This window comes from Rhodanobacter sp. FDAARGOS 1247 (genome assembly GCF_016889805.1).
Classification (GTDB): domain Bacteria; phylum Pseudomonadota; class Gammaproteobacteria; order Xanthomonadales; family Rhodanobacteraceae; genus Rhodanobacter.
In genome coordinates, this window is record NZ_CP069535.1 from 969,846 (window position 1) to 1,196,182 (window position 226,337).

Genomic DNA, 226,337 nt, shown 5'->3' on the forward strand with positions numbered 1-226,337 from the left:
AGGCGCCGCAAGCGCTGTACCTGGGCGTCGACGACACGCCGATGCCGCTGGACGAGTTGTACGATTTCCTGGCCGCGCTGATCGATGCCCCGCCGCCGCCCGAAGGTGCCGCGCCGGTGGGCGTTGGCAGCAAGCGGCTGAGCAATGCCCGCCTGCGCGCCAGCGGCTGGGCCCCGCAGTGGCCGGATTCGCGCGAAGGCTATGCTGCACTGATCGACAGCTGATTCCACGGAGCATCATCATGGCCAGAACCGTTCCACACCATCAGGTCAGTACCGCCAACGAGATCCCCGGCTTCCGCATCGTCCGTTCGCTGGGCATCGTGCGGGGCATCACCGTGCGTTCGCGCAGCGTGGTGGGCAATCTCGGCGCGGCGCTGCAGACCATCGTCGGCGGCAACATCTCGATCTATACCGAGCTGTGCGAGAAGGCCCGCGAGGAAGCGTTCGAGCTGATGCTGCAGCACGCCGCGGCGATGGGCGCCAATGGTGTGGTGGCGATGCGCTACGACGCCAACGAAGTGGCCCAGGGCGTGACCGAGGTGCTCGCCTACGGCACGGCCGTGCAGGTCGAGGCGTCAACGTGACGTGATTTTGCAGTGCGGCTTGTCCCTTCCGACAACGGCAGTCCAGACTGGCGCTTCGAACAGGGGAAGCGCATCGTGCCGCTCGCACGGACTCCATGGGAGAGTGACGTCATGTCAGTAGCCAAGGTCATCGAAATCAACGCCTCGTCCGCCAAGGGCGTCGAAGACGCCGTGCAGCACGGCCTGAAGAAAGCCGCCGAGTCGGTGAAGAACATCAAGGGCGCCTGGGTCAACGAGATCAAGGTGGTCACCGGAGACGACGGCACGGTGACCGAGTGGCGCGTCAACATGAAGATCAACTTCGTGGTGGATTGATCGGTGCGGGAATCAGGGTCGGGGCAGTGCGATGCTTCCCCGATTCCCGATTCCCGATTCCCGATTCCCGATTCCCGATTCCCGCCTCAGCCGTGACTGAGCCCCGTCACGTGGCGGTCGTCGTCGTACTCCACGCAGGTATCGGACAGCACCGGCAGGGTGGCCAGCGCGTGCCGGCTCAGTCGTTCGAAGTGGGCGAGGAACCGCTCCATCGCCGCGGCGTCCATCGCCAGGGGCGCGTGGCGCGCCAAGAGATCCTGCTCCTGCTCGCCACGCCAGCGCCGCACGATTTCCCAGCCCGGCGCCTGCAGCACGATCAGGGCATCGAACTTGCGCCACAGCGGCTGGTAGCCGCGCAGCTGCTTGTTGACCCAGTGCCGCCAGCTGCCGTCGGGATCCTCGCGGCGCTCCAGCTCGTTGACCGGCTTGGCCAGCGCAGACTGCAACTGCGGACGGATGCCCAGTGCCCAGCCCTCCACGATCACCAGCTTCGGCGGCCGGGTGATCCGCGGCCAGCGTGACGGCGGAAAGCGGGTGTCGCGGCCCTTGTCGAAACGCGGATGCAGCACCGGCCACCGTTCCGAGGCATGCGGCAGGGCGGCCAGCACCGACATCAGCAGTTCGATCTCGTGGGTGCCCGGCACGCCGCGGGTGCGCAGCAGCGGATGGACTTCGCGCGCCAGCGTCTCGCGTTCGCTGCGGGCATAGTAGAAGTCGTCCAGCGACAGCACCTCGGTGGCCCAGCCGCGAGCCTCGGCCTGCATCTTCATCACCCGCGCCAGCGTGCTCTTGCCACTGCCCTGGAGGCCGGAAAGGCCAAGGATGTAGGGGCGGCGCGAGCGGGCGATGCGCCCTGCGTACTGGTCGAGCAGATGGCCGGCGAGGGCTTCGTTGTGCAGGTCGGCGTGAGACATCATCCGCAAGATACCTTGGTTCCCGGAGGCACTTCCGCCACAGGCAGGCGGTGATCGCCCAGTATCCCCCAAACGGGCGCGTCCCTGCCTGCTTCACGCCGGGCAGGGCAGGATGGCGCCGTCAGCCGGGCCGGAAAGCTACTGGGGGAACAGGACATTGCACTATCATCGCTCAGGTTCATCCGCGCCATGATGGCGCGTGTCGGCCACGATGCAAAAGGAAAGTTTCGACATCATGCTCAAACCCGAGATTCTGGACACCTTCCTGCGCCTGCTGGACGAAGCCAGGGCCAGCGGCGACCGCGAGCCGACGGCGATGAACCTTTCCACCGTCGACGCTTCCGGCCGGGTCGCCTCGCGCATCGTGCTGCTCAAAGGCGCCGACGAGCGTGGCTTCCGCTTCTACACCAACTACCAGAGCGACAAGGGCAGCCAGCTGGATGCCCACCCGCAGGTGGCGCTGTGCTTCCACTGGAAGCAATTGCGCGACGGCGTGCAGGTCCGCGTCGAGGGCGCCGCCCGCAAGCTGCAGGACGAGGAGTCCGATGCCTATTTCGCCAGCCGCCCGCGGGGCAGCCAGATCGGCGCCTGGGCTTCGCTGCAATCGCAGACCCTGCCCGATCGCGATACCTTCGAGCAGCGCGTGGCGCGCTACGAGCAGCAGTTCGACGGTCGCGAGGTGAGCCGGCCGCCGCACTGGGGCGGCTTCGTGGTCGAACCGGACATGCTGGAGTTCTGGTACGGCGCCGAGTTCCGCCTGCACGAGCGGGTGCGCTGGGATCGCCACGGCCAGACCTGGACCAGCCGGATGCTGTACCCGTGATCCGTCCGCTGCCCGCGCAGCACGTGGCGCAGGGTGGCTTCATCGTGCATACCCGCGGGCGCGGTTTCAGCGACATCACCGCGCAGGTGGCGGATGCGCTGGGGGCCAGCCATGTCCAGCTCGGCATGGCCCATGTCTTCACTGCCCACACCAGTTGCTCCTTGCTGCTCGGCGAGAACGCCGACCCGGCGGTGGGCCGCGACCTGGAGCGCTGGTTCGCCCGCGCGGTGCCCGACGGCGACCCGCTCTTCGAACATGACGCGGAGGGGCCCGACGACATGCCGGCGCATGTCCGCTCGATCCTCACCGGGGTCAGCCTGGTCGTGCCGGTGCACGGCGGCAAGCTGCAGCTGGGCACCTGGCAGGGCATCTACCTGTGGGAACACCGCCTCGACCCGCACCAGCGCAAGGTCACCGTGACCGTGCTGGGTCATTGAGCGGATGGATCACCGCGTGGTCGACCACTTCCCCCGGCGCATCGTCTGCCTCACCGAGGAGCCGACCGAGGTGCTGTACGCACTGGGCGAAGAGCACCGCATCGTCGGCATCTCCGGCTTCACCGTGCGGCCGCCGCGCGCGCGCAAGGAGAAGCCGAAGGTCTCCGCGTTCACCAGCGCGAAGATCGGCGAAATCCTGAAGCTGGAACCCGATCTGGCGATCGGCTTCTCCGACATCCAGGCCGACATCGCGCGCGAGCTGATCAAGTGCGGTGTGGAGGTGTGGGTCAGCAACCATCGCAGCGTCGACGGCATCCTCGCCTACATCCGGCGGCTGGGCGCGATGGTCGGCGCGCATGAAAAGGCCGAGGCGTACGCGCAACGCGCCGAGCGGCACATTGCCGACATCCGCGCCGCCGTGGCGCGACTGCCGCGGCGGCCGAAAGTGTATTTCGAGGAATGGGACGAGCCGATCATCACCGGCATCCGCTGGGTCGCCGAGATCATCGGCATCGCCGGCGGCGACGACTGTTTCCCCGAACTGGCCCGCGAACCGCTGGCCAAGCAGCGCATCCTGCCGAACGGCGACGAGGTGGTGCGGCGCGCGCCGGACATCATCCTGGGTTCCTGGTGCGGCAAGCGCTTCCGCCCCGGGAAGGTCGCGGCGCGACCGGGCTGGGACGCGATCCCCGCGGTGCGCCACGGTGACCTCCACGAGATCAAGTCGCCGATCATCCTGCAGCCGGGACCGGCGGCGCTGTTCGATGGGCTGGACGAGATCCATCGAATCATCGCCGCGTGGGCGCTGCGCTGAGCTTTTCGCCGTTTGCGGGCTGTTGTGCCGGCGACCTCCAGCCCACTCGCCATGCCAGCGAAGGTTGCATTTGCTGTTGTGGGTGATGCTTTTACCTGCCCTTGTGCATCAGAGCGAAAAGCTTTCGTCTGCCTATGGCAGCCGAGCTACCTTTCTCTGTGTGGCCAGAGAAACGTGGCCCAAAGAGAGGCCACCCCGCTTCCGCGCTTTCCGGGCATCCTGCCCGGAAAGTCCGCGAGCCGGGGCCGGGCTTTTCGACAGCACATCCCTGTGCTGGCGAAAAGGCATCGGCATCCATGCCGATGCCCGCTACGCGGCCTGTCGACCCCGCCTCGCCGCTGCAGAGGGGCCCCGGGTAGAGCAGCGGGCCATCGTGGCCCGCACTCTTCAGAAGAGCCGGATCAAGAGCAGAGCGGCGGCAACCCGGAGCTTTTGCTCTGGTTTTTGCCCTTGCCTTTCAGCTCCATCATCGAGTGCGGGCCACGATGGCCCGCTGCTTTACCGGGGTCCCTTGTGCGGCGGTGAGCCGGGGTCGACAGGCCGCGCAGCGGGAGCCGACAGGGATGTCGGCTCCTTTTCGCCAGGGCAGGATGCCCTGTCGAAAAGCCCGGCCCCGGCTCACGGACTTGTTGGGCAGGATGCCCAACAAGCGCCAAGCGGGGTGGCCTTCTCTTTTGGTTACTTTTCTCTTGGCCACGCAAGAGAAAAGTGACTCGGTCGCCGAAGGCGATCGACCGCTCTGCACTTGAAGCTTTTTGAAGCTTTTGCTTCTAGGCACATCGAAGCAAGAGGCAGAAAGTGACTCTCCCTCCGCAGGAGGGCGAAAGCTCTTGCTTCAAGAAAGGCAGCGACCAGAGCCGCCGCGTACAAGAGAAATCTCAGGCGCCCAGTGCCAACCGCGCCCCCAGATCCAGCAGCGGTGCGGCGATCAGCAGGCGCGCCAGCAGCAACACGATCATCACCACCATCGGCGCGAAGTCGATCTGACCGGCGACCAGCCTGCCGCGCAGCGGGCGCAGCAGCGGGGCCACCAGGGCGCCGGCCAGCTTGAGCAGGGGATGGCGCTGGTCCACCGAGAACATGCTCAGCAGGGACCAGCCGAAGATCAGCACCAGATAGAACAGCAGGGCGAAGTCGAGCAGTTCGGCCAGCGCCAGCACGATCAGTCCCAACGGGTGCGCCATCACGCCCTGCAGGGCGAACAGCAGCACGCGCTTGAGCAGCATCGCCAGCCAGGCCAGCAGCAGGGCGGCCAGGTTGATCCGGCGCCAGTTCGGCAGCACGCGGCGGATCGGCGCCAGCACCGGGTTGGTGTAACGGTAGATGAACTGGCTCAGCGGGTTGTGGAAGTCGGCGCGGCAGGCTTCGGCGGCCACGCGCAGCAGCAGCAGGGTGACGGCCGCCTCGAAGACCAGCTCGATCAGCATGGAGAGGGCGTTCAGCAGGTAGCTCACGACAGCTTGTCCAGTTCGTTGGCCAGTTCCGCTCCGCGACGGGTGGCGGCGTGGACCGCACGGGCCACGATGTGCGGCAGCCCGTCGGCGGCAAGACTTTCCAGCGCGGCCTGGGTAGTGCCGTTGGGCGAGGTGACGCGCTGGCGCAGCAGCGCGGGGTCTTCGCCGCCTTCGACCAGCATGCGGCCAGCGCCGAGGCAGGTCTGCGCGGCCAGCGCGCGGGCGGTGTCGCGGGGCAGGCCCTGGGCCACGGCGGCCGCTTCCAGCGCCTCGACCAGGGCGAAGAAGTAGGCCGGGCCGGAACCGGACAAGGCGGTGACCGTATCCATCAGCGCCTCGTCGTCGATCCAGCGGGTGATCCCGGCGGCGTCCAGGATGTGCTGGGCCTGGGCCTTCTGCGCCGGGCTGACCCGGCTGTTGGCGCACAGGCCGGTGGCGCCGGCGCCGATCAGGGCCGGCGTGTTGGGCATGCAGCGCACGATCGGCAGGCCGCTGCCGAACCAGCGTTCCAGCTGGTCCAGCCGCACGCCGGCGGCGATCGAGATCAGCAGCGGGCGATTGCGTTGCAGGGTGTCGCGCAGTTCGGCGTGGATCGCCGGCATGATCTGCGGCTTGACCGCCAGCACGATGACCTCGGCTTCCGACGCGGCAAGCCGGTTCTCGGCGTAGCAGGCGATGCCGAATTCGCGGCCCAGCGTCTGCCGCGCTTCGGCCAGCGGCTCGGCCACGCTCACCGTGGCCGGCGCCACCCCGGTCTTCAGCAGGCCGCCGATCAGGCTGCGCGCCATGTTGCCGCCGCCGATGAAGGCAAGTCGTGTCATGCAGGGTTCCTCGGATGGGTCAGGTGGATCGTCCAGACCGCGTACCTTACCGGAGCCGTCGCACCGAGCGCCGATTCCGTGGTGGGGGCATCCGGCGACGACCGCCATCGATGCGCCGGCGAAGGTCGGATCGCGGTTTTACGACAGACCGCGCAAACCGGGTCGACACTTTGCGCGCTGGCGGCTGGAAAGACTGGCCGCACAGCCGCTTGCGCGAGTAGTATCGACCCGGCTGCAAGGGGATTGGAACGGCTCGTCCGGGCTGCGAGGTGGCGCCAGGCAACATGCGTTGCGGCGCACCACGCCTGCGGACGATCGACGGTCCCGATTGCAGCGCCCGAATTCATGCCATCCAGACGCTCGGTTTAGGGGAAACGACTTCATGGACATTGCCGAACTGCTTGCCTTCTCGGTAAAGAACAAGGCCTCGGACTTGCATCTGTCCGCCGGGCTGCCGCCGATGATCCGCGTTGATGGCGATGTCCGCCGCATCAACATCCCTGCGCTGGAACACAAGCAGGTGCACTCGCTGATCTACGACATCATGTCGGACAAGCAGCGGCGCGACTACGAAGAGTTCTACGAGACCGACTTCTCGTTCGAGATTCCCGGGCTGGCCCGTTTCCGCGTCAACGCGTTCAACCAGAACCGCGGCGCGGGCGCGGTGTTCCGTACCATTCCGTCCGAAGTGCTGACCCTGGAAGACCTGGGTTGCCCCCGGGTGTTCAAGGAACTGATCGAGCAGCCGCAGGGCCTGATCCTGGTGACCGGCCCGACCGGCTCGGGCAAGTCGACCACGCTGGCGGCGATGGTCGACCACATCAACAAGAACGAATACGGTCACATGCTCTCGGTCGAGGACCCGATCGAGTTCGTGCATACCTCGCAAAAGTGCCTGATCAACCAGCGCGAGGTGCATCGCGATACGCACGGCTTCAACGAGGCGCTGCGCTCGGCATTGCGCGAGGACCCGGATTACATCCTGGTCGGCGAGTTGCGCGACCTGGAAACCATCCGCCTGGCGCTGACCGCCGCGGAAACCGGCCACCTGGTGTTCGCCACCGTGCACACCAGCTCGGCGGCGAAGACCATCGACCGCATCATCGACGTGTTCCCCGCCGGCGAGAAGCCGATGGTGCGCTCGATGCTGTCCGAGTCGCTGCGCGCGGTCATCTCGCAGTCGCTGCTGAAGAAGGTCGGCGGCGGCCGCGTCGCGGCGCACGAGATCATGGTCGGCATCCCGGCGATCCGCAACCTGATCCGCGAGGACAAGGTCGCGCAGATGTATTCGTCGATCCAGACCGGCCAGCAGTTCGGCATGCAGACGCTGGACCAGTGCCTGCAGGACTTGGTCAAGCGTGGCCTGGTGACCCGTCAGGAAGCCTCGATGTACGCCAAGAACAAGGACAGCTTCAAGTGAAGCGGGGATTCGGGAATGGGGAATCGGAAATCGTTGAAAAGTCGCGCGCCTTGCGTGGCTGCGGTTTGAACACTCGCCTCCCTGCAACCGACTTGCGCCGGACATCAGCTTTCCGATTCCCTATTCCCCATTCCCTATTCCCGGGGTTAGAGCCATGAGCGATTTTGATTTCACCTCCTTCCTGAAGCTGATGGTGCACAAGAAGGCGTCCGACCTGTTCATCACCGCGGGCGTGGCGCCGTCGATGAAGGTGCAGGGCCGCATCGTGCCGATCACGCAGAGCCCGCTCAGCGTGCAGCAGGCGCGCGACATGGTGCTCAACGTGATGACGCCGGGCCAGCGCGAGGAGTTCGAGAAGACCCACGAGTGCCAGTTCGCGATCTCCGCCCAAGGCGTGGGCCGCTTCCGCGTCTCGTGCTTCTACCAGCGCAACTGCGTCGGCATGGTGCTGCGCCGGATCGAGTCGAAGATTCCGTCGATCGAGGAGCTGACCCTGCCGCCGGTGCTCAAGCAGCTGGCGATGACCAAGCGCGGCATCATCGTCTTCGTGGGTGCCACCGGCTCGGGCAAATCGACCTCGCTGGCGGCGATGATCGGCTACCGCAACCAGAATTCGACCGGCCACATCATCACCATCGAGGACCCGATCGAATACGTGCACAAGCACGAGGGCTGCATCATCACCCAGCGCGAGGTCGGCATCGACACCGATAGCTGGGACAACGCCCTGAAGAACACCCTGCGCCAGGCGCCGGACGTGATCATGATCGGCGAGGTGCGTACCCGCGAGGGCATGGACCACGCGATTGCCTTTGCCGAAACGGGCCACCTGGTGCTGTGCACGCTGCACGCGAACAACGCGAACCAGGCCATGGATCGCATCCTGCACTTCTTCCCGGAAGACCGTCGCCAGCAGTTGTTGATGGACCTTTCGCTGAACCTGAAGGGCATCGTGGCGCAGATGCTGATCCCCACCCCGGACGGCAAGGCGCGCCGCGTGGCGGTGGAAGTGCTGCTGGGCACGCCGCTGGTGCAGGACTACATCCGCCAGGGCGAGATCCACAAGCTGAAGGAAGTGATGAAGGAGTCCACCCTGTTGGGCATGAAGACGTTCGACCAGGCCCTGGTCGAGCTCTATCACGCTGGCGAGATCAGCTACGAGGACGCGTTGCGTTACGCCGACAGTTCCAACGAGGTGCGCCTGCGCATCAAGCTGGCGCAGGGCGGCGATGCGCATACCCTGTCGCAGGGCCTGGACGGCGTGGAACTGGAGGAGACGCGCGACGGGAACAACCTTGGCGGTGCGAATTTCCTCAATCGCTGAGGCAGCTTCCGGATGAGGAAAAAGGCGCCCTGGGGCGCCTTTTTCGTTTCAGCAAGGTGGCGTCGCCACCCTCATGCCGCGATCATTTTTCGGCGACGCCGACGGTCAGCCCACTGGCGTCGACACTCTTGACGCCCTTGACGCTCTTCGCAACGCGCTCGGCGCTGTCTTTCTCCGCGGCGCTGGAAACGGTGCCGCTGAGGGTCACCACCCCGTCATTGGTCGACACCGAGATGTCGGTGGCGGACACGCCCTTGGTGGTGCCGAACTCGGACTTCACCTTGGTGGTGATCCAGGCGTCGGCGGCCTTGTCGGGCACCGTCTGGTTGTCCGACGCCTTCTGCATCTGGCTGGCGTTGTCCTGGGCCATCACCTGGCCGAACGGAATGGCCGCGAAGCCGAACATCATGGCGGTGGCACAGAGGCTGGTGCGGATCTTGGAATGGCGCATATTCGATCTCCCTGACTGGCGGTGGGGGCCTGCCGGTGGCAGGCGGGATGCCATGCAGCGGCTTCCTTGGGACATGGCACCAGCCGGAGGGTGAAAGGCATGTCGCCGCGACACGCTCCGTTCAGTCCCCGATCACGGATGCGAACGGGATGTCATCGGCATGTTCGGCATCTGTTCGTTGCGGGCACAAAAAAGCCGGGACGCGACGGCGCCCCGGCTTTCGGTTCCGACGAGCGGGTTACTTCAGCACGGTCTGGCTGGTGATCACCATGCCGCTCTTGTCCACGTGCATCTCGGCATCGATGCTGTCGACCCGTTCGGCCTGGGCCTTCATCGCGGCGAACTGCGCCCTGGAACGGGCCAGTTCGTCGGCGGCGCTGGTGGCGTCGCTGCCGTCGTCGATCGACGGCTCGTCACTCTTGCCCAGCGTGGCGGTGGCAGCAGCCAGCGCATCGAGTTTCTGTTCCATCAATTGCAGCCAGCTGACGTACATGGCGCCGCTGATGTGCATCCGCGTCATCTGGCCGGCGTCGCCGCCGGGTTCCTTCAGCGTGTCGGCCAGGTGGCTGTCTTCGCCGGCACCGACGCCGAGCGCGAGCGCCTTTTCACTCATCGCCACCCATGCAGGCTGGCCCAGCATGCCGACCATGTCCTTGGGCAGCGCCTGCGGCGCGCCGTCGTGGCCCAGCTTCAGCTGGGACAGCGCGGGCACCATCATCTGGCCCATCGCCAGCAGTCCTTCGGGATTGCTGGTGCCGAGCACCAGGCGCCCGGTGAACGAAGGCATGGCGGAATCCTTGCCGGCGCTCAGCGAATCCAGCGCAAGGCGCACTCCCAGCATGTCGCCGAACGGCGGGATCGCCGCCTTCTGCATCGCCGGGCCCAGCTTGGCGAAGCTGTCGTTGAGGTCGGTCAGCGAGGCACACGTGAACGGCTTGGCGGCGACCGCGTCGGCCTGGGCCATCCAGAAGCCGCGCATGCTGGCGATCGGTAGCGCGATGCTGAGGTCGAACGGCGCGCTGCCGGCCTTGCCCAGTCCGGGCAAGGCCACTTTCAGGCCGGCGAAGGCCTGGCTGATGTCGTCCGCCAGGGCGATGTCGACGCGGGCGTCCTGGTGCTTGGCATCGAGCTGCGTGTAGCCGAAGCTGATCGTGGGCACGCGAGCGGCGATGCGCGCCGCGTCCGCGCTGCAGCTGGGCGAGGTCTGCAACTGGGTGGCCACCGGCTCGCCGGTCTTGGCCGACACCGCCTGGGCGCGGGCCTTCTGGATCGCATTCACCAGCGGGTCCTTGCCGCTCACCGCCAGCGGTAGCGCGCGGGTGAGGTCGAACTGGCCGACCAGCCACTTCTGGTAGCCCTTGGCCTTGGCCAGGGTGGCCAGGCGACCGTCGTCCTGCAGGCTCTTCTGCGGACGGTCCAGTCCCAGTGCCTGACGCAACAGCGCCGGCGAGGCGTCGCCGGGCAGCAGCGCGGCGACCGCCTGCTTGCCGACGGTGGCCAGGACCATCTGCGTGCCCGAGGCGGCGGAGGTGAAGCGGCGGTAGGACTGCTTGTCGATGCTGGCCACCTCCAGCTTCTTGCCGTAGGCGGTTTCCAGCCGGCCGACGAACGCGTCGAACGCGGCGGGGTCACTCAGGTCGAAGCGCGCGACCGGGGCCAGGCCCAGGCCATAGAACGCGGAGTAGCCCTTGAGATTGATGCCTGCGCCTTCGGCGAAGGTTTCGATGGTCTTGCCCTTGAACTCGGCGTGCAGCGCGCGCAGCAGGCGTGCACCCTCCGGGTCCTTCGCGGCCAGCCGATCGGCCGCGGCATCCAGTTGCGCCAGCTGGGACGGCAGTTGCGCATCGGCCTGCGCGAGCAGGGCGCCACGGGTGCTGTCGTCCATGGTGTCGAGATTGGCCATCACGTACGGCGTGTCCGCCGGAACGTAAGCCAGTGGTGCGTCCTTGTCCTTGTGCCCGCAGGCCGCCAGCATGATGCCGGCGAAGCCCAGCGCGATGTATCGCGTCGTCGATCGCATGATGATCCCCAGTGTGGTGAATGCCGCGCGGGACATTATGCCCGCTTGCCCGGGACCGTGCTGCGGTGCCGTAATCGCTGCGCTTCAGCGTGCCAGCACTTCGTTCAGCACGGCCATGCGCACGAACACGCCATTGCCCACCTGCTCGAGGATGCGCGACTGCGCGCCGTCGGCGACGTCGGAGGCGATTTCGATGCCGCGGTTGATCGGCCCCGGGTGCATCACCAGGCAGCCGGGGGCGGCCCGCGCCAGGCGTCGCCGGTCCAGGCCGTAGTGGGCGAAGTAGGCAGCCTCGTCGGGCAGCTCGATGCTGGCCATGCGCTCCTTCTGCAGGCGCAGCATGATCACCGCGTCGGCGCCTTCGATGGCCTCATCGAAATCGTCATGGCGCGAGCCCCTGGGCACCTCGTTGGCGTCCGGCATCAGCTCGGCGGGTCCGCACAGGCGGATCTCCTTCACGCCGAGCGCGTTCAAGGCATTGATGTCCGAGCGCGCCACGCGCGAGTGCTTGATGTCGCCGCAGATCACGACGCGCAGGTTCTCCATGTCCGGCCGATGCTGGCGGATGGTCAGCGCGTCCAGCAGGCCCTGGGTGGGATGGGCCCGGTTGCCGTCGCCCGCATTGATCACCGAGACCCCGCTCATGGCATGGCGAACCAGCTCGTCCGGCGTGCCGGACTGCTTGTGCCGCACGATGATGGCGTCCAGGTGCATCGCTTCCAGCGTATGCAGCGTGTCGAACAGTTCCTCGCCCTTGCTGGTCGATGACAGCCCGATGTCGAAGTTGATCACGTCGGCGCCCAGCCGCCGCGCCGCCAGCTCGAACGAGGTGCGGGTGCGCGTGGAGGGCTCGAAGAACAGGTTCAGCACTGTGCGTCCGGCCAGCACGTCGAGCTTGCGGGTGCCGTGGGCGCAGGCGTCGCGCAGGGCCTCGGCGCGGTCGAGCAGGCGCTCGATGGTCTCGCGCGGCAGGTTTTCCAGGGTGGTGAGATGGCGCAGGCGAGGACTCATGGCGGGCGGTCTGGAGGTGGGAGGGGGTTCTAGTGATCGGCGTCTGGCGCGCTGCTCGTCGTGGCCATGCCGAGCCAGCGCTCCAGCACGACCGCGGCGGCTTCGGCGTCGATGGCTGCCGCGTCGCGGCGTCGCTTCAGGCCCAGCGCGCGGGCGCCGGCAAAACGCTGGGCGGCTTCCTGCGAGCTGTGTCGCTCGTCGACCAGCACCACGGGCAGCCCGTAGCGCTCCTGCAATTGCGCAGCGAAACGGCGGGCGCGACGGCTGGCCGGCTGCTCGGCGCCATCCAGGGTCAGCGGCAGGCCGACCACGAGGGTGTCCGGCTGCCATTCGCGGCGCAGCGTATCGAGCCGGTTCCAGTCCGGCGTGTCGTCATGCACGGCCAGCGTGGCCAGTGCGCGGGCGCTGGCGGTGAAGCTGTTGCCGATCGCCACGCCGGTGATCTTGCTGCCGACATCGAAGCCGAACGCGCAACTCATGCGTGGCCCGCGTAACCGGACAACTGGCGCGGATCGACGCCGACCAGTCCGGCCGCGGCGCTCCAGCGCTCTTCCAGCGGCGTGTCGAACACCACCCGGTCGCTGGCTTCGGCGGTCAGCCAGGCATTGGCCATCAGTTCCTGTTCCAGCTGGCCGGCGTCCCAACCTGCGTAGCCGAGCACCATGATCGCCTGGCGCGGGCCTTCACCGGCGGCCATGGCGACCAGGATGTCGCGCGAGGTGGTGACCGACCAGTGATCGTTGATGCGGTAGCTGGAATCCCAGGGGCCGGGCTCGCGATGCAGCACGAAGCCGCGCTCCTGTTGCACCGGACCACCGATCAGGACCGGCGCATCGGCCAGTTCGCTGTCCGCGCACTCCAGCTTCATCTGGGCCAGCACGTCGCCGAAGCTGTACTCGGAAAGCTGGTTGACCAGCAGGCCGACCGCGCCATCCTCGTCGTGCTGGCACAGCAGGGCGACGCCGCGCGAGAACGGCGGATCGGCCAGGTTGGGCATGGCGATCAGGAAGTGTCCGGTGAGTGTGGATGGCTGCACGGCGGTCATGCGCGCATTGTAAGCGCAGTGCGGGCCGTTCGCCGAACCGCGTGCCGTGAGGTTCAGCGAGTCTGCAGCACGTTGTTCGGCTGGAAGCGCCAGGTGCGGGTGATGTTGAGCTGATCGATGCGTTCGGCGCTTTTCGGGGCCGGCGGGAACGGGGCCGCCAGGCGCACGATGCGCTCGGCGGCGGCATCCAGCACCTTCTGGCCGGAGCTCTGGATCACTTCGATGGTCTTGATGCTGCCATCGAGGTTGAGCACCACGGTGAGCAGCACGTCGCCGTGCAAGCCCTGGCGGCGCGCCTCTTCGGGGTAATTGAGGTTGCCCACCCGCTCCACCCGGTCGGACCAGCCCCGCATGTAGGCGGCGTAGGCGTATTCGCGGGTGCTGGCGGTGAGGTACTTCACCTTGGGCCGCTTGGCGTAGTCGACCTTCTTCTTGCGCAGTTCGGCGGCCAGTTGCGCGATGGCCTCGCGGCGCTTCAGTTCTTCCGCGGTCGGGGTCAGCTGCTGGGGGTCCACCTGATCCCGGGCGGTGTCGCTGGTCACCTGGAAATCACTGGCGCTGCTGGTGGTGACCATGCGGGTCGGGGTGGCCTCGCGCGGCTGCGGCGTGGTGGCGTCGACCGGTTGCGCCGCAATCCCGGGGTCGGGCTTGGGGATCGCGCCGGAAAACGGCGCCGACGGGCGCGCGGCACGATCGCTCTGGCCGCCGCCGGTGTTGTTGGCCTGGGCCAGGAAGTCCGCCTTGTCCGGCGCCTGCCGGTTGGCCACGTTGACCAGGGTGACGTCCAGCGTGGGCAGGCTCGGCGAGGGCTTCACGAAGTGGAAGGTGATGCCCAGCAGCAACACGCCATGCAGCAGCAGCGAAAACAGGAAAGTGGCGCCGATCGGATCGGGCGGGGAGTTGACGCTTGCAGTGTGGCTCACGCGGCGCGGTTTCCGGAAACGTGCTGCTCGATGACGTCGAACAGCTGACCGGCAATGTTAAGCCCGAACTGGGCGTCGAGTTCACGCACACAGGTCGGGGATGTGACGTTGATCTCGGTCAGGTAGTCGCCGATCACGTCGAGGCCGACGAACAGCAGGCCGCGCCGGCGCAGTTCGGGCGCCACCTGTTCGACGATCCAGCGGTCGCGATCGGACAGCGGAACCCCTTCGCCGCGCCCGCCGGCAGCGAGGTTGCCGCGGAATTCGTTGCCCTGGGGGATTCGCGCCAGGGCGTAGGGGGCCGGTTCGCCATCGATCACCAGGATGCGCTTGTCGCCCGCGGTGATTTCCGGGATGTACTTCTGGGCGATCGCGAACTGGCGCCCTTCGCCGTGGGCGTCACCGCCCAGCAGCGTCTCCAGCATCGAGTTCAGGTTGCTGTCGCCCGCCCGCGCCCGGAAGATGCCGCGGCCACCCATGCCATCCAGCGGCTTCAGCACCACTTCGCCGTGCTCGGCGGCGAATCGGCGCAGTTCGCCGGCATCGCGCGCCACCAGGGTCGGCGCGATGCATTGCCCGAATTGCAGGGCAAACAGCTTTTCATTGCAGTCGCGCAGCGAGCGCGGGTCGTTGACCACGGCCACGCCGGCTTGCTGGGCGACTTCCAGCACCATGGTGTCGTAGATGAACTGCGCATCGACCGGCGGGTCCTTGCGCATCAGCACCACGTCGAGCTGGCGCAGGTCGCGCCATTGCGGCGTGCCCAGGGTGTGCCAGTGGGCCGGATCATCACGGACCTCGAGCGTGGCCATGCGTCCCCACGGATCACCGTTGCGCAGCGCCAGGTCGCCCTGTTCGAGGTAGTGCAGCGAATGGCCGCGGCGCTGCGCTTCCAGCAGCATCGCGAAGCTGCTGTCCTTTGCCACCTTGATTGCGCCGATGGGGTCCATCAGCACGCCGATCGCGAGGCTCATCGTGATTCTCCGGAATGGGCCGCCACGCGGAGGGGAGCGGGACAGCAGGCCGCTATATTAAGATGGAAGACCGCGGAGGCCATCACGTCACGACGCGGACGGCAGCGGTCGAGGCTGTCGTCGGTGGCCAGATGGTGCCACTATGGGTCACCTTGTGCAGTCCTCAGACAACACGGGTGATTATTGCTTGACAGTCTCGGCGGGCAGGCAGTAAACAGCAAAGCCATCGGAATCACCGTCCCAGAGCGGTTGCCGATGGCTCGTCAAGAATAAACTTTGCATGCGCACCGTCCGGCATGGACGTTGCATGTCGTGGTGCCTATCCTGAGCTCGGGGCGGGCCGCAGGGGGAGTGAGTGAATTTGAACGTGAGTGCTAACGATTTGGCTGGTCTCAAGGTCATGGTGATCGATGACTCGAAGACCATCCGCCGCACGGCCGAGACCCTTCTGAAGAAAGAGGGCTGCGACGTGCTGACTGCGGTCGACGGGTTCGAGGCCCTGGCCAAGATCTCCGACCAGAAGCCGGCGATCATCTTCGTCGACATCATGATGCCGCGGCTGGACGGCTATCAGACCTGCGCGCTGATCAAGAACAACCCCCAGTTCCGCGCCACGCCGGTGATCATGCTGTCCTCCAAGGACGGCCTCTTCGACAAGGCCCGCGGCCGCATCGTGGGTGCCGAACAGTATCTGACCAAGCCGTTCACGCGTGACGAGCTGCTTGGTGCCATCCATCGCCATGTCAGCACGGTATCGAGCCACTGACTGCAGATTCTGAGGGGGACCTGTGGCCAATATTCTCATCATCGACGACTCGCCGACCGACGTGCGCGTGTTCACCACCCTGCTTGAACGCGCGGGACACCAGGTGGCGGCGGTGAATACCGCCGAAGAGGGCATCGAGCGCGTGCGCAGCGATCTGCCCGGCCTCGTCATCATGGACGTCATCATGCCCGGCATGAACGGCTTCCAGGCAACGCGCACGCTTACCCGCGATCCGAAGACCCAGAACGTCCCGATCGTGATGATCACCACCAAGTCGATGGAAACCGATCGCGTGTGGGGACTGCGCCAGGGTGCGCGGGCCTTCATCACCAAGCCGGTGAACGAGAAAGAACTGCTGGCCTGCATCAACGAATTGTTGCCGAGCGAGAAATGAACCAGTCCGTCAACCGCACCCCTTTCGAGATCCTTGCCCAGTACGAGCGGCTGTCGCTGGCTCACGCGTCGGACACGCAGGAAAAGTTCGAGGCGCCCGGACTGTGGCGCGGCATCGGTTTCCGGGTGGGTTCGCGCCTGCTGGTCAGCGGCATCGACGAGATCAACGAGTTGCTGGCCGTGCCCGTGCTCACCGCCGTGCCGGGCACCCAGCCCTGGCTGCTCGGCGTGGCCAATGTGCGCGGCAACCTGGTGCCGGTGATCGACTTCGGCCGATTCCTGTTCGGCGAGCGCACGCAGCACACCGACCGGACCCGCTTGCTGGTGGTGCGTCAGGGTGGCGGCAACGTGGCCCTGCTGGTGGACGAGGTGTTCGGCCAGCGTACGGTCGACGAGGAACAGCGGCGCGATGCCGGGCGCGAAGATGATCCGCGACTGGTGCGTTTTGCCGAAAGCCGGGTGGGCGAGCAACAGATGGCCATTTTCAGCATGAACCGGCTGGTGCGAGCGCCGGATTTCCGCCAGGCCGCCGCCTGAGCACACGCAGGCGGAAGTGGCATGGAGGGCCGGCGCCGGAACGGGCCGGAAACTTGGGACAATATTCCCTGGCCGGTATCCGCTGTGCGGGGCCGGCAATGCAGACAGTTAGACGGATGAGGTGAACATGAGCACTACAGGGGGCGTCAGCAGGGAACGCGGTTACACCGCACTCATTGTCCTGCTGCTGATTGCGATCGGTTTCGCGGCACTGGATTTCTTCCTGCTCAACCAGAAGAACAGTGAAGATCGCCAGGCGATCGCGCTGACCACGCAGATCCAGGTGCTGTCACAGCAGACGGCGAAGTTCGCGCTGGAATCGGCCGATGGCAACACCGACTCCTTCAAGGAGCTCGAGTCCACCCGCAACGCGATTGATTCCGCGGTGCAGCGGCTGAACAAGGGTGATCCCAAGGGCGGCATGCAGCCGTATGCGGACAACAACGTCACCCCCGCGGGTCGCGCCGTCAATGCGCTGGATGCTTCCTGGAGACAGCTCGACGCCGACATCGGCAAGATCCTGTCGAACAAGGCCGTGGTGCTCGACTCCGGACAGCGCGCTGCCACGCTTTCGCAGCAGATGCCCCTGCTCAACTCGAGCATGGAGCAGGTGGTCAACATCCTGCAGCAGCGCAACGGCAGCTCCGAACAGATGCTGGGCACCTCCCGCCAGATGCTGTCGGCTGACCGAATCATCCGCCGCGTGCAGGAAGTGCTGCAGGGTGGCGACAGCGCCCAGTCTGCCGCCGACGGCCTGTTCCGCGACGCGCAGTTGTACGGCAACGTGCTCAAGGGCCTGATCGAAGGCAACCCCGACAGCGGCGTGAAGCCGATCAACGACTCCAACGCCCGCAAGATCCTGACCGACATGGACGCCAGCTGGAACCAGCTGGCCGACCCGGTTTCCAAGCTGGTCGCCGCCGCCGGCAACATCGCCGACGTGAAGCGCGCCGGCAACCAGGCTTCGCTGGATTCGCAGACCGTGCTGCTGCGTGCAAACGACCTGTCCGAGCAGATCGGCAAGCTGCCGCTGCGCCGGCTGTTCCCGAACGTGTGGTGGGGCCTGCTCGGCGCGATCGCCGCGGTGGCCTTCGCCCTGTTGCTGGTCATCACCCTGGTGCGCGACCAGCGCAAGCGGTTCGCCCAGAGTACCGAGCTGAACCAGCGCAACCAGGAGGCGATCATGCGCCTGCTGGACGAGATGGGCTCGCTGGCGGAAGGCGACCTGACCGTGAAGACCACGGTGTCCGAAGACATCACCGGCGCCATCGCCGACTCGGTGAACTACGCCATCGACGAGCTGCGTTCACTGGTGACCACGATCAACGAGACCTCCGAGCAGGTCTCCTCGTCGGCGCAGGAAACCCAGACCACCGCCCGCCATCTGGCCAACGCGGCGGAACAGCAGGCACAGCAGATCAGCTCGGCCACCTCGGCCATCAACCAGATCGTGACCTCGATGGACACGGTGTCCAGGGATTCGGCCGAATCGGCCGACGTGGCGGAGCGATCGGTGAAGATCGCCTCGCACGGCGCCGAAGTGGTGCGCGAGACGATCTCCGGCATGGACTCGATCCGCGACCAGATCCAGGAGACCTCCAAGCGCATCAAGCGGCTGGGCGAATCCTCGCAGGAGATCGGCTCGATCGTCGAACTGATCAACGACATCGCCGAGCAGACCAACATCCTGGCGTTGAACGCGGCGATCCAGGCGGCCTCGGCCGGTGAGGCGGGACGCGGTTTCGCGGTCGTGGCGGACGAAGTGCAGCGACTGGCCGAACGCTCGACCAGCGCCACCAAGCGTATCGAAACGCTGGTGCAGACGATTCAGTCCGATACCAACGAGGCGGTGAACTCGATGGAACAGACCACCGCGGAGGTGGTCGCCGGTGCACGCCTGGCGGAGGATGCCGGTAGCGCACTGGGTGACATCGAACGCGTTTCGCACGATCTGTCCGCGCTGATTCAGAACATCTCGACCGCAGCACGCGAGCAGTCCGCGGCGGCGACGGATGTCTCCGTCTCGATGAACGCGATTCAGGAAATTACTTCGCAGACCTCGCAAGGTGCCAGCCAGACGGCCGACTCGATCGGTACGCTGGCACAGCTGGCGAGCGATCTGCGGCGTTCGGTGGCTCACTTCAAGCTGCCGGGTTGACATCGGCCGTGCCGCTTTCCGGCGCGATTGAGAAAAGCACAAGACAGGGGGCAGTCTCGATGGTTGCAGGATGCTGGCGTTGTGCAACCATTGAGAGAGGCGCATGAGACTTCAAGACCACATCGATTTCACGACGCTGCAATGGGTCAAGCCGGAGCTCGACGACACCTTGTCGATCGCCCGCGAGGCACTGGAGTCCTACGTCGACAATCCGGGCAAGCGCGATTTCATGCGCACCTGTGCCGACCATCTGCATCAGGTGCAGGGCACCTTGCAGATGGTCGAGCTGTACGGCGCGGCCATGGTCACCGCAGAGATGGAGGCCCTCGCCATCGCCCTGCTGGAGGATCATGTCGCCCAGCGCGAGGAAGCGTATGCCGCGCTGATGCGCGGCCTGATGCAGCTGCCCGACTACCTCGAGCGGCTGTCCAGCGGGCACCGCGACGTGCCGGTGGTGCTGCTGCCGCTGCTCAATGACCTGCGCGCCAGCCGTGGCCAGGAAGCATTGCCCGAATCGGCGATGTTCCACCCCAATCTCGACGCCTTCCTGCCCGAGCAGGCCCCGGCGGCGATGAGCGAGGCCTATGCCGAGGCGCATCGCGCCGAGCTGGTCGACCTGCGCCTGCGCTTCCAGCAGCAACTGCTCGGCTGGTTTCGCGGCCAGAACGCCGCGGTGCAGCTGGTCAACATGCGCAAGACCCTGCTGGCGATCACCGCCCGCTGCTATCACGTGCACGGGCGACGCCTCTGGTGGATCGCCGCCGGTGTTCTCGAGGGCCTCGAACAGGGTGCATTGAAGGGTTTCGCGGGCGAAGTACGCCAGTTGATCGGCAAGGTCGACCGCAACATCCGCCTGCTGATCGAGCAGGGCGAACACAGCCTGCGCGGTGGCGAGGCGGACGAAGTCGCCTGCAAGCTTCTGTACATCGTGGCCCAGGCCAAGCAACGCAGCCCGCAGATGGAGCTGTTGCGCAGCACCTACGGTCTGGACGCCCTGTTGCCGGACGCCGGCGAACTCGAGCACGCGCGCGGCTCGATGGCGGGACACAATCGTGCCCTGCTCGATTCCGTTTCCCGTGCGTTGAAGGACGACCTGCTGCGCGTCAAGGAAGCGCTGGACCTGTTCCTGCGCCAGCAGAATGGCGACCCCGCCCAGCTGGCCGTGCAGGGCGAGGTGCTCGAGCGCGTCGGCGATACCCTGGGCATGCTGGCGCTGGCCGTGCCGCGCCGCGTGGTCACCGAACAGCGTCGGGTGCTCGACGAGATTGCCAACCGGCTGCGCGCCGCCGATGAAGAGACCCTGCTCGATGTCGCCGGGGCCCTGCTTTACGTCGAGGCCTCGCTGGACGATCACATCGAAAGCCTCGGTTCCGACGGCGAACCGGGCGCTGGCGATGCCATGCACGCGCTGCCACGCAGCGAGGCACTCGGCGTCGTCACCACGCTGATGCAGGAAGCCATCGCCAACACCGGTCGGGTCAAGGACGCGATCGTCGCGTTCGTCGAATCCGGCTGGGAGCACGATCGACTCGCCGGCGCACCGCTGCAGATGGATGAAGTGGCGGGCGCCATGCGCATGCTGTCTTCGCCTCGTCCGGCCGAACTTGCGCAGGGCGTGGGTCGCTTCGTCGACTACGAACTGCTGCAGGATCGGCGCGTGCCCAGCGGCACCCAGATGGATCATCTGGCCGATGCCCTGGCTGCCCTGGAGTATTACCTCGAGGCGGCCCGCGAGCACCGTGGCGGGCTGGAACACATCCTCGACGTGGCCGAGCACAGCCTCGGCCTGCTGGGTTACTGGCCGGTTCCCGCCCAGCGCGAAGTCAGCACCGCCCCTGTCGCAGCAGACGCCATGGCGCCGGCGGTGGGCCTCGCTGGCATCGATGCGGAACATCCGGAACTGTCCGAATCGGTCAGCCTGCTGCCGGGCGTGGACCTCACCGGCCTGTTCGTGGGCGACAGCGGTGCATCTGCGGCCCCGGCGCACGATCTCGACGGTCTGCGCCTGGCCCAGACCGAGGCGCCGGCACCGAACATGCTGGTGGGCGGCGACGCCCATGACGAGGATGGCGACTGGGTCGAGGTCGAGGAGGAAGTGGTCGAGCAGGTGCCGGTGCGCGACGCGCTGGCCGACAACACCCACTTCAACATCGACGCCGAAGGCATCGATGACGATATCCGCGACATCTTCCTGGAAGAGATGCAGGAGGAGATCGACAACCTGCTCGGCGCCGAGAAGACCTGGCTGGCTGATCCCGCGCAGACGTCGTCGCTGGTCAGCATCCGTCGTTCGTTCCACACCCTGAAGGGTTCGGGTCGCCTGGTCGGCGCCGGCGTGCTGGGCGAGTTCGCCTGGAAAGTCGAGGACATGCTCAACCGCGTGCTCGACAACAGCATCCAGCCCGATGCCAACGTGCAGGCGCTGGTGCGGCATGCCATCGCCGCGCTGCCCGGATTGCTCGCCGCCCTCAAGGGCGAGGGGCAGCCGAGCGCTCCGCTCAGCGCGATCATGCACACCGCCGGGCAACTGGCGGCGGGCAACCCGGCGCGACTGGAAGACCATGTGTCGACGGCTACCGAAACGGTCCGTCGCACCGTTCGCCGGCGGGTGCCGCGTCTCGACTCGACCGCGGCTTCGGTGCCGACGGCGGGCCTGGCCGGCATGGCTGGCGCGCTTGTCGAAGACGAGCCTGCCGCCCCGGACCACGCCATCGCGATGCCGGTGATGCCGCCGGTCGATCCGGTGCTGCTGGAAATCCTGCGCAGCGAAGTGGCCCAGTATCTGCAGACCATTCGTGGCGCGATCCAGCGTTGCGAGGGTGAACTGCCGGTCGGCGAGGAACTGTTGCGCGCCGTGCACACGCTGCACGGTGCGATTGCGATGGTCGACATCCCCTTGCTGACGCAGTTGTTGTCGCCGCTGGAGTCGCTGTTCAAGCGCTTGCGTGCCGCCAATCTGCCGCTGACCGCCGAGGGCGTCCGCCTGCTTGGGCAGTCCGTCGATGTGGTCGACCACGTCATGGGCCAGTTCGATGCCGCCGAGCCGCAACTGCCGAACGCGGACGTGCTCACCGCGCAGATCGTCCACATGCGCGACGACTATCCCGAGTCGCGCGTGGCGCACGTCGTGTTCGAGCCACAGATCGACGAGCTCGAGCCGGTGCAGCCGGCAACCCCGACCGATCATGCGTTTGTGGATCATGCGGGTGTCGACGAGGCGATCATGGCCGCTTCCCTAGAAGCCGGCATGGCCGAGGCCCGGTCGGCGGGGAATGATGCGCAGGACGTCCATCCGGATGATGCGCATCACGCCGAGGTGACCGCCGAGCTGGCGGCCGCGCTCGACGCATTTGCACCCGAGGAGGTGGCTGCCGAGCGCGCCGCAGCAGAACAGGCTGCCGCCGAGAAGCTGGCTGCCGAGCAGGCTGCCGCGGAACGCGCTGCCGCCGAGAGGCTGGCTGCCGAGCAGGCTGCCGCGGAACGCGCTGCCGCCGAGAAACTGGCCGCCGAGCAGGCCGCCGCGGAACGCGCTGCCGCCGAGAAGCTGGCTGCCGAGCAGGCCGCCGCGCAACGTGCTGCTGCCGAGAAACTGGCTGCCGAGCAGGCTGCCGCGGAACGTGCTGCCGCCGAGAAGCTGGCTGCCGAGCAGGCCGCCGCGGAACGCGCTGCCGCCGAGAAGCAGGCTGCCGAGCAGGCTGCCGCGGAACGCGCTGCTGCCGAGAAGCTGGCTGCCGAACAGGCTGCCGCGAAGCGGGCCGAATCCGAAGCCGTGGCGAAGGTCGATGCCGCACCGACGCCGGAATCCGCTCACGCCCCGGCGAGCCTCGGCCATATCGATGCCGACCTGCTGGAAGTCTTCATCGACGAGGCCCGCGAGATTCTGGACCACGCCGATGGCGTCCTGGCCCAGTGGCACGCCGATTCGGCCGACCTGTCGCACGTGGCCGAACTGCAGCGTGACCTGCATACCCTCAAGGGTGGTGCGCGCATCGCCGGTCTGATGGCGGTGGGCGATCTCAGCCACGCCATCGAAACCCTGCTCGAGAAGCCGATCCGCGACACGGCCAAGACCGCGCCGCTGATTTCCGCGCTGGAAGCGAGCTTTGACCAGTTGCACTCGATGGTGCAGCAGGTTTCGCAGGGTCAGGTGTCCGACTATCCGCAGGGCATGATCGATCATCTGCTGGCGCTGGCCGGTGAAACCACGTTCGCCGACGATGCCTCGCTGGCCGCTGCGGTCATGGCGACCCCGGCCGTCGCAGCCGTGGCGTCTGCACCGCGTCAGGGCGCCACCACCGACTCCGACCTGCCCGAGCTGATGCCCGAGGCCGAGGAAGAGGTGCGGTCGTCGCAGGAACAGATCCGCGTTCGCGCCGACCTGCTCGACAGCCTGGTCAACCATGCCGGCGAAGTGGCGATCTACCGTTCGCGACTGGAACAGCAGGTTGCCGGTTACCGTTTCAACCTGGTCGAGCTGGAACAGACGGTGGCCCGTCTGCGCAGCCAGCTGCGCATGCTGGAAATCGAGACCGAGGCGCAGATCATCGCGCGCTTCCAGCGCGAGCATCGCGAAGCGGGCCTCACCGTGTTCGATCCGCTCGAGCTCGACCGCTACTCGCAGCTGCAGCAGTATTCGCGTGCACTGGCCGAGTCGGTATCCGACCTGGTGTCCATCCAGAACATGCTGGACGAGCTGACGCGCCAGGCCGAGACCCTGCTGATCCAGCAGTCGCGGGTCAGTACCGAACTGCAGGACGGTTTGCTGCGCACCCGCATGCTGCCGTTCGACACGATGGTGCCGAACCTGCGTCGCACCTTGCGTCAGGCGGCGCAGGAAGAGCACAAGCAGGCCCAGCTGTACGTGGACGGTGCCCACGGTGAAATGGACCGCAACCTGCTGGATCGAATCAAGGCCCCGTTCGAGCACATGCTGCGCAACGCGATCGCCCACGGCATCGAGAGCCCGGCGGATCGCCGCAAGGCCGGCAAGCCGGTCGAGGGCTCGGTGCACATCACGGTGGCCCGCGAGGCGACCGAGGTGGTGGTGCGGGTCAGCGACGACGGTCGCGGCCTGAACCGCGAAGCCATCCGCAAGCGCGGCATCGAGCGCGGCCTGCTGCGTGCCGAGACCAAGCCGACCGACAACCAGTTGCTGTCACTGATCACCCAGCCGGGCTTCTCCACCGCCAGCACGGTGACCCAGCTGGCTGGCCGTGGCGTCGGCATGGACGTGGTCGCCAACGAGATCAAGCAGCTCGGCGGTTCACTGTCGATCGAGTCGGAAGAAGGCCAGGGCAGCACCTTCATCCTGCGCCTGCCGTTCACGCTCGCGGTGACCCAGGCCATCCTGGTGCGCATCGGCGAGGCGACCTTCGCGATCCCGATGACCTCGGTGCAGGGCGTGGCCCGGGTCAATCCGGAAGAGCTGACCGCCCTGATGGCGCAGGACGAGCCGTCGTTCAACTACGGCAACGAGGCGTTCGGCATTCATGATCTGGCCGAGTTGCTCGGTCTGCCGCCGGGTCTGCCGGCCGAAGACGAACAGCAGCCGCTGTTGCTGACCCGCGCAGGCGACCTGCGCGCGGCGATCCGCATCGACGCGGTGCTGGGTTCGCGCGAGATCGTGGTGAAGTCGGTGGGCCCGCAGATCAGTTCGGTGCCCGGCCTGCTCGGCGCCACGATCATGGGCGACGGCTCGGTGCTGATCATTCTCGATCTGGCGCCGCTGGTGCGTCACGGCATGATCCGCCGCGACCAGCGCCTGTCCGAAGGCCTCAGCGCGGTGCAGGCGCCGGTGGTCGAGGAAGTCCAGGTGCGTCCGCTGGTGATGGTGGTCGACGACTCCATCACCATGCGCAAGGTCACCGGCCGCGTGCTGGAACGCCACGAGTACGAGGTCAGCACGGCAAAGGACGGTGTCGATGCGCTGGAGAAGCTGCACGAGCGCGTGCCCGACCTGATGCTGCTCGACATCGAAATGCCGCGCATGGACGGTTACGAGCTGGCGACCCACATGAAGGCCGACCCGCGACTGCGCGACGTGCCGATCATCATGATCACCTCGCGCAGCGGCGACAAGCATCGCCAGCGAGCGTTCGACATCGGCGTGGATCGTTACCTCGGCAAGCCGTACCAGGAAGCGGAGCTGCTGGTGCAGATCGGCGAAGTATTGGAGCAGCGAGCAACGGAGCCTGTTCATGACTGAAATGGCGCCGGCGGTTGCCCTGCTGTTTGACGATACCGAACTGGTTGGCCAGCTGCGCGAGGCGCTGCAGGAACGTGGTGCACGCATCGTGCACGAGGGCGGGGTTTCCAGCCTGAGTCGTGAACTGCTGCGGCAGGTGGGCGCCGACGTGCTGGTCATCAACCTGGACGACAGCGCCGACGATGCGCTCGATCACCTGTACGACGTGATCGACGACGAACGCCCCCGGGTGGTCTTCAATGATGCGCAGGCCAGCCGCTCGCTGGCCGGCTGGGATCGCGACCGCTGGGCGCGACATCTGGCCGTCAAGGTGCTGGCGGCCGGTGATGTGGACCCGCCGCGCCCGGACGGTCCACACCTCGTCGACATGCCAGCTGCCGTGGCTCCGCCGCCGACCGTGACGCCGACTCCCGTCGCTGCCGCCGAGCCCGTCGAACCGGCTGCAGCGCCGGAACCGGTGGTCGACGAAGTGGTGGATGTCGCTCCGACGATGGCGGCAGCGGAACCCGACGCGGACGATTTCCTGCCCGTGCACGACGACGCGGATGGCCAGCACGAGCAGATCGCCACCGCCGAATCGGAGAACCTGGCGGCAGAGCTCGAGGCCTTGCTGGCCTCGGGTGATTTGCCAGCCGAAGACGAGGTCACCTCGGGCCCCGGCCTGCGTTTCGTGGATGACCTCGAGCCGCCGCCACTCCACGATGGCAATTTCCATGATGCAGGCGCGGCCGGACCGGCAGCGGACTTCGACGTGGTGGCGACCGTTGACGCGCCGCCGGCGGAAGCAGCGCCGGTGCTGGCCAGCGTGACGCCGCCGACGTTCCAGATCGATCATCTCGAACTGTCTGCCCTGGTCGATACCGGCGCGGCCACGACGCCGGCTTCGGCGCCGCATCCGCTCATGGCCGACAACGCGCCGGGCGTACGCGCGCCGGATGCATGGAGCCTGGTCGACGAAGACGCGGCGCCAGCGGCACCGGAAAAGCCCGATGCCGGCATGTTCGGCATCGAGAAGATGAGTGCGGCCGATTTTCTTGCGCCCGATGCCGATGCGGTCGCGGCGGATATCGAGCCGGTGATGAGTCTCGAGCTGGTTTCGATGGAAGAGGCCGTCGCACCGCAACCCTACGAACGCGTGATCGACCACGAGATGGTGCTGGACGAACTGGGCAGCGCGCTGAGCCGGGTGGTAGTGCTTGGCGCCGCCACCGATGGCGTCGATTCGGTCTGTGCCTTCCTGGCAGCGTTGCCTGTGACCACGCGGCTGACCTTCCTGCATACCCAGCACGTGGGCGAACAGTCCGATGTGGCGCTGGCGGAGAAGTTCAAGGCGCATTGCGCGTTGCCCGTGCGACTGGCCGAACAGGGCCGTCGCGCCGGATCGGGTGAGGTGTTGATGGTGCCGGCGGGCCAGCAGGTGCGCCTGCGCCGTGACGGCAGCATCGAGCTGCAGGCCACCGGCGGCGAGTCCGCCGAAGCACCGTCGATCGACGCCAGCCTGACCATGGCGGCGAGCGTGTTTGGCCGCGATGCACTGGCGATCGTTTTCGCGGGGCGCGGCAACGATGCGGTGGCCGGCGCGCAGGCGGTCCACGATCGTGGCGGCCAGGTCTGGGTAGAGTCGTCGTCCGGGGAACATTTCGCTGACATGGTCAGCGGGATCTTCGCCGAGCGGCTGGTCAGTTTTTCCGGCACGCCGACCGAGTTGGCGGCGCGCCTGATCGAGGTGTTTCCATGAGTGATCCGCTGCCGCGTGAAATCCGCTGCGTCCTGGTGCCGGTAGGCAACCAGCGCCTGCTGTTGCCCAACGCCAACATCGCCGAAGTGATCACCCAGAGCACGCCCGAGCCGCTGCCCGGCGCCCCCGCCTGGATGCTGGGACGGATCCAGTGGCGTGGCTGGCGCGTGCCGCTGGTGTCATTTGCCGAACTGGCCGGCACCGAGGCGGGCGACGCCGACCTGAGCGTGCGCGTGGCCGTGTTGAAGGCGCTTGGCGGCAACCCGAAGCTGCCGTTCATCGCGGTGCTGACCCAGGGCTTCCCGCGCCTGACCACGTTGAACGCCGAGCTGATCATTCCCACCCATGACGGCAAGCCCTTGCAGCCGGGCGTGCGCGCCCATGTGCTGGTGCGCGATGACGTGGCGATGATTCCTGACCTGGAATGGATCGAGGCCACCTTGCTCGACCTGTACGACGATTCCGGGGTGATGGACACCGTCGAGACGGTGGAAGACGGCTCGGTCGACGCCGACGACTGAGAGGTCGCGGCTTGTTTCAAGTTTCCGGGGCGAGTCTCGTGGCGGTGATTTCGGGGCGGTGATCTCGGGGCGGTGAATCAGCCGTCGCCGTGCAGCGCCTGCAGGGCCGCCATGGCGGCCAGCCCCGCCGTTTCCGTGCGCAGGATGCGCGGGCCCAGTCGCAATCCCTCGAAACCGGTCCGGGTCAGCGCGTCGATGTCGCGCTCGCCCAGGCCGCCTTCCGGGCCGATCACCAGCAGGCCGCCGGCGGCCCCGAAGCGCAGTTCGCGGGCCGAACGAGCGCCCTCCGGCAACAGGGCAAGACGCAACGCACCGTCATCGGCGAGCCCGGCCAGCCAGCCGGCCAGTGGCTGTGCCGGGGTGATCTCGGGCAACCGCGCGCGTCCGCATTGTTCGCAGGCGCTGGCCGCGACTGCACGCCAGTGGGCCAGCCGCTTTTCGGCACGTGCGGGGTCCAGCTTCACTTCCGAACGTTCGGTGAGCAGCGGCACGATGCGGACGGCGCCAAGCTCGGTGGCCTTCTGCACGATCAGGTCCATCTTCTCGCCCCGCGCCACGCCCTGGGCCAGGGTCAGTGGCAGGGGCGACTCGTTCTGCACGGGCAGCTTCGCGTCGATCCGCACTCGCAGGTCGCGCTTGCCCAGCGCCACGATGGTCGCGTCGTAGTCGCTGCCGTCGCCGTTGAACACGGTGAGCGGGTCGCCCGCATTCATGCGCAGCACCCGGCCGACGTGCTCGGCGGCCTGGGCCGGCAAGGCGATTTCCGCCGAGACGCTGAGTGGCTGGTCGAGGTGGATACGGATCGTGCGCATGGGAACCGGATGGCATGGAGCGGTCGCCCAGCATAGCGCGGGCGCGTGCCCTGGACAGGCCTCGCGCCCCGTTCAGTGGCTGACGGCGCACTCGATTCCGGCGATGGCCGTGTCGACCAGCAGGTCGATTTCCGCCGTGCTGACCACGTAGGGCGGCATGAAATAGATCACGTCGCCCAGCGGTCGCAACAGCACGCCGTGCTCCAGGCCGTGCAGGTAGACGCGCAAGCCCCGCCGCTGTTGTGCCGGGAACGGTCGCCGGCTGGCCTTGTCGGCGACCAGCTCCACCGCCGCGATCATGCCGGTCTGGCGCACGTCGGCGACATGCGGGTGATCGCGCAGGGCCTCCAGCCGGCGACCCAGATGGACGGCCAAATGACGGTTGCGCTCCAGCACCGATTCGTCGCGGAAGATTGCCAGCGTCTCCAGCGCCACGCGGCAGGCCAGCGGATTGCCGGTGTAGCTGTGCGAGTGCAGGAACGCCTTGCCGGCATTGTGTTCGGCGTAAAAAGCCTGGTAGATCGCCTCGCTGGTCAGCACGGCCGACAGGGGCAGGAAACCGCCGGTCAGTCCCTTCGACAGGCACATGAAATCCGGCGACACGCCGCTGCGCCCGGATGCTGCAGGGGCCTGTTCGCAGGCGAACAGCGTACCGGTACGGCCGAAGCCCACGGCGATCTCGTCGGCGATGAAGTGCACGGCGAACTCGTCGCACAGCGCGCGCAGGCCGGTGAGATACGCCGGGTGATACATGCGCATGCCGCCGGCGCATTGCACCAGCGGCTCGACGATCACCGCGCAGGTTTCGTGCGCGTGCTGCTCGAGCAGCACGCGCAGGGCGGCGAGGGCGCGCGTAGCCGCCTGTTCGGGCGATTCGCCGGGTTCGGCCTGATAAGTATCCGCCGACGGCGCCAGGAACGGCGTCAGCAGCAGCGGCGCGTAGGTCTTGCGGTACAGCGCGACATCGCTCACCGACAGCGCGCCCAGGGTCTCGCCGTGATAGCTGCCGGTCAGCGCGATGAAGCGGGTCTTCTCGCCGTGGCCCTGGTTGAGCCAGTAGTGGAAGCTCATCTTCAGCGCTACTTCGATCGCCGCCGAACCATTGTCGGCGTAGAACACCCGATCCAGTCCGGGCGGCGTGATCCTTGCCAGCTCTTCGGCCAGCGCGATGGCCGGTTCGTGGGTGAAACCGGCGAAGATCACGTGTTCGAGCGTGCGCGCCTGCTCGGCCAGGGCCGCGGCGATGCGCGGATTGGCATGGCCGAACAGGTTGGTCCACCACGAACTGATGCCGTCCAGGTAGCGCTTGCCGTTGGCATCGACGAGCCAGGCGCCCTCGCCCCGCACGATCGGCAGCATCGGCACGCTGTTCGAGCCCGTGGGGTCGTGATCGTGCATCTGGGTGCAGGGGTGCCAGACATGGCGCAGGTCGCGCGCCGCGAGCGCCGTGTTGCCGTTTGCGAGGTTGGTCATCCGGCTATCATCGGTGCAGCGCGACAGTCGCTCAAGCCCGTGCATCGTCCCACCTGGAATTACACGCTTGAAGTCATTGCGAACTTGCCTGATCGGTTTCGTCCTGTTGCTGGTGCTGGCCGCCGCGCTGCTGTGCTTCCTGCCCGCGCGCTGGGCGCTGCCGTGGATCGAGCCGTCGCTGCACGGCATCCGTCTGCAGCAGGTCAGCGGCAGCGTGTGGAACGGCCATGTCGGCGCTGTGATTGCGGCGGACGGGCGGACCCGCGGCCAGTTGCAATGGCAGCTGTCACGAAGCGCTCTGCTGGGCCAGCCGCGCCTGCGCCTGGACTTCGATGGGCCGCAGCTGCATCTTTCGGGCGGGCTGGAACGCCTGCCCGGTGATGAAGTGGAAGTGCGCGACGCGAACGTCCGGGCAAGCTCGACGGCGATCGGTGAGGAACTCGCCACGCCCTGGGGGAAACCGCGGGGCGAACTGCAACTGCAGGTTGCCCACGCGCGGCTGCGCGCAGGCTGGCCGATGCAGCTGGACGCGCAGGCGAGCTGGCACGACGCGGTCATGCGGACGCCGCAGGGCGACGTCGCACTGGGCGAATTGCAGGCCACCGCACAGGCACGGGGCGGAGTGATCGACGTGCAGCTGCGCGACGCCGGCAGCGGTCCGCTGCAGCTTGCCGGCGGGTTGCAGCTCAGTCCGCTGGGTTGGCGACTGGACGCCACGTTGCGCAGCCGACAGACTGATCCGATGCTGCGTCGCTGGCTGGCCACGCTGGCGGCACCGGCAGCGGACGGCAGTACGCATATCCGGCGCCATGGCGGACTGGCCGCCAATGCGCCGCCAGCGCCCACCCTTTGAAGGAACGAGACCGGCATGACTCCCGATATCGCCGCAACAGCCCTGTCAGCCGCCCGCGACGCGGCCGCGGCGGCCGCCGAGGTGATCCGCCACTACTGGCGTCGTGGCGTCGAGGTGGAACTGAAGTCCGACGCCACGCCGGTCACCGTGGCCGATCGCGAAGCCGAGCAGGCGATCCGGAAGATCCTGCAGGCCGCGTTGCCGCAGGCATCGATCTACGGCGAGGAGTTCGGCCTGGACGGCGAGCGCGGCGGCCTGCTGTGGCTGGTCGATCCGCTGGACGGCACCAAGAGCTTCGTGCGCCGCACGCCGTTCTTCTCCACCCAGATCGCCCTGATGGATGGCGACGAACTGGTGCTCGGCGTGTCGAGCGCGCCGGTCTACGGCGAGACGATGTGGGCCAGCGCCGGCGAAGGTGCCTGGCTGGACGGCGAACGCGTGCGCGTGGCGGCGACCGGCGAAATGGGCGCGGCCTCGATTTCCACCGGCAACATCCGGACCCTCACCGGCGACTCCCGCTGGGATGCGCTGGGCGCGCTGATCCGCGACAGCAACCGGATCCGCGGCTATGGCGACTTCTGCCACTACCACCTGCTGGCGCGCGGCAGCCTCGATCTGGTGATCGAGTCGGACGTGAACATCCTCGACGTGGCGGCACTGGCGGTGATCGTGCGCGAGGCCGGCGGCGTGTTCACCGACCTGCATGGCGCTGCGCCGGGTCTGGACACGCGCAGCGTGCTGGCCGGCACGCCCGCGATCCACGCGCAGGCGCTGCAGCGCCTGCGGCGCTGAGCCACGCGAGCTAGAATGGGCGGATGCGCAAACTACCGATCATCCACGCGACCCGCGACGTCACCGACAGCCATTTCCTGCATGTGGAGCAGGTCGACCTGGAGTTTTCCAACGGCGAGCGCCGCACCTACGAGCGGCTGAAGGGAAGCGGCCTGGGTGCCGTCATCATCGTGCCGATGCTGGATGACGAGACGGTGCTGCTGGTGCGCGAATACGGCGGTGGCGTGGGACGCTACGAACTCGGCCTGCCCAAGGGCAGGCTGGACCAGGACGAGACCGCCGAGCAGGGCGCCGAGCGCGAGCTGAAGGAGGAGATCGGCTACGGCGCGCACAAGCTGAAGATCCTGCACAACCTGTCGCTGTCGCCGTCGTACATGACGCACATGGCGCACGTGGTGCTGGCCCAGGACCTGTATCCCGAAAAGCTGGTCGGCGACGAACCGGAGGAACTCGAAGTGGTGCCATGGAAGATGTCCGAACTGCACACCTTGCTCGGCCGTGACGACGTCACCGAGGGGCGCTCGATCGCCGCGCTGTTCATGGCCCGCGAATATCTTGCCGGAAGGTTCCGGAAATCATGAGCATGCCGCCCGAACTGGCAAGGAAGATCGGCGTCATCGCACGCGCGGCGGGGGTGGCCATCCTGGATGTCTACCACGGCGACTTCGCGGTGCAGATGAAGGACGATGCGTCGCCGCTGACTGCCGCCGACCTCGCCGCCCAGCAGGCCATCATGGCGGGCCTGTCTGCGCTCGATGAGCAATGGCCGGTGCTGTCGGAGGAAGCCAGCGCGCGGCCGTGGTCCGAACGCCAGCAGTGGTCGCGCTACTGGCTGGTCGATCCGCTTGATGGCACTCGCGAGTTCGTCAAGCGCAACGGCGAATTCACCGTCAACATCGCCCTGATCGACGATCGCCGCAGCGTGCTCGGCGTCGTGCTGGCGCCGGTGACCGGCGAGCTGTACGTCGCCGCGCAAGGCCAGGGCGCCTGGCTGCAGACACAGGCGGACGGCGCATGGCAGCGCATTCACGCACGGGCGCTGGCGCAGCCGCCGACGGTGGCCGGCAGCCGCTCGCACGGCGGTGCGCAGGGCGAGGTGCTGCAACGCCTGATCGGCGACGACTACCGGATGGTGCCGCTGGGCTCGTCGCTGAAGTTCTGCCTGATCGCGCGCGGTGATGCGGACGTCTATCTGCGCCTGGGCCCCACCAGCGAATGGGACACCGCGGCGGCACAATGCGTGCTCGACGAGGCCGGCGGCGCCGTGCTGGATCTGGCCGGCCAGCCGTTCCGCTACAACCGGGGCGAATCGCTGCTGAATCCGGAGTTCATCGCGGTGGGCGATCGTGCGATCGACTGGGCCGCACGGCTGCTCAAAGGCGAGGAGTGAATGAAAAGGAGCGAGTAGCGAGAGGGGTTCACTCCATCCCGCTCCCTCACGCCGGCTTCTTGGCTTTCTCTCACTCATCACTCCTCTCCACTCACTTTTCATCTCATGACCAAACACGGCCTCGATGATCTGCTAGGCATCATGGCGCGCCTGCGCGATCCGCAGAAAGGCTGTCCGTGGGATGTGCAACAGGACTTTTCCTCGATCGCGGCCTATACCATCGAGGAGGCCTACGAGGTCGCCGATGCGATCGATCGGCAGGACTGGACCGACCTTTGCGACGAACTCGGCGACCTGCTGCTGCAGGTGGTTTTCCACGCCCAGATGGCCTCCGAGCGCGGCCTGTTCGAGTTCGCCGACGTGGCCCACGCGATCAGCGCGAAGATGCTGCGCCGCCACCCCCACGTGTTCGGCGACACGCGCTACGCCGACCTCACCGAGCAGATGCAGGCGTGGGAGCAGATCAAGTCGGCCGAACGCGCGGCGAAAGGCGCGTCGATGGACGACAGTGCGCTGGCCGGCATCTCGACGGGCCTGCCGGAGTGGAAGCGCGCCTACAAGCTTCAGCAGCGCGCTGCCGCCACCGGCTTCGAATGGCCGGGCCCCGAGCCGGTGCTGGAGAAGCTGGCCGAGGAAGTGGAAGAGGTGCGGGTCGAATTCGCCAACGGCGCCGATCCGGCGCGCCTGCAGGATGAAATCGGCGACGTGCTGTTCGTGATGGTGAACCTGGCGCGCCACGCCGGCGTCGACTTCTCGCAGGCGCTGCGGCATGCCAACGCAAAGTTCGAGCGCCGGTTCCGGCAGATGGAACAGCTGGCCGCTGCCGAGGGCACGGCGTTCGCCGAGCGCACGCTCGATGAACAGGAGCAACTGTGGCAGCGCGCCAAGCAGGCCGAGCGGGCATCCTGAAACGGCGCGACGGCCGAAACCATCGCGCCGCCCGTTCCTCGCCTCGGCGGAACCTACCTGGCCGCGGGGGCGGCCTGGCCGGCACGCTGCTGCCAGGCAGCGCGCATCTTCTCGTGCTCGGCACGCATCTTCGCCTCGTTGGCCAGGTTTTCATCCAGCCCCTTGCGCAGGGTGGCGATCGCCTGATCCACGTTCGCCGGCTGCGCCTGCAGGCGAGCCAGGCGCTGGTAGACGTAGTCACGCACCTGCGGGTCCTGCGACTTGGCCAGCACGTCGTTGTAGACCGCGGCCATCTCCTTGCCGCGGCCGGCCTGCGTGTACAGCCGTTCCAGCGCATGCAGGTCGCCGATCACCCCGTCGTGCCCGCGGCCGTGCCCGCGATCGAAGCCGTGCGAGCGCATGTGCATGCGCATCGCATCGCCATGGTCGCCCGGGAGGACGTGCATGGACTTGCCCGTTTTGGCGGGCGGTGCCGGCGGCGGCGTATTCTGGGCCATCACGAAGGTGGCCGATCCGGCGATCATCAGGGCCAGCGTGGAAGCGAGCAGGGTCTTGCGATGCATGGTCTGTCTCCGTGATGGGTACACAGCAGGAACGCGGCGGGGCGGCACGGGTTGACCGGCGCGCTCGTGTCGCCCGCTTGCAACCCTTTGGCGGGCAGCGGCATCCCAACCGGTGTCGACCCACCGCGTCCATCCCTCAAGGAGAGTTCCATGCGCCGTATTCTCACCGCAGCCCTGCTGCTCGCCCCGTTCGCCTGCTTCGCCGCCAGCCCCTGCAAATATGAGGCGCCGCGCAACCTGCAGCTGGACCTGGCCGGCGTGCACGGCGTCCAGATCGACGTGCACAGCCAGGATCTGCACCTGACCGGCAGCGACGGCAACAAGGGGCTGACCCTGACCGGCCGCGCCTGTGCATCGAGCCAGGCGGTGCTGGACAAGTTGCAGGTCACCCAGCGCCGCGACGGCGACCAGTTGCTCATCGACATCGGTGGCGATGGCGGCGGCTTCACCTTCAACCTGTTCGGCGGCGACTCCTATGCCAGTCTCGAAGTCACCATGCAGTTGCCCGCCAACCTGCCGGTGACCTTGCGCGTCGGCTCCGGTGACGCCGACGTGACCGGCGTGCAACAGCTGCAGGCCAGCGTGGGCTCGGGCGACCTGCACGTGCGCCAGCTGTCGGGCAAGCTCGGCGCCAGCGTGGGTTCGGGCGATGTCGACGCCACCGACATCGGCAGCCTCGACCTGGGCTCGGTCGGCTCCGGCGATTTCAAGGCCGAGGGCGTCAAGGGCGATGCCCGCATCGGCAGCATCGGTTCGGGCGATGTCACCCTGCGCCAGGTCGGTGGCAGCGTGCGCGCCGACACGCTGGGCTCCGGCGACCTCGACGTCAGCGATGTGGGTGGCGACTTCAACCTGGGCGCCAAGGGCAGTGGCGACGTCAACCACTCGGGCGTGAAGGGCAAGGTCAGCGTGCCGCACGACAACGACGACGACTGATCGGGCCGGTCAGCCCAGCCAGCGCCACGCCAGGTAGGCCAGCGGCGCACAGATCAGCAGGAACGGTATCGAGACCCGGTGCAGCAGCCGCAGCCCCTGCGGCTGCTTCGCCAGGCGCAGGGCGATCAGGTTGGCCAGCGAACCGATCGCCACGCCAAAGCCGCCCACGTTCACCGCGACCGCCAGCGCGATCGGGTCCGCCGTACGCTCAAGCAGCAGCACCGTCGCCGGCACGTTGCTGATCAGCTGGGCGGCGACGATGCCGCTGGCATACAGGGTCAGCGGATGATCGAGGTCGAGCCGGTCCAGCGCCTGCTGCACCAGCGGCAGGCTGGAAAAATGGCCGAGCCCGACGAAGATGGCGGCGAAGGTGGCCAGCAGCAGCCAGTCGATCCGCAGCAGGCTGGACCGCGCCAGCAGCGCATACGACAGCAGCAACAGCCCGGCCCCCAGCGGCGCCTGGCCGTATTCCATGGCGATCACCATGCCGACCAGGGCGGCCATCGACCACGCGCCCAGCCGCGCCGACATCACGGCGCCGTCGATCCGGTGCGGGTTCAACGCCACGCGGTCGCGCGGCAGCCACAGCCAGGCGAATCCGGCGACCAGCACCAGCATCACCATCGCCGCCGGCAGCATCGCCGCGGCGAAGTGCAGGAACGGCAGCTTCGAGTGCTGCCACAACAGCAGGTTCTGCGGATTGCCGATCGGGCTTAGGGTGGAGCCTGCATTCACCGCCAGGGCTTCCAGCACCACCATGCGCAGCACCGGCAAATTCGAAACGCTGCCGATCGCCAGGGTCAGCGGCACGATCAGGAACAGGCTCACGTCATTGGTCAGCACCATCGACAGCAGCGCCGTCGCCACCACCAGCAACAGGCCCAGGCTGCGCAGCGAATGCGCGCGCGCCACTACGGCCACGGCGGCATGCTGCACCAGGCCGCTGTCGCGGATGCCCTGGATCGCGATCAGCAGGCCGGTGAGGCCCGCCAGCGTGGGCAGCTGCAGCCAGTGCCGATAGCGGCCCGGTGGCTGCGGATCGAAGATCGCCAGCGCGATGGCCAGCACCGCGAACAGGCACAGCAGCCACTCGTCCGCGAGGCGCTGGCGCAGGGTTGCAGTCGTCGGCGGCGTCGGGCGGGAGGGCATCGGCGCAACTCTATCAGTCGCGCCGGGCGTTCCGTTCAGAGCCTGCGAGGAAAACCTCTTCCGTTGGTTTCTTCCATCGCACGTCCGGTCCATGTCCGGCCTGGGAGGTTGAAAGACTCACAGCCGCTCACCCCTCGCGCAGCAGGCGCATCGGCGGCGTGCGGCTGACCTTGCGGGTGCCGGCCAGCCCCAGCAGCATCACCACGAAGGCCGCGAGCAGCGCCGCCAGTGCCAGTGGTGCGAACGGCGGCACGAAGCCCTCGATATGGAACACGGCCTGGCCCAGCCACAGGCCGGCTCCCGCTGCGCCGAACGCGGCGGTCAGCCCGGCCACCAGGCCGAGCAAGGCGAATTCGCAGGCGGCAGCCACGCGCAATTGCCCCCGACGGGCGCCCAGCGTGCGCAGCAGCGCGGCTTCGTGGCGTCTTTCCGCCGCGCTGGAGGCGAGCGCCGCGATCAGCACCAGCGCACCGGCGAGCAGGCTGAAGCCGAGAATCCAGCGCACCGCATTGCCGACCCGCTCGATGATCTCGCGCACCCGATCGAGCAGCGCATCGACGTCGACCAGACTGAGGTTCGGATAGTCGCGCGACAGCTGCGCCAGCTGCGTGGCATGGCCGCGGGCAAGGTGGAAGCTGGCCAGCCAGCTGTGCGGCAGGTCGCCCACGTGGGCCGGATCGAGCAGCAGGAAGAAGTTGACCCGGAACGAACTCCAGTCCACCTTGCGCACGCTGCTGACGGTGGCGTCGATGCGGCCTTCGCCGACGTCGAAACTCATCGTGTCGCCCGGCTTCAGGGCGAACATGTCGCGCCACATGGTGTCGATCGAGACCTCGGCCCGCGCCGGATGCGCGCCCTGCCATTGGCCGGCGACCACCTCGTTCGCCGGTGGCAGCTCGGCCGACCAGGACAGGCGCAGCTGGCGGTCGACCCATTCTTTCGCGCGCGGGTCCTCGAAGTGCAACTGGTCAATCGGTCGTCCGTTGATCGCGGTGAGCTTGCCCACGGCCAGCGGCAGCATGTTCAGCTGATCGCCGCCCGTCGCGGCCAGCGATTGCGCGAAACCCGGGCGCTGGTCGTCCTGCAGGTTCAGCGCGAACCAGTTCGGCGCGTCCGCCGGCAACTCCTGACGCCAGCCCTGCAGCAGCGAGGGCGCGACCACGGCCAGCAACAGCAGCGCGCACAACCCCAGGCTGAGCGCGGTGGCCTGGATCACGCTCAGCGCGGGGCGCCGCGCCAGCGCGGCCAGACCCAGGCGCAAGGCCGGATGCGCGCCGGGGGCGATGCGGCGGGCCAGCCACAGCAGCGCGCCGGAAAGCAGCGCCGCGATCAGCGCCACGCCGAGCAGGCTGGCGGCGAGGATGCCGGCCAGCTGCAGCGAGCTGCTCTGGCTCCAGATCAGGCCCAGCGCCACCAACAGCGGAATCAGGTACAGCGCATCGAAGCGGCGCACCCGTCGCTGCAGGCTCTGGCGGAACACCGCCACCGGCGGCACCTCGGCCAGCCGCGCCAGCGGTGGCAGGGCGAAGCCGACCAGCACGGCGATCCCCATCGCCGCGGCGGCGAATGCCGGCAGCAACGGCAGCAGGGTCGGCACGTTGCCGAACAGCTGGCTGGCCAGCAGCCAGGCCAGCTGCGACAGCCCCAGCGCCAGCACGATGCCCAGTGAAGTTGCCGGCACGGCCAGGGCGGCAAGCGTGCCCAGCAGCAGTGCCAGCACGCGCCGTCGCGGCGTGCCCAGGGCGCGCAGCAGGGCGACTTCGGCGGTCTTGCGACGGGCGTAGCGCTGCGCCGACAGCGCGATCGCGATGCCCGCCAGCAGCGCCGAGAGCAGGGCGGTCAGGCGCAGGAAGGCACCGGCACGGTCGAAGGCGCTGCGCATGCGTTCCTGGGTCTGCTCGGGCGTGATCAGTTGCGCGCCCTGCGGCAGGCCGGTCGACTGCGTCCAGTCACGCCAGCGTTGCACGGCCGTGGGCGTGCCGGCCAGCAGCAGGCGATGACGGGCGCGACTGCCGACGCCGAGCAGGCCGGCCTGTTCGGCATCGGCCAGGTTCATCAGGGCGCGCGGCGCCAGCGCCAGCAGCTCGCCGCCATCGGGCTGGCGGATCAGTTCGGCGGCGATGGTCAGTTCGCGGCCGCCCAGCTGCAGCGGCTGGCCGACCTTCAGATTCAGTGCGACAAGGGCGCGATGGTCGAGATAGACCTCGCCACTGGCCGGTCCGCCGCTGCGGCGCTCCGCGGTGCCGCCCAGTTCCAGCGTGCCTCGCAGGGGATAGGCCGCATCGACCGCCTGCACGTCGAGCAACTGGGCCTGTTCGTGGGCGAACGCCACGCTGGGAAAACTGGCGGTGCGGGACAGCGACAAGCCGTCTGCACGCGCCTGCTCGGCGTAGGTCGCCGGCAAGGCCTGTGGCGAAGAGATGCCCAGGTCGCCGCCGATCAGTTCGGCCGCGCTGGCCAGCATGCCGCGTTCGATCCGCGTGGCCAGGGTGGCGACCACGCCGAGCGCGACCACGGCCAGCACCAGCGACGCGGCCAGCGTGCGCAGCTCGGGCAGATGCCATTCGCGGCGCAGGCTGCGCAGGGACAGGCGCAACAGGTTCATGGGCGAGCACCCCACCCCAACCTTCCCCTGCGACCGCAGGAAGTCCCTTTGGGGCGCGCAGGGGAGGGAGCAAAGCCGATGCCGTTCATGCGGCTTCTCCGGAGGTGGCCAGTACGCGCCCTTCCTCCAGCTCGATGCGCCGATCGCAGCGAGCGGCCAGGGTGGCGTCATGGGTGACCAGCACCAGGGTGGTTTGGTGGCCGCGGTTCAGGGCGAACAGCAGGTCGCAGATGTGGTGGCCGGTGCGCTGGTCGAGGTTGCCGGTGGGTTCGTCGGCGAACAGCACGCGGGGGCGGTGGACGAAGGCGCGGGCGATCGCCACGCGCTGCTGCTCGCCGCCGGAGAGCTGGGCCGGGTAGTGCCGGCGGCGCGAGCCCAGTCCCACCGCTTCCAGCGCGTCGCGGGCGCGGGCGCGCGCGTCGCTGCTGCCCTCCAGCTCCAGCGGCAGCATCACGTTTTCCTCGGCGGTCAGCGCCGGCAGCAGATGAAACGACTGGAACACGAAGCCGACCAGCCGTCGGCGCAGGTCGGCGCGGGCCTCCTCGTCCAGCGTCTGCAGCGCATGGCCGTCCAGCACGATGCCGCCGCTGTTCGGCGTATCCAGGCCGGCCAGCAGGCCGAGCAGGGTGGTCTTGCCGGAACCGGAGGCGCCCACGATGGCGAAACTTTCGCCGGGGCGGATCTGCAGGCTGACCTTGTCGAGGATGTCCAGCCTTCCCTCGGGGCCATCGACCGACTTGCTAACATCATGGGCTTCAAGCAGCGGTCGGGAAGAATCACTCATGCGTCGAAGCCTTTGTTGGTGGTTGTGCGGCGGGTTGTTGTTCGGTTGGCTGGGCACGGCGCAGGCCGCCACGCCGAACACCGTGCTGGTCCTGGGTGATTCGCTGTCTGCCGCGCACAACATCCCGGTCGAGTCCGGCTGGGTGCATCTGCTGGATGCGCGTCTGTCCACCATGGTGCCGAAATGGACCGCGGTCAATGCCAGCATCAGTGGCGAGACGTCGTTGAGCGGACGCAACCGCCTGCCGACCCTGCTGAAGAAGTACCACCCCGCCGTGCTGGTGCTGGAGCTGGGCGCCAACGACGGCCTGCGTGGCCTGCCGTTGCCCGCGCTGCGTGCCAATCTCGACGCGATGATCGTGGCGGCACAACAGGCGAAAGTGCGCGTGCTGCTGGTCGGCATCGAGCTGCCGGTGAACTACGGCCCGCAGTATCGCGATGGCCTGCGGGCGATCTATGCCGACCTCGCCCGCAGCCGCGGCACGGCGCTGGTGCCCTTCCTGCTGCAAGGCATCGCGCTCGACCCGGCGAAGATGCAGGCTGACGGCATGCATCCGGTGGCGGCGGCCCAGCCGCAAGTACTCGACACCGTGTGGCAGCAGCTGCAACCCCTGCTGGGCCGGGGAGCCAAACCCAACGGTCTCTGAATCGTCGCTGGTCGTTTCACATTCCCCTCACCTTGGCGCCGCTTTCATCTTCACTTATGTGAAATCACGGATGGGGATTGACGACATGACCGTACACGACGAGCAAGCGGGCCTGATTCTGCTGGTGGAAGACAACCGCCAGATCGCCGAGATGGTGGGCGAATTTCTCGAACGCCGGGGCTATTCCGTCGATTACGCGGCCGATGGGGTCAGCGGCCTGCACCTGGCGGTGTCCAACAGCTATGACGTGCTGGTGCTGGACCTGATGTTGCCGGGACTGGACGGGCTGGAGGTCTGCCGCAAGCTGCGCAAGGAGGCCAAGAAGTCCACCCCGGTGCTGATGCTGACCGCGCGCGACACGCTGGAGGACAAGCTGGCCGGGCTGGAAGCCGGTGCGGATGATTACCTGGTCAAGCCGTTCGAGGTGCGCGAGCTGGAGGCCAGGGTGCGCGCCCTGATCCGCCGCGACCGTCGCCAGGTCTCCACCGAGGTGCTCACGGTGGGCGACATGACGCTGGATACCGCCACCCTGCAACTGACCCGCGAGGGCCAGGAGCTGACCGTCTCGCCGATCGGCCTGAAGCTGCTGGCGATCCTGATGCGCGAGTCGCCCCGCGTGGTCAGCCGGCGCGACATCGAGCGCGAGATCTGGGGCGACACGCTGCCCGACTCCGACACCTTGCGCTCGCATCTGTACAACCTGCGCCGGGTCATCGACAAACCCTTCGCACGCCCCCTGCTACACACCATCCATTCGGCAGGTTATCGCCTCGCGGATCTGGAATCGGAAGTTGCCTCCTCGCCCGAGACGGCGTGACCCGCGGTGACCGTGACAGAGAAGGCCATGACTGAGATGACAAGTACAGGAAATGGATAGCCGGGTCACCATAGCCGCATCACCGACGGGCGCGTTCCGTCGACGCATCGCCATGGTTTTCGCGTTGCAGTTCGTGACGGTGGTCTTCGTCTGCGTGCTGGGCATGTACAACGTGATTCCCACGCCCCTGGTGATTGCGGTGATCGTGGTGATCACGGCGCTGGCATGGTTCATCACCCGCCGGGAATGGCGCCCGGTACGCGCGCTGGCACGCGTGGTCAACCGCTGGGACGGCCAGTCGCCGGACCCCGGACTGCTGCGGGTCGAACAGTTGTCGGCGCATACCGATGCGGACGTGGCCTCGCTCACCCGCGGATTGCACGGCTTCGCCGTACGCCTGGCCAACTACAACCAGCGTGAGCGCAACTTCACCCGTGACGCGAGCCACGAACTGCGCAGCCCGCTCACCGTGATCAAGATGTCGGTCGACATGCTGGCCGAGGAAGAGGGGCTCAGCGACTTCGGGAGCCGCTCGGTGCGCCGCATCAAGCGCGCCACGCGCGAGATGGAAGTCCTGGTGGAGGCCCTGCTGGTACTGGCGCGCGAAGCGGACAGCCCGATGGACGATCGCCATTTCATCGTCAACGATGTGCTGCAGGAGGAACTGGAGGCCGCCCGCGAGATGCTGTCGGGGCGGCCGATCGAATTGCTGCTGGAAGAGCCTGCGCGGTTCGCCCTGCAGGGCTCGCCGCAGGCCTTGTCGGTGTTGTGCTGGCAGCTGATCCGCAACGCGTCCCAGCAGACCGAGCAGGGCCGGGTGGTGATCAGCGTGCTGCCGGGGATGATCAGCGTGCGCAACCATGCCGAGGTGCTGGAAACGGGCCACGCCCATTCCCCGCCGGTGGAAAACGTGGATCGGCACGGTTTCGAACTGGCCATCGCCCAACGGATCAGCGACCGTTTCGCCTGGTCGCTGGAACTGCAGACTTTGCCCGGCAGGGAAAACGTGGCGAGCATCCGCTTTCCGCATCCGCTGCCCGCCGAGGTGGCGGAAGCCGGCGTGTAGGCGAACACCGGCATGTCCGCAGCAGCGAGGCGGGCCGTTCCCGCCTCGCCTGGGCATTACGGGGTCGACAGCGCCACGTCGAATGCGCAGCCGGTCTTCGCCTTAACGTCATCCAGGCTCACGCCTTCGTTGAGTTCGAGCAGGGTCAGGCCCTTGCCCTTCTCCACCGCGAACACGCACAGGTCGGTGATGATCAGGTCGACCACCTGCTTGCCGGTCAGCGGCAGCTCGCACTGGTCCTTGATCTTCGGCGAGCCGTCCTTCGCGCAGTGCTCCATCAGCACCACCACGCGCTTGACGCCGCTGACCAGATCCATCGCGCCGCCCGGGCCCTTGACCATCTTGCCCGGCACCATCCAGTTGGCCAGGTCGCCGTGCGCGGAGACTTCCAGCCCGCCAAGGATCGACAGGTCGATGTGGCCGCCGCGGATCATCGCGAACGAATCGGCACTGGAGAAGAAGCTGGAACCGGGCAGGGTGGTGATGGTCTGCTTGCCGGCGTTGATCAGGTCGGGATCGAGCTGGTCCTCGGTCGGGAACGGGCCGATGCCGAGCAGGCCATTCTCCGACTGCAGGGTGACGTTGACCCCGTCGGGGATGTAGTTCGCCACCATGGTGGGGATGCCGATGCCCAGGTTCACGTAGAAGCCATCCCGCAGCTCCTGCGCGGCGCGCTTGGCCATCGCCACGCGGATCGGGCTTTCCTTCGCGCCGACCACGCCGGCGAGGGTGCGGAACTCGATGCGCTTCTCGTACTTCGCGCCCTGCACGATGCGGTCGACGTAGATGCCCGGCACGTGGATGTTGTTGGGGTCCAGTTCGCCCACCGGCACCAGGTGCTCGACCTCGGCCACGCAGGCCTTGCCGCAGGTGGCGATCATCGGGTTGAAGTTGCGCGCGGTCTCGCGGAACACCAGGTTGCCGTGCGCGTCGCCCTTCCACGCCTTGACGATCGACAGGTCGGCGGTGATCGATTCCTCCAGCACGTATTCCTTGCCGCCGAAGACCTTGGTCTCCTTGCCCTCGGCCAATTTGGTGCCGAAGCCGGTGCGCGTGTAGAAACCGGGGATGCCCGCGCCGCCGGCGCGCAGCTTCTCGGCCAGCGTGCCCTGCGGGGTCAGGTGCAGTTCGAGTTCGCCGGCCAGCGTCTGCCGCTCGAATTCCTTGTTCTCGCCGACGTACGACGCGTAGACGCGCTTCACCTGATGCGTCTTCAGCAGCGGACCCATGCCGAAATCGTCCACGCCGGCGTTGTTGCCGACGATGGTCAGATCCTTCGTGCCGGCTTCGAGCAGCGCGCCGATCAGGTTCTCGGGGATGCCACACAAGCCGAAACCGCCAGCCGCGATGGTCATGCCATCGGCCAACAGACCATCAAGGGCCTTCGCGGCGCTGGGATAAACCTTGTCCATTGCTGTGCCTTCCTGCAGGGAGAGTCAGCTGACAAGGATACGACGGATTGCACCGGATCGACCTTGTACCAAGGTCCGAGGCCTGCGTGTCCACGCCGGAGTCGCGTCGTTGCGGCGACCCCTGCATCGGGTTCCGGCGCTGCGGCGAAGCGGTTCCTGCCCACGCGAAAGAGACTTGACGCAATCAATTACACGTGTAAACATCATTTCACTTACACATGTAAACGGTGCTCCATGGCAATCAGTGAAGCCGAAGCCGTCGTGATGGACGTGTTGTGGCGCGAAGCGCCGCGTACCGCCGAGGAAATCCTCGCCGAGGTCGGCCCGGCGCAAAACTGGCAGGAAGGCACGGTCAAGTCCCTGCTCAACCGCCTGCTGCGCAAGAAGGCGGTGCACGCCGAGCGCGACGGCCGCCGCTACCTCTATACGCCGCTGCTGAGCCGCGAGCAGTACGTGCAGCAGGAGAGCAAGGGCCTGCTCGACCGACTGTTCGGCGGTCGCGTGGCGCCGCTGGTGGCGCACTTCTCCGAGCAGCGCAAGTTGTCGAAGAAGGACATCGCCGAGCTGCGCAAGCTGCTGAAGGAGCTCGACGATGAACAGTGAACTGCTGGCGATCGACTGGCTCGAACGCGGCTGGCTGCTGGTGCTGGCCTTCACCTCATCTGTGTTGATCGTGGCCGCGTTGCGCAGAGCATGCCGCCGGCTGTTCGGCGCCGAGCGGGCATTCCAGCTGTGGCTGTTGCCGCCATTGGCGATGCTGGCCAGCCAGTTGCCCCATGTGGCTGAAGCGCCGGTCGTGGTGCTGTCGCCGGTGGTGATCGCGATCACCTCGGCCGCCGCTGCATTGCCGGTGCATGCGGCGGCATCAGGTGCCATCGACTGGCGCGTCCTTGCGATGCTGGCCTGGGTCGCCGGCAGCGTGTGCAGTTTGGTGCTGGCCGCGCTGGTGCAGCAGCGCTACCGGCGCTGCCTGCGCGGAGCCACCGCCATGCCTGTCTCTTCGTCGCGCTGGCCGGTGTTGCGCGCCGTCGGCACGGATGTCGGCCCGGCCCTGGTCGGCGCCTGGCGTATGCGCATCGTGCTGCCGGCGGATTTCGAGCAGCGCTACGACGCCAGCGAACGCATGCTGATCCTCGCGCACGAGACCGCGCACGCGCGCCGCCACGATGGCTGGTGGTGCCTGTTCGCCCGGCTGACGGCCGCGCTGTTCTGGTTCCACCCGCTGGCCTGGTGGGCGCTTGCCGCACTTCGCCGCGACCAGGAACTGGCCTGCGACGCCGCCGTGCTGCGCGAACACGGCGAGCGGCGGCGCAGCTATGCAAACGCGATGTTGAAGACCCAGTCGGCCGCATTCGCGCTGCCGGTGGGTTGCACCTGGTCCCCTCGTCATCCACTCACGGAGCGTATTGTCATGTTGAAACAGCCTTCATCGAATCGCCGACGCCAGGGTGCCGGAGCCGTCGCCGGTTTCGCTCTCGCCATCATCGTGGGCGGTTCGGTCTATGCCGCCAGCGCGCCGCAGGCGACGCACACGAGTCCGCCAGTCGCGGGAGCGCAGTACCAGCTCGACATGCAGGTCGAATTGTCGACCGACGACGGACACAAGCGTCATGCGGAAACAGCGGCGATGGCACTGTGCACGCTGCCGGGCAAGACGGCGACGGCAAGCGTGGGCGGAATGACGGTGGAAGCAACCGCTGTGCCTGTCGATGGTCAGCTGCGCATCGATCTGGCGGTGGGCAGCAACGGCACCGCGTCGCTTGCGCATAGCCGGTTGCGCGGCGCGTTGGGCCAGACCTTGCACGCCAAGGGCAAGGGCGCGGATGGCAAGCAGGCTTATGTCATCGACATCACGCCCCAGGCAGGCTGCCCGGCCCAGGTGCTCGCCGAGGCATCGCCGGTCAGGGTGACCGAGCACATCACGAACGGCACCACGCGCGCTGCGGCGGAGTCGATCGCAAAGAAGGCGGGCTGGACTCTGATCAATCCGGACGCGCTGGGGCAGGATGCCGTGACGCTGTCGTTCAACGACATGCCGGCCGGCACCGCATTGCAGCGGGTGGCCGACCTTGCCGGCGTGAAGGTTGAGCTGGAGGGCAAAAAACGGGTGCACTTCGCGCCGAAGTGACGCGGAAGGATGGCTATACTCGCCCGGTCACCGTCCGGGAGAGTGTCGTGAAATCGCGTCATCTGTTTGCCGCCCTTGCAGCCATCGGAATCACCGCCATGAGCCATGCCGCCGTGTCACCCGTCCTGGTGATCCACGGTGGTGCTGGCGTGATCAAGCGCGACATGACGCCGGCCAGGGAGCAGGCGGTACGCGCGGCGATGACGCAGGCTTTGCAGAACGGCTACGCCGAGCTCAAGGCGGGCAAGCCGGCGCTGGACGCGGTGGCTGCCGCGCTCGCCGTGCTGGAGGACGATCCGAATTTCAACGCCGGCAAGGGCGCGGTGTTCACCCATGACGGCAGGAACGAGCTGGATGCGGCAATCATGGACGGCTATACGCTGCGTGCCGGCGCGGTGGCCGGGGTGCGGCGAGTGAAGAATCCTATCCTGCTGGCGCGCGCGGTGATGGAGCATTCGCCCCACGTGATGCTTTCCGGTGACGGTGCCGAGGCGTTTGCGAAGGAGCAGGGCTTCACCCTGGTCGATCCCGCCTATTTCCGCACCGAGGAGCGCTGGCAGCAGTTGCAGAAGGCGTTGAAGGAAGACGCGGCGAAGCAGGCCCATGCGGACGTCGAGACGGCCAGACATTTCGGCACCGTGGGCGCGGTGGCGCTGGATGCGCAGGGCCACCTGGCTGCCGGCACGTCCACCGGCGGCATGACCGACAAGCGCCGGGGCCGCATCGGCGATTCGCCGATCATCGGTGCCGGCACATATGCCAACTCGGGCTGCGCGGTGTCCGGTACGGGCTGGGGCGAGTTCTACATCCGCACCGTGGCCGCGCACGAGATCTGCATGAAGGTGACCCAGATGCGCGTGCCGCTGAAGCGCGCCGCGGCCGAGGTGATCAACCAGGAAATCCCGTCGATGGGCGGCAACGGCGGCGCGATCGCGCTGGATGCGGAAGGCCACATCTCGATCCCGTTCAACACCGATGGCATGTATCGCGGCTGGATCGGCGCCGACGGCGTGCCGCACGTGGCGCTGTACGGCGACGAGGACGATGGCACCACCGAGATCCCCGAGCCGGCGCCGGCCGAGAGCGTCGCCCAACCGTAAGCGCGCGGTGCCCTACAGGAGCTTGCGCAGCTGCGCGGGCGTCAGCGCGCCGCTGATGCCGAGCCGGCTGCCGTCGGCGCGGATCACCAGCACGCGCGGTGTCTCGCCGCCCCAGTGCGGGTCGAGCAGGAAATTGATGCGTTCGGGCGACGCTTCGGCGTAGGCGCGGTTCGGATAGCCGTCCATCTTCATGCCGCGCAGGCGCGCCTCGATCGTCGCGGCCTGCTCGATGCCGTCGGTGGTCACGAGCACCAGCTCGATCTCGTCGGGATGCTGGCCTTGCAGTCTGGCCAGCGCCTGCAGGTTCGGTTCGCAGTAGGCGCAATCGAGCGCCCACAGCGCGATGATGCGTTCGCCGTGCGCCGGTGGCTTGAGCAGGGCGGCCACGTCATCGGCGGCCAGCGGTTGCAGCGAACCGGCGCAGGCCAGTGCTGGCAACAGTAGGAACAGCAGCGGCAGCAGGCGCTTCATGGCGCTGTCCCGATCAGGCGAAATCCCTGCGTCGTATTCCAGGCCACGAAGGCCTGGCCCGACTTCGTCAGCAACTGCGGTGAGCCGACCGCGCCGCCGCTGTGCGCGATGGCGCGTTCCGCGTCGAAGTGCGCGCCGTTGTCGGTCGAGCGGCGCAGCATCAGCGTGTAGCCATCCGCGCCGACCTGGTTCCACACCACCCACACGGTGTGGCCGTGCACGGCCACGTCGGCGTGGCTGGCACCGGCGGCGGCGATCGTCGTCGCGTGCTGCGGCGGGTGGCCGGGATCGAGCTGGCCGTAGTGGATCGTGGGCGCGCTCTTCGCCTCGTACCACACCGCGTGGCGGACACCGTCAGCGCCGATCGCCAGGCCGGGGCCGTGGTGCGGGCAGCCGGCGATATGCCATTCGCTGAAAGTGGCGCGCCGGACCGTGCTGTCCTGGCCGTCCGTGCGCAACACGGCATAGGCGTGGTCGCGGATGTTGTCGCCGTAGATGCTGCGGAAGAACGCCGCGACGTGCCCGTCGGGCGCACGCGCCAGCGCGATGCGGCAGCATTCGCAACTCTGGTCGACCAGCTTGCGCTCGGGCACGAAGCTGGCGCCGCCGTCCTCCGACCAGCTGTAGTAGACCGCGGCGCCGAGGTAGGGCTTGTTCGCACCGTCGGCTGCGACCAGGTCGCGCTTGTCGATCCAGGCGATCACGATGCGGCCCTTGCCGTCCACCGCCAGCGCGTCGAAGCGGTGGGTGATCTCGGCATGGTCATGATGCACGGTGAGCGGTTCGCTGAAATGCTCGCCGCGATCCGTCGAACGGGCGAAGCGCACGAAACCGGTCCACGGCGCGGTGCGCGGCTGCGACCAGCTCACGTAGATCTCGTCGTGGGGACCGAAGGCGAGTTTCGGCCGGTTCTCGCCTTCGGCATAGATGCGTTCCGCCACGGCGTTCACCTCGACCGGCGCGCTCAGCGTGCGGCCGCCGTCATCGGAGTGGCGCAGCCGCACGTGACCGTCCGCCGCGTCCACCACGTACAGCCGGCCGTGACTGTCGAACGCGGCGCTGGCGCCAAGCTCGGGGCCCTTGGGCATGTCCATGTGCATGCCGTCGTGGGCGAACAGGGCGGGCGAGAGCAGGCAGAGCAGGGTGATCAGCAGGTGGCGCATGAATGCTCCTCGGGTTTTGCTCCTCCCCCTGCTTTCAGGGGGAGGTTGGGAGGGGGTGCTTTTGACTTTGGCGATCAAGAGCGACCCCACCCCAACCCTCCCCTGCGAGCAGGGGAGGGAGTATCGCGCGCGGGGTCCGGCAGTTCTTCACAACTCCCAGCGCAGCTCGCCGAACCAGGTGCGGCCAGCGTAGGGATGGTAGACCCAGTAACGTTCGTTGGTCAGGTTGTCGACGCCGAGCGCGGCGGTCCAGCCGGGCGCGAAGGACCAGCGCAGCCGGGCGTCGGCTACGGTGAAGCGGCTTACCGCGCCGTAGCTGTCGACGTGGTCGCTGTTGTCCAGCGTGCCGTACTGGCGGCCGGAATGGCGGATGCCCAGCGAGGCGTCCCATTGCGGCGCGAAGCGGTAATCGGCGAACACGCTGGCGCGGATTTTCGGGATGCGCGGGAACAGCTTGCCGTTGGCCAGCGGATACTGGCTGTCGTCCAGGGTGCGGGCGTTGTTGAAGGCCACGCTGGCCTGCATGTCGAGTCCATCCAGCCACAGGTTGGTGAGGGTGATCTCGCCCTCGAGCCCGCGGCTGCGCATGCGGTCGATGTTCTGCACGCTGGTGACGGTGGGGGTGACGGTGATGTCGGTCTGCGAGTACAGCGAATCGGCGATGCGGTCCTGGTACAGCGAAATGCGCCAGTGGCCGTTTTCCAGGTGGCGGTTCAGCGTGAGGTCGGTGGATTCGTCGATCTCGGGCCGAAGGTTCGGATTGTTGTTGACGATCGCATTGGCCGACAGGCTGCCCTGGAACAGTTCGTTCACGGTCGGGTAGCGCACTGCCTTGCCATGGGCCAGGCGCAGTTCCCAGTCTTCGGCGAAGTCCCAGCTCAGCGCGGCCTTGGGCGAGAAGTCGGTGCGTCGGCGGTCGGCGTAGCGCAGCGTGGTGTTGCCGTTGCCGCGCAGGCCGTCGTAGGCCCGCCATTGTTCCAGCCGGCCGCCCAGGGTCAGCGCCCATGCATCGGCGAAACTCCATACATCCTGCAGGTACAGCGCGCGGGTCTGGCTGCGGCCACCGAATGCGCTGACCAGCGTGCCGTCGGCATCGCCCAGCCAGTGGCTGGCGTTGCGCAGCTGGCTGTCCAGCACGTAACGATCGGCATGGATGCCGGCGTACAGCATGTGACGATCACCGATGGGGCCGGAGCTGCGCAGGTCGAGGGTGTCCCAGCCCGAGCCGGCCTTGTTGGCGACCGTGCCCGGGCCGTTGACGGGGCGGCCCGGTTCGGCGTTGTTCGCGCTGCCGGCCAGCGAGCGCAGGAAGTCGTAGTGGCTGGCCACCGCGGTCCAGCGCCAGCCGTTGTCGAGATGGCCGTTCAACTCGATGCCGTACAGCATGTGCGTGTCGCTGGCCGAGGAAGGCGCCAGGCCGCTGGCCGGCAGCGTCCAGGTCTGCCCGTCTGCGCTGATGACGCCGCCATCGACCCGGTTGCCGTCGCCATCGCGGATCAGGCTGCGGGTGAAGTCCTCGGCGCGGTTGTGCCACCAGCCCACGGTGAACAGCGCGGCGACGTGCTCGCCCAGGTCGACGCCGACTTTCAGCTTGGCTTGGTCCTGCACGGTGTGTTCGATGCTGTTGGCGCCGTAGACCAGCCGCGCGCTGCCGTTCGGGTTGCGATCAGCGGTGGCGCCGGTCACCGGCACGGCCAGGGCGGGGTCGCCACCGGCCCGGGCCGTGGCGTACTGCATCGGTTGGCCGCGGTTGTCGAGTCGGCTGTATTCGAGCAGCCAGCTCCAGCGGCCCTGCTTGTTGCCCAGCGTGGCGGCGGCTTGGTGACCGTTGTAGTGGCCGCCGGCGCCGTACGCGTCACGGTAGTCCTGGCTGAAGAACTGGGTGCTCACGCTGGCGGTCAGCCGCTGCGGCAGCACGGTGTGGATCAGCACGGTGCTGCCCAGCGAATTGCCCGGATACAGCGCGGAATAGGGGCCGTACAGGATGTCGACGGCGCCGATTTCCTGCGGCGCCACCATACCCCAGCGCGGTGCGCCGTCCCAGCCGTTGGTCATCAGGTTGGACAGCAGCAGGCCGTCGGCATAGACCAGGCTGCGTGCGCTTTGCAGGGTGCCGGCGTTGCGGCCGCTGATCACCGCGTTCGGATCGCCGATGTAGCGCTTGCGCACCATCATGTTCGGCGCGTACTTCAGCGCATCGGCGCTCTCGGTGACGTTCTGCTGCTGCAGTTGCGCCCGCTTTACCCGCACCTGCACGCTGGGTGTCTCCATCACCATGGTGTCGCTGGCGTGCACCGAGACCGGTGTGAGGGTGGTGGTCTGCAAGGCGGTGTCGGCGGCCGGCAGCGGGCTGGAAGACACCGCGAGTGCGACAGCGCAAAGGCCGAGCGGGAGGGCGTTCAAGCGATACTCTGGATGGGGGTCTAGGGTTGCAAGGATAGTCCGCTGCCACGCGCACGACAGATGGCGTGTTGTCGCAGCGGGGGACGGCCATGGGATGCACGGACGCGGCGAAAGGTGCCGACGACACGTAGGGCGGGCAATGCCCGCCGGCTCTTGCGGTTCCGGGAAAGCGGCGGGCAATGCCCGCCCCGCGATCAGTCTTCCCGGTCGGGACGTTCGCGCACCGGGTGCTTGCTCAGCTTGCGCTGCAGGGTGCGCCGGTGCATGCCGAGGCGGCGGGCGGTTTCGGAGATGTTGCCGTCGCATTCGGTCAGCACGCGCTGGATGTGTTCCCACTCCAGTCGGCGCAGGGCAAGCGGCTGTTCCGGTGTGTCGGGCAGGTCGGCGTCGTCGGTTTCGCTGTCGCCATCGAGCAGGGCGCGCACCACGGCATCGGCGTCGACCGGCTTGGCCAGGTAGTCGTGTGCACCGCGCTTGATCGCCTCCACCGCAGTGGCGATCGAGGCGTAGCCGGTCAGCAGCAGCACGCGCAGGTCGGGCACCAGGGTGTGCAGCTCGGGGATCAGGCGCAGGCCGTTTTCTTCGCCCAGCTTGAGGTCGAGCACGCAGTAGCGCGGATGGTGCCGGCGCGTCAGTGCGCGGGCCTCGTCGAAATTGCTGGCGGTGATCACCTCGAAGCCGCGCGAGCCCAGCGCACGCGCCAGTACGCGCAGGAAGGTGGCATCGTCGTCGACCAGCAGCAGCGGGCGCGCCGTGGCAGCTTGGGGCAACTCGGTCATCGCGGGGGTCCTGATGGTGATCCAGCGTCCATTCTTGCCGGAAGCGGCGCGACTTGCACGCACGCCGGGCTATTTTTCGGCGATCACCGCCAGCGGCAGGCGCAGGCAGACCCTGGCGCCGCGTCCGGTATTGCCGGCAACCAGCTCGCCATTGAGTCGCTCCGCCGTGGCTTCGGCCAACGCCAGGCCGATGCCCAGTCCGGCCTGCTTGTGCGAATGGCCCAGCGCGGTGATCTCCGGGTCATCATCGAAGCCCGGACCGTGATCGCGCACGCACAACTGCAGCCACGGCCCGTCGCGCGAAACCTCCAGGGCGATGGCGTCGGATTGATTGGCGGCCGAAGCGTCGACCGCGTTGTTGAGCAGGTTGATCAGTGCATGGCGAAGCCCCGGCGGCGTGCGCAGGACCGTGCCCGCCAGCTCCGGATCGAGCGTCACCGTCAGCTCGGCTTCCGGCCGCAGCAGCTGGAAGCGCTCCAGGCAGCCGTGGATGAACTGGTCCAGCCCCAGTCGCTCCGGTTCCTGCGACAGCTGCGCCTTGCCGAACGCGACCATCTCGCGAAGAATCGTGCGGCAGCGATCGACCTGGCTTTCGAGCAGCTCCAGGTCTTCGGACAGCGTGGCTTCGCCGGCGTGTTCGCGGCGCAGTTCCGGCAGCAGGGTGCGCATCGTCGACAGCGGCGTGTTGAGTTCGTGCGCCGCACCGGCGGCCTGGGTGGCGATCGCCAGGATGCCCTCGTCGCGCAATGCGCGTTCGCGTATCCGCTGCACCTCGAGTTGCTGCAGGCGCAGGACGCGGGCCAGCCGGCTGATGAAAAATCCCAGCAGCACCGCGCTGATCACGAAGTTCACGCCCATCCCCGCGACGTGCAACGAGAAGCGGTTCGGTGAATCCCCGTGCATCGACATCGGCAGCGGTACATGCCGGTAAAGCAGCAGCACGTAGGCGATGCCCGCCAGTGCCGCCACGGCCAGCACCGCCCGCGCCGACAGCGCCGCGGCGCTCAAGGCGATCGGCACCAGCAGCAGGGTGATGAACGGATTGCTGGCGCCGCCGCTGAAATACAGCAGGTAGCCGAGCACCAGGGTATCGAAGGCGATGTGTCCCACCGCCTCCCACTCGCCGAGCGGCCACGGCTGGGTCAGCCGCCAGGCGGCGAACACCGAAAACACCGCCAGCACGCCGATGCCGATCAGCAGGGGCAGCAGCGGCACGTTCAGTCGCATCCACCAGGCGCAGACCAGTACCGCCGTGCTCTGCCCGGCGATGGCGCAGATCCGCAGCCAGGCCAGCGTCCGCGTCAGTGCAAACGGACCGATGCGTTGGGCGGACCGGTGAGGCATGGCGATCTTCCTGGCTGAATCTGTTCGGGCGAAACCCGCCGCATTGCGCGGCGGGTTTCCGTGCTGCGTTTACGGCGTGTTGAATTCCTCGCTGCGCACCGGCGGCAGGGGATTGTTGTTGGTCGCCGCATCGGAGTGGCTGGCCGACAGCTTCTTCATCAACGGAAGCATCGCGAGCGCGATCACCGTACAGGCCACGCCGGCGAAACCGAGCTTGTTGAACAGCGAGATGTAGATCGGCAGCGAGGCCACCGGATCGGTCAGGTCCTTCGGCACGTGCGCATAGTTGGCGACCACGCTGCCCAGGTATTGCGAGACGCCGGAGGCGACGTAGTAGGCGCCCATCATGAACCCGCCCATGCGAGCGGGTACATAGCGGGCGATCATGGCCAGGCCCAGGCCGCTCACCAGCAATTCGCCGAGCGAGTAGAAGCCGTATCCCCACACCATGGTCCACGATGACACCTGGCCTTCCACCGCGAAGCGGGCGCCCAGGCCGTACATGAAATAGCCGATCGCCACGGCGGCGAAACCCCAGGCGAACTTGGCGGCGATCGAAGGATTCTTGCCCATGCGGCCCATCGCGTTGTACGCAAACACCAGCACCGGGCTGAGCACCACGATCCAGATCGCGTTGAGGTTCTGGAACTGTTCGGGAATCCAGTTGAACAGGTGCCAGCCGAACACGTCGAACGAGAGGTTCACGTTCTTCTGGGCAAACAGGTTCAGCGAGGTGGACATCTGCTGGTAGAAGATGAAGAAGAAGATCGTCTGCACCACCAGCACCAGGGCGGCGATCAGGCCGGCGCGTTCGTCGCGATGGCTGGAGTTGATCAGGTGGCCGAAGATGCACAGCAGCACCACGCCGGCGCCATACACGCAGATGCGCGCGACCATCTCGTTGTTCAGAATGAACGCCGACACGAACACCATGACCAGTCCACCACCCAGCACCGCGGCCAGGCGCTTGAAATTGACCGGTGCGTCGTCGGCGGGTGAGCCGATGTGTTTCAGCGCGCGGCTCATCAGCGCGTAGTTGACCAGGCCGAGCAGCAGGCCGATGGCGCACACGCCGAAAGCCGTGTGCCAGCCCCAGTCGTTGCCGTAGCGCTCGCCAACGTAGTCGCGAATCCACGGCGTTGCGGTCATCGAGATCATCGATCCGATGTTCACCGCCATGTAGTAGATGGTGAAAGCGCTGTCGATCTTGGTGTCGTCGCCCTCATAGATCTTGCGCACCAGGTTGCCGGCGTTGGGCTTGAAAAAGCCGTTGCCGACGATGATCACGCCCAGCGCGATGTACAGGAAACTGGCGTTTTCGGTGGGAATCCACAGCAGCGCGTAGCCCAGCATCAGCACGATGGCGCCCATGCGCATGGTGCGGCGGGTGCCGATCAGGGTGTCGCCGATCCAGCCGCCGATCGCCGGCGTCACATAGATCAGCGCAGCCGCCGCGCCCCACACCAGGTTTGCCTTGGTGTCGACGAAACCCAGCTTCTTCATCATGTAGGTGACCATCAACACCTGCATGCCGTAGAAGCCGAAGCGCTCCCACATTTCGATCAGGAAGACGGTGGTGAACGACTTCGTCTGCGAGACGGGCGGGTTCTGGGTTGCCATAGATTTTCCGTGCGGGTTTCAGACCATGGCGGCGTGCTGGCACGCGCCTTCGGCATGTGATCCTGAACGGACCACAACCGACGAAGCCTAACCCATCCGCCGGCAGGGTGTAGCTGCACTGCGACATGACAGGCAGGCACCGCAGGTGCTTGGGAGGGCAGCGCGGGCCGTGTACGGGCGGCTGCTTGTGGCATCATCAGGCGCCTGCCATCACCGCTTCCCGGAGCCCGGCTCACCATGCCCCAACCCGATTCCACCCCGTCAGCACAGCGACCACCGGCCGGATGGCGGGTCCGCTGATGGCCGCCGAAGGTTTTCGTGGTCCGAAGCAGGTCTGGAACGCATTCCGCTGGTCGATGAAGGGCTTGCGCGCTGGCTGGAAACACGAGGCGTCCTTTCGCCTGGAAGCCTGTCTGGCCATCGTGATGGTGCCGCTGGGCCTGTGGCTGGGCCATGGCGGCCTGGAGAAGTTCGCGCTGATCCTGGCCCCGTTGCTGGTGCTGTCGGCCGAACTGCTGAACTCGGCGATCGAGGCGGTGGTCGACAAGGTCAGCCCGGAATTCAACGAACTGGCCGGGCGCGCCAAGGACATGGGCTCGGCCGCGGTGTTCGTGCTGCTGATGCTGGTGGTGCTGAGCTGGGCGCTGATCCTGCTGCCGCGCTGGCTCGGCTAGCTGTCCCTTCACTCCGTGCCGACACGATGGCGGTGTCACGCATGGGATGATCGAATGAATCCTGCAACGGACCGGAGCCATCCATGAAGACCCTGCGCCATCTCGTATTGCTGTTGCTCGTGGTCATGCTGTCGGGCTGTGGCTACAACGCCATCCAGAAGCAGGACGAGGCGGTCAAGGCCGCCTGGTCCGAAGTGCTCAACCAGTACCAGCGGCGTGCCGACCTGGTGCCGAACCTGGTCAACACGGTCAAGGGCTACGCCCAGCACGAGGAGAAGGTCTTCGTCGAGGTGACCGAGGCCCGTGCCAAGGTGGGCAGCCTGCAGGTCAACGCCGACTCGCTCAACGATCCGCAGAAGCTGCAGCAGTTCCAGGCCGCCCAGGGCGAGCTGGGCAATGCGCTGTCGCGGCTGATGGTGGTCAGCGAGAACTACCCGCAGCTGAAGGCCGACGGCCTGTTCCAGAACCTGCAGGCGCAGCTGGAAGGTACCGAGAACCGGGTTACCGTGGCACGCAACCGCTATGTGCAGTCGGTGCAGGAATACAACAGCATGATCCGCACCTTTCCCAACAACATGACCGCGAAGATCTTCGGCTACCAGGTCAAGCCGAACTTCAGCGTGCAGAACGAACAGGCCATCTCCACGGCACCGAAGGTCGACTTCGGCACCACCGCACCGGCGCCAGCGGCGACGCACTGATGACGGCCGGGCGCCGGTCGCGCCACTGGCTGCTGGCGCTGCTCCTGCTGCTGCAGACCGGGCTGTACGCGGCGGATGCCGTGCCGAAACTGGCGCGGCATGTCACCGACCTCACCGGCACGCTGACCGCCGGCCAGGTCGACCAGCTCGACGCGCAGCTGGAGGCGCTGGAGAAAGCCAAGGGCGCCCAGCTGGTGGTGCTGATGGTCGGCAGCACCGGCGACCAGGACATCGAGGGCTACTCGCTGGCCGTGGCCGAGGCCAACGGGATCGGCCGCAAGGGCACCGATGACGGCGTGCTGCTGCTGATCGCCAAGCACGATCGCAGCGTGCGCATCGAAGTGGGCTACGGCCTCGAGGGCGCGATCCCGGACGCGGCGACGGCGCGGATCATCCGCGAATACATCGCGCCGAAATTCCGCGGCAACGATTATTTCGGCGGCATCAGCGACGCGGTCGGCGCGCTGACCCAGCTGATCGACGGCGAACCGCTGCCGCCGCCGGTCCGCGGTTCGCCCGCGGGCGAACATGGCGGCCTCGACCTGCAGACCGGCTTGATGATCGCCGTGTTCGCGGCACTGTTCCTGCGCGGGATTTTCGGACGCGCGCCGGCATGGCTGCGTGCGTCGCTGGGTGCGCTGGCGATCGGCGGCCTGCTGTGGCTGCTGATCTCGATGGGGGCCGGCCTGATCGGCGCGCTGATCGGTGGTGTCCTGATGCTGCTACCCGCCGGCGCCGGCCGTTCGATCGGCGGTGGCGGTTGGGGCGGCCTTGGTGGCGGCGGAGGCTGGGGCGGGGGACGCTCCGGTGGCGGTTTTGGCGGTGGCGGCTTCAGCGGTGGCGGCGGCAGCTTCGGCGGCGGCGGTTCTTCGGGGAGCTGGTGATGGAGCGCATGCGACGGCTGTGGGTGAATCTGTTCGGCGACTGGTTTCGCCTGTCGCGCCGCTTTTCGCCAGCCTTGCTGGACGAGATGGCCGCGGCGATCGCGGCGGGCGAACGCACCCACCTGGGCGAGATCCGTTTTGCGGTCGAGTCGCGGCTGGCGCCGGCGGACGTGCTGGGCGGACTCGACGCGCCGACCCGCGCGCGGCAGCTGTTCACGCAACTGCGCGTATGGGACACCGAACACAATTCCGGCGTGCTGCTCTACGTGCTGATGGCCGAGCATCGCATCGAGGTCGTCGCCGACCGCGGCATCGCGGCGAAGGTCCCTGCCGAAGCGTGGGGCGCGATCTGCGCGCGCATGCGCGAGTGCTATGCCGGTGGCGAGTGGCGTGCGGGCAGCCTGGCCGGCATCGCTGCGGCGAGTGCATTGCTGGAACGTCATTTCCCCGGCGACGGACGTGCCAACCCCGACGAATTGCCGGATCGCCCCGTGCTGTTGTGACGGGTGCGCGCGGCGGGTGTCTGCGTGGTCCACTTGTTTCGTTGACAGGCGGTGGCCTGATCTTCGGTTGCGAACGGTGCACAAAAAAACGCAGCCCTTTCGGGCTGCGTTTTCATTGCTTCACACCGTTGCCGGCTTAGAACTTCTGGTTGTAGCGCAAGTAGAAGAAACGACCGATGTCATAGGCCGGATTGTACGAGTACTGGCTGTCCGACAAGTTGGCCGGGCCGCTGTAGAACGCAGCGCCCTCGCGGTTGAACACGTTGTTCGCGCCCACCGAGAAGGTGCCCTTCCACGGAGCCGTCCAGCGTACCTGCAGGTCGTTGTACACGATGCCGCCGACGGTACGCATCGGAGTCACGCCCACGCCCGGGGTGTAATGGTTCGGCAGGTCGCAAAGCGGACCGCCAGCCTTGTCGTAAGCGCAGGCTTCCTTCAGGTTGGAATAGGCGCGAACGCCCCAGTTCACGCCGAAGTTGCCCAGGCTCCAGTCCAGGTTGGCATTGGTGCGGTTGCGCCAGATGGAGTAGTTGCCCGCATTGAACTCGGTCGGCGCACCGGAACCGGCATTCGAGTTGTACTTGACCAGGTAGTTCGAATCCAGATGGACCACGAACTGGCCGATGCTGAACTTCGGCAGGCGGTAGTTCAACGTGAAGTCGTAGCCTTCCGTTTCCAGCCAGCCCTTGTTGGCCAGCGTGTGCGAAAGGTTGACGACCTGGCCGTCGGCGTCGCGCTGGAACAGGCCGCAAGAGGCCGCGACGCCACGCAGGTAGCAGTCATCCAGCACGTTGTCGGAGCTGACGGCGCTGATCAGGTTCTTGATGCGGATGTTGTACCAGTCCAGCGACAGGTCCAGACCCTGCACGAAGTGCGGGCTGTAGACCAGGCCCAGCGACTTGCTGGCCGAGGTTTCCGGCTGCAGATTCACGTTGGAGCCCGACAGGAACGGCGTGGTCGACTGCGCACCCGGACCGTCGACCGGCTTGCCGGCGGCGTCGGTCTGGTGGAAGTTCGCACCCAGGCCAGCAGCGGCACAGTTGGCTGCCACGGCGGGGTTGGTGCTGGCCGAGCCGAAGGTGACGTCGCACGGATCGGTGTAGTTGTCGAACGTCTGGGACTGGCCGCCGTACAGATCGTTGATCGTCGGTGCGCGGAAGCCTTCGGCGTAGCTGCCGCGAACCAGCAGGTCGTTGACGGGTTTCCAGGTCAGGCCGAACTTGCTGTTGGTGGTGCTGCCGAAGTTGCTGTAACGCGAGTAACGGCTGGCGATGTCGACCGACAACTGCCTGGCGAACGCCATGTCGGCCAGCAGCGGGATGTTCAACTCCGCGTAGATTTCCTTGGTGTTGTAGCTGCCCGACGACGGGTCAGCGGCCAGGTCGGTGGAGTTGCCAGTCTGGGAATAGCCGTCCGGCCTCTGGTAACCCGACTCGCGGCGATATTCCGCACCGGCAGCGAACTGCATCGTGCCGGCCGGCAGCTGCACCAGGTCACCGCTGATGTTGGCGGTGAAACCGGTGGTCTTGGAGCCATAGGTGCCGTTGGTCGGGCGACCGATGTAGTCCAGCATGTCACGGGTCCAGCCGCCGTCGCCGGCGAGGGCGTTCAGCGGCGTGCAGCCGGTGATGACGGCACCCGGGGTGCCGCACTTGACCACGCCGTCGGTGTCCTTGAACGACGGTCCCAGTGCCTGCTGCATCTTCACCAGGTCGTAGTTGCCGGTGCCGAAGATATGGCCGGTGTTCTTGTTGATGAAGGCACTGACGTCCCAGGTGAAATAGTGCTCGCCTGCGCTGAATGCACCGTCGATGCCGCCACCCAGTCGATAGGTCTTGACCGTGTTCTTGGTGAGGCGCGGGTTCTCCGTGCCGCGACGCAGGAACTCGACGTCCTGCGGAGTCGCATAACCGCTCTGCACGCCCAGCGGGTTGTAGTAGCTGTTCTTGTCCAGCACCAGGCCGGTGGTGGCGGTACCGACCGGGTAGCCGGCAACCTGGATGTTCGCCGTGCGCTCGTTGTAGAGCGCGTCGCCATGCAGGTTCAGGTTGTCGCCGAACTTGTAGGCGGCCTTGGCGAAGATCGACTTACGCTTGCTGCCGCTGGCCAGCATCATCTGCTGGTCGGCGTTGTAGTTGTCGGCGGCGCCAAGGTAGCTGTGATAGTCGCTGAACTTGGTGGGGTCGCCGCCTTCGTTGAGCTTGTAGGCGTCGCCGCCGGGACCGTTGCTGATCAGGCCGCCCGGGCCGAAGGACGAAAGACCTTCGGTGGGGTGCAGCACGCCCTTCGGATACAGCGCGTAGTCGCGATCGCGCGCCCACACCGGATCGGTCTCGGCATAGGTGCCGCCAACCATGAACGAGGCATTGCCCACCGACTTGCCGGCAGTGAAATCGTATTGCTGGTTGGTGCCGTCACCCTGGCCGTTCTTGCCGAAGTAGACGTTCGCTTCGGCACCGTTGTAGTCGGTACGGGTGATGATATTGACCACGCCGGCGATCGCGTCGGAGCCGTAGATGGCCGAGGCGCCGTCCTTCAGGACTTCGATGCGCTCGATGATCGAGGACGGAATCGTGTCCAGATCGGTGAAGCCATCGGTGTTGGTGCCCCAGCGACGACCGTCCACCAGCACCAGCGTGCGGGACAAGCCCAGGCTGCGCAGATCGACATAGGAACCGCCGGCGTAATCGTTGGAGACCAGCACGGTGGACTTGTTGACGCCAGCCGAGCCGGCATTCGTCATGTGCGACAGGATGTCGCCGACCGTCACGTAGCCCTGCTTCTGGATTTCGGCGCGGTCGAGGGTGAACAACGGCTGGGCGGTTTCCATGTCCACGCTGCGAATGCGCGAACCGGTAACCGTGACCGTCTCAAGCTGCTTGGCCTGATCGGTGTTGCCCTGGGTGGTGGAGGAGGTGTCCTGCGCGAAAACTGTCCACGTAGGCAGAGTCAGGGCTGTCGCAATGGCGACAGCCAACAAGGTCTTCTGTTTCATTTTTAGGGTAAAACTCCGAACAAAAACGACCGGTGACCAGCTGCAAGGCTGGTCATTCGGGGTACTCGAGACAGCGCGTCTCACCTGGGGAAGGGTTACGCGCCACGGCATCGTCGTGCGTGGGGAAGGACGATGTAATGCCGACGTTAAGTCAAAACGCAGCCAAACTGCAAGAACATGTGGCGTGAAGCCTCGGCATGGGTTTTCGGCTCATGAAAGTGCTGGCGATGCAAGAAAAAAATGCGTCGCCGCGACATTGTTCGTCGCCGCGGCGGGTTTGCCGTGTCGCAAGAAATTGAAGGGGACGGGCGTTAGCGGCCGGCGCATCAACGCCGCGGCCCTTTGCCTGATCAGCGCGGGTTTGCACTTGAACGCATTGCATGCGCGAAAGCGGCGAAACGGATGTGGCACGATCGCGGGTCGCGCGCGAAGTGAGCGTCGGCTCCGCACGATCGCCCACTCATCTGTTCGCCCGAGTCCGCAGAATCATGCTGCCGAAGGTCCGTCGCCGGATGCTTCGGCAGGTGGCCCTGTCCTGGCCCTGACTTATCGTCCGGATGGCGCTCCGGGACCGATGTTCTTTTCCAGGAAGGCCTGCAACGTGTTGTAGAACTCGACGTTGTTCTTCTCGGTATAGAACCCGTGGCCTTCGCCGGGCTTGCTCAGCCATTCGTACGGCTTGTGGGCGGCATCGAGCGCGGCGCGCATGGCCTTGGCCTGGGCAAAGGGCGCCCGCTGGTCGGCCTCGCCGTGAACGAGCAACACCGGTGCGCTGATCTTGTCGGCCAACTGAGCGGGCGAGTTCGCGTCGAGGTCGGCATCGTTCTTGCCGATGACGGTCGTCAGGTAGCTGATGCCGGACTTGCGTTCGCGGATGTCTCCCTTCTTGTACATCATCTTCAGGTCGTAGATGCCGGCGTAACCGACAGCGCACTTGAACAGGCCCGGTGCCCGGATGGTGGTCATCATGGCGGAATAGCCTCCGAAGCTGCCGCCATAGACGCAGACGCGTTTGGCGTCGGCGTAACCTTTCTCGATGGCCCACTTCACGCCGTCAATCAGGTCCTGCTGGACGCGGGTTCCCCATTTCAGGTACGCGGCTTCCTCGAAGTCGGCGCCACGGCCACTGGACCCGCGATAGTTCACCTGGAGCACGAGGTACCCGCGGTTGGCCAGGAACTGGGCGTCGTTGTCGTAGAACCAGTCGTCCTGTACGCCGATGGGCCCGCCATGGGGCAGCAAGACCATCGGCAGGTTCGTTTCAGGCCGGCCCTTGGGCAGGGTCAGGATAGCTTCCAGCTCCGTGCCGTCGCTTGCCTTGAATCGCAGCGGCCGGCGTTCTGCCATGTCTTTCGGGTTGATCCACGGTGCCGTGGCAAACAGCTTGATGACTTGATAGTTGTGCGTGTCGATCAGGAAATACGTGCCCGGATCGCGGTCGCTGTCGACGGAGAACAGCAGCTTGCTGCCGTCCTCGCTGAAATTGATGAAGTGTACATAGCTGCCGGGAAACTTCATGCTCAACGCGCGATGCAGTTTGGCAGTCGGCGCGTTCATGTCGATGTAACTGAACTCCGGCTTGCCGGTGGCCGGCACGGTGGCGAACGGCGCGTATGGCCAGGCCGTCCACTCGATGATGCCGACGCTGGAGAAATCGTCGCTGGACAGCACCTTGCGTGACGCGCCATTTTCGTCCTGTTCGACCAGCGAGGTCGGGCCGCCGCCAATGGCATAGCGGGCATAAATGCGCTGCTGGTCGGGTGAAAAGTGGATGGGAACAAAACTTCCGCCAACCTGGGCCGAGGTCATCTTTGTCCAGCCGCCGGGCTGCTGGTGATACACCACGTAGTCCCAGTTGTCGTTGCGACCATACGCGTAATGCGCCTTGCCATCGACGCCGACCATGAAGCTCATGTCGGCGACGCGAATGTCCCCGATCAGGTGCTTGCTGCCCTTGTCGGCATTGACGTCGTAAAGCGAACTGGTGTTCTTGCTGTCCCAACTCTGCGCGGCCATGTAGAAGTGCCCGTTGGCAGGCATCGGCAGACCGTCGACCGAGCCCCAGCCCGTGGTGCGCGAACCCATCTGGCTCTGGTAACCGTACAGATAGTCCTGGCGTTTGCCGTCGATGTCCGTGGCAATCACCTCGCCCGTCGCCATGGGTTTGTCGATCGAGCCGAACTGCTTGGCTTTTTCCACCACCAGTCGGGTGTCGCTTACCCAGGTGATGCCGGCCGGGCGCTCATACTTCGGCAGGCGCAGCATGCTGATCGGCTGCTTGGTATCGTTCACGCTATAGATGACCAGCGCATACGAGTCGCCGCTGGCGTCGGCCATGCTGACGGCAAGATGTTGCCCGTTCGGCGACAGTGTCGGCATGGACAGTTGCGCATGACGCGCGAAGGCCTCGACCGGGATCAGGTCGGTAGCCGCAACCGCGGCGGGCAACAGCAGACAGACAGCAGACAGCACGGTCCGCGCAAGGCAACGAGACATCGGTTTTCTCCCCTGTGGCTCCGTGGAACAAATTCGACCGTCCGGAGCGAGACGGTAAAGTCGTTGTGCCCCCTTTTCGGCGGCGTTTGACGGCATGACTCGTCCAGACTCCCCAGTACGGACGATGACACGGCGATTCTAGTTCTTGAGGAAGCCCGGGCGAAAGCCTTGGACGGGATGGGAGGACTCGCCAGCTCGAGAGTCCCTGCCCGCAGGGGCATGTCCGACCTCTCCGGCGCTGCCTCCCGCCATCTGGCCAAAGGCGGGCAGGGACAGGAGTGGCGGAAGCCGTCTGCCACGTTGTACCGCTACACTTGGTCTTTGCTCGCCGCCCGGTCGCCATGTCCCAGCCCTACATCGTCGATATCAATCCCGTCGCGTTTCATCTCGGCCCGGTGCAGGTGCACTGGTATGGCCTGATGTATCTGCTGGGCTTCTTTTTCGTGGCCGTGCTGGGCGAGTACCGGCGCCGGCGCGGACGGCTTCCGGTCACCCGCGATGCGCTGGGGGATCTGCTGTTCTACGGCATGCTCGGCGTGATCGCGGGCGGGCGCATCTGGTACATGCTGTTCTATGCCGACATCGACTGGATCTGGACCTCACCGCTGACCCTGTTCAAGGTGTGGGACGGCGGGATGAGCTTCCACGGCGGCCTGCTCGGCGTGCTGGCGGCGGGCTGGTGGTGGTCGCGGCGGCAGAAGCTGCACTTCTTCGACACCATCGATTTCGTGGCGCCGCTGGTGCCGATCGGGCTGGGGCTGGGTCGGCTGGGCAACTTCATCAATGGCGAGCTGTGGGGCAAGCCGAGCGACGTGTCGTGGGCGATGATCTTTCCCCAGGCGCCGGACCGGCTGCCGCGGCATCCCTCGCAGTTGTACGAGATGCTGCTGGAAGGCCTGGTGATGTTCGTGGTGCTGTGGCTGGTCTCGCTGAAGCCGCGGCCGCGCTACCTGGTGTCGGGCCTGTTCGCGCTGCTGTACGGCTGCTTCCGCTTCGCGGTGGAATTCGTGCGCGTGCCCGACGCGCAACTGGGCTACCTGTTCGGCACGTCGTGGGTGACGATGGGGCAGATGCAGTCGCTCCCGTTGATCGCGATCGGGCTGGTGCTGATCGCGATGTCGCGCCGGGCGCCGACGCTGCCGCTGGCTTCCGCTCCGTAGGGCGGGCTCCGCCCGCCATTCCTGTTTCGGCATGTGGCGAAGATCAAGCGCGACCCCACCGCAGCCCTCCCCTGCAAGCAGGGGAGGGAGCGGAGGCTATGGGAGTGCCGGCCCTGAGAGTCTTTCGGCTCAGAAATTCCGGTCGCCACCCAGGATGTCGCCCAGCCCGCCGAGGATCGATCCCTCGCCGCGACGCTGGCCACCGCCCTGCGGCGCCGCGGCCAGCATGCGGCCGGCCATGCGCGAGAACGGCAGCGATTGCAGCCACACCGTGCCCGGTCCGGTGAGCGTGGCGAGGAACACGCCTTCACCGCCGAACAGCATGCTCTTGATGCCACCGACCGGCTTGACGTCCATGTTCACCGTGTCGTGGAAGGCGACCACGCAGCCGGTATCCACGTCGAGCCGTTCGCCGGCCTTCAGCTCGCGCTGCACCACGGTGCCGCCGGCGTGCACGAACACCCAGCCGTCGCCTTCGAGCTTCTGCATGATGAAGCCCTCGCCGCCGAACAGGCCGGTCAGGATCTTGCGCTGGAAGAAGATGCCCAGCTGCACGCCGCGGGCGCCGGCCAGGAACGCATCCTTCTGGCAGATCAGCCGGCCGCCGTGGTCGGACAGCTTCATCGCCATCACCGTGCCGGGGTAGGGCGCGGCGAACGCGACCTTCGCCTTGCCCTGGCCGGTGTGCGTGAACACGGTGGTGAACAGGCTTTCGCCGGTGATCACCCGCTTGCCGGCGGACATCAGCTTGTCCATCAGGCCGCCACCGCTCTGGCCGCCGCTGGAGCCGTCGCCGAACACGGTGTCCATCTGCACGGCGGCTTCCTTGTACATCAGCGCGCCGGCCTCGGCGATCGCGCTTTCGCCCGGGTCAAGCTCGATCTCGACGAACTGCATGTCGGTGCCGACGATGCGGTAGTCGATCTCGTCGGCGCGGCCGCCGCCCATCGACGCCGGCATCGGCGGTGGCGCCAGCGGCGTGCCGCCCAGCTCGGCCACGCTGCGGATCGGCTTCCATTCGGTGAAGCCTTCGCTCCAGCAATAGCCGTCGGGCTGTCGCCGGGCCTGTTCCCGCGCTGCGGCGTCATCGAGCGGGCCGATCCGGTCGGTGTTCTTGCCGTAGCTGAAAAACCACTGGGCCATGTTCGGTCTCCTTGCTGGAAAAGCCCGAGTCTATGTCGTGCCAGCGCGCGGCGGCAGTGACCGTTGTCATGCCCCTCGGGCTAGAATCGGCGGATGCGCGCTTACCTCGACCTGCTTCGCCACGTCCTCGACCATGGCACCGAAAAGACCGACCGCACCGGCACCGGCACGCGCAGCGTGTTCGGCTGGCAGATGCGCTTCGATCTCAACCGGGGCTTCCCGCTGGTCACCACCAAGAAGCTGCATCTGAAGTCGATCGTGCACGAGCTGATCTGGTTCCTGCGCGGCGACACCAACATCGGCTACCTGAAAGAACATGGCGTGCGGATCTGGGACGAGTGGGCCGACGAAAACGGCGACCTCGGTCCGGTTTACGGCGAGCAGTGGCGCGCCTGGCGCACCGCCGACGGTGGCGTGGTCGACCAGATCGCCTGGGTGATCGACGAGATCGGGCGCAACCCCGATTCGCGGCGACTCATCGTCAATGCCTGGAACGTGGGCGAACTGCCGAAGATGGCGCTGCTGCCGTGTCACACGATGTTCCAGTTCTACGTGGCGGACGGAAAGCTCAGCTGCCAGCTGTACCAGCGCTCGGGCGACATCTTCCTGGGCGTGCCGTTCAACATCGCCAGCTACGCGCTGCTGACCCACATGGTGGCGCAGGTCTGCGGGCTGGGCGTGGGTGATTTCGTGCACACGCTGGGTGACGCCCATCTGTACAACAACCATCTGGAACAGGCGCGGCTGCAGCTGAGCCGCGACGAGCTGCCGTTGCCGCAGCTGAAGCTCGATCCGACGGTGCGCTCGATCTTCGATTTCCGCTACGAGGACGTCACCATCGAAGGCTACCGGTCGCACCCGGCGATCAAGGCCGCGGTCGCGGTCTAGGCCTGCGGCTGGAGCCTGCCGAGGCCGGCCGGGAAGGGTGGAATGTCGTCGCAGCCCTGGCGCGGCCTGTTAATATCCAGAGCGATTCGGCGGCATCTTCCCCGGTGCCGGTCGCCCCCATGAACCAGCCTTACAAGGATTCGCCATGGCCATCTCGCTGATTGCTGCACTCGACGAAAACTTCGCGATCGGCCGCAAGGGACAGCTACCCTGGCACCTGCCCGATGACCTGCGCTGGTTCAAGCAGCTGACCACCGGCAAGAACGTGTTGATGGGTTACAACACGGCGTTGTCGATCGGCCGCGCGTTGCCGGACCGGGTCAACCTGGTGCTCAGCCGTCGCCACGAGGCGCCGTATCCGGGACAGATCACCGTGCGCTCCATCGAAGAGGCGCAGGCGCGCTGCGACAACACCGGGCTGATGGTGATCGGCGGCGGCATGGTGTTTCGCGAGGCATTGCAGCGCGCGCGCCGCATGTATCTCACCTGGGTCGGCGCCGCCGTCGACGGCGCCGACACGTTCTTCCCGGGCGTGCATTTCAGCGAGTGGACCGAGGTGTCGCGCGTACACCACAAGGCCGATGCGGACCATGCCTACGATTTCGACATGGTCGAGTACCTGCGCAACAACTGACGACCATGCCGGTCGAGCCCAAACCGGTCATGCACGTGATGGCCGCGGTCATGCTCGACGCGCTGGGCCGCGTGCTGCTGGCGCAGCGACCGCCGGGCAAGCACCTGGCGGGCCTGTGGGAGTTTCCCGGCGGCAAGCTGGAGGCGGGCGAAACACCCTTCGAGGCGCTGGCGCGCGAGTTGCGCGAGGAGATCGGCGTCATCCTGCTGCGGGCCGAGCCGCTGATCCGCGTGCCTTGCCACTATCCCGACCGCGAGCTGTTGCTCGATACCTGGCAGACCGCGCAATGGGAAGGCGAACCGCAATCGCTGGAGGGCCAGGCCCTGCAATGGCTGCCGCCGGAGCAGGTCGATCCCTCCATGCTGACCCGGGCCGACCGCGCGATCCTGCAGGCCTTGCGCCTGCCTTCCCGCTACGCCATCACCCCGGCCGACGTGCCGCCGGAGCAGGCTGGCGCGTGGTTCGAGCGGATCGGCCAGGCGATCGAACGCAGTCCGCAACTGGTGCAGTTGCACTTGCCGCTGTGGCCGCGCGAGATGGTGCGCGAACTGGCCACCGGCCTGCTGCCACTGGCCCGGCGCCATGGTTCGCAACTGCTGTTGCACGGTGACATCGAAGGTGCGCGGCTGCTGGGCATCGGCGTGCAGTTGCGCAGTCGCGAGCTGGAGGCGCTGGGCGAACGCCCCCTGCCGCTGTCGCAGCTGATCGGCGCCAGTTGCCATGGTGCGGTCGACCTTGCCCGGGCCGAGCAGCTGGGCGTGGATTTCGCCACCCTGGCGCCGGTCGCCGCCACGCCCACCTATCTGCAGACTCCGTCCTTGGGCTGGACCTGCTTCCAGTCGCTGGCAGAAGCCGCTGCATTGCCCGTCTACGCCCTGGGCGGCCTGGCGCCAGCGCACATCGCCCAGGCCCGGACCCATAGCGGTCAGGGCGTCGCGGGAACCCGCGAGTTCTGGCCGTGACGTAGCGATCGCGGGCACCGCCCGCGGGTTTTGCGCCGCATCACGAAGCGCGGCGTGCCAGCTCCAGGTAGCGCTGGTGCAGATGGGCAACTGCCTGGTCGAGGGCGGCTTCGTCACCGCTGTTGTCGATGACGTCGTGGGCGATGGCCAGGCGTGCTTCGCGCCGGGCCTGATGGGCCAGCATGCGGCGGGCCAGCGTCTCGTCGATGCCGTCTCGCGCCGTCAGGCGGGCAAGTTGCGTTGCTTCGGGCGCATCGACCAGCAGCACGCGATCGATCCAGCGGTAGTGTTCGATGTTCTCGACCAGCAGCGGAATGGCCAGCAGGCAATAAGGGCCCGCTTCGGCCATCGCGCGGTCGTGCAGCCACTGCCGCACGCGCGGATGGATGATGGCTTCCAGCGTGCGGCGCGCGCCCGGGTCGGCGAAGACGCGCTGGCGCATGGCGGCGCGATCCAGGCGACCGGCATTGTCCAGCACGTCGGCCCCGAATGCCGCGACCACTTCGGCCAGGCCCGACGTGCCGGGTTCGATCACGTCGCGGGCTGCCACGTCGGCGTCATGCACGTGCACGCCCAGCGCCTCGAAGCGCCGCGTCACCGCGGTCTTGCCGGCGGCGACGCCACCGGTGAGCCCGATCACCAGCGCCGGTCGATGTCCGGTCATCGCATGCCGGTCAGATGCAGGTAGCCGTCCAGCAGATCCGGGCCGGCCACGAACCAGACCCAGCCGGCGGCGGCGATGAACGGACCGAACGGCATCGGGATCTCGCGCTCATGCTTGCGCAGGGCGATCAGGCTGCCGCCCACCAGCGCGCCGATCAGCGAGGACAGCAGCACGATCGGCAGCAGCGCGACCGGGCCCATCCACGCGCCCAGGGCCGCCAGCAGCTTGAAGTCGCCGTAGCCCATGCCTTCCTTGCCGGTCAGCAGCTTGAACCCCCAGTACACGCTCCACAGGCTGAGGTAGCCGATCGCCGCGGCAAGAATCGCGCTGGGGGCGCTGACGAACATCGGCAGCAGCGACAGCAACAGACCAAGCCACAACAGCGGCAACGTCAGCTGATCGGGCAGCAATTGAGTGCGAAAGTCGATGCCGGCTGCCGCGATCAAGACCCAGGTGAACATCAGTCCCGCCAGCGCGGCCCACGAAGGCCCGAACTTCCACACGATCACCGCGCTCAGGATGCCGCTGAGCAACTCCACCAGCGGGTACTGGATCGAGATCCTGGTCTGGCAATAGCGGCAGCGCCCGCGCAGCAGCAGCCAGCCGAACAGCGGAATGTTGTCCAGCGCCGACAGCGGATGCTTGCATTGCGGGCAGTGCGACGGCTCGCGCACGATGCCCGGCGGCAGGGGCTCGGCGTCGCCTTCGATCTCCAGCACGTCACGGGCCTCGTGGCGCCAGGCCGCGGCCATGCGCTCGGGCAGGCGCAGGATCACCACGTTGAGAAAGCTGCCCACCAACAAGCCGAGCACGGCAGCCAGGGCAATCCAGAGGGCGAAGGGAAGATCGGGCATGCGTCAGCCTTGCTTTTAAGGCCCCTCTCCCTGCGGGAGAGGGGGTGGGGAGAGGGTACGGCCCCGAGCGAAGTTCAAAATCGCCTCAAGCACCGCCTCGGTTTCCTGCAAAACCTGATTGTCCCAGAATCTCAGCACCACGAGGCCTCGTCGCTCTAGCGCACGCGTACGGATGCTGTCCGTTTCCTCGTCGTGTTGCGAACCATCGATCTCGACGACCAGCCTGAGTTCTTCGCAGAAGAAGTCGGCGATATACGGCGGGATGGGGTGCTGACGGCGGAACTTGAGCCCGGCGAGGCGTTTGGCGCGCAGGTGATACCAGAGTTTGAGTTCGGCGTCGGTGCTGGCGGTGCGCAGCAACTTTGCGGTGGTCAACGTTCTGGTGGGCAGAGGCGGTTTGTGGCGCATCGCTTGAACCGTACCCTCTCCCCAACCCCTCTCCCGAAGGGAGAGGGGCTCTTCGGTCAGACCGTACCGGCGAGCTTGAAGATCGGCAAGTACAGCGCCACCACCATGCCGCCCACGATACCGCCCAGCACCACCATGATGATCGGCTCGAGCAGGGTGGACAGGGTGTCGACCGCGTTCTCCACTTCTTCCTCGTAGAACTCGGCCACCTTGAACAGCATGTTGTCCAGTGCGCCGGATTCTTCGCCGATGGCGGTCATCTGCACCACCATGTTCGGAAACAGGCCGGTCTGCTTCATCGCCAGCTGCAGCTGATGACCGACCGAGATGTCGTCGCGCATCTGCCTGACCGCGTCGCCGTAGACGATACTGCCAGTGGCGCCAGCCACAGCCTCCAGCGCCTCGACCAGGGGCACGCCGGCGCGGAAGGTCACGCCCAGCGTGCGCGAGAAGCGGGCGATCGCCGAGTTGCGCACGATATTGCCCATCACTGGCAACTTCAGCGACAGCCGGTCCAGGAAGTGGGCGAATTTCAGCGAGCGCTTCTTGGCGAAGACGATCGCCACGATGCTGCCGATGATGCTGCCGATCACCAGCCACCAGTAGCTCTGCATGAACTCCGACATGTTCACCAGCACCTGGGTCGGCGCGGGCAGGTCGGCACCGGCATCCTGGAAGGTCTTGGAGAACACCGGCACCACGAACAGCAGCATGATCAGCATGACCAGGAACACCACGGCCAGCACCATCATCGGGTAGAACAGCGCCTTCTTGATCTTCTTCTTGATCGCCTCGGTGCGCTCCTTGTAGGTCGCCACGGTGTCCAGCACGGTGTCCAGCACGCCGGAGGCTTCGCCGGCGTGGACCAGGTTGCAGTAGAGCTCGTCGAACTGCACCGGGTAGCGGCCCAGCGCTTCATGCAGGGACGCGCCGCCCTCGATGTTCTGCTTCACGTCCAGCAGGATGTTCTTGAAGCGGACGTTCTTCTGGCCATCGGCGATGATGTCGAAGGCCTGCACCATCGGCACGCCGGACGCCATCATGGTGGCGATCTGGCGGCTGAAGACGGCCACGTCGCCCGGCTTCACCGAGCTGCCGGAGGAACCGAACAGGGGCTTGGAGCGCTCGCGCACGGTCTGCGGGTTCATGCCCTGGCGGCGCAGTTCGGCCTTCACCAGCGAGGCGTTCTTCGCCGGCATGTCCCCCTTCATGCGCTTGCCGCGCTTGTCCAGCGCCACCCATTCGTAGGTGGTCAGCTTGCTGACTTCGGCACGTTGGGCGCCGAGCGCGCGCGCCTTGTCGATATTCGTTGCGGTAGCCGTGGCCATGCGCATCTTCCCCCAGTGGTCCAGTCCCGGCGCCGTCCCCGCGGGCGGCGAACAAGATATTCGTGAAGCTTATGTCATTTTTGCCCCGCCAAACCGTGGCGCCGGACGCAACTTCGGTGCGGCGGCGGTCGCGATTCGCCGCTTATTCCTTGGTCACGCGGTCGATCTCGATCAGGCTGGTCAGACCCTGCTTCACCTTCAGCAGGGCCGAAGCGCGCAGGTCGTTCACCCCGGCGGCCTTGGCCGCCGCCGCGATCTCCATGGTGTTGCCGCCCTGCAGGATGATCTTCTGGATCTCCTCCAGCATCGGCATCACCTGGTAAATGCCCACGCGGCCCTTGTAGCCGTCATTGCAGCCGTCGCAGCCGCCGGCCTCGTAGATCGTCATCCCCTCGTCGATATCGGCCTGGCTGAAGCCGGCCGCCAGAAGCACCTGCGGCGGCAGATCCATCGGCTTCTTGCAATCATGCAGGCGCCGCGCCAAGCGCTGGGCGATGATCAGGGTGACCGACGAGGTGATGTTGTACGGGGCGATGCCCATGTTCATCAGGCGCGAAACCGTCTGCGCCGCGTCGTTGGTGTGCAGGGTGGACAGCACCATGTGGCCGGTCTGCGCGGCCTTGATCGCGATTTCGGCGGTTTCCAGGTCGCGGATTTCGCCGACCATGATCACGTCCGGATCCTGGCGCAGGAACGAGCGCAGGGCGCTGGCGAAGGTCATGCCGCGCTTGACGTTCTGCTGCACCTGGTTGATGCCTTCCACGCGGATTTCCACCGGGTCTTCCACGGTGGAAATGTTGCGTTCGGGCGTGTTGAGCATGTTCAGGCCGGTGTACAGCGACACCGTCTTGCCCGAGCCGGTGGGGCCGGTGACCAGCACCAGGCCGTACGGCTTGTGGATGGCGTCGATGTAGAGCTTCTGCTGATTCGGCTCGTAGCCCAGCTTCTCGATGCCGATCCTGGCCGAGGAGCCGTCCAGGATACGCATCACGATCTTCTCGCCGAACAGCGTGGGCAGCACGCTGACGCGGAAGTCGACTGCGCGGGTCTTGGACAGGTTGAGCTTGATGCGGCCGTCCTGCGGCACGCGCTTTTCGGCGATATCCAGCTGAGACATCACTTTGATGCGCGACGAGATGCGGTTGGCCATCTTCATCGGCGGGTTGGCCACCGTGCTGAGGATGCCGTCCATGCGCACGCGCACCCGGTACTGCGTCTCGAACGGTTCGAAATGGATGTCCGAGGCGCCGCGACGGATCGCATCGACCAGCACCTTGTTGACGAACTTCACCACCGGCGCGTCGTCGTTGCCGGTGGCATCGACGCCGCTGCTCGATTCGCTTTCGCCGTCGCCGGCCTCGATATCGAGCTCGTCGAGGTCGCCGCCGCCCATGTCCGGCATGGTGTTGCGCAGGTTGTTCAGCAGGCTTTCGATCACCTTCTGCAGCGAGTTGCGCTCCACCAGGATCGGCTCGACCATGCAGTTGGAGTGGAACTTGATCTCGTCCAGCGCATGCGACTGCATCGGGTCGGCGATGCCCACGTAAAGCCGCTTGCCGCGACGGAACAGCGGCAGCGCCTGGTGCTTGGTGATCAAGGCCTCGCTGATCAGGTCCAGCGGCATCGTGGTCGGATTCAACGAGGCCACGTCCATCATCGGCATGCCGAACTCGACCGACGCCACCCGCGTCAGCTCCGCACTATCGACCAAGCCGTGATCCAGCAACCAGGTACCCAGCGCAGCCTTCTGCTGCCCGCTGTCCGCCATGGCCTTGCGGACCACGTCCTCCGCCATCACGCCTTCGGACACCAGCCGGCGCGCCATGCCGGACAGACCCGTAAGCGACGGTTGCAATTGAGATGACATAAACGGCTCGACCTTGCCCCTGTATGTTGTTGAATCTACCGCAGTCCGCCCCGCAGGTCACCCACTGAATGCAATTCCCCGCGGGTCACCGCCGGATAGCTCGACGCAGCGCACAAACGCACGGCGCGGCCGCCTCTTCAGGGTTACCCGGAAGTCGCAGGGTAGATTCCTCCCCCTGCTTGCAGGGGGAGGGCAGGAGGGGGTCAAGCTCTTGATCCAATCCCCAAGATCCCCGCACTGCCAACTCCCCGCCTGACCCCATCTCCCCTTCACGCTATGATCCCCCGGCCACCCCGGGGGAACCACCTGTTGAATCGCCTCAGCATCATCCTGCCCGCCAAGAATGAAGCGCCCGCCTTGGCGGCCCTGCTGCCGCGCCTGCGTGCCGCCCACCCCGACGCCGAAATCATCGTGGTCGACGACGGCTCCACCGACGACACCCGCAGCATCTGCAAGGGCAACGAGATCACCTGCCTCAGCGCGCCGTACTCCATGGGCAACGGCGCGGCGATCAAGCGCGGCGCCCGGGCTGCCAGCGGCGACATCCTGGTGTTCATGGACGGGGACGGCCAGCACGACCCCGCGGACATCAAGCGCCTGCTCGACCAGCTGAACCGCGGCTACGACATGGTCGTCGGCGCCCGTGACTGGGACAGCCAGGCCGGGGTCGGCCGCGGCCTGGCCAACACCTTGTACAACTGGCTGGCCACCCGCATGACCGGCCACCCGGTGCTCGATCTCACCTCGGGCTTCCGCGCCGTTCGCGCGGACAAGTTCCGCGAATTCCTGCACCTGCTGCCCAACGGCTTCAGCTACCCCACCACCAGCACCATGGCGTTCTTCCGCAGCGCCTACGCCGTGGCCTACATCCCCATCAAGGCTGCCCAGCGCGTCGGGCGTAGCCACATCAAGCCCCTGCGCGACGGCCTGCGTTTCCTGCTGATCATCTTCAAGATCGCCACGCTCTACTCGCCGCTGAAGTTGTTCGTGCCGGCGAGCGTGGTGTTCTTTTTGCTGGGCTGCGCGAACTATGCGTGGACCTTCATGCATGAGGGGCGCCTCACCAACATGAGCACGCTGCTGTGGAGTGCGGCGGTGATCGTATTTCTGATCGGGTTGGTTTCCGAGCAGATCACAGGCTTGATGTATCGACGCGATGCCTGAGTCAACTTTCAACGGGCGCCCCACGCTTGTTGTCCTGGCATCGACCTATCCGCGCTGGAGCGGTGACCCCGAGCCTGGATTCGTTCACGAGTTGGCCAAGCGCCTCACCGATCGATTCCATGTCGTCGCCCTGGTGCCCAGTGCACCAGGTGCCGCGAGCCGAGAAATTCTCGATGGCGTCGAAGTGATTCGGTACCGCTATGCACCCAGGCGCTTCGAAACGCTCGTCAACGACGGCGGTATCGTCAACAACCTGCGCCGCAACCGCTGGAAGATATTCCTGGTGCCCACCTTCGTGCTGGCGCAGGCATGGCGAACCTGGCGCTTGTTGCGCAGTAGAAAGGTCGATGTAATCCACGCCCATTGGCTGCTTCCTCAGGGACTGATCGTTGCGCTGCTGCGCCAACTGTCCAGACGAGTGCCGCCTTTCCTGGTCACCTCGCACGGCGCCGATCTGTTTGCCCTGCGAGGAAGGGGGCTGAACGTGCTCAAGCGGTTCGTCGTTCGCAGGGCTGCATCGGTTACCGTGGTCAGCGAGGCCATGCGCGATGAACTGGCACGGATTGGAGCGGATGTCGGTGCTGTCGATGTCCAGCCCATGGGGGTCGATCTGACCGCGCGGTTCATCCCCGACATCGCCACGGAGCGATCCCGCGATGAAATTCTCTTCGTGGGGAGGCTGGTGGAGAAAAAGGGGCTGCGTTACTTGATTGATGCCATGCCCGAAATATTGAAATTGCATCCGGCGGCATATTTGACGGTCGCGGGATTTGGGCCGGAAGACATGGAGCGCCAAGCGCAGGTGCGTAGCTTGGACTTGCAGTCGAAAGTTTGCTTTGTCGGCGCGATTTCCCAGTCTGAGTTGCCGGTGCTATATCGGCGTGCGGCGGTGTTTGTTGCGCCATTTGTACAGACACCAGGTGGTGATCAGGAGGGCCTGGGACTGGTCACGGTAGAGGCCGCTGGCTGCGGCTGCGCGGTCGTAATGAGCGACCTTCCCACGACGCGCGATATATTCAATGGAGGGCGAGTCCACTTGACGGTACCTAGATCGGCCAAGTCCATTGCAGACTCGGTATGCTCAGTGTTGAGTCGCGTAACAATCGGGGACGAGGTCGAAGCGAGAGACGCCTTATATGAAAAATTCGACTGGTCAGCAGTTGCCGAAAATTATGGAGAGATACTCTTCGGATTGGTTGATGGCGGTGAGCGTTGAGGTAAGGAATGTTGTTTAAAAATTTATTCGCTACCATGCTCAAGAGGCAGTATGCACGGACCATGCGTGATGCCTATGCCTTCGCAAGAAGTTCGGCACTCTTGCATCCTGCCCGTGACGTACTTGATTGTGGCAGCGGTAGCGGGCATGAGCTTCTTGCCACTTTTGGTCAGTGCGGTACGGACAAAGAGGGGTTCCATTACGCCGGATTGGAGTGGAGTAGGGTGGCCGTAGAACAGGGGCAGGCGAAAGGTCTTGATATCGTAGAGGCAGATCTCAATCGCGCGCTTCCCATCGAAACGGGTTCGAAGGATTGCGTCATAGCATATTCGGTGATTGAGCACTTATTGATGCCTTGCTCATTTGTCAATGAATGTCACCGTGTACTGAGGCCCGGTGGCAGGCTGATCATCCTGACTCCGAACATTAGTACCTATTTCACTGCGATCCAGATACTGCTTGGAAAAATGCCATCCTCTGGGCCGCATCCAGACTCCAATAGTCTAATTGAATCAGAGCAACCGGTCAGCGTATCAGGAGTCGTCCGCGATGATGTTACGACTGGTACGCCACAGCACCGTCACCTTGTGGTTTTCAGTTTTCGGGTCTTGCGCGAATTTCTTCAGTCCGCCGGGTTCGTGGTCGAACGCGCACGAGGATTTGGTTACTATCCTCTCCCCATGTTTCTGCAGCCCATGTTTGAGCGAATGGATGCCACGCATTGCCATCAGATGGTATTTGTTTGCACGCGTCCCGCATGAGGAGTAATAAATATCTACAAAATTTGGCTGTGGAAATCGATCAGAGAATGGTGAATTTGTTCTTTGACGTTGTAGTCGCGTCTCCGCGTTCGTGAACCATACGTATTTGGAGAGTCGAGGCTACTGGCGGGACAAGGTGATCAGTAGATGTTCAAATTGCTTTGAATGCATATTCCACGTGGGGCGCGGTCCATATTCCGCTCGCGGCCTGTCCAGAAGATCCAGCATGCGTTCGGCAAAGCCCGCGGCATCTCCATGATGGACGAGATGATCGGCGTCTCCCGCAAGCATCCAGCTCACCGGTTCGGTATTTGTGGCTACGACTGGCACATTGCACGCCATGGCTTCGCATAGCTTGGCAGGGTAGCTGTATCGACCGAAGCTTGTGTCAGCAGTGACCACGCAGGCTACGTCCAATGCATTAATCAAATTGGGCATCTGCGCATCAGACAGGTAGCCGGTACAGAGTATGCCTGGTTCGGCTAGTGCTTCCGGTGGCGGCTTGCCGCTGAGCACCAGTTGAAGATCTGGCCGCAGTGCACGCGCTCGCCGGAACGCGTCGATCAACATGGCCGTGCCTCGATTTCTTCCCCAGCTTCCCACGTAGCCAATCAGGTGCCTTTCAGCCGGCAACCCCAGCACACGACGACAGGCCTGCTTATCCAGTGGCCGGAACTCCGGGTCCGCAGCCATGGGAATGACCTCTACCGGGTGTCCGTCTCTGCGATGTGACTGCAGTCGCTGGGCCAACTGAGGGCCTGCGGCCGTCACCAGATCAGCGGTACGGATCGACCTTCTCCACAGTAAATGCAAAGGCAGGTTCCAAGGCATGTAGGCCTCGTAGTTGTCGTAGGCGTCGATAGCAACACGTGCTCCCATTGCGCGGCCTATCCTGCTCGCGATCCAACCGTAATAGATGTCGGACATGCCCACGATCCAGTCCGGCTCAAACTCAGCGGCGTATTGATTAAGCTCTCGAAGAAAGCTGCCGATGCCGAGCGTTCGTACGTCCGAACTTAGCCAGTCCACATTGGCGATTCGGATACGAGAGGATGGCAAGCTTCGGTGACTGCAAAGGAGCACCTGAACTTCATGTCCACGCGAAGCAAGTTCCGCCGCAATATGGTGGAACCGGCCATAGGGCCGTTCAATCAGATCGCGTTGCTGCGGACTGCGTTTTGAGATGAGCAAAAGACGCAAAGGGAGGTCCTATCGAACGCAGGATGCTGGATATCTCAATGCGGGATGTTGAAAAGTCGTGCGATGGGATAACGCCAGAGCTTGTCTAGCCAAGCGAGATAAGCGCGAACCACGCCGTGGCGATCGCTTCGGACAAGTGCTTCGCGTTGCTCCCTTAGTCGTGGAAGAACACTGCTCCGACTGATGCCCATGGCTTCGATCAAGACACTGACAATGTCCAGATGCATGGTCCGTGTACTAACGGGTAGACGAAGTAGAAAATCGAGATCGCCAGCGATACGGTATCGGGCGTCGAATTGTCCGTAGCGCTGGAATAATGTGCGCCGATGGAGTAGGCCGGGATGACACATTACCATGCGGCGCCCCAAGCGTTTATAGTTCCATGGTCCGCCAAAGATGCTCTTCTTATTGTTTCTCGGGTCAAAGATCAGGCCCCGAGATGACACTAAATCATAGGTCTGCGTTCCAATTGCGTTGCAGATCCGTGACAGCACGTTGATATCGGCCAAAGCGTCGTCCGCACCAAGAAAGCAGACATACTCGCCTCTCGCATGCACGAGTGCCTGATTCCAAGCATCGTAGATACCTTTGTCTCTTTTGCTTTGCCACCAGAAAATATGAGACTGGTACTTACGAAGTAGTTCAACTGTGCCGTCGTCCGAGCCGCCGTCTGCGATTAGCAATTCCCAGTCCGAAAAATTTTGCTCGATGACGGAATGCAGACAACGCTCAATGGTCTTTGACGCATTCCATGTCGCCACGATAATGGAAATTCTTGGGGAGGTGGTGTCGTCGTGCTCACTGAAGGAGTTCATGGATTTATTCATAAGCCGTCAACGGCGGAAAAAAGTTACGTCGACCTGAAGCATGCGGCCACTGCGAGGGTCGCAGAGGCCTGGCCAAATTGCCCAGATGGCAAAACCGAGAGAGCTAAGGCGTTGCACCAGATCATCAAATAATTTCTGCCCGTCATAGAGAGCCACAAAAGACAACTCCATATGCAATCCCCTGGCGTCCGTTAGCAAGTTGCTGGCACCATCGAGCACGCGATCCTCGTAACCTTGTGTGTCTATCTTCAAAAAGAACTTGGCGTCATCATCTTTTAAATAACTGATGGCAATGTCGTCAAGCCTCGATACGGATGCGTACTCGATACCAACATACTTGGAGTCGGGTGCAGCGACCATATGTTCATTTAACATGTTAAGTGCTGAACTACTTACGGAATTTCCAGAGACATGAATTTCGATCTCTTCCTCGCGATCACCTATGGCGCAGCGCGGTGCAACTTCCCACAACAAATCCTTCCGGCTGTTGTGCAGCAGCGTTCGATGCGCGGAAGATAGAGGCTCGAATGAGACGAGGCGATGCTTATAGCCTGCCCGCCGCAACGACTTGGCAAACTGGCCCACGTTGGCCCCTACATCGAACACCAAGTTGATGTTCTGACATGAAAGCATGCGCGACAACCGACCATATTCCGAGCTTTCTGGTCTATGCCTGTGAATATCAATGCCAAATCGCTGGCCGATATGCCTCACGATTGCTTCGAATGCCCGAAGATGCATGTGTAGTCCGCTAATTTAATGTGGAGGCTCGATGGGCGAGCTTTGGGAAAGTGCTTCTGGAGGTTTCCGCGTCGAGCATCGCCTTTACGACATATCGCATATCGTGTTTAGCACGCCAATTCAGTACTCGATGAGCTTTGCCTGGATTGGCTGCGTTCTTGGTCAGATCCGTAGGCCTAAAGAGTTGTGGATCAACGCTGACATGATCGCGCCATTTCAAGCTCAGCTCTGAGAAAGCGAGATCTACAAAGTCTTCCAACGTATGACTGACGCCGGTGGCGATCACGAAATCATCGGGCCGTGGCTGCTGAAGCATAGCCCACATGGCCTCGACGTAGTCAGGTGCCCAACCCCAGTCCCGCGAAATTGAAAGGTTGCCCAGTAGCAGCTTTTCTTTACTCCCGTCTGCAATTCGGGATGCGGCCGCAGTGATTTTTCGTGTTACGAAGCGCTCGGGCCGATGCGGCGATTCGTGATTGAAAAGTATACCCGTGCATGCGAACAGAGAATAAGCTTCTCGATAATTAGCCACCTGCCAGTATGCGGTGGCCTTTGCCACCGCATACGGACTACGAGGCCGGAATGGCGTCGCTTCATCACAGACCACTCCCCCAGTCTCTCCGTAACACTCGCCAGAGCCAGCACTATATAGACGCACGGGGCTGCCGATGAAACGGATCGCCTCAAGCAGATTGAGCGTGGCTGTACTTATGCTTTCCATTGTTTCGACGGGCTGATCAAAGGAGAGGCCAACGGAACTCTGTCCAGAAAGGTTATAAATTTCGTCAGGCTGAATTCTGGCGAGAGCCTGCAGCACACTGCGGAAATCGTTTGCAGCAATGGACACGCATCGAACACGGTCACGTATACCCAATGCGTGCAAATTGGCGAACGTGGTCACTTGAGCATCGCGGGAGGACCCATAGACCTCATAACCCTTGCTCAATAGTAATTGGGCCAGATATCCCCCATCTTGGCCACCAACACCGAAAATCAACGCGCGCTTCATGTCTTTCACCCCCCCACAAGCTGTCTGTAGACGTTCAAGGTCTCATTCGCACATTTTGCCCAAGAAAAGTGCTTGATCCGCTCGTGTCCGAGCCTGATCAGGTCTTTGGAGTGGTCCGTTGACAACAGGACTCTGGAAAGCGCCGCGCCCATGTCGTCCACATCGCGCGGATCAAAAAGCTCGGCCGCCGCCCCCACCACTTCGGGCAGGGAGCTGGTGTTCGAGCACGCAACTGGACAGCCTAGAGACATGGCCTCCAGCGGAGGGATACCAAATCCTTCGTATAGAGATGGATATACAAAGGCAGAAGCTGATACGTAGAGAGCTGATAGCACACTGTCGTCACCAGAAAGGACGATGATATTCTGGGGTTGGAGACCCAGCGAACGAATCAGCGAAATCTCTCGATCCTTTAGCGGCCCTCCACCAAAACAAACTAACAAGAAGTCCCTCTGAAGACCGGAGTTCGAGTAGGCGGCGAGAAGGCGGTGGAAATTTTTATATCCGTCGCGTAAACCAACATATAGTATGTAGGGCGATTTTTGCCAGTCGGGTAGGGCGCTCTGCGGTATATTGGTTAAAGCGTATCCGAGGTGAACCACTGAGGTCACCTCCTCGGGGATGCCGGTTATTTCAATCAAGTCGCGTCGAGTGTTCTCCGAAATGCATATCACATGATCAGCCCGACGAATGGCCGATTTCTTTGCCCGCCGAACTTTATCAGCGTGGGGAAATGATTCGAAAAACTTCTCGTGAATCATGTCGTAGACAGTAATGATCCGCTTGGCTGACCTAGGGCCGTGATCACGCTTCGAATAGTATGTTTCGTGGAAAATATCCGAACTTCGACTTACGGTGCTTCTCAATGTTGTCAGTGCGACGTTTGTGATCCGCGCGGCGATCAAATTCGGGCGGGTCTGCGGAATCTTGAGCCCCCAAACTCGAGTGCGAGCTTCGCTTCGGATGTATTCATTAACATATAGCGGGGAAAAGACGTCTACCGTGTCGCCTGCAATACATGGAATTAGTGTCGCGATCTCATGAAAGTATCGCGAGACGCCACCGTACTTTTGGAATCCGAATATCTGGTAGTCGTAGGTGATGTGCATCGCAGTTGGTCGATTTGGAGTCTAGGAGTCTAGGAGTCTAGGAGTTTAAGGAGTAGGCATGGCGGTAATGAATTTCTGTGCATCGCGATATTGATCACTTTAAAGAACGCCGCGGCGAGATAATTCGGAGGCTGGGTCCTGCCTGGTCGGGCGGGATTACAACATATAAGATATAAATCAATGGCGGTCTATCGCCGATTGGATGAAGAGCTATCTAGTATTGGGTGCTTTATGAGCTATCTACGGCTTTTAGCTACTTCCGCAAAAATTGCAGGTGATCGACCCATGTCAAAGATTTTAAGAATGGCTTACATAACAAAGGCGCGAGAAAACGCCACCTTATCGCCATGCGCCATAAAACACCATTGAATTTTTCCTTGGTTATAACGTGGTAGTCAGAACCGTTTGTATAAAAACGCATTCCCCGATCGGCTGCGATCTTCATCAATGTGGTGGACCGAAAGAAGCCGATGTGCTGGCCATGCTCCAGGCCGTAATACCACCACTCTGCCGGATTGGGTGTTGGTTTGGGGATGAGCAGCGTCGAGATAATTACGCTGGAAGAGGCCATCAGCATGCGATCGAGTTCGTGGCAGGGATCCGTAAAGTGTTCGAACGCTTCAAATGCCGTCACCAGTCCCACACTTTCGTTATTGTGTTCAAAACCCCTCGCGACAAGATTCGTGCAATATCGGTCAGACCACAGGGCGTCGACTCCGTAGTCGCGAAGGAGGCGGACAAGAATTCCGTGGCCGCCCGCATAATCCAGTACCTTGGAGTGGATTCTGCCGAGGACGAGAAGTGTGGATATTACTATTTTCGCGTTGGAGATATTCCTCGTCATTATTCCGGTGTCAGCCGAGGTAATGGCCGATGCGTACGCCTTGTCAAGCCAGTAGGGCTGTTCGGTTTGTACATATTCACAGGAGGGGCACTCGAAATAGCGAACAGGGTTGCCAAGAAGATTTCCGGTACACAAGAAATCCGAGGCTTCACCACAGACGCGGCAGACGATGGAGTTACTTTGCATTACTGACGCCGTTATGAAAAAGTTGGCTCTTCAAAGATAATAAGAAGAGTTTGATCCTGCTGATGAGCTTCCGACGGAAAACCTTACGCCAGATTTCATCATCCGTCTTCGCGGTGCGTTCGACCCTATCGGGATGGTCAAGAGGGAATGTGATTGGTTTTGGCGCGGACTTGCGCACCAACTTGGGTGTCTCGCCGACAGTATGAGTCGCGTCGATGCCGAAACCGATGTTCAGCGTCAAATTGCGACTGGGGATGATCGACAGCATATTATTTCGCCAACACGCGAATGCCAGTTGATAGTCCCATGTATCGATTTTTCCTTCATAGACCTGATCAAGCATTCCTCGCCAGTAAGCTTGTTGTGGAGCGTTTGCGGTGAATTCCTCGGTCAGCCCCCCCCCGTCCCGCCATGCCGGCCAAGCGGTCATCGTTACATCGTAGAGCCGCCAAGTGCGCCTCCAAGTTGCCCATCCCCAAATGTGAGCATAGCGCGAGAAGAAGTAACTGCTCGTACCTTGGCAGTTGGACGTCACGAGGTTACATCCGCTTATTATTCCGATCTCTGGGTGGCCCCGATACCTGTCTAGCAATTCATCGCAATACTCGAAGAAGCCCTCGACCGGGAGCACGTCGTCCTCTAGCACAATGCCTTCTTCTTCCTGATCGAAGAACCAGTTGAGTGCGCTGGATACTCCTTTCTTGCAGCCCAGGTTGACGTCGCTAAATCTCGTTGTCAATTGGCATGGCCAGTCCACGTTAGTAGCAATGTCCCTTACTTGCTGGCACCGGACATCTTCATTCGCTACGCGCGAGCGTGGCCCGTCTGCCGCCACGTAGAGTCGCGGCGGCCTTGATGCGCGAATGGCGTCAAAGACCGTGCGCGTAGTTTCAGGGCGATTGAAAACTATGAATAGAACTGGGCTTTTCACGTCGGAATTACCGGATTGAAGAGTTTTAGCGACAGATAATTCTAATCTGCGACGTGTCTGATGCCGCCAATTGGCGTGGCGGGATGAAAATTTCCCTGAAGCGTACAGTCTGCGCGGATGAAAATCGATGTTGTTGTGCAGTAACCGTTGATGGGGCCGGGGCCACTGAAATCGATTTGAAAAAATCCATTATCCCTAATAGACAGGCAGGTCGCCGGGTGCCAGTCGGAATTGTCGAGTATTATCATGCCCCCGATTCTCAGATGACTAACAGCCTCTGCCATACACCTTGCACGCCATTTGCCATCAACGATGATGACGTCAAACTTTCGTGACATCGAGCCGAGCGAATTTACGTAGTCATCTTCCTCTTGTCGAAGCAAGATCTGTTGGTTGGGCCGGGCCTTCTTCTGGACCTTTGAATACCATTCGGGATCATCTTCTACCGACGTGGTACTTCGAGTCAGGCCGCTCCAAAACAGTGACGAGTTTCCGGCGCCAAATTCAAAAACGTCGCAATCGGTCAGATCGAAGTTGCGGAGATATTCTATGGAGGAGTATGTGTACCACGGAATTGGTGCTCCATCACGATCGACCGCCGCTTGGTGACGGATACTGCGCCACTGGCCTTGTCCAAAGACAAGGCACCGGATGCTTTGGAGCATCCTGGATAGAAGGGTTGGCAAGTTCGGCTTCTCGGGGTGATTTGACACGTCGTATGACCCTAGGTTTAGGCTATTGCTTCACGAATGGCGAAAGCAGCATGTACTTTGCATGGACCCGTGTGCTGGGGAATATCACTATCGAAAAGGTTGCAACGAAGTAGGACACCACTGTTGCAATTGCTGCCCCCATAACTTGATAGCGCGGAATCAGAATGAGATTTAGGAGAACATTGCACACGATTCCGATTGCAGTTCGATAAAGTGAGACGATTTGAAGGTTTTCCGCAAGCAAGTGTTGGCTACTTGCGATGCCCAAGAACACCGCAATGCTTGCCCACAGATGAACCGCCAGCACTGGGCCCGCGTCGGCGAATTCTCGGCCGTAAAGGGCGGATATGAGCGAGTTTGCGCCCAAGGACATGGGCAATGAGATGCAGATCGCAATCCAGGTGAATAGGAAGTACAGACGGCGTACGCGTCGCAGATAGGTTGTGGGGTCAAGCTGATGACTGCGGAGAATCGCGGGAAACAGCGAGGAAGAAAGAATCATTGGAAGCGCATACCAGACCTCCGATAATTTGGTGGCGGCGGCGTAGATGCCAACTTGATGCGCATTGGTCATTTCTTGCAGCATCACCATGTCGATTCGCATATAGAGAGTTACCGTTATCCCTGCCAATAGAAGTGGCCAGCTCTCGTTCAGTAGATACCTTGCCTGCCTTGCGTCGAAACTGCGGCCGGTCAGGCGTTGCTTTTGTTTCGAGTACGTAATTACCAAGCAGGCTGCGCCAATTGCGATCTCGATCAGGCTTGCGAGCGCGAATGCCATGAGATTGCCGGCATTTAGGATTAGCGCTATCCTGAGGGCCGATGAGGTTAAGAATGCGACAAGCTTTGCCCGTACGGTAAAGCCAGATTTGACCTGCGACTGATACCATAAGTCGATAACGTCAAATGACTGGAATACAAAACCGGCGGCTATGATGGCGACCAGCAGGTAGGTTCTCGGGTCGTGCGATTCAATGATTTTTGCTGTGACAAGCGTCAGCGTAAGCGCAACGAGTCCCATGAGAAATTTTAGAGCGAAAGCGGTATCCATGATTCGCTTGATGTGTGGCGGCTGCCGCACAAGTTCGCGGATCACGACTCCATCAAGGCCCGCTGAAGCAATCGCGCCAAATATGGCAACAAATGCGATTGCATAACTAAGTAGCCCAAAGACGTCTGGTCCTAGATATCGGGCCATCCAGATGGTGATTGGCATGCCCACGATGAGGCGAAGGATTTTGTCCCCAGCCAACCAGCCGCCGTTGGCCACGACAGCTTGAAGCCCTGAACGCCCTTGAATCTTCTCCCGAAGTGCTTCTGGGAGATATTTAAGCCAGGTGGCATCCATCAGCTCTTGAACTGTTGATATGTTGCGGCCAGTCCTTCTGACAGTGGTATTTTTGGCTTCCAGCCATGTGTACGGATTCTTGTAGCGTCCAGCAGTTTTCGTGGGGTTCCATCTGGTTTGGTTTTATCAAACGTGAGGTCGCCCGTGTATCCGACAGCTTGGGCGATTGCGTGTGCAAGGTGAGCGATGCTGATTTCTTCGCCGGAACCTATATTGATAATGTCCGTTTCCCCGGAAACGCCCATTAGCAAAATCAACGCTTCGGCGAGGTCATCTACATGCAACAACTCGCGTAATGGTTTGCCACTGCCCCAGACGGTGACTTCTCGAGCTTGCGCAAGCTTTGCTTCGTGAAGACGTCGGATAAGCGCTGGTACCACATGCGCGTTGTCCGGATCAAAATTGTCACCAGGTCCGTACAAATTGGTGGGCATTGCGCAGATTGCGTCGAAGTCGTACTGCCTCTTGTAGGCCTGACACAATTTCAGTCCCGCAATCTTGGCGACGGCATACCATTCGTTGGTCGGCTCCAACGGACCGGTCAACAAATACTCTTCCTTAATTGGTTGAGGACAGTCGCGCGGGTAGATACACGACGAGCCGAGGAACAGCAGTTTTTTCGTGCCATGCTTCCACGCGTTGTGAATCACATTCGTCTGGATAGCCAGGTTGTCGTGAATGAACTCCGCAGGATAAGTGCTGTTGGCGTGGATGCCCCCGACTTTGGCGGCGGCCAGGAAGACATACTCAGGTTGTTCTGCAGCGAAAAACGCCTCGACCGCGGCTTGGTTGGTGAGATCCAATTCCTGATGGGTTCGCAGGATCAAATTGGTTGCGCCGTCGGTGACTAGGCGACGGACTATGGCGCTGCCAACAAGTCCACGGTGACCTGCTACGTAGATGCGGGAATAGAGATTCATGGGATCATTCCTGCGGCGAGTGCGCCTCGAATCCAGCGTTTGCCAGCAGCGCATCGCGTTTGGCGAGCGCCAGATCGTTTTGCATCATCTCGCTGACCAGCTCGGTAAAGCCGGTCCGGGGAATCCAGCCGAGCTGCTTGCGCGCCTTGCTAGGGTCGCCCAACAGCGTTTCCACCTCGGCTGGGCGGTAGTAGCGTGGATCGATCGCGACAACGCGTTGACCGGGACTAGCGAAGGAGTCAGGACGTACCGTGCTGATACAGGCGTACTCATCGGCGCCGGTCCCATGCCAAGCGAGGGTGATGCCAAGTTGGCCGGCGCTGTGTTCGATGAATTCGCGGACCGAGTGCTGTACCCCGGTGGCGATTACATAGTCTTCTGGCTGTTCCTGTTGCAACATCAACCATTGTGCCTCGACATAGTCTCGGGCATGACCCCAGTCGCGTCGTGCGTCAAGATTGCCGAGGTAAAGACAGTCCTGCAGGCCTAGGTGGATGCGTGCTAGTGCACGCGTGACCTTCCTCGTTACAAATGTTTCGCCGCGGCGTGGCGACTCGTGATTGAACAGGATGCCGTTGCAGGCATACATGCCATAGGACTCGCGATAGTTGACGGTGATCCAATAGGCGTAGAGCTTTGCGACGCCATAAGGTGAGCGCGGATGAAACGGCGTTGTCTCTCGCTGCGGCGTTTCGTGCACCAAGCCATAGAGTTCGGATGTGGAAGCCTGGTAGTAGCGGGTCTTGTTTTCTAGGCCCAGGATGCGAATGGCCTCAAGGATACGGAGCGTCCCGATTGCATCCGTGTTGGCGGTGTATTCCGGCGTCTCGTATGACACCTGCACGTGACTCTGCGCACCGAGGTTGTAGATTTCGTCCGGCTGCACCTGCTGGATGATGCGGATCAGGTTACTGGCGTCCGTCAAGTCACCGTAATGCAAAAAAAAGCGGGATGTGCCTTCGTGGGGATCCTGATACAAGTGGTCAATGCGGTCGGTGTTGAACGAAGAGGCTCGCCGCTTGATGCCATGGACTTCATAGCCTTTGGCCAGCAGGAATTCCGCCAGATAGGCGCCGTCCTGGCCTGTGATTCCTGATACAAGGGCGCGCTTCATATGGCTTCCAATACTCGTTGGTGGTCGCAATGAGACAGTCTAAACGCAGCTCGCCAGCATGCGTAGCGGTAGTGGGGTCAATTGCGGGCTGCTTCACTCAAGCGGTATTCCAGCGCAGACAGTTCCCGGTCAAGTCGGCCACCCACATTCAGCCTCCGCAGTACATGCAGGGTTTCCTTGGCGCGCCGGAGTTGATGCTGCGCGATTAGCATCCTGATCAAGGTGATCCGGTACGCCGGTTCATCCGGGCTGGCAACAGTGGCGGCCTCCGTCATCTTGAGACCCAGTTCGCGGTTGTCCAGTACGTTCCATGCGTAGTCGCCATAGATAGCCAGCAGGCGTGAGCTTGGATTGGGGTGGGCAAGGGCAGCGTCGAACGCCGCAACCATGCGCTGGAACGGCAATTGGCAGCGTCCGTCCCGTACACATTGAGTCAGGGCGCCTAGGGAACTTTCGTCCTGCACGCCGGGCGCGTGGGCCTTCAGCTTGGCGATCATGTTGTCCCACCAGGTATCCTTCAGCGGAAGGCCCATGCGTGAGTTCATGAAGATCAGCGCTTGCTCCGGCAGGACCGAAGAATTGGGCAGGGCGGCAGATGCCTCCAGCGGCGCGTAGGCCAGGTGGGTGAAGGGCGAAGCCGGATCGTAATGCGAATAGATGATGTAGGTGCGGCCCAGTTCGTATTGGGCCCGTGGCGACTGGGGCGCGCGTGAGGCGAGATCCTCGGCCAGCCGCAGCGGATCGCTCCAGGCGTGGGCCGTGAAAGCGGTAAGTGCGGTCCAGCACATCATCAGCGAACCGAGCAGGACGTACCGCGGTAGCGGAAACGGCAAGGCGTCGCGATCGCGGTCTTCCGCGGTGTCCCGGGCATTCGCGATCGGCGTTTTCGGCGTGCTCGCCGGGGCGGCAAGCAGAGGCACTATCGTCAACAGCAGTCCGAAGCTGGCAAAGTAGTTGCGGTGTTCGTAGATCAGTTCCAGTGGGAGGATGGTGCCGGTGAGTAATTGACAACCAAGGAACAGCGCGATGCCGAGTGCCGCCAGAGGCCGCCGCTTCTTCAGCCATACCGTCAGCGCGACCAATGCAATCAGGAACAGGATGCTTACAAGTGTGCTCGGCGGCGTCAGCAGTCCGTCCGAGATCCTGAAATCATCGTGATAGAAGGACAGCGCGTTCGGTGTAGGCAACAGCGTCCATACCAGGTAGTCGACGACTATTCGTGTCTCGCTGAGAAGGCGTGTGCCAAGGTCAAAATCGCGGGTGGCCCAGGACTCCGGCTTCAGTACCTGCGGCACCAGCCACGTCAACCCGATCACCATCGGCAGCATCAACACCAGTACGAATAGAAGGACGATCTGCCGGTCGCGATGCCTGGGTGCGGCAGCGAAGGTTGTCGCGGAAAATCCGAACACCGCCCATTCGATCAATGCGGCGTATAGCGGCAGCATCACTGCTGTTTCCTTGGCGAGCAAGCCGAATGCCGCGGGTAAGGTGATGCTGGCAGCGCATAGCGCAAAGCCGGACCTCATCCGTTGCCTTGGTTCCGGTTTGCCGCCGCGTTGCGAAGGAATGGCCAGCATGGAACGTCTGCCTGCGACATAACCAACCAGACCCAGCAATACGAAAAGGTTGGCCATACTCTCCATGCGCTGCACCACGTACAGCACGGCGGTAAGGTTGATCGGCAGCAGCATCCAAGCGGCGGCGATCAGCGCCGCCACAATGCCCGCCCGCTTATCTCGGCGGGCGCGCCTCGTCCGTGATGCTCCTGAAAATGTTGCTAAGGAAATATCGCGCACAGCGCCTGCTCCGGGCTCGATCCGGTGGCGAGTTTCTTTGGAAGCCGCCAGCAGCGCGTGTGCCAGCAGGAAAACCAATACCCCGTTCGCCAGGTGGATGACCAGGTTGGTCAGCTTCCAACTGTACGGGTTGAGACCGCTCGCCAGATAGTTCGCAGCGAAACTCAACGAAGCTAGGGGACGTTTGAACTCGCTGGCTGGAGAAGAAAGCGCGGCGCGGACCAAGCTCGCGACGCTGGCATCGACGGGATGTACGCCTTGGTTGTCGACGATGTTGGGGTAGTCGTCGAAAAGCCAACCACCGTCGAGACCTGTGCCATAGATGAGCGAAACCAGAGCCATCGCCATGGCCAGTAACAAGATGCTATTGCGACCGTTGTGTGCCGTGACCTTCACGATAGAGCCTGGTAGAGGCTGCTGTGAGGCGACGCTTCGGTTCTAGTGGGGCTCATGATGCGTCTTCTTTGCGTGTATTGCTCCACTGTCGCACACCTGGGCCAGCCGCATAGGTTGGGTTTGCCATCAAATATCGAGAGCGATCCAGCAAGCTTTTCTCACCAGCAGCGTCGACTCAGCTTCCAATCGACAATGCTGCGATGGCTAGCAAACTTGCCAACTGGAGGTCCAGGCGAAGAGTTGGAGGGGCTGATTTATGACTCCGGCTGGCCACCTTGTTGACGTGCTTCAAGTTGCGCTCGTACTGCCTTCCAATGGGGGTTTCGTTGCAGGTTCGGCTGTGCCTGTTCTGCTTGCTTGAACAATGCGGAGGCTTCCGACAAGCGGCCATTGGCAATCAGGTATCCAATCAATCGACTGGCGTAGTCAGGATCATTCTTGTTGATATCAATGGCGGTTTGCAGGTGGTGTAGCGCGAGTGGCATGTCGTGCATGACAACGCTGGCGACGTCCGCGTACTGCACGTGCAAGGAGGCGTAGTTGGGACTTCTTTCAATCGCTATTTGATAGGCTTCGCCAAGACGTTGAGGGTCGAGGTTTACCTTCCCTTCGACCGCTCGCGAGGCGAGTCCCTGTAATGCCCGGTACTCCTGTGGCCCCAGCGGCCGGTTCCGCAATTTGTCAAACAAGCTCTGCCACCATGCTGCCTGCGCAGGAACACCCTCGGACGCGGCGGTCAGCAACAGGGCTTGTTCCGGCAGTGGGGAAGAATTCGGCAGAGCCGCGCCACGCTCCAGTTCGGCGATGGCGCGCGCGAACAACGGTGATTGCGGATCATCGTGAGACAAATCCATGTACAGGCGGGCCAGGTCGTAGCTGGCTCGTGGCGAGGAGGAATTGTCGTGGACCAGTGTCATCGCCAGTTGCAGCGGATTCCCCCAAGTAGCGGCGCGCAACACCGTGAGGAAGCTGAGCGTGGCCAGGAAAATTGTGGCCAATATCGCGGGCAATCGGGGATGAGCGTGGCGAGTGGCCAGCCAGATAAGGTCGGTCAGTGCCAACAGAATGCCGAACAGTGCAGGGTAATTTCGGTGTTCGAAGACCAATTCCAACGGCAGCGGAGCGCTGGTGAGGGCATGGGCCATGAAGAACCACGCGATGCCAAGGGCCAGTAACGGGCGACGCAAACGCATCACCCATGCCAGTCCCAGTAGGCATGACAGGAACAGACCGCCAGCCAGTGTGGTTGCTGGTGCCAACCAACCGGTGGAGATAAGGTAATTGTCGTAGTAGAAATGCATCTGGCCGGGCAACGGCAGAACACTCCAGCCTATGTACATCGATAGTGCGCGAAGCTGGGTCAGTTCACGTTCCCAGGCGGTATAAGGGCGACCAGCGAACGCACCGGGGTCGAATACATAATGCGGCAGCAGATAGAACACGAATACCACGGTCGCTGCCACGCAGCCTGCTGCGTAAAAATACCGCCAATTGCGTTTTGCGTTTGGGCGGGCGGCCTCGAAATGCAGCAAGGTCAGTTCCAGTAACAAGGCGTAGCCTGGTGCCAGTACAGTTGTTTCCTTGGCAAAGTAGCCCACGAAAATCAGCAGCGCGCTCGACAGTAGCCAAGGCCAACCGCGCCGATCCCGCAACTGCAATTGCCGGGCCTTCCAGTAGCACAACAGCGCAAGCAGCGTAAAGGTGAAGCCGAGCAGCTCCATGCGCTGCACCACATACATCACAGTGGATATCTGCAGCGGGTGGAGCGCCCATGCTGTCGCCAGCAGCCACGCCCAAGTCGAGGTGCGCTTGGCGTGCGCAATGAGATCGTCTGAACCACGTGGTGACCAGCCATGGCGAAGCAAGCGCTTGCACAACGCAGCAAGTAGCGCTGTATTGACCAGATGGATGGCCAGGTTGACTGCCTTGAAGCCCCAGATGCTTCCGCCAGCGGCGTAGTTCAGAGCATAACTGAGCATGGCCAGAGGGCGCTGGATGTTGGTCCGTGACCATAGCCACACTTCATGAAAGGCTTGCCAGTTCCAATGAGCGGACTGGAAGGCAGGGTTCTCTACGAAGATGGGGTAGTCGTCAAAGATAAAGCTGCCAGAAAGGGCCGGCCACAAGACCAATCCAACAAGGGCCACGGTACAGAGTCGGTACCAAGGGAACGGGTGTTGGTAGGTCACAACTTTCACCTGGTTTGAAATCAGTTTGCCTGCGGCAAAAAAAAGGAGGGGCGTAAGCCCCTCCCTTCGAAGAACACCAAGATCAATAAATTGATCCTGGTTGGTGCGAACTCGAGGATTAGTTGAAGCAACCCTTCGGGCGGAACTTGTCGTCCAGATCGCTCTTGCACGTCCACAGGCCGCTGCCGTTACGGTTCCACTCGACATACTTGCCGGCGACTTTCGGGTTACCCTTCAGCGCGCACTTGATCGCATCGTTCGCGGCACCAGAGGTCGGAGCCGTCGTCGTGATGGCGCAACGCTCGGTGGTGGGCTGAAGGCCGATCAGATCAGCCGTGTACGAGTTGGCGCCGACGATACCGTTGTTGACCTGCTCTTCGTACGCGGTCTTGCCGGGCGTGACGTCAGCCAAGCCGGCAGTCGCCTGCGAACGAGCCACATAGTTCTGGTACTGCGGCAGCGCGATGGCGGCCAAGATCGCGATGATCGCAACCACGATCATCAGTTCGATCAGGGTAAAACCTTTCTGCATGCTCTTCATGGTGTTTCCTCTGTTTTGGTTAGCTAACCGTTGATGCCCCCTGAGCCCCGGTCCCGAATTCCCCCTAGGCGGGAACGGTACCCCTTACTCGCGGTCAGGAACGACCAGGAAGCTCACGGCAGTTCAAGCAGATAATGTGCCATCACTACCGCCGTGATATTTCCGCATGGTTGTGGGTTCGATGATTGTGCACACAGTCACGAATCTTCACAAGCGATGCCGAATCAGCGCATCAAAGAGGCGTTTGCCCAAATTGATGCGAGGATTTGTCTTGTCGTGCCGTGTCATCAGTTGACGCTCAGCGTCAGTTTTTGGCGCGACTTAGCCTGGCGCGATTGCAAGGAAAGATAGACAGGAACCGGCATGCTGACTCGAACAAGCCGGTTGCCGAGATCCCTTCCGGGCTGGGGCACGGCTTACGGATGGCATCCCTTCGGAGTCTGGCGTGTTGCAAGATCGGTCTGACAGGTCCAGTTGCCCGAACCGTTGCGCATCAAGTTGATCTTCCTGTCCCTTACCTCGGGGTTCCCCTTGATCTGGCAGGTGATTTCGCCCACCCCGTCGACCGGCGCGGTCGCTGTGACGTGGCACCGTTCTGTTTCCTGCTGCATGCCCAGGTTGTCGACGGTGGTGTAAAGCGTGGCGTCACTGTCCCCGTTGTTGGTGCGTTCCTCGTATGCGGTGCGGCCCGAGGTGATCTCATCCAGCGCCGCCACTGCCTGCGAGCGCGCCACATAGTCGCTGTAAAGCGGCAGTGCGATGGCCGCCAGGATGGCGATGATGGCCACGACGATCATCAACTCGATCAGTGTGAAACCGGCGGAACGGCGCTGGCGCGACATGGTGGACTCCCCTGTGAGTCCCACCTGACAGGCACGTTTTGTACCAAATGTGAAGGCCGATCGTGCGCGCCGTCACAGTGCCCGCGTCTGTTGGATGTGGGTTCGTGCTCCGGGGGGGGGCGGGCTCACAGGCGGGGTTGCTTGCGCGCCAGCTACCCCCGCTTTAACGTCGTGGCCTTTACGAAGCCAAGGAACCCCCCATGAAACCTCTGATAGCCGCGCTGCTTCTGGCGCTGGTCGCCGCTCCCGCGATGGCGAGTGACGCCGTGGATACCACCTTCGTCAAGGCGCAGGGGGAACACGCGTTCAATGTGCGCGACCTGGTGATGATGGATCGGGTGGGGGATCCGCAGTTGTCGCCGGATGGTCGCTATGCGGCGTTTGGCGTGCGCAGCACGGATTACGCGGCGAACAAGGGTGTGGGCGCGATTTATGTGCTGGATCTGTCGGCGGCGGGTGCGCAGCCGGTGAAGGTGGTCGACAAGGGCGGGTCGGCGCGCTGGTCGGCGGATGGGCGCAGCCTGTATTTCGTGGCGCCGGCGAAGGATGTGGCGCAGTTGTGGCGGGTGGATCTGGGTAGCAATCCGGGCAAACATGCGGCGCCTGTCCAGGTCAGCCATGGCGCGCTGGACCTGGGCGGCTACAAGCTGTCGCCGGACGGCAAGCAGGTGCTGCTGTCGTATGAGGTGTTCACCGATTGCGCCACGCTGGCGTGCACGCAGCAGCGCGTCGACGCACGCGACAAGGACAAGGCCAGCGGCACGATCTACAAGAAGCTGTTCGTGCGGCATTGGGATACCTGGGCCAATGGTCGGCGCAATCAGTTGTTCGTGGGGCAGTTCGATGGCAAGGGCCAGCTGGCGGCGGAGCCGAAGCTGCTCAGCCGTGGCATCGACGGCGACGTGCCGAGCAAGCCGTTCGGTGACGAGGGCGAGTTCAGCTTCTCGCCCGATAGCAAGACCGTGTATTTCGACGTACGCATCGCCGGAACCAGCGAGCCGTGGTCGACCAATTTCGACGTGTATAGCGTGCCGGCGGATGGCTCGGCTCTACCTGCGAACCTGACCGCCGAAAACAAGGCGTGGGATGCATCCCCGGTGGCGTCGCCGGACGGCAAGGCGCTGTACTACCTGGCGATGAAGAAGCCGGGCTTCGAGGCGGACCGCTTCGCGATCATGGCGCTGGATCTGGCCACGGGAGCACGCCACGAGGTCGATCCGCAGTGGGATCGCTCGCCCGGCGGGCTGGCGATTTCGGCCGACGGCAAGACCTTGTACGCCACCGCCGACGACAACGGCCAGCACCCGCTGTTCGCGATCGATGCGGCCAGCGGCAAGGTCAGCCAGCTGGTGGGCGAGGGTACGGTGGGCGGCTTCTCGCTGACCGCCGGCAAGCTGCTGCTGACCCGCGACGACCTGAAGCGGCCGGCGGATGTATACATGGCCCACGCCGATGGCAGTGACCTGAAGCAGGTCACCCATTTCAACGCGGCGGACCTGAAGAACGCGAAGATGGGTGATGCGGAATTCTTCACCTTCAAGGGCTGGAACAACGAAACCGTGCAGGGCTACGTGGTCAAGCCGGTCGACTACCAGGCCGGGCAGACCTATCCGGTGGCCTTCATCATCCACGGCGGCCCGCAAGGCGCGATGAGCAACGGCTGGAGCTATCGCTGGAACCCGCAGACCTATGCCGGTCAGGGCTTCGCGGTGGTGACGGTGAACTTCCACGGCTCCACCGGCTACGGCCAGGCGTTCACCGATTCGATCTCCGGCGACTGGGGCGGCAAGCCGCTGGAGGACCTGAAGCTGGGCTGGAAGGCCGCGCTGGACAAGTACAGCTTCCTCGACGGTGACCGTGCCTGCGCGCTGGGCGCCAGTTATGGCGGCTACATGGTGTACTGGATGGCTGGCGTGTGGAACCAGCCGTGGAAGTGCCTGATCGACCACGACGGCGTGTTCGACGCGCGCGCGATGTACTACGACACCGAGGAGCTGTGGTTCGAGGAGTACGAGAACGGCGGCACGCCGTTCGACCACCCCGAGAACTACGAGAAGTTCAACCCGGTCAACCACGTCAAGGACTGGCGCGTGCCGATGATGGTGGTGCACTCGGCGAAGGACTTCCGCATCCCCGACACCCAGGGCCTGGGCGCGTTCACCGCGCTGCAGCGCCGTGGGATTCCCAGCGAGCTGCTGCACTTCCCGGACGAGAACCACTGGGTGCTGAAGCCGCACAACAGCGTGCAGTGGCACGACGCGGTGAACGCGTGGCTGAAACAGTGGACGGCGAAGGATGCAGCGAAAGCCGGTTCGCACTGAGCTGGTTGGTGGTGATGAAAACGGCGGCCTTCGGGTCGCCGTTTTTCTTTCCGTTCGGCTAGTCCCTCCCCCTGCCTGCAGGGGGAGGTCAGGAGGGGGGCGCGGGTCGCGGGGAAGATCAAGAGCGACCCCACCCCAACCCTCCCCTGCGAGCAGGGGAGGGAGCGGAGCCGGGCGTTGCAGGTTTGGGCTCCTCCCCCTGCGCGCAGGGGGAGGCGGGGAGGGGGTGGCGCTCTTGATCTGCTTTCAGCGCAGCAATGCGCGCAGGCGGCTGCGGGTGAAGGCGCCCATGCGGAGCTGTTCGCACAGGGCTTCGAGTTGTTCGGCCGGGCGGCTTTGGCGCTGCAGGGCCTCGATGCTGCTGGCGCCGGGGGCGTCCAGGGCGATGCGGGTGAGGCGGCGGTAGATGCGCGCCTGTTCGGCGTGTTCGCGCAGTTTGGTGGCGCAGGCGGCGGCACCGCGCAGGCGCAGGAAGGCGACTTCGTCGATGCGCTCGAGCAGGATGTCGAGGCTGCCGAAGTGGCTGAGCAGGGCGGCGGCGGTCTTGGCGCCGACACCGGGGACGCCCGGGATGTTGTCCACGCTGTCGCCGCACAGGGCCAGGTAGTCGGCGACCTGGTGCGGGTGCACGCCGAGCTTTTCGTGCACGCCGGCCGGTCCCCAGCGCAGGCCGCGGCCGTAGTCCCACTGCTCGTCGTGCTCGCCCAGCAACTGGCCGAAGTCCTTGTCGGCGGAGACGATCACGCTGCGCCAGCCCTGGGCACGCAGGTTCCACACGGTGCTGCCGATGAGGTCGTCGGCTTCGTAGCTGTGGTCGATCATCAAGCACAGGCCTAGCGCCTCGGTGATCGCGCGGCACTGCACGAACTGCCGCTCGAGATCCGGCGGCGGCAGCTCGCGGTTGGCCTTGTATGGCGGATAGATCGCGTTGCGGAACGAGCTGGTCAGCGAGGCGTCGAAGGCCACCGCGATGTGTTCGGGCTGCACGCGTTCGAGCAGCTCGCACAGGAAACGGGTATAGCCATGCACGGCATTGACCGGGTGGCCGTCGACGTCGTGGAACTCGTCCGGCATCGAGTGCCAGGCACGGAACACGTACAGGCTTCCATCAACCAGATGGACGGCTGGACGGCCATTTTCGGTGGCGTTCACGGCGTCCAGCTGCTGAGCAGGTCGCCCAGCGCCGGGCGATCGCGATCGGGCACGTCGGTTTGTGGCGTGCCCAGGTGGACGAAGCCGATCACCTGCTCGTTGTCGGCCAGGCCAAGCAGCGCCGCCACTTCGCGGTCGTAGGCGGCCCAGCCGGTGAGCCACTGGGCGCCGTAGCCCAGCGCGAAGGCGCCCAGCAGGATGTTGTGGGCCACCGTGCCGGCGGACAGTTTCTGCTCGATTTCCGGCACCTTGCTGAGGGCGTCCAGGCGGGCGATCACCGCGATCACCAGGGGCGCGAAGGTGTAGCGCAGGCGATCCTTCTCCAGCTTGGCGTCGGACATGTCGGGGTGGTTCTTCTGCGCGATCTCCGCCACGCGCCGGCCGAAGATCAGCTTGGCCTCGCCCTGCAGGCGGATCAGCCGGAACGGCACCAACTTGCCGTGGTCGGGCACCCGGATGGCGGCCTCCAGCAGCTCGTGCAGGGTGGCCTCGTCCGGCGCGGGTTCGCCGAGCTGGCGTGATGGAACGGAATGGCGTTGCTGCAACAGGGAAAGATCGAAGGGCATGGAAGGGTTTCGATGAGGGGAGTCAGGCCGGCATCGGCAACTGGAACGAGCCCGGCAGCAGCGCAGCCACGCTGGTCTGTTCGGTGTCGCCGTGCAGGTTGCCCAGCAGCACGGGCATGGCGTCGTGGCACAGCTCGGACATCACCTGGCGGCAGGCGCCGCAGGGACTGACCGGGTTCGGCGTGTCGGCGATCACCGCCAGCGCCAGGAAGTCGCCACGCTGGCAACCGGCCGCGATCGCGCTGAACAAGGCGGTTCTCTCGGCGCAGTTGCACAGGCCGTAAGCGGCGTTTTCCACGTTGCAACCGCTGAACTGTCGGCCATCGCGGGTCAGCACGGCCGCGCCCACCAGGAAACGGGAATACGGCGCGTAGGCCAGTTCGCGCGCGCTGCGTGCCAGCGACATCAGGTCATGGAGCGTGGAGGGATCAAAAGCAGCGGGTGTTGCGGGCATCGGGATCTCCGGTGATGACCCCGGGACGGACGAACCGCGTTGGCCGGCGGGTCAGCTTACTCTTTCGGGCCCGCCCGGATCAAAGCCTCTCCATGCCTTAAGATGACCCGACCATTGCCGAGGGGGTTGCATCATGGGGATCACCGTAGCCGCATTGCGCGAGACCGCCGCCGGCGAGCGTCGGGTGGCGATCACGCCGGAGATGGCGAAGAAGCTGCGGGGCAAGGGCCTGCGCGTTTTGCTCGAACACGACGCCGGGCGCGCGGCCGGCTTTCCCGACGCCAGCTACGCGGATGTGGAGTTTGCCGATGCCACCACGGTGCTCGGCCAGGCTGACCTGCTGGCCTGTGTGCTGCCGCCGGACGACGTGGTGTTTGCCGGGATGCGCGAGGGCAGCGTGGTGGTCGGCCAGTTGCGTCCCTACGGTGCGGCCGGGCGGATCGCGGCGTTGAATGCACGCAAGCTGACGGCATTCTCGCTGGAGTTGCTGCCGCGCACGACCCGCGCCCAGGCGATGGACGTGCTGAGTTCGCAGGCAGCGGTGGCCGGCTACCGCGCGATGCTGATCGCCGCCGAGGCTTCGCCGAAATTCTTCCCGATGCTGACCACGGCCGCCGGCACCATTCGGCCGTCCAGGGTGCTGGTGATCGGTGCCGGCGTGGCCGGCCTGCAGGCGATCGCCACCGCGCGGCGGCTGGGCGCGCAGATCGAAGGCTATGACGTGCGCCCAGAAACGCGCGAGCAGGTCGAATCGCTGGGTGCGAAGTTCCTCGACCTTGGCGTCAGTGCGGCCGGCAGCGGCGGTTACGCGCGGGAGCTGTCCGCCGAGGAACGCGCGGCGCAGCAGCAGGCGCTGGCCGATCACCTGAAGGTGTTTGACGTGGTGGTCAGCACGGCGGCGGTGCCGGGACGGCCGGCGCCGAAGATCCTCACCACGGCGATGGTCGAAGGCATGAAGCCGGGGGCGCTGATCGTGGATCTTGCCGCCGAGGGTGGCGGCAATTGCGAGCTGACCCGGCCGGGCGAGCGAGTCGAGCATGGCGGCGTGGTGATCCTGGGGCCGCTGAACCTGCCGGCGGGTGCGCCGCTGCATGCCTCGGAAATGTACGCCCGCAACGTGTTCAACTTCGTCGAGCTGCTGGTGCACGAAGCTGCGCTGAAGCCGGACTTCGACGACGAACTGGTGGCGAAAAGCTGCCTGAGCCACGCCGGCGAGACGCGCTTCGCCGGCTGAGCGCGGCTCAGCTCTGGCCGTTCTGGCCGGGTGGCGGCGGGGGCGGCTGGTTGCCGGATGACGGCGGAGGTGGACGATCGTGTCCGCCATGCGGGCCGTGCCAGCGGCGCTGGTCCGGTGGCAGCTGCCGCCAGCGTCGAAGCAATTCCTCGCGCTGCGCCGGTGGCAGTTTCTGGAAGCGTTCGAAGGTGGTGTGCAGCTGCTCGCGCTGCTGCTCGGGCATCTGGTGGAACTTGCGCATGTTCTCGCGCGCCTGCTTGCGCTCGGCGGGGGTCATCTGTTGCCAGCGGGCGATGTGCTGGCGGACTTCCTCGCGCTTTTCCGGCGGCAGGGTGACCCAGCGTTCGGCCCGATGAAGCATCCGCGCCTGCTTGCGCGGCGACATGCCGTCCCAGTCATTTTTCAGCGGCGCCAGCACTTCGCGCTGGGCCGGGTCGAGGCTGCTCCACGGACGCACCGGTGGCGGTGGCGCCGCCTCGTCCCGCGACGGCGGTGGCGCGTCCTGTGCGTGCAGTGGCGCCACCGCCACGCCGCCGAGCAGGGTGGCGAGCAACAGGGGCAGGATCGGGCGAAGGATTCGATTCATGGCTCAGCGTTTCGTGGACGGGCTGTCGGTGCTGGCCAGCCAGTCGTAGAACTCCAGGTTCTGGTAGAGGTTGGGGTCGGTCTTGTCGGCATCCGGCGGCAGGTCCGCGTCGGCATCGTCGAGGGTGTTCGTTGGATGAATGGCCGCCTGGGTGTGTTGCCGCGGCAGTGGCTGCCACACCATCAGCGCCGCCAGCGCGATCACGGCGAACGCGCCCGAGGGGATCAGCCAGCGGACCGTGCGCTGCGCCGATGCGGCGGGTGCCTGCAGCGCCTCGCGCCGAGTCGCGCGCAGCCGCCCGGCGGTCACCGGGTCGATGCGCTGCGCGGCCTCGTGCCAGAGCCCGCGTGCACGCTGCTCCAGGTTTTCGCCGGGCCGGTTTTCGCCGGGCCGGTTTTCGTCCAGCCTGTCTTTGTCCAGCGACGTCATCGCCAGTCCTCCAGTTGGTCGCGCAAATGATGCATGGCGCGCGACAGATGGGTTTTCACGCTGCCTTCGGAGCAGCCCACGGCACGGGCGGTTTCGGCCACGTCGAGTCCTTCCAGCATGCGCAACATGAAAGCTTCGCGCTGGCGTTGCGGCAGTTGCCGCACCGCGGCGGCCAGGTCGGCGTACGACTGCACGTCGTGCAGCCGGCCCAGCGGGTCCTGGCCGGGATCGGCCGGCTCCCACACGGGCAGCTCGTCGCCATCGCCATCGTGGCCGCCGCCCAGCCAGCCGACCACGATCGAGCGCACCTTGCGGCGCCGCTGCAGGTCCACCACGCGCCGGCGCAGGATGCCCCAGAACAGCGGCGCCCATTCCGTCGCGGGCTTGTCGCGGTAGTGCCTGACCAGCCGCAGCATGGCGTCCTGCACCGCGTCCATCGCGTCCTCGCGATGGCGCAGCTGCAGTTCGGCCATGCGGAACGCACGCCGTTCGACCTGGGCCAGGAACGCATCCAGGGTGGCGGGTGTTTCGCGGACCTCGCTCAGCAGATCCGCGTCGAGGGTGCCGATCGCGCTGTTCACGGCGACCGCGTCCCCGTCTTCGATTGGATCATCTGCGGGCTCCGGCGGTGTGCTCCCGGAGTTCAACGCGGCAGGCTCGCACGGGTTGACCGGCACCCGTATGATGCAGGCTCAACGGTGTTCCGACGGGGTGGGGTCATGATCGACGGGTTCCTGGCGCTGTACATCTTCATGCTGGCCGCGTTTACCGGTTATGAAATCATCGCGCGGGTGCCGGTGATCCTGCATACGCCGCTGATGTCCGGTTCGAACTTCGTGCACGGCATTGTGCTGGTTGGCGCCATGATCGCGCTAGGCCGGGCCGACACGCCGTTCGAGATCGCCATCGGCTTCATCGGCGTGCTGCTGGGCGCCGGCAACGCCGCCGGCGGCTACGTGGTGACCGAACGGATGCTGGAGATGTTCAAATCCAGCAAGCCGGGCGCCAGCAAGGAGGCCAAGTGATGAACTGGCTGCCCACCGTCATCAAGGCCTGCTATTTCATCGCCGCGCTGCTGTTCATCCTGGGCCTGAAACGCATGAGCTCGCCGCGCACCGCGCGCGGCGGCATCGTCTGGGCCGGCTACGGCATGTTGCTGGCGGTGCTGGCCACCTTCTTCCTGCCCGACATGCACAACCGCGGGCTGATCGTCGCCGCGGTGCTGATCGGCGTGAGCGCCGCCTGGTGGACCGGTCGCCGGGTGGCGATGACCGCGATGCCGCAGATGGTGGCGCTGTACAACGGCATGGGTGGCGGCGCGGCAGCGGCGATCGGCGCGGTCGAGCTGATCGGCTACGCGCGCGGCCTGGGCATGCTCCATGCGGTGCCGGACACCTCGCCGCTGCGTCCGGAAGCGTGGGCAGTGAATGCGTTGCCGCCGGCACTCTCGCCGGTCGAACTGACCCTGGGCGTGCTCGGCGCGCTGATCGGCGCGGTGAGTTTTTCCGGCTCGCTGGTGGCGTTCGCCAAGTTGCAGGGCTGGATGGACAGGCGCTTCGTGTTTGCCGGCCAGCGCGCGGTGAACATGCTGCTGCTGGCCGCCGCCATCGTGACCGGTTTCATGCTGGTGCTGGGTCAGGCCAGCCTGCCGCTGATCCTGGTGTTCTTCGCGCTGGCGCTGCTGTTCGGCCTGATGATGACGCTGCCGATCGGCGGCGCCGACATGCCGGTGGTGATCTCGCTGTACAACGCGTTCACCGGCCTGGCGGTGTCGTTCGAGGGTTTCGTGCTGGGCAACGAGGCGATGATCATCGCCGGCATGGTGGTCGGCGCCGCCGGCACCTTGCTGACCCAGCTGATGGCCAAGGCGATGAACCGCTCGATCGGCAACGTGCTGTTCGGCAGCTTCGGCGCGGCCGGCGGCGAGGCGCAGGCGATCACCGGTGCGCAGAAACCCATCGACGGCGCCGACGCGGCGGTGATGATGGCCTACGCCGAACGCGTGGTGATCGTGCCCGGCTACGGCCTGGCCGTGGCGCAGGCGCAGCACAAGGTGTGGGAGTTCGCCCAGTTGCTGATCAAGCGCGGGGTGAAGGTGAAGTTCGCGATCCATCCGGTGGCCGGCCGCATGCCCGGGCACATGAACGTGCTGCTGGCCGAGGCCGGCGTGCCGTACGACCTGATCGCCGACATGGACGACATCAATCCCGAGTTCGCCACCACCGACGTGGCGCTGGTGATCGGCGCCAACGACGTGGTCAACCCGCTGGCCAAGACCGACCCGGCCTCGCCGATCTACGGCATGCCGATTCTCGACGTGAGCAACGCGAAGCAGGTGATCGTGATCAAGCGGGGCAGGGGCACCGGTTTCGCCGGCATCGAGAACGCCCTGTTCTACGCCGACAACACCCGCATGCTGTACGGCGACGGCCAGGCGGCAGTGGGCGAACTGGTGACGGCGCTGAAAGACGTGGACGGCTGAGAAGCCGTCCACGTCGTCCCCGCGTAGGGCGGACACCGTCCGCCGGCTTTTTGCGGCATAACGTCAAGAAGCGGCGGGCATTGCCCGCCCTACGCATCGCTGCTGCTTGCGTGATGCTTTTGTACTGTGACGAAGAGCATCGCGCACAGGATGCGCTACGCGCTCAGCCCCGGCGATGTCGCCACCAGGCCAGCCAGGTGGCCAGCAGCATGCCCACCGCGGTCCAGGCGAAATCGGCTGGCGACAAGGCCATGCGCGCCAGTTGCCACAGCATGCCGACACCGGCGGTGCGCATCGCCTCGATCAGGCCCAGCCCCATGTTGCCCGCGATCAGCACGCCGGCGATCAGCACGTTCACGTAGAACGTGGCCAGCAGGGTGGCGGCGGCGGCCATCAGCGCCGCGCCGGTGCCGGCCGGGCGCACGCAGGTGCGGATGGTCAGCGCCAGCAGGGCGCCGATGGGCAGGGCCAGCCATGGCGCGGAGTGGCGCAGATACATCGAGACGACCATCCAGACCGCGCCGCCGGCCAGTCCCAACATGGCGGCGCTGAACAGCGAAAAGGCATACAGCAAGACGGCGCGCGTGCTCATCGGTGGTGCCGGTTCAGTGGGGCGGGAAGCATGCGTCGTCCATCGGGCAAAGCGGCCATCATAGCGTGCCGCCGGGCCGCGGGCCCTTGAGTTCGGCCGCCGAGGCCTGATCTGGGACAAGCGGCCGCACGCGGCGGCCGGCATAATAGGCAACCCGGGTTCGACGCACGTGCGCGCCCATCGAGACAGGATTGGCGTTGGCATGAGTGGTTTCAGTCTGAGCAGCGAACCGTTCACCCTGGTGCGCGACTGCAATGCCGTGATGGTGCCGCAGGGCGAGCAGGTGACGCTTCCCGCGGGCCAGATCGGCTACATCACCCAGGCGCTGGGTGGCAGCTTCACCGTCTACGTGGAAGGCAATCTGTTCCGCATTGCCGGCGACGACGCCGACGCGCTGGGCAAGCCGCGGCCCGAACCCATCCAGGTGCCGGCGAACGCCACCAACGAGGATGTGGAGAAGCTCGCCTGGGAGCAGTTGCGTACCGTGTTCGATCCAGAGATCCCGGTGAACGTGGTCGAGCTGGGACTGGTCTACGACCTCAGCCTGGAACAGATCGCGTCCGGCGAGCGCAAGGTCTACGTGAAACTCACGCTGACGGCCCCCGGTTGCGGCATGGGCGACATCCTGGTCGACGATGCGCGCACCAAGCTGGAGATGATTCCCACGATCAGCGAGGCCGAGGTGGACCTGGTGTTCGATCCGCCATGGTCGCACTCGATGATGTCCGACGCGGCGAAACTCGAAACCGGCATGCTCTGAGTTTCATCCGTGCGGTTCGGCGAAGAACCGCGCACGGATGGTTCATCGCGCGATCGTCTCTGCCGTCGCTGCGCTCATCGGTATTTCCCACGTCGTGAATGGCCATCGCGCACCGCCGGTGCGCGCGCTCGTGCACGTCTTCTTCACGATGATTTCGCGTTTTTCACGGGTCTTGGTGATGAGGTCCGATGCTGTGATATCGGTCACCCCAGGTAGGAAAAAGTCGGGTTGTTCCGACTTGCTTCGAAGCCTATGGTAAAGCGATCCGTCTTCGGGGAGGTTGACGGATGGTCCTTTGGCGGCGTGATCGCCGTCTTGCAGTTACGCATCCCCGCACTGCCTGCACAATGGAATGTCAGGGGGAGGGCAGGCGATACGGATGTAGTTTGGGATCGCTAGACAGAAATTGAAGAAGGGGTCGTGCCTTGCACGGCAAATCTTGCATGGGGCCGCGTGGCCGCATCGGGCTCGCCTGTCCCCGTCATTGTCTAGGAGTTCATTCAATGCCCAATCACTACCGCCTGAAATTGCTGGTCGCCGCGATCGGCATGGCTACCGCCTCCGTCGCCACCGCTGCCACCACCAAGACCCTGCATGCGCAGAATCTGGGAGCGGTGCCCACCAGCACGCTGGCAACCAAACTCAACCTCGGTCAGGACATGTCGCTGGCACCGCGCAGCGCCGTCAGCATCGCCAACGGTCACAAGGTCGTGCGCCAGCAGCAGATGTATCGCGGCGTGCCGGTCTACGGCCGCAGCATCGCCGTGGTGCAGGATGCGCAGGGCAACGCGCTTCGTGCGAGCGGCGAACTGATGCAGGGTGCCTCGTTGGGGCTGACCTCAGTGCTGCCCAAGCTCAGCGCTGCCCGCGCGATCTCCGCGCTCAAGGCACATGCACACACCAGCCTGGTCGGTGGCGCCACGATCAGCAATCAGAAGACCGACCTGTTCGTGTATCCGCAGGACAACGGTTCCGCTCGTCTGGTCTACCGCGTGTCGTACTTTGTCGGCGGCGCGCACCCGTCGCGTCCGACCGCGATCATCGATGCCAACACCGGCGAAGTGGTCAAGAGCTGGAACGGCCTGACCGATGCCTCGGCCACCGGCCCGGGCGGCAACCAGAAGACCGGCAAGTACATCTACGGCACCGACTACGCGGCGCTCGACGTGACCCAGTCCGGCAGCACCTGCACGCTGCAGAACACCAACGTGAAGACCTACAACCTCAACCACGGCAGTAGTGGCGGTTCGGTGGTCAGCTTCACCTGTCCCAACAGCGACACCGATGCGATCAACGGCGCCTATTCGCCGGTCAACGACGCCCACCATTTCGGTGGCGTGGTGCATGACATGTACAACTCGTATACCGGTGCGCCGCCGTTGAACATGCAACTGGTGATGAAGGTGCACTACCTCAGCAACTACGAGAACGCGTTCTGGGACGGCAGCGCGATGTACTTCGGCGATGGCGCCAGCACGTTCTACCCCCTGGTGTCGCTGGACGTGACCAGCCACGAAATCAGCCACGGCTACACCGAGCAGAACTCCGGCCTGGAATACAGCGGCCAGTCCGGCGGCATGAACGAGGCGTACTCGGACATCGCCGGTGAAGCGGCCGAGTTCTACGACCGTGGCGCGGCCGACTTCCTGGTCGGCGCGGACATCGTCAAGACCAGCGCCGGCATCGGCAATGCGCTGCGCTACATGTGCAACCCGCCGCAGGATGGCGGCTCGATCGACAACGCGGCCGACTACTACAACGGGCTGGACGTGCACTACTCCAGCGGCGTCTACAACAAGGCGTTCTGCCTGCTGGCCAAGACTTCGGGCTGGGACGTGAAGAAGGCGTTCCAGGCCTTCGCGCTGGCCAACAAGTCGTACTGGACGGCCACCTCCACCTTCAACTCCGGCGCCTGCGGCGTGGAGTCGGCGGCGGCCGACCTGGGCTACAACGCGAATGACGTGATCACCGCGTTCAACGGCGTGGGCGTGACCTGTCCGGGTGGCGGCGGTGGTGGCGGCGGTGGCACGACCGAGCTGCAGAACAACGTGGCGGTGACCGGCGTGTCGGCCTCGACGGGTGGCGACAACGACTACTTCATCACGGTGCCGGCGGGTGCCACCAACCTGGTGATGTCGATCTCCGGCGGTACCGGCGATGCAGACCTGTACACCAAGGCCGGCAGCGCGCCGACCACCAGCAGCTACGACTGCCGTCCGTACAAGTCGGGCAATTCGGAAAGCTGCACCGTGGCGTCGCCTGTCGCCGGCAAGTACTACATCAAGGTGCACGCTTACGCGTCCTACTCCGGCGTCACGGTGAAGGCCTCGTACAGCACCGGCGGTGGTGGCGGTGGCGGCAGCAGCGACTCGGTGGATCTGCCGACCGTGAGTACCGGCAACTGGTCGTCCACCTATACCGAAACGGTACAGGCCGGCCATACCGTGACCTTCGCGATCTCCGGCGGTACCGGTGACGCGGATCTGTACGTGCGGGCCGGCAGCGCGCCGACCACCAGCTCGTACAACTGCCGTCCGTACAAGACCGGCAACAACGAAAGCTGCACCTTCACGCCGAGCAGCAACACCACCTACTACATCAAGGTGCGTGCGTACCAGACGTTCTCCGGCGTGACGCTGACGGAAACGCTGAACTGAGGTCAGCCGAAGTTGCGCCGGTCATTCCGGCGCAACTTCGCGACAAGTTCGCTCGGAACCCCGGCTTCGGCCGGGGTTTTTTGTGCATGCAACGACATGCAGCAAGACGTTTTCGCAAGTCGCTCCATCGGCACGACAGCGCGTCGACTGGCGAAGATCACTTCACGGCCAACGAAATTTCCCTGCGCGCAACTGAACCTGTTCCGTATCGCCACGCACCCGCCCCGTCGCTGTGATGTCCGTCACCCGGGGTAGGAAAAAATCAGATAGCTAGCTTGCCTGTCGAGGAATAACGTGTCGCATCCGCTTTCCGGGGAGGTCGGCGGATGATCCTGTGGCGACGCCATCGTCGTCTTGCAATTACGCATCCACGCGCTGCCTGTACATGGAATGTCAGGGGGAGGGCAGGCGATACGGATGTAGTTTGGGATCGCTAGACAGCACACGAAGAAGGGGCCGTGCCTCGCACGGCAAATCTGCATGGGGTCCTTGTGGCCGCATCGGGTCCGATTGTCCCTAAAATTTTGTCTAGGAGTTTGTAAATGCCCAATCATTACCGTCTGAAATTGCTGGTCGCCGCGATCGGCATGGCCACCGCCTCGGTCGCCACTGCCGCCACCACCAAGACCCTGCATGCACAGAACCTCGGTGCGGTGCCGGCGAGCTCGCTGGCCGCGCAGCTCAACCTTGGTCAGGACATGTCGCTGGCACCGCGCAGCGCCGTCAGCATCGCCAATGGTCACAAGGTCGTGCGCCAGCAGCAGATGTATCGCGGCGTGCCGGTCTACGGCCGCAGCATCGCCGTGGTTCAGGACGCCCAGGGCAATGCCCTGCGCGCCTCGGGTGAACTGATGCAGGACGCCCAGCTCGGCCTGAGTTCGGTGGCCCCGAAGTTGAATGCCGCCCGTGCGATCTCCGCACTCCGGGCGCATGCGCACACCACCCTGGTCGGTGGCACCACCATCAGCAACCAGAAGACCGACCTGTTCGTGTATCCGCAGGACAATGGCACTGCACGCCTGGTCTACCGCGTGTCGTACTTCGTCAACGGCGCGAATCCGTCGCGTCCGACCGCGATCATCGACGCCAACACCGGTGAAGTGGTCAAGAGCTGGAACGGCCTGACCGATGCCTCGGCGACCGGCCCCGGCGGCAACCAGAAGACCGGCAAGTACATCTACGGCACCGACTACGCCGCGCTCGACGTGACCCAGTCCGGCAGCACCTGCACGTTGCAGAACACCAACGTGAAGACCTACAACCTCAACCACGGCACCAGCGGTGGTTCGGTGGTCAGCTTCACCTGCTCCAACAGCGACACCGACGCCATCAACGGCGCCTATTCGCCGGTCAACGACGCCCATCATTTCGGTGGCGTGGTGCATGACATGTACACGGCCTACACCGGCGCACCGCCGCTGAACATGCAGCTGCGCATGAACGTGCATTACAAGAGCAACTACGAGAACGCGTTCTGGGACGGCTCGGCGATGAACTTCGGCGACGGCGCCAGCACGTTCTATCCGCTGGTGTCGCTGGACGTGACCAGCCACGAAATCAGCCACGGTTACACCGAGCAGAATTCGAACCTGGAATACGACGGCCAGTCCGGCGGCATGAACGAGGCGTACTCGGACATCGCCGGCGAAGCGGCCGAGTTCTACGACCGTGGCGCGGCCGACTTCCTGGTCGGCGCGGACATCGTCAAGACCAGCGCCGGCATCGGCGACGCGCTGCGCTACATGTGCAACCCGCCGCAGGATGGCGGCTCGATCGACAACGCGGCCGATTACACCTCCAGCCTCGACGTGCATTACTCCAGCGGCGTGTACAACAAGGCGTTCTGCCTGCTGGCCAAGACCTCGGGCTGGGACGTGAAGAAGGCGTTCCAGGCCTTCGCGCTGGCCAACAAGTCGTACTGGACGGCCACCTCCACCTTCAACTCCGGCGCCTGCGGCGTGGAGTCGGCGGCGACCGACCTGGGCTACAACGCGAATGACGTGATCACCGCATTCAACGGCGTGGGCGTGGCCTGCCCGGGCACCGGTGGCGGCGGTGGCGGCGGCGGTGGCACGACCACCGAGTTGCAGAACAACGTCGCGGTGACCGGCGTGTCGGCCTCGACGGGTGCCGACAACGACTACTTCATCACGGTGCCGGCAGGTGCCACCAACCTGGTGATGTCGATCTCCGGTGGCAGCGGCGACGCTGACCTGTACACCAAGGCCGGCAGCGCGCCGACCACCAGCAGCTACGACTGCCGTCCGTACAAGACGGGCAACTCGGAAAGCTGCACCGTGGCGTCGCCCGTCGCTGGCAAGTACTACGTCAAGGTGCACGCCTACGCGTCCTACTCCGGCGTCACGGTGAAGGCGTCGTACAGCACCGGCAGCGGTGGCGGCGGTGGCGGCAGCAGCAGCTCGGTCAACTTGCCGACCGTGAACACCGGCAACTTCTCCACGACCTACACCCAGGCGGTCACCGCGGGTCATACGGCGACCATCTCGATCGCCGGTGGTACCGGGGACGCGGATCTGTACGTGAAGGCCGGCAGTGCACCGACCACCAGCAGCTACAACTGCCGTCCGTACAAGACCGGCAACAACGAGACCTGCACGTTCACCCCGACCAGCAACACCACCTATTACATCAAGGTGCGTGCGTACCAGAAGTTCTCGGGTGTCACCCTGACCACCAGCAGCAACTGATCCTCACGCTCATCGCGTGACGGTGCAAACGGGAACCCCGGCTTCGGCCGGGGTTCTTCATTTGGGGAGCACGGCTGGATTTGTGGGCGTGGCTGGCGAAAGCGCCGGACTTCAGCCCACCGGCTCGAAGCGGTTGGCGTCGCGGTTCTTGCGCACGCTGGCCGGGTCCCACACGCGACCGTTCATGGCGATATAGACGCCGTCGGGCAGGGTCTGCACCGCGGCCACCGCGCAGCCGATGTTGAACACCGCGTCCGAGCCCTGGAAGCGGGCGGGATTCAGTGCGCCGGTCAGCACGATCACCTTGCCCTTGATATTCGCCAGTTCGCGCGCGGTTTCGACCATGGTGTCGGTGCCGTGGGTGACCAGCACGTGGCGATGCGGCTGCGCCTCGATCGTCGAACGCACCAGCGCGCGATCCTCGGCGCCCATGTGCAGGCTGTCCTTGCGCAGGATCGGGATCACGTCGAACTGGAACGCCACCCCGAGCTGGCCGAGTATTTCGCCGATCTGCGGTGCGCCGATCTTGTAGTCCGACTTGTCGTCGAAATAGATCTTGTCGATCGTGCCGCCGGTGGTGACGATGGTCAGATGCTGCATGTTGGTGGGCCGTGGAAGGGAATCCCGGCATTTTACCCGTGCCGACTCCTCCGTGCCGCAGGACGCGGTCGCCCAAGGCGGACATTGCCCGCCTGCGGTGCGCGCTAGCCCAGCAACAACGCGGTATTGTCCCCGTCCGGCGCCACCAGCCGGTCCAGGCCGAGGCGGACGAAACGGCGCAGCGCCGCCGCCGGCCGCGGGTCGGCATGAGCGCTCGACCAGCTCGCCTGTCTCGCCAGCAGGGCCGCCGCCGCGCAACGCGCCAACGTGAACGCGAGGCCGCGGGCGCCCGATTCCAGGGTTTCGCGTGCGGCCGCATGCTGGTCGAGCCAGCGCGCGGCCGCGTCCAGCGTCTGCCGGATCGCGCTGGCCGCGTGCATGTCGTCGTTGCCGTCCAGCCAGTGGGTGCTGGCCGTGCGCAGTGCACCGAGGCTGTCGCCGGCCAGCGCGCGCAGGCTGTCCAGCGACAACACATTCGTGGTGCCTTCCCAGATCGCGTACACCTGCGCGTCGCGCAGCAACTGCGGCAGGCCGGTGTCCTCGATGTAGCCGGCGCCGCCGAAGCATTCGATCGCCTCGGAACAGACCTGCACGGCCAGCTTGCCGGTCCACAGCTTGGCCAGCGGCGTCAGCAGGCGCAGCAGCGCGGCCTCGTGCGGAGCGGCCGTGCCGCGTTCGACGCGGCCGAGCAGATGGGCCACCTCGAATGCCAGCGCAAACGCGCCCTCGAACTCCGCCTGCATGTCGGCCAGTGTCTGCGCGTGCAGCGGTTGCTCGATCAATGGCCGTCCAAACGCCTGCCGCCGCGTGGCGAAGTCGCGCGCCAGGCTGATCGCGCGTGCCATGCTGGCCACGGCGCAGATCCCGTTCCAGGTGCGGGTCACGTTGAGCATCGGTGCCACCTGGCGCACGCCGTGGGCCAGTTCCCCCAGCGGCCACGCGGGCAGTCCGTCCAGATGGATCTCCGCGGTGGGCAGTTCCTGCGTGCCCAGCTTGTCCTTCAGCCGGTCGATAACCAGTTCGGGTTTGCGCCGATCATCGTCCATCGTCTCGACGTAGAACAGCGCCAGCGCCGCCGTGCCGCTGCCCGCGCCTTCCGGCCGCGCCAGCGCCAGCGCGGCCTCGCCGACCACCGCCGAGCTGAACCACTTGCGCCCGTACAGCCGCCACTGGCCGCCGGCATCCTGTCGCGCGACGGTTTCGGTGTTGCCCACGTCGGAGCCGCCGGCGTTCTCGGTCATCCACTGGCCGCTGAGCCAGAACGTCGATGCATCGCGGCTGAGGAAACGCGGCAACACGCGCTCGATCAGCTCGCGGTTGCCCGACGCCCTGATCGCGGTGGCGGCGCCGTCGGTCATCGCCAGCGGGCAGGTGTAGAACTCGCTGGCGAGGTGATACAGGTAAACCCGGGCGAACTCCTCCAGTCGCGCATGCTCGCTGTCCGCATGGCCGGCGGCGAGCACTGCATGGCGCGTGGTGATGCCGGGACCTTCCTGCCAGGCCGTGGTCAGCTCGATGCGATCGACCCGCCGGCCCCACGCATCCCACTGCGTCAGCACCGGCTTGCGCCGCGTCGTGTTGCACGCGCGACGCCACGCCATCTGCGCGTAATCGCCCAGCGCATCCAGGTGGGCATCCAGCGCCGCGCGCCGCCCGGCCGGCAGCGCGCGATCGAGCAGGGCCAGCAGCGAACGGTCGCTGCGATAGGGATGGGGAAGTTGCGGAGGTTCCTGCAGGAAGGCCATGGCGCGCTCCGTCCAGAGTCGAGGTGTCGAGTATAGGCACGCGGGCATTCGGCGCGTGGCACTGGCATCATCGAAAGCCCTTCCCCGGCGCGGGCGCCACCCATGCGATTTTCCGAAGCGATGCAGACCGTCACCCGCCACGGCGACGGCTGGCAGGCCACGGTAAGCGAAGACTGGCTGCAGGGTCGCAGCGCCTTCGGCGGCCTGCAGGCGGCGCTGGCCCTGCGCGCCATGCGCGAACTGGTGCCCGTCGACATGCCGCTGCGCACCTTGCAGGTGACCTTCATCGCGCCGGTGCCGGCCGGCACGGTGAGCATCCGCGCACAACGCCTGCGCGCAGGCCGCAGCGCGATCCAGGTCGAGGCCAGCCTGCATGACGGCGAACAGATCCTGTGCCGCCTGCTCGGCGTGTTCGGCAACGCGCGGCCGTCGGTACTGGATGTCCAGCCCGTGCAATCGCCCGTGGAGAACGCCGCAGCACCGGAGCTGCGCTACGCCGAAGGCCGCATGCCGGCCTTCACCCAGCACTTCCGCGCCCGCTGGTTGCGCGGCGACCTGCCATTCAGCGGCGGCCACCAGCGCGAAAACGTGCTGCAGCTTTCACTGCGCGACGAAGGCCCCGTCGACGAAACCCACATCCTCGCCTTCGCCGACTTCATCCCGCCAATCGCCTTGTCGATGTTCGCCGCCCCCACTCCCGGCAGCTCGCTTACCTGGATGCTCGAACTGCTGCGTGACCGCTACGACGACCTCGGCATGGACGACTGGCGCGTGGACGCCGAACTCATCGCTGCACGGGATGGGTATACCAATCAGAGCGTGATGCTGTGGGGACCGGGTGGCGAACCGGTGGCCTTGAGTCGGCAGAGCATGGTGGTGTTTGCCTGAGCGCCCGGAATACTTCGTGTGTTGGGAGCTTCGACCAGCCTCCCCGCGGCGTCATTCCCGCGAAAGCGGGAATCCATGTTGCCGTTGCACAAGATCAGGATGGATTCCCGCTTTCGCGGGAATGACGGCGGGAAAGCGGGGTGCGGGACTGGACTGAATCAAGGGGTGCGGCCAGTCAAACCTCGTCCTTCATGCTGACAATGAGGCATCTTCCAGGCGTCAACCGACATCCCCGCCACGCGGCTTGCGCTTCGCCCCAGCCCCCAGCGCTCCGATCAGCAACAGCGTCAGCACGACCTCCGCCACCGCCAGCCAGCGCTCCGTACCCGCTGCGCTCCACGCCTCCGACACGCCGTGGCAGAAGTAGAACAGGCTGAGGATGCCGACCCAGAGCAGGGCGCGGCGGACGTCGCGGAGAGCGAACAGGGGCAGCAGCAGGGGGACGACGGTGATCGCCAGCAGCAGGGTGATCGGCATGCTTTGCGGCGGGAACAGCCAGGCGTGCCAGACGAGTTGCAGCACGACGAGCAGGGCCCAGGCGATCAGGCCGAGGCGGTAGACGGGCAGGATCGGGGCGCGCGGCGTCGTGCTCATGGATTGGTCGCCAGTCGACGGGCCACGTCGGCGAGGCGGCGGCCCAGCGCGCGGGCCAGTTCGCGTTCGTGGTCGCTGATCGGGTTGTCGCCCTTGGCGCCGGCCACGTGGCTGAGGCCGTACGGTGTGCCGCCGCTCTGCGTGCTGGTGAGTGCCGGTTCGGTGTAGGGCAGGCCGATGATCAGCATGCCGTGATGGAGCAGCGGCAAGGCCATCGTCAGCAAGGTGGTTTCCTGGCCGCCGTGCATGGTGCTGGTGGAGGTGAACAGCGCGGCCGGCTTGCCGACCAGGGCGCCGCTGGCCCACTCGGCGCCGGTGGTGTCGAGGAAATGTTTCAGCGGTGCGGCCATGTTGCCGAAGCGGGTGGGGCTGCCCATCGCCAGGCCCTCGCAGTCGAGCAGGTCCTGCTTCGTCACGTAGGGTGCGCCGTCTTCGGGTTCGGGCGGCTGGGCGACTTCGGTCACCGGCGCCACCGGCGGTACCTGGCGCAGGCGCGCGCGCATGCCGGGCACTTCCTCGATGCCCCGCGCGATCAGCCGCGCGAGCTGCGCGGTGTGGCCGCTGCGGCTGTAGTACAGGACCAGGATTTCATGATTCATGCAGCGTCGACTCGCGCGTTTGAGGCTTTCACGGCCAATACGCTAGTGTACCGGCCGATACCCACCATGTTGGTGGTCATCGTCGGCGCCCGTATGGGCTCAGCGACGAGAGGACCGTGATGATCCGGCGTTTCAATCGCGACCGCACCAGGACGTTCAGCCGCTTCATCTGGCAGCGCTTCATCGACGACAAGTGCTTCGAGACGGCCGGTGCGCTTTCGTACACCACCCTGGTGTCGCTGGTGCCGCTGACGGTGGCGGTGCTGGCGATGTTCTCGGCGTTCCCGGTGTTCCAGCCGGCGCGCGACACGCTGATCAACTTCGTGTTCAACAATTTCGTGCCGTCCACCGGCGAGGCGGTGCAGGCGACCATGCTGGGGTTTGCCGCGAACGCCAGCAAGCTCACCGGCATCAGCATCCTGGTGATGCTGTTCAGTGCGCTGTCGATGATGATCAGCATCGAGGATCGGCTGAACCGGATCTGGCGGGTGCACCAGGCGCGCAGCTGGGGTTCGCGCCTGCTGCTGTACTGGGCGGCGCTGACGCTGGGGCCGATCCTGGTGGTCGGCGGCATCGCGGCGACGTCCTACGTGACGGCCGCGCCGCTGCTGCACAACGCGGTGGACCAGTTCGGCGCGCTGACCCAGGGCCTGCTCAGCGTGCTGCCGTTCCTGGTGACGTTCTTCACCCTGTGGCTGATGTATGCGGTGATCCCCAACTGCAAGGTGTCGCGCCGCGACGCGGCGATCGGCGCGCTGCTGGGCGCGGTGCTGTTCGAGATCGCGCGCTGGGGCTTCGGCCAGTTCGTGCAGCACGCGCAGACCTACCAGCAGATCTACGGCGTGCTGGCGGCGATCCCGATCTTCCTGCTGTGGATCTACCTGTCGTGGGTGATCGTGATTCTGGCCGCGTCGATCGCCGCGTCCGCTTCGGCGTTCGAGTATCACGCGCCCAAGGAAACCCTGCCCGAGGGCGCGGAGTTCCTCGGCCTGCTGGTGGTGCTGCGGCATTTCGTGGAGGCGCAGCGGCGCGGCGATTGCGTGGACCCGGCCGACCTGCGGATACGCGAGCCGTATTTGCGCAGCGCGCTGATCTCGGCCTATTTCGACGACCTCGACCAGGCCGAACTGATCCAGCGTGGCGAGGCCGGCGGCTGGCTGCTGTGCCGCAGCCTGGACAGCACCGACCTGTTGCGCGTCTATCGCCACACCGACTACCGCCTGCCGCTGCAGCCGGTGGAAGAGGCGGCTACGCTGGGCATCGAACTGCCACCCGAACTGCTCGCCATGCTGGCCGACCTGGCGGCCGAGCTGAAGACGAAACTGGGCGCCCGGCTCGACGAAATCTATCCCCCGGTCGCCACGGTGGCGACCGACACCGAGGAACTCCCCGCATGACCCTGCTGCATTCCACGTCGTTCCGCTCCGTCGTGTTCGGCCTGGCGCTCGCCTTCGGCCTCGCCGCGCAGGCGGCCATGCCGGAGCGCCCCTCGCTGCACGTCACCACGCTGGACGGCAAGACCTTCGACCTGTCCGCGCAGCGCGGCAAGTGGGTGATCGTGAATTACTGGGCGACCTGGTGCGTGCCGTGCATCAAGGAGATGCCGGACATCTCGCGATTCGTGGCCAGCCACAAGAACGTCGCCGCGATCGGCCTGGCCTACGACGACAGCGAGCCGGCGGACATCAAGGCCTTCATCGCCAAGCATCCCGTGGTGTACCCGATCGCCCAGGTCACGCTGGACAAACCGCTGAAGGACTTCGACGAACCGCGCGGCTTGCCGACGACGTACCTGATCAGTCCGGACGGCAAGGTGGCCAAACACATCGTGGGGCCGGTGACCGAAGCGTCGCTGGCCGCGCTGATCGGCCAGCCGTGATGGATGCATCGTGATGCCGACGGCGCGCTTCATCGTCAGCGGACGGGTACAGGGCGTGTTCTTCCGCGCCAGCACCCGCGAGCAGGCGGTGGCGCTCGGCGTCGCCGGCCATGCAACGAATCGCGGCGATGGCCGCGTCGAGGTGCTCGCCAGCGGCCCGGCCGATGCGCTGGACGCGCTGGAGCGCTGGCTGTGGCAGGGGCCGCCGGCGGCGCGGGTCGATGCGGTCGTCCGCGAGGAGCTGCCGGAGCAGGAGTTGCAAGGCTTTCGCACGGGCGGGTGAATCGGCCACACACCGTGGCAACTCCGTTCGTCCCGAGCGCAGCGCAGTGAAGTCGAAGGACCCTGCGCGATCGTGTTCGGGGCAGCTCTAGTCCGCCGATTCCTGGAACGTGTCAGGCACCCACAGCGCCATGTCGGTGACATGTTCGCCTCGCGGCTTGCCCTTCAGCTTGGGCAACTTCACCTTGGGCACCGCTTCCTCATGCAGCGGCACCTGCTGCAGCAGGTGGCGGATCAGGTTGATGCGGCCGCGTTTCTGGTTGTTGAAATCGACCACGAACCACGGTGCGTGGTCGGCGTGCGTGCGTTCGATCATCACGTCGCGCAGCTTGCCCATCTCGGCGTATTTCTGGCGTGCGGCCAGATCCACCGGCGACAGCTTCCAGCGCTTCAGCGGATCGTCGGCGCGTTCGGCGAAACGCTGCTCCTGTTCGGCCTGGTCCACCGCCAGCCAGTATTTGACGAGGATGATGCCGTCGTCGGCGAGCAGCCTCTCGAAGGCCGGCACGGCATCGAGGAAGGCCTCGTACTGGGCGACCGTGCAGAAACCCATCGCCGGTTCCACCACGGCGCGGTTGTACCAGCTGCGATCGAACAGCACGAATTCGCCGGCGCTCGGCAGGTGGGCGACGTAGCGCTGGAAATACCACTGGGTAGCTTCTTCCTCGCTGGGTTTGCCGAGTGCGGCGATGCGATAGCCGCGGGTGTCCAGGCTTTCGGTGATCGCCTTGATGGTGCCGCCCTTGCCGGCCGCATCGCGGCCTTCGAAGATCACCAGCAGGCGCTTGCCGCTGCTGCGCAGCCCATGCTGCAACCGCACCAGTTCGAGCTGCAGTTCCCCGATCGCCTTGCGGTAGCGCTTGCCCATGATCGCCTCGCCGGATGCCATGTCGCGTGCAGGGTAACCCGCCGCGGCGTGAGGGTGAGGTTCAGGAGCGACCCCACCCCGACCCTCCCCTGCAAGCAGGGGAGGGAGCAGGGCGACTTTCGTTGCCCACTGGTTCGCAGATGGCTTCTGCTCCTCCCCCTGCCAGCAGGGGGAGGTTGGGAGGGGGTGAGCTTTTGACCTTGGCTCGGCGAAGAGCGACCCCACCCCAACCCTCCCCTGCAAGTAGGGGAGGGGGCGAGTGTTGTGCCACGGGAAGTGCGGCTTTCAGCTGCCGCCAAGCGCCTGCAGCTGGTCGGCCTGGTGTTCGCGGGTCAGCGTGTCGATCAGTTCGGCCAGGTCGCCCTGCATGATCTCGGCGAGGCTGTACAGGTTCAGGCCGATGCGGTGGTCGGTGACCAGGTTGTCCTTGTAGCGGTAGGTGCGGATGCGCTGGCTGCGGTCGCCGGTGCCGACTTGCAGGCGGCGCGACTCGGCCTGTTCGGCGGTCTGCTTGCTGCGTTCGGCGTCGAGCAGGCGCGCCTTCAGCAGGCTCATCGCGCGGGCGCGGTTCTTGTGCTGGCTGCGCTCTTCCTGGCATTCGACCACGGTGCCGGTGGGCAGGTGGGTGATGCGGATCGCCGAGTCGGTCTTGTTGACGTGCTGGCCGCCGGCGCCGGAGGCCCGGAAGGTGTCGGTCTTGAGGTCGGCGGGGTTGATCGTGATGTCGTCGATCTCGTCCAGTTCGGGCAGCACGGCCACGGTGGCGGTCGAGGTGTGCACGCGGCCCTGCGATTCGGTGACCGGCACGCGCTTGACGCAGTGGGTGCCGGATTCGAACTTCAGCCGAGAATACGCGCCGCTGCCTTCGACGCGGGCCACGACTTCGCGGTAGCCGCCGTGTTCGCCGGCGTGCTCGCTGAGGATCTCGACGTGCCAGCGACGGCTTTCGGCGTAGCGCAGGTACATGCGCAACAGGTCGCCGGCGAAGATCGCCGCCTCGTCGCCGCCGCTGCCGGCGCGTATCTCCAGGTAGAGGTTCGCTTGGTCGCGCGGGTCCTTCGGCAACAGCAGCAACTGCAGTTCACCGTCCAGATCCTGCAGCCGCTGTTCCAGCCGCCGCACGTCGTCGACGGCCATCTCGCGCAGTTCGGGGTCGTCCAGCATGGCGCGCGTTTCGGCCAGTTCGCGCTCGGTCTGGCCGTGTTCGCGCAGCGACGCGGCGACCGGTTCGAGCTGGGCGTATTCCTGGGAAAGTTCGCGGAAACGGCTGTTGTCGGCGTGGACGTCCGGCTGCGACAGCAGCAGGCCGACTTCATGATGACGCTCGGACAGCGCCTCGAGCTTGCGGCGGATCGATGGGGTCATGGCAGGCCGGGAACGAGTGGTGCGGGTGAGGGCGAGGCCGCTGTACGGCAAGGAACTTCCGGTGCGCGGCAGCCAGCCGCCCTAGCTATTCGCCCCGGGTGGCGCGCCCGTCATCGTCTTCGTCCAGGCCGTACAGCCGCCCCGCCGCGTGCAGCAGGTCGAGGTCGCCGTTCAGCGCGGCCTCGCGCAGGCGGGCGCTGGGGTGGTGCAGCAATTTGTTGGTCAGCGTGTTGGCGAGGAAGGCCAGCGCCTCGTCCGGCGACTTGCCGTGGGCCAGCATGCCGCGGGCCTTCAGCAGCACTTCGTCGCGATAAACCTCGGCGTGCTGGCGCATGTCCAGCGCGGGGTTGCGCACGGTGAGCGCGCGGCGCCAGGCCATGTAGCGGTCGACCTGCAGGTCGATGATCGCTTCGGCGTCGTGGGCGGCGGCGGCGCGCGAGCGGATGTTTTCGTCGATCACCTGGCGCAGGTCGTCGATGCCGTAAAGGTAGACGTCGGGCAGTTCGCCCACGTCGGCCTCGATGTCGCGCGGCACCGCGATGTCGACCATGAACATCGGCCGGCGTTTGCGCGCGAGCATGGCCTGCTCGACCATCGCGCGGGTCACGATCGGCTGCCGCGCGGCGGTGGAGGAAATCACGATGTCGGCTTCGGCCAGGTGCTGCGGCAGGTCGGCCAGGGCGATCGCGTAGCCGCCGTAACGGCCGGCCAGCTCTTGAGCGGTTTCCGGCGTGCGGTTGGCCACGATGATCCGGCGTGCCTGCTTTTCGGCCAGGTGCCGCGCGGCCAGCTCGATGGTGTCGCCGGCGCCGATCAGCAGCACGCAGGCCTGCTTCAGGTCGGTGAAGACCTGCTCGGCCAGGCGCACCGCGGTGAACGCCACCGATACCGTGTGCGCGCCGATGCGGGTGTCGGTGCGCACGCGCTTGGCCACGGCGAAGGTGTGCTGCAGCAGCCGGTCCATCGGCGCCTTCAGCGATTGCGCGCCGCGCGCCAGCTGGTAGGCGTCCTTTACCTGGCCCAGGATCTGCGGTTCGCCCAGCACCATCGAGTCCAGCCCGGTGGCGACGCGGAACATGTGCCGCACGGCGTCGTCCTCGTCGTGCCGGTACAGGAACTCATCGAGCTTGCCGGGGGTCAGATGATGATGACGATTGAGCCATGCCCGCGGGATGTCCTCGGCGCCGGCGGCGGTGCCGACGTACAGCTCGGTGCGGTTGCAGGTGGACAGGATCATCGCCTCTTCCACGCCCGGCTCGCTGACCAGCGCGCGCAGGGCGTCACCGGCGGCGTCCGCGTCGAACGCCACCTGCTCGCGCAGGCTGACCGGCGCGGTGAGGTGATTGAGCCCGAGGGCGATCAGCGGCATGGTGGTCGGAACATCTCGGCGGCGGCGATCCGGCGGCGTAGGCTAAGCTTGGCGCAACGCCGCAAAGTGGTGACCGGCACGGTCAAGGCAGGCATGTGGATGGAGAGTAGTGTGCGGAGCGGGCCCGGCAAGTTCAAGCAAGTGCGGCATTTTACGGCAGTGGCGACCATGGCGCTCGGACTGGCCGCCTGCGCCGGTGCGCCGCTGCATTCGAGCGTGAAGGCCGCCGCCCCGGCGCAACCGCTGGCGCAGCTGGTGGTGGCCACGCCGGATGCCGACCACGACGTGTTGGCCCAGCTGCTGGCTGGCGAGATGGCGCTGACCCGCACCGACCTCAAGGCTGCCGCCGGTCATTACGACAAGGCGATGGCCCTGAGCAATGATCCGAAGGTGGCGGAGCGTGCGGCGGGCCTGGCCATCGCGGTGCACGACGACGACGCGGCCCGGCGCGCATTGGCGCGCTGGCAGGCGCTGGGCGCCAAGCCCGCCGCGATCGCCCAAGCGCGGGCGCAACTGGCGCTGGATGTCGGCGACACCGCCGAGGCGCGGCGCCAGCTGGAAATCCTGGTCGGCAGCGGTGACAAGGACGCTTGGCGCCAGTTCGGCCGGGTACTGGTGGGTGCGCGCGACCAGGCCCAGGCGGCTCGGCTGCTGGAGGCCCTGGCCACGCCGCAACGACTCCCGGCCGATGCCCAGGCCTGGCTGGCGATGAGCGAACTGGGCGACCACCTGGGTCGTCACGCCTACGCCGCGCAGATCGCCACGGCGGCGATGCAGCGTTTCCGGACGGCCGAGACCTATACCTGGGCGGCTCAGATGAAGTTCAAGGACGGCGACCGCGCCGGTGCCGCCGCCCTGCTGCAGAAGGCCCTGGCGAAGGAGCCGGAGAACACCCGGCTGCGCCTTGCCTACGCGGGCATGCTGGGCCAGGCGGGTGACTACGCCGCTGCCAGCAAGCTGCTGGCGCAGGGTCCGCAGAACGCGGACACCTACGCGATGCGGGCGGGACTGGCCGCGCATCTGCACGACGACAAGGCGCTGGCGGCGCTCTATCGGCAATTGCAGAACGCGCCGACCGACGTGCGCGAACACAGCGCCTACCTGCTGGGCCAGCTGGCCGAAATGCAGAACAAGCCGGCCGAGGCACTGGCCTGGTACGACCAGGTGGGCGACGACGACGCTCACGCGTTCGACGCCGACCTGCGCAGCGCGATCATCCTGCACGGGCAGGGCAAGCGCAGCGATGCGCACGCGCTGCTGGAGCAGTTGCAGCTGGCCTATCTCGACCAGCCCGACCAACTGCGCCAGGCCTGGCAGGCCGACGCCGAGCTGTACCTGACCGAGCAGAACTATGCGAAGGCGGAGGCGGCGTTCAGTCGCGCACTGCAGGTGGTACCGGATGATCCGGGCCTGTTGTACGGCCGCGGCCTGGCCTATGCCGAGGGCGGGCAGGTGGATCAGGCGGTGCAGGATTTCGAGCGCCTACTGAAACTCAAGCCCGGCGACGTCGATGCCAGCAACGCGCTGGGCTACACCCTGGCCGATGCCAATCGCGACCTGCCCGAAGCCACCCGGCTGATCAGCGCCGCCCGTGCGGCCAAGCCCGATGATCCGGCGATCGCCGATTCCTGGGGCTGGCTGCAGTACCGCCTCGGTCATCTCGACCAGGCGGCGCAGACGCTACGTGGCGCCTGGCTGGCCCGCAAGGACGCCGACGTCGGCGTGCACCTGGGCGAGGTGCTGTGGCAGCAAGGCCACAGGCAGGATGCGCAGCGGGTCTTCGACGAGGTGCGCAAGCTCGATCCGCACAACGACAACCTGCAGCAGGCGCTGAAGCGGCTGCATCCATGAGGCGCTGGCAGGCTCTTTTCGCCATCGTGGCCCTGCTGTCGCTGGCCGCCTGCGTACCGCAGGCCGTGCGGGTGAAGGGTGACGCAAGCCTGTTGAACGCGCAGCTGGCGCGCGAACAGGCGCTGGCGCATGCCGACCACTGGTCGCTGCAGGGAAGGCTGGGCATTTCCAATGGCAAGGACGGCGGCAGCGGCAGCTTCAGCTGGCGCCAGGATGGCGAGCGCTACGAATTCACCTTGCGCGGACCGGCGATCAGCGGGATGAATTTCCGCCTCAGCGGTGGTCCCGACGGCGCCGTGCTGGAAGGACTGGAGCATGGTCCGCTACAGGGGCCGGATGCCGAGGCGCTGATGCGCAAGGCGCTGGGCTGGGAGGTGCCGCTGCGCGACTTGCGCGCCTGGGTGCTGGGCGTGCGCGCGGACAGTGGCCCGGCCGAGCTGAGCTTCGGCGAGAACCACCTGCCTTCGCTGCTGCAGCAGGATGGATGGACGGTCGACTATCGCGCCTGGGACGAGACCCGCCAGCCGCCGTTGCCGACCCGGGTGTTCGCCGCCCGGCCGCCGTACAAGGTGAAGCTGTCGATCGAGTCCTGGCAGTTTCAGTAACTTCGCCCGGCTGGGAGCGTGGGCGGTAGAAACCAAGTGAGCGAGGCAAAGGGGTTTTGAGTCAGGTTTTTCGATCATTTGAGGCGAATAGCCGTAGCTATTCAACGAAAGTGAGCGGAAAAGCTGGCCAAAACCACGCAGCCGCAGCCGCTTGTGTTTCTGCCGCCCACGCTCCCGGGTTAGTCTTTGCGCCCCTGATCGCCTGCCGATCGTTCGGCGAATTCCGGAACGCAAGCATGTCCTTTTCCATCGCACGCGCTGAACCCGGCCAGGTCGAGGCCTTGTGCGCGATCGAGCGCAAGGCCGTGCACCTGTTCCGCGGGCATCCGGCGTGGACGAGCTATGCGGCGCTGTCGATGCCGCCGGAACAGCTGTTGCAGGCAATCAGCCGTGGCCTGGTCTGGGTCGCCCTGGGCGAGGCCGGCGATCCGGTGGGCTTCGTCTGGCTGGACGCGGAGCTGGCACCCGGTGCGATCGGCATCGCCGAGATCGACGTGCTGCCGCTCTACGGCCGGCGCGGGATCGGTGCCGCGTTGCTGGAACATGCTTGCGCGTGGGCCCGTTCGGCCGGTTATCGGCGGGTGGACCTGGGCACCCTGGCCGACGTGCCGTGGAATGCGCCGTTCTACGCGAAGCACGGTTTTGTCGTGGTCGACAAGCTCGATCCCGCCTTTGCGTTTGCGCGCCAGCGCGATCGCGAGAACGGTTTTCCCGACACCTTGCGCGTGTTCATGAGCCGCCCGCTGACACCCCCCGCGCCCGCTGAATGGACGGTGTGGCCGGCGCCGGCCAAGCTGAACCTGTTCCTGCGCATCGTCGGGCGACGGGCCGATGGCTACCACGAGCTGCAGACCGTGTTCCGCCTGCTCGACTGGGGTGACGAAGTGCGCCTGCGCGTGCGCGATGACGGCGAGATCCGGCGTGTGCGGGGCATTCCCGGCGTGGCCGAGGCCGACGATCTGGTGGTGCGCGCCGCGCGTCTGTTGCAGCGGCACGCCGCGACAAGCCTGGGTGCCGACATCGAGGTGGACAAGCGCATCCCGATGGGCGGCGGCCTGGGCGGCGGCAGCTCGGATGCGGCCACCGTGCTGGTGGCGCTGAACCAGCTGTGGCGGCTGGGCCTGGACGAGGATGGGCTGGCCGAACTGGGACGCCAGCTGGGCGCCGACGTGCCGGTCTTCGTGCGCGGACGCTCGGCCTGGGCCGAGGGGGTGGGCGAGCAGCTGACGCCGCTGGCGCTGCCGCCGCGCCACTACGTGGTGCTCGATCCCCATGAGGCAGTGCCGACGGCGGCGCTGTTTCAAGCGTCTGAATTGACACGAAATGCCCCGCGGGCGACAATTTCATCCTTTGCTTCAGGCGAAACGACGGAAAACGCCTTCGCGCCGGTCGCGTGCGCGCGGCACCCGCGGGTGGCTGCGGCGCTGGACTGGCTGGACGGTTTCGGCCAGGCGCGACTATCCGGCAGCGGCGGTTGCGTGTTCCTGGAGCTGCGTTCGATGGAGCGGGCGCAGGCGGTGGCAAGGCAGTGTCCGGTGGCGTTCACGGCGTATGTCGCCGGTGGCGTCGACGTGTCGCCCCTGCTGTCGTCGTTGAAGCGACATGCCGGTGCGGTGCCTGCGGATTGATGGAAGCGGACGAAGTTCTGGGATAGACGTATCAAACAAATACTGGGGCGTCGCCAAGCTGGTTAAGGCACGGGATTTTGATTCCCGCATACGCAGGTTCGAATCCTGCCGCCCCAGCCATTTCATGATGGCCAAGTTTTCGAGGTAACACCTGTGGACACGTCCACCCCGATGATGCTGTTTACCGGTAACGCACATCGTGCCCTGGCCGAGGATGTCGCCCATCGCCTGGGCGTGCCGCTGGGCAAGGCGCTGGTCGGCACGTTCAGCGACGGCGAAGTGCAGATCGAGATCGAGGAGAACGTACGCCGGCAGGAAGTGTTCGTGATCCAGCCGACGGGCGCGCCCAGCGCGGTCAACCTGTTCGAGCTGCTGGCGCTGACCGACGCGCTGAAGCGCGCCTCCGCGGCCAGTGTCACCGCGGTGATGCCGTACTTCGGCTATGCCCGGCAGGATCGCCGGCCGCGTTCGGCGCGGGTGCCGATCACCGCCAAGCTGGCCGCCCGCATGATCGGCGCCGCGGGCGTGGACCGGGTACTGACGGTGGATCTGCACGCCGACCAGATCCAGGGCTTCTTCGACATGCCGGTCGACAACGTCTACGCCTCGCCAGTGCTGCTGGCCGACATCTGGCGCAGCCACAGCATGGACGACCTGATCGTGGTCAGCCCGGACGTGGGCGGCGTGGTGCGCGCCCGCGCGATCGCCAAGCGGCTGGACGACGCGGACCTGGCGATCATCGACAAGCGCCGGCCGCGTGCCAACGTGTCGACCGTGATGAACATCATCGGCGACGTGGAAGGCAAGACCTGCGTGATGGTCGACGACATCGTCGACACCGCCGGCACGCTGTGCGCGGCTGCTGCTGCCCTCAAGGAGCGCGGCGCCCGCAAGGTGGTGGCCTACTGCGTGCACCCGGTGCTGTCGGGCGCGGCGATCAGCAACATCGAAGGCTCCCAGCTCGACCAGCTGGTGGTCACCAACACCTTGCCGCTGCGCCCTGAAGCCAAGGCCTGCGCCAAGATCCGCCAGCTCTCGGTCGCCGAGCTGCTGGCCGAAACCATTCGCCGCATCGCCTTCGGCGAGTCGGTGAGTTCGCTGTACGTGGATTGAGATTTGAAAGTCCGTCCAGGATGGACGGTCTTGATCTTGCTTTTCGCGGTATGGACGCCGCGTGGAAGAAATTGAAAGTCCGCCCCGGATGGGCGGTTTTGACGTCAGCTTTTCGCGGCATGGATGCCGCGTGAAATAACGTCTTCCCTGGTCGCGGGGAAGTCACTCAGCCGCCGCGAGGCGGCAAACACAAACCAGGTAGTAATGAAATGACCAAGACTCATGAAATCAAGGCGCAGAGCCGCAAGGACGAGGGGAAAGGTGCGAGCCGCCGCCTGCGTCATGCCGCTTTCGTGCCTGCCGTTGTCTACGGCGCCGGCCAGCCGCCGGAAAGCATCCAGATCGAACACAACACCGTCCTGCTCGCCGCCAAGAACGAGTGGTTCTTCTCCTCGGTGCTCGACCTGAACGTCGACGGCAAGGTGCAGAAGGTGCTGGTGCGCGACTGGCAGAAGCATCCGTTCAAGCAGCTGATGATGCACATGGACTTCCTGCGCATCGACGAGAACGCCAAGCTGCGCGCCAACGTGCCGCTGCACTTCCTGAACCAGGAAAAGTCGCCCGCGGGCAAGACCTCCGGCGTGGTGATCTCGCACAACCTGACCGAAGTGGAAGTCAGCTGCCTGCCGAAGGACCTGCCTGCCTACATCGAGCTGGACCTGGGCGAGCTGGTGGCCGGCGACATCATCCACCTGTCGCAGCTGAAGCTGCCGGCAAACGTGGAGTTGCCCGCGCTGCAGCTGGGCGAGGCGCATGACGCTGCCGTGGTCACGGTGAACGTGGTCAAGGAAAGCGCTGCGGACGCCGCCGAAGACGCTGCCGCCGAGGCCGAGGCCGAAGCGAACAAGGCCGCCGCGGCCAAGTCTGCCAAGGCTCCCGCCAAGCCGGCTGGCGACAAGAAGTAAGTCGTGTGATCCCGCGTCCGTGAGGGCGCGGGATCATGTGGCTGGTCGCTCATGGCTGGTTTGCGACTCATCGTCGGACTGGGCAACCCCGGTGCCGAATACCTCAGAACCCGGCACAACGCCGGGTTCTGGCTAGTTGACGCCCTCGCCAGCGGGCAGGGCGAGCGTTTCGCCTTCGACGGCAAGCTGCACGGCGAGAGTTGCCGGGTGCGCCTCGGCGGCGAACCGGTCTGGCTGCTGAAGCCGGCCACCTTCATGAACAAGAGCGGCATCGCCGTGGTTTCGGCGCTGCGCTACTACAAGATCGAACCCGAACAATGTCTGGTCGCGCACGACGACCTGGATCTTCCTGCGGGCACCGTGCGGATGAAATTCGACGGCGGCCACGGTGGCCAGAACGGCCTGCGCGACATCATGGCCCATCTCGGCCACGGCAAGTTCCATCGCCTGCGCGTGGGCATCGGTCATCCCGGCCACCGCGACCAGGTCACGCCCTGGGTACTGGGCCGGCCGTCGGCCACGGACGAGGACGCGATCCTCGACGGCATCGCCCGCTCCCTGGACGTGCTGCCGCTGGCGGTGGAAGGCCAGTTCGAGAAGGCAATGAAGCAGTTGCATACGAATAGCCGGGAATAGGGAATGGGGAATCGGGAATGGTCAAAAGCCAAAGCCCGATTCCTGCTTCTCCTATTCCCGATTCCCCATTCCCTATTCCCGGAATCACATCCATGGGCATCAAATGCGGCATCGTCGGTCTGCCCAATGTCGGCAAGTCCACCCTGTTCAACGCGCTGACCAAGGCGGGCATCGCGGCGGCGAATTTTCCGTTCTGCACGATCGAGCCGAACGTCGGCGTGGTGCCGGTGCCGGACCCGCGGCTGAATGCGCTGTCCGGGATCGTCAACCCGCAGAGGGTGATTCCGACCGCGGTGGAGTTCGTCGACATCGCCGGCCTGGTGGCTGGCGCGTCGAAGGGCGAGGGCCTGGGCAACAAGTTCCTGGCGCACATCCGCGAGGTCGATGCGATCGCCCACGTGGTGCGCTGCTTCGAGGGTGACGTGATCCACGTGGCCGGCAAGGTCGATCCGATCGCCGACATCGAGACGATCGACACCGAGCTGGCGCTGGCCGACCTGGAGTCGGTGGACAAGGCGCTGAACCGCGCCGAGCGCGCGGCCAAGGCGAACGACAAGGAAGCGCTGGCGCGCAAGCCGGTGCTGCAGAAATTGTCGGCCGGCCTCAACGAAGGCAAGTCCGCACGCAGCCTGGGCCTGGACGAGGAAGAGAAGGCGCTGGTGCGCGACCTGTTCCTGCTGACCCTGAAGCCGCTGATGTACATCGCCAACGTTCCCGACGACGGCTTCGAGAACAACCCGCTGCTCGATGCCGTGCGCGAGCGCGCCGCCACCGAGGGTGCCGAGGTGGTGCCGGTGTGCGCCGCGATCGAGGAAGAGATGGCGCAGCTCGACGACGCCGACCGCGACGAGTTCCTGAAGGACATGGGCCTGGACGAGCCGGGCCTGAACCGGGTGATCCGCGCGGGTTACAAATTGCTCGACCTGCAGACCTATTTCACCGCCGGCGTGAAGGAAGTGCGCGCCTGGCAGTTGCGCCGCGGCTCCAGCGCGCCGCAGGCGGCGGGCGTGATCCACAGCGATTTCGAGAAGGGCTTCATCCGCGCCGAGACGATCAGCTACGACGACTTCATCCAGTACAAGGGTGAAGCCGGCGCCGCCGCAGCTGGCCGACTGCGTAAGGAAGGCAAGGAATACATCGTCAAGGACGGCGACGTGCTGCACTTCCTGTTCAACGTCTGACGCGGTTCCATCCGTCGCGAAAACAGCGCACTCCGGTGCGCTGTTTTTTTGTGCGGTTCAGAGCGCGCTGCCGCCAAGCTTCCAGGTGAACTGCAGGAAGTAGCTGCGGCCGGCGGCGTCGAACCAGGACACGTCGTAATACGGATAGGCGGTGTAGCTGGGATCGCGCGGCGGCAGCTTGTCGAACAGGTTGTCGACGGCAAGCGACAGTTGCGCGTGGTCGCTGAACTTGTATTGCAGCGTGGCGTTGTAGCGATAGGTGGCGTGCGCCCAGGCGGCCTCGCCGGCGTCGGTGTCGACGATCTGGTCGTAGGAGTCGGAGTTCGGCAGTCGGCCCAGGCGTGAGCCGAACAGCGTCGCCGACCAGGCCTTGCGTTCCCACGACACGCTCGCGCTGGTCTTCTCGCGGGGAATGTCGAAGCCGCTGTTGACGGCCAGCTCGTCCAGGGTCGGGTCGCCCGGGTATTGCTGGAACAGGTGGTTGCGCGTCCAGGTGTAGTTGCCGCTGAAGCGGAACGTGCCGATCGCGGTTTCCAGCTTGTAATGGCTGCTGACGTCGACGCCGCTGGTGCGCTCGTTGGCGACGTTGATCGGGTTGACGAAGATGCCGTACAGGCCGCCCGGGTCGACCGCGCTGTCCGCCGGGTAGCGGTTCACCCGCGCTATCGCGTCGATGCAGCTGGGCGAATTCGCATCCACCGCGTTGCCGTTCACGTCGCTGCCGATGCGGCAGCTGGCTTCCAGTTGCAGGATGCGGTCGGTGCTGAGGTCCTGCACCTGGTTCTGCATGCGGATGTTGAAGTAGTCGACCGAGAAGTCCAGGTTCGGCGTGGGCGACCAGACGAAGCCGCCGGTCCACGAGGTGCTGGTTTCGGAGTCCAGGTCGCGATTGCCCTGGCGTGTGCGGATCAGGCCCTGGTCGGAATACGAGCAGTCGGTGATGTCCTCGTCCGGCTCTTCGGTGCGGCACAGGTAGTAGTCGTTGCCCGAAGTCTCGTCGTTGCCGATGCCGGAGTAGACGTAGTGCAGGTCCGGCGCGCGAAATGCGGTGCCGTAGGAGCCGCGCACCAGCAGGGTATCCAGCGGGCGCCATTCCAGGCCGGTGCTCCAGGTCAGCTTGCCGGTCTTGTGGCCGGAGAAGCGGTACTGGTCATAGCGACCGGCCACGCTCCAGTTGAGCGAATCCAGCAGCGGCATGCGCAGCTCGCCGGCGGCGGCCCAGCGGTTGCGGCTGCCGTGGCCGTCGGAGTCCTTCCAGCTGTAGTAGTAATACTGGGTGGCCAGCGGGTCGGGCTTGAGGTCGTAGGACTGGTTGCCGTACTCGACCACGCCGGCAAAACCGGCTGGCCCGGCCGGCAGGCTGAACAGCTCGGTGTTGGTCAGGGTGAACGCCAGCGTGTCGCTGCGCGACTCGGGGTGGTAGTTGGTGCGTGCGGTGATCGAGTCGTATTCGGCGCGGCTCAGCGGCGTGTACAGGCGGCTCGGGTCGGCGTCGAAGATCGGCAGGCCGCTGTCGGCGTCCACGCCGAGCTGCGGGCCGAGGTAGAGGTCATTCGCCTTCGAGGCGACGGTCTGCGGCCAGCTGATCAGCGCCTTGTACTGCGAGTGGCTCAGCGAGGCCTCGTAATCCCAGGCCTGGCCGAACGTGCCCTTGAGGCCGGTGGTGAGGCTGAAGGTCTTCTGGGTGTTCTCGATCATGCCGCGGCCGAGGCCGCCCATTTCCTCGGGCGTGAACTGGCGATACCAGTTCTCGATGCCGCCGCTGTGCGCGTTGTAGAAGTAGCCGTCCTCGTTGCCGTCGGGCGCCTGGTAGTTCCACTGCTCGACGTCGCGGAACAGCTCGACCTTGCTCCAGCCCAGCTGCATGTCGCCGAACCAGCTCAGGTTGTCGTTGATCTTCAGGTTGGCCGAGGTGTAGGTGTTGATGCCGCGGCGCTGGCTGAGGATGGTGCCGTAGCCGATCGACTCCGCGCTGCCGCAGAAATTGCCGTAGCGCGGACGATTCGCGTACACCGTGGTGCCGCCGTTGAGGTAGCCCAGCGCATCGCAGGTGGCCTGGCCCGGATCGATGTAGTCGTCGTTCCAGTCGCCGTTGAGGAAGGTGCGCCGCGGTACCTGCGAGCGTTCGGTGGGCGCGTCGGCGGTGGAATCCTGGATCTTCCGGTCATAGGCCCACAGCGGCTTCTGGTCGATCAGCTCGGCGCCGAATACCAGGTTGAAATCGTCGTGCGAGAAGCCGGTGGAAAAGTTGAGCTTGGTCGAGGCGCCGCCGCCGCGGGTGGTGTCGCCGTAGCGCAGGTCGATGGTGGTGCCGTCGGCGTGGTCCTTCAGGATGAAGTTCACCACGCCGGAGATCGCGTCCGAACCGTAGACCGCCGAGGCGCTGCCGGTGAGCACCTCGATGCGGTCGATCATGCCGATCGGGATGTTGGAGACATCGGTGAAGTTGCTGCGGCCCTTGAACGGCATCGGAAAGTCGGCGATGCGGCGGCCGTTGACCAGCACCAGGGTGTGGTTGGGGCCGAGTCCGCGCAGGTCGACTTCCTCGGCGCCGGGCGAGAAATCGGCACCGCTGGAGGACTGCTGGCTCTGCGTTTCGCCGCTGTTCTGGGTGATCGCGCGCATCACGTCGGGCACGCTGGCGAAACCGCTGGCCTTGATGTCGTTGGCGGTGATCACGGTGACCGGCGCCGGCCCTTCGACCTGGGCGCGGGGGATGCGCGAGCCGGTGACCTGGACTTCGTCCAGCCGGGTGGCTTCCTGCGGGTCCGCGCTCGCGCCGCTGCGACTGCTGGCCGGCGTGGCCGACGAAGCCGGCCGAACCGATTGGCTGGCGCCCTTCACGATGACGACGGCGCCGGAGTCGTCGCGGTGAACGGTGAAGCCGGTGCCGGCGAGCAGGCGATCCAGCGCCTGGTCGGCCGACAGCGCGCCATGCACGCCGCTGGTGCGCAGGCCCTTCAGCTGATCCGCCTGATAGATGAACTGGGCGCCGGACTGGCGCGCCAGGCTGTCCAGGGCGGTGACCAGCTCACCGGCGGGAATGTCGATCTGCCGGACCGCATTGCCCTGGGCCGAGGCGAAGGCCGACACCGAACAGGCCATCACGAACAGCATGCCGCGTAGCGAACGAACCATGGTCACCTCTCCCCAGGTGGGCGCACGCGATGCGCGCCATGTGAAAGCCGGGACGAACGGCTGCGGCAAATCCCCCCTCGCGCGAACCTCAGCGGCGGCGCAGCACGATGTTGTCGCCCTGCTGCTGCGCCCTGATCGGGAAGCCCTGCGCCAGCAGGCGCACGAAGGCGTCGGTGTTGGACCAGCGGAAGTTGCCGCCCACCCACATGTTGCCCACGCTGGCGTCGCCGATCACGATCTTGCGCGTGTTGTAGCGGTTGAACTCGGCGGCGGCGGTGGCCAGTGGCGTGTCGTGAAAGCTGACGAAGCCGCTGCGCCAGCTGAGGTATTCCTCGGCCTGCTGGACCGGGCCGGAGCGCACCACCACGCCGGCATCGCTGGCCGTGGCGATGCTGCCGGCGGGCAGCAAGGTGGTGGGCTGGCGTTCGCCGTCGGGCCGGTTGTCCGACTCCAGCCGCACCAGGCCCTGGGTCACCACCACGCGCAGATCGGCGGCGTCGCGGCGCACGGCGAAGCGGGTGCCCACGGCGATCACCCGGCGGCTGCCGGTGCTGACCACGAAAGGCCGGGCGCGATCCTTGGCCACGGCAAAGAACGCCTCGCCACGCTGCAGGTCGATGTGGCGCTCGCCGTGGGACAGGGTGACCAGCATGCGGCTGTCGCTGCTCAGCGTGACGGTCGAGCCGTCGGCCAGCGGCACCTCCTGCAAGCCGCCGATCGCGGTCTGGTAGGAAGCCTGGTCGACCGCGGTGTAATGGCGCCAGCCCAGCGCCAGCGACACGACCAGGGCGAGCATCGCCGCCGCGGCGAACAGGCGCAGCCAGCGGTGCGATCCCGCACGGCTGCCTCGTTCCGGCTCGGCACGATCCCGCGTCGTGGCGGGCGCCTCGTCTTCGCCATGCGACGCGTGCGCCCAACTGCCGCGTGCGGGCACCACGCCCGGCGCCATGCCGGCGCCGAGCGCCTGCAGCCGGCCGCTTTGCCGCCACGCGGCATCCAGCCGGAGAAAGGCGACCTGGTGCGCGACCGCCTCATCCAGCCAGGCGTCGAGCTGCTGCTGGTCGCGCGCGCTCCAGCCGCCGGCGTCGCGTCGCGCCAGCCAGGCAGCGGCGACCTGCTCAATCTCCCTGCTGCTGGCCATGTCCGTTCCCGTCATTGGCTTCCATGATCCGGTCGCGGCGCGCGCGATGCGTCGGCGTGCCGCCGTAGAAGTATTCGGCGATCAGGCGCGAGCCCTTGGCGACCTGCTTTTCCACGGTCTTTTCGCTGATGCCCATGCGTGCTGCGACCTGCTTTTGCGACAGTTCCTCGACCCGACGCAGCCAGACCACCTCCCGGCAACGGTCGGGCAGGCGGTCGAAGGCGCTGGCCAGGTGCCGCAGTTCCTGCCGCGCGCTCATCCGGTGTTCCGGCGACAACTCGTCTATCAGGACGTTCAGCGCGTCCAGATCACCCACGGCATCGATCGAGACGACCCGACTGCGGCGCAGGCGATCGGTCATCAGGTGGCGCGCGGTGGTGAACATGAAGGACTTCGGTTGCGCTGGGCGCGCCTTCGCCGCGGCCTCGTAGACGCGTACGTAGATCTCCTGGCGCAGGTCGTGGATCTCGTCGCGATGGAACCAGCTGCGCAAGAGGTAACGCATCAGCGCGCCTTCGTGCACGAGGATTTCGCGGGCAAACCAGTTGTTGAGGGAGTCGTCCACGCTGGCGACGATAGCGCCAATGCCGGCGGGAAACATCTTGTCCGAAGGCATGGGGGATCGGCCGTCCAGCTTCGTCCCGGATCAGGTGTGTGCCCGCTGTTTGCGCGGGTGGAACTGCCCGGAGAGACCCCGATGACGACCTTGCTCCAGCGGTTCGCCGCGCCGCCGCGCCACCTGCTTTGCCTGCTCGTCCTGTTGCTTGCGCCGTGGCTGGCGGTGGCGCAGGCGGGCGTGCCGGATGCCGCTGCGCGCCATGGCTACGAGTATTACCGGATCGGCCATCCGGAGGCGGTTCGCCCCGCCGCGACCGAGCCGGCACTGATGTTGATGGGCGGCGGGGAGTGGCCGCACAAGGCGTTCGCCTGGTTCGCCGCGAAGGGTGGCCACGGGCATTTCGTGATACTGCGCGCCTCCGGCGACGACGGCATGCAGAAGGAACTGTTCAACGAAGTCGGCGGCGTCGCCTCGGTGCAGACGCTGGTGTTCCACGATCGCGCCGCCGCCAGCGATCCACGGGTGCTGGACATCGTGCGGCACGCGGACGGCATCTTCATCGCCGGCGGCGACCAGGCCAACTACGTGCGGTTCTGGAAGGGCACGCCGCTGGGCGCGCTGTTGAACGAGCACGTGGCCCACGGCAAGCCGATCGGCGGCACCAGCGCGGGGCTCGCCATTCTCGGCGCTCATGCCTATGGCGCGATGGATGGCGGCAGCATCACCTCGAAGGAGGCGATGCGCGACCCGCTGGGCAAGGCGATGACCCTGGTCGGCGATTTCATGCACCTGCCCAACATGCAGCAGGTGATCACCGACACCCACTTCCACGCCCGCGACCGGCTCGGCCGACTGATTGCGTTCGTGGCCAACCTGCGCCACGCGGGCCATGCCGACATCGTCGGCCTGGGCGTGGATCAGGATGCGGCGCTGTGCGTGGACGGCGATGGCATCGGGCGGCTGTTCACCATCGACAACGGCTTCGCCTGGCTGGTGCAGCCGCAGGGCAAGCCGGAACGAATCGCTGCCGGCAAACCTCTCGACTACCCGGGTACGCGCGTCACCGGCGTGGGCACGCAAAGCCGGATCGACCTGAAGCGTCTCGCGGTCGAGCGGCCGGTATTCGAGGCCGTCGCCGACGTGCGTAATGGCGAGCTGACCCTGCGCGGCGAGCATGCGCCGCTGCTGGTGATCCACGGCGGCGCGGGCGTGGAGCGGGCGGGCATGACGCCGCAGATCGAAGCCGGTGCCCGTGCCGCGATGGAACTGGCATTGCGCAAGGGCTATGCGGAGCTCAAGGCCGGCAAGGCCGCGACCGACGCGGTGACGGCGGCGATCGCCGTGCTGGAGGACGATCCGCTGTTCAACGCCGGCAGGGGCGCGGTGTTTACCCATGACGGCAGGAACGAGCTGGACGCCTCGATCATGGACGGCTCGACGCTGGCGGCCGGCGCGGTGGCGGAAGTCCATCGCGTGAAGCATCCGATCCTGCTGGCGCGCGCGGTGATGGAGCATTCGCCGCACGTGATGATGGTCGGCGACGGCGCGGAGAAATTCGCCACGGAGCAGGGATTCGAGCTGGTCGATCCGGCGTACTTCCGCACCGAGCGGCGCTGGCTGGAACTGCAGAAGGCGCTGAAGGAAGACGCCGCGGGCGTGCCGCTGCCCGAACGGCTGCGCGCGCTGAAACATTTCGGCACCGTCGGCGCCGTGGCGCGCGACAGCGAAGGCCGCCTGGCCGCCGGCACCTCGACCGGCGGCATGACCGACAAGCGCTACGGCCGGGTCGGCGATTCGCCGATCGTGGGCGCGGGCACCTATGCCAACGTGGCCTGCGCGGCTTCAGGTACGGGCTGGGGCGAGTACTACATCCGCGTTTCGGCGGCGCGCGAGATTTGCCTGCGCATGACCGGGCTGCACGAGTCGGCGGCACAGGCCGGCAAGGCGGTGATCAACGACGAGATCCCGCAGATGGGCGGCGACGGCGGCGCTATCATCCTTGGCGCCGATGGCAGCGTGGCGATGCCGTTCAACACCGAGGGCATGTACCGGGGGTGGATCGGTGCCGACGGCGTGCCGCACGTGGCGATCTACGACAACGATCCACTGGCGTTGCCGCCACCCACGCCTTGAACAGCATGGGTCAGGCGTCGTCGCCTTCGGTGATCTGTCGCTGCATGCGGTCCAGATAGGCGTCGAGCTCCTGCGTGCTGGTGAACACCTCGTTCACCGGCACCGCCTTGACGATGTCGAACACCTTGCGCACCTGCGCCTGCGGGTTCAGCAACAGGGTGTGGCCGCCGCGGGCGCGCATGCTCTTGCGCACCTTGGCGAAGCTGCGCAGGCCGGCACTGCTGATGTAGGTCAGCCCGGCCAGGTCGATCACCACGGTGCCGCCATCGGGCAGCTGCGGCAGCAGGGCGAGCATGGCCTCGTCGAGTTCGCCGAAGGTCATCGCATCGAGGCGGCCGCCGACTTGCACGACGGCGCGATCGGGGGCGGAGAATTCACTGTGCAGGCTGAGCGTCATGGTGAAGATTCATCCTGGGTCGGGTAGGCGAAGCGAAGCAGCAGGTGGTTGCCTTGTGCGTCCCGTGTATAGCGCATTTCGTCGGTCATGGTACGCGCGAGATGGATGCCGAGACCGCCGACCCGTTCGCGATCGGCCAGGTCGCCGGTGAGGACGGGATCGGCGGATTGCAGCGGGTCGAAGGCGACGCCGTCGTCGATCAGCTCGACCGTGACGGCATCCGCCAGGGGCTGCAACCGAAGGCCGATCTGGCCGGGCTGGCCATCGGGATAGCCGTATTCGACCGTGTTGACCATCAGCTCCTCCAGCACCAGGCGCATGTCACCGCACAACGCCGCCGGGGTGCCGGTGTCCTGCAGCAACTGCTCGCAGCGGTCGAGCGCGGCGAATACCTCCGGCAGCTGGTTGTCGATGGTCATCTCGGTGGCCTTGAGTGCCGAGCCGTGCCAGCTCAGTGCCAGCAGGGTGATGTCGTCGGCCTGCGGAGCATCGGCCACGAAGCGGTCCACGTCGCCCAGCAGGCGCTCGATGTAGGTGGCCGTGGCCGCCGTCGGCGGAACCTGCGCGAGACTTTCCACGGTGCGTTCGATGCCGTACATCTGCTCGTCGTGGTCGCTGGCTTCGGTGATGCCGTCGGTGTACATCAGCAGCGTTTCGCCCCGGCCCAGGCGCAAGACGTGTTCCGGGTAGTCCGAATCCTCGTACAGCCCGAGCACGGCCCCGGTGGGGAATTCCAGCACCTGCGGCGTGCCGCGGCCACACAGGATCGGCGGCTCGTGGCCGGCGCTGGCCAGCACCAGGTTGCCGCTGCCGGTGTCCAGCAGGCCGCACAGCAGGGTGACGAACATGCAGCTGTCGTTGCCGCGGCACAGTTCGAGGTTGAGCAGCCGCAGCAGGTTCGGCGGCGTCTGGGCGCGCGGCGCCAGCGCCTTGGCCAGGGTGATCGTCTGCGCCATGAACAGGGCGGCCGGGATGCCCTTGTCGGAAACGTCGCCGACCATCACGAAGAAGCGCTGCGGGTCGAGCATGAAATAGCTGTAGAGATCGCCACCGACCGCTCGCGCGGGGCGCAGCGCGGCGTGCAGTTCGAACTGCGCGCAGACGGCGTCCAGGTAATGCGCATTCGGCAACAGGCCGAGCTGGATCTGGTGGGCGATCTCCAGCTCGCTGGCCAGCCGCTGTTTTTCCCGTGCAACCCGGGCCAGGTCCTCCAGGTGCAGGGCCAGCTCGCGACGCATCTGGTCGAAAGATTCGGTGAGACGACCCACCTCGTCGGGGCGGCGGGCCACCGGCAGTTCGAAATCCAGTTCGCCACGGGCGACGTGCTCGGCACGGTCGGCCAGCACGCCGAGCGGCGCCATCGTGCGGCGGATCGTCAACAGCGTGATCAGCGCCACGCCGAGCATCGCGACCAGGCCCAGGGCGAGGCTCAACAGGAAAATGTGCCGCACGCCGGCGTAGATCTGGTACTCCGGCACCACCAGACCGAGCCGCCAGCGGGTGCCCTGGATCGGGGCGGAGTAGACCCAGACCGGCCCCTTGGCCCGCGGGTTCTGCGCCACCGGCAGCCGCATGGACTCGGCGTGGTCGCTGGCCAGCGCGTCGAGCAGGGCGGTGCCGCCACGCTGGCCGACCAATTCCGGATTGTCGTGCGCCAGGTAATTGCCGTCGCTGTCCAGCACGAAGGCGTAGGCGCCCGGCGGCTTGTCCAGGCTGCCGAGAATTCGGTGCAGCCAGTTGAGCGTGACATCGGCGTTGATGATGCCGATCGGGTGCCCGTCGCGTTCGATCGTGGTGGAGTAATTGACCAGCTGGCGATGCCGCGACTGCGAAAAGAACGGTCGCTGCCAGCAGCCGCCGGCACAGCCAAGGCCGCCGAGGAACCAGTTGTTGTTCCAGTAGGGATTGGCGTCCTGCGACAGGTCGCGACTGCTCAGCGCGCCATTGTCCAGGCGGTTCACGAAGGGCGAATGGGGCCGCGGGGCGGCAGGATCCGGGGACGGCCTGAACACGGCGGCCAGACCGTCGATGTCCAGGTTGGCGGCCAGGGTGTCCCGCAGCAGGGGTTCGGCATCGTCCTGGCGGCTGGCGATGATCGCGGCAAGCATCTGCGCCGAGACGGCGACGCGATCGACGCGGGCCTGGATCTGGCTGCCCGCGTTGGCGGCCAAGGCGGCGGCCTCGTGATGGGTATGTTGCAGGATCTGCGCCCGGGTCAGGGCAAGCAGCAGGCCGCCGATGGCGCCGAGCACGAGGGTGGAGCCGACCAGAACCCACCATGCCGTCCGCGATGCGATGCTGCGCAAGACCATTGGTGTTCCCCCGGCTTCCCTGCGCCGCATCTAGCCATGAAGCGAAGCCGGCCGCAAGCCGATGGACTGGTGTCGACCGGGGCGGGCGCGACTGCGCGGTCAGGGCATAATTGCCGCCACGGACTACGCCACGAGATGCCAGCCCCATGCCCGGACAACAGCACGAAGTGACCTTCCGCTTCCTCGCCCAGCCCACCGATGTCAATTTCGGTGGCAAGGTGCATGGTGGCATGGCGATGAAGTGGATCGATCAGGCCGGCTACGCCTGTGCAGTGGCGTGGAGCGGGGCCTATTGCGTCACCGTCTCGGTCAGCGGCATCCAGTTCGTGGCGCCGATCCTGATCGGCGACCTGGTCACCGTGCGGGCGCGCCTGATCCACACCGGCACGTCGAGCATGCATCTCGCCGTGGACGTGCTGGCCAGCGACCTGCGCAAGGACGAGCGGCGCCTGGCCACCAGCTGCGTGATGGTCTTCGTGGCGCTGGACAGTCCGGATGGCAAGCCCACGCCGGTGCCGCACTGGGAGCCGCGCGACGACGCCGAGCGGCGATTGCAGGCACAGGCCAGGCGGCTGCTCGAGGCGTCGAAGGACATGGAGCAGCTGGTTCGCCTCAACGCCACTTCGCCGGACTGAACGCGGCGGCAGAAAATCGTCGCCGCAGGTGAAATTCACGTCTGCAGGTGTTGACAGTTCGAGGCTCGATCCACACAATACGCGTTCTTTGTTGGAGGGATACCCAAGCGGCCAACGGGGGCAGACTGTAAATCTGCTGGCTTACGCCTTCGGTGGTTCGAATCCACCTCCCTCCACCAGCTTGAATACCCCGGTAATCAAGTTTGTAGAGATCTGACAAGCAGGGCCATGGAGGTGGATGAGATCCGCCGTCGTGGTTCGACAAAATCGCCTGGAGCGATTTTGAACGCGACGCGAAAGCGGCGCGGCCCCGGAGGGGCGGAGGGCAGGATGCCCGGAGTAATCCACCTCCCTCCACCAGCAAGAGTTCCGCGCCAGGCGGGAGTAGTTCAATGGTAGAACATCAGTTTTCCAAACTGATTACGCGGGTTCGATTCCCGCCTTCCGCTCCATTGCTCTGCAAGTGTCAGGCGCTGTTGATCGAGGCGACAACTGCGCAGATCGACGCGTTTTTGAGTGGCCCGGCAGGACGCCGGTCTGAAGCCGCCGTCCGGGAAGATGGCTGAAGTTATGAAGAGTCCGGCAGGACGCCGGTCTGAAGTTACCATCAGGGACGATGGATGAAATACACCACGCTCATGTAGCTCAGTCGGTAGAGCACTTCCTTGGTAAGGAAGAGGTCACAGGTTCGATTCCTGTTATGAGCACCAATTCAGGCCAGTCCGGCCAGCCCCGAAGGGGCAGTTTCTTCAATTCATCGACTCCATCGGGGTGTAGCGCGCATGGCAAAGGGTAAATTCGAACGCACCAAGCCGCACGTCAACGTCGGCACGATTGGTCACGTGGACCACGGCAAGACGACGCTGACGGCCGCACTGACGAAGGTCGGGGCGGAACGTTTCGGTGGCGAGTTCAAGGACTACAGCGCGATCGACGCGGCGCCGGAAGAGAAGGCGCGCGGCATCACGATCTCGACCGCGCACGTGGAATACGAGTCGCCGCTGCGCCACTACGCGCACGTGGATTGCCCGGGCCATGCCGACTACGTGAAGAACATGATCACCGGTGCGGCGCAGATGGACGGCGCGATCCTGGTGTGCTCGGCCGCTGACGGCCCGATGCCGCAGACCCGCGAACACATCCTGCTGTCGCGCCAGGTCGGCGTGCCGTACATCGTGGTCTACCTGAACAAGGCGGACATGGTGGACGACGCCGAGCTGCTGGAACTGGTCGAGATGGAAGTGCGCGAGCTGCTGTCGAAGTACGAGTTCCCGGGTGACGACACCCCGATGATCCACGGTTCGGCCAAGCTGGCGCTGGAAGGCGACCAGAGCGACATCGGCGTGCCGTCGATCATCAAGCTGGTGGACGCGCTGGACAGCTACATCCCGGAGCCGGTGCGCACGATCGACAAGCCGTTCCTGATGCCGGTGGAAGACGTGTTCTCGATCTCGGGCCGCGGCACCGTGGTGACCGGTCGTATCGAGCGCGGCATCATCAAGGTCGGCGACGAAATCGAAGTGGTCGGCATCCGCGACACGCAGAAGACGACCGTCACCGGCGTGGAAATGTTCCGCAAGCTGTTGGACCAGGGTCAGGCGGGCGACAACGCCGGTCTGCTGCTGCGCGGCCTGAAGCGTGACGACGTGGAGCGTGGTCAGGTGCTGGCCAAGCCGGGCACGATCACCCCGCACACCGACTTCGAGGCCGAGGTCTACGTGCTGTCGAAGGACGAGGGTGGCCGTCACACGCCGTTCTTCAAGGGCTACCGCCCGCAGTTCTACTTCCGCACCACCGACGTGACCGGCGCCTGCCAGTTGCCGGAAGGCGTGGAGATGGTGATGCCGGGTGACAACGTGAAGATGGTGGTGAGCCTGATCCACCCGATCGCGATGGACGAAGGCCTGCGTTTCGCCATCCGCGAAGGCGGCCGCACCGTCGGCGCCGGCGTGGTGGCCAAGGTCATCAAGTAAAATACATCGGGAGTAGGGAATCGGGAATCGGGAATCGCTGGAGCGAAGCACGACACGCTCCAGATCGGTTACCATTCCCGATTCTCTATTCCCTGTTCCCGTTTTTACGCCAGTAGCTCAATTGGCAGAGCAGCGGTCTCCAAAACCGCAGGTTGGGGGTTCAAGTCCCTCCTGGCGTGCCACTTCACCGAGGATCGAGACGGATGGTGGTGGCAGGGTCGGCCGCGAGGCACGGCATGCTGCTGACACCCGGTCACTAGTGCATGAATACCAAGGTAGAACAGCCCAAGGGCACGAACGCCGCCGACATCGGCAAGCTGGTACTGGCGGTGCTGGTGCTGGCTGCCGGTATCTTTGCCTATTCCTGGTTCGGTCGGGACGGCAGCATTTCCTCGTCGGTGCGTCTGCTTGGCGTGCTCGCGGCGCTGGTCGTGGCGATGGCGATTGCGGCTTTTACCGCTCTGGGGCGGCGGGTTCGGAACTTCGTTGCCGAATCGCAGTTCGAGATGCGCAAGGTCGTTTGGCCGACCCGCGACGAGACGATCAAGACGACGGGCATCATCATCGTGGTGGTGATCGTCCTGTCGCTGCTGCTCGGTCTGATCGACCTGATCCTGAAGTCGGTCATTCTGGACTGGCTGCTGAAGCTGTAAGCCTGAGGTGAGCATGAGCAAGCGCTGGTATGTGGTACACGCCTATTCGGGCTTCGAAAATCAGGTAAAGCGGTCGCTCGAGGAGCGCATCAAGCGCGCCGAGATGGAAGAGCGGTTCGGTGAGGTTCTGGTGCCGACCGAGGAAGTGATCGAGATGCGCGGCGGCCAGAAGCGCCGCAGCGATCGCAAGTTCTTCCCCGGCTACGTGCTGGTCCAGATCGAGACGAACACCGAAGGCAAGTCGCCGCGCATCGACGACGAGTGCTGGCACCTGATCAAGGAAACCCCCAAGGTGATGGGCTTCATCGGCGGTACTGCCGATCGTCCGTTGCCGATCCGGGACAGCGAGGCCGATGCCATCCTCAGCCGCGTGCGCGAAGGCGTCGAGAAGCCCAGGCCCAAGGTGTTGTTCGAGCCGGGCGAGATGGTGCGCGTCACCGAAGGCCCGTTCAACGATTTCAACGGCGTGGTCGAGGAAGTCAACTACGAGAAGAGTCGCCTGCGCGTCGCGGTGCTGATCTTCGGTCGCTCGACCCCCGTCGAACTGGAATTCGGTCAGGTCGAGAAAGCCTGAGTCCGGGTGAAGTCCGATAGGGCGACTCCCGCTCGGCACCTTCGCCCTCTCCCCCGCCTGCGCGGGAGAGTTGGAGAGGGGGAACCCCCACCTGACCAGATCCACCCGCTCTTGATTCACGCCCCGATGCCCCCGCTGGCACGGGGCTTGCTGATGATTCGCTAAATCTCTATACTGCGCGGTTCACGCGGGGTCTTTTTGGCCCGGCGTGTCCGCGTTTTCGGATCCGCAAGAGGCGGATCTTCCTTCCATCCACGGATCGGTGAACAGCGAGGAGCCGCAAGGCGCCTGGACTCGCGAGGAAAATCCCATGGCAAAGAAAGTTGTCGGTTACATCAAGCTGCAGGTCAAGGCCGGTCAGGCCAACCCCTCGCCGCCGGTCGGTCCCGCCCTCGGTCAGCGCGGCCTGAACATCATGGAATTCTGCAAGGCCTTCAATGCCGCCACGCAGAAGCTGGAGCCGGGTCTGCCGATCCCGTGCATCATCACGGCGTATTCCGACCGCAGTTTCACCTTCATCACCAAGACCCCGCCGGCCACGATTCTTCTGAAGAAGATCACCAGCACCGCGAAGGGTTCGTCCAAGCCGAACACCGACAAAGTGGGCAAGGTCACCCGCAAGCAGCTGGAAGACGTGGCAAAGCAGAAGGAGCCGGATCTGACGGCTGCCGATCTCGACGCCGCGGTGCGCACCATTGCCGGTAGCGCCCGCAGCATGGGCCTTGTGGTGGAGGGTTAAGACATGGCAAAGCTCACGAAGCGCATGAAGGCGGCCAAGGCCGCGGTGCAGCCGGGCAAGTTCTACGGCCTGGAAGAAGCATTGAAGATCATCAAGGACAACGCCAAGGCGAAGTTCGCCGAGTCGGTGGACGTGGCCGTGCGTCTGGGCATCGACGCGAAGAAGTCGGACCAGGGCGTGCGTGGTTCCTCGCTGCTGCCGCACGGCACCGGCAAGACCGTCAAGGTCGCCGTGTTTTGCCCGCCGGGCGAGAAGGCCGATGCCGCCAAGGCCGCCGGTGCCGACGCCGTCGGCATGGACGACCTGGCCGAGCGCATGCAGGCCGGTGATCTCGACTTCGGTCGCGTGATCGCCACGCCGGACGCGATGCGGGTGGTCGGCAAGCTGGGCCAGCTGCTCGGCCCGCGCGGCCTGATGCCGAACCCGAAGGACGGCTCGGTCACCGCCGACGTCGCCACCGCGGTGACCAATGCCAAGGCCGGCCAGGTGAAGTTCCGCAACGACAAGGCGGGCATCATCCACGCCACCATCGGCAAGGCCAGCTTCGATCCGGCACAGCTGGCGGACAATCTGAACACGCTGATCGGCGACGTGGTCAAGGCCAAGCCGTCCACCGCCAAGGGCGTGTTCCTGCAGAAAGTGGCCTTGTCCAGCACGATGGGCGTCGGCGTTGCCGTCGATACCTCGTCGCTGACCCTGTCCGCCAAGTAAGACTCAAGTCCCGCGGCGCCTGATTCGGGCGGCGCGGGCAGTTTTTGAGGGCAGTTCCGGCCTGCTGCATGGGGCGGGACCGCTGTCAAAGACCGCAGGCGCAACCAGCGCGCGACGACGACGGGCAGGGAGCTCGGTGACGGCAGGGAATCGCCGGCGTCGCCAACGGGGTTGCTTAATCGGGTTCTTGCGAATCCGGCCTGCGCAGATGGTGCTGCCCCTTCTGGAATCGTTCGACTTCTGGAAAGGCCAACACCCGGGACACCGCAATGTCCCCGACGTCACGGATGGCGTCGCCCAGGACCGCAAGCGGCAGGAGCCGTGAGCGGAGTTCATTTGGAGGAGTGCAATGGCTCTCAATCTGTCACAGAAGAAAGAAGTAGTCGCCGAACTGGCAGACGTTGCTTCGAAGGCTCACTCCCTGGTTGCTGCCGAGTATGCGGGCACCACGGTCGCTCAGATGACCGCGATGCGCAAGAAGGCCCGCGAATCCGGTGTGTACTTGCGAGTTGTCAAGAACACGCTGGCGTCGCGCGCCGTGGCCGGTACCGAATTCGAGGTCGTCAAGGACGTCCTGGTCGGTCCGCTGCTGTACGCATTCTCGACCGAAGAGCCCGGCGCTGCCGGGCGTCTGATCCAGGAATTTGCCAAGGGCAACGACAAGCTGAAGGCGAAGCTCGTCTCGGTGGAAGGCAAGCTGCTGCCGGCGTCGCACGTCGACGTGCTGGCCGCGTTGCCGACCCGCGAACAGGCGCTGGCCATGCTGGCCCGCGTGCTGGCCGAACCGGCCACCATGTTCGCGCGCGTCGTCAAGGCCGTCGCCGATCAGCAGGGTGGTGGCGAAGTCGCCGCCGAAGCCCCGGCTGAAGCCGAACCCGCCTAAGTTCATCGTCTATCAATCCGAATCTATTTCCAGAGGTAAATGCAATGTCCCTGACCAACGAACAGATCGTTGAAGCCGTCGCCGCCAAGTCGCTGATGGAAGTGATGGACCTGGTGAAGGCCATCGAAGAGAAGTTTGGCGTGACCGCCGCTGCCCCGGTTGCCGTGGCCGGCCCGGCCGCTGCTGCTCCGGTTGCCGAAGCGCAGACCGAGTTCGACGTGATCCTGAAGAACGCCGGCGCCAAGAAGGTCGACGTGATCAAGGCTGTCCGCGCGATCACCGGCCTGGGCCTGAAGGAAGCCAAGGACCTCACCGAGGCCGGCGGCGTCCTGAAGGAAGCCGTGTCCAAGGAAGACGCCGAGAAGTTCAAGAAGGACCTCGAAGCTGCCGGCGCTACCGTCGAATTGAAGTAATCGGCGTTTGTACGCCGCTGCTTCGACTTGATGTCAAAGCAAGCCTGGGAGCGAAAGCTCCCGGGCTTTGCCCGTTTGAACGGGAATGGGGAATGGAGAATCGGGAATTGTTGAAGAAAGCGCGCGCTCCGCTTTGACGATTCCCGATTCTCGATTCCCAAATCCCCGCCCCGGATGGCCTTGGCCATCCGGCAAAGACCAGATTTTTTCATTCAGCCGGTGTGTGCACCACCGGCGTCACTGCGAACCGAGGCGCTACCGATCATGGCCTACTCGTTTACCGAGAAGAAACGCATCCGCAAGGACTTTGGCAAGCGTCCGCCCGTACTGGGCGTGCCAAACCTGCTGACCATCCAGACTGATTCCTATCGGGAGTTCCTGCAGGAGCATGTTGCGCCGAAACAGCGTGGCGAGAAGGGTCTGCATGCCGCGTTGAAGTCGGTGTTCCCGATTTCCAGCTATTCGGGCAATGCCGCACTCGAGTATGTCGACTACCGCCTCGGCGAACCGGCGTTCGACGAGCGCGAGTGCCGCAACCGCGGCATGACCTACGGTGCGCCGCTGCGCACCACCGTGCGCCTGGTCATCTATGACAAGGACAGCCCGGCCTCGAAGAAGGTGGTCAAGTACATCAAGGAGCAGGAGGTCTACATGGGCGAGATTCCGCTCATGACCGACACCGGCACCTTCATCATCAACGGCACCGAGCGCGTGATCGTCTCGCAGCTGCATCGTTCGCCGGGCGTGTTCTTCGACCACGACCGCGGCAAGACGCACAGCTCGGGCAAGCTGCTGTTCTCCGCCCGCGTGATCCCCTACCGCGGTTCGTGGCTGGACTTCGAGTTCGACCCGAAGGACGCGCTGTTCACCCGCATCGACCGTCGCCGCAAGTTGCCGGTGACGGTGCTGCTGCGCGCGCTCGGCTACAACAACGAAGAAATGCTCGCCACGTTCTTCGAGCACAACGTGTTTCACCTGGGCAAGAAGGGCGGCACCACGCTGGAGCTCGTCGCCGAGCGCCTGCGCGGCGAAACGCTGTCCTTCGACCTGGCGATCGGCGGCAAGGTGCTGGTGGAAGCCGGCAAGCGCATCACCGCGCGCCACGTGCGTCAGCTGGCCGCGGAGAACATCACCGCGCTGGAAGTGCCGGATGACTACCCGGTCGGCCGTATCGTGGCCACCGACATCGTCGACGCCAAGACCGGCGAGCTGCTGGCCTCGGCCAACGACGAGATCACCGCCGAGCAGATGGAAGCGTTCCGCAAGGCCGGCATCGAGACCGTGCCGACGCTGTACGTCAACGACCTGGATCGCGGCGCCTACATCTCGCACACCCTGCGCATCGACAACACCAAGACGCCGCTGGAGGCGCTGGTGGAAATCTATCGCATGATGCGTCCGGGCGAGCCGCCGACCAAGGATGCCGCGCAGAACCTGTTCTTCAACCTGTTCTTCACCTTCGATCGCTACGACCTGTCGGCCGTGGGCCGGATGAAGTTCAACCGTCGCGTGGGCCGCAAGGAAATCCTCGGCCCGGGCGTGCTGTACGACCACAAGTACTTCAGCGAGCGCAAGGAAGACGAGTCGCAGCGCCTGGTCGCCGAGCAGGGCGAGAGCTCCGACATCCTCGACGTGCTGAAGGTGCTGATCGACATCAAGAACGGTCATGGCACCGTCGACGACATCGACCACCTGGGCAACCGCCGCGTGCGTTCGGTCGGCGAAATGGCCGAGAACACCTTCCGCATCGGCCTGGTCCGTGTGGAGCGTGCGGTGCGCGAGCGCCTGTCGCTGGCCGAGGCCGATGGCCTGACCCCGCAGGACCTGATCAACGCCAAGCCGGTGGCGGCCGCGGTGAAGGAGTTCTTCGGCTCCTCGCAGCTGTCCCAGTTCATGGACCAGAACAACCCGCTGTCGGAAGTCACCCACAAGCGCCGCGTGTCGGCACTTGGGCCGGGCGGCCTGACCCGTGAACGCGCCGGCTTCGAAGTGCGCGACGTGCATCCGACCCATTACGGCCGCGTCTGCACCATCGAAACGCCGGAAGGCCCGAACATCGGCCTGATCAACTCGCTGGCCGTGTATGCCCGCACCAATTCGTATGGCTTCCTCGAGACGCCGTACCGCAAGGTCGCGGGTGGCAAGGTGACCGACAAGGTCGACTACCTGTCGGCGATCGAGGAAGGCGATCACGTGATCGCCCAGGCAAACTCGCCGCTGGACAAGCACGGCGCCTTCATCGAGGACTTCGTGTCCTGCCGTTTCCGTGGCGAATCCGAGCTGCGTCCGGCCGCTGAAGTCGACTACATGGACGTCTCGCCGATGCAGACCGTGTCGGTCGCCGCAGCGCTGGTGCCGTTCCTGGAGCACGACGACGCGAACCGCGCGCTGATGGGCGCGAACATGCAGCGTCAGGCCGTGCCGACCCTGCGTTCGCAGACCCCGCTGGTGGGCACCGGCATCGAGCGCGCCGTGGCGCGTGACTCGGGCGTCATCGTCTCCGCCAAGCGCGGCGGCGTGATCGACCAGGTCGATGCGGCCCGTATCGTGGTGCGCGTCAACGAGGAAGAGGTCGGCGACAACGACGCCGGCGTCGACATCTACACGCTGACCAAGTACACCCGCTCCAACCAGAACACCAACCTGAACCAGCGTCCGCTGGTGAACGTGGGTGACGTGGTGGCGAAGGGCGACACGCTGGCCGACGGTTCGTCGACCGACCTGGGCGAGCTTGCGCTCGGCCAGAACATGCTGATCGCGTTCATGCCGTGGAACGGCTACAACTTCGAAGACTCGATCCTGCTGTCCGAGCGCGTCGTGCAGGAAGACCGCTACACCTCGATCCACATCGAGGAGCTGTCCTGCATCGCGCGTGACACCAAGCTGGGCGCCGAGGAAATCACCGCCGACATCCCGAACGTGGGCGAGCAGGCGCTGGCGCGTCTGGACGAGAGCGGCATCGTCTACATCGGTGCCGAGGTCAAGGCCGGTGACATCATGGTCGGCAAGGTCACGCCCAAGGGCGAAAGCCAGCTGACCCCGGAAGAGAAGCTGCTGCGCGCGATCTTCGGCGAGAAGGCGTCCGACGTGAAGGACAGCTCGCTGCGCGTGCCGCCGGGCATGGACGGCACCGTCATCGACGTGCAGGTCTTTACCCGCGACGGCATCGAGAAGGACAAGCGCGCCCGCCAGATCGAGGAGACCGAGGTCAAGCGGATCCGCAAGGATCTGGATGACCAGTTCCGCATCCTCGAGGGCGCGATCTACAGCCGCATGCGCACCCAGTTGCTCGGCAAGTCCGCGATGAGCGGCCCGGGTGGCCTGAAGCGTGGCACCGAGATCACCGACGCCTACCTGGACGGCCTGAAGAAGGACGACTGGTTCAAGATCAACGTCAAGGACGAGGACGTCACCGAGTTCCTCGAGCGTGCCGCCGACCAGATCAAGCGCCACCGGGAAGAGTTCGACAAGCGCTTCAAGGAGAAGCAGGGCAAGATCACCCAGGGCGACGACCTCGCGCCGGGCGTGCTGAAGATGGTCAAGGTGTTCCTGGCCGTGAAGCGCCGCATCCAGCCGGGCGACAAGATGGCCGGTCGCCACGGCAACAAGGGCGTGGTGTCGAACGTGGTGCCGGTGGAAGACATGCCGTACATGGCCAACGGCGAGGCGGTGGACATCTGCCTGAACCCGCTGGGCGTGCCGTCGCGCATGAACATCGGCCAGATTCTGGAAGTCCATCTGGGCTGGGCCGCCAAGGGCCTGGGCAAGAAGATCCAGAAGATGCTCGAAGCGCAGGAGAAGGTCGCCAAGATCCGCGAGTTCCTCGACCAGATCTACAACACCCACGTGGCCGGTGCCGTGCAGCACGTCGACCTGAAGTCGCTCACCGACAAGGAGATCTTCACGCTCGCCACCAACCTGCAGGAAGGCGTGCCGATGGCGACGCCGGTGTTCGATGGTGCCGAAGAGACCGAGATCAAGGCGATGCTGAAGCTGGCGGATCTGCCCGAGTCGGGCCAGACCACGCTGTACGACGGCCGCACCGGCGAGGCGTTCGATCGCCCGGTCACCGTGGGCTACATGCACTACCTGAAGCTCAACCACCTGGTTGACGACAAGATGCATGCGCGCTCCACCGGTCCGTACTCGCTGGTCACCCAGCAGCCGCTGGGCGGCAAGGCCCAGTTCGGCGGCCAGCGCTTCGGCGAAATGGAAGTCTGGGCGCTGGAAGCCTACGGCGCGGCTTACACCCTGCAGGAAATGCTGACGGTGAAATCCGACGACGTGCAGGGCCGCAACCAGATGTACAAGAACATCGTCGACGGCAACCACGAGATGTCCGCGGGCATGCCGGAGTCCTTCAACGTGCTGGTGAAGGAAATCCGCTCGCTCGCCATCAACATCGACCTGGAAGAGGCCAAGTGATTGGCGGGATTCGGGAGACGGGATTCGGGACTTGCGAAGGCAGGCCCGGCTCCCGCTCCCGGATCCGGCGAACCTGATCCTGTTCGAATCGCGGACCTCGACCCAAGACAAGCTCCGACCGGAGATTCAAATGAAAGACTTGCTCAACCTCTTCAACCAGCAGCGCGCGACGCCTGACTTCGACGCGATCAAGATCGCGCTCGCGTCGCCGGAGCTGATCCGCTCGTGGTCGTACGGCGAAGTGAAGAAGCCGGAAACCATCAACTACCGCACGTTCAAGCCGGAGCGTGACGGCCTGTTCTGCGCCGCGATCTTCGGGCCGGTGAAGGACTACGAGTGCCTGTGCGGCAAGTACAAGCGCATGAAGCATCGTGGCGTGGTCTGCGAGAAGTGCGGTACCGAAGTGACGCTGGCCAAGGTGCGCCGCGAGCGCATGGGCCACATCGAGCTGGCCAGCCCGACCGCGCACATCTGGTTCCTGAAGTCGCTGCCCTCGCGCATCGGCCTGATGCTGGACATGACCCTGCGCGACATCGAGCGCATCCTGTACTTCGAAGCCTTCGTGGTGATCGATGCAGGCATGACCGCGCTCGAGCGCGGCCAGCTGCTCAGCGAAGACCAGTACCTGGAAGCGACCGAAGAGCACGGCGACGAATTCGATGCCCGCATGGGTGCCGAGGCCGTCTTCCACCTGCTGAAGTCGCTGGACCTGCCGGGCGAAGTCATCCGCCTGAAGGAAGAGATCACCTCCACCAACTCCGAGACCAAGCTGAAGCGCCTCACCAAGCGCGTGAAGCTGATCGAGGCGTTCCTGGAGTCCGGCAACAAGCCGGAGTGGATGGTGCTGACCGTGCTGCCCGTGCTGCCGCCGGACCTGCGTCCGCTGGTGCCGCTGGACGGTGGCCGTTTCGCCACCTCCGACCTGAACGACCTGTATCGCCGCGTGATCAACCGCAACAACCGCCTGAAGCGGCTGCTCGAGCTCAACGCGCCTGACATCATCGTGCGCAACGAGAAGCGCATGCTGCAGGAATCGGTCGATGCGCTGCTCGACAACGGCCGCCGCGGCCGTGCCATCACCGGCACCAACAAGCGCGCGCTGAAGTCGCTGGCCGACATGATCAAGGGCAAGCAGGGCCGCTTCCGCCAGAACCTGCTGGGCAAGCGCGTGGACTACTCCGGTCGCTCGGTGATCGTGGTCGGTCCGACCCTGCGCCTGCACCAGTGCGGCCTGCCCAAGAAGATGGCGCTTGAGCTGTTCAAGCCGTTCATCTTCGCCAAGCTGCAGGCGCGTGGCGAAGCCACCACCATCAAGGCGGCCAAGAAGCTGGTCGAGCGCGAGGAAGCCCAGGTCTGGGACATCCTCGAAGAGGTGATCCGCGAACATCCGGTCATGCTGAACCGCGCGCCGACCCTGCATCGCCTCGGCATCCAGGCGTTCGAGCCGAAGCTGATCGAAGGCAAGGCGATCCAGCTGCATCCGCTGGTGTGTACCGCCTTCAACGCCGACTTCGACGGCGACCAGATGGCCGTCCATGTGCCGCTGTCGATCGAGGCGCAGCTGGAAGCGCGCACCTTGATGATGTCGACCAACAACATCCTGTCGCCGGCCAACGGCGAGCCGATCATCGTGCCGACGCAGGACGTGGTGTTGGGTCTGTATTACCTGACCCGTGAACTGATCAACGCCAAGGGCACCGGCATGGTGTTCTCCGGCATCGGCGAGGCGCGTCGTGCGTACGACAACCGCGCGGTGGAGTTGCACGCCAAGGTCAAGGTGCGCATGAAGCTGGTGCACATCGCCGAAGACGGCACCCGCACGCAGCAGACCCGGATCGTCGACACGACGGTGGGTCGTGCCCTGCTGGCCGAAATCATGCCCGAAGGCCTGCCGTTCGAGCTGGCCAACACCGAGCTGACCAAGAAGAACATCTCGCGCCTGATCAACTCCAGCTACCGTCTGCTGGGCCTGAAGGACACGGTCGTGTTCGCCGATCAGCTGATGTACGCCGGCTATCGCTACGCGACCCGTTCGGGCATCTCGATCGGCATCGACGACATGCTGATCCCGGACGAGAAGAAGCCGATCCTGGAAGAAGCCGAGAAGGAAGTCGTCGAGATCCAGCAGCAGTACCAGTCGGGTCTGGTCACCGCCGGCGAGCGCTACAACAAGGTGGTCGACATCTGGTCGCGCACCAGCGAACTGGTCGCCAAGGCGATGATCGACGGCATCGGCACCGAGAAGGTGAAGGATGCCGACGGCAAGATGGTCAACCAGAAGTCGATGAACTCGCTGTACATCATGGCCGACTCCGGCGCCCGTGGTTCGGTGGCGCAGATTCGCCAGCTGGCCGGCATGCGCGGCCTGATGGCCCGTCCGGATGGCTCGATCATCGAGACTCCGATCAAGGCCAACTTCCGCGAAGGCCTGAACGTGCTGCAGTACTTCAACTCGACCCACGGCGCTCGAAAGGGCCTGGCGGATACCGCGTTGAAGACGGCGAACTCCGGTTACCTGACCCGTCGCCTGGTCGACGTGGCGCAGGACGTGGTCATCACCATGGATGACTGCGGCACCGAGGACGGCATCATCATGCAGCCGATCGTCGAAGGCGGCGATGTGGTCGAGCCGTTGCGCGAGCGCGTGCTGGGTCGCGTGGTGGTCGAGGACGTCTACGCCCCCGGCGACGACGACCAGCCGATCGTCACCCGCGACACCCTGCTCAACGAGGCCCTGGTCGAGAAGCTCGACAAGGCCGGCGTGCAGCTGATCAAGGTGCGTTCGCCGATCACCTGCGAAGCCGAGCATGGCGTGTGCAAGCTGTGCTACGGCCGCGACCTGGCCCGTGGCCATCTGGTCAACATGGGTGAAGCCGTGGGCGTGGTGGCTGCGCAGTCGATCGGCGAGCCCGGCACCCAGCTGACCATGCGTACGTTCCACATCGGCGGCGCGGCTTCGCGTGCGGCGGCGGTGGACAACGTGACGGTGAAGACCACCGGCTCGCTGAAGTACAACAACCTGAAGTCGGTGCAGCACAAGGCCGGCCACCTGGTCGCGGTGTCGCGTTCGGGCGAACTGAGCGTGATCGACGCCAGCGGCCGCGAGCGCGAGCGCTACAAGGTGCCGTACGGCGCCACCATCGCGGTCAAGGACGGTGCGGCGGTCAAGCCCGGCCAGACCGTGGCCAACTGGGACCCGCATACCCATCCGATCGTCACCGAGGTGGCCGGTGTGGTGCGCTTCATCGACTTCCTCGATGGCGTCACCGTGCAGAGCCAGACCGACGAGCTGACCGGCCTGGAGTCGGCGGTGGTGACCGATCCGAAGCGCCGCGGCGCGCAGGCGAAGGACCTGCGTCCGATCGTGCGCCTGGAAGATGCCAAGGGTCGCGAGCTGAAGCTGCCGGGCACCGACATCGCCGCGCAGTACTTCCTGCCGGCCGGTGCGATCGTGTCGATCCAGAACGGTGCCGAAGTGGGCGTGGGCGACGTGGTGGCCCGTATCCCGCAGGAATCGTCGAAGACCCGCGACATCACCGGTGGTCTGCCCCGCGTGGCCGACCTGTTCGAGGCACGCAAGCCGAAGGAGCCGGCGATCCTGGCCGAGCGCTCGGGCATCATCAGCTTCGGCAAGGACACCAAGGGCAAGCAGCGCCTGGTGATCAAGGACGTCGACGGCAATGAGCACGAAGAGCTGATTCCGAAGTGGCGCCAGGTCATCGTGTTCGAAGGCGAGCATGTGGAGAAGGGCGAAACCGTCGTCGACGGCGAGCCGAGCCCGCATGACATCCTGCGCCTGCTGGGCGTGGAGCCGCTGGCCTCGTACCTGGTCAAGGAAATCCAGGACGTGTACCGCCTGCAGGGCGTGAAGATCAACGACAAGCACATCGAAGCGATCATTCGCCAGATGCTGCGCAAGGTCGAGATCGTCGAGCCGGGTGACAGTCATTACCTGCGCGGCGAGCAGATCGAGCGCGTGCGGATCAATGGCGAAAACGATCGTGCCGAAAGCAAGGGCGAGCGTCCGGCGCAGTATCAGTCGATCCTGCTGGGCATCACCAAGGCCTCGCTGGCGACCGAGTCGTTCATCTCGGCGGCCTCGTTCCAGGAAACCACCCGCGTCCTTACCGAGGCGGCGGTTCGTGGCACACGCGATACCTTGCGTGGCCTGAAGGAAAATGTTATTGTCGGCCGTCTAATTCCGGCAGGTACAGGCTTGGCGTACCACGCATCGCGTCGTCGCCAGGGCGGTTTGTCCGCCTCGGATCTGGAAACTCTCTCCAGCGCCACGCCTGCAGCTTCGTTCGCCGAGGCTCCGGTCGGTAGTGAAAACGGTGTCGAGTAAGCCCGTTAGGGGTATTGCTCGCTGACATACGAAATGAGGTGCATGGACGCACCTCGTGTTCGGGTCCAGGACGACTGAGCGTTGGCTTGCCTATGGCAGGCTGCTCATGTTAAATTCCCGCTTCTTGGCAGACCGAGCTTGATCGGGCTGCCTTTATGTTTTCAGGAACAGCTACGCATGACGACAGTCAATCAGTTGGTGCGCAAATCGCGCAGCCCCAAGACCTACAAGAGCGGGTCGCCGGCCCTGCAGAGCAGCCCGCAGCGTCGTGGTGTCTGCACCCGCGTCTACACGACCACCCCGAAAAAGCCGAACTCGGCGTTGCGCAAGGTTGCCAAGGTGCGCCTGACCAACGGTTTCGAGGTCATCAGCTACATCGGTGGCGAAGGTCACAACCTGCAGGAGCACTCGGTGGTGCTGATTCGCGGCGGTCGCGTCAAGGACCTGCCCGGTGTGCGTTACCACACGGTGCGCGGCAGCCTGGACTGCGCCGGTGTCACCAAGCGTCGTCAGTCGCGCTCGAAGTACGGCGCCAAGCGCCCGAAGAAGTAATGTCGCGCGGCCCTCGCTGGCCGCTTTACAGGCGGGCAGGAATGTCCGCGAAAATAACGGACAACAAACATGTCGCGTAAAGGTTCACATCCCGCCCGTCTGGTTCTGCCGGATCCCAAGCATGGCAGCCAGCTGATCGCCCGTTTCATCAACATGGTGATGAAGAGCGGCAAGAAGTCGGTCGCCGAGAGCATCGTCTACGGCGCCCTGCAGCACATTGGCGAAAAGAACGCCGAGCCGGTGGCTCTGGTCGAGAAGGCGCTGAACAACATCGCTCCGGCGGTCGAGGTGAAGTCCCGCCGTGTCGGTGGCGCCACCTACCAGGTGCCGGTCGAAGTGCGTCCGGGTCGCCGCATGGCGCTGGCGATGCGCTGGGTCATCGACGCGGCGCGCAAGCGCGGCGAGACCTCGATGCCGCGCAAGCTGGCTGCCGAGCTGCTGGAAGCCTCCGAGAGCCGCGGCGGCGCCGCCAAGAAGCGTGAAGAAACGCACCGCATGGCCGAGGCCAACAAGGCCTTCTCGCACTACCGCTGGTAAGTGCGGTTTCCGTGCCGCCCTCATCGGCGGCACGAGTCGGCTGATGGCTCTTCGCCTCGCCGATGGCGGAAAAAGGATCCGGCGCCCATGCCGGACTTTTCATAAAAGCTGCAGCCGGATGGCTGCGTGAATCCTGGGCAGGATCGCCCGATACAGGTAGATATCCATGGCACGTACCACTCCCCTCGCGCGCTATCGCAACTTCGGCATCATGGCGCACATCGATGCCGGCAAGACCACCACGACCGAGCGCATCCTGTTCTACACCGGTGTCAGTCACAAGATTGGCGAGGTGCACGACGGTGCGGCCACGATGGACTGGATGGAGCAGGAGCAGGAGCGTGGCATCACCATTACGTCGGCGGCAACGACGGCGTTCTGGAAGGGCATGGACGGCTCCATGGAGCAGCACCGCTTCAACATCATCGACACCCCGGGACACGTCGACTTCACCATCGAGGTGGAGCGTTCGCTGCGCGTGCTCGACGGCGCGGTGTTCGTGCTGTGTGCGGTCGGTGGCGTGCAGCCGCAGTCCGAAACGGTATGGCGCCAGGCCAACAAGTACCGGGTGCCGCGTCTTGCGTTCGTCAACAAGATGGACCGCACCGGCGCCAACTTCGACAAGGTCGTCAGCCAGCTGAAGGCTCGCCTGGGCGCGCATCCGGTGCCGATGCAGGTGCCGATCGGTGCCGAAGACGGTTTCGAGGGCGTGGTCGACCTGCTGAAGATGAAGGCGATCATCTGGGACATGGAATCCCAGGGCATGAAGTTCGAGTACCGCGACATCCCGGCGGACCTGGTCGACGTTGCCACCGAGGCGCATGCGTTCATGGTCGAATCGGCGGCGGAAGCCACCGAAGAGCTGATGAACAAGTACCTGGAAGGCGGCGACCTGTCCGAGGCCGAAGTCATCGCCGGTCTGCGCCAGCGCACGCTGGCCAACGAGATCATCCCGGTGTTCTGCGGTACCGCGTTCAAGAACAAGGGCGTCCAGGCGATGCTCGACGCGGTGGTGCAGCTGCTGCCGTCGCCCGCCGACCGCCCGCCGGTGGCCGGCATCGACGAGGACGACAACGAGGCCAGCCGTCCCGCGGACGACAAGGCGCCGTTCTCCGCGCTGGCATTCAAGATCATGACCGACCCGTTCGTGGGTTCGCTGACCTTCTTCCGTGTCTACTCGGGCACGTTGAACTCCGGCGACGCCGTGTACAACCCGGTCAAGAGCAAGAAGGAGCGCGTGGGCCGCATCCTGCAGATGCACGCCAACGAGCGTCACGAACTGAAGGAAGTGTGTGCTGGCGACATCGCCGCCGCGGTTGGCCTGAAGGACGTGACGACCGGTGACACGCTGTGCTCGCAGGAACACATCATCACCCTGGAGCGGATGTCGTTCCCGGAGCCGGTGATCTCGATGGCGGTCGAGCCGAAGACCAAGTCGGACCAGGAAAAGATGGGCATCGCCCTCGGCCGTCTGGCCGCGGAAGATCCGTCGTTCCGCGTGCGTACCGACGAGGAATCGGGCCAGACCATCATCTCCGGCATGGGCGAGCTGCACCTGGACATCCTGGTCGACCGCATGCGCCGCGAGTTCAACGTCGAGGCGAACGTCGGCAAGCCGCAGGTGGCCTATCGCGAAACGATCCGCCTGGCGGACGTGAAGTCGGACTACAAGCACGCCAAGCAGTCGGGCGGCAAGGGCCAGTACGGTCACGTCGTGATCGAGATGTCGCCGATCAGCGAAGCGGATCGCGCGGACGAGAAGATCGCCGCGCTGATCAAGGACGACTTCCTGTTCATCAACGACATCACCGGTGGCGTGATTCCGAAGGAATTCATCCCGTCGGTCGAAAAGGGTCTGCGCGAGACGATCACCAGCGGTCCGCTGGCCGGCTTCCCGGTGGTGAACGTGAAGGCCAAGCTGGTCTTCGGTTCCTACCATGACGTCGACTCCTCGGAAATGGCGTTCAAGCTCGCTGCGTCGATGGCGTTCAAGCAGGGCTTCAACAAGGCCAGCCCGGTGCTGCTCGAGCCGATCATGAAGGTCGAGATCGTCACCCCGGAGGACTACATGGGCGACGTGATGGGCGACATCAGCAAGCGTCGCGGCATGCTCACTGGCCAGGAAGATACGCCGTCGGGCAAGACCATCAACGCCGAAGTGCCGCTGGGTGAAATGTTCGGTTACGCGACCACGATTCGTTCGCTGACGCAGGGCCGGGCCACCTTCACCATGGAATTCGATCACTACGCCGAGGCGCCGACCAACGTCGCCGAACAGGTGATGAAGAAGGCGTAAGCCGTGCGATCTTCTTGATCGCGTTAGCAGGGATCAAGGCGCGGCACCCGTGTCGTCGCCTCCAACGGCGCCCCTTCGTGGACGCATTATCAAATTCAAGTTATCTCAGAGGTTTGAGTCATGGCAAAGGGTAAATTCGAACGCACCAAGCCGCACGTCAACGTCGGCACGATTGGTCACGTGGACCACGGCAAGACGACGCTGACGGCCGCACTGACGAAGGTCGGGGCGGAACGTTTCGGTGGCGAGTTCAAGGACTACAGCGCGATCGACGCGGCGCCGGAAGAGAAGGCGCGCGGCATCACGATCTCGACCGCGCACGTGGAATACGAGTCGCCGCTGCGCCACTACGCGCACGTGGATTGCCCGGGCCATGCCGACTACGTGAAGAACATGATCACCGGTGCGGCGCAGATGGACGGCGCGATCCTGGTGTGCTCGGCCGCTGACGGCCCGATGCCGCAGACCCGCGAACACATCCTGCTGTCGCGCCAGGTCGGCGTGCCGTACATCGTGGTCTACCTGAACAAGGCAGACATGGTGGACGACGCCGAGCTGCTGGAACTGGTCGAGATGGAAGTGCGCGAGCTGCTGTCGAAGTACGAGTTTCCGGGCGACGACACCCCGATGATCCACGGTTCGGCCAAGCTGGCGCTGGAAGGCGACCAGAGCGACATCGGCGTGCCGTCGATCATCAAGCTGGTGGACGCGCTGGACAGCTACATTCCGGAGCCGGTGCGCACGATCGACAAGCCGTTCCTGATGCCGGTGGAAGACGTGTTCTCGATCTCGGGCCGCGGCACCGTGGTGACCGGTCGTATCGAGCGCGGCATCATCAAGGTGGGCGACGAAATCGAAGTGGTCGGCATCCGTGACACGCAGAAGACGACCGTCACGGGCGTGGAAATGTTCCGCAAGCTGCTGGACCAGGGTCAGGCGGGCGACAACGCCGGTCTGCTGCTGCGCGGCCTGAAGCGTGACGACGTGGAGCGTGGCCAGGTGCTGGCCAAGCCGGGCACGATCACCCCGCACACCGACTTCGAGGCCGAGGTCTACGTGCTGTCGAAGGACGAGGGTGGCCGTCATACGCCGTTCTTCAAGGGCTACCGCCCGCAGTTCTACTTCCGCACCACCGACGTGACCGGCGCCTGCCAGTTGCCGGAAGGCGTGGAGATGGTGATGCCGGGTGACAACGTGAAGATGGTGGTGAGCCTGATCCACCCGATCGCGATGGACGAAGGCCTGCGTTTCGCCATCCGCGAAGGCGGCCGCACCGTCGGCGCCGGCGTGGTGGCCAAGGTCATCAAGTAAGAAAATGCGGGGAACGGGGAACGGAGCGCGCCAAAGCCGCGTTCCCCGTTCCCCGGCACCTGTAAGCCAGTAACCCGATCGGCAAGGCGGTGATCTCCGGATCGCGCTACACCCCCTTCACTTGTTGAAGTTTTGTCGGTATACTTGGCAGCTCACTCGTCAGCCAGACATGTTTTGGCTGACCTACCGCGAAATGAGACACAGGATGTGTTTCGAGTTCGCTGGCCGTGGATCGGCCCTCGCAAGTCGACGTGATGACAGGGCAAATCCTGTCGGCACGTCATTTTGCGCGAGATTCGGATTGTGCCAGGCGAGCGTTCCGTTGCTCGCCTGGCGTTTTTCAGAGGGGTCATGCAGTTCACCGCGCGACGCCGATGCAGTGGCAAAAGGTAGTGCGGGGCGGTGAGAAGCCGCTTCGTTTCACATTACGTTCTTTAGACAACAGGACACGGTTATGGCGAACCAGAAGATTCGGATTCGGCTGAAAGCGTACGATCATCGACTGATCGACCGCTCCGCCAGCGAGATCGTCGAGACGGCAAAGCGCACGGGTGCCACGGTACTCGGCCCGATTCCGCTTCCGACCAAGATCGAGCGTTACACCATTCTGACGTCGCCGCACGTCGACAAGGATGCACGCGACCAGTACGAGACCCGTACCCACAAGCGTGTGCTCGACATCGTCGACCCGAACGACAAGACCGTGGACGCGCTCATGAAGCTTGATCTCGCCGCTGGCGTCGATGTTCAGATCAAGCTCGGTTGAGCGACAGACAGGATACGAATATGAGTATCGGATTGGTTGGCCGCAAATGCGGCATGAGCCGGCTCTTCACTGAAGATGGCCGCTCGATTCCGGTGACGCTGATCGAAGCGACGCCGAACCGGGTGACCCAGCTGAAGACGGACGATAACGATGGCTACAGCGCCGTCCAGGTTTCCGCGGGCAGCAAGCGCGCAAACCTCCTGACGCAGCCGCTGAAGGGCCACTACGCGAAGGCGAAGGTCGAGCCGGGTCGTGGTTTGTGGGAATTCCGCGTGTCTGCCGATGACCTCGGCAAGTACGAAGTGGGCGCCGAGATCAAGGCCGACGACGTGTTCACCGTCGGCCAGATCGTCGATGTCGCCGGCGTGTCGAAGGGCAAGGGCTTCCAAGGCACGATCAAGCGCTGGAACTTCAAGATGGGTGATGCCACCCACGGTAACTCGCTGTCGCATCGCGCGCCGGGCTCCATCGGCCAGCGCCAGACCCCGGGCCGCGTGTTCCCGGGCAAGAAGATGTCCGGCCACATGGGTGCGGTGAACCGCACGCAGCAGGGTCTGGAAGTGGTCAAGGTCGACGCCGAGCGTCATCTGATTGCGGTGAAGGGCGCGGTGCCGGGTGCAACCGGTGGCGACGTCATCATCCGCCCGACGACGAAGAGCTGAGGAGAGACGCCATGGAACTCAATGTTATTGGCGCCAAGCCGCTCAGCGTGTCGGACGAAGTGTTCGGCGGCGAGTACAAGAAGGCCCTGGTCCACCAGGTCGTGATCGCCTACCAGGCGGCCGGTCGTGCAGGTACCCAGTCGCAGCTGTCGCGCGGCCAGATGTCCGGCACCACCAAGAAGTTCAAGAAGCAGAAGGGCGGTGGCGCCCGTCACGGCGACTATCGCGCTCCGATCTTTGTCGGCGGCGGTCGTGCGTTCGCGGCAAAGCCCCGCAGCTACGAGCAGAAGGTCAACCGCAAGGCCTACCGCGTCGCGATTCGCTCGATCTTCTCCGAGCTGGCCCGTCAGGGTCGCCTGAAGGTCGTCGAGAGCTTCGGCGTCGAGTCCCCGAAGACCTCGTTGATGGTTGCCAAGCTGGCCGAGCTGGAAGTTTCCGGTCGCGTGCTGCTGGTGTCCGAAGACGCCTCCGAGGCAGTGTTCCTGGCTGCCCGCAACATCCCCTACATCCATGTGCTGGATGTGATGGGTCTGAACCCGGTCAGCCTGGTCGGTTCCGACCATGTGGTGATGACGGTTGACGCCGTGAAGAAGGTCGAGGAGTGGCTGGCATGAACAACGAACGCATTCTCGACACGCTGCGCGCGCCGCACATCTCCGAGAAATCGGCGCGTCTCGCCGAGCACAACCAGTACGTATTCGTGGTCGCCCCCACGGCAACCAAGGCCGATGTCCGTTCTGCCGTGGAGAAGCTGTTCGACGTCAAGGTCGAACAGGTGAACCTCGTCAACACCAAGGGCAAGGTCAAAGCCTTTCGTCAACGCGCTGGCAGCCGCCAGGGCAAGCGCAAGGCCTACGTGCGTCTTGCCGATGGCCAGACCATCGACGTCGCCGCCAAGGCCTGAGCCAGGAGTTCTGTGAGATGGCACTAATCAACCACAAGCCGACCTCGCCGGGTCGTCGCGACGCAGTCAGCGTCAAGACGGAAGGCCTGTACAAGGGCGCGCCGTACGCGGCGTTGACCGAGTCACAGTCCCGCACCGGCGGCCGCAACCACCACGGTCGCATCACCGTGCGTCATCGTGGCGGCGGTCACAAGCAGCATTACCGCATCATCGACTTCAAGCGCGACAAGGAAGGCATCGCCGCCCGCGTCGAGCGCATCGAATACGATCCGAACCGCACCGCGCACATCGCGTTGCTGTGCTACGCCGACGGCGAGCGTCGTTACATCATCGCGCCGAAGGGCGTGCAGGTGGACGATCGCCTGGTGTCCGGTCGTGACGCGCCGATCAAGGCCGGCAACTGCCTGCAGCTGCGCAACATCCCGATGGGCAGCACCATTCACTGCATCGAACTGCGTCCGGGCAAGGGCGCGCAGATCGCCCGCAGCGCCGGCGCCTCCGTGCAGCTGGTGGCCCGTGAGTCCGGCTACGCCACGTTGCGTCTTCGCTCCGGCGAGATGCGTCGCGTCTCGGTCGATTGCCGCGCCACCATCGGTGAAGTCGGCAACGGCGAGCACAGCCTGAAGAAGCTCGGCAAGGCCGGCGCCAAGCGCTGGCTGGGTATTCGCCCGACCGTTCGCGGTGTGGTGATGAACCCGGTCGACCATCCGCACGGTGGTGGTGAAGGCAAGACCTCCGGCGGTCGTCATCCGGTCAGCCCGTGGGGCACGCCGGCCAAGGGTTACAAGACCCGTAACAACAAGCGCACGCAGCAGTTCATCGTGCGTCGTCGTACCAAGTAACAGGAAGCCGACATGCCTCGCTCTTTGAAGAAAGGTCCGTTCGTCGACCTTCACCTCGTAAAGAAGGTGGAAGCTGCGGTTTCCGCCAACAACAAGCGCCCGATCAAGACCTGGTCGCGTCGCTCGATGATCCTGCCGGAAATGGTCGGCTTGACCATCGCCATCCACAACGGCCGTCAGCACGTGCCCGTCCTGATCAACGAGAACATGGTCGGGCACAAGCTCGGCGAGTTCGCGGTGACCCGCACGTTCAAAGGCCATGTCGGCGACAAGAAGGGCAAGTGATGAGCACTGAAGCCAAAGCGATCCTGCGCGGCGCCCGCATTTCGGCGCAAAAGGCACGCCTGGTGGCTGATCTCGTCCGCGGGCTTCCCGTGGGCCGGGCCAGCGACGTGCTCACCTATACCAACAAGAAGGCCGCACACCTTGTCCGCAAGGTGCTGCTGTCGGCCGTCGCCAACGCCGAGAACAATCTCGGCGCCGACGTCGACGAGCTGAAAGTGGCCAGCATCTTCGTCGACGAAGGTCCGGCGATGAAGCGCATGTATGCCCGCGCCAAAGGCCGCGGTTCGCGCATTCTCAAGCGCACCAGCCACATCACTGTGGTTGTTGGTAACTGACCGGGGACATAGACGATGGGTCATAAAGTTCATCCCACCGGTATCCGCCTCGGCATTGCCAAGGACTGGAACTCGAAGTGGTACGCCAACAAGGGCGATTACGCGAAGTATCTCGTGGCCGACATCAAGGTCCGCGACATGCTGAAGAAGAAGCTGGCTGCCGCCGGCATCTCGAAGATCCAGATCGAGCGTCCGGCCAAGACCGCACGCGTGACGATCCACACCGCCCGTCCGGGCGTGGTGATCGGCAAGAAGGGCGAGGATATCGAGAAGCTGCGCAAGGAAGTCAGCGACATGATGGGCGTTCCGACGCACATCAACGTCAATGAAGTGCGCAAGCCCGAGCTGGACGCGCAGCTGGTTGCCGAGTCGATCGCGCAGCAGCTGGAGCGTCGCATCATGTTCCGCCGCGCGATGAAGCGCTCGGTCGGCAACGCGATGCGCCTGGGCGCCCTGGGCATCAAGATCAACGTTTCCGGTCGTCTGAACGGTGCCGAGATCGCCCGTTCCGAGTGGGCTCGCGAAGGTCGGGTGCCGCTGCACACGCTGCGCGCCGACATCGACTACGGCACGGCCGAGGCGAAAACCACCTACGGCATCATCGGCATCAAGGTCTGGGTCTACAAGGGCGAGATCTTCGATCTGGCCGCTGCCAGCCAGGAGTCGAAGGACGAGCCGTCGCAGCCGCGCCGCGAAGGTGGCGAAGGTCGTCGTAACGATTCGCGTCGCGAGGCCGGTGACGGCCGCCGCGAGCGGTCTGCGAAGTAAGGAGAGTTGCCATGTTGCAACCTAAGCGAACCAAATACCGCAAGCAGTTCAAGGGCCGCAACGACGGTCTGGCTCAGTGTTCCAACCTCGTCAGCTTTGGCGAGTACGGCCTGAAGGCGACGACCCACGGTGCGCTCACCGCGCGCCAGATCGAAGCTGCCCGTCGTTGCATCACCCGCTTCGTCAAGCGTGGCGGCAAGTTGTGGATCCGCGTGTTCCCCGACAAGCCGATCACCAAGAAGCCCATCGAAGTCCGCATGGGCGCCGGCAAGGGCAGCGTCGAGTTCTGGGTCGCTCCGATCCAGCCTGGTCGCATGCTTTACGAGATCGAGGGCGTCGACGAGACGACGGCACGCGAGGCGTTCCGCCTGGCCGCCGCCAAGCTCTCGGTGCAGACCCAGTTTGTGACCCGGGCGGTGATGTGATGGCCAGCAAAGATATCAACAACCAGTCGGCCGACGAGCTGAAGCAGCATCTGCTGGACCTGCGCAAGGAGCAGTTCAATCTGCGCATGCAGAAGGGTTCCGGCCAGCTTACCCAGCCGCACCAGCTGCGCCGCGTTCGGCGCGACATCGCCCGCACGAAGTTCGTGCTCGGCAGCAAGAAGTAAGGGACGGCCGACATGAGCGACAACCAGATTCAATCTGACAAGAAGCAGACGCGTACCCTCGAAGGTCGCGTCACCAGCAACAAGATGGACAAGACGGTTACCGTCCTGGTCGAGCGTCAGGAGCAGCATTGGCTGCTCGGCAAGATCATCCGCCGGTCGACCAAGCTGCATGCGCAGGACGACCTGGGTGCGAACGAGGGTGACCTCGTGCGTATCGCCGAGTGCCGTCCATTGTCCAAGACCAAACATCACCGCGTGGTCGAGATCATCACGCGCGCCAACGTCTAAGGGAGGGTGCAGACATGATCCAGATGCAAAGCACGCTTTCCGCAGCGGACAACAGCGGCGCGAAGGAATTGATGTGCATCAAGGTGCTCGGCGGCTCCAAGCGTCGTTACGCCGCGATCGGTGACGTCATCAAGGTCACCGTGAAGGATGCGATTCCCCGCGGCAAGGTCAAGAAGGGCGAGGTGTACAATGCCGTGGTGGTTCGCACCGCCAAGGGTGTCCGCCGTCCCGATGGTTCGCTGATCCGTTTCGACGGCAATGCAGCGGTCCTCCTCAACAACAAGCTCGAGCCGATCGGCACCCGTATTTTCGGGCCGGTCACCCGCGAGCTGCGCAGCGAGAAGTTCATGAAGATCGTCTCGCTTGCGCCCGAAGTGCTCTGAGCGGAGTCAAGATATGAACCGTATCCGCAAGGGTGATCAGGTCCTCGTGATCACCGGCAAGAACAAGGGTCAGCGCGGCGACGTGCTGCGTGTTGCAGGCGAGCGTGTATTCGTCTCCAACGTGAACCTGGTCAAGCGCCACACCAAGCCGAATCCGCAGGCCAATCAGGCCGGTGGCATCGTCGAGCGTGAGGCCTCGATCCATCTCTCCAATGTGCAGCTGTTCAACCCCGCCACGAACAAGGGTGAACGCGTCGGCACCAAAACGCTCGAAGATGGGCGCAAGGTCCGCGTGTTCCGTTCGAATGGCGAGGTCGTGGACGCGTAAGGAATCACGATCATGACCCGCCTCGAAAATTTCTACAAAGAGAAGGTAGTCGCCAAGCTCACCGAGCAGTTCGGCTACCAGAACGTGATGCAGGTTCCCCGCATCACCAAGATCACGCTGAACATGGGCGTGGGTGAAGCTGCCGGCAACAAGAAGATCCTGGAGAACGCCGTGGCCGACATGGCCAAGCTCTCGGGTCAGAAGCCGATCACGACCAAGGCCCGCGTTTCGGTGGCCTCGTTCAAGATCCGCGACGGCTGGCCGATCGGCTGCAAGGTCACCTTGCGTCGCGCCCAGATGTGGGAATTCATGGATCGCCTGATCAACATCTCGCTGCCGCGCGTGCGCGACTTCCGTGGTGTCTCGGCGAAGGCCTTCGACGGCCGTGGCAACTACAACTTCGGCATCAAGGAACAGATCATCTTCCCTGAGATCGACTTCGACCAGGTTGACGCGCTGCGCGGCATGGATATCTCCATCGCCACCACCGCCAAGACCGACGAAGAGGCGAAAGCCCTGCTGGCAGCGTTCAGCTTCCCGTTCCGCAACTGATAGGCGTTATCCATGGCCAAGACATCAATGGTGAACCGCGATATCAAGCGGACCAAACTCGTCGAGAAGTTCGCCGCCAAGCGCGCCGAGCTGAAGGCGATCGTGCTGAGCCCCAAGGCCTCCTACGAGGAGAAGATGGAAGCTCAGACCAAGCTGCAGAAGCTGCCGCGCGATGCGAGTCCGGTGCGCCAGCGTACCCGTTGCGCGCTGACCGGTCGTCCGCGTGCGGTCTATGCGAAGTTCGGCCTGGGCCGCAACAAGCTGCGTGAAGCGACCATGCGCGGCGACGTGCCGGGTCTGCGCAAGGCCAGCTGGTAACCCAACAACGTTCCGCACTGACGGGCGGGCAGATTGCCCGCCTCGTCGTGGTCGGCCGCAACGGTTGTTGCGGCTGCCGGATGCGACTACCGCATCGCTATTCGCCAAAACCTGAAATTGCTGTTATAGTCGGCGGTCTGCGCAACGCAGGCTGGCGTCTTGCCAGCTCACAATCTGATTGATTTCCGGTTTTATCGGATATCGGTGCACTCTGAAGGATGTTTTCATGAGCATGACTGATCCCATCGCCGATCTGTTCACGCGCGTCCGCAATGCCCAGGCCATGGGCAAGCCGACCGTGCGTATGCCGTCGTCGAAACTGAAGGTGGCGATCGCCGACCTTCTCAAGAACGAGGGCTACATCCTCGACGCCAAGACTTCCGCCGAGGAAGGCAAGCCGGTGCTCGAGATCAAGCTCAAGTATTTCGAGGGCCAGCCGGCCATCGAGCGCATTTCCCGTGTCAGCCGTTCCGGCCTGCGTGTATACCGCGGCAAGGACGAGCTGCCGAAGGTCCTCGGTGGCCTGGGTATCTCGATCATCTCGACTTCCGCTGGTCTGTTGACCGATGCGCAGGCCCGTGCCAAGGGTCTGGGCGGCGAAGTCATCGGCCAAGTGGCATAAGGAGTCCTTCGATGTCACGTGTTGCCAAACAACCCATTTCCCTGCCGAAGGGCGTCGAGCTGACCGTCAGCGACGACCAGATCTCGGTGAAAGGCCCGAAGGGCACCCTGTCCGTGCATCACCTGCCGGGCGTCACCGTTGCGGTCGAGAACGGTGTGGCGAACATCAGCCTGGACGAGGGCGCCGACGACAAGTTCGGCGGTACCGCTCGCGCTCTGCTGGCCAACATGGTCACCGGCGTGTCCACCGGCTATGAGCGCAAGCTCGAGCTGGTCGGCGTCGGCTATCGCGTTTCCATGGCCGGCAAGTCGCTGAACCTGAGCCTGGGCTTCTCGCACCCGGTCGTCTTCGATGCGCCGGAAGGCATCAGCATCGAAACCCCGACCCAGACCGAAGTCCTGATCAAGGGCGCGGACAAGCAGGTGGTGGGTCAGGTCGCTGCAAAGATTCGCGGTTTCCGTCCGCCGGAGCCCTACAAGGGCAAGGGCGTGCGTTACTCCGGCGAGAAGATCACCCTGAAGGAAGCCAAGAAGGCATAAATGCGCTGTCCCTGCGCGAAGACCGGCCATCCATGACCGGACTCTTCAGCAAGAGCAGTTACCAGCCATTTGCCGATCCGCTTTCGAGGAACTGAGAAATGAACAAGAACGAAAATCGCCTGCGCCGCGCCAAGTCCACGCGTTCGCACATCCGCAAGCTGGCCGTCGCCCGCCTGTCGGTGCATCGCACGGGCCAGCACATCTACGCCCAGGTGTTCGACGCCTCCGGCACGAACGTGGTGGCTGCTGCCTCCACCGTGCAGAAGTCGGTCTCCGAAGGGCTCAAGGGCACCAAGAACCTCGCCGCCGCCGCGGCGGTGGGCAAGGCCGTCGCCGAGCGCGCCATGGCAGCGGGCATCGAGTCGGTCGCGTTCGACCGTTCGGGCTTCCGCTACCACGGTCGCATCAAGGCACTGGCCGAAGCCGCTCGTGAGGCCGGTCTGAAGTTCTGAGTAGCACCGGGTCGGGTCATCCCGATTTCCACTGCGTCACCTACAACTCCAAGCGGCTCAGCCGCAAGCAAAGTCCCGGTATTCCGGGCACATGGAAAAGAACATGTCTTCTACCGATCGCGAAAATTCCGACGGCCTGCTGGAAAAGTTGATTGCCGTCAACCGTGTGGCCAAGACCGTCAAGGGCGGCCGCCAGATGAGCTTCACCGCACTGACTGTCGTCGGTGACGGCGAGGGCAAGGTGGGTTTTGGTTATGGCAAGGCGCGTGAAGTGCCGGTGGCCATTTCCAAGGCCATGGAGCGCGCCCGTCGCCAGATGGTCGACATCGAGCTGAACAACGGTACGTTGTGGTATGCCGTCAAGGCGAATCACGGCGCGGCCCGCGTCTACATGCAGCCGGCCTCCGAAGGTACCGGCGTGATCGCCGGCGGCGCCATGCGTGCCGTGCTGGAAGTGGTCGGCGTGAAGAACGTGCTGGCCAAGGCCGTGGGTTCGCGCAACCCGATCAACCTGGTGCGCGCGACCATCAAGGGCCTGCAGGCGGTCGCCTCGCCCAAGAAGATCGCCGCCAAGCGTGGCAAGACCCTGGATGAGGTGTTGGGTAATGGCTAAGAAGAACGAAACCGCCGCCGCCACGGTGCGCGTGCGCCTGGTCAAGGGTCTGCGCGGCGTGCAGGCTCGTCATCGCCTCAGCGTCAAGGCGCTGGGCCTGGGCAAGCTCAATGACGTCCGCGAGTTGAAGGACAGTCCGCAGGTTCGTGGCCTGATCAACACGGTCTACTACCTGGTCCGGGTCGAGGAGTAATCATCATGCGTTTGAATGACATCAAGCCGGCCGCCGGTTCCCGCAAGTCGCGTCTGCGCGTCGCTCGCGGTATCGGTTCGGGCATGGGCAAGACCGCCGGTCGCGGTCACAAGGGTCAGCACGCCCGCGCGGGCGGCACCCACAAGTTCGGTTTCGAAGGCGGCCAGATGCCGCTGAACCGCCGGATGCCGAAGATCGGTTTCCGTTCCAAGAAGCTGGTCGCGAGCCAGGAAGTATTCCTGTACCAGTTGGCCAACCTCAAGGCTGACGTGATCGACGTCGTCGTGCTGCATCAGGCTGGCCTGATCAACAGCCGCGCGAAGCGGGTCAAGGTCGTCCTCAAGGGTGAAATCGGTCGCGCGGTGAAGTTGTCTGGTCTGCTGGCTACCGCCGGCGCCAAGGCAGCCATCGAGGCGGCCGGCGGCAGCGTGGAGTAAGGCCGGTGGCAGCAGCCAAGGGCAACGCACTCGGCAAGCTCGGCAAACTCACGGAGCTTCGCCAGCGCATCTTCTTCGTGATTGGTGCGCTGGTGGTGTTCCGGCTCGGTTCGTTCATTCCGGTTCCCGGCGTCAACCCCGAGGCGATGACCAGCCTGGTCAGCGGCAACGGCCTGATGGACATGTTCAACATGTTCTCGGGTGGTGCGCTGGCGCGGTTTTCGGTGTTTGCGCTGGGCGTGATCCCGTACATCTCGGCATCCATCGTGTTCCAGATGATGGGCGCGGTCGTGCCAAGCCTGCAGGCCTTGCGCAAGGAAGGCGAGTCCGGCAAGCGCAAGATGACCATGTACACGCGCTATGCGACGGTGGCGCTGGCGGCTTTCCAGTCGTTCGGCATCGCGGTGGCATTGCAGGGTCAGGTCGCGGCAGGCGGTGCTCCGGTCGTCTATACGCCTGGCTTCGGCTTCGTCCTGTCGTCGGTGGTGGGTCTGACCGCCGGCACGATGTTCCTGATGTGGCTGGGCGAGCAGATGACCGAGCGCGGTGTCGGCAACGGCATTTCGCTGCTGATCTTCGCCGGCATCGTGGCCGGCCTGCCAGGGGCGGTGGTGCATACCCTGGGCATGGCCAGCAACGGCGAGCTGTCGCTGATCAAGCTGCTGATGGTGTTCGGCCTGGCGCTGGCGGTGACTGCCTTCGTGGTGTTCATGGAGCGGGCGCAGCGGCGGATCACGGTGAACTACGCACGGCGGTCCGGTGGGCAGAAGGCCTACATGAACCAGAGCTCGAACCTGCCGCTGAAGATCAACATGTCGGGCGTGATCCCGCCGATCTTCGCCTCGAGCCTGCTGATGTTCCCGGCGACCGCGGTGAGCTGGTTCAGCACCGGTCAGCAGTCGCGCTGGGTGCAGGATCTGGTGCAGGCGCTGAGCCCCGGCAATCCGCTGTACGAAATCGTGTTTTCGGTACTGGTGATCGGTTTTGCGTTCTTCTACACCGCGATCGTTTTCAACGCGGACGAGACCGCCGACAACCTCAAGCGGTCGGGTGCCCTGATTCCGGGTATCCGCCCGGGCAAGGGAACGGCCAACTACATTGATGCGGTGATGACTCGTCTGACCGGTGTCGGTGCGTTGTATCTGGTGCTGGTGTGTCTGGTGCCGTCGTTCATGCAGAGCGCCTGGCATGTTCCGTTCTATTTCGGTGGCACGTCGCTGCTGATCGTGGTGGTGGTGGTGATGGACTTTACCTCTCAGGTGCAGGCGCACCTGGTCAGTCACCAGTACGAAAGTCTGCTCAAGAAGGCCAATCTTCGTCGCAACTAGTGGCTGCTGGTGTGGACGCGGTTTTGGTCAAAGGTAGGAAGCTGGCGGCGCCTCGGTGCCGCAGGGCTTTCCAGTCAGGGTAATTCAGGTTAAAATTGCGCGTTTACCGCGCACGAAACGCATCGGAGAAAGTACATCATGGCGCGCATCGCGGGTGTCAATTTGCCGGTCCAGAAGCATGTCTGGGTTGGTCTGCAGAGCATTTACGGTATCGGCCGCAGCCGAGCCAGGAAGGTCTGCGTGGATGCTGGCGTGGTTCCGACCACCCAGATCAAGTCCCTCAGTGAAGGCGAGGTGGAGAAGATCCGCCACGAGATCGCCAAGTACACCGTCGAGGGCGATCTTCGCCGCGAGGTGGGCATGGCCATCAAGCGTCTGATGGACCTGGGTTGCTACCGTGGCCTGCGCCACCGTCGTGGCCTGCCGGTGCGCGGTCAGCGCACGCGTACCAACGCACGTACCCGCAAGGGTCCGCGTCGCGCGATCAAGAAGTAATTGAACAGTGCGATCATTCCTGATCGCGACGATCAAAAAGCGGCCTTGCATGGTCGCACTGATTACTAAGAGCCTCAAAAATTATGGCTAAGCCGGTTAAAACCAAGAAGAAGATCAAGCGCGTTGTCACGGATGCCGTGGCCCACGTGCAGGCCTCCTTCAACAACACCATCGTCACCATCACCGATCGCCAGGGCAACGCCTTGTCGTGGGCTACCGCCGGCGGCGCCGGTTTCCGTGGCTCGCGCAAGTCGACCCCGTTCGCAGCGCAGGTTGCCGCCGAGAAGGCTGGCCGCGCTGCCGGCGACTACGGCGTGAAGACGGTGGAAGTGCGCATCAAGGGCCCCGGCCCGGGCCGCGAGTCGGCGGTGCGTTCGCTGAACGCGTTGGGCTACAAGGTGCTCAACATCATCGACGTCACGCCGATTCCGCACAACGGCTGCCGTCCCCCCAAGAAGCGTCGAGTCTAAGGAGTAACCCATGGCCCGTTATCGTGGAGCTACCTGCAAACTCGCCCGTCGCGAGGGAGCGGATCTCAGTCTGAAGAGCCCGGCGCGCGCGCTGGATTCCAAGTGCAAGCTGGAAAACAAGCCCGGCCAGCACGGTGCGAACAAGCGCATGCGCATGTCCGACTATGCCGTGCAGCTGCGTGAGAAGCAGAAGGTCAAGCGCATCTACGGCGTGCTTGAGCGCCAGTTCAGCAACTACTACACCAAGGCGTCGACGACCAAGGGCAACACCGGTGAAAACCTGTTGCGCCTGCTCGAGAGCCGCCTGGACAACGTCGTCTACCGCATGGGCTTCGCGGTCACCCGCGCCCAGGCCCGCCAGCTGGTTGCCCACAAGGCGATCCTGGTCAACGGCAAGAAGGTGAACATTCCTTCCTACCAGGTTCGTCCCGGCGACGCGATCGCGCTGACCGAGAAGGGTCGCACGCAGCTGCGTGTACAGGAAGCCGCGACCGTGTTCGACACCATGGATCTGCGTCCGATCTGGGTCGAAGTCGACGCCAAGAAGTTCGAAGGCACGTTCAAGTCGGTGCCGGATCGCGGTGATCTGCCGTCCGACATCAATGAAGCATTGATCGTCGAGCTTTACTCGAAGTAATTACCGGAGTTCTGCATGGCAGTTTCGTCAACTAGCGTGCTGCGGCCTCGTGGCCTCAGCGTCGAACAGCTCGGAGCCAACCGCGCCAAGGTGGTGGTCGAGCCGCTCGAGCGTGGCTTTGGCCATACCCTGGGCAACGCGCTGCGTCGCGTGCTGCTCTCCTCGATCCCTGGCAGCGCCATCGTCGAGGTTGAAATCGATGGCGTGCTGCACGAATACACCACCCTGGAAGGCCTGCAGGAGGACGTGATCGAAGTCCTGCTCAACCTGAAGGACGTGGCGATTCGCCAGCACACGGGTGATGAAGTCACCCTGACCCTGTCCAAGAAGGGCAAGGGCGTGGTCACGGCCGGCGACATCGTCGTCGACCACTCGGTGGAAATCATCAACCCCGAGCACGTGATCTGCCACCTGACCAAGGACATCGCGCTCAACATGCGCCTGAAGGTGCGTCGCGGCGTCGGCTACCAGCCGGCCAGCACGCGTCAGCATCCGGATGACGAGGCGCGCCCGATCGGTCGCCTGCAGCTGGATGCGTCGTTCGCGCCGGTGCTCCGCGTGGCTTACGAAGTGGACGCCGCTCGTGTCGAGCAGCGCACCAACCTCGACAAGCTGGTGCTGGACATCGAGACCAACGGCACCATCGGTGCGGAAGACGCGGTGCGCAAGGCCGCCGAGATCATCAACGACCAGCTGTCCGTGTTCGGTGACTTCTCGCGTCGCGAGAGCGCCACCGACAAGGCCGAGAAGAGCGGTTTCGATCCGCTGCTGCTGCGTCCGATCGACGATCTGGAGCTGACCGTGCGTTCGGCGAACTGCCTGAAGGCCGAGAGCATCTACTACATCGGCGACCTGGTGCAGAAGACCGAGGTCGAGTTGCTGAAGACGCCGAACCTGGGCAAGAAGTCGCTGACGGAAATCAAGGACGTGCTGGGCGGGCGTGGTCTCGCGCTGGGCATGAAGCTCGAGAACTGGCCGCCGCCGGGTCTGTCGCACGGCATGCAGTTGGGTTGATCGTCGAGTCGCGATCATTCGTGATCGCGAACGATGCCGGTGCACTGGCGAGGTCGAGTTTCGGCTCTCTCGCCAGACACCACCAGCGGCCTTCATGGTCGCGTTGTTTTTTTGGCGATCCCGTTTGATCGCCGGTCGTTGCGCTTGGCGAGCACGGTTCTGCCTGCTCCGCCGGTCGCCAGAGGCGGTCGTCCATGACGACCGTGCTTTCGAACAAGAGCCCGGTTCAAAAAGGCTCCTCATAGCGGGTAACCGCGGGAATCCGGACATGCGTGCCGGCTTTTCATAACAACAGACCTTCAAGAGAATCCAGTCATGCGCCATCAAAAATCCGGACGCAAACTCAATCGCACCAGTTCGCATCGCGAAGCGATGTTCAAGAACATGGCGTCGTCGCTGATCAAGCACGAACTGATCCGCACCACCCTGCCCAAGGCGAAGGAACTTCGTCGCGTGGCCGAGCCGCTGATCACGCTGGGCAAGGTCGATGGCGTCGCCAATCGTCGTCTCGCTTTCTCGCGCCTGCGCGACAAGGAAGCGGTCGGCAAGCTGTTTGTCGAGCTGGGACCGCGCTACAAGGAGCGTCCCGGTGGTTACCTGCGCATCCTCAAGTGCGGCTTCCGCGCCGGCGACAACGCGCCGATGGCGTATGTCGAGCTGGTCGGCCGTCCGCAGGTCGAGGCCGTCGACGCCGAGTAAGTCGCCTCGGCTGAGCAGCCGTGGCATGCAAAGTGAAAACCCGGCCGGGCAACCCGCCGGGTTTTTTTGTGCGATCCGGCCGGGCGCAGGAGCGCGCTTTTCCGCCAAATGCCGGGATGGGCTGACAGCGCCCCGGCGAACCGGTAATGTCACGGGTTCCGCAACGCAACAATCCGTCATGAATCCATTCCGCTGGTCGTATCGCGTCACTTTCTTCGTCGGCTTCCTGGTCTGCGCGGCGCTGCTGGCGTTCGCCCTGTACGCCGAGTACGGGCTGGGCATGACGCCGTGCCCGCTGTGCATCTTCCAGCGCATCGCCTTCCTGGTGATGGCCTTGTTCTTCCTGCTCGGCGCCATCCACGCGCCGAAGGGCAGGGGGCGCTGGGTATATACGGGACTGGTGCTGGCGGGCGCCGTGGGCGGCATCGTCACCGCCGGCCGCCATCTGTGGCTGCAGAGCCTGCCGGCCGACCAGGTGCCTTCCTGCGGCCCCGGCCTGGGTTACATGCTGGACGCGTTTCCGTTCGCGAAGATGCTGAAGCTGGTGTTCACCGGTTCCGGCGAGTGCGCCAAGGTGGAGCCGATCCTGGGCTTGCCGATGCCGGCCTGGACCCTGGTGTGGTTCGTGTTGCTGGCCGTGCTGGCGGTTGTCGCCACCCGTCGGGTGACGTCGTCCAGGTGAATGCTCTTGTCGCCGCCGAAGGTCATGCCATGAATCCCGTCGTGTCTGATGTCCACATCCCGGATCACTGGGCCCCCGATTCCTGGCAGCGGCGCGTGGCCCTGCAGCAGCCGCAGTACGACGACGCGGCCGAGCTGGCCGCTGCCGGCGCCCACCTCGCGCAGTTGCCGCCGCTGGTCACCTCGTGGGAGGTGCTGGCGCTGAAGCAGTCGCTGGCCGAGGCGCAGGAGGGCCAGCGCTTCCTGTTGCAGGGCGGTGATTGCGCAGAGAGCTTCGCCGACTGCACCAGTCCGGTGATCTCGAACCGGCTGAAGGTGCTGCTGCAGATGAGCCTGGTGCTGGTGCACGGGTTGAAGAAGCCGGTGTTGCGCGTGGGTCGCTTTGCCGGCCAGTACGCCAAGCCGCGTTCGACCGATATGGAAATCCGCGACGGCGTGAGCCTGCCGAGTTTCCGCGGCGACGTGGTCAACGGTCCGGAATTCACCGTCGCGGCGCGTCGGCCTGATCCGCAGCGACTGATCACGGCGCATGCGCATTCGGCGCTGACCATGAACTTCGTGCGCGCCCTGATCGACGGCGGCTTCGCCGATCTGCACCACCCGGAATACTGGGATCTGGCCTGGGTCGAGCATTCGCCGCTGGCGGCCGAGTATCGGCAGATGGTCGCCGGCATCGGCGATTCGCTGCGCTTCATGGAGACCCTGGCCGGTCCGATCGCAGGCTTCTCCAAGGTGGATTTCTTCACTTCGCACGAGGCGCTGCTGCTGTATTACGAGCAGGCGCTGACCCGTCAGGTGCCGCGCCATCCCGGGTTCTTCAACCTGTCCACCCACTTCCCGTGGATCGGCATGCGCACCGCCGCACTGGATGGCGCCCACGTCGAGTATTTCCGCGGCATCCGCAATCCGGTCGCGGTCAAGGTCGGCCCCTCGGTGACCCCGGAGCAGTTGCTGCCGCTGATCGACGCGCTGAACCCGCACGACGAGCCGGGCCGGCTGACCCTGATCCATCGCATGGGCAACGCGAAGATCGCCGCCGCGCTGCCGCCGCTGCTGGAGGCGGTGAAGCGCGAAGGCCGTCGCGTGCTGTGGGTGGCCGATCCGATGCACGGCAACACCGAGAGCACCTCGAACGGCCACAAGACCCGGCGTTTCGGCAACATCCGCGGCGAGCTGGAGCAGGCCTTCGACCTCCACGCGGCGGCCGGCACCCGGCTGGGCGGCGTGCACCTGGAGCTGACCGGCGAAGACGTCACCGAATGCATGGGCGGCGCCCGCGACCTGTCCGAGAGCGACCTCGATCGCGCCTACAAGTCGATGGTCGATCCGCGTCTGAACTACGAGCAGTCGCTGGAACTGGCGATGCTGATCGTGCGCAAGTCGGCCGGCTCCTCCGCGCACGCCGGCGCTTGAGCGCCTGACAGTTGTCATGGCGCGGAGCTGGCAGTCCGCACTGATCTGCGCCTGCCGAACGCGGGAATAATGCCTCCAACGAACAGCGGAGGCGCGAGCGATGAGCGAATCCACGGGCACCACGCCGCGAGTCGATCCCTGGACGCTGGCCGGCCTGGCGCTGTTGCTGTTGCCGCTGCTGACCATGGCGCACGAGCTGGGCGGCCACGCGCTCACCTGCGTCGCCAGCGGGCATCTGCCCAGCCAGCTTGGCGCGTACTACATCGAATGTCCCGGCACCGGTCCGTGGGCCCATCGCCTGGTGGCGATGGCCGGCACCGGCATGGACGTGGTGCTGGCCGTGCTGGCGCTGCTCGGCTGGCATCGTGCGCGGCAGCCGCTGCCGCGGCTGGTGCTGTGGATCGTGTTCACGGTGAAGGGCATGGTGGCCGCCGGTTACTGGATGTTTTCCGGCGTCTCCAACCTGGGCGACTGGGGCCCGGCTGCCGGCGGCGGCATCGGTCCGCTGCCGTGGCCCTGGCTGTGGCGCGCAGTGATGTTCGTGATCGGTCTGGCCGTCTATATCGGCGTCGTGAAGCAGTCGATCCGGATGCTGCGGACGATGCTCGGTGGCGGCGAGGTCGCCGGCCGCACCCAGTGGCACATCGCCATGGCGATCTACCTGATCGGCGGCGTGTCGGCGGTGCTGGTCAGCCTGTTCAATCCGCTGGGCATCATGATCACCCTGATGTCGGCGGTCGCCTCGTCGTTCGGCGGCACCGCGGGCCTGTTCAACGTCGCCTACGCGAAGCCCTGCAACGAGCCGCCGCGGGGATTCGTGATCGACCGGAGCTACGCCATCTTCGTGGCTGGCGTGCTGATGACGCTGGCCTTCGCGGCGGTGCTGGGACCGACGGTCTACCTGCGCTGAGGGGGGATCAGTCCACCGTTTCCAGCGACTGCTCCCGTTCGCCGACGTGGCCCTCGTCCGGCGGCGGGAAGTGGTACCACTGCGTGTGTGGCGAGGCCCGCCGGCACGACAGGCACTGGGTCATTTCCCAGTAGTGGCCGCAGCCGGGGCAGCAGCCCGCCGTCCAGAACGTGTTCCACAAGGTGCCGCAGCCCGAGCCGGGTTCGCGCGAGGTGCAGCACCATCGGCTGTCCGCCCGCGGCTCCCACGCGCAATGCGGACAGTGGATGTGCGGTTGGCGTTCCATCGGTCGCGACTCCGGGCCTGTGCTTCAGCGGCCCGGCGGCACCGGCTTGCCGCCCACGGTGTCGAGGAACCGCGGCGGCTGCCAGGCTTGCGCATGCTGCTCGAAGCCATAGGCGATCGCGATCAGCGTCGGCTCGCTCCACTTCGCGCCGAACAGCACGATGCCGACGGGCAGGCCGTGGGCGAAGCCTGCCGGCACGCTGATCGACGGATAGCCCGAGACCGCCGCCGGCTGCGAGGCGCCGCCCACGGTCGGGTCGCCGCTGACGATGTGGTCGCCAAGCACCGGGTCGGTCATGAAGGCCGGCCCCCACGACGGCGCCAGCAGCGCATCCAGGTGCTGCGCGTGCAGCGCCGCGTCGATGCCTTGCGGGCCGGACAGCCGCTTCGCCCTGGCCAGCGCATCGGTATATGCCTTGTCGCTGAGCGGGCCCTTTTTTTCCGCCTGCTCGAACAGTTCCTGGCCAAACCACGGCATCTCCTCGCTGGCGTGCGTGCGGTTGAACGCGATCAGGTCGGCCAGCGTCTTCACGCCGAGGCCCTGCCGCGTGGCGAGGTAGGCATTGATGTCGTGCTTGAAGTCGTACAGCAGCACGGTGATTTCCGGGTCGCCGAGCTCGGCCAAGTGCGGCAGCTTCACCGGGTCGACGATGATCGCGCCCTGCGCCTTCATCAACGCGATCGACTCTTCGAGCACGCGATCGGCATTCGGCTCGGCCCCGGCCAGCTGGCGCACCACGCCGATGCGCTTGCCCTTCAGTCCGTTCGGATCGAGGAACTTCGTGTAGTCGGTCGCATGCCTGTCCGCGTCGCGGGTGGCCGGATCGCGCGGGTCGCTGCCGGCGATCACCGAGAGCAGGGCCGCGGCGTCGGCCACGCTGCGCGCCATCGGGCCGGCGGTGTCCTGGCTGTGGCTGATCGGCACGATGCCGCTGCGGCTGACCAGGCCCAGGGTCGGCTTGATGCTCACGATGCCGTTCATCGCCGCGGGGCAGATGATCGAACCGTCGGTCTCGCTGCCGATCGCCACCGTGGTCAGCCCGGCCGCCACCGCCGCCGCGGAGCCGGCACTGGAACCGCAGGGATTGCGGTCGAGCACGTAGGGATTCTTCGTCTGCCCGCCGCGGGCGCTCCAGCCGCTGCTGGCGTGGTTGGAACGGAAGTTCGCCCACTCGCTGAGGTTGGTCTTGCCCAGGATCAGCGCGCCGCCCTTGCGCAGCCGCTCGACCAGGCCGGCGTCGCGCGGCGCGGGCGCGCCGGCCAGCGCCAGCGAGCCGGCCGTGGTCAGCATGCGGTCGCCGGTGTCGATGTTGTCCTTGAGCAGTACCGGGATGCCGTACAGCGGGCCGAGTTTGTCATGAGCACCGCGGGCCGCGTCCAGCGTGCCGGCCAGTTGCAGCGCATCGGGATTGGTCTCGATCACCGCGTGCAGGCTCGGGCCGGCACGGTCGATCCGTTCGATCCGTTGCAGCAACTGGCCGGTCAACTGGCGGCTGTCCAGCGTGCCGGCGTCCATGCGCTGCTGCAGCTGATCGATCGAGGCGTAGGCGGTGTCGGCGGGCGGCGCCGCCGGAACTTCCGCGGCCAGCGCCGGGCCGGCGAGCAGGGCGGTGACGAGCGCGGCGAGATGGACGGCTGAACGATTCACGGTAACCCCCGGTCTGGTGGAAGCGGCTGCTGTCGCAAGGCTGCAGCTTAGCGCCGCTGCGGCTTGGACGTCGCGGCGGCACGCGTACAATGGGCGGATGACCAAAACCCGTCGCCCGCTCCGTCCCCGCTGGTTTGCCGTTGCCTCCCTGTTTGCATTCGCGCTGATCGGCGCCAGCGCCAGTCGCGCCGCCGACGCGCCGGTGATTCCCGACACCTTGCAGCAGCGCATTGCCGCCTGCACCAGTTGCCACGGCGTGCACGGCGAAGGCACCCCCGGCAGCGGCTACTTCCCGCGACTGGCGGGCAAGCCGGCCGCGTATCTGGCGCGGCAGCTGCAGGACTTCCAGAACGGCCTGCGCAAGTACGCGCCGATGGAATACACGGTGCGCCAGTTGCCGCCGGCGTACATCCGCGAGATCGCCGAGTATTTCGCGGCGCAGCAGGTGCCCTACAGCCGCTCGCCGCTGCCGCCGGTGTCGGCGGCGGCGCTGCAGCGTGGCGAGGAACTGATCGGCAAGGGCGACCCGGCCCGCAGGATTCCCGCGTGCAGCAGTTGCCACGGCAGCCAGCTGACCGGCGTGGAGCCGTCCACGCCCGGACTGGTCGGCTTGCCGTATGACTACCTCAGCGCGCAACTGGGCTCGTGGCGCACGCATACCCGCTCCACCGTGGCGCCGGACTGCATGGCCACGGTGGCGAGCCGGCTCAGCGCCGCGGACATCACCGCGGTGGCCGCCGCGCTGGCCAGTCGCGAGCTGCCGGCCGACACCCATGCGCAGCCGGCCGGTTCGGTGACGCCGCCGCTGGCGTGCGGGGTGCTGGTGCTCGGCGCCACCGGGGACGACTCATGAAAGCGCTGCGTTGGCTGCTGCTGGCGGTCGTGCTGCTGATCGTGGCGTTGCTGGCCTGGTGGTGGTTCGGTGGCGGCCATGCGCCCACGCCGCGCTCGGCCAGCAAGGTTTCCGCGGCCACGCTGGCGGACCCGCAGTTGCTCGCGCAAGGCCGGTACCTGGCCATCGTCGGTGACTGCGCCGGCTGCCACACCGCCCAGGGCGGGGCGCCGCTGGCCGGCGGTCGGGTGATAGTCACGCCCTTTGGCGACATCCCGGCGCCGAACATCACGCCCGATCGCGAGACCGGCCTGGGCGAGTGGAGCTTCGAGGACTTCTGGCAGGCGCTGCACGCCGGCAAGGGTCGTCATGGCGAGCTGCTGTATCCGGCCTTCCCCTACACCTCGTATACCCATGTGAGTCGCGACGACGCGCTGGCGATGTTTGCCTGGTTGCAGTCGCTGCCGCCGGTGCACCAGCCCGACGGCAAGTCGTCGCTGGCCTTCCCGTACAGCGTGCGCAACAGCCTGAAGGCCTGGCGCGCGCTGTACTTCCGCGAAGGCGGGTTCACGCCCGACCCGGCGCGATCGGCCGAGTGGAATCGCGGCGCCTACCTGGTGCAGGGACTGGGCCATTGCAACGAATGCCATGCAGCCCGCGACTCGCTGGGCGGCACGCCGGCGGACGTGCACCTCACCGGCGGCCAGATCCCGGTGCAGAACTGGTACGCGCCGGATCTGAGCACCCGCCGCCACGGTGGCCTGGAAGGCTGGAGCGCACAGGACATCGTCGACCTGCTGAAGACCGGGCAGTCGGCGAAAGGCGCAGCCTTCGGCCCGATGGCCGCGGTGGTTTCCGGCAGCACCCAGCACATGAGCGAGGCCGACCTGCACGCGATCGCCAGCTACCTGCAATCGCTGCCACCCCGCGCCGCGGCCGCCGAACAACCCGTGCTGTTCGATGCCAAGGCGCTGACCGAGCAGGGCGAGAAGGTCTACACGCAGCATTGCGCGGAATGCCACGGCAAGCGCGGCGAAGGCGTGGCCGGCATCTATCCGCCGCTGGACGGCAACTCCTCGGTGACCGAGCCCAGCGGCATCAACGCCACGCGGATGGTCCTGCTCGGCGGCTTTGCCCCGGCCACCACGGCGAATCCGCGGCCGTACTCGATGCCGCCGTTCGCGCAGCAATTGAGTGACCAGGAAGTGGCCGCCGTGGTGACCTACCTCCGCCGCAGCTGGAGCAACCAGGCCTCGATCGTGCGCGCCGAGCAGGTGCGGGCTTCGCGGCACACGCCCGTCGATTGACCGGCCGGCTCAACCGCCGGCGCGAGCCGCGCGGTAGTGCGCGGCCAAGGCCCGCCACGGCACGATGTCCCAGTGCCCGCGCGCCTGGCCGGACGGGGAGGGCAGCACGAACAGTCGGGTCTGGCCCAGGGTTTCCTCCTGCATGCCGTAGCTCACCGCGTGGCCGAGTGCGGCGCGTGCCGCGTTCTTGCTGGTGAAGGCGAGCAGGCGCGGGGCATGGCGTTCGATCCTGGCGCGCAGCGCCGGCACGTCGAAGGCATCGCGTGGCAGGTCGGCGTCGTTGCCGCTGTGGCGCTTGGCCAGGTCGGTGAGGCCGATGCCGTAGCCGGTCAGCAGGGGGAATTCGGCCGGTGCCAGCAGGCGGGGCGTCAGCCCGGCCTCGAACAGGGCGCGCCAGAACAGGTTGCCGGGGTGGGCGTAGTAAGCCCGTTCGGCGGCCGAGCGCCGGCCCGCCGCGGTGCCGCAGAACACCAGCGCCAGGCCCGCTTGCAGCAGGTCGGGCAGGATGGGATCAGTCCGTCGCGGCATGGTCGTCGAGCAGGAAGTCGGTGAACTGGAAGCGTTCGTCGCGCAGCACCGACTCGCCGCGGCGCAGCTTCAGCGGCTGGCGGAACAGCGGGCCGGCGTAACTGAGCGTGTGGAATTCGCCGCGCTCGCCGCAGGGATCGACCCCGGCAGGCAGCGCGTCGAGCAGGGCCGCGTCGTAGTCGCGGCCGCAGAAGATAGCGTCCAGCTGCCGGGTGTCCACGCAGCACAGCACGGCGCGATGGCCCTCGCTGACGAAGCGCCGCGACAGGGCAGCGGTGTCCTCGCCCCACAGCGGGAACACGGCGCGCCAGTTCTCGCGGCCCAGCTGGCGCACGCGGTAGTCGCGCACGTCCTCCAGGAACAGGTCGCCGAAGGCGCAGTGGCGGATACCCGGCCAGCGCATGCGCGCCTCGACCAGCGCCTGCGCATGGGCCTGCTCGTAGGCCTCGTTGCTGCCGGGCCAGTCCAGCATCACCTCGAGCACCGGCAGTCCCAGCGCATCGGCCTGTGCCAGCAGCACCTCGCGCGGGGTGCCGTGCATGGCCACCCGCTGGTAGTTGCGGTTGAGCGTGGTCAGCAGCCCGACCAGCTGCCATTGCGGGTCCGCCCGCAACCGCTGCAGCGCCAGCAGGCAGTCCTTGCCGCCGCTCCAGGCCAGCAGAATGGGTGTCGTCATGCGTTCAGCTCCGGGGAACGGGCGGGTGTCCATTTTGCGTCATCCGCGCCGGCAGGGCGGATTCCATGGCGTGGTTCATCGACAGCCCGCGGCCGCACCGCTATAAAGATGCTCTGTCCGGGGAGTATGCAGTGAGCGAAGAAATCCTGATCAACGTGACCCCGCGCGAGACGCGGGTCGGGGTGGTCGAGAACGGCATGTTGCAGGAAGTGCACGTCGAACGGGCATCGAAGCGGGGCTATGTCGGCAACATCTACAAGGGCCGCGTGCAGCGGGTGATGCCGGGCATGCAGGCGGTGTTCGTGGAGATCGGACTGGAGCGCGCGGCGTTCCTGCACGCCTCGGACATCGTGCGGCCCGCTGCGGCCGACGGCAGCGAAGGCAATGGCCACGGCCATGTCCCCTCGATCAGCGAACTGGTGCACGAAGGCCAGGAGATCGTGGTGCAGGTGGTCAAGGACCCGATCAGCAGCAAGGGCGCCCGGCTGTCGACCCACCTGTCGATCCCCTCGCGCTACCTGGTGCTGCTGCCGTATGCGCGCACCCTGGGCATCTCCGCCCGGATCGAGGACGAGGCCGAACGCCAGCGCCTGCGCGACGTGCTCAATCCGCTGATCGGCGAAAACCCGCTGGGCTACATCGTGCGCACCAATGCCGAAGGGCAGAGCGCCGAATCGCTGGCCTTCGACGTGACCTACCTGGGCAAGGTCTGGCGCGTGGTGCAGGAGAACATCGCCAAGGCGAAGCTGTGCGAGCGCGTCTACGAGGAACTGTCGCTGCCGCTGCGCAGCCTGCGCGACATGCTCAACGACGACATCGAGAAGGTGCGGGTGGATTCGCGCCTCACCTTCGACAACGTGGTGAAGTTCGTGCACAAGTTCATGCCCAGCCTGGACGACCGCATCGAGCACTACGACGGCGAGCGGCCGATCTTCGACCTGTACGGCGTCGAGGACGAGATGCAGCGCGCGCTGAAGAAGGAAGTGCCGCTGAAATCCGGTGGCCACCTGATCGTCGACCAGACCGAGGCGATGACCACGATCGACGTCAACACCGGCGCCTATCTCGGCTCCCGCAACCTCGAGGAAACCGTCTACCGCACCAACCTGGAAGCGGCGCAGGCCGCCTCGCGGCAACTGCGCCTGCGCAACCTGGGCGGCATCATCATCATCGACTTCATCGACATGGTCGACGAGGAGCACAAGCGCCAGGTGCTGCGCATGCTGGGCAAGGGGCTGGCGCGCGACCACGCCAAGACCACGGTGTATCCGATGTCGGCGCTGGGACTGGTCGAGATGACCCGCAAGCGCACCACCGAAAGCCTGGCGCGCCAGCTGTGCGAACCCTGCCCGGCCTGCAACGGCCGCGGCCTGCTGAAGACCGCCGAGACGGTGACCTACGAGATCTTCCGCGAGATCACCCGCGCGGTGCGCCAGTTCAACGCGCAGCAGCTGCTGGTGATGGCCAGCCCCGCGGTGGTCAACCGGATCCTCGAGGAGGAGTCCAGCGCGGTGGCCGAACTGGAAGAGTTCATCTCCAAAAGCATACGCTTCCAGGCCGAAGAGCATTACTCGCAGGAACAGTTTGATGTCGTCTTGCTGTAAATCCGCCGGCGGCACCTCCGGCCTGGATCGCCGCGCGTGAACGTGTCGTGGCAGCGGCGGCTGCATCGCTGCGCCCGCGCGTCGGGTTGGGTGGCCGGGATCGCGCTGATCCTGCTTGCCGTGGTGGCGGCGCTGGCGCAGCTGTTGCTGCCGCTGCTGGCGCGGCATCCGGAATGGGTGGCGGCGCAGCTCGGTACGCGGCTGCAGCGACCGGTGAGTTTCGATTCGATGGAAGGTCGCTGGACGCCGTCGGGCCCCGAGTTCGTGATGCACGGGGTGAAGATCGGCGCGGCGGCGGGCCAGGCCGGCGCCGTGCTGCAGTTGCCCGAGTCCGAGCTGAAATTCGATTTCGGCGGCTGGCTGTTGCCGTCGCGGCATCTGATCAACCTGCACGTGCGCGGCCTGCAGCTGGACCTGCTGCGCCAGGCCGATGGCTGGCATGTCAACGGCATCGGCGTGGCCGGCGGCGACCAGCGCCAGCCGCTGTCGCTGGGCCGGATGTCGGCCGACCTGTGGCTGGAGGACCTGCGCGTGTCGGTCACCGACGCGGTGCTGGACAAGCACTACACGCTGCTGTCCAAGCAGCTGCGGCTGAGTCACCAGGGCCACCAGTTGCGCTTTGGCGGCGTGCTGCGACGCGAGGGCGTCAACGCCGCCGTGCGCAGCGCCGGCCGCTTCCGCGAGGATGGCAGCGCCGGCCAGGTCTGGGTCAGCGTCGATGGCGCCGAACTGAAGCCCCTGCTGGACGGCATCGACATGGGCGGCTACGCGGTGCAGCAGGGCCACGGCAAGCTGAGCGCCTGGATGGACTGGCGGCAGGGCCAACTGACCCGCAGCCTGGTCCGTTTCGACCTGGACACGCTGGCCGTCAGCGCGCCCGGTGACGGCCAGGCCAGCGTCAGCGCCCTGCACGGGCTGGCCGGCGTGAACCAGACCGCTGATGGCTACGAACTGCGCTGGGCCGGCGACGACGGCAGCGTGCTGGCGATGAGCCTGCACCAGCCGGGCAGCGCCGGGTTCGCGGTAAACGCGGTCGCGCGCAAGTTGCAGCTGGCGCCGCTGCTGCCGTGGCTGGCGCTGAAGCCCGGGCTGGCGCCGGCGCTGTCGCAGTGGCTGGGCAAGGGCCGGCCGCATGGCGTGGTGGACCGGTTGCGCCTGCAGTGGAGTCGCCGCGCCGGCCTGCGCGCGCTCGAGCTCGCCTTTGCCGAGGTGGGCATCGAGGCGGTCGGCAAGCTGCCGGGAATCAGCCGTCTGGACGGCCAATTGCGGGGTGACGCCGAAGCGCTGTCGCTGACCCTGCCGAGCCAGCCCACCACGCTGAATCTGCCGCAGGCCTTCCACCAGCCGTTTGCGCTGTCCTCGCTGGGCGGCACGCTGGCGTTCTGGTCGCAGGATGGCCAGTCGCACATCGGCGTCGACGCACTGGACTTCGCCGGCGCCGGTTACGCAGGGCAAGCCCGGGGCGAGCTGGTGTTGCCGGCCGGGGGCGGCGCGCCGTTCCTGAATCTCTACGCCAGCCTGGACCACGCCGACGTGACCGCCGCACGCCAGTTCTGGCCGCTGTCGATGTCGCCCGGCACCGTCGAGTGGCTCGATCGCGGCCTGCTGTCGGGCCGGCTGGACGAGGCGCAGGTGCTGGTGCGCGGCGACCTGCACGACTGGCCGTTCCGCCACAACGAAGGGCGCTTCGAGGCGCGCGCGATGATCAGCGACCTGACCCTCGACTACGGCAAGGACTGGCCGCATGCCGAAGGCATCGACGCGGTGGCCAGCTTCATCAACGGCGGCATGCTGGTCGAGGCCAGTGGCGGCCATGCGCTGGGCGTCAAGGCCGAGCGCGCGGTGGCGCTGATCCCGGATTTCGGCGACCCGCTGCTCGACCTCAACGTGCAGGGCAGTGGCAGCGGCGCCAGCCTGATGGAGTTCGTGCGCAAGAGCCCGATCGGCAGCCGCGAAGCCGACACGCTGGCCAAGCTGAAGCTGGGCGGCAGCGGCAGCTTCGGCTTCCACCTGGTGCTGCCACTGAAAAGCGACGAGGGCACCACGCCGCAACTGGACGGGCTGGCCCGGCTGAAGGACGCCGACCTCAGCGCGCCGGAGTGGAACCTCCAGCTGGACAAGCTCAACGGCCCGCTGAAGTTCGACCTGCACGGCATGCAGGCCGGTCCGCTGGACGCCGGCTTCCGCGGCCAGCCATCGAAACTGCAGCTGGCCATCGCCGGCGCGAACAGCGATCCGGCCACCGTGCTGTCGGCGCAGTTGCAGGGCAACTACCGCGTCGACGAACTGGTGGCGGACTACCCGACGCTGGACTGGCTCGGCAAGCTGTCCGACGGCCGCAGCGCGTTCGACATCGGCTTCAGCATCGCCCATGTCGCCGGCAGCGACGCGCTGAGCCAGACCCTCAGCGTCGATTCGCCGCTGCAGGGCATCGCGCTGAACCTGCCCGCCCCGCTGCACAAGCCCGCCACGGACTACCTGCCGCTGCACCTGACGCTGAGCCTGCCGACCGCTGGCAGCGAGCTGCGCTTCGGCCTGGGCGACACCTTGCGCGGTTACCTGCGACTGGCCGACGGCGACCAGCATCCGCTGGCCGGCACCCTGGTGCTGGGCACGCAGATGCCGACCACGCTGCCCGATCGCGACCTGCGCATTCGCGGCCATGCCAGCCAGCTCGACGTCACCGGCTGGGTGCAGCACGTGGCGGCGGGCAGCGGCGGTGGCGGCCCGGGGCTGGAAAGCCTCGACATCAGCACCGACCAGGCCGAGTGGTTCGACAGCCGGCTGGGCCCGCTGAAGCTGCAGGCCAAGCCGCAGCCCGACCTGCTCAGCGTGGACGTGGACGGTCCGGCGATGGTCGGCAACTACAGCGTGCCCACGCGCGAACTGGACAAGCGCGGCGTCACCGCGCGACTGGCCCGCATGTACTGGCCCAAGAGCGCCACGCCGGAGACCACCGCCGGCAAGCACAAGGCCGCCGGCAAGACGGTGGCGGCCACTCCGGCGGCGCCCGCCGCGCCTGTCGTGCCGCCGCCCGACCCGGCCAATACCGGGGTCAATCCCGCCGCGCTGCCGCCGTTCCATGTCTGGGTGGGCGACCTGCGCCTGGGCGACGCGAAGCTCGGCGAGGCGCGGCTGGAATCCTGGCCCACCGCCGACGGCATGCACATCGAGCAGCTGCGTGCGCTGTCCAGCCGGGTGCAGATCAACGGCAGCGGCGACTGGAACGGCAACGCCAGCTCCAGTCACACCCACATGCGGATCAACTTCGCCGCCGAGGACCTGGGCGACATGCTGGGCGCGCTGGGTTTCGACGGACTGGTCAATGGCGGCAAGACCCGCGACCAGCTCGACGCGAGCTGGCCGGGTTCGCCCAGCGGGCTGTCGCTGGCCACCATGGACGGCACGCTCAGCATCCAGGTCAACGACGGCCGCATTCCCGAAGCCGCCTCGCCCGGCGTGGGTCGGTTGCTGGGACTGGTTTCGCTGGCCGAACTGCCGCGCCGGCTCACCCTGGATTTCGGCGACGTGTTCGGCAAGGGGCTGGCGTTCGACTCGATCAGCGGCGACTTCAGGCTCGCCGACGGCAACGCGACCACCGACAACCTGCGCATCGAGGGGCCGGCCGCGAACATCAGCGTGACCGGTCGCACCGGCCTGCGCAGCAAGGATTACGACCAGCAGATGCGGGTGGTGCCGCATGTCGGCAACAGCCTGCCGCTGGTCGGCGCGGTGGTGGGCGGCCCGATCGGCGCGGCCGCGGGCTTCGCCGTGCAGGGCCTGCTGGGCAAGGGCCTGAACCAGGCCGCCAGCGCCCGCTACAAGATCACCGGCAGCTGGGACGAGCCGGTGATCACCCTGGTCGAGAAGCACGGCGCCGCGGCGCCACCGCCCGCACCCCTGCTCAACGCGCCGGCCGGTCAGCCGGCGGCAGCGGGCAGCGCGATCGCGCCGCCGACCACGCCGCAGATCCTGCTGCCGCCCGCCGCCGCTGGCAGCGTCGCGGCGCCGGCGGCTTCTTCATCCGTGCAGCACTGAAGCGGCGGGCGGGGTTCAGGCCGCCGGATTGTCGTCGGTCTTGTTGCCCCGGAACGGAAACAGCTGCTGCTTCACGAAGCCGTCCGGCATGTAGTCACCGACCACGCCGTAGCGCTCGGGAAACTTGTTCTTCGACTTCACCGCGGTGCCGAACAGGTAGTCCAGGAACGCGTAGTGCGCCGCGTAATTCTTGTCGATCGCCTCGTCGTCCGAGGCGTGGTGCCAGTGGTGGAAATCCGGCGTCACCAGCAGGTACTTCAGCGGGCCCCACGGCAGGTGCACGTTGGCGTGGTTGAACACCGCCTGGAAGCCCACGATCAGGATGTAGCCGTTCATCGCCGCCTCGGAAAAACCGAGGATGTACAGCGGCGCCAGCACGCAGACGCGGGTGAAGATCAGCTCCAGCATGTGCTGGCGCGAGCCGGCTAGCCAGTCCATCGTCTTCACGCTGTGGTGCACCGCGTGGAAGCGCCACAGGAACGGCACCTCGTGATACGCGCGGTGCGTCCAGTATTGCGCCAGGTCCGCCACCAGCACGCACAGCAGCAGCTGCGGCACGAACGGGATGTCGCGCACGGTCTGCTGGAAGTGGCTGCTGACCAGCCAGCCGAACAGGTGGTGCAGCAGGAAGTTCACCGTCAGCAGCGCCAGCCCCACGATGAAATGGTTCACCGCGAAATGCTTCAGGTCGGTCTGCCACTCCTTGCGGAAAATCGCCTGGCCCTTGTACAGCGGGAACAGCTTCTCGATCACCACGAAGATCAGCGTCGAGCCCAGCAGGTCCAGGATGAACCAGTCCAGCCCGATGTACGGCGTGTGGTCGGGGAACTCGCCCACCGGCACGCGCGAACCGCCCAGCGCCACCGCCGCGATCACCAGCACGAAGGCCATGATGTTGAGGTTGCGCTGGCGATTGAGAATGACGTTGCCCAGCGACATCCCGCCGGCCACCAGCAGCCCCACCAGCAGCACCTGGCGCAGCACGTCCACCGAATACTTGTGGCGCAGGTCCGGCGTGGTCAGGTACTGCGGAAAGTGGAACGCCACCACCGCCAGCAGGCACAGGAAGCCCAGCGACAAGGCGATCACGCCGCTGATCTTGCCCAGCCCCGGCTTCAGCTCGCCGTCGCGATGCAGCAGCTCGCGGGTCTCGGCCACCGGTTGCACGGCCCGCTCGATGGCCTCGCGGGCCGCCTCACGTTTGGAATGTTCGCTCACGGGTGATCCTTCACTGATGGGCCGACTGGCGTTGCCGCATGGTAGTGGAAGACGGCGGCGCAGGCTTTAAAGCGCGGCGCCACAGCCCCATGTGGGATAGTTCCGGAACTACCGCAGACCGACCGCATCCCATGGATTCATTGATCGCCCTCGCCGAAAGCAAGCTGTTGTCCCCCGGCGGCATCGCCACCGGCGACCTCGACCGCGTGTTCGCCCAATTGATGGGCCCGTCCATCGACGCCGCCGACCTGTACTTCCAGCATTCGCGCAGCGAGTCGTGGACGCTGGAAGAGGGCATCGTCAAGGACGGCAGCCACTCGATCGAGCAGGGCGTGGGCGTGCGCGCGATGTCCGGCGAAAAGACCGGCTTCGCCTATTCCGACGAGATCGTGCTGCCGCAGTTGCTGGAAGCGTCGAAAGCCGCCCGCGCGATCGCCCACGACGGCAACGGCGCCGGCAAGCCGCTGGCCTTGCACAACGCGCGCGCGCTGTACCCGGCGATCGACCCGGTCGAGAGCCTGCCCAACCCCGACAAGATCGCCCTGCTGCGCGAAGTCGACGCGTATGCGCGCTCGCGCGATCCGCGCGTCAAGCAGGTCATCGTCAGCCTCGCCGCGACCATGGACACCATCCTGATCGCCGCCTCCGACGGCACCCTGGCCGCCGACGTGCGCCCGCTGGTGCGTATCAACGTGCAGGTCATCGCCGAAGCGAACGGCCGCCGCGAGCAGGGCTATTCCGGCGGCGGCGGCCGCTACGGCTACCGCGAACTGATCGAGAACGGCCGCGCACTCGCGTTCGCCGACGAAGCGGTGCGCCAGGCGCTGGTCAACCTCGATTCCGTCGACGCCCCCGCCGGCCAGATGACCGTGGTGCTCGGCCCCGGCTGGCCCGGCGTGCTGCTGCACGAGGCGATCGGCCACGGCCTGGAAGGCGACTTCAACCGCAAGGGCAGCTCCGCGTTCTCCGGCCGCATCGGCCAGCGCGTGGCGGCGAAAGGCGTCACCATCGTCGACGACGGCACCCTGGCCGGTCGCCGCGGCTCGCTGAGCATCGACGACGAAGGCACGCCCACCGAATGCACCACCCTGATCGAGGACGGCATCCTCAAGGGTTACATGCAGGACAAGCTCAACGCCCGCCTGATGGGCATGGCCCCCACCGGCAACGGCCGCCGCGAATCCTTCACCGCGCTGCCGATGCCGCGGATGACCAACACCTACATGCTGGCCGGCCAGCACGATCCGCAGGAAATCATCCGCTCGGTGAAAAAGGGCCTGTACGCGCCGAACTTCGGCGGCGGCCAGGTCGACATCACCAACGGCAAGTTCACCTTCTCCGCCTCCGAGGCGTACCTGATCGAGGACGGCCGCATCACTCGTCCCGTGAAGGGCGCGACGCTGATCGGTTCCGGGCCGGACGTGCTCAATCGGGTGTCGATGATCGGCAACGATCTGGCACTGGATGAAGGCGTAGGCGTGTGCGGCAAGGACGGGCAGAGTGTACCGGTGGGCGTGGGGCAGCCGACGCTGAAGATTGATTCGATGACTGTGGGTGGTACGGCGTCGTAACCGGCGCGGCGCCGTAGGAGCGCACCCTGTGCGCGATGTTCTTGCTTTGCCTGTGGCATTCAGAGCGAAAAGCTTTCGTCTGCCTGCGGCAGCCGAGCCACCTTTCTCTGCGTGGCCAGAGAAACGTGGCCCAAAGAGAGGCCACCCCGCTTCCGCGCTTTCCGGGCATCCTGCCCGGAAAGTCCGCGAGTCGGGGCCGGGCTTTTCGAACGGACATCCTGTCCGTGCGAAAAGGAGCCGACATCCCTGTCGGCTCCCGCTACGCGGCCTGTCGACCCCGCCTCGCCGCTACAGAGGGGCCCCGGGTAGAGCAGCGGGCCATCCCGGCCCGCACTCGGTGCGCAACCGCTGCGCGATTGCGAAAGCCAAGAGCTGAAGAGCTGAAGAGCTGCAGTGGGGGGAATGCTGGATGGCTGATCGTGGTGACGGATTCAAAGATTGATGAAGTAGATTTCCGATGTGCCGCACTCTGGGCACTCACGATAAAACTGGTTGCCAGCCTTTCGAAGACGTGGCTTATGGCCCGCTTGGCAGGTGAACTTGATCGCCGTATTGGCGCTGCATTTCGGGCATTGGAAGTAATATCCGTATTTGCCGTGTTGGATGCTGCCGTCCACGCCTTTGCAGTCCTTGCACCGCGGTCCTGCGTTGGAAGACAAAGTTACGGGTGTTGCAGCGATGGCGGTGCGATACGCCGTTGCCGATGGTTCGGCAACTTTGGAGGAAGGGGTGAGATTGGTCGAAGCAGCACTAGCCGACGCCATGGCTACGGTTGATGGCCGCGCCAACTTGGCAGGTCGATGCAGTCGAGCCAATTGCCTCGCCACATCACGCACCGTATCAGCCGAAACGATTTTCGCAGCTGTTTTCACGATGCCGATGAAGGCGTTCTCATTGTCGATGTCACGGGAGATTCGCGCGCGAAGCTGGTCAGCCTTGATCACGCGGCTGGCGTCGAATTTCTTCGGCCGATCAATGCGGGCGGTCGGCGAAACCAGCACGAGCGATTGAAAGCTCAACTGGATGCGCATGCCGAGCCTGGTGGGCAGGTCGATCTTGTTCATCGCGTCACGCAGCACGGCGATATGGCGATCATTCTGCTCCAGCGGCGATGGCATCCCTTCAAAGTTGCGTTTGAAGCTGTTCCAGCGCATGAATTCGCCGTCATCGGTGATCTTCACGCCATCGCGAAAGTGTTTTGTCTCCAGCACATAGCATTCCATCCAGCGATTGATCAGCAGATGGTCGATTTGCGCGACGCGATCGTTGAATTCGATCCGGAGGTCATGGATCACCGCCCAGTTGGCGGACGCCGCAAAATGAAAGTCGATCAGGTAAGCCGAGTCGCTCTCGCCCTTGACGCCCGCCTTGCGTATCGCAAGTTCCTTGGCAGCGTGCTTCGCCGTCTCGCCTCGGTTTGTCGCGGCCGTCCGCTCAAGCTGCGCCAAGGCTTCGCTTTGATCGTCAGCTTTCTTGATCAACATGAAGATTCACCTTCCCTGGCAGGTGCGGATTCGGGGGTGATGCGTTTGCGACGCGTCGTCTTTGGTTTGGCAAGGGTAGCAGCGAGATGAGCTGCGGGAAAACGAGGCAGTTCAGTTGTCGCAAGTCTGCTTTGGTTCGCGATGTATCGGTCGTGGAGTCTCCGGGCTATCGGTGAAATGTTCGCGTGCCTGCTCTGCCACGTCGGAGGCGGCTGGCGTTGCACTGAACAGACCGGGTTGCGGATTGGTGGAGTCTCGCTGCCATTCTTCGGGAGTTGCGCGATCATGCGGGTCGATGCGCAACTCGTCGCTGCATCCGTCAAGGAATGCCTCCCAGTCTTGCGTTGATTTCAGGGTGAACGATGCGGCAGAGCCGTGGATCAGTACGACGGCCTTGCCGGCGCGTATCAGACGCAACGCATTCAACACGGTGCCGGGATTCTTGCCGTCCCAGATCATCAGGCCGAAGTCGGCCGCCGCAGCCATCTCGCGATCCTTGGCGGCATAGAACTGGAATCCCCTGGCCGACTTGGGCGGCGCGACCGGATGCAGGTCCCACTGCCCGAGATTGTTACGTGGTCGATCGCCGGAGCATTACACGGTGACCTTGCGATAGCCCGCACTGCGGCGTGGTCACCGTTTATCGGGACTGCCCTCAGCAAGGAGGTCACATCTGCGCGCAGATGCTTCGGCTCCGCTCTGGCTGTTGCCTTTAGGCTTCATCATCGAGTGCGGGCCACGATGGCCCGCTGCTCTACCCGGGGCCCCTCTGCAGCGGCGGGCGGGTGGAGGGTCAGCCCGCAGGGTGCCTGACATGGATGTCAGGCAGTTTGGCGTCAGGGCAGGATGCCCTGTCGACAAACCCCGTAACCCGCACGCGAACCTCGCAGGCAGGATGCCTGCGAGGCGCGGAAGCGGGGTGGCCTCTCTTTGGGCCACGTTTCTCTGGCCACACAGAGAAAGGTGGCTCGGCTGCCGTAGGCAGACGAAAGCTTTTGCTCTGATGCACAGGGACAGGCAAAGCGTCAGGCGCAACAGCAAGTGCGATGACCGGCTTCGCTGTTTTAAAGCTCTTCCGGCCTTCGCCCGAGCATGGGTTGGGTGGCCTTCGCCGTGGGCCACGTTCTCAGGCTACACAGGGCCCTGACTCAATATGCCGCGGTCACGGCCGCGCGGTCGCGCGCGCATCGGCTAACGCTGCGACTTGGCCGGACGCCGCGTGACTTCGAACTGGATGAAGTCTTCTTTCTGGAAGTCGGGTTGCTGCAGATAGCTGAAGACGATCTTCGTGTCGGGTGCGGCTTCGGGGCTGTCGATGACCATGGTGCCGGACCAGCGCTCGATGTCGCTTCCACTGGTGGAACCGACGATCTTCTGTTGCTGCAGGCAACTGCTGGCGTCGTTGATGTTGATCGCCATGAATTCCCGGGAGGTATTGGCGATCAGCCAGCCACAGAAGGCGTGATCCGCCTCGTCGTCGGTGTCATGGTGGCAATCCATCTGGAAGTCGAGCGGGAACGCTCCCTTCGTGCTCAGTCTTATCGTATGCGTCGAACCAATAGGTAACGATGCGGCGTACGTGTAGAGGTGCTTGCAGATGTCCTGCTCAGCAGCAGGCGGTACGGTCGCGCAAGCTGCGCAGAGCAGGCATAGCCCCACTGCGCAGAGTATTTTCACGCAGCGGTGTCGTCGGATGTATCCGTCTGCGCCAGATCCTTCAACAACTGAAAGATCTCCCGGTACGCCTTCGGCGGCTTGTTCGGCGTGTCCTTCTCGACGCGCGCCTGCCGCACCAGCGACCGCAGATGCTGGCGATCCACCTGCGGATGCTCGGCGATCAGTTCGGACAGGGCGGTTTCGTCCTCGGCGATCAGTCGATCGCGCATGGACTCCAGCCGATGCATCGCGGCGGTTTCCTGGCGCTGCTTCTCGCGGTTCTCGCCGAGCTCGGCGCGCACCGCGGCGAAGTCGTCGTCGTCGTAGCGGCGCATCACCTTGGCCAGGAAGGCGAGCTGGCGCTTCTTCGCGCCGTGCGAACTGATGCGGCGGGTGACATCGATTTCGTGGCGCACGTCGTCGGGCAGGGGCAGCTTGGCCAGGCGGCTGGGCGGCAGGTCGACCAGTTGCTGGGCCAGCGCCAGCACCGCCAGCGCATCGCGACGCTGCTGGGTGCGGCTGGGGCCGTAGTCCGCTTCTTCTTCGAGTTCGTACTGGTTGCGGCTGCGGCTCGGGCTCACGGTGTCATTCCAGGATGGGGTGGGTCAGCGCTGCGGGTCTTCGCGGTCCGCCACGCTTGCGGTGTGGTCGTCCGCCGGCGTGGTCTCGGCCTGCTCCAGCGCGAAGCGGGGCAGTGGCTCGCCATCCAGTTCGACGGTTTCGCAGAACATCGTCGCCGGGCGCACCCACAGGCCGAAGTCGCCGTAGAGCGCCTGGTAGACCACCAGCGGCTCCATCGTTTCGCTGTGCTGCGCGGTGCCCAGCACGCGGTAGCGCTGACCCTTGTAGTGACGATAAATGCCGGCGGCAGGTTGCATGGACGTGCTCCGCAGCTCTTTCAATCCGCGCCCGCGCCCCCAATTCGGGAGCCGGCGGTCGCGAACCGCTTATTCTACCCGCCTAATCTCCAGGAATGCCCAACGTGAGCGAAGTTGCCCTCAGCCAGACGCCGGATCGCAGTGAACAGGACATGGAGCGACTGGCCGATCTTGCCGCTGACGTGATCCGCCGCGCGCGCGCCGCGGGCGCCAGCCAGGCCGAGGTGGCGGCCAGCATCAGCAGCGGGCTCAACGTGAACGTGCGGCTGGGCGAGGTGGAGACGGTCGAGCACACCCGCGACCGCGGCTTCGGGCTGACCGTGTATTTCGGCCAGCGCAAGGGTTCGGCCAGCACCGCCGACCTCAACCCCGATTCGATCCAGGCCACGCTCGACCAGGCCTGCGCGATCGCCCGCTACACCGAGGAAGATCCCGCCGCGGGGCTGGCCGATGCGGCGCGCATGGCCACCTCATTCCCGGACCTGGACCTGTGGCATCCGTGGAGCATCGACACCGCGCAGGCGATCGAGCTGGGCATCGCGATCGAGGATGCCGGCCGCGCCCACCCGGGCATCAGCAATTCCGACGGCGCCAGCGTGCAGGCTGGCGAGGGCTTGTCGGTGTATGCGAATTCGCACGGCTTCGTGGGGCGCGAGCGCGGCACCCGGCATTCGCTGTCGCTGGCGCTGATCGCCGGCGACGACGACGGCATGCAGCGCGATTACTGGTACGACAGCGTGCGTGCCGCCGGCGATTTCATGACTGCGCAGGCGCTGGGCGACCAGGCGGCCGAACGCACCCTGGCGCGGCTGGGTGCGCGCAGCCTGTCGACGCGGCAATGCCCGGTGCTGTTCGTGCCGGAGCTGGCGCGCGGACTGATCGGCCATCTGCTGAATGCGGTCAGCGGCGGCGCGCTGTATCGGCAGGCCAGTTTCCTGCTCGACCATGTCGGCAAGCCGGTGATGCCGGCGTGGCTCGACATCAACGAGCGGCCGCATCTTGCGCGTGGCCAGGGTTCGGCGAACTTCGACGCCGAGGGCGTGGCCACCGTCGACAGTGCGCTGGTGGAAAAGGGCGTATTGGCGCGCTACATGCTGAGCAGCTATTCGGCGCGCAAGCTGGGCCTGTCCTCGACCGGCAACGCCGGCGGCATCCACAACCTGGTGGTGGACGCGGGCGCGGCCGACGGCGAGCGATCCGATTTCGACGGCATGCTGGCGCGACTGGGCACCGGCCTGCTGCTGACCGAGGTGATGGGGCAGGGCGTGTCCACCGTCACCGGTGACTATTCGCGGGGCGCCTCGGGCTTCTGGGTCGAAAACGGCAAGATCGCCTACCCGGTGGAAGGCATCACGATTGCCGCCAACCTGCGCGACATGTTCAACGGCATCGTGGCCGTGGGCAGCGACGTGGACATCCGCTCGCACCTGCTCACCGGCTCGATCCTGCTCGACCGCATGACCGTCGCCGGCGAATAGGCATTGACTCCCTCCCCTGCGCGCAGGGGAGGGTTGGGGTGGGGTCGCTCGTGATCTCGGCTTCGTCGCCAGCCTGCGCAACCCCCTCCCAACCTCCCCCTGCACGCAGGGGGAGGAGCGAAGCCGCTCGTCTCCCTCCCCTGCATGCAGGGGAGGGTTGGGGTGGGGTCGCTCTGCCTGTCTTTCGCAGATTCCTGCGGCAAAGCAGCTCCAGCCTTGCTAGCATCGGTGCAACCGGCAAGCGGCCGGCGACCTTTTGACGTAGAAGGAGATGCGCATGAGCGTTCAACCCGAATCCGTGATTCCGCCCCCGCCGAGCGAACCGCCGATGGCCGGTGCCCCTTCCGCCGACGAGCGCCAGTGGGCGATGTTCTCGCACCTGTCCGCGCTGATCGGCCTGATCATCCCGTTCGGCAGCATCGTCGGGCCGCTGGTGATCTGGCTGATCAAGAAGGACACCATGCCGTTCGTCAACGATCAGGGCAAGGAAGCACTGAACTTCAACATCACCGTGGCGATCGCCGCCATCGTGGGCTGGATCCTGTGCTTCATCCTGATCGGTTTCCTGGTGCTGGCCGTGGTGTTCGTGGCCTGGCTGGTGCTGGTGATCATCGGCACGATCAAGGCCAACGAAGGCACGGCGTACCGTTATCCGTTCACGCTGCGGCTGGTGAGTTGAACCTGCGGCAGGCATGAGGAAAGGGCGGCGCAAGCCGCCCTTTTTTGTGGCCGGTCACTTCCAGCCGTTGATGAAACCGGTGATGACCAGGGCGTTGGTGAAGTCGATCAGGAACGCGCCCACGATCGGCGCGACCAGGAAGGCGCGCGTCGCCGGGCCGTAACGCTCGGTCAGCGAACTCATCACCGCCATCGCGTTGGCGGTGGTGCCCAGCATGAAGCCGATGAAGCCGCTGGCCATCACCGCCGCGTCGTAGTCGCGGCCCATCAGTTGCAGCAGCGGCCAGCAGCAGAACGCCACCACGATCAGCGACTGCACGCCGAGGTTGACCAGCAGCGGCAGCGCCAGCCCGCTGAGTTCCCACAGGTGCAGGTCCATCAGCGCCATCACCAGGAACAGCGACAGGCAGGTGTTGCCGATGACGTCGATGGTCGGCATCGACAGGCCGAACCAGCCGTGGCGGTCGTCGATGTTGCGGATCAGCGCGCCGACCAGCATGGCGCCGATGTAGGCCGGCAGGGTCAGCCCGAGCTGGCCCAGGCCGCCGCTGATCCATGCGCCCAGTCCCATCGCGAGCAGCAGCCAGACGAAGTTGCGCAGCCCCGAATAGGCGGCCTCCTCGACCCGCGGCGCGCCGGCGGGAGGCTCGTCGGCCAGCGTCACGGCGACTGCGCTGGCCGCGCGAGGCGCGCCAGTCGGCGTGCGCAGTTTCAGCCGCTCGATCAGCATCGTCGCCACCGGCGCGCCGATCACCGAACCCAGCACGATGCCGGCCATGGCGTTGGCCAGCGCCACGCTGGCCGCGCCATGGACGCCAGCCTCGGCGAACACCGGGGCAAACGCCATGCCGGTGGCCGGGCCGCCGGTGAGCGTCACCGAGCCGGTGATCACGCCGAACAGCGGCGGCAGGCCGAAGGCGGTCGCCAGGCCGATGCCGACCAGGTTCTGCACCACCGCCAGGCCGCTGGCCAGGCCCAGGAACAGCAGCAGCTGGCGCCCGCCGATCCTGAGCAGGGACGTGCTGGCGTTGAAGCCGATCGCGGTGAAGAACGCGATCATCAGCGGCTGCTTGAAGGTGGTGTCGAAGCGCACCGGGGTCACCTCCCACTGGCGGCAGGCCAGCAGGGCCAGCGCCACCAGCAGGCCGCCGATCACCGGCGCCGGGATGCTGAAGCGCGCCAGCAGCGGCACGCGCTTGCGGATCGCATAGCCGACCAGCAGGAACAGGCCGCCGCAGGCCAGGCTCTGGATCGCGTCGAGGTTCAGCATGGCGTGCTCCCCGGTCCCGGCCGCGGCATCGTCAGCCGCCCCAGAACGCGGGCGCGGGCGGCAGCAGGAAACCGTCGTGCAGGCTCACGCCGTCGGCGTAGTCGTCCTGCAGCCAGAGCGGGCCATCCAGGTCGATGAACTCCGCCTCGCGGGCGATTTCCAGTGCCGGGGTGATGCCCAGCGACGAACACACCATGCAACCCACCATGATCTTGAATCCGTCGGCACGCGCGGCGCGCAGCAGTCGCCAAGCCTCGGTGAGTCCGCCGGTCTTGTCCAGCTTGATGTTGACCGCCTGGTAGCGGCCGCGCAGTCGCGGCAGGTCGGCGGTGACGTGGCAGGCTTCGTCGGCGCAGATCGGGATGCGGCTGTGGAAACCCAGCAGGGCCTCGTCCGCATCGGCGGGCAGCGGCTGTTCCAGCAGTTCCACGCCGGCGCGTTCCAGCAGCGGCTGCAGGTCGCGCAGGATGTCGATGGTCCAGCTTTCGTTGGGATCGACGATGAGGTGCGCACGGGGCGCGGCCTGCCGCACGGCCTCGATCCGCGCGGCCGGGTCGTCGGCGTCCACCTTGATCTTGATCAGCCCGGCGTCGGCGATGCGCGCGGCCGCCTCGCCCATGCGCGCGGGCGTGTCGATGCTGAGGGTGATCGCGCTGCGCAGGGTGGCGCGTGGCGGCCGTCCCAGCTGCACCCACACCGGCACCGAGCTCAGTTGCGAATCGAGGTCCCACATCGCCGCGTCCAGCGCGTTGCGCGCCGCGCCGGGCGGCAGCCGCAGCTGCAGTTCGTCGCGGCCCATGCCGGCGGCCAGCTCGGCCCGCAGCGACTCGATCTCGTCGAGGACCGAGGCCATCGATTCGCCGTAGCGCGCATACGGCACCGATTCGCCGCGTCCGGTCCGTCCCGCCTGGTGCAGCTCCACCGTGACCACGTCGGCGGCGTACTTCACGCCGCGCGCGATGCGGAAGGGCGCCACCAGCGGGAAGCTGCGCTCGCTGATGGTCAGTTCGCGAAGCATGCGAGCAGCTGGTCCACGATCGCTTCGACACCCATGGTCACCGGGTCCTGGCAGGGCAGCTGGAGCAGGTCGCTGATGCGCTTGCAGGCGTCGGCGGCTTCGCCTGCCGCCATGCCGGAGGTATTCAGCGCGACGCCCACCGGCTTCACCGCCGGATTGGTGAGGCGCGCGGCGACCAGGTTCGCCTCCAGGCACGGCTTCAGCTCGGGCAGCGGGTAGTCGGGCAGGCCGCGCATGTGGCGACGGGTGGGTTCGTGGCACAGCACCAGGGCGTCGGGCTGCGAGCCGTGCAGCAGGCCCAGCGACACGCCCGCGTAGGAGGGATGGAACAGCGAGCCCTGGCCTTCGATGAGGTCCCAGCCGCCATCGTGGCGCGCCGGCGAGATCCACTCCGCGCCCCCGGAGATGAAGTCCGCGACCACCGCATCGATCGGCACGCCGGCGCCGGCGACGAAGATGCCGGTCTGGCCGGTGGCGCGGAAGTCCGCCAGCAGGCCGCGCTGGCGCATCGCGCGTTCCAGCGCCAGCGTGGTGTACATCTTGCCCACCGAACAATCCGTGCCCACGGTGAGCAGGCGCCGGCCTGCCCGCGGCCGGCCGTTGCCGACCGGGATGCCGGGCGCGGGATCGCGGGCGTCGAACAGCACCCGGCCGTTGCGCTGCGCCGCGGCCACGATGTCGGGGTTCTCGCGCAGCTTGTGGTGCAGGCCGGCGACCACGTTGAGGCCGGTGTCGAGCGCCTCGATGGCGGCGGCCACGATCTCCGGCGCCATCGTGCCGCCCGCGTTCGCGGTGCCGATCAGCATGGTGTTCGCGCCGAGGTCCTTCGCCTCGGCCATGCTCATGTCGGGCAGGTCCAGCGTGGGCTTGCAGTCGGGATGGCGCAGCTGGCCCACGCACCATTCCGGGCGCCAGTAGGCCACGCCTCTGGCCGTCTTGATGGCCAGGTCATCGGCCGCGTTGCCCAGGTACAGCAGGTACGGCGGACGCCATTGCGCGGAAGGCTTCGCATCGCCTTGGGTGGACATGAAAGAGGACTCCAGGTGGCGGCGGCGCCGTCGATCAGGGGGAAGTGGAAGGAGGCGGAAGATCGGGCACGTGAAACCTGGCTGGGCAACCGCCAGCAGCTCGCGGTGTCGCAACCGGCCTTGCGGCCGGCTGCCTCAATGGGCGGTTTCGACCTTGCCCAGGCCGTTGGGATTGCGCGGGTCGCTGGCGGCGGTTTTGGTGTTGCTGGTCTTGTCCCACACCACCACGTTCATGTTGCCCCAGGTCTCGGTGTCGTTGATCTCGTAGCCCATCGCCTTCAGCTTGGCCAGCACGTCGGCGGGGATGTCGCTGCCCTTTTCGATGTCGATGCGGTCGGGCAGGAACTGGTGGTGGATGCGTTTCTGCGCGGTGATCTGGCCCGCGTCCTTGCCGTCGACGAAGGCGAGGATCGCCTCGAACACCTGGGTGATGATGGTGGAGCCGCCGGGCGAGCCGATCACCGCGAGGCGGTCCTTGCCGACCACGATGCTGGGCGACATCGACGACAGCATGCGCTTGCCGCCGACCGGCGCGTTGGCGCTGCCGCCGATCAGGCCGAACGCGTTGGGCTGGCCCGAGACCAGGGCGAAGTCGTCCATCTCGTTGTTGAGCAGGATGCCGGTCTTGCCCGCCACGAAGCTGGAACCCAGGGTCGTGTTCACCGTGGCGGTCATCGAGACCATGTTGCCGTCCTTGTCGATGATCGAGTAGTGCGTGGTGTGCATGCCGGGGCTCTTCGCATGCACCGACGGCAGCCACGCCGACTTGGTCGCCTGCTCGGGCAGGATGCTCTGGCGCAGGCCGTCCGCGTAGTAGGGCGACAGCAGCATGTCCAGCGGCATCTTCACGAAGTCGGGATCGCCGAGGTATTCGTTGTGGTCGCGGAACGCGCGGCGCATCGCCTCCACCAGGTAATGGATGCGGTGTGCTTCATCCATGCTCTTGAGGTCGAGCGGGGCGAGGATGTTGAGCATCTCGGCGATCGCCACGCCGCCGGAGGAGGGCGGCGGCGCGGTGATCACCTTGTAGCCGGCGTACTGCAGCTCGATCGGCTGGCGTTCCTTCGCGCGATAGTTCGCCAGGTCGACGAGTGTCCAGGTGCCGCCGGCGGCGCGCACCGACTTCACCAGTTCCTTCGCCACCGCGCCCTTGTAGAAACCGTCCGCGCCGTTGGCGGCCAGCGCCTTCAGCGTGCGCGCCTGGTTCGGATCGCGGAACAGGTCCGCTTCGCCGGGCGCCTTGCCGCCGGGCATGAACTTGCCCGAGGAGGCGGGGTAACGGCGCAGCACCTCGGCCTTGCGGGCGATCGAACGAACCAGCGAACCGCTGGGGTGGAAGCCCTGCTCGGCGATCCGGATCGCCGGACTCAGCGACACCGACAGCGGCAACTTGCCGTACTTGTCCGACATGTAGGCGACGCCGGCGGGGAAACCGGGGATGCCGGCGGCCAGCGGGCCATTCAGCGAGGTGTCGCGGTTGGGCGTGCCGTCCGCCTTCAGGTAATCCTTCTCGCTGACCGCCTGCGGCGCCATCTCGCGCGCGTCGATGAAGGTGTCTTTGCCGGTGGCCGCGTCGTGGATCACGGCGAGGAAGCCGCCGCCCATGCCGGACGCTTCCGGCTGCACCACCGACAGCGTGCTGCCCACCGCGATCGCCGCGTCCACCGCGTTGCCGCCGCGCGCCAGCACTTCGAAGCCGGCTTCGGTGGCCAGCGCGTTGGCGCTGGCGATGGCGGCGGTCTTCGACGCCGTGGTCGTCGATGTCGCGGCGTCCTGCGCGTGGGCCAGCACGCCGAAGCTGCCGAGCGCCAGCGCCAGCAGGGTGCGACGCCAGCGCGGTGTGCTGCGCACCGTGGTGCGGCAGGCCATTCCGGCAGCGCTGCGCAGCGTGTGTTGTTCGCTCATTCGTTCACTCTCCACGATGGGGTTCGAGCATAGTCACGGGGGGTTGCGTGCCACCAATGAAAAGACGCTTGCGTTGCATAACTGATGGTTGTGGCATGCCGGCGACGGCGGCTGGCGCAGGACGTCGGCGAAGGTCCCGGCCTGCGCCGGGACCTTCGCCGCGCCGGGTTTGCCTACCAGTGGTACTGCACCTTGCCGTACACGTACGCCCCCTGGAAGCCGAACGGCGAACTGGAGGAATACGGGAAGGCGCCGTTCTGGTCGTCGTCTTCGGGCACCTTCTTCGGGTAGGTGTTGAGCACGTTGTCGCTGCCTACGGTGAACGTCCAGCGGTCGTGGTTGTAGCTCGCCGCCAGGTCGAGCAGCCACTTGTGCGGGTAGACGGTGTCGTCGAGGTAGCTGGTCGAGCCGTACGAGGTGATCCGGCCGTAGCGGGTCAGCGTGCCGTTGAAGGCCCAGTTGCCGAGGCTGTAGGTCTCGTTGAGAATCAGCTTGCTGCGCGGCGCGGTGTCGGCCAGCAGGCCCTTGATCGCGCTGCGGTTGAGGCGCTGGAAGATCACGCCCAGCGAATCGAGCACGGCCGGGTTCGGCTTGACGTCGGTGACCTTGTTCTTGTGGTAGCCGTAGCTGAGCGTCGACATCAGGCTGCCGTTGTCGCCGAAGTCGCTGCGGTAGCTGGCTACCACGTCGGCGCCCTGGGTACGCACGGTGCCGGCGTTGGTGAAGTAGGACAGGCCGCTGTACTGCAGGTTGGTGACGCCGTTGGCAGCCAGGTAGGCCACCACCGAAGGCGTCGACAGCGAGAGCGAACTGGACAGCGCGATGCGGTTGGTGACGGTGATCTGGTAGACGTCGAGCGACAGGTTCAGTGCGTTGGTGGGATTCCACACCATGCCGGCGGTGAAGTTGCGCGACTTCTCCGCCTTCAGCGGCTCGCTGCCCAGCAGCCGCGCGAGCGGGTTGTCCACCGGCACCAGGCCGCGCAGGTAGATGCCCGGCGGCAGGCCCAGCGAATTGCCGGTGCCGTAGGCGGCCGAGGTGGTTTCCGAATAATGCTGCTGGCCCAGCCCCGGTGCACGGAAACCGGTCGACGCGCTGCCGCGCAGGGCGAACGAGTCGGTGAAGTCGAAGCGGCCGGACAGGGCGGCCGACGTGGTGGTGCCGAAGTCCGAATAGTCCTCGTGGCGCAAGGCGGCGGAGAAACCGAAGCGGTCGGTGAGGTTGCCTTCCAGCTGCAGGTATTCGGCAACGTCGTGGCGCGCCACCGAGATCGCGTCCTGCGGGCCCCAGCCGGCAAAGCCCTGTGCGCCGCCGCGCACGCCGGAGGTGCCCACATAGTACGAGCCGAAGTCGCCGGCCTCCACGTCGTAGCTCTGCCGCAGGTATTGCGTGCCGAAGGACAGCGTCAGCGGATTGGGCAGCCAGCCGAACGCGATCTCCTTCGAGATGTCGATGTCGAAGGTCTGCTGCTTGGCGGTGAGGATGCCGTCGTGGAAGCTGGTCGGGCTGCTGCCGAAGTCGTTGAGCATCGCGTAGTTGGTGCTGTTGCGCGTGCTGTAGGAGACGCGGTTGCCGCCGTAGTTGCCGCTGACGTCCCAGCGCCAGCCGTTCCAGGTGCCGCGCAGGCCGGCGACCAGCGAGGTGTCCATCGAGTCGCCATGCTCGCGCGGCAGGAAGCCGTCCGGATAGACCAGGCCGATCAGCGGGTTGTTCGGGTAGGCGGTGTTGCTGCCGTAGCGGTAGAAGCCGCGCGGTTCGCCCACGCGGCGGCCGTAGTGGCCGAACGCGTAGAACTGCACGCCGGGCGTGATGTCGTACTGCGTGTTGAGGAACAGGTTCTTGTTCTTGAACGACACCGTGCCGAAGTGGAACTTCACGCCGAGCTGGGCCAGGCCGGGGCGGCGGTCGACACCGGCGCGGTTGCTCGGGCTCTGGTTGCTGTCTTCGGCGGTGATGCGCAGCCAGCCGCTGTCGCCGCCCAGCGGAATGCCGAAGTTCGCCGCGCCCTGCCACTGGCGGCCATCGCCGGCGGAGAACTGGCCGCCGCTGAGCTGCACGTCGCCGCCCTTGGCGCCCTTCTTCAGGATGATGTTGACCACGCCGGACAGCGCGTCGGAACCGTATTGCGCGGAGGCGCCGTCACGCAGCACCTCGATGTGATCGATGGCCGACAGCGGGATCGTGTTGAGGTCGATGCCCTGCGAGCCCTGGCCGATCTGGCCCAGGCTCAGCACCAGCGCGCCGGGATGCCAGCGCTTGCCGTCCACCAGCACCAGCACCTGATCCGGCGACAGGCCGCGCAGCTCGAACGGACGCTGGAACGCGAACGTGTCGGAGGCGGGCGCGAACGGGAAATTCAGCGAGGGGATGGCGCGCTCGAGCGCCTGGGTCAGGTCGATCGTGCCGGTCTGCTTCAGCACGTCGGCGGAGATCACGTCGATCGGCGTCAGCGACGAGCTTTCCGTACGGTTGCCGGCGCGGGTGCCGGTTACCACCACCGGTCCCAGGTTCTTCGCCCTGGCCGGCGTGGCGGCGGGTGTCTGGCCTTGCGCGTCGGCTGGCGGATTGGCCTCCTGTGCCGTGGCGGCGTTGGCGAGGACGAGCAGGATCGCGGCAGACAGCAGGGTCGGAACGATCCGACCGGTACGCTTGTTCATGAACATTCTCCCCGGATGTTTTGCAGCAACATGATGCGGCCGGCCGCGGCGGCGGTACCGCCCGGCGGGTCGGCGACGACTTCGAAGCGAATCGTTGACTTGCTGCATCGTGAATCGGGGCGGCCCCTTCCGCCCCGCGTGTGCTGCCGCCGGCTTGGGTGCATGCCGCGTCGGCGTGTCGCCGCCGCGCGGACTGACCCTGCATCTGATCGAGGCGTGCTCCGGTCGGACATCCACTCTCCCCCTCACGACACGGATCGAGGATAGTCACAGCCCCGCGCCAGCCTCCAATGAAAAGACCGGCACCAGGCATAACCAAAGGTTGTGGGTGTGGCTGGCGCCGGAGCGCCGCGCCGGGGCGCCTCAGGCCTGGCCCAGCATCTGCTGGGCCAGTTGGCGGACGAGGCCGAGGAAGCGCTTCTGCAGCGGGTTCAGCGGACTGTCCAGCCGATAGAGTGCGTAGAGCACCACGTCCAGCTGCAGTTTCAGCGGACGCGTCTGCACGGTCTTCCCGCCGCCCCACGACGCGGTGAACGGATCGACCAGGGCCAGGCCCTCGCCTTGCGCGACGAGCGAATACGCCAGCTGGTAGGTCTGCACCCAGACCGCGGTGCGCGGTGCCGGTACCACCTGGCTCAGGTGGCCTTGCAGCATGCGGCCCAATGCATCGTGCACCGCGATGCCGACCATCGGCTGGTCGGCCAGCGCGGTGACCGACAGCGGCTGCGCCAGTTCCTCCGGCGACCACCAGTCGGGCGGAGCGATGACCATGATGTGGCCGCGGCACAGCGGCTCCTGGTGCAGGCCCTGGTGGCCGGCGTGCTGCAGGGTGAGCCCGATGTCCGCTTCGTGGAGCATCAGCGATTCGCACATCTCCGCCGAGTGCTGGGTGAACAGTTCGGCAGTGGTGTTGGGAAAGGACTTGCGCAGCAGGGTGGTCGCGTCGGGTACCAGCGCATGCGCCAGGGTCGGCGTGCAGGTCACCCGCAGCGGCGAGCTTTCAGGGTCGCCGATGTTCGCGGTGAGGCGCTGCAGGTCGTGCAGATCCTGGATGATCTTGTCGACGCGGTGGCGCAGCAGCAGAGCCTCCTGGGTCGGCTGCAGGCGCCCGCGCACCCGGCTGAACAGGGCGAAGCCCAGTTGCTGCTCGGCATGCTGCAGCGCCTTGCTGGCGGCAGGCTGCGAGATGTTCAGCAGGTCCGCCGCCCCGGTCAGGCTGCCGGTGGTCAGCACCGCATGGAACACTTCGATGTGGCGCAGACGCATCGGTTGACGACCCCTTGCCGCGATGGCGACAGTGTCCGAGTGCAGCATAGGAACTGCCGGGTAGCAAGTTTCTGCGCGGCGCCGGGGAACGCCGGCGAACGGGTTCAGCGCGTCGCCGGGCAGAGCGGTGCGAGGCGCGTGCAGGCGGGCGGTCGCCAAGCCAGGCCGCTCCCGGCTCGCGGTGCGTCAGGCTCGCAATTGCAGGCGCAACTTGCGCAGCAATCGTGCAAGTTCGGTCCGTTCGGCCGCGCTCAGGCCCGAGACGACCTGGCTGGCCTGCCTGAAGCGCACGCCGATCGCCTGATCGATCAGCTTGATCCCCCTGGCCGTGAGCGCCGCTGCCAGTGAGCGGCGATCGCTGGCCTCCAGGTTGCGCACGATCAGCCCGCGCGTTTCCAGGCGATTGAGGCAGGCTGTCATGGCGCCGGAAGTGAGCAGCACCGACTTTCTGAGCGTGGTCGGGGTCAGCCGGTACGGCGCCCCTGAACGCCTGAGCGTGGCCAGGACATCGAGCTCGGTGTAGCTGATCCCGCTCTCGTGCAGGTATTCGCCGGCGCCGGTTTCCAGCAGGCGGCCCAGGTGCAGGATGCGTCCGACCACCGCCATCGCCGACGCATCCAGATCCGGCCGCTCGCGACGCCAGTCCAGTAGCAGCAGGTCGACGACATCGTGCTCGACGGGAGCGGCTCCCCTGGCGGACTTCGTGGGCATGCGGCAATCATACTTGATGTGAAGTATCTTGACGTAAAGATATTTCGGTGAAAATATCCCTGCCATCCCCCAGGGAGCGCCGCACATGCGATCGATCATCCAGACGATGTTCTTGCGGCGCGCACTGCCGTTGCTGTTTCTGGCGGCACCGGTTTTCGCGGCTACTCCGCATCGGCCCGGCGACATCGTCGTCGAACATGGCACGGTCCGCTCCGAAACGGGAGCCAGCGTGCCTTACGAAATCGGCACGCTGTACGTGCCTGAAAACCGGCACAAGCCCGGCAGTCGCCTCATCGGCATCGGCTTTGCCCGCATCCGGGGAACCCGGCCTACCGGCGCGCCGCCGGTGTTCTGGCTGCCGGGAGGCCCCGGCGTGAGCGTGCTCGGCGTGCTCACCGACCATGATGGAACGGCCACCGCCCGGCTGCGGTCATGGTTGACCTACGGCGTCGTGGGCGACCTGGTGGTGATCGAACAACGCGGCTATACGCGTCGCGGTGACATGCTCACGGCAAAGAGCGCCGCCATCCCGCTGGACCGGCCCGCTTCGGTCCATGCCGAAGTCGAATCCATGCGTGCCCAGGCCAGGGCGGCTGTCGCGGCGAATCCGGACAAGGATCTGTCCGGCTATGACATCGGCGAATTCGCCGCCGACGTCGACGACCTGCGTCGGGCGCTCGGCTACGACAAGATCAGCCTGTTCGGCGGGAGCTTCGGCTCGCAATGGAGCCTGGCGGTGATGCGGCTGCATCCGGACATCGTCGCGCGCGCCGTGCTGTCTAGCGTGGAGCCGTTGAACAATGGCTACGACATGCCGTCGCATGTATTCGCGGCGCTGCAGCGCATCGCTTGCGACGCCGATCGCGACCCCTCGCTGGCGCCTTACCTGCCGCCCGGCGGCATGATGGAGGCGGTGCGCGCCCTGCATCGGCGTTTCGCCGGTGCGCCGGTGCGTGTGCAAGTCCGTAATGCGGCGGGGCAGGCATCGACCGTGGTGCTGGGTGCGGAGGATCTTCAGCTCGCGCTGCTTTCCCATACACAGGAGAGCGAGCAGTGGCCAGCCTTCATCCTGTCGCTCTACCACCGGCATTACGACGATTGGGCGCGCGAGGTCCTCGCCGATCGCCAGGCGGGGACCACGACCCTGATCGGCCCCCTGGCAGACAGCAGCCTCGGCGTTACCGCGGCGCGCGAGCAGCAGCTTCGTACCGATCCCGCGGTCGAACTGCTGGGTACCTGGAACTTCGAGGCGAACATCGCCTCGGCAGCCGACTGGCCTACCCGGGACATGGGCGACGCGTTGAGGGTGCCGGTCGAAAGCCCGATCCCGGTGGTGTTCGTGCACGGTGACTGGGACACTTCCACGCCAATCGAGAACACCCTTGGCCTGCTGCCGTATTTCCCGAATGGCCGGGCGATCCTGGTCCATCGAGCCAGTCACGATGGCACGTTCTACCAGTTGCGGGAAAGTCCTGCGGCAAAGGCGGCGATCTACGCGTTCCTGCGGACGGGCAAGATGGACAATCTGCCGGTGGATGTGACCTTGCCCGTGCCCAAGTTCGAGCTGCCATCCTTTGCGCCACCGGCGAATCGATCCGAAGGCGGTTGAGGGTGTGGGAGATGGCCAGATGGCGCTGACCCTGGCGCCGTAGCCGTAATCGTCCCCGCAGGGTCGTATCCCGGTGCTCAGTGATGCCGGTGCGCGGCGTAACGCGCCAGTTCTTCCAGCAGCCTGCCTTGTGCGCCGAACGGTGCGACGGCGTCGAGCGCCTGCTCGGTCAGTCCGGCCAGCCGGGCGCGCGAGGCGTCGAGGCCGATGATCGAGGGGAAGGTGGGCTTGTCGGCGGCGGCGTCCTTGCCGGCGGTCTTGCCGATCACCGCCGATTCGCCTTCCACGTCGAGGATGTCGTCGCGCACCTGGAAGGCCAGACCGACGGCATACGCATAACGGTCCAGTGCTTCCAGTGCATCGGCCCCGGCGCCGGCGGCCAGCGCGCCCAGCTGCACCGAGGCGCGGATCAGCGCGCCGGTCTTGCAGGCGTGCATGTGTTCCAGTTCGTCCAGACTCAGCCGCTGGCCGACCGCGGCGAGGTCGAGCGCCTGGCCACCGGCCATGCCTTCGGCGCCGCAGGCGCGGCCCAGTGCACGCAACATGGCGATGCCGGTGGCGGCCTCGACCTGGCGCGCGGCGTCGTCGGCGAGGATCTCGAACGCCAGCGCCTGCAGCGCGTCGCCGGCGAGGATCGCCATCGCCTCGCCGAACACGATGTGGCAGGTCGGGCGACCGCGGCGCAGGGCGTCGTCGTCCATCGCAGGCAGGTCGTCGTGCACCAGCGAATAGGCGTGGATCAGCTCCACCGCGCAGGCCGGTGCATCCAGCGCGGCGCTGTCATGGCCCAGCGCCTGCGCGGCGGCGTAGACCAGCAGCGGACGCAACCGCTTGCCGCCACTCAGCACGGCATAACGCATCGCGCGGTGCAGTTCGGCGGGGGAGTGTCCGGCCGGCGGCAGATGACGATCGAGCGCCTGTTCGGCGCGCTGGATCAGGGACTGCAGGGCAGGGCCTAGCTCGGCGTGATCAGAGTTCGGGTTCAAACGGCTGGGCGCTGTCGGGGGCATCGGGATCAAGCAGCAGGCGCACGCGCAATTCGGCTTGTTCCAGCGACTGCTGGCAATGGCGGAACAGACCGATGCCGCGCTCGAACGAGGCCAGCGAATCGTCCAGGCTCATGTCGCCACCCTCCATCTTCGCAACCAGTTGCTCCAGCTCGTCGAGCGAGTGTTCGAAGTCGGCGACGGGCGGGGTCTTGCTGGTTGCGGGAACGGTCTTGGCCATGGCCCGCAACGCTAACGCAGCAGGCCCCTAGAATCAATGCAGAAAGACAACCCGATCCACCACGCTACGTCGACGCACGAAGCCCGACTCCCGCTCGGCACCATCGCCTCCTCTCCCGCTTGCGGGAGAGGATTGAGGTGAGGGCACCCCAATCTACCCAATCCACCACCGAAACTCGACCCACCGAGCCAAGCCGAAGCACGAAGTCCGACTCCCGTTCGGCACGTCAGCCTCCTCTCCCGCTTGCGGGAGAGGATTGAGGTGAGGGCCGCCCCGCCTCACCGCCCCGCCCGCCAACGCGGCCACGCCCCCACCGCCCGAAACAACTCCGCCCCACGCCCGCTAACCCAGCGATCCGCCACCGCCACCAGCTCATCGCCCGCATGGATCAAGGGACAACACGCTCTCCGCCATGGCGGCATCCGCGCCTGCTGGAACAGGTCGCGCAATTCCCGGGTGTGCGCGTCGCCCTCGGGCTTGATGCGTTCCCCGCCGCGACGCAGCCGCACGCGCAAGGGTTGCGCGAGGCGGGCGGCAGGATCATCCAGGGCCAATTCGCCGCCGTCGGGAAGCAGCAGTGGTTCGCCATGCCAGTCGGCCTGCCACTCGTCATCGATGTCGATGGCGGTCGGCAGCGCCCACAGCCGACCCTTCCAGATATGCAGCTCGGTGTCATCCCAGCGAATGCAGGGCAACCGGCCGGCACGTGCCGCGCATTGACGCTCGATCTGCTGGCGTTGCGCCGCGGTGGGCGCGCTGCGACCACGCGCATGCAGCCAGTGATCGAGCAAGGGTTCGCGCAGCGCCGGCGCCAGCGCCAGCCAGCCAGGGGCGTCGAGGCTGCCGCTGGATGCATCGTGCAGTTCCTCGAACGCGGCCAGCCATTGCGTGCGCAGCGTGTCCGCCGCCGCGCGACTCAATGCGGCGCTGTGCAGGATCGAATCCGGCGCCTGCGGCCAGAAGCGCAGCAACTGCGGCAGGATCTCGTGGCGCAGGCGATTGCGGGCGAGGTGGATGTCGGCATTGGATGGGTCGTCGATGCAGGCCAGCCCCTGCGCCGCCACGTAGTCGTGCAGCTGCTGGCGGGGAAGTTCGAGCAGCGGGCGCCACAACTGGCCACCACCGAACCGGCGCAAGGCACGCATGCCGCCCAGTCCCTCGGGCCCGGCGCCGCGCAGCAGTTTCAGCAAGACCGTTTCGACCTGATCGTCGCGGTGATGGGCGAACAACAGCAGCTCGCCTTCGCGCAACCGGGCGGCCAGCGCGGCGTGGCGCGCTTCGCGTGCGGCCGCTTCCAGGCCGCTGCCGCTGCCACGCTGCACGTGCACCGGCAACACCTCGCAGGGGATGTCGAGCGCGGCGCAGAACGCCCGGCAATGTTCCGCCCAGAGCCGGCTGTCCCCGTGCAGGCCGTGATCGACATGCAATGCCCGCAGCCCGCGAAGGCGCGCCGGCGCCAACTGCGCCAGCGCATGCAGCAAGGCGCTGGAATCGGGCCCGCCACTGAAGGCCACGCACAGGGGCGCGGGCGGCAAGGTCTCGAGCGCGCGGCGCAGGTGCCGGTGCAGCATGTCGCTCACTTCGGGCCGCTCATTTTTTCGCGGCGCGCTGGCGCACGTAGATGTGCTTGCCGTTGCCGATGTGGCGTTCCTCGGTATCGAACAGGCCGATGCCCTTGATCAGTCCACTGAGCTTGGCATAGCCGTAGTTGCGCGAATCGAAGTCGGGCGACTGCTTGTTGATGATGCTGCCGATCGGGCCCAGACCGGCCCAGCCGGTGTCGTCCGAGGCCGCCTCGATGGCGCCGCGCAGCAGGTTCATCAGGTGGGTGTCGCCGCGCAGTTCCTTGGCCGAGCGCTGTTTCGGCGCCTCTTCGGCTTCGGCGGTCGCCGTGGTGCCGGCCAGCACTTCGGTGTAGATGAACTTGTCGCAGGCGGTGCGGAACGGTTCGGGTGTCTTGCGCTCGCCGAAGCCGTACACGGTCAGCCCCGATTCGCGGATGCGCGAGGCGAGCCGGGTGAAATCGCTGTCGCTGGAGACGATGCAGAAGCCGTCGAAACGCCCGGCGTAGAGCAGGTCCATCGCATCGATGATCATCGCCGAGTCGGTGGCGTTCTTGCCGACGGTGTAGCGGAACTGCTGGATCGGCTGGATCGAGTGGCGCAGCAGCACTTCCTTCCAGCCGTTCAAGTCGGGCTTGGTCCAGTCGCCGTAGATGCGCTTGACGTGGGCGGTGCCGTATTTCGCGATTTCCGCCAGCAAGCCCTCGACGATCGCCGGGCGGGCGTTGTCGGCGTCGATCAGTACGGCGAGCTTGTCGTGGGCCATGGCGTTTCCGGTGAAAAGTTCGGTGACGCGATGGTATCGCGCCCTGACCCGGCGTGGTCCGTCCGGCCCCCTGCGCGACTCGCCGGCCTTGCGCCAACGCCACGGCATCGCCCCGCGAGCGGGCCCCGCATGCTTAAGGCACGCTCCAGCCCTTGTGCTGCCGGCAATGGCGGGGTCGCCGTGGCGATGGCTGTGCCGTCGGTTCCGTCAGCGGCCGTTGACCGGGACGGCCGGCAGAAAGGCCGATGCCGGCGCGGCGGTCATGGTCGCGATGTCCATGGCCGGCTTGAGCTGCATGCGCTGGGCTACCAGCCGGTAGCCGACGCTGTAGCCGGCCCATTGCGGGATCTGCTGACGAGGATCGCCGAACATCACCGCCCGCATCATTGCGAAATCGGTGCTGTCCGCGTCGCCGCGCAACCGTGGCCACAATGCCGCGAACTGGCTATCGGTCAGGGCTTCGTCCCACGGTGCGAACGTGTCGGGATAGAGCAAGTGGGCGAAGTAGTCCGCGCGCCCCTCGAAGACCATGTAATCGAGCAGGGAGAACGGCTTGGCGGGATCGAAGTCATGGCTCGCCCAGTAACTGTGGTGCAGTTCGTGCGCCAATGCGTACGGCAGCATGCGCGCCCAGTCTGCATCGACCGACACTTTCAGCATGATCCGGCCGCTGCCTGCGGTCAGGCCGGTCACGCCACGCATCGCCTTGGTAATGAATTCACTGTGCGCGTCGACCAGTTCGACGCACAGGTTCAGTGGTGCTGCCTGGGGGAGTGCGGCGTTGGCTTTGCGCCATGCCGCCGTGGCCAGGGCCTCGAAACGGGCCTGGTCGAAACGCTTCGACACGGCTTCGCGTTCCTTGGCCGAAAACGAAGGGTTCGGGGCGAAAGTGGCGGCGAGACTCGCGAACTGGCCGCCCTCCGAGCACTGCGCCACCCAGCGTTGGCCGAGCGCTTGCAAGGATTTGGTGTCCAGCGGATGAGCCGGGGTGGACGTCAGCCCGGCATCGAAATAATGAAAATGGATCGGGGCGGGCCCGATCGCCGCCTTGGCGAGCGGCGCGGCTTGTTCGCTCCGGGGAGATTGGGCCCGTGCGTCACCTGGTAGCTGGCATACGCAGGCGGCAACGAGTACGAACGTCAGACTGATGAATTTCATGCTCGCATTCCCCTTGCGGCCGTCGTGTCCAGGATGAAAATAAGCTCGATGCTTCAGCAGCCCATGGCGCGATGGGCGAGAACGCTGGCGAACTCCCGCCAATTGCGCACATGCGTGCGGACACCAGCGGGTCACTTCAGTTCAGTCGCGTCCGCAGGAATGCATTGGCGACTGACGGATCATGGTATCCAGGCCATTTTGCGGGCGCTACGTGACTGGCGGCATGTTCCGGCCATGCCGGAGACGATGCCTCAGCCGAGACCGGCGCGCCCCTGCGACAGGGTTTCGCAGTTATCCCTGGTACGCGCCGTAGCTGCGCAGGCGCTGGTAGCGCTGTTCGAGCAGGTCGGGCACGGGCATCGCCTGGAGTTCGTCGAGCTGCTTCAGCAGCACGGCTTTCAGGCGGATCGCCATCGAGCGCGGATTGCGATGGGCGCCGCCCAGCGGCTCGCGCACGACCTTGTCGACCAGGCCCAGCTCGAACAGGCGCGGGGCGGTCATGCCCAGGGCTTCGGCGGCGTCCTTCACCTTGTCGGCGCTCTTCCACAGGATCGAGGCGCAGCCTTCGGGCGAGATCACCGAATAGGTCGAGTACTGCAGCATGTTGGTGCGGTCGCCCACGCCGATCGCCAGCGCGCCGCCGGAGCCGCCTTCGCCGATCACGGTGCAGATGATCGGCACCTTGAGTTCGGCCATTTCCAGCAGGTTGCGGGCGATCGCCTCGCTCTGGCCGCGCTCCTCGGCACCGACGCCGGGATAGGCTCCGGGGGTGTCGATCAGGGTCAGCAGCGGCAGGCCGAAACGCTCGGCCATCTTCATCAGGCGCAAGGCCTTGCGATAGCCTTCCGGGCGCGGCATGCCGAAATTGCGGCGCACCTTGTCCTTGGTGTTGCGGCCCTTCTGGTGGCCGATGATCACCATCGGCCGACCGTTGACGCGGCCCAGGCCGCCCACGATGGCGGCGTCCTCGGCGTACATGCGGTCGCCGGCCAGTTCGTGGAATTCCTCGCAGATCACGCCGATGTAGTCGAGCGTGTACGGACGCGCCGGGTGGCGCGACAGCTGGGTGGTCTGCCACGAGTTGAGGTTGCGGAAGATCTCGGCGGTCTTGATCTTCAGCTTCTCGCGCAGGCGGCCGACCTCGTCCTCGATATTGAACGCCTGGCCGTCGCTGGCGTGGCGAAGCTCTTCGATCTTCGCGTCCAGTTCGGCAATGGGTTGTTCGAAATCGAGGAAGTTTGGGTTCATTCGCTGCAATTCACGGTACTGAAGCGCTGCAGTATAGCGTCCCGCAACAAAACGCGAGAACGCCGCCGTATGGCTGTGACGGGGTCGACACCCGGTCTGCCACGGGCGGCGCGATTGCGCTATCGTCCGCCCCATCACGCCTGTCCCATCACGTCCGCAGTTGGATCATCTGCATGTCAAGCAAGCCCATCGACAACGCGAAACTCGACCGCATCGTGGCCGAGGCCCGGCGCGCCGCCGAGCAGCGCGAGTTGGGTTATCGCGAGCGTGCCCTGAAGATGTACCCGTGGGTGTGCGGTCGCTGCGCCCGCGAGTTCACCCGCACGAACCTGTCCGAGCTGACCGTGCACCACCGCAACCACGATCACGACTTCAACCCGCCCGACGGCAGCAATTGGGAGCTGCTGTGCGTGTATTGCCACGACAACGAGCACTCGCGGCACATCGACCACGTGCGCGGCGGGGTGATGGCGGTGGAGGAAGCGCCGCCGGCGACGGGCAATCCGTTTGCCGACCTCAAGACGATGATGGAGCGTGGCAGGAAGTAGCGACCCCCCACCCCACCTGCGAAGCAGGGGAGGGAGCAAGGCGCGTCAATCCTGCTGCTTGACGATGCGCAGGCGGACGGCTTGCACGCCGGGCAGGGCGCGGACGGCGCGCAACAGGTCGGGGATGGCGTCGACCCGCCAGGCCTCGCCCAGTTCCAGGTCGGCCTGGGCGTTGCGGTTGCGGTAGCCATGCAGGGTGACGCTGGCGCGACCGCCGCGGTAGCCGGCCAGGGTGCGCTGCAACTGGGCGGCAAAGTCGGGGCCGATGCCGTTCAATTTCAGCTGCAGCACGCGTGCGTGCTTGCGACAGGCGTCTTCCAGTGACAACGCGCTGCGTGCGCGCAACTGGAAACCGCCGCCGGAGAAGTCGTCGATGCGCAGGCCGCCATCGACCACCAACATCTGGTCGCGGGTGAGCAGCGGCGCCATCTGCTGGTACAGCTCGCCGAAGAAGCTCACCTCGATGATGCCGGTGCCGTCTTCCAGCCGCACGAAGGCATCGCTGTCGCCGCGCTTGCGCACGGCGGTGACCATGCCGGCGACGGTCCATGGTGTGTCGGGGCCACGGCGGAAACGGTTGTTGTCGCCGTCGTCGTTCTTGCGCGGCTTGGGCGGCTGGTAGCGATCGACGATCTCGCCCAGCGGGCAGGTCGACAGTTGCGCCAGTTCGTCCTTCCACGGGTCGGTGGGATGGCCGGACAGGTAATGGCCCAGCGTGTCGCGCTCGCCCTGCAGCTTCTGTTCCAGAGGCCATTCGGGCACGGTCGGCAGTTCGATTTTCACTACCGGCGTGGTGTTGCCCATCGCCGCGCCGAACATGTCGTTCTGGCCGGATTGCTTGTCGCGCAGGTGCTGTTCGGCGGCCTTGATCGCGTCGGGCAGTTGCAGCATCAGGCTGGCGCGATTGGCCGCCAGCGCATCCAGCGCTCCGGCCATGATCAGGGCTTCGAGCACGCGCCGGTTGAGTTTGTTGGGATCGACGCGACGACAGAAATCGGCGAGGTCCGTATAGGCGCCGTGGGTGCGTTCGGCCACGATCGCTTCGCACGCACCCTGGCCAACGCCCTTGATCGCGCCGAGGCCGTACTGGATCACCTTCGGTTCGATCGCCACGAACATGTACTCGGACGCGTTGACGTCCGGTGGCTGCACGGTGATGCCGATCGCGCGCGCTTCGTTGAGGAAGGTTACCGCCTTGTCGGTGTTGTCCATGTCCGCGGAGATCGTGGCGGCCATGAACTCGGCGGGGTAGTGCGCCTTCAGCCACGCGGTCTGGTACGAAACCAGCGCGTAGGCGGCGGCATGCGACTTGTTGAAGCCGTAGCCGGCGAATTTCTCCATCAGGTCGAAGATGGAATCGGCCTTCTCGCCGCTGAGGCCGTCCTTCGCCGCACCCTCGCGGAACTTGGCGCGCTCCTTGGCCATCTCCTCCAGTTTCTTCTTGCCCATCGCGCGGCGCAGCAGGTCGGCGCCGCCGAGCGAGTAGCCGCCCACGATCTGCGCCATCTGCATCACCTGCTCCTGGTAGACCATGATGCCGTAGGTCTCTTTCAGGATCGGCTCGACGCGCGGGTCGGGATATTCCACTTCCTCGCGGCCGTGCTTGCGCGCCACGAAGCTCGGGATCAGGTCCATCGGGCCGGGGCGGTACAACGCCACCAGCGCGATGATGTCCTCGAAGCGGTCGGGCTTGGCGTCCTTCAGCATGCGCTGCATGCCGGAGGATTCGAGCTGGAACACGGCGACCGTCTGCGCCTTCTTCAGCAGCTCGTACGGCGCCGGGTCGTCCAGCGGCAGCGCCGAGATGTCCAGCGGCGCTTCATCGGCTTTCGCGCGGCGCGCGTTGATCGCCTTCACCGCCCAGTCGATGATGGTCAGCGTGCGCAGGCCGAGGAAGTCGAACTTCACCAGGCCGACCGCTTCGACGTCGTCCTTGTCGTATTGCGTTACCACGCCGCCGCCGCCGGCTTCGCAGTACAGCGGCGCGAAGTCGGTCAGCGGGGTCGGCGCGATCACCACGCCACCGGCGTGCTTGCCGGCGTTGCGGGTGAGGTTTTCCAGGCTCAGCGCCAGGTCGATCAGTGCACGGGCATCCTCGTCCTGCTCGTAGGTTTCGCAGAACTCCTTGACGACGCGGTCGGTCTCCTTCTTCGATTTCTCGGAGCGGCCGAGCGCGTCGGAAAGCGTGAGGTCGAGCGGTCGCGGCGGCACCATCTTGGCCAGCCGGTCGACCTGGCCGTACGGCATGCTGAGCACGCGACCGGAGTCGCGCAGCACAGCCTTGGCCGCCATCGAGCCGTAGGTGATGATCTGGCTGACGCGGTCGCGACCGTACTTGCGCGCCACATAGTCGATCACCTCGTCGCGGCGATCCATGCAGAAGTCGATGTCGAAGTCGGGCATCGACACGCGTTCGGGGTTGAGGAAGCGCTCGAACAGCAGGTTGAACTGCAGCGGGTCGAGGTCGGTGATCTTCAGCGCCCACGCCACCAGCGAGCCGGCGCCCGAACCGCGGCCGGGGCCGACCGGGATGCCGTTCTGTTTGCCCCAGTTGATGAAGTCCGCCACGATCAGGAAGTAGCCGGGGAAGCCCATCTTGACGATGACGTCCAGCTCGCGTTCCAGCCGGGCGTGGTAGTCGTCCAGCGTGTGGTCGGCTGCCAGCGGCGCGTTTTCCAGGCGCTCGCGCAGGCCTTGCCGCGACAGCTCGCGGATATGGCTGTCGAGGTCGTGGCCTTCGGGCACCGGGAAGTCGGGCAGGTAGTACGTGCCGAACTTCAGTTCCAGCGTGCAGCGCTTGGCCAGTTCGACGGTGTTTTCCAGCGCCTCGGGAATATCCGCGAACAGCGCGGCCATCTCGGCGGGCGTCTTCAGGTATTGCTGGTCGCTGTATTCGCGGGGGCGCTTGGGATCGGCCAGCACGCGGCCCTGGTTGATGCATACGCGCGCTTCGTGCGCGGCGAAGTCGTCCTGCTTGAGGAAGCGCACGTCGTTGCTGGCCAGCACCGGCAGCGCCAGTTCGCCGGCCAGTGCCAGCGCGGCGGTGTTCCAGTTTTCCTCGCCGTCGCGGCCGCAGCGGGTCAGCTCCAGATACAGCCGGTCGGGAAACAGCCGGGCCAGCGGACGCAACCTGGCCTGCGCCGCGCCGATGCCCTGGCCGATGGCGAGGCGGGCGGTTTCGCTGTCGCGTCCGAGCAGGGCGATCAGGCCCTCGGTGGCGCCGGCAGTGAGCCACGACACGTCGACCAGGGCGCGCCCGCCGTGCTGACCTTCCTGCCATGCGCGCGAGACCAGTCGCGACAGGTTGAGATAACCGTCGCGGTTCTGGCACAGCAGGGTGAGTCGCCACGGACGCGGGTCGTCGCTGGAGGAAATCCACAGGTCGCAACCGCCGATCGGCTTGATGCCGGCGGCACTGCAGGCCCTGTAGAACTTCACCAGCGCGAACATGTTGCTGTCGTCGGTCAGTGCCACCGCCGGGATGCCGTCGCGCACGCAGGCGGCGACCAGCGCCTTGATGCGGATAGTCGAGTCGACCAGCGAATATTCGCTGTGCAGGTGCAGGTGGGTGTAGCTGACGGTCATGCCGGTTTACGCACTGAATTCATGCAGGCTACCCGGCGGCCGGGGCAGCGGCAAGATTGACTTCCGCGCGGTTTGCGCGAAGCGCGCCGGCGCCCCGCCCGATCGGCTCAAGGTCCGATCAAATCAAGGCCCGATCAACTCAAGGCCTGGCGACGGCTGCCGTCGCGGCAGGCTGTTCGAGCAGCAGGGCGTTGATCTCGGCGACCAGCGTGTCCAGCATGTCGGCACCGTAGCCGACATGGACGTGGGCGATGCTGCCGTCGCGACGCAGCATCACCATCACCGGAATGCCGCTGACGCCGTAGGGCTTGCCGATCGCGCCGTCACGGTCCCAGGTGACCAGCAGTTCGGGCAGGCTCCTGCGCAGTACGCGCGAGGTTCGCACGAAGGTGTCGCGGTCTTCCCGATGATTGACCGCCACCACCTGCAGCGGCAGGCCGCGCCGGGTCGCCAGCAACTGCAGCTTCGCCAGCACGGGAATCTCTTCCATGCAGTAGCCGCACCAGGTGGCCCAGAAACTGATCACCACGACCTTGCCGTGCAGCGAGGAGACGGTCACCTCCTGGCCTCGCTGCGTGGTGCCCAGCGCATCCGGCGGCGTGTCGCCCGGCTGGAGTCCCGGCCTGTCGCCGGCCACGGCGTTGCAGCAAAGCAGCAGGCCAAGCAACAGGCCAGGCAGCACGATCGCGATTCTGCGCATCTCTTCCATTCCCCCGGGGCACGCGCCAGCGTAGCAACATGCCGCGGAGCGAGGAAGTCGGGCCGCGTGGCCGGATCGGGTGGCCTGCCGGCTCAGCGGACGAAGAAGCGCTCGTCCTCGCCGGCGCTGCTCACGTAATGATCGAGGGCCCGTACCCGCAGCGGTTGCAGGTTGTAGTCGGCGTGCGACAGCGGGGTTTCGTCGGTGCGATCGGTCGTGTCGAGAACCGGTTCCCATGCGGACGCCGCGGTCGATGGCGACGGGGTGGTCGGGTGGCTTTGCGGATGCATCATGGCGTGACTCCTGCGTTCCCTGGGAACGCGTGCGAGTTCGCTGGCGAGCGGGCCGGCAGGTCAGTACGGGCCGGTGCAACGGGCGCATCCGTGCTGTGCGGGTTTCCTTGAAGGTAATGATGCGCGCGCGCGGGGGAAAGTTGCATAGACCGATGGCCTATGCGGATCAATCTCATCGGGATGCGCGATCGTGGCTGGAACGGGAACAAGCGCCCCGGGCGGTCAGAACAGCCTTGCCTGATCCAGCAGCAGTCGCACCGGGGCGAAGCTGCGGCGGTGCTGGGCACAGGGGCCGAGCATCTGCAGCGCAGCCAGGTGCGCCGGGGTGGGATAACCCTTGTGCGCGGCGAAGCCGTAGCCGGGATGGAGGTTTTCCATGGCCACCATCAGGCGGTCACGGCTGACCTTGGCCAGGATCGAGGCGGCGCTGATGGCCGGTTCCAGCGCATCGCCGCCGACGATCGCCCGGCCGGGGCAGGGCAGGTCCTTCGGCAACTGGTTGCCGTCGACCAGGGCTTCGTGCGCACCCGGTGCGAGGCCGGCAACCGCGCGGCTCATGCCGGTCATGGTGGCCTGGAAGATGTTCAGGCGGTCGATCTCGTCCGGTTCGACCAGCACCACGCACCAGGTCAGCGCGCGCTCGATGATCAGGGGATAAAGCGCCTCGCGTTTCGCCTCGCTGAGCTTCTTCGAATCGTCCAGACCGGCGATCGGGCGGGAAGGGTCGAGGATCACCGCGGCGACGGCCAGCGGGCCGGCCAGCGGGCCACGTCCCGCTTCGTCCACGCCGGCCACGAACAGGCTCGCTCCAATCGATTCCCGCGCTTCCTGCGCTTGCCTCATCCCCCCTGAGGGGAAGGATTGAGGTGGGGAGCAGGTACTCGCGGAACGCTCAGCCATGGCTGGGATTCCGTGCATCGATCAGCTCGGCGATGGCCGCCGCGGCGCGATCGCCGGCCTGATCGTCCAGCCCGCCGCGCAGCGCCTGGTGCAATTGCTCGAAGGCGGCGACCACCGCGCCACGCCGCTCGCTGTCCTTGAACAGCGCCAGGGTGGCAGCAGCGAGGTTCTCCGCGGTGCAGTCGTCCTGCATCAGTTCCGGCACCAGCAGGCCGCCACCGATATCGATGCCGCTGGCGCGTGCCAGGATGTTCGGCAGCGAATAGATGTCGGTCTTCAGCATCTTCAGCGCGCGGGCGATGCGATAGCTCATCGGTGCCACGCGATAGCCCACCACCATCGGCCGCTTGGCCAGCATCGCCTCCAGCGTGGCGGTGCCCGACGCCAGCAGCACCACGTCGGCCGCCAGCATCGCCTCGTGCGCATGGCCGTCGAGCAGCAGCGGGCGGGATTCGCCCTGGGGGACGTGGGCGAGCAGCGCGTCGAGCTTCGCGCGGACCCGGGCGTTGGCCGCGGGAATGACCACGCGCAGGCCCGGGACGGCCGCGGCGACGCGACTGGCGGCCGCGATGAACGGCTGGCCCAGCCGGCTCAATTCGGAAAGCCGGCTGCCGGGCAGCACGGCGAGCACCGGCGCCTGTTGCGGCAACTGCAGCACGTCACGCGCGCCCACGCGGTCAGATACCAGGGCGAAACGGTCGGCCAGCGGATGCCCGACGAAGCGCGCATCGATGCCGTGCTTCGCATAGATCGCCGGTTCCATCGGGAACAGGCAGAGCACCCGATGGGCGCTACGGCCGATCTTCTCGGCACGCTTCTCGCGCCACGCCCATACCGACGGGCTGACGTAGTGCACGGTCAGCAGGCCGGCCTGTTTCAGGCGCTGCTCCACACCGAGGTTGAAATCCGGCGCGTCGATGCCGACCACCACGTCGGGTTTCAGCTCGAACAGGCGCGCGACCAGCGCCTTGCGCAGGCGCAGCAGCCGGGGCAGGTGGAGGATGACTTCACTGAAACCGAACAGCGACAACTCGTGGATGTCGTACCAGGACTCGAAGCCTTCGCGCTGCATGCGCGCGCCACCGATGCCCACGAAGCGCGCCTGCGGATAGCGTCGGCGCAAGGCGGCGATCAGGTCGGCGCCGAGCTGGTCGCCGGAGTCTTCGCCGGCAATGATGGCGATCAGGGGCGTTTGCGTGGAGACGTCGCTGTTTTGCATTTCGTCTCCTTCGTGAGGCGAGAGCCAGAGCGCGTGCTTGATTTCCCGATAAGCGCGATGCGCTTATCGGGCGAGCGCCCGCTCGCTGTGGTCGAGGAACTCCAGCATGGCGCGCACGTCGTCGCTTTCGCGCGCCTGTTCGGCCAGCTTTTCGCGGGCTTCGGGCAGCGACAGGCCGGCCATGTACAGGGTGCGGTAGGCGCGCTTGATCGCGGCGATCCGCGGCGCGTCGAAACCACGGCGCTTCAGGCCTTCGCTGTTGATGCCCCGCGGGCGCCCGTGCTGTTCGTTGGCCATCATCACGAACGGCGGCACGTCGTGGCCGACCAGGCAGCCCATGCCGATGAACGCATGCGCGCCGACCTTGCAGAACTGGTGCACGCCGGAGTAGCCGGACAGGATCGTCCAGTCGCCGATGCTGACGTGCCCGGCCAGCGCCGAGTAGTTGGAGAACACCACGTTGTTGCCGATCTGGCAGTCGTGCGCGATGTGCACGTACGCCAGCACCCAGTTGTCGTTGCCGAGCCGGGTGATCGCGCCACCGTCACCGGTGCCGCGGTTGATCGTGGTGAATTCGCGGATCAGGTTGCGGTCGCCGATCACCAGTTCGGTGCGTTCGCCCTGCCACTTCTTGTCCTGCGGATCGCCACCCAGCGAGGCGAACTGGTTGATCCGGTTGTCGCGGCCGATCCGGGTCGGACCCTCGATCACCACATGCGGCCCGATCACGGTGCCTTCGCCGATCTCCACCTCGGCACCGATCACGCTGTACGCGCCGATGCTGACGTTGGCGCCGATGATGGCGGAGGGGTCGATCAATGCGGTGGGATGGATCATTTGCCCGACCTCGCGGCGCACATCAATTCGCAACTGGCCACTTCCTTGCCATCGACCAGGGAGCGGGCCTCGAAGATGCCCATGCCGCGCATCAGCCGCTTCAGGCTGACTTCCATGCGCAACTGGTCGCCGGGAACCACCGGGGCGCTGAAGCGCGCGTTGTCGACCTTGACCAGGTAGAACAGCGGGCTGACCTTGTCGCCCTTCATGTGGCGGCTGACCTGGGTCAGCAGGCCGGCGGCCTGCGCCATCGCCTCGATGATCAGTACGCCGGGCATTACCGGATGACTGGGGAAATGGCCCTGGAAGAACGGCTCGTTGATGGTCACGTTCTTGATCGCGACCACGCTGACCTCGGGTACGATCTCGATCACTCGGTCCACCAGCAGGAACGGGTAGCGGTGGGGGAGCAATTCCCGGATCTGCTCCACATCGATCGGCAGGGTCATGAAGTCGCTGTTTTCACTCATTGTCGCTGTCCTTCTCCAGCGTCGACAGTCGACGCGCGTACTCGTCCAGATGTTTGAAGCGCGCCGCATTCTTCCGCCACTGGCGGTTGTCCTGCAGGGGCACGCCCGATGAATATTCGCCAGGTTCGCGGATCGAATGCGTGACCAGGCTCTTGGCGGTAATGGTAACCCGGTCGGCCAGTTCCAGATGGCCAAGCACGCCGGCGTTGCCGCCGATCATGCAGTAACGGCCGATCCTGGCGCTGCCGGCTACCGCGGCGCAGCCGGCCATCGCGGTGTGCGCGCCGACGTGCACGTTGTGGGCGATCTGGATCTGGTTGTCCAGCCGTACGTCCTCTTCCAGCACGGTGTCGTCCAGTGCGCCGCGGTCGATCGTGGTGTTGGCGCCGATCTCGCAATCGTCGCCGATGCGCACGCCGCCGAGCTGGGGCAGCTTGATCCAGTGGTCCCGGTCGAAGGCCAGGCCGAAGCCGTCCGAGCCGATCACCGCACCGGGGTGCACCAGCACGCGCTGGCCCAGCGTGACCCGGGTCACCAGGGTCACCCGGGCGACCAGCCGCGAATGCGCGCCGACCGTGCAGTCCTCGCCGACGATGCAGTGTGGACCGAGTACCACTCCCTCCGCGATCACCGCACGCTCGCCGACAACGCAGCCCGGCCCGACGCTGGCGCCGGGATCGACCTGCGCGCTGTCGGCCACCACGGCGCTGGGGTGGATGCCCGCCGCGGCGGCAGGCATCCGTTCGAACAGGGCGGCAAGTTTCGCGTAGGCCACATAGGGATCGGAGGCGACCAGCGCCGCCGTCGGGCACGCGGCCAGGTCCGCTTCGCGCAACACCACCACGCCGGCGCGGGTGGCTGCCAGCTGGCCGCTGTACTTGCTGTTGGACAGGAAGCTGAGCTGGCTGGGACCGGCGCCCGCCAGAGTGCCGACGCCGTCGATCACCCGCGCGCCATCGCCGCTTGCGACCAGGCCGAACCGCTCGGCCAGCCCGGCCACCGTGTAATGGATTGTGCTCATGCTTGCTCCGGAACCTGCCGGCCATTGTAGAGGGTGGCGGCGCGGCGTGCAGTCGACCCTTCCGGCAAAAGAAAGCGCGGCCGGGCCGCGCTTTCCGATCCACTTCCGGATGGAATCAGAACTGGCTGCCGAAGGTGAACTGGATGCGTTCCTCGTAATGGCGATCGGCGTCCTTGGAGCGGAACGGCACGGCCAGGCTGATGATCAGCGGGCCGATCGGCGCCTGCCACTGCAGCGAGAGACCGGTTGATGCGCGCAGTTCGGAGGCATCGAAGCTCTTGTAGTCCTTGTACACGTTGCCGACGTCCATGAACCAGGACACGCGGGCGGTGTTGACGTCCTTCAGGAACGGCAACGGCAGGAAGACCTGGGCCGTGCCCAGGACCTTGAACGCGCCGCCGATCGGCTGGGAGTAGTAGGCGCCGTTGTTGCACATGCCCTTGGCATCAGGCGTGCTGCCATCGATGCACACGCGCGGACCCAGGGTGTTGTCCTGGAAGCCGCGCACGTCGCGCACGCCGCCGGCGTAGTAGTTCTGCCAGAACGGCAGGTCCTGGCGCATGTCGGTGATGATGTGGCCCTGGTTGACATTGTCGGCCTTGCTGGCCGCGGCCAGCGCATCGTAGGCATCGTCGCTGAGGCCGTTCTTGCCATAGGTCTTGCCGTAGCCGACCTGGCCATCCAGATACAGCACGAAGCCCTTGCCGATCGGCCAGTAGTGGTTGAGTTCGGTGTTGAGTTTCCAGTACTGCACGGTCGAGCCGGGCAGGGCGACGTCGGTCGAGGCCGAGATCAGGCCGCCGCGGGTCGGCGCCCAGTAGCCGTTGCGGGTGTCGTGGTTCCAGCCCAGCGTGCCGGTCCAGGTGTGGATCGTCTTGTTGCCGATCTCGTTCTGGTAGTCGATCAGCACCAGCGGACTGTAGCCCGGGTACAGGTTGACCTTGTTGCTGCTGATGCCCAGGCCCACGCGCAAGCCGTCGGTTTCGCTGATCGGAATGCCGAGATAGGAGGAGAAACTTGTCGTGCTTGTCGCGTAGTTGGCGAAGTCGGTGTTGCCGTAGTCGGTCTTCGAGTACGAGGCGCTGTAGCCGATGCCGATGCCGCTGTCGGTGAGGTAGGGGTTGTAGTAATTCAGTCCAAGGCGGGTGTAGTACGTGCTGCGCTCGCCGCTGATCGAGAAGCTGTCGCCGGTGCCGAACAGGTTGTTCTGCGACACCGAGGCATTCAGGATGATGCCGGAGTACTGCGAGTAGCCGATGCCGAACTGCATGCTGCCGGCCGACTGCTCCTCCACCTTGACGGTGACGTCCACCTTGTCCTGGGTGCCCGGGACGCGCGTCTTGTCGATGTCGACCGTCTTGAAGTAGCCCAGCCGCTGCAGGCGGACCTTGGAACGGTCGATGGCGGCCTGCGAATACCAGGAACCCTCCAGCTGGCGCAGCTCGCGGCGCAGCACGCCGTCCTCGGTGCGCGTATTGCCCTGGAAGATCACCCGGCGCACGTAGACGCGCTGGCCGGGCTCGATGTACATGGTCAGGTCGACCGTGCGCTTTTCCTTGTCCAGCTTGGGAATCGGCGTGACCTTGGCATAGGCATAGCCGATGTTGGCCAGTACCGCCTTGATCGCCTTGCTGCTGGCTTCGATCGCGGCACGATTGAAGGTAGCGCCCGCCTTGGTGAAGACGAGTGAGCGCATGGTCTTTTCAGGCAGGATCAGGTCGCCCAGCAACTTCACGTCGCTGACCGTATAGACCTCGCCTTCCTTGATGCTGGCGTCGATGTACATCGAACGCTTATCCGGTGCGATCGCTACCTGGGTGGAGTCGATGCCGAAGTCGGCGTAGCCGCGATCCATGTAGTAGGACTGCAGCTTCTCGAGGTCGCCGGACAGCTTTTCGCGCGAATACTGGTCATCCTTCGAATACCAGGACATCCAGCTGCTGGTGTCCGATTCGAAACCCTCGCGGATGTCCTTGTCGCTGAAGGCATGGTTGCCGAGGATGTTCAATTCCTTGATCTTGGCGGCCTTGCCTTCGCGGATCTCGATCTCGATGGCGACGCGGTTGCGATCCAGCCGGGTCACGTGGGGTTCGACCGAAACGTTGTACTTGCCACGGTTGTAATACTGCCGGATCAGTTCCTGCTGCACGTTGTCCAGCGCCAGCCGGTCGAAGGTCTCGCCCTCGGTGAGGCCGATCTCCTTCAGGCCCTTCTTGAGGTCGTCGGTCTTGATGTCCTTGTTGCCGCGCAGGGTCAGCTTGGCAATCGAGGGGCGCTCGACCACCTTGATCACCAGGATGCTGCCTTCGCGATCCATCTCGACGTCGCTGAAGAACTTGGTCTGGTACAGCGCGCGGATGGCGCGCTGCGCCCCGTCGTTGGTCAGCTGGTCGCCCTTGTTGATCGGCAGATAGTTGTAGACGGTACCGGCGGAAATCCGGCTGAGGCCGTCAATGCGGATGTCCGACACCACGAAGGGATCGAACGCGAACGCATTGGCGGAGAGGGAGGCAAGCAGGATCAGCGCGGCGATACGCTTCATCGTCGATTCCGTTGGGTTATTTCGATGAAGCGGCCAGCGCGGCCGCCCCGATCAAGAGCAAGGGGCAGGGACGAACCCCTTCCCGAAAAAGAAACGCACCCTGCCGAGACAGGGAGCGACCTGAAACACCGCTGCAGCTTGCCGCGGCTGGCGCAGTCAGGCCTGTCATCGTGATCCCGTTGTCGCCGTGCGTCGGCATCACGACGGCAGCATGCGATGGATGTCGTTGTAGAAAGCCAGCCCCATCAGGGTAAACAGCAAGGCGATGCCGATGTACTGGCCGACCACCATCGTCTGTTCGCTGACCGGACTGCCCTTGACCAACTCCACAAGATAATACAGCAGGTGCCCGCCATCCAGGACCGGGATCGGCAGCAGGTTGAGGATCGCCAGGCTCAGCGAAACCAGCGCCAGGAAGTTGAGGAACCAGGGCAGGCCCATGCTGGCCGACTGGTTGGCCACCGAGGCGATGCCGATCACGCCGGACAGGTTGTTGGTCGAAGCCTGGCCGCTGATCATCTTGCCGATCAGGTTGAAGGTCTGCGCGGTATTGCGCCAGGTGGCGTCGAGCGAGGCGGAAAACGCCCTGATCGGCCCGTAACGCAAGGTGACCTGTTCGGGGCCGGGGCCATTGACGCCGATGATCCAGCTGACCGGCTGGCCTTCGATGGATTCGTGCCGCGCGTCGACCGCCAGCACGAGTGGCTTGCCGCCCCGTTCGATCGCCAGTTTCAGGTGCGGCGATTTTGCGGCCTCGAGTGGCACCAGTTTCTGGAACGCGGCGTAGTCGCTCACCGGCTGGCCGTTGATCGAGACGATCCGGTCGCCGCCCTGCATGCCGCCAAGTGCCGCCGGCATGCCGGGCAGCACGCTGGCGGCGATCGCCGGGGACGAGGCCAGCTTCAGCCCCAGTTGATCCAGATAGCTGGCCACGCCTTCGCCGGCGGGCAGTTCGTCCAGCGGCAACACCAGTTCGCGCTGGCGACCATCGGTGCCCCGAACGGTCAGCGGCAGCGGCGAACGCCCGAGCAGGGCGTTGACCACGCCGTCCATCGCATCGGTATAGGTGCCTACCTCTTCGCCATCGACGCGGAGGATGCGGTCACCAGGCTGGATGCCGGCCCTGGCGGCGATGCTCTGCGGCGTGGCGGTGACCAGCGGGGCGGCATCGGGCCGGCCCAGCATGAACATCAGCCAGAACGCGGCGACGGTGAAGATCAGGTTGAAGCCCGGGCCGGCGGCGACGATGGCGATGCGCTTCCACACCGACTTGCCGGTGAATTCCTGCGACTGCAACGCGGGGTCGACCTCGCCCTCGCGGGCGTCCAGCATCTTGACGTAACCGCCCAGCGGAATCGCGGCGATCTGGTATTCGGTGCCGTCGCGGCCGATGCGTTTCCAGATCGCGTTGCCGAAACCGACCGAGAAGCGCAGCACCTTGACCCCACAGCGGCGCGCGACCCAGTAATGGCCAAACTCATGGAAGGTCACCAGCACGCCGAGCGTGACCAGCAACCAGAACACCGAGCCGAAGAAGGAAGTCATCAAGTACCGGGGCAGAAAGTCATCGGAGCAAGAATATCAGCAAGCATTGCGCAGGACGCGCCGGGCGGCCTCCCGCGCCATGCGGTCGCGTTCACAAAGCGTTCCAACATCGACCACGGCTTGCGCCGGCAGTTCCGCAAGTACCGACTCGACCACGTCGGCGATCGACAGGAAGGGCAGTGCGCCGCCGAGGAAGGCTTCCACGGCGACCTCGTTGGCCGCGTTCAGCACGGCGGGGGCGTCGCCGCCGGCACGCAAGGCCTGGAAGGCCAGCGCCAGGCAGCGGAAGGTGACCAGGTCCGGCGGCTCGAACTGCAGCGGGGCGCACCGGGCCAGGTCCAGCGAAGGCACGCCGGACTCGATCCGTTCCGGCCAGGCCAGGGCATGGGCGATCGCGGTGCGCATGTCCGGGTTGCCCAGCTGGGCCAGCACCGAGCCGTCGACGTACTCGACCATCGAGTGGATCAGGCTCTGCGGGTGCACCACCACGTCGATGACCTCGGCCGGCGCGGCGAACAGGTGGTGGGCCTCGATGACTTCCAGGCCCTTGTTCATCAGGGTGGCCGAGTCGACCGAGATCTTGCGCCCCATCACCCAGTTCGGGTGCTTGCAGGCCTGGTCCGGCGTGATGCCGGCCAGTTCGGCCCGCGTGCGGCCGCGGAACGGGCCACCCGAGGCAGTCAGGACCAGCCGGCGCACGCCACTTCGAGCCAGCTCGGGTCGGCCGCCGGGCAGGCACTGGAAGATCGCGTTGTGTTCGGAATCGACGGGAATCAGCGCGCCCTTGCCGGTGGCGACGGCCTCCAGCAGCAGCGGGCCGGCCATCACGATGGATTCCTTGTTGGCCAGCAGCAGGCGCTTGCCCGTGCGCGCGGCGGCCAGCGTGGACTCCAGTCCCGCGGCGCCCACGATGGCGGCCACCACGGTGTCGCACAGCTGGCCGGAAGCGGCCGTGGTCAGCGCGGCATGGCCGCTGGCCACCTCGCAACGCACCCCCGCGGCGCCCAGGCGACGGGCCAGTTCGCCTTCCAGCGCAGGATCGGCGATCACCGCCAGTTCGGGCCGGTGTTTCACGCACAAGTCGACCAGGGCCTCGACCTGGCGGTGCGCCGTCAGCACCGTGGCACGAAAGCGCCCGGGGTGACGCGCGATCACGTCGAGCGTGCTGCCACCGA

209 protein-coding genes, 5 tRNA genes, 1 other RNA gene and 1 pseudogene (2 of these 216 cut by a window edge) are annotated in these 226,337 nt (G+C 65.6%); 117 read left to right on the forward strand and 99 right to left on the reverse strand.

The window, feature by feature from the left end; translation table 11 throughout:
* From I6J77_RS04180 to I6J77_RS04190, 3 genes are all read left to right on the forward strand, one after another.
* Positions 1-224 carry the end of an SDR family oxidoreductase gene (locus I6J77_RS04180; protein ID WP_204110685.1) on the forward strand. 610 nt of this gene lie to the left of the window's left edge, so only the last 224 of its 834 coding nucleotides appear in the window; its start codon lies off the left edge, out of view; its stop codon occupies positions 222-224.
* Between the two features lie 17 nt (positions 225-241).
* Complete coding sequence (locus tag I6J77_RS04185) at positions 242-586, forward strand: YbjQ family protein (RefSeq protein WP_056717529.1); 345 nt, start codon at positions 242-244, stop codon at positions 584-586.
* A gap of 111 nt (positions 587-697) precedes the next feature.
* Positions 698-901 carry a dodecin family protein gene (locus I6J77_RS04190; RefSeq protein ID WP_056717530.1) on the forward strand — a complete coding sequence of 68 codons (204 nt, stop codon included), beginning with the start codon at positions 698-700 and terminating at the stop codon, positions 899-901.
* 86 nt (positions 902-987) lie between these two features.
* Here I6J77_RS04190 and I6J77_RS04195 read toward each other — a convergent pair whose 3' ends face one another.
* A complete protein-coding gene (locus I6J77_RS04195; protein WP_204110686.1) occupies positions 988-1,818 on the reverse strand; it encodes a kinase in 831 nt (276 codons plus the stop codon).
* Between the two features lie 232 nt (positions 1,819-2,050).
* Between I6J77_RS04195 and pdxH the strand changes: the two genes are divergently transcribed.
* From pdxH to I6J77_RS04210, 3 genes are read left to right on the forward strand one after another with little or no spacing between them, the layout of a single operon-like run.
* Positions 2,051-2,638, forward strand: coding sequence for a pyridoxamine 5'-phosphate oxidase (pdxH, locus tag I6J77_RS04200; RefSeq protein WP_204110687.1), 588 nt, complete (start codon positions 2,051-2,053; stop codon positions 2,636-2,638).
* The gene (locus I6J77_RS04205; RefSeq protein ID WP_204110688.1) at positions 2,635-3,075 is read left to right on the forward strand and encodes a secondary thiamine-phosphate synthase enzyme YjbQ; all 441 of its coding nucleotides are present in this window, start codon (positions 2,635-2,637) and stop codon (positions 3,073-3,075) included. Before pdxH ends, I6J77_RS04205 begins: the two co-directional genes overlap by 4 nt.
* 4 nt (positions 3,076-3,079) lie before the next feature.
* Positions 3,080-3,889: a cobalamin-binding protein gene (locus tag I6J77_RS04210; RefSeq protein WP_204110689.1), complete on the forward strand. Its 810-nt coding sequence runs from the start codon at positions 3,080-3,082 to the stop codon at positions 3,887-3,889.
* Positions 3,890-4,767: 878 nt separating this feature from the next.
* On the opposite strand, the gene I6J77_RS04215 is transcribed toward I6J77_RS04210, so the two are convergent.
* Positions 4,768-5,343 (reverse strand): YggT family protein, encoded by a 576-nt coding sequence (locus I6J77_RS04215; RefSeq protein ID WP_204110690.1) that lies wholly within the window; start codon positions 5,341-5,343, stop codon positions 4,768-4,770.
* Positions 5,340-6,164, reverse strand: coding sequence for a pyrroline-5-carboxylate reductase (gene proC, locus I6J77_RS04220; protein WP_204110691.1), 825 nt, complete (start codon positions 6,162-6,164; stop codon positions 5,340-5,342). Before proC ends, I6J77_RS04215 begins: the two co-directional genes overlap by 4 nt.
* A gap of 382 nt (positions 6,165-6,546) precedes the next feature.
* Between proC and I6J77_RS04225 the strand changes: the two genes are divergently transcribed.
* Together I6J77_RS04225 and I6J77_RS04230 are read left to right on the forward strand one after the other, a co-directional pair.
* On the forward strand, positions 6,547-7,584 hold the full coding sequence (locus I6J77_RS04225; protein ID WP_007809667.1) for a type IV pilus twitching motility protein PilT: 1,038 nt from the start codon (positions 6,547-6,549) through the stop codon (positions 7,582-7,584).
* Positions 7,585-7,738: 154 nt separating this feature from the next.
* Positions 7,739-8,908, forward strand: coding sequence for a PilT/PilU family type 4a pilus ATPase (locus tag I6J77_RS04230; protein WP_204110692.1), 1,170 nt, complete (start codon positions 7,739-7,741; stop codon positions 8,906-8,908).
* Between the two features lie 82 nt (positions 8,909-8,990).
* On the opposite strand, the gene I6J77_RS04235 is transcribed toward I6J77_RS04230, so the two are convergent.
* The 7 genes from I6J77_RS04235 to gshB all read right to left on the reverse strand — a co-directional run bounded on the left by I6J77_RS04235 (position 8,991) and on the right by gshB (position 15,332).
* Complete coding sequence (locus I6J77_RS04235) at positions 8,991-9,359, reverse strand: BON domain-containing protein (protein WP_204110693.1); 369 nt, start codon at positions 9,357-9,359, stop codon at positions 8,991-8,993.
* 238 nt (positions 9,360-9,597) lie between these two features.
* Entirely contained in the window at positions 9,598-11,379 is a 1,782-nt protein-coding gene (locus tag I6J77_RS04240) for a hypothetical protein (protein ID WP_040673521.1), read from the reverse strand.
* Between the two features lie 84 nt (positions 11,380-11,463).
* Positions 11,464-12,390, reverse strand: coding sequence for an aspartate carbamoyltransferase catalytic subunit (locus tag I6J77_RS04245; RefSeq protein WP_204110694.1), 927 nt, complete (start codon positions 12,388-12,390; stop codon positions 11,464-11,466).
* Positions 12,391-12,419: 29 nt separating this feature from the next.
* Positions 12,420-12,869: a Holliday junction resolvase RuvX gene (ruvX, locus tag I6J77_RS04250; protein ID WP_056717814.1), complete on the reverse strand. Its 450-nt coding sequence runs from the start codon at positions 12,867-12,869 to the stop codon at positions 12,420-12,422.
* Positions 12,866-13,435, reverse strand: a complete 570-nt coding sequence (locus I6J77_RS04255; protein ID WP_056717815.1) for a YqgE/AlgH family protein — start codon at positions 13,433-13,435, stop codon at positions 12,866-12,868. Before I6J77_RS04255 ends, ruvX begins: the two co-directional genes overlap by 4 nt.
* Before the next feature lie 53 nt (positions 13,436-13,488).
* Positions 13,489-14,358: an energy transducer TonB gene (locus I6J77_RS04260; RefSeq protein ID WP_056717816.1), complete on the reverse strand. Its 870-nt coding sequence runs from the start codon at positions 14,356-14,358 to the stop codon at positions 13,489-13,491.
* Positions 14,355-15,332, reverse strand: coding sequence for a glutathione synthase (gshB, locus tag I6J77_RS04265; RefSeq protein WP_204110695.1), 978 nt, complete (start codon positions 15,330-15,332; stop codon positions 14,355-14,357). Before gshB ends, I6J77_RS04260 begins: the two co-directional genes overlap by 4 nt.
* Positions 15,333-15,687: 355 nt before the next feature.
* Here gshB and I6J77_RS04270 point away from each other — a divergent pair, with 355 nt between their 5' ends.
* The 7 genes from I6J77_RS04270 (at position 15,688) to I6J77_RS04300 (ending at position 27,650) form a co-directional block, all read left to right on the forward strand.
* Positions 15,688-16,098 (forward strand): PleD family two-component system response regulator, encoded by a 411-nt coding sequence (locus I6J77_RS04270; RefSeq protein WP_274378300.1) that lies wholly within the window; start codon positions 15,688-15,690, stop codon positions 16,096-16,098.
* Positions 16,099-16,120: 22 nt separating this feature from the next.
* A complete protein-coding gene (locus I6J77_RS04275) occupies positions 16,121-16,492 on the forward strand; it encodes a response regulator (RefSeq protein ID WP_007809635.1) in 372 nt (123 codons plus the stop codon).
* Positions 16,489-17,028 carry a chemotaxis protein CheW gene (locus I6J77_RS04280; RefSeq protein ID WP_056717819.1) on the forward strand — a complete coding sequence of 180 codons (540 nt, stop codon included), beginning with the start codon at positions 16,489-16,491 and terminating at the stop codon, positions 17,026-17,028. Before I6J77_RS04275 ends, I6J77_RS04280 begins: the two co-directional genes overlap by 4 nt.
* Positions 17,029-17,155: 127 nt before the next feature.
* Positions 17,156-19,186 (forward strand): methyl-accepting chemotaxis protein, encoded by a 2,031-nt coding sequence (locus I6J77_RS04285; protein WP_056717820.1) that lies wholly within the window; start codon positions 17,156-17,158, stop codon positions 19,184-19,186.
* Positions 19,187-19,289: 103 nt separating this feature from the next.
* The gene (locus I6J77_RS04290; protein ID WP_204110696.1) at positions 19,290-25,391 is read left to right on the forward strand and encodes an Hpt domain-containing protein; all 6,102 of its coding nucleotides are present in this window, start codon (positions 19,290-19,292) and stop codon (positions 25,389-25,391) included.
* The gene (locus I6J77_RS04295; RefSeq protein WP_204110697.1) at positions 25,384-27,129 is read left to right on the forward strand and encodes a chemotaxis protein CheB; all 1,746 of its coding nucleotides are present in this window, start codon (positions 25,384-25,386) and stop codon (positions 27,127-27,129) included. The genes I6J77_RS04290 and I6J77_RS04295 overlap by 8 nt, the downstream gene beginning before the upstream one ends.
* Positions 27,126-27,650 (forward strand): chemotaxis protein CheW, encoded by a 525-nt coding sequence (locus I6J77_RS04300; RefSeq protein ID WP_204110698.1) that lies wholly within the window; start codon positions 27,126-27,128, stop codon positions 27,648-27,650. Before I6J77_RS04295 ends, I6J77_RS04300 begins: the two co-directional genes overlap by 4 nt.
* Before the next feature lie 77 nt (positions 27,651-27,727).
* Here I6J77_RS04300 and I6J77_RS04305 read toward each other — a convergent pair whose 3' ends face one another.
* Entirely contained in the window at positions 27,728-28,462 is a 735-nt protein-coding gene (locus tag I6J77_RS04305; RefSeq protein ID WP_204110699.1) for a 16S rRNA (uracil(1498)-N(3))-methyltransferase, read from the reverse strand.
* 72 nt (positions 28,463-28,534) lie between these two features.
* On the reverse strand, positions 28,535-29,935 hold the full coding sequence (locus I6J77_RS04310; RefSeq protein WP_204110700.1) for an adenosylmethionine--8-amino-7-oxononanoate transaminase: 1,401 nt from the start codon (positions 29,933-29,935) through the stop codon (positions 28,535-28,537).
* A 67-nt stretch (positions 29,936-30,002) separates the two neighbouring features.
* On the opposite strand from I6J77_RS04310, the gene I6J77_RS04315 reads away from it, so the two are divergent.
* The 5 genes from I6J77_RS04315 (at position 30,003) to mazG (ending at position 33,879) form a co-directional block, all read left to right on the forward strand.
* Complete coding sequence (locus I6J77_RS04315; RefSeq protein ID WP_204110701.1) at positions 30,003-30,788, forward strand: type II secretion system protein N; 786 nt, start codon at positions 30,003-30,005, stop codon at positions 30,786-30,788.
* A gap of 15 nt (positions 30,789-30,803) precedes the next feature.
* Entirely contained in the window at positions 30,804-31,580 is a 777-nt protein-coding gene (locus tag I6J77_RS04320) for an inositol monophosphatase family protein (RefSeq protein WP_204110702.1), read from the forward strand.
* Between the two features lie 23 nt (positions 31,581-31,603).
* A complete protein-coding gene (gene nudE / locus I6J77_RS04325; protein WP_007809604.1) occupies positions 31,604-32,161 on the forward strand; it encodes an ADP compounds hydrolase NudE in 558 nt (185 codons plus the stop codon).
* Positions 32,158-32,970, forward strand: coding sequence for a 3'(2'),5'-bisphosphate nucleotidase CysQ (gene cysQ / locus I6J77_RS04330; protein ID WP_204110703.1), 813 nt, complete (start codon positions 32,158-32,160; stop codon positions 32,968-32,970). The genes nudE and cysQ overlap by 4 nt, the downstream gene beginning before the upstream one ends.
* Positions 32,971-33,075: 105 nt before the next feature.
* The gene (gene mazG, locus I6J77_RS04335) at positions 33,076-33,879 is read left to right on the forward strand and encodes a nucleoside triphosphate pyrophosphohydrolase (RefSeq protein WP_204110704.1); all 804 of its coding nucleotides are present in this window, start codon (positions 33,076-33,078) and stop codon (positions 33,877-33,879) included.
* A 53-nt stretch (positions 33,880-33,932) separates the two neighbouring features.
* Here mazG and I6J77_RS04340 read toward each other — a convergent pair whose 3' ends face one another.
* Positions 33,933-34,442, reverse strand: coding sequence for a hypothetical protein (locus tag I6J77_RS04340; protein ID WP_204110705.1), 510 nt, complete (start codon positions 34,440-34,442; stop codon positions 33,933-33,935).
* Positions 34,443-34,592: 150 nt separating this feature from the next.
* On the opposite strand from I6J77_RS04340, the gene I6J77_RS04345 reads away from it, so the two are divergent.
* Positions 34,593-35,378: a DUF4097 family beta strand repeat-containing protein gene (locus tag I6J77_RS04345; protein ID WP_204110706.1), complete on the forward strand. Its 786-nt coding sequence runs from the start codon at positions 34,593-34,595 to the stop codon at positions 35,376-35,378.
* Positions 35,379-35,387: 9 nt separating this feature from the next.
* Here I6J77_RS04345 and I6J77_RS04350 read toward each other — a convergent pair whose 3' ends face one another.
* The 3 genes from I6J77_RS04350 to I6J77_RS04360 all read right to left on the reverse strand — a co-directional run bounded on the left by I6J77_RS04350 (position 35,388) and on the right by I6J77_RS04360 (position 39,916).
* Positions 35,388-36,527: an SLC13 family permease gene (locus tag I6J77_RS04350; RefSeq protein ID WP_204110707.1), complete on the reverse strand. Its 1,140-nt coding sequence runs from the start codon at positions 36,525-36,527 to the stop codon at positions 35,388-35,390.
* Between the two features lie 127 nt (positions 36,528-36,654).
* The gene (locus tag I6J77_RS04355; protein ID WP_204110708.1) at positions 36,655-39,132 is read right to left on the reverse strand and encodes an ABC transporter permease; all 2,478 of its coding nucleotides are present in this window, start codon (positions 39,130-39,132) and stop codon (positions 36,655-36,657) included.
* Between the two features lie 85 nt (positions 39,133-39,217).
* Positions 39,218-39,916 carry an ABC transporter ATP-binding protein gene (locus I6J77_RS04360; protein WP_204110709.1) on the reverse strand — a complete coding sequence of 233 codons (699 nt, stop codon included), beginning with the start codon at positions 39,914-39,916 and terminating at the stop codon, positions 39,218-39,220.
* Between I6J77_RS04360 and I6J77_RS04365 the strand changes: the two genes are divergently transcribed.
* The 3 genes from I6J77_RS04365 (at position 39,915) to I6J77_RS04375 (ending at position 42,445) form a co-directional block, all read left to right on the forward strand.
* Positions 39,915-40,562: an arylesterase gene (locus I6J77_RS04365; protein WP_204110710.1), complete on the forward strand. Its 648-nt coding sequence runs from the start codon at positions 39,915-39,917 to the stop codon at positions 40,560-40,562. The two genes, I6J77_RS04360 and I6J77_RS04365, sit on opposite strands and share 2 nt — an antisense overlap.
* An 85-nt stretch (positions 40,563-40,647) precedes the next feature.
* Positions 40,648-41,379 carry a response regulator transcription factor gene (locus I6J77_RS04370; protein WP_056717836.1) on the forward strand — a complete coding sequence of 244 codons (732 nt, stop codon included), beginning with the start codon at positions 40,648-40,650 and terminating at the stop codon, positions 41,377-41,379.
* A 112-nt stretch (positions 41,380-41,491) separates the two neighbouring features.
* A complete protein-coding gene (locus tag I6J77_RS04375; protein ID WP_239309190.1) occupies positions 41,492-42,445 on the forward strand; it encodes a HAMP domain-containing sensor histidine kinase in 954 nt (317 codons plus the stop codon).
* A 56-nt stretch (positions 42,446-42,501) separates the two neighbouring features.
* On the opposite strand, the gene I6J77_RS17905 is transcribed toward I6J77_RS04375, so the two are convergent.
* A complete protein-coding gene (locus tag I6J77_RS17905; protein ID WP_204110712.1) occupies positions 42,502-43,857 on the reverse strand; it encodes a 3-oxoacid CoA-transferase in 1,356 nt (451 codons plus the stop codon).
* A gap of 234 nt (positions 43,858-44,091) precedes the next feature.
* On the opposite strand from I6J77_RS17905, the gene I6J77_RS04385 reads away from it, so the two are divergent.
* The 3 genes from I6J77_RS04385 to I6J77_RS04395 all read left to right on the forward strand — a co-directional run bounded on the left by I6J77_RS04385 (position 44,092) and on the right by I6J77_RS04395 (position 47,085).
* Positions 44,092-44,460 carry a BlaI/MecI/CopY family transcriptional regulator gene (locus tag I6J77_RS04385; protein ID WP_204110713.1) on the forward strand — a complete coding sequence of 123 codons (369 nt, stop codon included), beginning with the start codon at positions 44,092-44,094 and terminating at the stop codon, positions 44,458-44,460.
* Between the two features lie 40 nt (positions 44,461-44,500).
* Positions 44,501-45,985, forward strand: coding sequence for a M56 family metallopeptidase (locus tag I6J77_RS04390; protein ID WP_239309191.1), 1,485 nt, complete (start codon positions 44,501-44,503; stop codon positions 45,983-45,985).
* A gap of 98 nt (positions 45,986-46,083) precedes the next feature.
* On the forward strand, positions 46,084-47,085 hold the full coding sequence (locus tag I6J77_RS04395) for an isoaspartyl peptidase/L-asparaginase family protein (RefSeq protein ID WP_204110715.1): 1,002 nt from the start codon (positions 46,084-46,086) through the stop codon (positions 47,083-47,085).
* 12 nt (positions 47,086-47,097) lie between these two features.
* On the opposite strand, the gene I6J77_RS04400 is transcribed toward I6J77_RS04395, so the two are convergent.
* The 6 genes from I6J77_RS04400 to I6J77_RS04425 form a co-directional block, all read right to left on the reverse strand.
* Positions 47,098-47,556 carry a hypothetical protein gene (locus tag I6J77_RS04400; RefSeq protein WP_056717842.1) on the reverse strand — a complete coding sequence of 153 codons (459 nt, stop codon included), beginning with the start codon at positions 47,554-47,556 and terminating at the stop codon, positions 47,098-47,100.
* Positions 47,553-48,719 carry a sialidase family protein gene (locus I6J77_RS04405; RefSeq protein WP_204110716.1) on the reverse strand — a complete coding sequence of 389 codons (1,167 nt, stop codon included), beginning with the start codon at positions 48,717-48,719 and terminating at the stop codon, positions 47,553-47,555. The genes I6J77_RS04400 and I6J77_RS04405 overlap by 4 nt, the downstream gene beginning before the upstream one ends.
* Before the next feature lie 147 nt (positions 48,720-48,866).
* Positions 48,867-51,122 (reverse strand): TonB-dependent receptor, encoded by a 2,256-nt coding sequence (locus I6J77_RS04410; protein WP_204110717.1) that lies wholly within the window; start codon positions 51,120-51,122, stop codon positions 48,867-48,869.
* A gap of 194 nt (positions 51,123-51,316) precedes the next feature.
* A complete protein-coding gene (locus I6J77_RS04415) occupies positions 51,317-51,901 on the reverse strand; it encodes a response regulator transcription factor (protein ID WP_056764097.1) in 585 nt (194 codons plus the stop codon).
* Between the two features lie 69 nt (positions 51,902-51,970).
* Positions 51,971-53,245, reverse strand: a complete 1,275-nt coding sequence (locus tag I6J77_RS04420) for an ATP-binding protein (RefSeq protein WP_204110718.1) — start codon at positions 53,243-53,245, stop codon at positions 51,971-51,973.
* A 69-nt stretch (positions 53,246-53,314) separates the two neighbouring features.
* A complete protein-coding gene (locus I6J77_RS04425) occupies positions 53,315-54,865 on the reverse strand; it encodes a peptide MFS transporter (protein ID WP_204110719.1) in 1,551 nt (516 codons plus the stop codon).
* A 299-nt stretch (positions 54,866-55,164) separates the two neighbouring features.
* On the opposite strand from I6J77_RS04425, the gene I6J77_RS04430 reads away from it, so the two are divergent.
* The 4 genes from I6J77_RS04430 (at position 55,165) to I6J77_RS04445 (ending at position 57,627) form a co-directional block, all read left to right on the forward strand.
* Entirely contained in the window at positions 55,165-55,539 is a 375-nt protein-coding gene (locus tag I6J77_RS04430) for a diacylglycerol kinase (RefSeq protein WP_083846007.1), read from the forward strand.
* Positions 55,540-55,622: 83 nt separating this feature from the next.
* Positions 55,623-56,240 carry a LemA family protein gene (locus I6J77_RS04435; RefSeq protein WP_204110720.1) on the forward strand — a complete coding sequence of 206 codons (618 nt, stop codon included), beginning with the start codon at positions 55,623-55,625 and terminating at the stop codon, positions 56,238-56,240.
* A complete protein-coding gene (locus I6J77_RS04440; RefSeq protein WP_204110721.1) occupies positions 56,240-57,124 on the forward strand; it encodes a YgcG family protein in 885 nt (294 codons plus the stop codon). The genes I6J77_RS04435 and I6J77_RS04440 overlap by 1 nt, the downstream gene beginning before the upstream one ends.
* Positions 57,124-57,627 (forward strand): TPM domain-containing protein, encoded by a 504-nt coding sequence (locus tag I6J77_RS04445; protein WP_204110722.1) that lies wholly within the window; start codon positions 57,124-57,126, stop codon positions 57,625-57,627. The genes I6J77_RS04440 and I6J77_RS04445 overlap by 1 nt, the downstream gene beginning before the upstream one ends.
* 136 nt (positions 57,628-57,763) lie before the next feature.
* On the opposite strand, the gene I6J77_RS04450 is transcribed toward I6J77_RS04445, so the two are convergent.
* Both I6J77_RS04450 and I6J77_RS04455 read right to left on the reverse strand, forming a co-directional pair.
* The gene (locus tag I6J77_RS04450) at positions 57,764-60,604 is read right to left on the reverse strand and encodes a TonB-dependent siderophore receptor (RefSeq protein WP_204110723.1); all 2,841 of its coding nucleotides are present in this window, start codon (positions 60,602-60,604) and stop codon (positions 57,764-57,766) included.
* Positions 60,605-61,168: 564 nt separating this feature from the next.
* A complete protein-coding gene (locus tag I6J77_RS04455; protein WP_239309192.1) occupies positions 61,169-63,214 on the reverse strand; it encodes a S9 family peptidase in 2,046 nt (681 codons plus the stop codon).
* 245 nt (positions 63,215-63,459) lie between these two features.
* Between I6J77_RS04455 and lgt the strand changes: the two genes are divergently transcribed.
* On the forward strand, positions 63,460-64,278 hold the full coding sequence (gene lgt, locus I6J77_RS04460; protein WP_204110724.1) for a prolipoprotein diacylglyceryl transferase: 819 nt from the start codon (positions 63,460-63,462) through the stop codon (positions 64,276-64,278).
* Between the two features lie 129 nt (positions 64,279-64,407).
* Here the strand turns inward: lgt and I6J77_RS04465 are convergent, their stop codons facing one another.
* Positions 64,408-65,421, reverse strand: a complete 1,014-nt coding sequence (locus tag I6J77_RS04465; protein ID WP_204110725.1) for a TIGR00266 family protein — start codon at positions 65,419-65,421, stop codon at positions 64,408-64,410.
* Between the two features lie 93 nt (positions 65,422-65,514).
* Between I6J77_RS04465 and I6J77_RS04470 the strand changes: the two genes are divergently transcribed.
* The 3 genes from I6J77_RS04470 (at position 65,515) to I6J77_RS04480 (ending at position 67,905) form a co-directional block, all read left to right on the forward strand.
* Positions 65,515-66,309, forward strand: coding sequence for a thymidylate synthase (locus I6J77_RS04470; protein WP_056717856.1), 795 nt, complete (start codon positions 65,515-65,517; stop codon positions 66,307-66,309).
* A gap of 145 nt (positions 66,310-66,454) precedes the next feature.
* Positions 66,455-66,943, forward strand: coding sequence for a dihydrofolate reductase (locus I6J77_RS04475; protein ID WP_204110726.1), 489 nt, complete (start codon positions 66,455-66,457; stop codon positions 66,941-66,943).
* A gap of 5 nt (positions 66,944-66,948) precedes the next feature.
* The gene (locus I6J77_RS04480; RefSeq protein ID WP_239309193.1) at positions 66,949-67,905 is read left to right on the forward strand and encodes a Nudix family hydrolase; all 957 of its coding nucleotides are present in this window, start codon (positions 66,949-66,951) and stop codon (positions 67,903-67,905) included.
* 40 nt (positions 67,906-67,945) lie between these two features.
* Here the strand turns inward: I6J77_RS04480 and coaE are convergent, their stop codons facing one another.
* From coaE to pilB, 5 genes are all read right to left on the reverse strand, one after another.
* Entirely contained in the window at positions 67,946-68,569 is a 624-nt protein-coding gene (gene coaE / locus I6J77_RS04485) for a dephospho-CoA kinase (RefSeq protein ID WP_204110727.1), read from the reverse strand.
* On the reverse strand, positions 68,566-69,423 hold the full coding sequence (locus I6J77_RS04490; protein ID WP_204110728.1) for an A24 family peptidase: 858 nt from the start codon (positions 69,421-69,423) through the stop codon (positions 68,566-68,568). The genes coaE and I6J77_RS04490 overlap by 4 nt, the downstream gene beginning before the upstream one ends.
* A 15-nt stretch (positions 69,424-69,438) precedes the next feature.
* The gene (locus tag I6J77_RS04495; protein WP_204110729.1) at positions 69,439-69,831 is read right to left on the reverse strand and encodes an endonuclease domain-containing protein; all 393 of its coding nucleotides are present in this window, start codon (positions 69,829-69,831) and stop codon (positions 69,439-69,441) included.
* Positions 69,832-69,887: 56 nt separating this feature from the next.
* On the reverse strand, positions 69,888-71,159 hold the full coding sequence (locus I6J77_RS04500; RefSeq protein WP_204110730.1) for a type II secretion system F family protein: 1,272 nt from the start codon (positions 71,157-71,159) through the stop codon (positions 69,888-69,890).
* A gap of 142 nt (positions 71,160-71,301) precedes the next feature.
* On the reverse strand, positions 71,302-73,026 hold the full coding sequence (gene pilB / locus I6J77_RS04505; protein ID WP_204110731.1) for a type IV-A pilus assembly ATPase PilB: 1,725 nt from the start codon (positions 73,024-73,026) through the stop codon (positions 71,302-71,304).
* 309 nt (positions 73,027-73,335) lie between these two features.
* Here pilB and I6J77_RS04510 point away from each other — a divergent pair, with 309 nt between their 5' ends.
* The 3 genes from I6J77_RS04510 to I6J77_RS04520 all read left to right on the forward strand — a co-directional run bounded on the left by I6J77_RS04510 (position 73,336) and on the right by I6J77_RS04520 (position 76,167).
* Positions 73,336-74,190 (forward strand): glycosyltransferase family 2 protein, encoded by an 855-nt coding sequence (locus tag I6J77_RS04510; RefSeq protein WP_204110732.1) that lies wholly within the window; start codon positions 73,336-73,338, stop codon positions 74,188-74,190.
* A gap of 91 nt (positions 74,191-74,281) precedes the next feature.
* Positions 74,282-75,406, forward strand: a complete 1,125-nt coding sequence (locus I6J77_RS04515) for a glycosyltransferase (protein ID WP_239309194.1) — start codon at positions 74,282-74,284, stop codon at positions 75,404-75,406.
* Between the two features lie 8 nt (positions 75,407-75,414).
* Positions 75,415-76,167: a bifunctional 2-polyprenyl-6-hydroxyphenol methylase/3-demethylubiquinol 3-O-methyltransferase UbiG gene (locus I6J77_RS04520; RefSeq protein WP_204110734.1), complete on the forward strand. Its 753-nt coding sequence runs from the start codon at positions 75,415-75,417 to the stop codon at positions 76,165-76,167.
* Positions 76,168-76,287: 120 nt separating this feature from the next.
* On the opposite strand, the gene I6J77_RS04525 is transcribed toward I6J77_RS04520, so the two are convergent.
* From I6J77_RS04525 to I6J77_RS04595, 15 genes are all read right to left on the reverse strand, one after another.
* Positions 76,288-77,367: a glycosyltransferase family 4 protein gene (locus I6J77_RS04525; protein WP_239309195.1), complete on the reverse strand. Its 1,080-nt coding sequence runs from the start codon at positions 77,365-77,367 to the stop codon at positions 76,288-76,290.
* A 35-nt stretch (positions 77,368-77,402) separates the two neighbouring features.
* The gene (locus I6J77_RS04530) at positions 77,403-78,182 is read right to left on the reverse strand and encodes a glycosyltransferase family 2 protein (RefSeq protein WP_204110735.1); all 780 of its coding nucleotides are present in this window, start codon (positions 78,180-78,182) and stop codon (positions 77,403-77,405) included.
* An 18-nt stretch (positions 78,183-78,200) separates the two neighbouring features.
* Positions 78,201-78,908 carry an FkbM family methyltransferase gene (locus tag I6J77_RS04535; protein ID WP_204110736.1) on the reverse strand — a complete coding sequence of 236 codons (708 nt, stop codon included), beginning with the start codon at positions 78,906-78,908 and terminating at the stop codon, positions 78,201-78,203.
* Positions 78,909-78,945: 37 nt separating this feature from the next.
* Positions 78,946-79,944, reverse strand: coding sequence for a GDP-mannose 4,6-dehydratase (locus tag I6J77_RS04540; protein ID WP_204110737.1), 999 nt, complete (start codon positions 79,942-79,944; stop codon positions 78,946-78,948).
* A gap of 5 nt (positions 79,945-79,949) precedes the next feature.
* A complete protein-coding gene (locus tag I6J77_RS04545) occupies positions 79,950-81,053 on the reverse strand; it encodes a glycosyltransferase family 1 protein (protein WP_204110738.1) in 1,104 nt (367 codons plus the stop codon).
* 253 nt (positions 81,054-81,306) lie between these two features.
* Positions 81,307-82,083, reverse strand: coding sequence for a class I SAM-dependent methyltransferase (locus I6J77_RS04550; RefSeq protein WP_204110739.1), 777 nt, complete (start codon positions 82,081-82,083; stop codon positions 81,307-81,309).
* On the reverse strand, positions 82,073-82,513 hold the full coding sequence (locus tag I6J77_RS04555) for a hypothetical protein (RefSeq protein WP_204110740.1): 441 nt from the start codon (positions 82,511-82,513) through the stop codon (positions 82,073-82,075). The genes I6J77_RS04550 and I6J77_RS04555 overlap by 11 nt, the downstream gene beginning before the upstream one ends.
* 542 nt (positions 82,514-83,055) lie before the next feature.
* Positions 83,056-83,679 (reverse strand): hypothetical protein, encoded by a 624-nt coding sequence (locus I6J77_RS04560; protein WP_204110741.1) that lies wholly within the window; start codon positions 83,677-83,679, stop codon positions 83,056-83,058.
* A gap of 70 nt (positions 83,680-83,749) precedes the next feature.
* Entirely contained in the window at positions 83,750-85,075 is a 1,326-nt protein-coding gene (locus tag I6J77_RS04565; protein ID WP_204110742.1) for a flippase, read from the reverse strand.
* Positions 85,075-85,995: a GDP-L-fucose synthase gene (locus I6J77_RS04570; RefSeq protein WP_204110743.1), complete on the reverse strand. Its 921-nt coding sequence runs from the start codon at positions 85,993-85,995 to the stop codon at positions 85,075-85,077. Before I6J77_RS04570 ends, I6J77_RS04565 begins: the two co-directional genes overlap by 1 nt.
* Before the next feature lie 4 nt (positions 85,996-85,999).
* Positions 86,000-87,109 (reverse strand): GDP-mannose 4,6-dehydratase, encoded by a 1,110-nt coding sequence (gene gmd / locus I6J77_RS04575; RefSeq protein ID WP_204110744.1) that lies wholly within the window; start codon positions 87,107-87,109, stop codon positions 86,000-86,002.
* A 77-nt stretch (positions 87,110-87,186) separates the two neighbouring features.
* A complete protein-coding gene (locus I6J77_RS04580; protein ID WP_204111400.1) occupies positions 87,187-89,256 on the reverse strand; it encodes a hypothetical protein in 2,070 nt (689 codons plus the stop codon).
* A 302-nt stretch (positions 89,257-89,558) separates the two neighbouring features.
* A complete protein-coding gene (locus I6J77_RS04585; protein ID WP_204110745.1) occupies positions 89,559-91,430 on the reverse strand; it encodes a lipopolysaccharide assembly protein LapB in 1,872 nt (623 codons plus the stop codon).
* 181 nt (positions 91,431-91,611) lie between these two features.
* Positions 91,612-92,034 carry a pilin gene (locus tag I6J77_RS04590; RefSeq protein WP_204110746.1) on the reverse strand — a complete coding sequence of 141 codons (423 nt, stop codon included), beginning with the start codon at positions 92,032-92,034 and terminating at the stop codon, positions 91,612-91,614.
* A gap of 416 nt (positions 92,035-92,450) precedes the next feature.
* The gene (locus tag I6J77_RS04595) at positions 92,451-92,876 is read right to left on the reverse strand and encodes a pilin (RefSeq protein ID WP_204110747.1); all 426 of its coding nucleotides are present in this window, start codon (positions 92,874-92,876) and stop codon (positions 92,451-92,453) included.
* A 200-nt stretch (positions 92,877-93,076) separates the two neighbouring features.
* Between I6J77_RS04595 and I6J77_RS04600 the strand changes: the two genes are divergently transcribed.
* Positions 93,077-95,197 (forward strand): S9 family peptidase, encoded by a 2,121-nt coding sequence (locus tag I6J77_RS04600; protein ID WP_204110748.1) that lies wholly within the window; start codon positions 93,077-93,079, stop codon positions 95,195-95,197.
* A 246-nt stretch (positions 95,198-95,443) separates the two neighbouring features.
* Here the strand turns inward: I6J77_RS04600 and I6J77_RS04605 are convergent, their stop codons facing one another.
* The 3 genes from I6J77_RS04605 to cdd are packed head-to-tail and all read right to left on the reverse strand — an operon-like array spanning position 95,444 to position 97,369.
* Positions 95,444-96,349, reverse strand: coding sequence for a 5'-3' exonuclease H3TH domain-containing protein (locus I6J77_RS04605; protein ID WP_204110749.1), 906 nt, complete (start codon positions 96,347-96,349; stop codon positions 95,444-95,446).
* Positions 96,346-96,915 (reverse strand): nitroreductase, encoded by a 570-nt coding sequence (locus I6J77_RS04610; protein WP_204110750.1) that lies wholly within the window; start codon positions 96,913-96,915, stop codon positions 96,346-96,348. The genes I6J77_RS04605 and I6J77_RS04610 overlap by 4 nt, the downstream gene beginning before the upstream one ends.
* 22 nt (positions 96,916-96,937) lie before the next feature.
* Positions 96,938-97,369: a cytidine deaminase gene (gene cdd / locus I6J77_RS04615; RefSeq protein WP_204110751.1), complete on the reverse strand. Its 432-nt coding sequence runs from the start codon at positions 97,367-97,369 to the stop codon at positions 96,938-96,940.
* A gap of 133 nt (positions 97,370-97,502) precedes the next feature.
* Between cdd and I6J77_RS04620 the strand changes: the two genes are divergently transcribed.
* Positions 97,503-98,603 (forward strand): NAD(P) transhydrogenase subunit alpha, encoded by a 1,101-nt coding sequence (locus tag I6J77_RS04620; protein WP_056764144.1) that lies wholly within the window; start codon positions 97,503-97,505, stop codon positions 98,601-98,603.
* A gap of 7 nt (positions 98,604-98,610) precedes the next feature.
* Here I6J77_RS04620 and I6J77_RS04625 read toward each other — a convergent pair whose 3' ends face one another.
* Genes I6J77_RS04625 through I6J77_RS04635 form a run of 3 tightly spaced genes read right to left on the reverse strand, consistent with a single transcriptional unit; the run spans position 98,611 to position 100,199 of the window.
* Positions 98,611-99,189, reverse strand: a complete 579-nt coding sequence (locus tag I6J77_RS04625) for a DUF3106 domain-containing protein (protein ID WP_204110752.1) — start codon at positions 99,187-99,189, stop codon at positions 98,611-98,613.
* 3 nt (positions 99,190-99,192) lie between these two features.
* A complete protein-coding gene (locus I6J77_RS04630) occupies positions 99,193-99,618 on the reverse strand; it encodes a hypothetical protein (RefSeq protein ID WP_204110753.1) in 426 nt (141 codons plus the stop codon).
* Complete coding sequence (locus I6J77_RS04635) at positions 99,615-100,199, reverse strand: RNA polymerase sigma factor (RefSeq protein ID WP_204110754.1); 585 nt, start codon at positions 100,197-100,199, stop codon at positions 99,615-99,617. Before I6J77_RS04635 ends, I6J77_RS04630 begins: the two co-directional genes overlap by 4 nt.
* A gap of 138 nt (positions 100,200-100,337) precedes the next feature.
* On the opposite strand from I6J77_RS04635, the gene I6J77_RS04640 reads away from it, so the two are divergent.
* Both I6J77_RS04640 and I6J77_RS04645 read left to right on the forward strand, forming a co-directional pair.
* Positions 100,338-100,643, forward strand: a complete 306-nt coding sequence (locus tag I6J77_RS04640) for an NAD(P) transhydrogenase subunit alpha (RefSeq protein WP_204110755.1) — start codon at positions 100,338-100,340, stop codon at positions 100,641-100,643.
* Positions 100,643-102,100, forward strand: a complete 1,458-nt coding sequence (locus I6J77_RS04645; protein ID WP_204110756.1) for an NAD(P)(+) transhydrogenase (Re/Si-specific) subunit beta — start codon at positions 100,643-100,645, stop codon at positions 102,098-102,100. The genes I6J77_RS04640 and I6J77_RS04645 overlap by 1 nt, the downstream gene beginning before the upstream one ends.
* A 163-nt stretch (positions 102,101-102,263) precedes the next feature.
* On the opposite strand, the gene I6J77_RS04650 is transcribed toward I6J77_RS04645, so the two are convergent.
* The gene (locus tag I6J77_RS04650; protein WP_204110757.1) at positions 102,264-102,692 is read right to left on the reverse strand and encodes a hypothetical protein; all 429 of its coding nucleotides are present in this window, start codon (positions 102,690-102,692) and stop codon (positions 102,264-102,266) included.
* 202 nt (positions 102,693-102,894) lie between these two features.
* Between I6J77_RS04650 and sufT the strand changes: the two genes are divergently transcribed.
* From sufT to I6J77_RS04665, 3 genes are all read left to right on the forward strand, one after another.
* Positions 102,895-103,452 carry a putative Fe-S cluster assembly protein SufT gene (gene sufT, locus I6J77_RS04655; RefSeq protein WP_056717890.1) on the forward strand — a complete coding sequence of 186 codons (558 nt, stop codon included), beginning with the start codon at positions 102,895-102,897 and terminating at the stop codon, positions 103,450-103,452.
* A 503-nt stretch (positions 103,453-103,955) separates the two neighbouring features.
* Positions 103,956-106,109: a M4 family metallopeptidase gene (locus I6J77_RS04660; RefSeq protein WP_204110758.1), complete on the forward strand. Its 2,154-nt coding sequence runs from the start codon at positions 103,956-103,958 to the stop codon at positions 106,107-106,109.
* 542 nt (positions 106,110-106,651) lie between these two features.
* Positions 106,652-108,817, forward strand: coding sequence for a M4 family metallopeptidase (locus I6J77_RS04665; protein WP_204110759.1), 2,166 nt, complete (start codon positions 106,652-106,654; stop codon positions 108,815-108,817).
* Positions 108,818-108,928: 111 nt separating this feature from the next.
* Here I6J77_RS04665 and I6J77_RS04670 read toward each other — a convergent pair whose 3' ends face one another.
* Both I6J77_RS04670 and I6J77_RS04675 read right to left on the reverse strand, forming a co-directional pair.
* On the reverse strand, positions 108,929-109,417 hold the full coding sequence (locus I6J77_RS04670) for an asparaginase domain-containing protein (RefSeq protein WP_007806907.1): 489 nt from the start codon (positions 109,415-109,417) through the stop codon (positions 108,929-108,931).
* A gap of 104 nt (positions 109,418-109,521) precedes the next feature.
* A complete protein-coding gene (locus tag I6J77_RS04675; RefSeq protein ID WP_204110760.1) occupies positions 109,522-111,162 on the reverse strand; it encodes an acyl-CoA dehydrogenase family protein in 1,641 nt (546 codons plus the stop codon).
* 102 nt (positions 111,163-111,264) lie between these two features.
* On the opposite strand from I6J77_RS04675, the gene I6J77_RS04680 reads away from it, so the two are divergent.
* On the forward strand, positions 111,265-112,050 hold the full coding sequence (locus tag I6J77_RS04680; protein ID WP_204110761.1) for an acyl-CoA thioesterase II: 786 nt from the start codon (positions 111,265-111,267) through the stop codon (positions 112,048-112,050).
* 219 nt (positions 112,051-112,269) lie between these two features.
* Here I6J77_RS04680 and I6J77_RS04685 read toward each other — a convergent pair whose 3' ends face one another.
* Together I6J77_RS04685 and wrbA are read right to left on the reverse strand one after the other, a co-directional pair.
* A complete protein-coding gene (locus tag I6J77_RS04685) occupies positions 112,270-112,644 on the reverse strand; it encodes a DUF2069 domain-containing protein (RefSeq protein ID WP_204110762.1) in 375 nt (124 codons plus the stop codon).
* A complete protein-coding gene (wrbA, locus tag I6J77_RS04690) occupies positions 112,641-113,243 on the reverse strand; it encodes an NAD(P)H:quinone oxidoreductase (protein ID WP_204110763.1) in 603 nt (200 codons plus the stop codon). Before wrbA ends, I6J77_RS04685 begins: the two co-directional genes overlap by 4 nt.
* A gap of 119 nt (positions 113,244-113,362) precedes the next feature.
* Between wrbA and I6J77_RS04695 the strand changes: the two genes are divergently transcribed.
* Genes I6J77_RS04695 through I6J77_RS04705 form a run of 3 tightly spaced genes read left to right on the forward strand, consistent with a single transcriptional unit; the run spans position 113,363 to position 115,405 of the window.
* Positions 113,363-114,640, forward strand: a complete 1,278-nt coding sequence (locus I6J77_RS04695) for a YihY family inner membrane protein (RefSeq protein WP_204111401.1) — start codon at positions 113,363-113,365, stop codon at positions 114,638-114,640.
* Positions 114,637-115,122 (forward strand): TlpA disulfide reductase family protein, encoded by a 486-nt coding sequence (locus I6J77_RS04700; RefSeq protein ID WP_204110764.1) that lies wholly within the window; start codon positions 114,637-114,639, stop codon positions 115,120-115,122. Before I6J77_RS04695 ends, I6J77_RS04700 begins: the two co-directional genes overlap by 4 nt.
* Positions 115,123-115,135: 13 nt before the next feature.
* A complete protein-coding gene (locus I6J77_RS04705; RefSeq protein WP_204110765.1) occupies positions 115,136-115,405 on the forward strand; it encodes an acylphosphatase in 270 nt (89 codons plus the stop codon).
* A gap of 87 nt (positions 115,406-115,492) precedes the next feature.
* Here I6J77_RS04705 and ppk2 read toward each other — a convergent pair whose 3' ends face one another.
* The 3 genes from ppk2 to hemA form a co-directional block, all read right to left on the reverse strand.
* Positions 115,493-116,272: a polyphosphate kinase 2 gene (ppk2, locus tag I6J77_RS04710; RefSeq protein WP_204110766.1), complete on the reverse strand. Its 780-nt coding sequence runs from the start codon at positions 116,270-116,272 to the stop codon at positions 115,493-115,495.
* A 285-nt stretch (positions 116,273-116,557) separates the two neighbouring features.
* On the reverse strand, positions 116,558-117,637 hold the full coding sequence (gene prfA / locus I6J77_RS04715; protein ID WP_204110767.1) for a peptide chain release factor 1: 1,080 nt from the start codon (positions 117,635-117,637) through the stop codon (positions 116,558-116,560).
* Between the two features lie 85 nt (positions 117,638-117,722).
* On the reverse strand, positions 117,723-119,006 hold the full coding sequence (gene hemA / locus I6J77_RS04720; protein ID WP_204110768.1) for a glutamyl-tRNA reductase: 1,284 nt from the start codon (positions 119,004-119,006) through the stop codon (positions 117,723-117,725).
* 168 nt (positions 119,007-119,174) lie between these two features.
* Here hemA and I6J77_RS04725 point away from each other — a divergent pair, with 168 nt between their 5' ends.
* The 8 genes from I6J77_RS04725 to ychF all read left to right on the forward strand — a co-directional run bounded on the left by I6J77_RS04725 (position 119,175) and on the right by ychF (position 126,925).
* Positions 119,175-120,857, forward strand: coding sequence for a tetratricopeptide repeat protein (locus I6J77_RS04725; RefSeq protein WP_204110769.1), 1,683 nt, complete (start codon positions 119,175-119,177; stop codon positions 120,855-120,857).
* On the forward strand, positions 120,854-121,462 hold the full coding sequence (lolB, locus tag I6J77_RS04730) for a lipoprotein insertase outer membrane protein LolB (RefSeq protein ID WP_204110770.1): 609 nt from the start codon (positions 120,854-120,856) through the stop codon (positions 121,460-121,462). Before I6J77_RS04725 ends, lolB begins: the two co-directional genes overlap by 4 nt.
* Positions 121,463-121,698: 236 nt before the next feature.
* Positions 121,699-123,090 carry a 4-(cytidine 5'-diphospho)-2-C-methyl-D-erythritol kinase gene (ispE, locus tag I6J77_RS04735; RefSeq protein ID WP_204110771.1) on the forward strand — a complete coding sequence of 464 codons (1,392 nt, stop codon included), beginning with the start codon at positions 121,699-121,701 and terminating at the stop codon, positions 123,088-123,090.
* A 43-nt stretch (positions 123,091-123,133) separates the two neighbouring features.
* Positions 123,134-123,210: transfer RNA gene (locus I6J77_RS04740), tRNA-Gln, on the forward strand.
* Between the two features lie 51 nt (positions 123,211-123,261).
* Positions 123,262-124,203: a ribose-phosphate diphosphokinase gene (locus I6J77_RS04745; protein WP_200946082.1), complete on the forward strand. Its 942-nt coding sequence runs from the start codon at positions 123,262-123,264 to the stop codon at positions 124,201-124,203.
* Positions 124,204-124,412: 209 nt separating this feature from the next.
* Entirely contained in the window at positions 124,413-125,108 is a 696-nt protein-coding gene (locus I6J77_RS04750; RefSeq protein WP_204110772.1) for a 50S ribosomal protein L25/general stress protein Ctc, read from the forward strand.
* 51 nt (positions 125,109-125,159) lie between these two features.
* Positions 125,160-125,744 carry an aminoacyl-tRNA hydrolase gene (gene pth / locus I6J77_RS04755; RefSeq protein WP_204110773.1) on the forward strand — a complete coding sequence of 195 codons (585 nt, stop codon included), beginning with the start codon at positions 125,160-125,162 and terminating at the stop codon, positions 125,742-125,744.
* A 92-nt stretch (positions 125,745-125,836) separates the two neighbouring features.
* Positions 125,837-126,925: a redox-regulated ATPase YchF gene (gene ychF, locus I6J77_RS04760; RefSeq protein ID WP_204110774.1), complete on the forward strand. Its 1,089-nt coding sequence runs from the start codon at positions 125,837-125,839 to the stop codon at positions 126,923-126,925.
* A 57-nt stretch (positions 126,926-126,982) separates the two neighbouring features.
* On the opposite strand, the gene I6J77_RS04765 is transcribed toward ychF, so the two are convergent.
* The 3 genes from I6J77_RS04765 to I6J77_RS04775 form a co-directional block, all read right to left on the reverse strand.
* A complete protein-coding gene (locus tag I6J77_RS04765; RefSeq protein WP_204110775.1) occupies positions 126,983-130,063 on the reverse strand; it encodes a TonB-dependent receptor in 3,081 nt (1,026 codons plus the stop codon).
* Positions 130,064-130,151: 88 nt separating this feature from the next.
* Positions 130,152-131,204 (reverse strand): FecR domain-containing protein, encoded by a 1,053-nt coding sequence (locus I6J77_RS04770; protein ID WP_204110776.1) that lies wholly within the window; start codon positions 131,202-131,204, stop codon positions 130,152-130,154.
* Positions 131,182-131,769: a sigma-70 family RNA polymerase sigma factor gene (locus I6J77_RS04775; RefSeq protein WP_343123465.1), complete on the reverse strand. Its 588-nt coding sequence runs from the start codon at positions 131,767-131,769 to the stop codon at positions 131,182-131,184. Before I6J77_RS04775 ends, I6J77_RS04770 begins: the two co-directional genes overlap by 23 nt.
* A gap of 426 nt (positions 131,770-132,195) precedes the next feature.
* Between I6J77_RS04775 and I6J77_RS17760 the strand changes: the two are divergent.
* Together I6J77_RS17760 and I6J77_RS17765 are read left to right on the forward strand one after the other, a co-directional pair.
* Positions 132,196-132,654: pseudogene (locus I6J77_RS17760) on the forward strand (cyanophycinase); the annotation flags it as partial.
* A 249-nt stretch (positions 132,655-132,903) separates the two neighbouring features.
* Positions 132,904-133,896 carry an isoaspartyl peptidase/L-asparaginase family protein gene (locus tag I6J77_RS17765; protein WP_239309267.1) on the forward strand — a complete coding sequence of 331 codons (993 nt, stop codon included), beginning with the start codon at positions 132,904-132,906 and terminating at the stop codon, positions 133,894-133,896.
* Positions 133,897-133,906: 10 nt separating this feature from the next.
* Here I6J77_RS17765 and I6J77_RS04785 read toward each other — a convergent pair whose 3' ends face one another.
* Positions 133,907-134,293, reverse strand: coding sequence for an STAS domain-containing protein (locus tag I6J77_RS04785; RefSeq protein ID WP_056764190.1), 387 nt, complete (start codon positions 134,291-134,293; stop codon positions 133,907-133,909).
* Complete coding sequence (locus tag I6J77_RS04790; protein WP_204110779.1) at positions 134,290-136,605, reverse strand: SpoIIE family protein phosphatase; 2,316 nt, start codon at positions 136,603-136,605, stop codon at positions 134,290-134,292. Before I6J77_RS04790 ends, I6J77_RS04785 begins: the two co-directional genes overlap by 4 nt.
* A gap of 146 nt (positions 136,606-136,751) precedes the next feature.
* Between I6J77_RS04790 and I6J77_RS04795 the strand changes: the two genes are divergently transcribed.
* From I6J77_RS04795 to I6J77_RS05035, 49 genes are all read left to right on the forward strand, one after another.
* Positions 136,752-137,240: an acyl-CoA thioesterase gene (locus I6J77_RS04795; RefSeq protein WP_007806863.1), complete on the forward strand. Its 489-nt coding sequence runs from the start codon at positions 136,752-136,754 to the stop codon at positions 137,238-137,240.
* A gap of 93 nt (positions 137,241-137,333) precedes the next feature.
* Positions 137,334-137,419 (forward strand) — tRNA-Tyr (locus I6J77_RS04800).
* 38 nt (positions 137,420-137,457) lie between these two features.
* Positions 137,458-137,600, forward strand: a non-coding RNA gene (locus I6J77_RS04805) — RtT sRNA.
* An 18-nt stretch (positions 137,601-137,618) separates the two neighbouring features.
* Positions 137,619-137,692: transfer RNA gene (locus tag I6J77_RS04810), tRNA-Gly, on the forward strand.
* Positions 137,693-137,874: 182 nt separating this feature from the next.
* A tRNA-Thr gene (locus I6J77_RS04815) sits at positions 137,875-137,950 on the forward strand.
* Positions 137,951-138,022: 72 nt separating this feature from the next.
* A complete protein-coding gene (gene tuf / locus I6J77_RS04820; RefSeq protein ID WP_056764501.1) occupies positions 138,023-139,213 on the forward strand; it encodes an elongation factor Tu in 1,191 nt (396 codons plus the stop codon).
* Positions 139,214-139,319: 106 nt separating this feature from the next.
* Positions 139,320-139,395 (forward strand) — tRNA-Trp (locus tag I6J77_RS04825).
* Positions 139,396-139,476: 81 nt separating this feature from the next.
* Entirely contained in the window at positions 139,477-139,866 is a 390-nt protein-coding gene (gene secE, locus I6J77_RS04830) for a preprotein translocase subunit SecE (protein ID WP_204110780.1), read from the forward strand.
* Between the two features lie 13 nt (positions 139,867-139,879).
* A complete protein-coding gene (nusG, locus tag I6J77_RS04835) occupies positions 139,880-140,440 on the forward strand; it encodes a transcription termination/antitermination protein NusG (protein ID WP_007810205.1) in 561 nt (186 codons plus the stop codon).
* A 310-nt stretch (positions 140,441-140,750) separates the two neighbouring features.
* Positions 140,751-141,179: a 50S ribosomal protein L11 gene (gene rplK / locus I6J77_RS04840; protein ID WP_007810203.1), complete on the forward strand. Its 429-nt coding sequence runs from the start codon at positions 140,751-140,753 to the stop codon at positions 141,177-141,179.
* 3 nt (positions 141,180-141,182) lie between these two features.
* Entirely contained in the window at positions 141,183-141,890 is a 708-nt protein-coding gene (rplA, locus tag I6J77_RS04845; protein ID WP_204110781.1) for a 50S ribosomal protein L1, read from the forward strand.
* A 349-nt stretch (positions 141,891-142,239) separates the two neighbouring features.
* Positions 142,240-142,773, forward strand: a complete 534-nt coding sequence (gene rplJ / locus I6J77_RS04850) for a 50S ribosomal protein L10 (RefSeq protein ID WP_007810200.1) — start codon at positions 142,240-142,242, stop codon at positions 142,771-142,773.
* A gap of 44 nt (positions 142,774-142,817) precedes the next feature.
* Positions 142,818-143,186, forward strand: coding sequence for a 50S ribosomal protein L7/L12 (gene rplL / locus I6J77_RS04855; protein ID WP_007810198.1), 369 nt, complete (start codon positions 142,818-142,820; stop codon positions 143,184-143,186).
* A gap of 264 nt (positions 143,187-143,450) precedes the next feature.
* Positions 143,451-147,611: a DNA-directed RNA polymerase subunit beta gene (gene rpoB, locus I6J77_RS04860; protein ID WP_204110782.1), complete on the forward strand. Its 4,161-nt coding sequence runs from the start codon at positions 143,451-143,453 to the stop codon at positions 147,609-147,611.
* 130 nt (positions 147,612-147,741) lie between these two features.
* On the forward strand, positions 147,742-151,956 hold the full coding sequence (rpoC, locus tag I6J77_RS04865) for a DNA-directed RNA polymerase subunit beta' (protein ID WP_056714031.1): 4,215 nt from the start codon (positions 147,742-147,744) through the stop codon (positions 151,954-151,956).
* Positions 151,957-152,133: 177 nt separating this feature from the next.
* Complete coding sequence (gene rpsL / locus I6J77_RS04870; protein WP_007810190.1) at positions 152,134-152,508, forward strand: 30S ribosomal protein S12; 375 nt, start codon at positions 152,134-152,136, stop codon at positions 152,506-152,508.
* Between the two features lie 69 nt (positions 152,509-152,577).
* Positions 152,578-153,045: a 30S ribosomal protein S7 gene (gene rpsG, locus I6J77_RS04875; RefSeq protein ID WP_007514548.1), complete on the forward strand. Its 468-nt coding sequence runs from the start codon at positions 152,578-152,580 to the stop codon at positions 153,043-153,045.
* A gap of 166 nt (positions 153,046-153,211) precedes the next feature.
* Positions 153,212-155,341, forward strand: coding sequence for an elongation factor G (gene fusA / locus I6J77_RS04880; RefSeq protein WP_056764596.1), 2,130 nt, complete (start codon positions 153,212-153,214; stop codon positions 155,339-155,341).
* A gap of 120 nt (positions 155,342-155,461) precedes the next feature.
* Positions 155,462-156,652, forward strand: a complete 1,191-nt coding sequence (gene tuf, locus I6J77_RS04885) for an elongation factor Tu (RefSeq protein ID WP_056764501.1) — start codon at positions 155,462-155,464, stop codon at positions 156,650-156,652.
* 454 nt (positions 156,653-157,106) lie between these two features.
* Positions 157,107-157,418, forward strand: coding sequence for a 30S ribosomal protein S10 (rpsJ, locus tag I6J77_RS04890; RefSeq protein WP_007082173.1), 312 nt, complete (start codon positions 157,107-157,109; stop codon positions 157,416-157,418).
* Between the two features lie 20 nt (positions 157,419-157,438).
* Positions 157,439-158,080, forward strand: coding sequence for a 50S ribosomal protein L3 (rplC, locus tag I6J77_RS04895; RefSeq protein WP_007808204.1), 642 nt, complete (start codon positions 157,439-157,441; stop codon positions 158,078-158,080).
* 11 nt (positions 158,081-158,091) lie between these two features.
* Positions 158,092-158,694: a 50S ribosomal protein L4 gene (gene rplD / locus I6J77_RS04900; protein WP_007808203.1), complete on the forward strand. Its 603-nt coding sequence runs from the start codon at positions 158,092-158,094 to the stop codon at positions 158,692-158,694.
* Entirely contained in the window at positions 158,691-158,984 is a 294-nt protein-coding gene (gene rplW / locus I6J77_RS04905; protein WP_007808202.1) for a 50S ribosomal protein L23, read from the forward strand. Before rplD ends, rplW begins: the two co-directional genes overlap by 4 nt.
* 17 nt (positions 158,985-159,001) lie before the next feature.
* Positions 159,002-159,826 (forward strand): 50S ribosomal protein L2, encoded by an 825-nt coding sequence (rplB, locus tag I6J77_RS04910; protein ID WP_007808200.1) that lies wholly within the window; start codon positions 159,002-159,004, stop codon positions 159,824-159,826.
* Between the two features lie 12 nt (positions 159,827-159,838).
* Positions 159,839-160,111 (forward strand): 30S ribosomal protein S19, encoded by a 273-nt coding sequence (rpsS, locus tag I6J77_RS04915; protein ID WP_007082178.1) that lies wholly within the window; start codon positions 159,839-159,841, stop codon positions 160,109-160,111.
* Entirely contained in the window at positions 160,111-160,446 is a 336-nt protein-coding gene (rplV, locus tag I6J77_RS04920) for a 50S ribosomal protein L22 (protein WP_007513348.1), read from the forward strand. The genes rpsS and rplV overlap by 1 nt, the downstream gene beginning before the upstream one ends.
* Positions 160,447-160,461: 15 nt before the next feature.
* Positions 160,462-161,214, forward strand: a complete 753-nt coding sequence (gene rpsC / locus I6J77_RS04925; RefSeq protein ID WP_007808196.1) for a 30S ribosomal protein S3 — start codon at positions 160,462-160,464, stop codon at positions 161,212-161,214.
* An 11-nt stretch (positions 161,215-161,225) separates the two neighbouring features.
* On the forward strand, positions 161,226-161,639 hold the full coding sequence (rplP, locus tag I6J77_RS04930; RefSeq protein WP_007808195.1) for a 50S ribosomal protein L16: 414 nt from the start codon (positions 161,226-161,228) through the stop codon (positions 161,637-161,639).
* The gene (gene rpmC, locus I6J77_RS04935; RefSeq protein ID WP_007808194.1) at positions 161,639-161,824 is read left to right on the forward strand and encodes a 50S ribosomal protein L29; all 186 of its coding nucleotides are present in this window, start codon (positions 161,639-161,641) and stop codon (positions 161,822-161,824) included. Before rplP ends, rpmC begins: the two co-directional genes overlap by 1 nt.
* 12 nt (positions 161,825-161,836) lie before the next feature.
* Entirely contained in the window at positions 161,837-162,112 is a 276-nt protein-coding gene (gene rpsQ / locus I6J77_RS04940) for a 30S ribosomal protein S17 (RefSeq protein WP_056714870.1), read from the forward strand.
* A gap of 14 nt (positions 162,113-162,126) precedes the next feature.
* On the forward strand, positions 162,127-162,495 hold the full coding sequence (gene rplN / locus I6J77_RS04945; RefSeq protein WP_007513359.1) for a 50S ribosomal protein L14: 369 nt from the start codon (positions 162,127-162,129) through the stop codon (positions 162,493-162,495).
* Positions 162,496-162,508: 13 nt separating this feature from the next.
* Entirely contained in the window at positions 162,509-162,823 is a 315-nt protein-coding gene (gene rplX / locus I6J77_RS04950; protein WP_007082185.1) for a 50S ribosomal protein L24, read from the forward strand.
* Positions 162,824-162,832: 9 nt separating this feature from the next.
* Entirely contained in the window at positions 162,833-163,375 is a 543-nt protein-coding gene (gene rplE, locus I6J77_RS04955) for a 50S ribosomal protein L5 (RefSeq protein WP_193385070.1), read from the forward strand.
* Positions 163,376-163,387: 12 nt separating this feature from the next.
* Entirely contained in the window at positions 163,388-163,693 is a 306-nt protein-coding gene (gene rpsN, locus I6J77_RS04960) for a 30S ribosomal protein S14 (RefSeq protein ID WP_007808191.1), read from the forward strand.
* 226 nt (positions 163,694-163,919) lie between these two features.
* On the forward strand, positions 163,920-164,315 hold the full coding sequence (gene rpsH, locus I6J77_RS04965; RefSeq protein ID WP_007808190.1) for a 30S ribosomal protein S8: 396 nt from the start codon (positions 163,920-163,922) through the stop codon (positions 164,313-164,315).
* Positions 164,316-164,326: 11 nt separating this feature from the next.
* Positions 164,327-164,854 (forward strand): 50S ribosomal protein L6, encoded by a 528-nt coding sequence (rplF, locus tag I6J77_RS04970; RefSeq protein ID WP_204110783.1) that lies wholly within the window; start codon positions 164,327-164,329, stop codon positions 164,852-164,854.
* Between the two features lie 98 nt (positions 164,855-164,952).
* Positions 164,953-165,306 (forward strand): 50S ribosomal protein L18, encoded by a 354-nt coding sequence (gene rplR / locus I6J77_RS04975; protein ID WP_007808188.1) that lies wholly within the window; start codon positions 164,953-164,955, stop codon positions 165,304-165,306.
* A gap of 91 nt (positions 165,307-165,397) precedes the next feature.
* Positions 165,398-165,919 (forward strand): 30S ribosomal protein S5, encoded by a 522-nt coding sequence (rpsE, locus tag I6J77_RS04980; protein ID WP_193385068.1) that lies wholly within the window; start codon positions 165,398-165,400, stop codon positions 165,917-165,919.
* A complete protein-coding gene (gene rpmD, locus I6J77_RS04985; protein WP_007808186.1) occupies positions 165,912-166,112 on the forward strand; it encodes a 50S ribosomal protein L30 in 201 nt (66 codons plus the stop codon). Before rpsE ends, rpmD begins: the two co-directional genes overlap by 8 nt.
* A 5-nt stretch (positions 166,113-166,117) precedes the next feature.
* Complete coding sequence (gene rplO, locus I6J77_RS04990; RefSeq protein WP_007808185.1) at positions 166,118-166,549, forward strand: 50S ribosomal protein L15; 432 nt, start codon at positions 166,118-166,120, stop codon at positions 166,547-166,549.
* 5 nt (positions 166,550-166,554) lie between these two features.
* Positions 166,555-167,877, forward strand: coding sequence for a preprotein translocase subunit SecY (gene secY, locus I6J77_RS04995; protein WP_056714878.1), 1,323 nt, complete (start codon positions 166,555-166,557; stop codon positions 167,875-167,877).
* Between the two features lie 138 nt (positions 167,878-168,015).
* The gene (gene rpsM / locus I6J77_RS05000; RefSeq protein WP_007513382.1) at positions 168,016-168,372 is read left to right on the forward strand and encodes a 30S ribosomal protein S13; all 357 of its coding nucleotides are present in this window, start codon (positions 168,016-168,018) and stop codon (positions 168,370-168,372) included.
* 83 nt (positions 168,373-168,455) lie between these two features.
* Positions 168,456-168,842, forward strand: a complete 387-nt coding sequence (gene rpsK / locus I6J77_RS05005) for a 30S ribosomal protein S11 (RefSeq protein ID WP_007513384.1) — start codon at positions 168,456-168,458, stop codon at positions 168,840-168,842.
* 10 nt (positions 168,843-168,852) lie between these two features.
* Complete coding sequence (gene rpsD, locus I6J77_RS05010; protein ID WP_007808182.1) at positions 168,853-169,479, forward strand: 30S ribosomal protein S4; 627 nt, start codon at positions 168,853-168,855, stop codon at positions 169,477-169,479.
* Between the two features lie 15 nt (positions 169,480-169,494).
* Positions 169,495-170,493, forward strand: a complete 999-nt coding sequence (gene rpoA, locus I6J77_RS05015) for a DNA-directed RNA polymerase subunit alpha (protein ID WP_056714883.1) — start codon at positions 169,495-169,497, stop codon at positions 170,491-170,493.
* A gap of 315 nt (positions 170,494-170,808) precedes the next feature.
* Positions 170,809-171,192 (forward strand): 50S ribosomal protein L17, encoded by a 384-nt coding sequence (gene rplQ, locus I6J77_RS05020; RefSeq protein ID WP_007808179.1) that lies wholly within the window; start codon positions 170,809-170,811, stop codon positions 171,190-171,192.
* 178 nt (positions 171,193-171,370) lie between these two features.
* Positions 171,371-171,874: a disulfide bond formation protein B gene (locus tag I6J77_RS05025; RefSeq protein ID WP_204110784.1), complete on the forward strand. Its 504-nt coding sequence runs from the start codon at positions 171,371-171,373 to the stop codon at positions 171,872-171,874.
* Between the two features lie 29 nt (positions 171,875-171,903).
* Positions 171,904-173,286, forward strand: coding sequence for a class II 3-deoxy-7-phosphoheptulonate synthase (locus I6J77_RS05030; RefSeq protein WP_204110785.1), 1,383 nt, complete (start codon positions 171,904-171,906; stop codon positions 173,284-173,286).
* Positions 173,287-173,386: 100 nt separating this feature from the next.
* Positions 173,387-174,196: a hypothetical protein gene (locus I6J77_RS05035; RefSeq protein ID WP_204110786.1), complete on the forward strand. Its 810-nt coding sequence runs from the start codon at positions 173,387-173,389 to the stop codon at positions 174,194-174,196.
* Positions 174,197-174,203: 7 nt separating this feature from the next.
* Here the strand turns inward: I6J77_RS05035 and I6J77_RS05040 are convergent, their stop codons facing one another.
* Both I6J77_RS05040 and I6J77_RS05045 read right to left on the reverse strand, forming a co-directional pair.
* A complete protein-coding gene (locus tag I6J77_RS05040; RefSeq protein WP_204110787.1) occupies positions 174,204-174,482 on the reverse strand; it encodes a hypothetical protein in 279 nt (92 codons plus the stop codon).
* Positions 174,483-174,506: 24 nt separating this feature from the next.
* Positions 174,507-176,129 (reverse strand): amidase, encoded by a 1,623-nt coding sequence (locus I6J77_RS05045; RefSeq protein WP_204110788.1) that lies wholly within the window; start codon positions 176,127-176,129, stop codon positions 174,507-174,509.
* A 97-nt stretch (positions 176,130-176,226) separates the two neighbouring features.
* Here I6J77_RS05045 and I6J77_RS05050 point away from each other — a divergent pair, with 97 nt between their 5' ends.
* The gene (locus I6J77_RS05050) at positions 176,227-176,982 is read left to right on the forward strand and encodes a c-type cytochrome (protein WP_204110789.1); all 756 of its coding nucleotides are present in this window, start codon (positions 176,227-176,229) and stop codon (positions 176,980-176,982) included.
* On the forward strand, positions 176,979-178,268 hold the full coding sequence (locus tag I6J77_RS05055; RefSeq protein ID WP_204110790.1) for a c-type cytochrome: 1,290 nt from the start codon (positions 176,979-176,981) through the stop codon (positions 178,266-178,268). Before I6J77_RS05050 ends, I6J77_RS05055 begins: the two co-directional genes overlap by 4 nt.
* Before the next feature lie 9 nt (positions 178,269-178,277).
* Here I6J77_RS05055 and I6J77_RS05060 read toward each other — a convergent pair whose 3' ends face one another.
* Together I6J77_RS05060 and I6J77_RS05065 are read right to left on the reverse strand one after the other, a co-directional pair.
* Positions 178,278-178,796, reverse strand: coding sequence for a mismatch-specific DNA-glycosylase (locus tag I6J77_RS05060; RefSeq protein WP_056714906.1), 519 nt, complete (start codon positions 178,794-178,796; stop codon positions 178,278-178,280).
* Positions 178,780-179,472, reverse strand: a complete 693-nt coding sequence (locus I6J77_RS05065) for an ATP-binding protein (RefSeq protein ID WP_204110791.1) — start codon at positions 179,470-179,472, stop codon at positions 178,780-178,782. The genes I6J77_RS05060 and I6J77_RS05065 overlap by 17 nt, the downstream gene beginning before the upstream one ends.
* A 131-nt stretch (positions 179,473-179,603) precedes the next feature.
* Between I6J77_RS05065 and rng the strand changes: the two genes are divergently transcribed.
* A complete protein-coding gene (gene rng, locus I6J77_RS05070) occupies positions 179,604-181,076 on the forward strand; it encodes a ribonuclease G (protein ID WP_056714912.1) in 1,473 nt (490 codons plus the stop codon).
* Positions 181,077-181,112: 36 nt separating this feature from the next.
* Positions 181,113-185,114: a YhdP family protein gene (locus I6J77_RS05075; protein ID WP_204110792.1), complete on the forward strand. Its 4,002-nt coding sequence runs from the start codon at positions 181,113-181,115 to the stop codon at positions 185,112-185,114.
* Positions 185,115-185,129: 15 nt separating this feature from the next.
* Here I6J77_RS05075 and I6J77_RS05080 read toward each other — a convergent pair whose 3' ends face one another.
* Positions 185,130-186,332 (reverse strand): sterol desaturase family protein, encoded by a 1,203-nt coding sequence (locus tag I6J77_RS05080; protein ID WP_204110793.1) that lies wholly within the window; start codon positions 186,330-186,332, stop codon positions 185,130-185,132.
* A gap of 131 nt (positions 186,333-186,463) precedes the next feature.
* Here I6J77_RS05080 and tldD point away from each other — a divergent pair, with 131 nt between their 5' ends.
* Positions 186,464-187,903, forward strand: coding sequence for a metalloprotease TldD (gene tldD, locus I6J77_RS05085; RefSeq protein ID WP_204110794.1), 1,440 nt, complete (start codon positions 186,464-186,466; stop codon positions 187,901-187,903).
* Between the two features lie 431 nt (positions 187,904-188,334).
* On the opposite strand, the gene I6J77_RS05090 is transcribed toward tldD, so the two are convergent.
* The 5 genes from I6J77_RS05090 to I6J77_RS05110 form a co-directional block, all read right to left on the reverse strand.
* A complete protein-coding gene (locus I6J77_RS05090; protein WP_204110795.1) occupies positions 188,335-189,387 on the reverse strand; it encodes a nuclease-related domain-containing protein in 1,053 nt (350 codons plus the stop codon).
* A 111-nt stretch (positions 189,388-189,498) separates the two neighbouring features.
* Entirely contained in the window at positions 189,499-189,873 is a 375-nt protein-coding gene (locus I6J77_RS05095; protein WP_239309196.1) for a hypothetical protein, read from the reverse strand.
* A gap of 705 nt (positions 189,874-190,578) precedes the next feature.
* On the reverse strand, positions 190,579-190,887 hold the full coding sequence (locus I6J77_RS05100) for a hypothetical protein (RefSeq protein WP_204110796.1): 309 nt from the start codon (positions 190,885-190,887) through the stop codon (positions 190,579-190,581).
* Between the two features lie 173 nt (positions 190,888-191,060).
* A complete protein-coding gene (yjgA, locus tag I6J77_RS05105) occupies positions 191,061-191,624 on the reverse strand; it encodes a ribosome biogenesis factor YjgA (RefSeq protein WP_204110797.1) in 564 nt (187 codons plus the stop codon).
* A gap of 24 nt (positions 191,625-191,648) precedes the next feature.
* Complete coding sequence (locus I6J77_RS05110) at positions 191,649-191,921, reverse strand: DUF1653 domain-containing protein (protein WP_007810699.1); 273 nt, start codon at positions 191,919-191,921, stop codon at positions 191,649-191,651.
* Between the two features lie 104 nt (positions 191,922-192,025).
* Between I6J77_RS05110 and pmbA the strand changes: the two genes are divergently transcribed.
* Both pmbA and I6J77_RS05120 read left to right on the forward strand, forming a co-directional pair.
* Positions 192,026-193,399: a metalloprotease PmbA gene (gene pmbA / locus I6J77_RS05115; protein ID WP_204110798.1), complete on the forward strand. Its 1,374-nt coding sequence runs from the start codon at positions 192,026-192,028 to the stop codon at positions 193,397-193,399.
* 277 nt (positions 193,400-193,676) lie between these two features.
* Positions 193,677-194,078 carry a DUF4870 domain-containing protein gene (locus tag I6J77_RS05120; protein WP_204110799.1) on the forward strand — a complete coding sequence of 134 codons (402 nt, stop codon included), beginning with the start codon at positions 193,677-193,679 and terminating at the stop codon, positions 194,076-194,078.
* A gap of 54 nt (positions 194,079-194,132) precedes the next feature.
* On the opposite strand, the gene gltS is transcribed toward I6J77_RS05120, so the two are convergent.
* The 7 genes from gltS to I6J77_RS05155 all read right to left on the reverse strand — a co-directional run bounded on the left by gltS (position 194,133) and on the right by I6J77_RS05155 (position 203,932).
* Entirely contained in the window at positions 194,133-195,347 is a 1,215-nt protein-coding gene (gene gltS / locus I6J77_RS05125) for a sodium/glutamate symporter (RefSeq protein ID WP_204110800.1), read from the reverse strand.
* 31 nt (positions 195,348-195,378) lie between these two features.
* Positions 195,379-196,365, reverse strand: coding sequence for an N-acetyl-D-Glu racemase DgcA (gene dgcA, locus I6J77_RS05130; RefSeq protein ID WP_204110801.1), 987 nt, complete (start codon positions 196,363-196,365; stop codon positions 195,379-195,381).
* On the reverse strand, positions 196,350-197,393 hold the full coding sequence (gene dgcN, locus I6J77_RS05135; protein ID WP_007804418.1) for an N-acetyltransferase DgcN: 1,044 nt from the start codon (positions 197,391-197,393) through the stop codon (positions 196,350-196,352). Before dgcN ends, dgcA begins: the two co-directional genes overlap by 16 nt.
* A gap of 135 nt (positions 197,394-197,528) precedes the next feature.
* Positions 197,529-199,298 (reverse strand): gamma-glutamyltransferase, encoded by a 1,770-nt coding sequence (ggt, locus tag I6J77_RS05140; protein ID WP_204110802.1) that lies wholly within the window; start codon positions 199,296-199,298, stop codon positions 197,529-197,531.
* Between the two features lie 173 nt (positions 199,299-199,471).
* Positions 199,472-201,955 carry a TonB-dependent siderophore receptor gene (locus I6J77_RS05145; RefSeq protein ID WP_204110803.1) on the reverse strand — a complete coding sequence of 828 codons (2,484 nt, stop codon included), beginning with the start codon at positions 201,953-201,955 and terminating at the stop codon, positions 199,472-199,474.
* 363 nt (positions 201,956-202,318) lie between these two features.
* Complete coding sequence (locus I6J77_RS05150) at positions 202,319-203,221, reverse strand: LysR family transcriptional regulator (protein ID WP_204110804.1); 903 nt, start codon at positions 203,219-203,221, stop codon at positions 202,319-202,321.
* Between the two features lie 186 nt (positions 203,222-203,407).
* Entirely contained in the window at positions 203,408-203,932 is a 525-nt protein-coding gene (locus tag I6J77_RS05155; protein ID WP_204110805.1) for a MarR family winged helix-turn-helix transcriptional regulator, read from the reverse strand.
* Positions 203,933-204,017: 85 nt separating this feature from the next.
* Here I6J77_RS05155 and I6J77_RS05160 point away from each other — a divergent pair, with 85 nt between their 5' ends.
* Positions 204,018-205,541: an alpha/beta hydrolase gene (locus I6J77_RS05160; RefSeq protein WP_204110806.1), complete on the forward strand. Its 1,524-nt coding sequence runs from the start codon at positions 204,018-204,020 to the stop codon at positions 205,539-205,541.
* A gap of 77 nt (positions 205,542-205,618) precedes the next feature.
* Here I6J77_RS05160 and ispA read toward each other — a convergent pair whose 3' ends face one another.
* The 6 genes from ispA to I6J77_RS05190 form a co-directional block, all read right to left on the reverse strand.
* Positions 205,619-206,527 (reverse strand): (2E,6E)-farnesyl diphosphate synthase, encoded by a 909-nt coding sequence (gene ispA, locus I6J77_RS05165; RefSeq protein ID WP_204110807.1) that lies wholly within the window; start codon positions 206,525-206,527, stop codon positions 205,619-205,621.
* Positions 206,511-206,768 carry an exodeoxyribonuclease VII small subunit gene (locus I6J77_RS05170; protein WP_007804428.1) on the reverse strand — a complete coding sequence of 86 codons (258 nt, stop codon included), beginning with the start codon at positions 206,766-206,768 and terminating at the stop codon, positions 206,511-206,513. The genes ispA and I6J77_RS05170 overlap by 17 nt, the downstream gene beginning before the upstream one ends.
* A 278-nt stretch (positions 206,769-207,046) precedes the next feature.
* Positions 207,047-208,348 carry a tRNA lysidine(34) synthetase TilS gene (gene tilS / locus I6J77_RS05175; protein ID WP_204110808.1) on the reverse strand — a complete coding sequence of 434 codons (1,302 nt, stop codon included), beginning with the start codon at positions 208,346-208,348 and terminating at the stop codon, positions 207,047-207,049.
* Positions 208,349-208,358: 10 nt separating this feature from the next.
* Complete coding sequence (locus I6J77_RS05180; RefSeq protein ID WP_204110809.1) at positions 208,359-209,096, reverse strand: NYN domain-containing protein; 738 nt, start codon at positions 209,094-209,096, stop codon at positions 208,359-208,361.
* Positions 209,097-209,303: 207 nt separating this feature from the next.
* Complete coding sequence (locus tag I6J77_RS05185) at positions 209,304-210,254, reverse strand: DUF2268 domain-containing putative Zn-dependent protease (RefSeq protein WP_204110810.1); 951 nt, start codon at positions 210,252-210,254, stop codon at positions 209,304-209,306.
* Positions 210,255-210,545: 291 nt separating this feature from the next.
* Entirely contained in the window at positions 210,546-211,502 is a 957-nt protein-coding gene (locus I6J77_RS05190; RefSeq protein ID WP_056717967.1) for an acetyl-CoA carboxylase carboxyltransferase subunit alpha, read from the reverse strand.
* 173 nt (positions 211,503-211,675) lie between these two features.
* On the opposite strand from I6J77_RS05190, the gene I6J77_RS05195 reads away from it, so the two are divergent.
* Positions 211,676-212,050, forward strand: a complete 375-nt coding sequence (locus I6J77_RS05195) for a YajD family HNH nuclease (protein WP_204110811.1) — start codon at positions 211,676-211,678, stop codon at positions 212,048-212,050.
* Between the two features lie 45 nt (positions 212,051-212,095).
* On the opposite strand, the gene dnaE is transcribed toward I6J77_RS05195, so the two are convergent.
* The 11 genes from dnaE to I6J77_RS05250 form a co-directional block, all read right to left on the reverse strand.
* A complete protein-coding gene (gene dnaE, locus I6J77_RS05200) occupies positions 212,096-215,635 on the reverse strand; it encodes a DNA polymerase III subunit alpha (protein WP_204110812.1) in 3,540 nt (1,179 codons plus the stop codon).
* 139 nt (positions 215,636-215,774) lie between these two features.
* Complete coding sequence (locus I6J77_RS05205) at positions 215,775-216,335, reverse strand: TlpA disulfide reductase family protein (RefSeq protein ID WP_204110813.1); 561 nt, start codon at positions 216,333-216,335, stop codon at positions 215,775-215,777.
* A 92-nt stretch (positions 216,336-216,427) separates the two neighbouring features.
* On the reverse strand, positions 216,428-216,628 hold the full coding sequence (locus I6J77_RS05210) for a hypothetical protein (protein ID WP_204110814.1): 201 nt from the start codon (positions 216,626-216,628) through the stop codon (positions 216,428-216,430).
* A 222-nt stretch (positions 216,629-216,850) separates the two neighbouring features.
* Positions 216,851-217,471 carry a ribonuclease HII gene (gene rnhB / locus I6J77_RS05215; protein WP_239309197.1) on the reverse strand — a complete coding sequence of 207 codons (621 nt, stop codon included), beginning with the start codon at positions 217,469-217,471 and terminating at the stop codon, positions 216,851-216,853.
* A 49-nt stretch (positions 217,472-217,520) separates the two neighbouring features.
* Positions 217,521-218,747 carry a lipid-A-disaccharide synthase gene (lpxB, locus tag I6J77_RS05220; RefSeq protein WP_204110815.1) on the reverse strand — a complete coding sequence of 409 codons (1,227 nt, stop codon included), beginning with the start codon at positions 218,745-218,747 and terminating at the stop codon, positions 217,521-217,523.
* Between the two features lie 63 nt (positions 218,748-218,810).
* The gene (gene lpxA, locus I6J77_RS05225; RefSeq protein WP_007804451.1) at positions 218,811-219,584 is read right to left on the reverse strand and encodes an acyl-ACP--UDP-N-acetylglucosamine O-acyltransferase; all 774 of its coding nucleotides are present in this window, start codon (positions 219,582-219,584) and stop codon (positions 218,811-218,813) included.
* A complete protein-coding gene (gene fabZ / locus I6J77_RS05230; RefSeq protein ID WP_007804453.1) occupies positions 219,581-220,054 on the reverse strand; it encodes a 3-hydroxyacyl-ACP dehydratase FabZ in 474 nt (157 codons plus the stop codon). The genes lpxA and fabZ overlap by 4 nt, the downstream gene beginning before the upstream one ends.
* A complete protein-coding gene (gene lpxD / locus I6J77_RS05235; protein WP_204110816.1) occupies positions 220,047-221,075 on the reverse strand; it encodes a UDP-3-O-(3-hydroxymyristoyl)glucosamine N-acyltransferase in 1,029 nt (342 codons plus the stop codon). The genes fabZ and lpxD overlap by 8 nt, the downstream gene beginning before the upstream one ends.
* A 115-nt stretch (positions 221,076-221,190) precedes the next feature.
* Positions 221,191-223,617: an outer membrane protein assembly factor BamA gene (bamA, locus tag I6J77_RS05240; RefSeq protein ID WP_204110817.1), complete on the reverse strand. Its 2,427-nt coding sequence runs from the start codon at positions 223,615-223,617 to the stop codon at positions 221,191-221,193.
* Positions 223,618-223,815: 198 nt separating this feature from the next.
* Positions 223,816-225,162, reverse strand: coding sequence for an RIP metalloprotease RseP (gene rseP, locus I6J77_RS05245; RefSeq protein ID WP_204110818.1), 1,347 nt, complete (start codon positions 225,160-225,162; stop codon positions 223,816-223,818).
* 36 nt (positions 225,163-225,198) lie between these two features.
* Positions 225,199-226,337: the 3' portion of a 1-deoxy-D-xylulose-5-phosphate reductoisomerase gene (locus tag I6J77_RS05250; protein ID WP_204110819.1), read on the reverse strand. Its footprint extends 37 nt past the window's final position; only the last 1,139 of its 1,176 coding nucleotides appear in the window; the start codon falls outside the window, past its right edge; its stop codon occupies positions 225,199-225,201.

What these genes read in the sequence shown, in the direction of transcription:
- I6J77_RS04185 (WP_056717529.1), top strand. Translation starts at nt 242, where the DNA reads ATGGCCAGAACCGTTCCACACCATCAGGTCAGTACCGCCAACGAGATC.
- I6J77_RS04190 (WP_056717530.1), top strand. Translation starts at nt 698, where the DNA reads ATGTCAGTAGCCAAGGTCATCGAAATCAACGCCTCGTCCGCCAAGGGC.
- I6J77_RS04195 (WP_204110686.1), bottom strand. Translation starts at nt 1,818, where the DNA reads ATGATGTCTCACGCCGACCTGCACAACGAAGCCCTCGCCGGCCATCTG.
- pdxH (WP_204110687.1), top strand. Translation starts at nt 2,051, where the DNA reads ATGCTCAAACCCGAGATTCTGGACACCTTCCTGCGCCTGCTGGACGAA.
- I6J77_RS04210 (WP_204110689.1), top strand. Translation starts at nt 3,080, where the DNA reads ATGGATCACCGCGTGGTCGACCACTTCCCCCGGCGCATCGTCTGCCTC.
- proC (WP_204110691.1), bottom strand. Translation starts at nt 6,164, where the DNA reads ATGACACGACTTGCCTTCATCGGCGGCGGCAACATGGCGCGCAGCCTG.
- I6J77_RS04225 (WP_007809667.1), top strand. Translation starts at nt 6,547, where the DNA reads ATGGACATTGCCGAACTGCTTGCCTTCTCGGTAAAGAACAAGGCCTCG.
- I6J77_RS04230 (WP_204110692.1), top strand. Translation starts at nt 7,739, where the DNA reads ATGAGCGATTTTGATTTCACCTCCTTCCTGAAGCTGATGGTGCACAAG.
- I6J77_RS04235 (WP_204110693.1), bottom strand. Translation starts at nt 9,359, where the DNA reads ATGCGCCATTCCAAGATCCGCACCAGCCTCTGTGCCACCGCCATGATG.
- I6J77_RS04240 (WP_040673521.1), bottom strand. Translation starts at nt 11,379, where the DNA reads ATGCGATCGACGACGCGATACATCGCGCTGGGCTTCGCCGGCATCATG.
- I6J77_RS04245 (WP_204110694.1), bottom strand. Translation starts at nt 12,390, where the DNA reads ATGAGTCCTCGCCTGCGCCATCTCACCACCCTGGAAAACCTGCCGCGC.
- ruvX (WP_056717814.1), bottom strand. Translation starts at nt 12,869, where the DNA reads ATGAGTTGCGCGTTCGGCTTCGATGTCGGCAGCAAGATCACCGGCGTG.
- I6J77_RS04255 (WP_056717815.1), bottom strand. Translation starts at nt 13,435, where the DNA reads ATGACCGCCGTGCAGCCATCCACACTCACCGGACACTTCCTGATCGCC.
- gshB (WP_204110695.1), bottom strand. Translation starts at nt 15,332, where the DNA reads ATGAGCCTCGCGATCGGCGTGCTGATGGACCCCATCGGCGCAATCAAG.
- I6J77_RS04280 (WP_056717819.1), top strand. Translation starts at nt 16,489, where the DNA reads ATGAACCAGTCCGTCAACCGCACCCCTTTCGAGATCCTTGCCCAGTAC.
- I6J77_RS04285 (WP_056717820.1), top strand. Translation starts at nt 17,156, where the DNA reads ATGAGCACTACAGGGGGCGTCAGCAGGGAACGCGGTTACACCGCACTC.
- I6J77_RS04290 (WP_204110696.1), top strand. Translation starts at nt 19,290, where the DNA reads ATGAGACTTCAAGACCACATCGATTTCACGACGCTGCAATGGGTCAAG.
- I6J77_RS04295 (WP_204110697.1), top strand. Translation starts at nt 25,384, where the DNA reads ATGACTGAAATGGCGCCGGCGGTTGCCCTGCTGTTTGACGATACCGAA.
- I6J77_RS04300 (WP_204110698.1), top strand. Translation starts at nt 27,126, where the DNA reads ATGAGTGATCCGCTGCCGCGTGAAATCCGCTGCGTCCTGGTGCCGGTA.
- I6J77_RS04305 (WP_204110699.1), bottom strand. Translation starts at nt 28,462, where the DNA reads ATGCGCACGATCCGTATCCACCTCGACCAGCCACTCAGCGTCTCGGCG.
- I6J77_RS04310 (WP_204110700.1), bottom strand. Translation starts at nt 29,935, where the DNA reads ATGACCAACCTCGCAAACGGCAACACGGCGCTCGCGGCGCGCGACCTG.
- I6J77_RS04320 (WP_204110702.1), top strand. Translation starts at nt 30,804, where the DNA reads ATGACTCCCGATATCGCCGCAACAGCCCTGTCAGCCGCCCGCGACGCG.
- nudE (WP_007809604.1), top strand. Translation starts at nt 31,604, where the DNA reads ATGCGCAAACTACCGATCATCCACGCGACCCGCGACGTCACCGACAGC.
- cysQ (WP_204110703.1), top strand. Translation starts at nt 32,158, where the DNA reads ATGAGCATGCCGCCCGAACTGGCAAGGAAGATCGGCGTCATCGCACGC.
- mazG (WP_204110704.1), top strand. Translation starts at nt 33,076, where the DNA reads ATGACCAAACACGGCCTCGATGATCTGCTAGGCATCATGGCGCGCCTG.
- I6J77_RS04340 (WP_204110705.1), bottom strand. Translation starts at nt 34,442, where the DNA reads ATGCATCGCAAGACCCTGCTCGCTTCCACGCTGGCCCTGATGATCGCC.
- I6J77_RS04345 (WP_204110706.1), top strand. Translation starts at nt 34,593, where the DNA reads ATGCGCCGTATTCTCACCGCAGCCCTGCTGCTCGCCCCGTTCGCCTGC.
- I6J77_RS04350 (WP_204110707.1), bottom strand. Translation starts at nt 36,527, where the DNA reads ATGCCCTCCCGCCCGACGCCGCCGACGACTGCAACCCTGCGCCAGCGC.
- I6J77_RS04355 (WP_204110708.1), bottom strand. Translation starts at nt 39,132, where the DNA reads ATGAACCTGTTGCGCCTGTCCCTGCGCAGCCTGCGCCGCGAATGGCAT.
- I6J77_RS04365 (WP_204110710.1), top strand. Translation starts at nt 39,915, where the DNA reads ATGCGTCGAAGCCTTTGTTGGTGGTTGTGCGGCGGGTTGTTGTTCGGT.
- I6J77_RS04360 (WP_204110709.1), bottom strand. Translation starts at nt 39,916, where the DNA reads ATGAGTGATTCTTCCCGACCGCTGCTTGAAGCCCATGATGTTAGCAAG.
- I6J77_RS04370 (WP_056717836.1), top strand. Translation starts at nt 40,648, where the DNA reads ATGACCGTACACGACGAGCAAGCGGGCCTGATTCTGCTGGTGGAAGAC.
- I6J77_RS04375 (WP_239309190.1), top strand. Translation starts at nt 41,492, where the DNA reads ATGGTTTTCGCGTTGCAGTTCGTGACGGTGGTCTTCGTCTGCGTGCTG.
- I6J77_RS17905 (WP_204110712.1), bottom strand. Translation starts at nt 43,857, where the DNA reads ATGGACAAGGTTTATCCCAGCGCCGCGAAGGCCCTTGATGGTCTGTTG.
- I6J77_RS04385 (WP_204110713.1), top strand. Translation starts at nt 44,092, where the DNA reads ATGGCAATCAGTGAAGCCGAAGCCGTCGTGATGGACGTGTTGTGGCGC.
- I6J77_RS04395 (WP_204110715.1), top strand. Translation starts at nt 46,084, where the DNA reads ATGAGCCATGCCGCCGTGTCACCCGTCCTGGTGATCCACGGTGGTGCT.
- I6J77_RS04400 (WP_056717842.1), bottom strand. Translation starts at nt 47,556, where the DNA reads ATGAAGCGCCTGCTGCCGCTGCTGTTCCTACTGTTGCCAGCACTGGCC.
- I6J77_RS04405 (WP_204110716.1), bottom strand. Translation starts at nt 48,719, where the DNA reads ATGCGCCACCTGCTGATCACCCTGCTCTGCCTGCTCTCGCCCGCCCTG.
- I6J77_RS04415 (WP_056764097.1), bottom strand. Translation starts at nt 51,901, where the DNA reads ATGACCGAGTTGCCCCAAGCTGCCACGGCGCGCCCGCTGCTGCTGGTC.
- I6J77_RS04420 (WP_204110718.1), bottom strand. Translation starts at nt 53,245, where the DNA reads ATGCCTCACCGGTCCGCCCAACGCATCGGTCCGTTTGCACTGACGCGG.
- I6J77_RS04425 (WP_204110719.1), bottom strand. Translation starts at nt 54,865, where the DNA reads ATGGCAACCCAGAACCCGCCCGTCTCGCAGACGAAGTCGTTCACCACC.
- I6J77_RS04430 (WP_083846007.1), top strand. Translation starts at nt 55,165, where the DNA reads ATGGCCGCCGAAGGTTTTCGTGGTCCGAAGCAGGTCTGGAACGCATTC.
- I6J77_RS04435 (WP_204110720.1), top strand. Translation starts at nt 55,623, where the DNA reads ATGAAGACCCTGCGCCATCTCGTATTGCTGTTGCTCGTGGTCATGCTG.
- I6J77_RS04440 (WP_204110721.1), top strand. Translation starts at nt 56,240, where the DNA reads ATGACGGCCGGGCGCCGGTCGCGCCACTGGCTGCTGGCGCTGCTCCTG.
- I6J77_RS04445 (WP_204110722.1), top strand. Translation starts at nt 57,124, where the DNA reads ATGGAGCGCATGCGACGGCTGTGGGTGAATCTGTTCGGCGACTGGTTT.
- I6J77_RS04455 (WP_239309192.1), bottom strand. Translation starts at nt 63,214, where the DNA reads ATGCCGTCAAACGCCGCCGAAAAGGGGGCACAACGACTTTACCGTCTC.
- lgt (WP_204110724.1), top strand. Translation starts at nt 63,460, where the DNA reads ATGTCCCAGCCCTACATCGTCGATATCAATCCCGTCGCGTTTCATCTC.
- I6J77_RS04465 (WP_204110725.1), bottom strand. Translation starts at nt 65,421, where the DNA reads ATGGCCCAGTGGTTTTTCAGCTACGGCAAGAACACCGACCGGATCGGC.
- I6J77_RS04470 (WP_056717856.1), top strand. Translation starts at nt 65,515, where the DNA reads ATGCGCGCTTACCTCGACCTGCTTCGCCACGTCCTCGACCATGGCACC.
- I6J77_RS04475 (WP_204110726.1), top strand. Translation starts at nt 66,455, where the DNA reads ATGGCCATCTCGCTGATTGCTGCACTCGACGAAAACTTCGCGATCGGC.
- I6J77_RS04480 (WP_239309193.1), top strand. Translation starts at nt 66,949, where the DNA reads ATGCCGGTCGAGCCCAAACCGGTCATGCACGTGATGGCCGCGGTCATG.
- coaE (WP_204110727.1), bottom strand. Translation starts at nt 68,569, where the DNA reads ATGACCGGACATCGACCGGCGCTGGTGATCGGGCTCACCGGTGGCGTC.
- I6J77_RS04490 (WP_204110728.1), bottom strand. Translation starts at nt 69,423, where the DNA reads ATGCCCGATCTTCCCTTCGCCCTCTGGATTGCCCTGGCTGCCGTGCTC.
- I6J77_RS04495 (WP_204110729.1), bottom strand. Translation starts at nt 69,831, where the DNA reads ATGCGCCACAAACCGCCTCTGCCCACCAGAACGTTGACCACCGCAAAG.
- I6J77_RS04500 (WP_204110730.1), bottom strand. Translation starts at nt 71,159, where the DNA reads ATGGCCACGGCTACCGCAACGAATATCGACAAGGCGCGCGCGCTCGGC.
- pilB (WP_204110731.1), bottom strand. Translation starts at nt 73,026, where the DNA reads ATGTCATCTCAATTGCAACCGTCGCTTACGGGTCTGTCCGGCATGGCG.
- I6J77_RS04520 (WP_204110734.1), top strand. Translation starts at nt 75,415, where the DNA reads ATGTTGTTTAAAAATTTATTCGCTACCATGCTCAAGAGGCAGTATGCA.
- I6J77_RS04530 (WP_204110735.1), bottom strand. Translation starts at nt 78,182, where the DNA reads ATGAACTCCTTCAGTGAGCACGACGACACCACCTCCCCAAGAATTTCC.
- I6J77_RS04540 (WP_204110737.1), bottom strand. Translation starts at nt 79,944, where the DNA reads ATGAAGCGCGCGTTGATTTTCGGTGTTGGTGGCCAAGATGGGGGATAT.
- I6J77_RS04545 (WP_204110738.1), bottom strand. Translation starts at nt 81,053, where the DNA reads ATGCACATCACCTACGACTACCAGATATTCGGATTCCAAAAGTACGGT.
- I6J77_RS04550 (WP_204110739.1), bottom strand. Translation starts at nt 82,083, where the DNA reads ATGCAAAGTAACTCCATCGTCTGCCGCGTCTGTGGTGAAGCCTCGGAT.
- I6J77_RS04555 (WP_204110740.1), bottom strand. Translation starts at nt 82,513, where the DNA reads ATGACCGCTTGGCCGGCATGGCGGGACGGGGGGGGGCTGACCGAGGAA.
- I6J77_RS04560 (WP_204110741.1), bottom strand. Translation starts at nt 83,679, where the DNA reads ATGCTCCAAAGCATCCGGTGCCTTGTCTTTGGACAAGGCCAGTGGCGC.
- I6J77_RS04565 (WP_204110742.1), bottom strand. Translation starts at nt 85,075, where the DNA reads ATGGATGCCACCTGGCTTAAATATCTCCCAGAAGCACTTCGGGAGAAG.
- I6J77_RS04570 (WP_204110743.1), bottom strand. Translation starts at nt 85,995, where the DNA reads ATGAATCTCTATTCCCGCATCTACGTAGCAGGTCACCGTGGACTTGTT.
- gmd (WP_204110744.1), bottom strand. Translation starts at nt 87,109, where the DNA reads ATGAAGCGCGCCCTTGTATCAGGAATCACAGGCCAGGACGGCGCCTAT.
- I6J77_RS04580 (WP_204111400.1), bottom strand. Translation starts at nt 89,256, where the DNA reads ATGGCGATGGCTCTGGTTTCGCTCATCTATGGCACAGGTCTCGACGGT.
- I6J77_RS04590 (WP_204110746.1), bottom strand. Translation starts at nt 92,034, where the DNA reads ATGAAGAGCATGCAGAAAGGTTTTACCCTGATCGAACTGATGATCGTG.
- I6J77_RS04595 (WP_204110747.1), bottom strand. Translation starts at nt 92,876, where the DNA reads ATGTCGCGCCAGCGCCGTTCCGCCGGTTTCACACTGATCGAGTTGATG.
- I6J77_RS04600 (WP_204110748.1), top strand. Translation starts at nt 93,077, where the DNA reads ATGAAACCTCTGATAGCCGCGCTGCTTCTGGCGCTGGTCGCCGCTCCC.
- I6J77_RS04610 (WP_204110750.1), bottom strand. Translation starts at nt 96,915, where the DNA reads ATGCCCTTCGATCTTTCCCTGTTGCAGCAACGCCATTCCGTTCCATCA.
- cdd (WP_204110751.1), bottom strand. Translation starts at nt 97,369, where the DNA reads ATGCCCGCAACACCCGCTGCTTTTGATCCCTCCACGCTCCATGACCTG.
- I6J77_RS04620 (WP_056764144.1), top strand. Translation starts at nt 97,503, where the DNA reads ATGGGGATCACCGTAGCCGCATTGCGCGAGACCGCCGCCGGCGAGCGT.
- I6J77_RS04625 (WP_204110752.1), bottom strand. Translation starts at nt 99,189, where the DNA reads ATGAATCGAATCCTTCGCCCGATCCTGCCCCTGTTGCTCGCCACCCTG.
- I6J77_RS04630 (WP_204110753.1), bottom strand. Translation starts at nt 99,618, where the DNA reads ATGACGTCGCTGGACAAAGACAGGCTGGACGAAAACCGGCCCGGCGAA.
- I6J77_RS04640 (WP_204110755.1), top strand. Translation starts at nt 100,338, where the DNA reads ATGATCGACGGGTTCCTGGCGCTGTACATCTTCATGCTGGCCGCGTTT.
- I6J77_RS04645 (WP_204110756.1), top strand. Translation starts at nt 100,643, where the DNA reads ATGAACTGGCTGCCCACCGTCATCAAGGCCTGCTATTTCATCGCCGCG.
- I6J77_RS04650 (WP_204110757.1), bottom strand. Translation starts at nt 102,692, where the DNA reads ATGAGCACGCGCGCCGTCTTGCTGTATGCCTTTTCGCTGTTCAGCGCC.
- sufT (WP_056717890.1), top strand. Translation starts at nt 102,895, where the DNA reads ATGAGTGGTTTCAGTCTGAGCAGCGAACCGTTCACCCTGGTGCGCGAC.
- I6J77_RS04660 (WP_204110758.1), top strand. Translation starts at nt 103,956, where the DNA reads ATGCCCAATCACTACCGCCTGAAATTGCTGGTCGCCGCGATCGGCATG.
- I6J77_RS04665 (WP_204110759.1), top strand. Translation starts at nt 106,652, where the DNA reads ATGCCCAATCATTACCGTCTGAAATTGCTGGTCGCCGCGATCGGCATG.
- I6J77_RS04670 (WP_007806907.1), bottom strand. Translation starts at nt 109,417, where the DNA reads ATGCAGCATCTGACCATCGTCACCACCGGCGGCACGATCGACAAGATC.
- I6J77_RS04675 (WP_204110760.1), bottom strand. Translation starts at nt 111,162, where the DNA reads ATGGCCTTCCTGCAGGAACCTCCGCAACTTCCCCATCCCTATCGCAGC.
- I6J77_RS04680 (WP_204110761.1), top strand. Translation starts at nt 111,265, where the DNA reads ATGCGATTTTCCGAAGCGATGCAGACCGTCACCCGCCACGGCGACGGC.
- I6J77_RS04685 (WP_204110762.1), bottom strand. Translation starts at nt 112,644, where the DNA reads ATGAGCACGACGCCGCGCGCCCCGATCCTGCCCGTCTACCGCCTCGGC.
- wrbA (WP_204110763.1), bottom strand. Translation starts at nt 113,243, where the DNA reads ATGAATCATGAAATCCTGGTCCTGTACTACAGCCGCAGCGGCCACACC.
- I6J77_RS04695 (WP_204111401.1), top strand. Translation starts at nt 113,363, where the DNA reads ATGATCCGGCGTTTCAATCGCGACCGCACCAGGACGTTCAGCCGCTTC.
- I6J77_RS04700 (WP_204110764.1), top strand. Translation starts at nt 114,637, where the DNA reads ATGACCCTGCTGCATTCCACGTCGTTCCGCTCCGTCGTGTTCGGCCTG.
- I6J77_RS04705 (WP_204110765.1), top strand. Translation starts at nt 115,136, where the DNA reads ATGCCGACGGCGCGCTTCATCGTCAGCGGACGGGTACAGGGCGTGTTC.
- ppk2 (WP_204110766.1), bottom strand. Translation starts at nt 116,272, where the DNA reads ATGGGCAAGCGCTACCGCAAGGCGATCGGGGAACTGCAGCTCGAACTG.
- prfA (WP_204110767.1), bottom strand. Translation starts at nt 117,637, where the DNA reads ATGACCCCATCGATCCGCCGCAAGCTCGAGGCGCTGTCCGAGCGTCAT.
- hemA (WP_204110768.1), bottom strand. Translation starts at nt 119,006, where the DNA reads ATGCCGCTGATCGCCCTCGGGCTCAATCACCTCACCGCGCCGGTCAGC.
- I6J77_RS04725 (WP_204110769.1), top strand. Translation starts at nt 119,175, where the DNA reads ATGGCGCTCGGACTGGCCGCCTGCGCCGGTGCGCCGCTGCATTCGAGC.
- lolB (WP_204110770.1), top strand. Translation starts at nt 120,854, where the DNA reads ATGAGGCGCTGGCAGGCTCTTTTCGCCATCGTGGCCCTGCTGTCGCTG.
- ispE (WP_204110771.1), top strand. Translation starts at nt 121,699, where the DNA reads ATGTCCTTTTCCATCGCACGCGCTGAACCCGGCCAGGTCGAGGCCTTG.
- I6J77_RS04745 (WP_200946082.1), top strand. Translation starts at nt 123,262, where the DNA reads ATGATGCTGTTTACCGGTAACGCACATCGTGCCCTGGCCGAGGATGTC.
- I6J77_RS04750 (WP_204110772.1), top strand. Translation starts at nt 124,413, where the DNA reads ATGACCAAGACTCATGAAATCAAGGCGCAGAGCCGCAAGGACGAGGGG.
- pth (WP_204110773.1), top strand. Translation starts at nt 125,160, where the DNA reads ATGGCTGGTTTGCGACTCATCGTCGGACTGGGCAACCCCGGTGCCGAA.
- ychF (WP_204110774.1), top strand. Translation starts at nt 125,837, where the DNA reads ATGGGCATCAAATGCGGCATCGTCGGTCTGCCCAATGTCGGCAAGTCC.
- I6J77_RS04765 (WP_204110775.1), bottom strand. Translation starts at nt 130,063, where the DNA reads ATGGTTCGTTCGCTACGCGGCATGCTGTTCGTGATGGCCTGTTCGGTG.
- I6J77_RS04770 (WP_204110776.1), bottom strand. Translation starts at nt 131,204, where the DNA reads ATGGCCAGCAGCAGGGAGATTGAGCAGGTCGCCGCTGCCTGGCTGGCG.
- I6J77_RS04785 (WP_056764190.1), bottom strand. Translation starts at nt 134,293, where the DNA reads ATGACGCTCAGCCTGCACAGTGAATTCTCCGCCCCCGATCGCGCCGTC.
- I6J77_RS04790 (WP_204110779.1), bottom strand. Translation starts at nt 136,605, where the DNA reads ATGGTCTTGCGCAGCATCGCATCGCGGACGGCATGGTGGGTTCTGGTC.
- I6J77_RS04795 (WP_007806863.1), top strand. Translation starts at nt 136,752, where the DNA reads ATGCCCGGACAACAGCACGAAGTGACCTTCCGCTTCCTCGCCCAGCCC.
- tuf (WP_056764501.1), top strand. Translation starts at nt 138,023, where the DNA reads ATGGCAAAGGGTAAATTCGAACGCACCAAGCCGCACGTCAACGTCGGC.
- secE (WP_204110780.1), top strand. Translation starts at nt 139,477, where the DNA reads ATGAATACCAAGGTAGAACAGCCCAAGGGCACGAACGCCGCCGACATC.
- nusG (WP_007810205.1), top strand. Translation starts at nt 139,880, where the DNA reads ATGAGCAAGCGCTGGTATGTGGTACACGCCTATTCGGGCTTCGAAAAT.
- rplK (WP_007810203.1), top strand. Translation starts at nt 140,751, where the DNA reads ATGGCAAAGAAAGTTGTCGGTTACATCAAGCTGCAGGTCAAGGCCGGT.
- rplA (WP_204110781.1), top strand. Translation starts at nt 141,183, where the DNA reads ATGGCAAAGCTCACGAAGCGCATGAAGGCGGCCAAGGCCGCGGTGCAG.
- rplJ (WP_007810200.1), top strand. Translation starts at nt 142,240, where the DNA reads ATGGCTCTCAATCTGTCACAGAAGAAAGAAGTAGTCGCCGAACTGGCA.
- rplL (WP_007810198.1), top strand. Translation starts at nt 142,818, where the DNA reads ATGTCCCTGACCAACGAACAGATCGTTGAAGCCGTCGCCGCCAAGTCG.
- rpoB (WP_204110782.1), top strand. Translation starts at nt 143,451, where the DNA reads ATGGCCTACTCGTTTACCGAGAAGAAACGCATCCGCAAGGACTTTGGC.
- rpoC (WP_056714031.1), top strand. Translation starts at nt 147,742, where the DNA reads ATGAAAGACTTGCTCAACCTCTTCAACCAGCAGCGCGCGACGCCTGAC.
- rpsL (WP_007810190.1), top strand. Translation starts at nt 152,134, where the DNA reads ATGACGACAGTCAATCAGTTGGTGCGCAAATCGCGCAGCCCCAAGACC.
- rpsG (WP_007514548.1), top strand. Translation starts at nt 152,578, where the DNA reads ATGTCGCGTAAAGGTTCACATCCCGCCCGTCTGGTTCTGCCGGATCCC.
- fusA (WP_056764596.1), top strand. Translation starts at nt 153,212, where the DNA reads ATGGCACGTACCACTCCCCTCGCGCGCTATCGCAACTTCGGCATCATG.
- tuf (WP_056764501.1), top strand. Translation starts at nt 155,462, where the DNA reads ATGGCAAAGGGTAAATTCGAACGCACCAAGCCGCACGTCAACGTCGGC.
- rpsJ (WP_007082173.1), top strand. Translation starts at nt 157,107, where the DNA reads ATGGCGAACCAGAAGATTCGGATTCGGCTGAAAGCGTACGATCATCGA.
- rplC (WP_007808204.1), top strand. Translation starts at nt 157,439, where the DNA reads ATGAGTATCGGATTGGTTGGCCGCAAATGCGGCATGAGCCGGCTCTTC.
- rplD (WP_007808203.1), top strand. Translation starts at nt 158,092, where the DNA reads ATGGAACTCAATGTTATTGGCGCCAAGCCGCTCAGCGTGTCGGACGAA.
- rplW (WP_007808202.1), top strand. Translation starts at nt 158,691, where the DNA reads ATGAACAACGAACGCATTCTCGACACGCTGCGCGCGCCGCACATCTCC.
- rplB (WP_007808200.1), top strand. Translation starts at nt 159,002, where the DNA reads ATGGCACTAATCAACCACAAGCCGACCTCGCCGGGTCGTCGCGACGCA.
- rpsS (WP_007082178.1), top strand. Translation starts at nt 159,839, where the DNA reads ATGCCTCGCTCTTTGAAGAAAGGTCCGTTCGTCGACCTTCACCTCGTA.
- rplV (WP_007513348.1), top strand. Translation starts at nt 160,111, where the DNA reads ATGAGCACTGAAGCCAAAGCGATCCTGCGCGGCGCCCGCATTTCGGCG.
- rpsC (WP_007808196.1), top strand. Translation starts at nt 160,462, where the DNA reads ATGGGTCATAAAGTTCATCCCACCGGTATCCGCCTCGGCATTGCCAAG.
- rplP (WP_007808195.1), top strand. Translation starts at nt 161,226, where the DNA reads ATGTTGCAACCTAAGCGAACCAAATACCGCAAGCAGTTCAAGGGCCGC.
- rpmC (WP_007808194.1), top strand. Translation starts at nt 161,639, where the DNA reads ATGGCCAGCAAAGATATCAACAACCAGTCGGCCGACGAGCTGAAGCAG.
- rpsQ (WP_056714870.1), top strand. Translation starts at nt 161,837, where the DNA reads ATGAGCGACAACCAGATTCAATCTGACAAGAAGCAGACGCGTACCCTC.
- rplN (WP_007513359.1), top strand. Translation starts at nt 162,127, where the DNA reads ATGATCCAGATGCAAAGCACGCTTTCCGCAGCGGACAACAGCGGCGCG.
- rplX (WP_007082185.1), top strand. Translation starts at nt 162,509, where the DNA reads ATGAACCGTATCCGCAAGGGTGATCAGGTCCTCGTGATCACCGGCAAG.
- rpsN (WP_007808191.1), top strand. Translation starts at nt 163,388, where the DNA reads ATGGCCAAGACATCAATGGTGAACCGCGATATCAAGCGGACCAAACTC.
- rpsH (WP_007808190.1), top strand. Translation starts at nt 163,920, where the DNA reads ATGAGCATGACTGATCCCATCGCCGATCTGTTCACGCGCGTCCGCAAT.
- rplF (WP_204110783.1), top strand. Translation starts at nt 164,327, where the DNA reads ATGTCACGTGTTGCCAAACAACCCATTTCCCTGCCGAAGGGCGTCGAG.
- rplR (WP_007808188.1), top strand. Translation starts at nt 164,953, where the DNA reads ATGAACAAGAACGAAAATCGCCTGCGCCGCGCCAAGTCCACGCGTTCG.
- rpsE (WP_193385068.1), top strand. Translation starts at nt 165,398, where the DNA reads ATGGAAAAGAACATGTCTTCTACCGATCGCGAAAATTCCGACGGCCTG.
- rpmD (WP_007808186.1), top strand. Translation starts at nt 165,912, where the DNA reads ATGGCTAAGAAGAACGAAACCGCCGCCGCCACGGTGCGCGTGCGCCTG.
- rplO (WP_007808185.1), top strand. Translation starts at nt 166,118, where the DNA reads ATGCGTTTGAATGACATCAAGCCGGCCGCCGGTTCCCGCAAGTCGCGT.
- rpsM (WP_007513382.1), top strand. Translation starts at nt 168,016, where the DNA reads ATGGCGCGCATCGCGGGTGTCAATTTGCCGGTCCAGAAGCATGTCTGG.
- rpsK (WP_007513384.1), top strand. Translation starts at nt 168,456, where the DNA reads ATGGCTAAGCCGGTTAAAACCAAGAAGAAGATCAAGCGCGTTGTCACG.
- rpsD (WP_007808182.1), top strand. Translation starts at nt 168,853, where the DNA reads ATGGCCCGTTATCGTGGAGCTACCTGCAAACTCGCCCGTCGCGAGGGA.
- rpoA (WP_056714883.1), top strand. Translation starts at nt 169,495, where the DNA reads ATGGCAGTTTCGTCAACTAGCGTGCTGCGGCCTCGTGGCCTCAGCGTC.
- rplQ (WP_007808179.1), top strand. Translation starts at nt 170,809, where the DNA reads ATGCGCCATCAAAAATCCGGACGCAAACTCAATCGCACCAGTTCGCAT.
- I6J77_RS05025 (WP_204110784.1), top strand. Translation starts at nt 171,371, where the DNA reads ATGAATCCATTCCGCTGGTCGTATCGCGTCACTTTCTTCGTCGGCTTC.
- I6J77_RS05030 (WP_204110785.1), top strand. Translation starts at nt 171,904, where the DNA reads ATGAATCCCGTCGTGTCTGATGTCCACATCCCGGATCACTGGGCCCCC.
- I6J77_RS05035 (WP_204110786.1), top strand. Translation starts at nt 173,387, where the DNA reads ATGAGCGAATCCACGGGCACCACGCCGCGAGTCGATCCCTGGACGCTG.
- I6J77_RS05040 (WP_204110787.1), bottom strand. Translation starts at nt 174,482, where the DNA reads ATGGAACGCCAACCGCACATCCACTGTCCGCATTGCGCGTGGGAGCCG.
- I6J77_RS05050 (WP_204110789.1), top strand. Translation starts at nt 176,227, where the DNA reads ATGACCAAAACCCGTCGCCCGCTCCGTCCCCGCTGGTTTGCCGTTGCC.
- I6J77_RS05055 (WP_204110790.1), top strand. Translation starts at nt 176,979, where the DNA reads ATGAAAGCGCTGCGTTGGCTGCTGCTGGCGGTCGTGCTGCTGATCGTG.
- I6J77_RS05060 (WP_056714906.1), bottom strand. Translation starts at nt 178,796, where the DNA reads ATGCCGCGACGGACTGATCCCATCCTGCCCGACCTGCTGCAAGCGGGC.
- I6J77_RS05065 (WP_204110791.1), bottom strand. Translation starts at nt 179,472, where the DNA reads ATGACGACACCCATTCTGCTGGCCTGGAGCGGCGGCAAGGACTGCCTG.
- tldD (WP_204110794.1), top strand. Translation starts at nt 186,464, where the DNA reads ATGGATTCATTGATCGCCCTCGCCGAAAGCAAGCTGTTGTCCCCCGGC.
- I6J77_RS05090 (WP_204110795.1), bottom strand. Translation starts at nt 189,387, where the DNA reads ATGTTGATCAAGAAAGCTGACGATCAAAGCGAAGCCTTGGCGCAGCTT.
- I6J77_RS05095 (WP_239309196.1), bottom strand. Translation starts at nt 189,873, where the DNA reads ATGGCTGCGGCGGCCGACTTCGGCCTGATGATCTGGGACGGCAAGAAT.
- I6J77_RS05100 (WP_204110796.1), bottom strand. Translation starts at nt 190,887, where the DNA reads ATGGATTGCCACCATGACACCGACGACGAGGCGGATCACGCCTTCTGT.
- I6J77_RS05110 (WP_007810699.1), bottom strand. Translation starts at nt 191,921, where the DNA reads ATGCAACCTGCCGCCGGCATTTATCGTCACTACAAGGGTCAGCGCTAC.
- I6J77_RS05120 (WP_204110799.1), top strand. Translation starts at nt 193,677, where the DNA reads ATGAGCGTTCAACCCGAATCCGTGATTCCGCCCCCGCCGAGCGAACCG.
- gltS (WP_204110800.1), bottom strand. Translation starts at nt 195,347, where the DNA reads ATGCTGAACCTCGACGCGATCCAGAGCCTGGCCTGCGGCGGCCTGTTC.
- dgcA (WP_204110801.1), bottom strand. Translation starts at nt 196,365, where the DNA reads ATGCTTCGCGAACTGACCATCAGCGAGCGCAGCTTCCCGCTGGTGGCG.
- dgcN (WP_007804418.1), bottom strand. Translation starts at nt 197,393, where the DNA reads ATGTCCACCCAAGGCGATGCGAAGCCTTCCGCGCAATGGCGTCCGCCG.
- ggt (WP_204110802.1), bottom strand. Translation starts at nt 199,298, where the DNA reads ATGAGCGAACAACACACGCTGCGCAGCGCTGCCGGAATGGCCTGCCGC.
- I6J77_RS05145 (WP_204110803.1), bottom strand. Translation starts at nt 201,955, where the DNA reads ATGAACAAGCGTACCGGTCGGATCGTTCCGACCCTGCTGTCTGCCGCG.
- I6J77_RS05150 (WP_204110804.1), bottom strand. Translation starts at nt 203,221, where the DNA reads ATGCGTCTGCGCCACATCGAAGTGTTCCATGCGGTGCTGACCACCGGC.
- I6J77_RS05155 (WP_204110805.1), bottom strand. Translation starts at nt 203,932, where the DNA reads ATGCCCACGAAGTCCGCCAGGGGAGCCGCTCCCGTCGAGCACGATGTC.
- I6J77_RS05160 (WP_204110806.1), top strand. Translation starts at nt 204,018, where the DNA reads ATGCGATCGATCATCCAGACGATGTTCTTGCGGCGCGCACTGCCGTTG.
- I6J77_RS05170 (WP_007804428.1), bottom strand. Translation starts at nt 206,768, where the DNA reads ATGGCCAAGACCGTTCCCGCAACCAGCAAGACCCCGCCCGTCGCCGAC.
- I6J77_RS05180 (WP_204110809.1), bottom strand. Translation starts at nt 209,096, where the DNA reads ATGGCCCACGACAAGCTCGCCGTACTGATCGACGCCGACAACGCCCGC.
- I6J77_RS05185 (WP_204110810.1), bottom strand. Translation starts at nt 210,254, where the DNA reads ATGAAATTCATCAGTCTGACGTTCGTACTCGTTGCCGCCTGCGTATGC.
- I6J77_RS05190 (WP_056717967.1), bottom strand. Translation starts at nt 211,502, where the DNA reads ATGAACCCAAACTTCCTCGATTTCGAACAACCCATTGCCGAACTGGAC.
- I6J77_RS05195 (WP_204110811.1), top strand. Translation starts at nt 211,676, where the DNA reads ATGTCAAGCAAGCCCATCGACAACGCGAAACTCGACCGCATCGTGGCC.
- dnaE (WP_204110812.1), bottom strand. Translation starts at nt 215,635, where the DNA reads ATGACCGTCAGCTACACCCACCTGCACCTGCACAGCGAATATTCGCTG.
- I6J77_RS05205 (WP_204110813.1), bottom strand. Translation starts at nt 216,335, where the DNA reads ATGCGCAGAATCGCGATCGTGCTGCCTGGCCTGTTGCTTGGCCTGCTG.
- I6J77_RS05210 (WP_204110814.1), bottom strand. Translation starts at nt 216,628, where the DNA reads ATGATGCATCCGCAAAGCCACCCGACCACCCCGTCGCCATCGACCGCG.
- rnhB (WP_239309197.1), bottom strand. Translation starts at nt 217,471, where the DNA reads ATGAGGCAAGCGCAGGAAGCGCGGGAATCGATTGGAGCGAGCCTGTTC.
- lpxB (WP_204110815.1), bottom strand. Translation starts at nt 218,747, where the DNA reads ATGCAAAACAGCGACGTCTCCACGCAAACGCCCCTGATCGCCATCATT.
- lpxA (WP_007804451.1), bottom strand. Translation starts at nt 219,584, where the DNA reads ATGATCCATCCCACCGCATTGATCGACCCCTCCGCCATCATCGGCGCC.
- fabZ (WP_007804453.1), bottom strand. Translation starts at nt 220,054, where the DNA reads ATGAGTGAAAACAGCGACTTCATGACCCTGCCGATCGATGTGGAGCAG.
- lpxD (WP_204110816.1), bottom strand. Translation starts at nt 221,075, where the DNA reads ATGAGCACAATCCATTACACGGTGGCCGGGCTGGCCGAGCGGTTCGGC.
- bamA (WP_204110817.1), bottom strand. Translation starts at nt 223,617, where the DNA reads ATGAAGCGTATCGCCGCGCTGATCCTGCTTGCCTCCCTCTCCGCCAAT.
- rseP (WP_204110818.1), bottom strand. Translation starts at nt 225,162, where the DNA reads ATGACTTCCTTCTTCGGCTCGGTGTTCTGGTTGCTGGTCACGCTCGGC.